243 protein-coding genes, 3 tRNA genes and 1 pseudogene (2 of these 247 cut by a window edge) are annotated in these 210,425 nt (G+C 68.2%); 96 read left to right on the top strand and 151 right to left on the bottom strand.

The window, feature by feature from the left end; all coding sequences use genetic code 11:
* Both WOA58_RS01850 and gatD read right to left on the bottom strand, forming a co-directional pair.
* Positions 1–545, bottom strand: partial view of a GNAT family N-acetyltransferase gene (locus WOA58_RS01850; RefSeq protein WP_340602432.1) — the 5' portion only. 355 nt of this gene lie to the left of the window's left edge; 545 of the gene's 900 nt are visible here — the first part of the coding sequence; its start codon is at positions 543–545; its stop codon lies beyond the left edge, outside the window.
* Positions 536–1,786, bottom strand: coding sequence for a Glu-tRNA(Gln) amidotransferase subunit GatD (gatD, locus tag WOA58_RS01845; protein ID WP_340602431.1), 1,251 nt, complete (start codon positions 1,784–1,786; stop codon positions 536–538). Before gatD ends, WOA58_RS01850 begins: the two co-directional genes overlap by 10 nt.
* Positions 1,787–1,874: 88 nt before the next feature.
* Here gatD and WOA58_RS01840 point away from each other — a divergent pair, with 88 nt between their 5' ends.
* Positions 1,875–2,321: a hypothetical protein gene (locus WOA58_RS01840; RefSeq protein WP_340602430.1), complete on the top strand. Its 447-nt coding sequence runs from the start codon at positions 1,875–1,877 to the stop codon at positions 2,319–2,321.
* Here the strand turns inward: WOA58_RS01840 and WOA58_RS01835 are convergent.
* The gene (locus WOA58_RS01835; RefSeq protein WP_340602429.1) at positions 2,318–2,971 is read right to left on the bottom strand and encodes an ArsR/SmtB family transcription factor; all 654 of its coding nucleotides are present in this window, start codon (positions 2,969–2,971) and stop codon (positions 2,318–2,320) included. The two genes, WOA58_RS01840 and WOA58_RS01835, sit on opposite strands and share 4 nt — an antisense overlap.
* Before the next feature lie 44 nt (positions 2,972–3,015).
* On the bottom strand, positions 3,016–3,648 hold the full coding sequence (locus WOA58_RS01830) for a DUF1405 domain-containing protein (RefSeq protein WP_340602428.1): 633 nt from the start codon (positions 3,646–3,648) through the stop codon (positions 3,016–3,018).
* Positions 3,649–3,765: 117 nt separating this feature from the next.
* Between WOA58_RS01830 and WOA58_RS01825 the strand changes: the two genes are divergently transcribed.
* Both WOA58_RS01825 and WOA58_RS01820 read left to right on the top strand, forming a co-directional pair.
* On the top strand, positions 3,766–4,119 hold the full coding sequence (locus WOA58_RS01825; RefSeq protein WP_340602427.1) for a DUF5802 family protein: 354 nt from the start codon (positions 3,766–3,768) through the stop codon (positions 4,117–4,119).
* 26 nt (positions 4,120–4,145) lie between these two features.
* Complete coding sequence (locus WOA58_RS01820; RefSeq protein WP_340602426.1) at positions 4,146–5,024, top strand: Vms1/Ankzf1 family peptidyl-tRNA hydrolase; 879 nt, start codon at positions 4,146–4,148, stop codon at positions 5,022–5,024.
* On the opposite strand, the gene WOA58_RS01815 is transcribed toward WOA58_RS01820, so the two are convergent.
* The gene (locus tag WOA58_RS01815) at positions 5,021–6,187 is read right to left on the bottom strand and encodes an inorganic phosphate transporter (protein WP_340603114.1); all 1,167 of its coding nucleotides are present in this window, start codon (positions 6,185–6,187) and stop codon (positions 5,021–5,023) included. The two genes, WOA58_RS01820 and WOA58_RS01815, sit on opposite strands and share 4 nt — an antisense overlap.
* A 139-nt stretch (positions 6,188–6,326) precedes the next feature.
* Between WOA58_RS01815 and WOA58_RS01810 the strand changes: the two genes are divergently transcribed.
* Positions 6,327–7,340 (top strand): DUF1611 domain-containing protein, encoded by a 1,014-nt coding sequence (locus tag WOA58_RS01810; RefSeq protein WP_340602425.1) that lies wholly within the window; start codon positions 6,327–6,329, stop codon positions 7,338–7,340.
* Entirely contained in the window at positions 7,337–8,371 is a 1,035-nt protein-coding gene (locus WOA58_RS01805; protein WP_340602424.1) for a dipeptide epimerase, read from the top strand. The genes WOA58_RS01810 and WOA58_RS01805 overlap by 4 nt, the downstream gene beginning before the upstream one ends.
* Here WOA58_RS01805 and WOA58_RS01800 read toward each other — a convergent pair.
* The 3 genes from WOA58_RS01800 to WOA58_RS01790 form a co-directional block, all read right to left on the bottom strand.
* Positions 8,360–8,860 (bottom strand): FxLYD domain-containing protein, encoded by a 501-nt coding sequence (locus WOA58_RS01800; RefSeq protein ID WP_340602423.1) that lies wholly within the window; start codon positions 8,858–8,860, stop codon positions 8,360–8,362. The genes WOA58_RS01805 and WOA58_RS01800 overlap by 12 nt on opposite strands.
* A 185-nt stretch (positions 8,861–9,045) precedes the next feature.
* Positions 9,046–10,077 (bottom strand): hypothetical protein, encoded by a 1,032-nt coding sequence (locus WOA58_RS01795; RefSeq protein ID WP_340602422.1) that lies wholly within the window; start codon positions 10,075–10,077, stop codon positions 9,046–9,048.
* 38 nt (positions 10,078–10,115) lie between these two features.
* On the bottom strand, positions 10,116–11,141 hold the full coding sequence (locus WOA58_RS01790) for a hypothetical protein (protein ID WP_340602421.1): 1,026 nt from the start codon (positions 11,139–11,141) through the stop codon (positions 10,116–10,118).
* Between the two features lie 232 nt (positions 11,142–11,373).
* On the opposite strand from WOA58_RS01790, the gene WOA58_RS01785 reads away from it, so the two are divergent.
* On the top strand, positions 11,374–12,417 hold the full coding sequence (locus WOA58_RS01785; RefSeq protein ID WP_340602419.1) for a hypothetical protein: 1,044 nt from the start codon (positions 11,374–11,376) through the stop codon (positions 12,415–12,417).
* A 69-nt stretch (positions 12,418–12,486) separates the two neighbouring features.
* Entirely contained in the window at positions 12,487–13,494 is a 1,008-nt protein-coding gene (locus tag WOA58_RS01780) for a hypothetical protein (RefSeq protein ID WP_340602418.1), read from the top strand.
* Between the two features lie 15 nt (positions 13,495–13,509).
* Here WOA58_RS01780 and WOA58_RS01775 read toward each other — a convergent pair whose 3' ends face one another.
* Positions 13,510–14,082, bottom strand: coding sequence for an HPP family protein (locus WOA58_RS01775; RefSeq protein WP_340602417.1), 573 nt, complete (start codon positions 14,080–14,082; stop codon positions 13,510–13,512).
* Positions 14,083–14,320: 238 nt separating this feature from the next.
* Here WOA58_RS01775 and WOA58_RS01770 point away from each other — a divergent pair, with 238 nt between their 5' ends.
* A complete protein-coding gene (locus WOA58_RS01770) occupies positions 14,321–15,658 on the top strand; it encodes an MFS transporter (RefSeq protein WP_340602416.1) in 1,338 nt (445 codons plus the stop codon).
* Positions 15,659–15,719: 61 nt separating this feature from the next.
* Here the strand turns inward: WOA58_RS01770 and WOA58_RS01765 are convergent, their stop codons facing one another.
* A complete protein-coding gene (locus tag WOA58_RS01765) occupies positions 15,720–16,142 on the bottom strand; it encodes a universal stress protein (RefSeq protein ID WP_340602415.1) in 423 nt (140 codons plus the stop codon).
* Between the two features lie 104 nt (positions 16,143–16,246).
* Here WOA58_RS01765 and WOA58_RS01760 point away from each other — a divergent pair, with 104 nt between their 5' ends.
* Entirely contained in the window at positions 16,247–16,762 is a 516-nt protein-coding gene (locus WOA58_RS01760) for an HPP family protein (RefSeq protein ID WP_340602414.1), read from the top strand.
* 15 nt (positions 16,763–16,777) lie between these two features.
* Here WOA58_RS01760 and WOA58_RS01755 read toward each other — a convergent pair whose 3' ends face one another.
* On the bottom strand, positions 16,778–17,632 hold the full coding sequence (locus WOA58_RS01755; RefSeq protein ID WP_340602413.1) for a PspA/IM30 family protein: 855 nt from the start codon (positions 17,630–17,632) through the stop codon (positions 16,778–16,780).
* Between the two features lie 51 nt (positions 17,633–17,683).
* Between WOA58_RS01755 and WOA58_RS01750 the strand changes: the two genes are divergently transcribed.
* Positions 17,684–18,283 carry an alpha/beta hydrolase gene (locus tag WOA58_RS01750; RefSeq protein ID WP_340602412.1) on the top strand — a complete coding sequence of 200 codons (600 nt, stop codon included), beginning with the start codon at positions 17,684–17,686 and terminating at the stop codon, positions 18,281–18,283.
* On the opposite strand, the gene WOA58_RS01745 is transcribed toward WOA58_RS01750, so the two are convergent.
* Positions 18,270–19,175 (bottom strand): NmrA/HSCARG family protein, encoded by a 906-nt coding sequence (locus WOA58_RS01745; protein WP_340602411.1) that lies wholly within the window; start codon positions 19,173–19,175, stop codon positions 18,270–18,272. The genes WOA58_RS01750 and WOA58_RS01745 overlap by 14 nt on opposite strands.
* A 223-nt stretch (positions 19,176–19,398) precedes the next feature.
* On the opposite strand from WOA58_RS01745, the gene WOA58_RS01740 reads away from it, so the two are divergent.
* Genes WOA58_RS01740 through WOA58_RS01720 form a run of 5 tightly spaced genes read left to right on the top strand, consistent with a single transcriptional unit; the run spans position 19,399 to position 23,742 of the window.
* Entirely contained in the window at positions 19,399–20,460 is a 1,062-nt protein-coding gene (locus WOA58_RS01740) for a saccharopine dehydrogenase family protein (RefSeq protein ID WP_340602410.1), read from the top strand.
* A 43-nt stretch (positions 20,461–20,503) separates the two neighbouring features.
* A complete protein-coding gene (locus WOA58_RS01735; RefSeq protein ID WP_340602409.1) occupies positions 20,504–22,147 on the top strand; it encodes a CTP synthase in 1,644 nt (547 codons plus the stop codon).
* Positions 22,147–23,064: a glutamine-hydrolyzing GMP synthase gene (gene guaA / locus WOA58_RS01730; RefSeq protein WP_340602407.1), complete on the top strand. Its 918-nt coding sequence runs from the start codon at positions 22,147–22,149 to the stop codon at positions 23,062–23,064. Before WOA58_RS01735 ends, guaA begins: the two co-directional genes overlap by 1 nt.
* Positions 23,061–23,378 carry a DUF7126 family protein gene (locus tag WOA58_RS01725; RefSeq protein WP_340602406.1) on the top strand — a complete coding sequence of 106 codons (318 nt, stop codon included), beginning with the start codon at positions 23,061–23,063 and terminating at the stop codon, positions 23,376–23,378. The genes guaA and WOA58_RS01725 overlap by 4 nt, the downstream gene beginning before the upstream one ends.
* Before the next feature lie 46 nt (positions 23,379–23,424).
* Positions 23,425–23,742 carry a cupin domain-containing protein gene (locus WOA58_RS01720; protein WP_340602405.1) on the top strand — a complete coding sequence of 106 codons (318 nt, stop codon included), beginning with the start codon at positions 23,425–23,427 and terminating at the stop codon, positions 23,740–23,742.
* A gap of 11 nt (positions 23,743–23,753) precedes the next feature.
* Here WOA58_RS01720 and WOA58_RS01715 read toward each other — a convergent pair whose 3' ends face one another.
* Positions 23,754–25,271, bottom strand: a complete 1,518-nt coding sequence (locus tag WOA58_RS01715; protein ID WP_340602404.1) for an LVIVD repeat-containing protein — start codon at positions 25,269–25,271, stop codon at positions 23,754–23,756.
* Between the two features lie 193 nt (positions 25,272–25,464).
* On the opposite strand from WOA58_RS01715, the gene WOA58_RS01710 reads away from it, so the two are divergent.
* Entirely contained in the window at positions 25,465–25,902 is a 438-nt protein-coding gene (locus WOA58_RS01710; RefSeq protein ID WP_340602403.1) for a hypothetical protein, read from the top strand.
* 7 nt (positions 25,903–25,909) lie between these two features.
* Here the strand turns inward: WOA58_RS01710 and WOA58_RS01705 are convergent, their stop codons facing one another.
* Complete coding sequence (locus WOA58_RS01705) at positions 25,910–26,491, bottom strand: MogA/MoaB family molybdenum cofactor biosynthesis protein (protein WP_340602402.1); 582 nt, start codon at positions 26,489–26,491, stop codon at positions 25,910–25,912.
* 75 nt (positions 26,492–26,566) lie between these two features.
* Here WOA58_RS01705 and WOA58_RS01700 point away from each other — a divergent pair, with 75 nt between their 5' ends.
* Together WOA58_RS01700 and WOA58_RS01695 are read left to right on the top strand one after the other, a co-directional pair.
* Complete coding sequence (locus tag WOA58_RS01700) at positions 26,567–27,592, top strand: zinc-binding dehydrogenase (RefSeq protein WP_340602401.1); 1,026 nt, start codon at positions 26,567–26,569, stop codon at positions 27,590–27,592.
* A 2-nt stretch (positions 27,593–27,594) separates the two neighbouring features.
* Complete coding sequence (locus tag WOA58_RS01695; protein WP_340602400.1) at positions 27,595–27,840, top strand: hypothetical protein; 246 nt, start codon at positions 27,595–27,597, stop codon at positions 27,838–27,840.
* Here WOA58_RS01695 and WOA58_RS01690 read toward each other — a convergent pair.
* The 4 genes from WOA58_RS01690 to WOA58_RS01675 are packed head-to-tail and all read right to left on the bottom strand — an operon-like array spanning position 27,837 to position 30,315.
* Positions 27,837–28,064: a hypothetical protein gene (locus tag WOA58_RS01690; RefSeq protein WP_340602399.1), complete on the bottom strand. Its 228-nt coding sequence runs from the start codon at positions 28,062–28,064 to the stop codon at positions 27,837–27,839. The two genes, WOA58_RS01695 and WOA58_RS01690, sit on opposite strands and share 4 nt — an antisense overlap.
* A 37-nt stretch (positions 28,065–28,101) precedes the next feature.
* Positions 28,102–28,764 carry an MBL fold metallo-hydrolase gene (locus tag WOA58_RS01685; protein ID WP_340602398.1) on the bottom strand — a complete coding sequence of 221 codons (663 nt, stop codon included), beginning with the start codon at positions 28,762–28,764 and terminating at the stop codon, positions 28,102–28,104.
* 35 nt (positions 28,765–28,799) lie between these two features.
* Complete coding sequence (locus tag WOA58_RS01680) at positions 28,800–29,366, bottom strand: NUDIX hydrolase (RefSeq protein WP_340602397.1); 567 nt, start codon at positions 29,364–29,366, stop codon at positions 28,800–28,802.
* A gap of 22 nt (positions 29,367–29,388) precedes the next feature.
* Positions 29,389–30,315, bottom strand: a complete 927-nt coding sequence (locus tag WOA58_RS01675; RefSeq protein ID WP_340602396.1) for a diacylglycerol/lipid kinase family protein — start codon at positions 30,313–30,315, stop codon at positions 29,389–29,391.
* Positions 30,316–30,367: 52 nt separating this feature from the next.
* On the opposite strand from WOA58_RS01675, the gene WOA58_RS01670 reads away from it, so the two are divergent.
* Positions 30,368–31,078, top strand: a complete 711-nt coding sequence (locus WOA58_RS01670; protein ID WP_340602394.1) for a PHP-associated domain-containing protein — start codon at positions 30,368–30,370, stop codon at positions 31,076–31,078.
* Here the strand turns inward: WOA58_RS01670 and WOA58_RS01665 are convergent.
* Positions 31,075–31,485 carry an Lrp/AsnC family transcriptional regulator gene (locus WOA58_RS01665; protein ID WP_340602393.1) on the bottom strand — a complete coding sequence of 137 codons (411 nt, stop codon included), beginning with the start codon at positions 31,483–31,485 and terminating at the stop codon, positions 31,075–31,077. The two genes, WOA58_RS01670 and WOA58_RS01665, sit on opposite strands and share 4 nt — an antisense overlap.
* 100 nt (positions 31,486–31,585) lie before the next feature.
* On the opposite strand from WOA58_RS01665, the gene carA reads away from it, so the two are divergent.
* A complete protein-coding gene (gene carA, locus WOA58_RS01660) occupies positions 31,586–32,650 on the top strand; it encodes a glutamine-hydrolyzing carbamoyl-phosphate synthase small subunit (RefSeq protein ID WP_340602392.1) in 1,065 nt (354 codons plus the stop codon).
* Between the two features lie 7 nt (positions 32,651–32,657).
* Here the strand turns inward: carA and WOA58_RS01655 are convergent, their stop codons facing one another.
* From WOA58_RS01655 to WOA58_RS01610, 10 genes are all read right to left on the bottom strand, one after another.
* Complete coding sequence (locus tag WOA58_RS01655; protein ID WP_340602391.1) at positions 32,658–33,461, bottom strand: glycerophosphodiester phosphodiesterase; 804 nt, start codon at positions 33,459–33,461, stop codon at positions 32,658–32,660.
* 75 nt (positions 33,462–33,536) lie between these two features.
* Positions 33,537–34,238: an SDR family oxidoreductase gene (locus WOA58_RS01650; RefSeq protein WP_340602390.1), complete on the bottom strand. Its 702-nt coding sequence runs from the start codon at positions 34,236–34,238 to the stop codon at positions 33,537–33,539.
* A 45-nt stretch (positions 34,239–34,283) separates the two neighbouring features.
* The gene (gene carB / locus WOA58_RS01645) at positions 34,284–37,421 is read right to left on the bottom strand and encodes a carbamoyl-phosphate synthase large subunit (protein ID WP_340602389.1); all 3,138 of its coding nucleotides are present in this window, start codon (positions 37,419–37,421) and stop codon (positions 34,284–34,286) included.
* Between the two features lie 78 nt (positions 37,422–37,499).
* Positions 37,500–38,735: a molybdopterin-dependent oxidoreductase gene (locus WOA58_RS01640; protein WP_340602388.1), complete on the bottom strand. Its 1,236-nt coding sequence runs from the start codon at positions 38,733–38,735 to the stop codon at positions 37,500–37,502.
* Positions 38,736–38,774: 39 nt separating this feature from the next.
* On the bottom strand, positions 38,775–39,302 hold the full coding sequence (locus tag WOA58_RS01635; protein ID WP_340602387.1) for a DUF5815 family protein: 528 nt from the start codon (positions 39,300–39,302) through the stop codon (positions 38,775–38,777).
* A gap of 44 nt (positions 39,303–39,346) precedes the next feature.
* Positions 39,347–40,171 carry a hypothetical protein gene (locus tag WOA58_RS01630; protein ID WP_340602386.1) on the bottom strand — a complete coding sequence of 275 codons (825 nt, stop codon included), beginning with the start codon at positions 40,169–40,171 and terminating at the stop codon, positions 39,347–39,349.
* Between the two features lie 43 nt (positions 40,172–40,214).
* Positions 40,215–40,622 (bottom strand): DUF7124 domain-containing protein, encoded by a 408-nt coding sequence (locus WOA58_RS01625; RefSeq protein ID WP_340603113.1) that lies wholly within the window; start codon positions 40,620–40,622, stop codon positions 40,215–40,217.
* 47 nt (positions 40,623–40,669) lie between these two features.
* The gene (locus tag WOA58_RS01620; protein WP_340602385.1) at positions 40,670–41,518 is read right to left on the bottom strand and encodes an aldo/keto reductase; all 849 of its coding nucleotides are present in this window, start codon (positions 41,516–41,518) and stop codon (positions 40,670–40,672) included.
* Between the two features lie 262 nt (positions 41,519–41,780).
* On the bottom strand, positions 41,781–42,212 hold the full coding sequence (locus WOA58_RS01615; protein ID WP_340602384.1) for a DUF5518 domain-containing protein: 432 nt from the start codon (positions 42,210–42,212) through the stop codon (positions 41,781–41,783).
* Positions 42,213–42,359: 147 nt separating this feature from the next.
* Positions 42,360–43,595, bottom strand: coding sequence for an NAD(P)/FAD-dependent oxidoreductase (locus WOA58_RS01610; protein WP_340602383.1), 1,236 nt, complete (start codon positions 43,593–43,595; stop codon positions 42,360–42,362).
* Positions 43,596–43,686: 91 nt separating this feature from the next.
* Between WOA58_RS01610 and WOA58_RS01605 the strand changes: the two genes are divergently transcribed.
* Both WOA58_RS01605 and WOA58_RS01600 read left to right on the top strand, forming a co-directional pair.
* On the top strand, positions 43,687–44,277 hold the full coding sequence (locus WOA58_RS01605) for a DUF6149 family protein (protein ID WP_340602382.1): 591 nt from the start codon (positions 43,687–43,689) through the stop codon (positions 44,275–44,277).
* 49 nt (positions 44,278–44,326) lie between these two features.
* Entirely contained in the window at positions 44,327–45,202 is an 876-nt protein-coding gene (locus WOA58_RS01600; RefSeq protein WP_340602381.1) for a homoserine kinase, read from the top strand.
* 6 nt (positions 45,203–45,208) lie between these two features.
* On the opposite strand, the gene WOA58_RS01595 is transcribed toward WOA58_RS01600, so the two are convergent.
* From WOA58_RS01595 to WOA58_RS01580, 4 genes are all read right to left on the bottom strand, one after another.
* Positions 45,209–46,186 carry a Gfo/Idh/MocA family protein gene (locus WOA58_RS01595; protein WP_340602380.1) on the bottom strand — a complete coding sequence of 326 codons (978 nt, stop codon included), beginning with the start codon at positions 46,184–46,186 and terminating at the stop codon, positions 45,209–45,211.
* 80 nt (positions 46,187–46,266) lie between these two features.
* Positions 46,267–47,175 (bottom strand): pyridoxal 5'-phosphate synthase lyase subunit PdxS, encoded by a 909-nt coding sequence (gene pdxS / locus WOA58_RS01590; RefSeq protein WP_340602379.1) that lies wholly within the window; start codon positions 47,173–47,175, stop codon positions 46,267–46,269.
* Positions 47,176–47,237: 62 nt separating this feature from the next.
* Positions 47,238–47,420 (bottom strand): hypothetical protein, encoded by a 183-nt coding sequence (locus WOA58_RS01585; RefSeq protein ID WP_340602378.1) that lies wholly within the window; start codon positions 47,418–47,420, stop codon positions 47,238–47,240.
* Positions 47,421–47,482: 62 nt separating this feature from the next.
* Positions 47,483–48,559 (bottom strand): pyridoxal-phosphate-dependent aminotransferase family protein, encoded by a 1,077-nt coding sequence (locus tag WOA58_RS01580; RefSeq protein ID WP_340602377.1) that lies wholly within the window; start codon positions 48,557–48,559, stop codon positions 47,483–47,485.
* 87 nt (positions 48,560–48,646) lie between these two features.
* On the opposite strand from WOA58_RS01580, the gene WOA58_RS01575 reads away from it, so the two are divergent.
* Positions 48,647–49,318: a DUF1405 domain-containing protein gene (locus WOA58_RS01575; protein WP_340602376.1), complete on the top strand. Its 672-nt coding sequence runs from the start codon at positions 48,647–48,649 to the stop codon at positions 49,316–49,318.
* Positions 49,319–49,328: 10 nt separating this feature from the next.
* Here the strand turns inward: WOA58_RS01575 and WOA58_RS01570 are convergent, their stop codons facing one another.
* A complete protein-coding gene (locus WOA58_RS01570) occupies positions 49,329–50,219 on the bottom strand; it encodes an HFX_2341 family transcriptional regulator (RefSeq protein ID WP_340602375.1) in 891 nt (296 codons plus the stop codon).
* Positions 50,220–50,307: 88 nt separating this feature from the next.
* Between WOA58_RS01570 and WOA58_RS01565 the strand changes: the two genes are divergently transcribed.
* Positions 50,308–50,553: a hypothetical protein gene (locus WOA58_RS01565; RefSeq protein ID WP_340602374.1), complete on the top strand. Its 246-nt coding sequence runs from the start codon at positions 50,308–50,310 to the stop codon at positions 50,551–50,553.
* A gap of 121 nt (positions 50,554–50,674) precedes the next feature.
* Positions 50,675–51,991, top strand: a complete 1,317-nt coding sequence (dnaG, locus tag WOA58_RS01560) for a DNA primase DnaG (protein WP_340602373.1) — start codon at positions 50,675–50,677, stop codon at positions 51,989–51,991.
* Here dnaG and WOA58_RS01555 read toward each other — a convergent pair.
* Positions 51,988–53,295 (bottom strand): DUF92 domain-containing protein, encoded by a 1,308-nt coding sequence (locus WOA58_RS01555; RefSeq protein ID WP_340602372.1) that lies wholly within the window; start codon positions 53,293–53,295, stop codon positions 51,988–51,990. The two genes, dnaG and WOA58_RS01555, sit on opposite strands and share 4 nt — an antisense overlap.
* An 84-nt stretch (positions 53,296–53,379) precedes the next feature.
* Here WOA58_RS01555 and WOA58_RS01550 point away from each other — a divergent pair, with 84 nt between their 5' ends.
* A complete protein-coding gene (locus WOA58_RS01550) occupies positions 53,380–53,988 on the top strand; it encodes an undecaprenyl diphosphate synthase family protein (RefSeq protein WP_340602371.1) in 609 nt (202 codons plus the stop codon).
* A gap of 273 nt (positions 53,989–54,261) precedes the next feature.
* Here the strand turns inward: WOA58_RS01550 and uppS are convergent, their stop codons facing one another.
* Positions 54,262–55,167: a polyprenyl diphosphate synthase gene (gene uppS, locus WOA58_RS01545; RefSeq protein ID WP_340602370.1), complete on the bottom strand. Its 906-nt coding sequence runs from the start codon at positions 55,165–55,167 to the stop codon at positions 54,262–54,264.
* Positions 55,168–55,259: 92 nt separating this feature from the next.
* Here uppS and WOA58_RS01540 point away from each other — a divergent pair, with 92 nt between their 5' ends.
* The 8 genes from WOA58_RS01540 (at position 55,260) to WOA58_RS01505 (ending at position 60,483) form a co-directional block, all read left to right on the top strand.
* Positions 55,260–55,454, top strand: a complete 195-nt coding sequence (locus WOA58_RS01540; RefSeq protein WP_121820397.1) for a cold-shock protein — start codon at positions 55,260–55,262, stop codon at positions 55,452–55,454.
* 113 nt (positions 55,455–55,567) lie between these two features.
* Complete coding sequence (locus WOA58_RS01535) at positions 55,568–55,969, top strand: DUF5778 family protein (protein WP_340602368.1); 402 nt, start codon at positions 55,568–55,570, stop codon at positions 55,967–55,969.
* Positions 55,970–56,030: 61 nt separating this feature from the next.
* A complete protein-coding gene (ahbB, locus tag WOA58_RS01530) occupies positions 56,031–57,095 on the top strand; it encodes a siroheme decarboxylase subunit beta (protein ID WP_340602367.1) in 1,065 nt (354 codons plus the stop codon).
* Positions 57,092–57,742 carry a precorrin-2 dehydrogenase/sirohydrochlorin ferrochelatase family protein gene (locus tag WOA58_RS01525; protein WP_340602365.1) on the top strand — a complete coding sequence of 217 codons (651 nt, stop codon included), beginning with the start codon at positions 57,092–57,094 and terminating at the stop codon, positions 57,740–57,742. Before ahbB ends, WOA58_RS01525 begins: the two co-directional genes overlap by 4 nt.
* Positions 57,739–59,064, top strand: coding sequence for a glutamyl-tRNA reductase (gene hemA / locus WOA58_RS01520; protein ID WP_340602364.1), 1,326 nt, complete (start codon positions 57,739–57,741; stop codon positions 59,062–59,064). The genes WOA58_RS01525 and hemA overlap by 4 nt, the downstream gene beginning before the upstream one ends.
* Positions 59,065–59,128: 64 nt before the next feature.
* Entirely contained in the window at positions 59,129–59,404 is a 276-nt protein-coding gene (locus tag WOA58_RS01515; protein WP_340602363.1) for a 4a-hydroxytetrahydrobiopterin dehydratase, read from the top strand.
* Positions 59,404–59,781 carry an LWR-salt protein gene (gene lwrS / locus WOA58_RS01510; protein ID WP_340602361.1) on the top strand — a complete coding sequence of 126 codons (378 nt, stop codon included), beginning with the start codon at positions 59,404–59,406 and terminating at the stop codon, positions 59,779–59,781. Before WOA58_RS01515 ends, lwrS begins: the two co-directional genes overlap by 1 nt.
* Positions 59,782–59,811: 30 nt before the next feature.
* Positions 59,812–60,483: an HAD family hydrolase gene (locus WOA58_RS01505; RefSeq protein ID WP_340602359.1), complete on the top strand. Its 672-nt coding sequence runs from the start codon at positions 59,812–59,814 to the stop codon at positions 60,481–60,483.
* Here WOA58_RS01505 and WOA58_RS01500 read toward each other — a convergent pair.
* On the bottom strand, positions 60,463–62,346 hold the full coding sequence (locus WOA58_RS01500; RefSeq protein WP_340602358.1) for a molybdopterin biosynthesis protein: 1,884 nt from the start codon (positions 62,344–62,346) through the stop codon (positions 60,463–60,465). The genes WOA58_RS01505 and WOA58_RS01500 overlap by 21 nt on opposite strands.
* Complete coding sequence (locus tag WOA58_RS01495) at positions 62,343–63,560, bottom strand: molybdopterin molybdotransferase MoeA (protein WP_340602356.1); 1,218 nt, start codon at positions 63,558–63,560, stop codon at positions 62,343–62,345. The genes WOA58_RS01500 and WOA58_RS01495 overlap by 4 nt, the downstream gene beginning before the upstream one ends.
* A 76-nt stretch (positions 63,561–63,636) precedes the next feature.
* On the opposite strand from WOA58_RS01495, the gene WOA58_RS01490 reads away from it, so the two are divergent.
* The 8 genes from WOA58_RS01490 to WOA58_RS01455 all read left to right on the top strand — a co-directional run bounded on the left by WOA58_RS01490 (position 63,637) and on the right by WOA58_RS01455 (position 70,936).
* On the top strand, positions 63,637–64,407 hold the full coding sequence (locus WOA58_RS01490) for a GIDE domain-containing protein (protein WP_340602355.1): 771 nt from the start codon (positions 63,637–63,639) through the stop codon (positions 64,405–64,407).
* A 38-nt stretch (positions 64,408–64,445) separates the two neighbouring features.
* Positions 64,446–64,802, top strand: a complete 357-nt coding sequence (locus WOA58_RS01485; RefSeq protein ID WP_340602354.1) for an Hsp20/alpha crystallin family protein — start codon at positions 64,446–64,448, stop codon at positions 64,800–64,802.
* A 6-nt stretch (positions 64,803–64,808) separates the two neighbouring features.
* Positions 64,809–66,473 (top strand): ABC1 kinase family protein, encoded by a 1,665-nt coding sequence (locus WOA58_RS01480; protein ID WP_340602353.1) that lies wholly within the window; start codon positions 64,809–64,811, stop codon positions 66,471–66,473.
* A gap of 37 nt (positions 66,474–66,510) precedes the next feature.
* Positions 66,511–67,578 (top strand): aminotransferase class I/II-fold pyridoxal phosphate-dependent enzyme, encoded by a 1,068-nt coding sequence (locus tag WOA58_RS01475; protein WP_340602352.1) that lies wholly within the window; start codon positions 66,511–66,513, stop codon positions 67,576–67,578.
* A gap of 44 nt (positions 67,579–67,622) precedes the next feature.
* Positions 67,623–68,003 (top strand): translation initiation factor IF-5A, encoded by a 381-nt coding sequence (locus WOA58_RS01470; protein ID WP_340602351.1) that lies wholly within the window; start codon positions 67,623–67,625, stop codon positions 68,001–68,003.
* Entirely contained in the window at positions 68,003–68,833 is an 831-nt protein-coding gene (gene speB, locus WOA58_RS01465; RefSeq protein ID WP_340602350.1) for an agmatinase, read from the top strand. Before WOA58_RS01470 ends, speB begins: the two co-directional genes overlap by 1 nt.
* Positions 68,820–69,581, top strand: coding sequence for a Nif3-like dinuclear metal center hexameric protein (locus tag WOA58_RS01460; protein WP_340602349.1), 762 nt, complete (start codon positions 68,820–68,822; stop codon positions 69,579–69,581). The genes speB and WOA58_RS01460 overlap by 14 nt, the downstream gene beginning before the upstream one ends.
* 350 nt (positions 69,582–69,931) lie before the next feature.
* The gene (locus WOA58_RS01455) at positions 69,932–70,936 is read left to right on the top strand and encodes a deoxyhypusine synthase (protein WP_340602348.1); all 1,005 of its coding nucleotides are present in this window, start codon (positions 69,932–69,934) and stop codon (positions 70,934–70,936) included.
* Between the two features lie 198 nt (positions 70,937–71,134).
* Here WOA58_RS01455 and WOA58_RS01450 read toward each other — a convergent pair whose 3' ends face one another.
* From WOA58_RS01450 to WOA58_RS01440, 3 genes are all read right to left on the bottom strand, one after another.
* Positions 71,135–71,785 carry a helix-turn-helix domain-containing protein gene (locus WOA58_RS01450; RefSeq protein ID WP_340602347.1) on the bottom strand — a complete coding sequence of 217 codons (651 nt, stop codon included), beginning with the start codon at positions 71,783–71,785 and terminating at the stop codon, positions 71,135–71,137.
* 57 nt (positions 71,786–71,842) lie between these two features.
* Positions 71,843–72,487: a glycosyltransferase gene (locus WOA58_RS01445; protein ID WP_340602346.1), complete on the bottom strand. Its 645-nt coding sequence runs from the start codon at positions 72,485–72,487 to the stop codon at positions 71,843–71,845.
* A gap of 114 nt (positions 72,488–72,601) precedes the next feature.
* Positions 72,602–72,994: a pyridoxamine 5'-phosphate oxidase family protein gene (locus WOA58_RS01440; RefSeq protein ID WP_340602345.1), complete on the bottom strand. Its 393-nt coding sequence runs from the start codon at positions 72,992–72,994 to the stop codon at positions 72,602–72,604.
* A gap of 203 nt (positions 72,995–73,197) precedes the next feature.
* Here WOA58_RS01440 and hpt point away from each other — a divergent pair, with 203 nt between their 5' ends.
* Together hpt and WOA58_RS01430 are read left to right on the top strand one after the other, a co-directional pair.
* Positions 73,198–73,743 (top strand): hypoxanthine/guanine phosphoribosyltransferase, encoded by a 546-nt coding sequence (hpt, locus tag WOA58_RS01435; protein WP_340602344.1) that lies wholly within the window; start codon positions 73,198–73,200, stop codon positions 73,741–73,743.
* Positions 73,744–73,873: 130 nt separating this feature from the next.
* On the top strand, positions 73,874–74,074 hold the full coding sequence (locus WOA58_RS01430) for a hypothetical protein (protein ID WP_340602343.1): 201 nt from the start codon (positions 73,874–73,876) through the stop codon (positions 74,072–74,074).
* Here the strand turns inward: WOA58_RS01430 and WOA58_RS01425 are convergent.
* The 3 genes from WOA58_RS01425 to WOA58_RS01415 all read right to left on the bottom strand — a co-directional run bounded on the left by WOA58_RS01425 (position 74,071) and on the right by WOA58_RS01415 (position 76,059).
* Entirely contained in the window at positions 74,071–74,790 is a 720-nt protein-coding gene (locus WOA58_RS01425) for a hypothetical protein (RefSeq protein WP_340602342.1), read from the bottom strand. The two genes, WOA58_RS01430 and WOA58_RS01425, sit on opposite strands and share 4 nt — an antisense overlap.
* 77 nt (positions 74,791–74,867) lie before the next feature.
* Positions 74,868–75,503 carry a hypothetical protein gene (locus WOA58_RS01420; RefSeq protein ID WP_340602341.1) on the bottom strand — a complete coding sequence of 212 codons (636 nt, stop codon included), beginning with the start codon at positions 75,501–75,503 and terminating at the stop codon, positions 74,868–74,870.
* 55 nt (positions 75,504–75,558) lie between these two features.
* Positions 75,559–76,059: a CBS domain-containing protein gene (locus WOA58_RS01415; protein WP_340602340.1), complete on the bottom strand. Its 501-nt coding sequence runs from the start codon at positions 76,057–76,059 to the stop codon at positions 75,559–75,561.
* A 27-nt stretch (positions 76,060–76,086) separates the two neighbouring features.
* Between WOA58_RS01415 and WOA58_RS01410 the strand changes: the two genes are divergently transcribed.
* Both WOA58_RS01410 and WOA58_RS01405 read left to right on the top strand, forming a co-directional pair.
* Positions 76,087–76,359, top strand: coding sequence for a helix-hairpin-helix domain-containing protein (locus WOA58_RS01410; RefSeq protein ID WP_340602339.1), 273 nt, complete (start codon positions 76,087–76,089; stop codon positions 76,357–76,359).
* A gap of 45 nt (positions 76,360–76,404) precedes the next feature.
* A complete protein-coding gene (locus tag WOA58_RS01405) occupies positions 76,405–78,045 on the top strand; it encodes a hypothetical protein (RefSeq protein WP_340602338.1) in 1,641 nt (546 codons plus the stop codon).
* A 1-nt stretch (position 78,046) separates the two neighbouring features.
* On the opposite strand, the gene WOA58_RS01400 is transcribed toward WOA58_RS01405, so the two are convergent.
* The 3 genes from WOA58_RS01400 to WOA58_RS01390 all read right to left on the bottom strand — a co-directional run bounded on the left by WOA58_RS01400 (position 78,047) and on the right by WOA58_RS01390 (position 80,811).
* Complete coding sequence (locus tag WOA58_RS01400) at positions 78,047–78,199, bottom strand: hypothetical protein (protein WP_340602337.1); 153 nt, start codon at positions 78,197–78,199, stop codon at positions 78,047–78,049.
* 42 nt (positions 78,200–78,241) lie between these two features.
* On the bottom strand, positions 78,242–79,432 hold the full coding sequence (locus WOA58_RS01395; RefSeq protein ID WP_340602336.1) for a redox-regulated ATPase YchF: 1,191 nt from the start codon (positions 79,430–79,432) through the stop codon (positions 78,242–78,244).
* Positions 79,433–79,539: 107 nt separating this feature from the next.
* A complete protein-coding gene (locus WOA58_RS01390; RefSeq protein WP_340602335.1) occupies positions 79,540–80,811 on the bottom strand; it encodes a S8 family peptidase in 1,272 nt (423 codons plus the stop codon).
* A gap of 144 nt (positions 80,812–80,955) precedes the next feature.
* Here WOA58_RS01390 and WOA58_RS01385 point away from each other — a divergent pair, with 144 nt between their 5' ends.
* A complete protein-coding gene (locus tag WOA58_RS01385) occupies positions 80,956–81,783 on the top strand; it encodes an alpha/beta fold hydrolase (protein ID WP_340602334.1) in 828 nt (275 codons plus the stop codon).
* A 2-nt stretch (positions 81,784–81,785) separates the two neighbouring features.
* Here WOA58_RS01385 and WOA58_RS01380 read toward each other — a convergent pair whose 3' ends face one another.
* The 3 genes from WOA58_RS01380 to WOA58_RS01370 are packed head-to-tail and all read right to left on the bottom strand — an operon-like array spanning position 81,786 to position 83,892.
* A complete protein-coding gene (locus WOA58_RS01380) occupies positions 81,786–82,505 on the bottom strand; it encodes a fumarylacetoacetate hydrolase family protein (RefSeq protein ID WP_340602333.1) in 720 nt (239 codons plus the stop codon).
* A 21-nt stretch (positions 82,506–82,526) separates the two neighbouring features.
* The gene (locus WOA58_RS01375) at positions 82,527–83,228 is read right to left on the bottom strand and encodes an HAD family hydrolase (RefSeq protein ID WP_340602332.1); all 702 of its coding nucleotides are present in this window, start codon (positions 83,226–83,228) and stop codon (positions 82,527–82,529) included.
* Positions 83,221–83,892, bottom strand: coding sequence for an SOS response-associated peptidase (locus tag WOA58_RS01370; RefSeq protein ID WP_340602331.1), 672 nt, complete (start codon positions 83,890–83,892; stop codon positions 83,221–83,223). Before WOA58_RS01370 ends, WOA58_RS01375 begins: the two co-directional genes overlap by 8 nt.
* 83 nt (positions 83,893–83,975) lie before the next feature.
* On the opposite strand from WOA58_RS01370, the gene WOA58_RS01365 reads away from it, so the two are divergent.
* From WOA58_RS01365 to WOA58_RS01345, 5 genes are all read left to right on the top strand, one after another.
* Complete coding sequence (locus tag WOA58_RS01365; protein WP_340602330.1) at positions 83,976–84,995, top strand: sodium:calcium antiporter; 1,020 nt, start codon at positions 83,976–83,978, stop codon at positions 84,993–84,995.
* Positions 84,996–85,031: 36 nt separating this feature from the next.
* A complete protein-coding gene (locus WOA58_RS01360; RefSeq protein WP_340602329.1) occupies positions 85,032–86,264 on the top strand; it encodes an ornithine cyclodeaminase, nickel-pincer nucleotide-dependent in 1,233 nt (410 codons plus the stop codon).
* Between the two features lie 301 nt (positions 86,265–86,565).
* Positions 86,566–86,697 (top strand): hypothetical protein, encoded by a 132-nt coding sequence (locus WOA58_RS01355; RefSeq protein ID WP_340602328.1) that lies wholly within the window; start codon positions 86,566–86,568, stop codon positions 86,695–86,697.
* Entirely contained in the window at positions 86,694–87,755 is a 1,062-nt protein-coding gene (locus WOA58_RS01350; protein ID WP_340602327.1) for an isocitrate lyase/PEP mutase family protein, read from the top strand. Before WOA58_RS01355 ends, WOA58_RS01350 begins: the two co-directional genes overlap by 4 nt.
* A 79-nt stretch (positions 87,756–87,834) precedes the next feature.
* A complete protein-coding gene (locus WOA58_RS01345) occupies positions 87,835–88,785 on the top strand; it encodes a phytoene/squalene synthase family protein (protein ID WP_340602326.1) in 951 nt (316 codons plus the stop codon).
* Positions 88,786–88,822: 37 nt separating this feature from the next.
* On the opposite strand, the gene cruF is transcribed toward WOA58_RS01345, so the two are convergent.
* From cruF to WOA58_RS01325, 4 genes are read right to left on the bottom strand one after another with little or no spacing between them, the layout of a single operon-like run.
* The gene (cruF, locus tag WOA58_RS01340) at positions 88,823–89,650 is read right to left on the bottom strand and encodes a bisanhydrobacterioruberin hydratase (protein ID WP_340602325.1); all 828 of its coding nucleotides are present in this window, start codon (positions 89,648–89,650) and stop codon (positions 88,823–88,825) included.
* A 45-nt stretch (positions 89,651–89,695) separates the two neighbouring features.
* Positions 89,696–90,532 (bottom strand): alpha/beta fold hydrolase, encoded by an 837-nt coding sequence (locus WOA58_RS01335; RefSeq protein WP_340602324.1) that lies wholly within the window; start codon positions 90,530–90,532, stop codon positions 89,696–89,698.
* Positions 90,533–90,563: 31 nt separating this feature from the next.
* A complete protein-coding gene (locus WOA58_RS01330) occupies positions 90,564–91,394 on the bottom strand; it encodes a prenyltransferase (RefSeq protein WP_340602323.1) in 831 nt (276 codons plus the stop codon).
* Positions 91,391–92,929 carry a phytoene desaturase family protein gene (locus WOA58_RS01325; protein ID WP_340602322.1) on the bottom strand — a complete coding sequence of 513 codons (1,539 nt, stop codon included), beginning with the start codon at positions 92,927–92,929 and terminating at the stop codon, positions 91,391–91,393. Before WOA58_RS01325 ends, WOA58_RS01330 begins: the two co-directional genes overlap by 4 nt.
* Positions 92,930–93,010: 81 nt before the next feature.
* Between WOA58_RS01325 and WOA58_RS01320 the strand changes: the two genes are divergently transcribed.
* Positions 93,011–93,160 (top strand): hypothetical protein, encoded by a 150-nt coding sequence (locus WOA58_RS01320; protein WP_340602321.1) that lies wholly within the window; start codon positions 93,011–93,013, stop codon positions 93,158–93,160.
* A gap of 137 nt (positions 93,161–93,297) precedes the next feature.
* Positions 93,298–94,005: a hypothetical protein gene (locus WOA58_RS01315; protein ID WP_340602320.1), complete on the top strand. Its 708-nt coding sequence runs from the start codon at positions 93,298–93,300 to the stop codon at positions 94,003–94,005.
* Here WOA58_RS01315 and ppc read toward each other — a convergent pair.
* Both ppc and WOA58_RS01305 read right to left on the bottom strand, forming a co-directional pair.
* Positions 94,002–96,710, bottom strand: a complete 2,709-nt coding sequence (gene ppc / locus WOA58_RS01310) for a phosphoenolpyruvate carboxylase (RefSeq protein WP_340602319.1) — start codon at positions 96,708–96,710, stop codon at positions 94,002–94,004. The genes WOA58_RS01315 and ppc overlap by 4 nt on opposite strands.
* Before the next feature lie 66 nt (positions 96,711–96,776).
* Positions 96,777–97,538, bottom strand: a complete 762-nt coding sequence (locus tag WOA58_RS01305) for a hypothetical protein (RefSeq protein WP_340602318.1) — start codon at positions 97,536–97,538, stop codon at positions 96,777–96,779.
* A 240-nt stretch (positions 97,539–97,778) separates the two neighbouring features.
* On the opposite strand from WOA58_RS01305, the gene WOA58_RS01300 reads away from it, so the two are divergent.
* Together WOA58_RS01300 and WOA58_RS01295 are read left to right on the top strand one after the other, a co-directional pair.
* The gene (locus WOA58_RS01300) at positions 97,779–98,447 is read left to right on the top strand and encodes a DUF305 domain-containing protein (RefSeq protein ID WP_340602317.1); all 669 of its coding nucleotides are present in this window, start codon (positions 97,779–97,781) and stop codon (positions 98,445–98,447) included.
* 277 nt (positions 98,448–98,724) lie between these two features.
* A complete protein-coding gene (locus WOA58_RS01295; RefSeq protein WP_340602316.1) occupies positions 98,725–98,976 on the top strand; it encodes a hypothetical protein in 252 nt (83 codons plus the stop codon).
* Positions 98,977–98,997: 21 nt separating this feature from the next.
* On the opposite strand, the gene WOA58_RS01290 is transcribed toward WOA58_RS01295, so the two are convergent.
* The gene (locus WOA58_RS01290; protein WP_340602315.1) at positions 98,998–99,321 is read right to left on the bottom strand and encodes a transcription factor S; all 324 of its coding nucleotides are present in this window, start codon (positions 99,319–99,321) and stop codon (positions 98,998–99,000) included.
* Positions 99,322–99,460: 139 nt separating this feature from the next.
* Between WOA58_RS01290 and WOA58_RS01285 the strand changes: the two genes are divergently transcribed.
* Positions 99,461–99,613, top strand: coding sequence for a C2H2-type zinc finger protein (locus tag WOA58_RS01285; protein ID WP_340602314.1), 153 nt, complete (start codon positions 99,461–99,463; stop codon positions 99,611–99,613).
* A gap of 11 nt (positions 99,614–99,624) precedes the next feature.
* On the opposite strand, the gene WOA58_RS01280 is transcribed toward WOA58_RS01285, so the two are convergent.
* Together WOA58_RS01280 and WOA58_RS01275 are read right to left on the bottom strand one after the other, a co-directional pair.
* On the bottom strand, positions 99,625–100,590 hold the full coding sequence (locus WOA58_RS01280; RefSeq protein ID WP_340602313.1) for a beta-ribofuranosylaminobenzene 5'-phosphate synthase family protein: 966 nt from the start codon (positions 100,588–100,590) through the stop codon (positions 99,625–99,627).
* Positions 100,591–100,642: 52 nt separating this feature from the next.
* The gene (locus WOA58_RS01275; RefSeq protein ID WP_340602312.1) at positions 100,643–101,101 is read right to left on the bottom strand and encodes a universal stress protein; all 459 of its coding nucleotides are present in this window, start codon (positions 101,099–101,101) and stop codon (positions 100,643–100,645) included.
* A gap of 96 nt (positions 101,102–101,197) precedes the next feature.
* Between WOA58_RS01275 and WOA58_RS01270 the strand changes: the two genes are divergently transcribed.
* On the top strand, positions 101,198–102,574 hold the full coding sequence (locus tag WOA58_RS01270; protein ID WP_340602311.1) for a GntP family permease: 1,377 nt from the start codon (positions 101,198–101,200) through the stop codon (positions 102,572–102,574).
* On the opposite strand, the gene WOA58_RS01265 is transcribed toward WOA58_RS01270, so the two are convergent.
* The 5 genes from WOA58_RS01265 to WOA58_RS01245 form a co-directional block, all read right to left on the bottom strand.
* Positions 102,571–103,458 (bottom strand): dihydrodipicolinate synthase family protein, encoded by an 888-nt coding sequence (locus WOA58_RS01265; RefSeq protein ID WP_340602310.1) that lies wholly within the window; start codon positions 103,456–103,458, stop codon positions 102,571–102,573. The two genes, WOA58_RS01270 and WOA58_RS01265, sit on opposite strands and share 4 nt — an antisense overlap.
* 50 nt (positions 103,459–103,508) lie before the next feature.
* On the bottom strand, positions 103,509–104,810 hold the full coding sequence (locus WOA58_RS01260) for a nickel pincer cofactor-dependent isomerase, group 22 (protein ID WP_340602309.1): 1,302 nt from the start codon (positions 104,808–104,810) through the stop codon (positions 103,509–103,511).
* On the bottom strand, positions 104,807–105,829 hold the full coding sequence (pdxA, locus tag WOA58_RS01255; RefSeq protein ID WP_340602308.1) for a 4-hydroxythreonine-4-phosphate dehydrogenase PdxA: 1,023 nt from the start codon (positions 105,827–105,829) through the stop codon (positions 104,807–104,809). Before pdxA ends, WOA58_RS01260 begins: the two co-directional genes overlap by 4 nt.
* Positions 105,822–107,060, bottom strand: a complete 1,239-nt coding sequence (locus WOA58_RS01250; RefSeq protein ID WP_340602307.1) for a four-carbon acid sugar kinase family protein — start codon at positions 107,058–107,060, stop codon at positions 105,822–105,824. The genes pdxA and WOA58_RS01250 overlap by 8 nt, the downstream gene beginning before the upstream one ends.
* A gap of 81 nt (positions 107,061–107,141) precedes the next feature.
* Positions 107,142–110,951: a glycoside hydrolase family 97 catalytic domain-containing protein gene (locus WOA58_RS01245; protein ID WP_340602306.1), complete on the bottom strand. Its 3,810-nt coding sequence runs from the start codon at positions 110,949–110,951 to the stop codon at positions 107,142–107,144.
* 146 nt (positions 110,952–111,097) lie between these two features.
* On the opposite strand from WOA58_RS01245, the gene ilvD reads away from it, so the two are divergent.
* Complete coding sequence (ilvD, locus tag WOA58_RS01240) at positions 111,098–112,849, top strand: dihydroxy-acid dehydratase (protein WP_340602305.1); 1,752 nt, start codon at positions 111,098–111,100, stop codon at positions 112,847–112,849.
* A gap of 40 nt (positions 112,850–112,889) precedes the next feature.
* Here ilvD and WOA58_RS01235 read toward each other — a convergent pair whose 3' ends face one another.
* Positions 112,890–113,051, bottom strand: a complete 162-nt coding sequence (locus tag WOA58_RS01235; protein ID WP_340602304.1) for a hypothetical protein — start codon at positions 113,049–113,051, stop codon at positions 112,890–112,892.
* A 145-nt stretch (positions 113,052–113,196) separates the two neighbouring features.
* Here WOA58_RS01235 and WOA58_RS01230 point away from each other — a divergent pair, with 145 nt between their 5' ends.
* Positions 113,197–115,257 (top strand): cation:proton antiporter, encoded by a 2,061-nt coding sequence (locus WOA58_RS01230; protein ID WP_340602303.1) that lies wholly within the window; start codon positions 113,197–113,199, stop codon positions 115,255–115,257.
* Between the two features lie 230 nt (positions 115,258–115,487).
* Here WOA58_RS01230 and WOA58_RS01225 read toward each other — a convergent pair.
* From WOA58_RS01225 to WOA58_RS01210, 4 genes are all read right to left on the bottom strand, one after another.
* Positions 115,488–115,558: transfer RNA gene (locus WOA58_RS01225), tRNA-Pro, on the bottom strand.
* Positions 115,559–115,626: 68 nt separating this feature from the next.
* The gene (locus tag WOA58_RS01220) at positions 115,627–116,496 is read right to left on the bottom strand and encodes an RNA-guided pseudouridylation complex pseudouridine synthase subunit Cbf5 (RefSeq protein WP_340602302.1); all 870 of its coding nucleotides are present in this window, start codon (positions 116,494–116,496) and stop codon (positions 115,627–115,629) included.
* Positions 116,496–117,074 (bottom strand): (d)CMP kinase, encoded by a 579-nt coding sequence (gene cmk, locus WOA58_RS01215; protein ID WP_340602301.1) that lies wholly within the window; start codon positions 117,072–117,074, stop codon positions 116,496–116,498. The genes WOA58_RS01220 and cmk overlap by 1 nt, the downstream gene beginning before the upstream one ends.
* Before the next feature lie 41 nt (positions 117,075–117,115).
* On the bottom strand, positions 117,116–118,024 hold the full coding sequence (locus WOA58_RS01210; RefSeq protein ID WP_340602300.1) for a DUF106 domain-containing protein: 909 nt from the start codon (positions 118,022–118,024) through the stop codon (positions 117,116–117,118).
* Positions 118,025–118,108: 84 nt separating this feature from the next.
* On the opposite strand from WOA58_RS01210, the gene WOA58_RS01205 reads away from it, so the two are divergent.
* Entirely contained in the window at positions 118,109–118,447 is a 339-nt protein-coding gene (locus WOA58_RS01205; protein WP_340602299.1) for a nucleotidyltransferase domain-containing protein, read from the top strand.
* Positions 118,440–118,733 (top strand): hypothetical protein, encoded by a 294-nt coding sequence (locus WOA58_RS01200; RefSeq protein WP_340602298.1) that lies wholly within the window; start codon positions 118,440–118,442, stop codon positions 118,731–118,733. The genes WOA58_RS01205 and WOA58_RS01200 overlap by 8 nt, the downstream gene beginning before the upstream one ends.
* Positions 118,734–118,818: 85 nt before the next feature.
* Here the strand turns inward: WOA58_RS01200 and WOA58_RS01195 are convergent, their stop codons facing one another.
* Positions 118,819–119,442 carry an adenylate kinase gene (locus WOA58_RS01195; protein ID WP_340602297.1) on the bottom strand — a complete coding sequence of 208 codons (624 nt, stop codon included), beginning with the start codon at positions 119,440–119,442 and terminating at the stop codon, positions 118,819–118,821.
* Positions 119,443–119,579: 137 nt separating this feature from the next.
* On the opposite strand from WOA58_RS01195, the gene WOA58_RS01190 reads away from it, so the two are divergent.
* From WOA58_RS01190 to WOA58_RS01180, 3 genes are read left to right on the top strand one after another with little or no spacing between them, the layout of a single operon-like run.
* The gene (locus tag WOA58_RS01190) at positions 119,580–119,717 is read left to right on the top strand and encodes a hypothetical protein (RefSeq protein ID WP_340602296.1); all 138 of its coding nucleotides are present in this window, start codon (positions 119,580–119,582) and stop codon (positions 119,715–119,717) included.
* A complete protein-coding gene (locus tag WOA58_RS01185; protein WP_340602295.1) occupies positions 119,717–120,697 on the top strand; it encodes a YeiH family protein in 981 nt (326 codons plus the stop codon). Before WOA58_RS01190 ends, WOA58_RS01185 begins: the two co-directional genes overlap by 1 nt.
* Before the next feature lie 38 nt (positions 120,698–120,735).
* Positions 120,736–121,104 (top strand): hypothetical protein, encoded by a 369-nt coding sequence (locus WOA58_RS01180; RefSeq protein WP_340602294.1) that lies wholly within the window; start codon positions 120,736–120,738, stop codon positions 121,102–121,104.
* Positions 121,105–121,106: 2 nt separating this feature from the next.
* Here WOA58_RS01180 and WOA58_RS01175 read toward each other — a convergent pair whose 3' ends face one another.
* The 6 genes from WOA58_RS01175 to WOA58_RS01150 all read right to left on the bottom strand — a co-directional run bounded on the left by WOA58_RS01175 (position 121,107) and on the right by WOA58_RS01150 (position 125,746).
* Positions 121,107–121,235: a hypothetical protein gene (locus WOA58_RS01175; RefSeq protein ID WP_340602293.1), complete on the bottom strand. Its 129-nt coding sequence runs from the start codon at positions 121,233–121,235 to the stop codon at positions 121,107–121,109.
* A gap of 132 nt (positions 121,236–121,367) precedes the next feature.
* On the bottom strand, positions 121,368–122,678 hold the full coding sequence (locus tag WOA58_RS01170; protein ID WP_340602292.1) for a TRAP transporter large permease: 1,311 nt from the start codon (positions 122,676–122,678) through the stop codon (positions 121,368–121,370).
* Entirely contained in the window at positions 122,678–123,241 is a 564-nt protein-coding gene (locus WOA58_RS01165) for a TRAP transporter small permease (protein WP_340602291.1), read from the bottom strand. Before WOA58_RS01165 ends, WOA58_RS01170 begins: the two co-directional genes overlap by 1 nt.
* 119 nt (positions 123,242–123,360) lie before the next feature.
* Entirely contained in the window at positions 123,361–124,521 is a 1,161-nt protein-coding gene (locus WOA58_RS01160; RefSeq protein ID WP_340602290.1) for a TRAP transporter substrate-binding protein, read from the bottom strand.
* A gap of 346 nt (positions 124,522–124,867) precedes the next feature.
* Entirely contained in the window at positions 124,868–125,074 is a 207-nt protein-coding gene (locus WOA58_RS01155; protein ID WP_340602289.1) for a hypothetical protein, read from the bottom strand.
* 51 nt (positions 125,075–125,125) lie between these two features.
* Positions 125,126–125,746, bottom strand: a complete 621-nt coding sequence (locus WOA58_RS01150; protein WP_340602288.1) for a TetR/AcrR family transcriptional regulator — start codon at positions 125,744–125,746, stop codon at positions 125,126–125,128.
* Between the two features lie 56 nt (positions 125,747–125,802).
* Between WOA58_RS01150 and WOA58_RS01145 the strand changes: the two genes are divergently transcribed.
* Together WOA58_RS01145 and WOA58_RS01140 are read left to right on the top strand one after the other, a co-directional pair.
* The gene (locus WOA58_RS01145) at positions 125,803–126,819 is read left to right on the top strand and encodes an ATP-binding cassette domain-containing protein (protein ID WP_340602287.1); all 1,017 of its coding nucleotides are present in this window, start codon (positions 125,803–125,805) and stop codon (positions 126,817–126,819) included.
* Positions 126,816–127,712 (top strand): ABC transporter permease, encoded by an 897-nt coding sequence (locus WOA58_RS01140; protein WP_340602286.1) that lies wholly within the window; start codon positions 126,816–126,818, stop codon positions 127,710–127,712. Before WOA58_RS01145 ends, WOA58_RS01140 begins: the two co-directional genes overlap by 4 nt.
* A 32-nt stretch (positions 127,713–127,744) precedes the next feature.
* Here WOA58_RS01140 and WOA58_RS01135 read toward each other — a convergent pair whose 3' ends face one another.
* The 26 genes from WOA58_RS01135 to WOA58_RS01010 form a co-directional block, all read right to left on the bottom strand.
* On the bottom strand, positions 127,745–128,179 hold the full coding sequence (locus WOA58_RS01135; RefSeq protein WP_340602285.1) for a Rieske (2Fe-2S) protein: 435 nt from the start codon (positions 128,177–128,179) through the stop codon (positions 127,745–127,747).
* A 76-nt stretch (positions 128,180–128,255) separates the two neighbouring features.
* Positions 128,256–129,728 carry a preprotein translocase subunit SecY gene (gene secY / locus WOA58_RS01130; protein WP_340602284.1) on the bottom strand — a complete coding sequence of 491 codons (1,473 nt, stop codon included), beginning with the start codon at positions 129,726–129,728 and terminating at the stop codon, positions 128,256–128,258.
* Positions 129,729–129,731: 3 nt separating this feature from the next.
* A complete protein-coding gene (locus WOA58_RS01125; protein WP_340602283.1) occupies positions 129,732–130,253 on the bottom strand; it encodes an uL15m family ribosomal protein in 522 nt (173 codons plus the stop codon).
* 4 nt (positions 130,254–130,257) lie between these two features.
* Complete coding sequence (rpmD, locus tag WOA58_RS01120) at positions 130,258–130,722, bottom strand: 50S ribosomal protein L30 (RefSeq protein WP_340602282.1); 465 nt, start codon at positions 130,720–130,722, stop codon at positions 130,258–130,260.
* Positions 130,722–131,360: a 30S ribosomal protein S5 gene (locus WOA58_RS01115; protein WP_340602281.1), complete on the bottom strand. Its 639-nt coding sequence runs from the start codon at positions 131,358–131,360 to the stop codon at positions 130,722–130,724. The genes rpmD and WOA58_RS01115 overlap by 1 nt, the downstream gene beginning before the upstream one ends.
* A 2-nt stretch (positions 131,361–131,362) precedes the next feature.
* A complete protein-coding gene (locus WOA58_RS01110; RefSeq protein WP_340602280.1) occupies positions 131,363–131,914 on the bottom strand; it encodes a 50S ribosomal protein L18 in 552 nt (183 codons plus the stop codon).
* Entirely contained in the window at positions 131,914–132,363 is a 450-nt protein-coding gene (locus WOA58_RS01105; protein ID WP_340602279.1) for a 50S ribosomal protein L19e, read from the bottom strand. The genes WOA58_RS01110 and WOA58_RS01105 overlap by 1 nt, the downstream gene beginning before the upstream one ends.
* Entirely contained in the window at positions 132,356–133,120 is a 765-nt protein-coding gene (locus WOA58_RS01100; protein ID WP_340602278.1) for a 50S ribosomal protein L32e, read from the bottom strand. The genes WOA58_RS01105 and WOA58_RS01100 overlap by 8 nt, the downstream gene beginning before the upstream one ends.
* Complete coding sequence (locus WOA58_RS01095; RefSeq protein ID WP_340602277.1) at positions 133,121–133,705, bottom strand: 50S ribosomal protein L6; 585 nt, start codon at positions 133,703–133,705, stop codon at positions 133,121–133,123. It abuts the gene before it with no gap.
* Positions 133,706–133,707: 2 nt separating this feature from the next.
* Positions 133,708–134,100: a 30S ribosomal protein S8 gene (locus WOA58_RS01090; protein ID WP_340602276.1), complete on the bottom strand. Its 393-nt coding sequence runs from the start codon at positions 134,098–134,100 to the stop codon at positions 133,708–133,710.
* On the bottom strand, positions 134,097–134,276 hold the full coding sequence (locus WOA58_RS01085; RefSeq protein WP_340602275.1) for a 30S ribosomal protein S14: 180 nt from the start codon (positions 134,274–134,276) through the stop codon (positions 134,097–134,099). The genes WOA58_RS01090 and WOA58_RS01085 overlap by 4 nt, the downstream gene beginning before the upstream one ends.
* A complete protein-coding gene (locus WOA58_RS01080; RefSeq protein ID WP_340602274.1) occupies positions 134,269–134,820 on the bottom strand; it encodes a 50S ribosomal protein L5 in 552 nt (183 codons plus the stop codon). Before WOA58_RS01080 ends, WOA58_RS01085 begins: the two co-directional genes overlap by 8 nt.
* Complete coding sequence (locus tag WOA58_RS01075) at positions 134,817–135,539, bottom strand: 30S ribosomal protein S4e (RefSeq protein ID WP_340602273.1); 723 nt, start codon at positions 135,537–135,539, stop codon at positions 134,817–134,819. The genes WOA58_RS01080 and WOA58_RS01075 overlap by 4 nt, the downstream gene beginning before the upstream one ends.
* Complete coding sequence (gene rplX / locus WOA58_RS01070; protein ID WP_340602272.1) at positions 135,536–135,892, bottom strand: 50S ribosomal protein L24; 357 nt, start codon at positions 135,890–135,892, stop codon at positions 135,536–135,538. Before rplX ends, WOA58_RS01075 begins: the two co-directional genes overlap by 4 nt.
* A gap of 4 nt (positions 135,893–135,896) precedes the next feature.
* Complete coding sequence (locus WOA58_RS01065; protein WP_340602271.1) at positions 135,897–136,295, bottom strand: 50S ribosomal protein L14; 399 nt, start codon at positions 136,293–136,295, stop codon at positions 135,897–135,899.
* Positions 136,295–136,729, bottom strand: coding sequence for a 30S ribosomal protein S17 (locus WOA58_RS01060; RefSeq protein ID WP_390220198.1), 435 nt, complete (start codon positions 136,727–136,729; stop codon positions 136,295–136,297). The genes WOA58_RS01065 and WOA58_RS01060 overlap by 1 nt, the downstream gene beginning before the upstream one ends.
* Positions 136,720–137,067, bottom strand: coding sequence for a ribonuclease P protein component 1 (locus tag WOA58_RS01055; protein ID WP_340602270.1), 348 nt, complete (start codon positions 137,065–137,067; stop codon positions 136,720–136,722). Before WOA58_RS01055 ends, WOA58_RS01060 begins: the two co-directional genes overlap by 10 nt.
* A 7-nt stretch (positions 137,068–137,074) precedes the next feature.
* The gene (gene rpmC / locus WOA58_RS01050; protein WP_340602269.1) at positions 137,075–137,290 is read right to left on the bottom strand and encodes a 50S ribosomal protein L29; all 216 of its coding nucleotides are present in this window, start codon (positions 137,288–137,290) and stop codon (positions 137,075–137,077) included.
* The gene (locus WOA58_RS01045; protein ID WP_340602268.1) at positions 137,290–138,204 is read right to left on the bottom strand and encodes a 30S ribosomal protein S3; all 915 of its coding nucleotides are present in this window, start codon (positions 138,202–138,204) and stop codon (positions 137,290–137,292) included. Before WOA58_RS01045 ends, rpmC begins: the two co-directional genes overlap by 1 nt.
* A complete protein-coding gene (locus tag WOA58_RS01040; protein WP_340602267.1) occupies positions 138,204–138,671 on the bottom strand; it encodes a 50S ribosomal protein L22 in 468 nt (155 codons plus the stop codon). The genes WOA58_RS01045 and WOA58_RS01040 overlap by 1 nt, the downstream gene beginning before the upstream one ends.
* A 10-nt stretch (positions 138,672–138,681) precedes the next feature.
* The gene (locus WOA58_RS01035; RefSeq protein ID WP_340602266.1) at positions 138,682–139,107 is read right to left on the bottom strand and encodes a 30S ribosomal protein S19; all 426 of its coding nucleotides are present in this window, start codon (positions 139,105–139,107) and stop codon (positions 138,682–138,684) included.
* 58 nt (positions 139,108–139,165) lie between these two features.
* Positions 139,166–139,888, bottom strand: a complete 723-nt coding sequence (locus WOA58_RS01030) for a 50S ribosomal protein L2 (protein WP_340602265.1) — start codon at positions 139,886–139,888, stop codon at positions 139,166–139,168.
* A gap of 1 nt (position 139,889) precedes the next feature.
* Positions 139,890–140,138: a 50S ribosomal protein L23 gene (locus WOA58_RS01025; protein ID WP_340602264.1), complete on the bottom strand. Its 249-nt coding sequence runs from the start codon at positions 140,136–140,138 to the stop codon at positions 139,890–139,892.
* The gene (gene rpl4p, locus WOA58_RS01020) at positions 140,135–140,887 is read right to left on the bottom strand and encodes a 50S ribosomal protein L4 (protein WP_340602263.1); all 753 of its coding nucleotides are present in this window, start codon (positions 140,885–140,887) and stop codon (positions 140,135–140,137) included. The genes WOA58_RS01025 and rpl4p overlap by 4 nt, the downstream gene beginning before the upstream one ends.
* Before the next feature lies 1 nt (position 140,888).
* Positions 140,889–141,902, bottom strand: a complete 1,014-nt coding sequence (locus WOA58_RS01015) for a 50S ribosomal protein L3 (protein WP_340602262.1) — start codon at positions 141,900–141,902, stop codon at positions 140,889–140,891.
* A gap of 7 nt (positions 141,903–141,909) precedes the next feature.
* Positions 141,910–142,767, bottom strand: coding sequence for an RNA methyltransferase (locus WOA58_RS01010; RefSeq protein WP_340602261.1), 858 nt, complete (start codon positions 142,765–142,767; stop codon positions 141,910–141,912).
* A 196-nt stretch (positions 142,768–142,963) separates the two neighbouring features.
* On the opposite strand from WOA58_RS01010, the gene WOA58_RS01005 reads away from it, so the two are divergent.
* A tRNA-Gly gene (locus tag WOA58_RS01005) sits at positions 142,964–143,034 on the top strand.
* 305 nt (positions 143,035–143,339) lie between these two features.
* On the opposite strand, the gene WOA58_RS01000 is transcribed toward WOA58_RS01005, so the two are convergent.
* Together WOA58_RS01000 and WOA58_RS00995 are read right to left on the bottom strand one after the other, a co-directional pair.
* A complete protein-coding gene (locus WOA58_RS01000; protein WP_340602260.1) occupies positions 143,340–144,302 on the bottom strand; it encodes a hypothetical protein in 963 nt (320 codons plus the stop codon).
* Positions 144,303–144,528: 226 nt separating this feature from the next.
* Complete coding sequence (locus WOA58_RS00995; RefSeq protein ID WP_340602259.1) at positions 144,529–144,780, bottom strand: DUF1059 domain-containing protein; 252 nt, start codon at positions 144,778–144,780, stop codon at positions 144,529–144,531.
* A gap of 108 nt (positions 144,781–144,888) precedes the next feature.
* Here WOA58_RS00995 and WOA58_RS00990 point away from each other — a divergent pair, with 108 nt between their 5' ends.
* The gene (locus WOA58_RS00990; protein ID WP_340602258.1) at positions 144,889–145,146 is read left to right on the top strand and encodes a hypothetical protein; all 258 of its coding nucleotides are present in this window, start codon (positions 144,889–144,891) and stop codon (positions 145,144–145,146) included.
* 88 nt (positions 145,147–145,234) lie between these two features.
* The gene (locus WOA58_RS00985; RefSeq protein WP_340602257.1) at positions 145,235–145,720 is read left to right on the top strand and encodes a DUF5813 family protein; all 486 of its coding nucleotides are present in this window, start codon (positions 145,235–145,237) and stop codon (positions 145,718–145,720) included.
* Between the two features lie 27 nt (positions 145,721–145,747).
* Here WOA58_RS00985 and WOA58_RS00980 read toward each other — a convergent pair whose 3' ends face one another.
* The 4 genes from WOA58_RS00980 to WOA58_RS00965 form a co-directional block, all read right to left on the bottom strand.
* A complete protein-coding gene (locus WOA58_RS00980; RefSeq protein WP_340602256.1) occupies positions 145,748–145,978 on the bottom strand; it encodes an Lrp/AsnC family transcriptional regulator in 231 nt (76 codons plus the stop codon).
* 2 nt (positions 145,979–145,980) lie between these two features.
* Positions 145,981–146,664 (bottom strand): potassium channel family protein, encoded by a 684-nt coding sequence (locus WOA58_RS00975; protein WP_340602255.1) that lies wholly within the window; start codon positions 146,662–146,664, stop codon positions 145,981–145,983.
* Between the two features lie 123 nt (positions 146,665–146,787).
* Entirely contained in the window at positions 146,788–147,780 is a 993-nt protein-coding gene (locus tag WOA58_RS00970) for a TatD family hydrolase (protein WP_340602254.1), read from the bottom strand.
* Between the two features lie 4 nt (positions 147,781–147,784).
* Complete coding sequence (locus WOA58_RS00965) at positions 147,785–148,666, bottom strand: fumarylacetoacetate hydrolase family protein (protein WP_340602253.1); 882 nt, start codon at positions 148,664–148,666, stop codon at positions 147,785–147,787.
* Between the two features lie 157 nt (positions 148,667–148,823).
* Here WOA58_RS00965 and WOA58_RS00960 point away from each other — a divergent pair, with 157 nt between their 5' ends.
* Entirely contained in the window at positions 148,824–149,462 is a 639-nt protein-coding gene (locus WOA58_RS00960) for a TetR/AcrR family transcriptional regulator (RefSeq protein ID WP_340602252.1), read from the top strand.
* A gap of 26 nt (positions 149,463–149,488) precedes the next feature.
* Here WOA58_RS00960 and WOA58_RS00955 read toward each other — a convergent pair whose 3' ends face one another.
* Complete coding sequence (locus tag WOA58_RS00955) at positions 149,489–150,436, bottom strand: VOC family protein (RefSeq protein ID WP_340602251.1); 948 nt, start codon at positions 150,434–150,436, stop codon at positions 149,489–149,491.
* 58 nt (positions 150,437–150,494) lie between these two features.
* Here WOA58_RS00955 and WOA58_RS00950 point away from each other — a divergent pair, with 58 nt between their 5' ends.
* From WOA58_RS00950 to WOA58_RS00935, 4 genes are all read left to right on the top strand, one after another.
* Positions 150,495–150,902 carry a DoxX family protein gene (locus tag WOA58_RS00950; RefSeq protein WP_340602250.1) on the top strand — a complete coding sequence of 136 codons (408 nt, stop codon included), beginning with the start codon at positions 150,495–150,497 and terminating at the stop codon, positions 150,900–150,902.
* A gap of 95 nt (positions 150,903–150,997) precedes the next feature.
* Entirely contained in the window at positions 150,998–151,756 is a 759-nt protein-coding gene (locus tag WOA58_RS00945; RefSeq protein WP_340602249.1) for a helix-turn-helix domain-containing protein, read from the top strand.
* A 150-nt stretch (positions 151,757–151,906) separates the two neighbouring features.
* On the top strand, positions 151,907–153,379 hold the full coding sequence (locus WOA58_RS00940; protein WP_340602248.1) for an amidohydrolase family protein: 1,473 nt from the start codon (positions 151,907–151,909) through the stop codon (positions 153,377–153,379).
* A gap of 142 nt (positions 153,380–153,521) precedes the next feature.
* Entirely contained in the window at positions 153,522–153,752 is a 231-nt protein-coding gene (locus WOA58_RS00935) for an Lrp/AsnC family transcriptional regulator (RefSeq protein WP_340602247.1), read from the top strand.
* On the opposite strand, the gene pdhA is transcribed toward WOA58_RS00935, so the two are convergent.
* Complete coding sequence (gene pdhA, locus WOA58_RS00930) at positions 153,749–154,783, bottom strand: pyruvate dehydrogenase (acetyl-transferring) E1 component subunit alpha (RefSeq protein ID WP_340602246.1); 1,035 nt, start codon at positions 154,781–154,783, stop codon at positions 153,749–153,751. The genes WOA58_RS00935 and pdhA overlap by 4 nt on opposite strands.
* A 71-nt stretch (positions 154,784–154,854) precedes the next feature.
* Between pdhA and WOA58_RS00925 the strand changes: the two genes are divergently transcribed.
* Positions 154,855–155,163 carry a hypothetical protein gene (locus WOA58_RS00925; RefSeq protein ID WP_340602245.1) on the top strand — a complete coding sequence of 103 codons (309 nt, stop codon included), beginning with the start codon at positions 154,855–154,857 and terminating at the stop codon, positions 155,161–155,163.
* Here the strand turns inward: WOA58_RS00925 and tmk are convergent.
* Positions 155,160–155,741, bottom strand: a complete 582-nt coding sequence (gene tmk, locus WOA58_RS00920) for a dTMP kinase (RefSeq protein WP_340602244.1) — start codon at positions 155,739–155,741, stop codon at positions 155,160–155,162. The genes WOA58_RS00925 and tmk overlap by 4 nt on opposite strands.
* Before the next feature lie 98 nt (positions 155,742–155,839).
* Between tmk and WOA58_RS00915 the strand changes: the two genes are divergently transcribed.
* Positions 155,840–156,703 carry a complex I NDUFA9 subunit family protein gene (locus WOA58_RS00915; RefSeq protein WP_340602243.1) on the top strand — a complete coding sequence of 288 codons (864 nt, stop codon included), beginning with the start codon at positions 155,840–155,842 and terminating at the stop codon, positions 156,701–156,703.
* A 60-nt stretch (positions 156,704–156,763) separates the two neighbouring features.
* Complete coding sequence (gene cofC / locus WOA58_RS00910; RefSeq protein ID WP_340602242.1) at positions 156,764–157,363, top strand: 2-phospho-L-lactate guanylyltransferase; 600 nt, start codon at positions 156,764–156,766, stop codon at positions 157,361–157,363.
* 1 nt (position 157,364) lies between these two features.
* On the opposite strand, the gene WOA58_RS00905 is transcribed toward cofC, so the two are convergent.
* The gene (locus tag WOA58_RS00905; protein WP_340602241.1) at positions 157,365–158,117 is read right to left on the bottom strand and encodes a creatininase family protein; all 753 of its coding nucleotides are present in this window, start codon (positions 158,115–158,117) and stop codon (positions 157,365–157,367) included.
* A 92-nt stretch (positions 158,118–158,209) separates the two neighbouring features.
* On the opposite strand from WOA58_RS00905, the gene cofG reads away from it, so the two are divergent.
* On the top strand, positions 158,210–159,304 hold the full coding sequence (gene cofG, locus WOA58_RS00900) for a 7,8-didemethyl-8-hydroxy-5-deazariboflavin synthase subunit CofG (protein ID WP_340603112.1): 1,095 nt from the start codon (positions 158,210–158,212) through the stop codon (positions 159,302–159,304).
* On the opposite strand, the gene WOA58_RS00895 is transcribed toward cofG, so the two are convergent.
* Positions 159,282–159,839: a metal-dependent hydrolase gene (locus WOA58_RS00895; protein WP_340602240.1), complete on the bottom strand. Its 558-nt coding sequence runs from the start codon at positions 159,837–159,839 to the stop codon at positions 159,282–159,284. The two genes, cofG and WOA58_RS00895, sit on opposite strands and share 23 nt — an antisense overlap.
* Positions 159,840–159,899: 60 nt before the next feature.
* The gene (gene cofH, locus WOA58_RS00890; protein ID WP_340602239.1) at positions 159,900–161,246 is read right to left on the bottom strand and encodes a 7,8-didemethyl-8-hydroxy-5-deazariboflavin synthase subunit CofH; all 1,347 of its coding nucleotides are present in this window, start codon (positions 161,244–161,246) and stop codon (positions 159,900–159,902) included.
* Between the two features lie 139 nt (positions 161,247–161,385).
* On the opposite strand from cofH, the gene WOA58_RS00885 reads away from it, so the two are divergent.
* Positions 161,386–162,039, top strand: a complete 654-nt coding sequence (locus WOA58_RS00885) for an HAD family hydrolase (RefSeq protein ID WP_340602238.1) — start codon at positions 161,386–161,388, stop codon at positions 162,037–162,039.
* Here WOA58_RS00885 and WOA58_RS00880 read toward each other — a convergent pair.
* Complete coding sequence (locus tag WOA58_RS00880) at positions 162,036–163,067, bottom strand: LLM class flavin-dependent oxidoreductase (RefSeq protein WP_340603111.1); 1,032 nt, start codon at positions 163,065–163,067, stop codon at positions 162,036–162,038. The two genes, WOA58_RS00885 and WOA58_RS00880, sit on opposite strands and share 4 nt — an antisense overlap.
* Here WOA58_RS00880 and WOA58_RS00875 point away from each other — a divergent pair.
* Positions 163,066–163,869, top strand: a complete 804-nt coding sequence (locus WOA58_RS00875) for an N-acyl homoserine lactonase family protein (RefSeq protein WP_340602237.1) — start codon at positions 163,066–163,068, stop codon at positions 163,867–163,869. The two genes, WOA58_RS00880 and WOA58_RS00875, sit on opposite strands and share 2 nt — an antisense overlap.
* Here WOA58_RS00875 and WOA58_RS00870 read toward each other — a convergent pair.
* Together WOA58_RS00870 and WOA58_RS00865 are read right to left on the bottom strand one after the other, a co-directional pair.
* Entirely contained in the window at positions 163,866–164,612 is a 747-nt protein-coding gene (locus WOA58_RS00870) for an NAD-dependent protein deacylase (protein WP_340602236.1), read from the bottom strand. The two genes, WOA58_RS00875 and WOA58_RS00870, sit on opposite strands and share 4 nt — an antisense overlap.
* 41 nt (positions 164,613–164,653) lie before the next feature.
* Positions 164,654–164,893 (bottom strand): hypothetical protein, encoded by a 240-nt coding sequence (locus WOA58_RS00865; protein ID WP_340602235.1) that lies wholly within the window; start codon positions 164,891–164,893, stop codon positions 164,654–164,656.
* Positions 164,894–165,017: 124 nt separating this feature from the next.
* Between WOA58_RS00865 and WOA58_RS00860 the strand changes: the two genes are divergently transcribed.
* Positions 165,018–166,031, top strand: a complete 1,014-nt coding sequence (locus WOA58_RS00860; protein WP_340602234.1) for a phosphoribosylaminoimidazolesuccinocarboxamide synthase — start codon at positions 165,018–165,020, stop codon at positions 166,029–166,031.
* Here the strand turns inward: WOA58_RS00860 and WOA58_RS00855 are convergent.
* A complete protein-coding gene (locus tag WOA58_RS00855) occupies positions 166,028–166,969 on the bottom strand; it encodes a formyltetrahydrofolate deformylase (protein ID WP_340602233.1) in 942 nt (313 codons plus the stop codon). The genes WOA58_RS00860 and WOA58_RS00855 overlap by 4 nt on opposite strands.
* 174 nt (positions 166,970–167,143) lie before the next feature.
* Between WOA58_RS00855 and purS the strand changes: the two genes are divergently transcribed.
* Complete coding sequence (purS, locus tag WOA58_RS00850; RefSeq protein ID WP_340602232.1) at positions 167,144–167,398, top strand: phosphoribosylformylglycinamidine synthase subunit PurS; 255 nt, start codon at positions 167,144–167,146, stop codon at positions 167,396–167,398.
* Positions 167,395–168,066, top strand: a complete 672-nt coding sequence (gene purQ / locus WOA58_RS00845; protein ID WP_340602231.1) for a phosphoribosylformylglycinamidine synthase I — start codon at positions 167,395–167,397, stop codon at positions 168,064–168,066. The genes purS and purQ overlap by 4 nt, the downstream gene beginning before the upstream one ends.
* Before the next feature lie 203 nt (positions 168,067–168,269).
* Here the strand turns inward: purQ and WOA58_RS00840 are convergent, their stop codons facing one another.
* A complete protein-coding gene (locus WOA58_RS00840) occupies positions 168,270–169,340 on the bottom strand; it encodes an archaeosine biosynthesis radical SAM protein RaSEA (RefSeq protein WP_340602230.1) in 1,071 nt (356 codons plus the stop codon).
* Between the two features lie 54 nt (positions 169,341–169,394).
* On the bottom strand, positions 169,395–169,796 hold the full coding sequence (locus WOA58_RS00835) for a hypothetical protein (protein ID WP_340602229.1): 402 nt from the start codon (positions 169,794–169,796) through the stop codon (positions 169,395–169,397).
* A 103-nt stretch (positions 169,797–169,899) separates the two neighbouring features.
* Here WOA58_RS00835 and WOA58_RS00830 point away from each other — a divergent pair, with 103 nt between their 5' ends.
* The 3 genes from WOA58_RS00830 to WOA58_RS00820 all read left to right on the top strand — a co-directional run bounded on the left by WOA58_RS00830 (position 169,900) and on the right by WOA58_RS00820 (position 172,996).
* Positions 169,900–170,184 carry a DUF4242 domain-containing protein gene (locus WOA58_RS00830; RefSeq protein ID WP_340602228.1) on the top strand — a complete coding sequence of 95 codons (285 nt, stop codon included), beginning with the start codon at positions 169,900–169,902 and terminating at the stop codon, positions 170,182–170,184.
* A gap of 54 nt (positions 170,185–170,238) precedes the next feature.
* On the top strand, positions 170,239–171,498 hold the full coding sequence (locus WOA58_RS00825; RefSeq protein ID WP_340602227.1) for an ABC transporter substrate-binding protein: 1,260 nt from the start codon (positions 170,239–170,241) through the stop codon (positions 171,496–171,498).
* 319 nt (positions 171,499–171,817) lie between these two features.
* Complete coding sequence (locus tag WOA58_RS00820) at positions 171,818–172,996, top strand: PQQ-dependent sugar dehydrogenase (RefSeq protein ID WP_340602226.1); 1,179 nt, start codon at positions 171,818–171,820, stop codon at positions 172,994–172,996.
* A 13-nt stretch (positions 172,997–173,009) separates the two neighbouring features.
* Here the strand turns inward: WOA58_RS00820 and WOA58_RS00815 are convergent, their stop codons facing one another.
* The 5 genes from WOA58_RS00815 to WOA58_RS00795 all read right to left on the bottom strand — a co-directional run bounded on the left by WOA58_RS00815 (position 173,010) and on the right by WOA58_RS00795 (position 177,496).
* Positions 173,010–173,438: a VOC family protein gene (locus WOA58_RS00815; RefSeq protein WP_340602225.1), complete on the bottom strand. Its 429-nt coding sequence runs from the start codon at positions 173,436–173,438 to the stop codon at positions 173,010–173,012.
* A gap of 37 nt (positions 173,439–173,475) precedes the next feature.
* Entirely contained in the window at positions 173,476–174,558 is a 1,083-nt protein-coding gene (locus WOA58_RS00810; protein ID WP_340602224.1) for a sodium:calcium antiporter, read from the bottom strand.
* 91 nt (positions 174,559–174,649) lie between these two features.
* The gene (locus tag WOA58_RS00805; RefSeq protein WP_340602223.1) at positions 174,650–175,615 is read right to left on the bottom strand and encodes an ABC transporter substrate-binding protein; all 966 of its coding nucleotides are present in this window, start codon (positions 175,613–175,615) and stop codon (positions 174,650–174,652) included.
* The gene (locus tag WOA58_RS00800) at positions 175,612–176,601 is read right to left on the bottom strand and encodes an ABC transporter substrate-binding protein (protein WP_340602222.1); all 990 of its coding nucleotides are present in this window, start codon (positions 176,599–176,601) and stop codon (positions 175,612–175,614) included. Before WOA58_RS00800 ends, WOA58_RS00805 begins: the two co-directional genes overlap by 4 nt.
* Before the next feature lies 1 nt (position 176,602).
* Positions 176,603–177,496 carry an ABC transporter substrate-binding protein gene (locus WOA58_RS00795; RefSeq protein ID WP_340602221.1) on the bottom strand — a complete coding sequence of 298 codons (894 nt, stop codon included), beginning with the start codon at positions 177,494–177,496 and terminating at the stop codon, positions 176,603–176,605.
* A gap of 89 nt (positions 177,497–177,585) precedes the next feature.
* On the opposite strand from WOA58_RS00795, the gene WOA58_RS00790 reads away from it, so the two are divergent.
* A complete protein-coding gene (locus WOA58_RS00790; RefSeq protein WP_340602220.1) occupies positions 177,586–177,954 on the top strand; it encodes a cupin domain-containing protein in 369 nt (122 codons plus the stop codon).
* Here the strand turns inward: WOA58_RS00790 and WOA58_RS00785 are convergent, their stop codons facing one another.
* Entirely contained in the window at positions 177,955–179,595 is a 1,641-nt protein-coding gene (locus WOA58_RS00785) for an aldehyde ferredoxin oxidoreductase family protein (RefSeq protein WP_340602219.1), read from the bottom strand.
* A gap of 44 nt (positions 179,596–179,639) precedes the next feature.
* Positions 179,640–181,805: an AAA family ATPase gene (locus WOA58_RS00780; protein ID WP_340602218.1), complete on the bottom strand. Its 2,166-nt coding sequence runs from the start codon at positions 181,803–181,805 to the stop codon at positions 179,640–179,642.
* Between the two features lie 205 nt (positions 181,806–182,010).
* Here WOA58_RS00780 and WOA58_RS00775 point away from each other — a divergent pair, with 205 nt between their 5' ends.
* The 3 genes from WOA58_RS00775 to WOA58_RS00765 all read left to right on the top strand — a co-directional run bounded on the left by WOA58_RS00775 (position 182,011) and on the right by WOA58_RS00765 (position 184,973).
* Positions 182,011–182,916, top strand: coding sequence for a hypothetical protein (locus WOA58_RS00775; protein WP_340602217.1), 906 nt, complete (start codon positions 182,011–182,013; stop codon positions 182,914–182,916).
* A 19-nt stretch (positions 182,917–182,935) separates the two neighbouring features.
* Complete coding sequence (locus WOA58_RS00770; RefSeq protein WP_340602216.1) at positions 182,936–184,642, top strand: pyrroloquinoline quinone-dependent dehydrogenase; 1,707 nt, start codon at positions 182,936–182,938, stop codon at positions 184,640–184,642.
* Positions 184,643–184,787: 145 nt separating this feature from the next.
* A complete protein-coding gene (locus WOA58_RS00765; protein ID WP_340602215.1) occupies positions 184,788–184,973 on the top strand; it encodes a DUF7534 family protein in 186 nt (61 codons plus the stop codon).
* A gap of 13 nt (positions 184,974–184,986) precedes the next feature.
* Here WOA58_RS00765 and WOA58_RS00760 read toward each other — a convergent pair whose 3' ends face one another.
* Both WOA58_RS00760 and WOA58_RS00755 read right to left on the bottom strand, forming a co-directional pair.
* Positions 184,987–185,748: a class I SAM-dependent methyltransferase gene (locus WOA58_RS00760; RefSeq protein WP_340602214.1), complete on the bottom strand. Its 762-nt coding sequence runs from the start codon at positions 185,746–185,748 to the stop codon at positions 184,987–184,989.
* A complete protein-coding gene (locus tag WOA58_RS00755; protein ID WP_340602213.1) occupies positions 185,748–186,056 on the bottom strand; it encodes an amphi-Trp domain-containing protein in 309 nt (102 codons plus the stop codon). The genes WOA58_RS00760 and WOA58_RS00755 overlap by 1 nt, the downstream gene beginning before the upstream one ends.
* A 96-nt stretch (positions 186,057–186,152) precedes the next feature.
* Here WOA58_RS00755 and WOA58_RS00750 point away from each other — a divergent pair, with 96 nt between their 5' ends.
* The gene (locus WOA58_RS00750; RefSeq protein ID WP_340602212.1) at positions 186,153–186,446 is read left to right on the top strand and encodes an ArsR/SmtB family transcription factor; all 294 of its coding nucleotides are present in this window, start codon (positions 186,153–186,155) and stop codon (positions 186,444–186,446) included.
* 48 nt (positions 186,447–186,494) lie between these two features.
* Positions 186,495–186,941, top strand: a complete 447-nt coding sequence (locus tag WOA58_RS00745) for a hypothetical protein (RefSeq protein ID WP_340602211.1) — start codon at positions 186,495–186,497, stop codon at positions 186,939–186,941.
* A 19-nt stretch (positions 186,942–186,960) separates the two neighbouring features.
* Here the strand turns inward: WOA58_RS00745 and fer are convergent, their stop codons facing one another.
* The 5 genes and pseudogenes from fer to WOA58_RS00725 form a co-directional block, all read right to left on the bottom strand.
* Positions 186,961–187,386, bottom strand: coding sequence for a ferredoxin Fer (gene fer, locus WOA58_RS00740; protein ID WP_340603110.1), 426 nt, complete (start codon positions 187,384–187,386; stop codon positions 186,961–186,963).
* Between the two features lie 125 nt (positions 187,387–187,511).
* Entirely contained in the window at positions 187,512–188,714 is a 1,203-nt protein-coding gene (locus WOA58_RS19050; protein ID WP_390220490.1) for an ABC transporter ATP-binding protein, read from the bottom strand.
* A pseudogene (locus WOA58_RS19045) lies at positions 188,688–190,301 on the bottom strand (ABC transporter permease); the annotation flags it as partial. The gene WOA58_RS19050 and the pseudogene WOA58_RS19045, both read right to left, overlap by 27 nt.
* Positions 190,302–191,399: an extracellular solute-binding protein gene (locus tag WOA58_RS00730; protein WP_340602209.1), complete on the bottom strand. Its 1,098-nt coding sequence runs from the start codon at positions 191,397–191,399 to the stop codon at positions 190,302–190,304.
* A 63-nt stretch (positions 191,400–191,462) separates the two neighbouring features.
* Positions 191,463–192,317, bottom strand: a complete 855-nt coding sequence (locus tag WOA58_RS00725; protein WP_340602208.1) for a GOLPH3/VPS74 family protein — start codon at positions 192,315–192,317, stop codon at positions 191,463–191,465.
* 273 nt (positions 192,318–192,590) lie between these two features.
* On the opposite strand from WOA58_RS00725, the gene WOA58_RS00720 reads away from it, so the two are divergent.
* Positions 192,591–194,534, top strand: a complete 1,944-nt coding sequence (locus tag WOA58_RS00720) for an aldehyde ferredoxin oxidoreductase family protein (protein ID WP_340602207.1) — start codon at positions 192,591–192,593, stop codon at positions 194,532–194,534.
* A 45-nt stretch (positions 194,535–194,579) separates the two neighbouring features.
* On the opposite strand, the gene WOA58_RS00715 is transcribed toward WOA58_RS00720, so the two are convergent.
* Entirely contained in the window at positions 194,580–194,813 is a 234-nt protein-coding gene (locus WOA58_RS00715; RefSeq protein ID WP_340602206.1) for a hypothetical protein, read from the bottom strand.
* Between the two features lie 97 nt (positions 194,814–194,910).
* Here WOA58_RS00715 and WOA58_RS00710 point away from each other — a divergent pair, with 97 nt between their 5' ends.
* Positions 194,911–196,215, top strand: coding sequence for a glycoside hydrolase family 68 protein (locus WOA58_RS00710; RefSeq protein ID WP_340602205.1), 1,305 nt, complete (start codon positions 194,911–194,913; stop codon positions 196,213–196,215).
* A 1-nt stretch (position 196,216) separates the two neighbouring features.
* Here WOA58_RS00710 and WOA58_RS00705 read toward each other — a convergent pair whose 3' ends face one another.
* Genes WOA58_RS00705 through WOA58_RS00665 form a run of 9 tightly spaced genes read right to left on the bottom strand, consistent with a single transcriptional unit; the run spans position 196,217 to position 205,855 of the window.
* The gene (locus WOA58_RS00705) at positions 196,217–198,346 is read right to left on the bottom strand and encodes a GH32 C-terminal domain-containing protein (protein WP_340602204.1); all 2,130 of its coding nucleotides are present in this window, start codon (positions 198,344–198,346) and stop codon (positions 196,217–196,219) included.
* A 45-nt stretch (positions 198,347–198,391) separates the two neighbouring features.
* Positions 198,392–200,194, bottom strand: a complete 1,803-nt coding sequence (locus tag WOA58_RS00700) for a DEAD/DEAH box helicase (protein ID WP_340602203.1) — start codon at positions 200,192–200,194, stop codon at positions 198,392–198,394.
* A gap of 35 nt (positions 200,195–200,229) precedes the next feature.
* Entirely contained in the window at positions 200,230–200,589 is a 360-nt protein-coding gene (locus WOA58_RS00695; RefSeq protein ID WP_340602202.1) for a hypothetical protein, read from the bottom strand.
* A complete protein-coding gene (locus WOA58_RS00690; protein ID WP_340602201.1) occupies positions 200,586–200,840 on the bottom strand; it encodes a hypothetical protein in 255 nt (84 codons plus the stop codon). Before WOA58_RS00690 ends, WOA58_RS00695 begins: the two co-directional genes overlap by 4 nt.
* Entirely contained in the window at positions 200,837–201,121 is a 285-nt protein-coding gene (locus WOA58_RS00685) for a ubiquitin-like small modifier protein 1 (protein ID WP_340602200.1), read from the bottom strand. Before WOA58_RS00685 ends, WOA58_RS00690 begins: the two co-directional genes overlap by 4 nt.
* Positions 201,122–201,179: 58 nt before the next feature.
* Entirely contained in the window at positions 201,180–201,617 is a 438-nt protein-coding gene (locus WOA58_RS00680) for a hypothetical protein (protein WP_340602199.1), read from the bottom strand.
* Positions 201,614–201,997 (bottom strand): hypothetical protein, encoded by a 384-nt coding sequence (locus WOA58_RS00675; protein ID WP_340602198.1) that lies wholly within the window; start codon positions 201,995–201,997, stop codon positions 201,614–201,616. The genes WOA58_RS00680 and WOA58_RS00675 overlap by 4 nt, the downstream gene beginning before the upstream one ends.
* Positions 201,998–202,031: 34 nt before the next feature.
* Positions 202,032–203,780, bottom strand: coding sequence for an archaeosine synthase subunit alpha (arcS, locus tag WOA58_RS00670; RefSeq protein WP_340602197.1), 1,749 nt, complete (start codon positions 203,778–203,780; stop codon positions 202,032–202,034).
* 56 nt (positions 203,781–203,836) lie between these two features.
* Entirely contained in the window at positions 203,837–205,855 is a 2,019-nt protein-coding gene (locus tag WOA58_RS00665) for an IucA/IucC family protein (RefSeq protein WP_340602196.1), read from the bottom strand.
* Positions 205,856–205,953: 98 nt separating this feature from the next.
* Between WOA58_RS00665 and WOA58_RS00660 the strand changes: the two genes are divergently transcribed.
* The gene (locus WOA58_RS00660; RefSeq protein WP_340602195.1) at positions 205,954–206,661 is read left to right on the top strand and encodes an NAD(P)/FAD-dependent oxidoreductase; all 708 of its coding nucleotides are present in this window, start codon (positions 205,954–205,956) and stop codon (positions 206,659–206,661) included.
* 18 nt (positions 206,662–206,679) lie between these two features.
* Here WOA58_RS00660 and tgtA read toward each other — a convergent pair whose 3' ends face one another.
* The 7 genes from tgtA to trmY form a co-directional block, all read right to left on the bottom strand.
* A complete protein-coding gene (tgtA, locus tag WOA58_RS00655) occupies positions 206,680–208,131 on the bottom strand; it encodes a tRNA guanosine(15) transglycosylase TgtA (RefSeq protein WP_340602194.1) in 1,452 nt (483 codons plus the stop codon).
* Between the two features lie 39 nt (positions 208,132–208,170).
* Positions 208,171–208,731 (bottom strand): class I SAM-dependent methyltransferase, encoded by a 561-nt coding sequence (locus tag WOA58_RS00650; protein ID WP_340602193.1) that lies wholly within the window; start codon positions 208,729–208,731, stop codon positions 208,171–208,173.
* Positions 208,728–209,267 (bottom strand): NUDIX hydrolase, encoded by a 540-nt coding sequence (locus WOA58_RS00645; RefSeq protein WP_340602192.1) that lies wholly within the window; start codon positions 209,265–209,267, stop codon positions 208,728–208,730. The genes WOA58_RS00650 and WOA58_RS00645 overlap by 4 nt, the downstream gene beginning before the upstream one ends.
* 7 nt (positions 209,268–209,274) lie before the next feature.
* Positions 209,275–209,631, bottom strand: coding sequence for a CHY zinc finger protein (locus WOA58_RS00640; RefSeq protein WP_340602191.1), 357 nt, complete (start codon positions 209,629–209,631; stop codon positions 209,275–209,277).
* A 42-nt stretch (positions 209,632–209,673) separates the two neighbouring features.
* Entirely contained in the window at positions 209,674–209,826 is a 153-nt protein-coding gene (locus WOA58_RS00635; RefSeq protein ID WP_340602190.1) for a hypothetical protein, read from the bottom strand.
* A 202-nt stretch (positions 209,827–210,028) separates the two neighbouring features.
* Positions 210,029–210,101, bottom strand: a tRNA-Pro gene (locus tag WOA58_RS00630).
* Between the two features lie 49 nt (positions 210,102–210,150).
* Positions 210,151–210,425, bottom strand: the 3' portion of a protein-coding gene (gene trmY / locus WOA58_RS00625) for a tRNA (pseudouridine(54)-N(1))-methyltransferase TrmY (protein ID WP_340602189.1). Its footprint extends 322 nt past the window's final position; 275 of the gene's 597 nt are visible here — the last part of the coding sequence; its start codon lies off the right edge, out of view — the gene reads right to left on this strand; its stop codon occupies positions 210,151–210,153.

The raw sequence follows: 210,425 nt of genomic DNA, 5'->3' as shown, positions 1-210,425 counted from the left end.
TCCGAGAGCGCCCACGACTCCTCCAGGTCGAGCGCGAGCCCCGTCAGGTGACGGCGGGCGTCGCTGTCGGCCCAAGCGTGCCACGCGTCGTCCGGCTCGGCCGTGACCCTGAGCTCGGGCTCGACATCGGGATCCGGCGCGGGCGTCGCCCAGCGAAGCTCCGTCGCGGGGTCGAAGCCGATGCTCCGCGAGAGTCCCAGGCTGGGGACGTTCCACGAGAACACCATGCTCCGGGCGACGAGCGCGCCCTGCTCGCGCGCCCAGTCGAACAGCGCGTGGGTGATCCGGCGGGCGACGCCCTCGCCGCGGTACTCGGGGTGGACGCGCATCCCCTGACACCACGCCTCGGTGTCCGAGAGCATCGTACACTGGGCGACACCGGCGATCTCCCCGCCCGCCTCGGCCACGAGGGTGTGGTTCTCGCCCTCGATCCACTCGGGGTAGATATCGGGCAGGTAGTCGCCGGCCTCCCGGTCGGGCCAGGTGTTCCTGGTGAACGCGGCGACGGCCTCGTGGTCCTCCAGCCGGGCCTCCCTCAGTTCCATGGGACGGATCGTTCCGTGAGCTCGCCCGCGATCGACTCCCGCAGCAGCTCCTCGGCCTCCGTAGCGGACCCCGCGTTCGCGAGCGCCCACATGAGTTTGACCTTCGCGGTACCCGGCAGGGTGTCGCCGGCCTCGATCACGCCCGCCTCGAGGAGGTCTCGGCCGGTGTCGTAGACCCGGTCACAGACCCGTCCTTCGAGACACTGGCTGGTCATCACGACCGGCGTCCCCGACTCGACCAGTTCGGCGATCCGGGGGATCCAGTCGGTGTGGACGTGGCCCAGCCCGGTGCCCTCGATCACGAGCCCCGCCGCGTCCTCGTAGGGCGCGAGCGCCTCGGGACCCATCCCGGGGGTGTACTTCAGCAGTCCGACGTCGGCTTCGAGGGCGGGCGAGAGCGAGAGCTCGCGATCGCCCCGCGTCGCGTGCTCCCGGCGGACCGAGACCTCACGGTTCGCGTAGTCGATCTCCGCGAGCGGCTCCCTCCCTATCGTCTCGAAGGCGTCCCGCCGAGACGTGTGGTTCTTCCTGACCCGGGTGCCGCGATGCAGCGCACAGCGGTCGTCGGACCCGGTGGCGTGCATGCAGACGAGCACCTCCGCGAGGTCGCTTTTGGCGGCCTCGACGGCACAGACCGCGTTCATCACGTTGTCCGAGGAGGGTCGATCCGCCGAGCGCTGGCTGCCGGTGAAGACCACCGGCACGGGGGTGTCGAGCATGAACGAGAGCGCCGACGCGGAGAACTGCATCGTGTCGGTGCCGTGCATGACGACGACGCCGTCGGCACCGTTCTCGATCTCCTCGTGGACGGCCTCCGCGAGCTCGCGCCAGACCGCGGGGGTCATGTTCTCCGAGAGGATGTTCGTGACCACCCGCCCCCGGTAGTTCGCGAGGCCGGCCAGATCCGGTACCGCGCGGAGCACGTCCTCGGCGTCGAACTGCGCCGTGACCGCGCCGGTGCGGTAGTCGACCGTCGAGGCGATCGTGCCTCCGGTACTGATCAGCGAGACGGTAGGAAGCTCCTCGTCGAACTTGACTTCCGACTCCTCGTCGGTGCTTCCCTCGCCGATCTCGTAGACGTCGGTCTCGAGGGTCTCGACGTCGGCTCCCTCGCGATCGATCCCGACGTTGTACCCGCCGTCGAGCTTGAGGACGAGGTGGTCCTCGTTCGAGGAGGGCAGGAGGACGCCCTCGTAGGTCGTGTCGGCCCGCCTCGCACGGACGCGGTCGCCTGCGTTCATGCGGGGGAATTCCCGCCGGTCGGACTTCAATGCATCCGTTTCGCCGACCCGCCGAAAGGTCCTTTGTCGTAGGGGAAGGAGGGGTGGTATGGCGGAGCGAACCGATCAGCTGACCGAGACCCGAAGCGAGGACCACGAGGTCGACCTCGGCGAGTCCTCGGAGCGCTCCCGAGGCCGGGTTCGCGAGCGCGCCGGAACGCTGTTCTCGCCCAAGCGGTTCCTCCTCGCGCTCGTGCTCGTCCTCGCGGGCACCCTCGTCGGCGGGGCGACGATCCCGGTGATGGGCGGCGTTCTGGGCGCGTTCGTCGGCGCCTTCCTGTTGGGTGCCGCGAGCGAGACCCGTCCCATGGCGGAGGCCGGCGTCGCGGGCGCGGCGGTGCTGGGGCTCTCGACGGCGTTCGACTACCTCGTCTGGGTCGTCGTCGGCAGCGGACTAACGATCGCGGCGCTCGGGGCGGTCTTCGGGCTGGTGGTCTGTGCGCTCGGCGCGTACTTCGGCTCCGATCTACGCGACGGGCTGACCCGCGAGATCTAATCGAGCGCCCAGCCGTCGTCGGTCCGCCGGATGACCCCGTGATCCGAGAGCACCGACAGCGCGTCCTCGGCGACCGGTTCGGGCAGGTCGGCCTGCTCCGCGATCGTACCCGTGTCAGTGGCCCCGTTGTCGAGCGCCGAGAGCACCGCCGCGTACAGCCGGCTGTTCTCCCCGTCGCCGATCGCCTCGCTGATGCGCTCGTGGGCGTCGGCGATGCGGCCCTGGACCCACCGCTGGGCCAGCGAGAGTTCGTCTTCGAGTTCCTCGAGCTTGCGGAGCTCGCCGGCTAGGTCACAGACGTCGCCGCCGTCGGCCGCGGCGACGTTGATCGTGAGATGGCTACAGGAGCTCTTCATGTCGAGGCTCGAGCTGGCGGGATACGCGCTTTTCGAGGCGTAGCCGTAGGGGGAGACGCTGACCTCGAGCCGGAGGTTGCGCGCGATGTGGAAATACTTGCGGCGTTTGTCGTCGACCCGGCTCTCGACGACCCCCGCCTCCTCGAGCTTGCGGAGGTGGTCGATCACCGCCTTGGGGCTGACGCCGAGGTAGTCGGAGATCTCCGTGACGTAGCAGGGCTTGTGTGAGAGAAGCCGAAGGATCCGCCGTCGGTTCTCGTTCCCGAGGAGATCCAGCAACGCCGCGGAGTCCATCTATCCGGCGGTAGGCGACGGGAACGGAAAAGCGTGTCTCCCCATCAGCTTGAATGGCTTGCATCTGCAGGCTCCAGTCGATCGAACACCCGCGAGGCGAGCCACACCGAGAGCAGCGAGAGCCCGACGGTGGCGACCGGCAGCAGAAGCCCGGGCTCGTAGCGAAGCGGCGGGTGGTAGCCGAGCAGGTAGTCGAAGGCGTCGTTCGCGAGCAGGAGGACGAGCGAGAGCGCGAGCGCACCCCGAGTGGTCCGCCCGTAGTGAGGGAGCAGGTAGGCCTCGAGGACAAACGCCAGATGCGTGATCACGATGAACCAGTAGTCGTAGAGGTCGGGGAAGTAGTGGGTGAAGCCGAGGTTGAGCGCGAGGGCCGTCCAGAGCCCGTACTTGACGAGCCAGACGAACGCCAGCGTGTGGAGGTAGGCCAGCGCACGGTTGTGGGGGACCTCGTCGAGGGGGTTCCCGAGGTTCGCGAGCAGCGTGGTCAGCGAGAGCGTGACGAGGAGGAGTGCGGCCGGCGAGTCGAGGTAGAACGGCCAGAGGAAGGTGTGGACCGCGGGCATCGTCTCGACGTAGAACCGGACGCCGACGAGCAGGGCGAGGACGTTCACCAACAGCAGCCACAGCAGGCTCGGGGCGTTCTCGAGGTAGTAACGGGCGTACCGCCGCGGGATCATCGTTCGACGGGGCGTGCGCCACCGACAAAGCACTGGCGCTGTCCTCGCCGTGCGGTTCGATATAAACATGTCGCAAAGGCGTTATATACTCCGAAGTAGAATATGACATCGAATAGCATGTTTGAGACATTCTCCCGCAGCTACTACGTCGGGCGGCTGTTCGTCGAACCGTACGACGGAGAGCACGCGGCGCTGTGCCGCGAGCAACACGAGCTGGTGAACGAGCAGCTGTACGCCGACGGGTCGGGGATCGAGCGCCTCGATCACCCGCTCGTGATGAAGCTCGCCCAGCAGCACTTCGCGGTCCACGGCGAGGACGGCGTGCCCGAACACACCCTGATGGTCCCGCGCGAACGGATCGACTCCACCGACGCCGACGCGCTCCCCGCCCCCCGGGAGGTGTTGCTGGCGAAGGCCGACCGCGCCTCCCAGCTGCTCGATATCGTTTCGGCGGGACGGGCCGGAAGATAAAAGCGCGCCGGCGCCCGCCCTCCGGTATGCTCGACGACCTGCTCGGCCGGAGCGAGCTCAAGGAGCGCATCGCCGAACTCGAGGCGGAACGCGACCGCCTCGAGGAGCGCTTCGAGGCCGAGCGCGAGCGCCGCCGCGAGGCCGTGCGGGACAGACAGGGGGCCGAGGAGCGCGAGAACCGCCTCGAGAACCGTATCAGCGACCTCGAGGGTCGGCTCGACCGAACCGACGAGGAGCCGGGGCTCGACTTCCGCGGCGTCGAGACGCTTCGCGGCGAGCGCCTCCGGGAGGTGCTCTCGCGGCTCGATAGCCTCCGGACGAGCGAGGAGGGCGTGCTGACGGCGATGGTCGACGACGACGTCCCCGAGGAGGTCGAGGCGGCGTTCGGCGAGCGCGCCCCGCTCGTCTCGCGGGCCAGCCCCTGTCTCGCGGTGGCCGACGACGCCGGCCTCGTGAGCGTGGCCCTTCGGGCGCCGCTCGCGCCCGACCCGTTCTCGACGTGGAGCGACAGCGTGGACCTCGAGTTCGGCTGGTTCCTCCCGGAGGGCGAGTTCGCGTTCGCGCTCGTTCGCTCGGACCTCTTCGCGATGGGGGAGTACCGGGGGCACGAGCGGGTGGCGTTTCGCGCCTTCGAGAGCGACGTCAAGGGCGACCACTCGAAGGGCGGGTTCTCGCAGGGGCGCTTCGAGCGCCGCCGGGACGACCAGATCGCGGAGCACCTCGGGAAGTGTCGCGAGGCGATCGCCGAGGCCGGCCCCGAGCGGCTGATCGTCGTCGGCCAGCGCACCCTGTTGAAGGAGTTCGACGCCGACGCGACGCGGGCGGTCGACGCGACGGGTGACCCCGAGGACGCCCTCGAAGAGGCGCTCGGTGATTTCTTCACGAGCCGCCTATATCGGCTTTAGACCAGCGGGACGACGGAGAAGAAGAGATAGGACAGCCCCGCCGCGAACGACGGGCCGATGATCCACAGCGAGACGAACCGGGCGACCGCCCGCGGGTTGACGAGGTCGGCACCCTCGGTGAGCTCCTCGGGACGCTCCTCGCCCATCCGGGGGACGTCCGAGGGCGCTTCGGCCGTCAGCGCGTTCATCGAGAGCTCGACGTCGGCCTCGCCGCGGGCGATGTCGCCGACCGTGGCGGTCCGGCTCGCGCGCCCCCAGCCCAGCCCGACGATCGTCATCACGGTCGCCATCACGAGGCTGATCGGGATGCCGAGCCACGAGAGGAACGTCGTGATCGTCGAGGCCACCAGCGCGACGATCAGCGCGGCCAGCAGCGGGAGTTCGGTGAGGTCGTTGCCGACCGAGTCCATCGTCCGCCGGGCGATGGTGAACGCGCCGAGCCCGATCGCGAGCGTCGCGAGGGCGATCCCGACGTTCACGTCGAGTGCGCCGCTGCCTACGAGCGGCGCGACGGCGTTCGCGACGTTCGAGGCGCCCGCGCTGAAGGCCATGTAACAGCAGATGAGCAGGATCCCGACCGTCGTGACCAGTTCGCGGGACGTCGTGTTCGGCCCGAGGGCGGGCTGTGGAAGCGATCCCGAGCGATCGAGGACGAGCAGCGCGCCCGGCGAGCGGTCGACCTTCACGTAGCGGTCGAGATACGGGTAGAGGTATCGCCCGACGACGCCGCCGATCCAGAAGGCGACCACGGGCGTGACGACCCACCAGGAGACGATCCGACCCATCGTCGCCCAGTTGAGCGTCCCGGTCGCGAGGCCGACGCCGGCGATCGATCCCACGGCGGTCATCGAGGTCGGCACGGGTACCCCGAAGACGTTCGCGACGAGGATGCCCAGCCCGATGAAGAACAGCACGGCGATCGAGACCTCGAGGGTGAACACCGACGCGGGGACGATCCCCTCCCCGAGCGTGTCGATGACGTTCCGGCCGACCGTCCACCCGCCGACGAAGACGAAGACGGTCATGATCGCCGCCGCGCCGGTCTTGCTGACGACGCCCGCGCCGACCGCGGGCCCCCAGGCGATCCCGGTCGAGGAGCCGCCGATGTTGAACCCGACGAAGACGGCCACGAGGACACCGAGAGCGAGGACCTCCATAACTATATGGTAAGTTATGTGTCTCCTGCGAAAATGATTTTCGTCATGATCACGTGGATGCGGGGAGGGCTTGCGGCCATCGTTCGTCCGTCCCTATCCCGACCGGCATCTAAAGGGTTAACATCCAGTTGTGCCTCCACCCCGTATGGAAGTCGCGGTTCTCGCACACGAGAAGTTCCCGGAGCGCGCGAAAACGGCCGTCGGCGTCATCCGCTACGGCGATTACGACGTTACTGCCGTCCTCGATCGCGAGCGCGCCGGCGGGCAGGTCGCCGAGTACGTCCCCGGGGCCCCGGACGCCCCGATCGTCGAGGGGATGGACGACGTCGAGGAGGCCGACGCCCTCCTGATCGGGATCGCTCCGATCGGCGGCGGGTTCGAGGAGAGCTGGCGCGAGGACGTCGAGAACGCCCTCTCGCGGGGCTGTGACGTCATCTCGGGGCTGCACTACTTCCTCTCGGAGGACCCCGAGTTCGTCGAGCTGGCCGAGGAGAACGACTGCGAACTGTGGGACGTCCGCAAGCCCGACGACGACCTCACGGTGAGCCAGGGAGTAGCGAAGGAGGTCGACGCCGAGGTGATCCTGACGGTGGGGACGGACTGTTCGGTGGGGAAGATGACCGTCTCGCTCGAACTCGCGCGCGCCGCCCAGGAGCAGGGGGTCGACGCCGCGTTCATCCCCACCGGTCAAACGGGGATCATGATCGAGGGCTGGGGCAACCCGATCGACCGCGTCGTCTCGGACTTCACCGCGGGCGCCGTCGAGGAGATGATCCTCGAGAAGGGCGACGAGCACGACTACCTGTTCGTCGAGGGCCAGGGGACGATCATCCATCCCGCCTACTCGGCGGTCACGTGTGGAATCCTCCACGGCGCGATGCCCGACCAGCTCGTGCTCTGTCACGCCGCGGGCCGCGAGGCCATCCACGGCTACGAGGAGTTCGAGATCCCGCCGATGGAGGAGTACGTCGACCTCTACGAGGGGCTGGCCGCCCCGGTCCACGGGACGGAGGTCGCCGCGGGCGCGCTCAACACGGTCGACATCGTCGACGAGGGCCCCGCCCGCGACGCGATCGACGAGTACGGCTCGGATCTGGGCGTGCCGGCGACGGACCCGGTCCGCTTCGGGGCCGACGAGCTGCTGGAGGCGTTGTTGTGACGCTCGAAACGGGGTTCGAGCGGGTCACCCTGCCCCTGGAGTTCCCCTTCACCATCGCGCGCGGCACGACCGAGGAGACCGAGAACGTGATCGTCCGGGTGGGCGACGGCGAGCACATCGGGATCGGCGGGGCCGCCCCCTCCGCGCACTACGGCGAGACGGCCGCCACCGTCGAGGCCGTCCTGCCCGACCTCCTCGCAGTCGTCGAGGAGGTGGGCGACCCCCATCAGCTCGCACGGATCGAACGCCGAATGGTCGAGCGGGTGAACCTGAACCCCGCCGCACGGTGTGCGGTGTCGATCGCGCTGCACGACCTCGTCGCCAAGCGCCTGGATCTGCCGCTGTATCGCTATTGGGGCTTCGATCCCGAGGAGGTGGTCGAGACCTCCTACACGATCGGGATCGACGAGACGGGGGCGATGCGCGAGAAGACCGCGACCGCCCGCGAACGGGGCTACTCCACGTTGAAGATCAAGCTCGGGACGGGACGGGACGAGGAGATCATCGAGACGATCAGGGACGAGGCGCCCGACGCGACGATCCGGGTCGACGCCAACGAGGCGTGGTCGCCCCGCGAGGCCGTCCGGAAAATCGACGCACTCGCGGAGTACGGCGTGGAGTTCGTCGAGCAGCCCGTCCCCGCCGGGAACCCCGAGGGGATGCGCTTCGTCCGCGAGCGCTCGGCGCTACCGATCGCGGCCGACGAGTCCTGCGTGACGCTCGACGATATCTCCCGAGTCGCCGAGATCGCCGACATCGCGAACGTCAAGCTGATGAAATGTGGGGGCCTGCGCGAGGCCCGCGCGATGTTCGCGGCGGCCCGCGCCCACGGGTTGGAGACGATGCTCGGCTGCATGACCGAGTCGAACGCCTCGATCGCGGCGGCGTGTCACCTCGCGCCGCTGCTCGACTACGCCGACCTCGACGGCTCGCTGCTGCTCGCGGAGGACCCATACGACGGCGTCCCGCTTTCCGAGGGGGAGATCGACCTCGCGGGCGTCGGGCGCGGGACCGGCGTCTCAGTCCGGTAGGCCCACGGCCGCGATGTCGTAGTCCGCGATGTCCTCGGGCGATTCGAGCAGGACCACCTCGAAGGCCCACTCCGAGCCCCCTTCGAGATCGCTGACCGAATCGAGGTACAGCCCCAACTGTTCGCCCTCGTCGTTGTAGACGCGCACGCGAGCCTCGGCGCTGTCGAGGCGCTCGTCGCCGTCGTTTTCGGCCGTCCCCTGGACCGTCGAGCCGGTGTAACCCTCCTCGAAGACGAACCCGTGCTCGACCAACGAGAGCGCGTCAAGCGGGGCGAGATCGGCCTGTGGCGTCTGCTCGGCCATCGACTCGGCGGCCGTCGTCTCCTCGGCGGTCCGCTCCTCGCCGTCGATCTCGCCGGGAACATCGCCGGACTCATAGGCCGGCTCGGAGCTCGACCCCGAGCCCAGACAGCCCGCGACACCGATTGCAGCGCCCGATCCGAGCGTGGCCAGCAGTCGTCGGCGCCCGATCCCCTCGTCCCGATCCATATTACCGACCACCCGTTCGGTCGCGAACGACCTTCGAACTCATACACTGGAGTGGTCGCAACGAGCGCGCTTCAATCTGGTCCTTGATAACCGAACCGGGCGTCCTCGGCCGCGTTCGCATCCCGATCCGAAAGGGCTCCCGAGGGGCGAGTCCAGGGGAGCCCCGGTTACGCCATCGGGGGCCGTCAGACGTCGCTTTCGGCGTCCCGGCTCGACTCCCGGAGGATGAACGGCCCCATCGCCAGCGTGCGCTGGGCGACCGTCGCGATCCGGAAGATGAACGCGATCAGCACCACGAACGGGATCAGCGTGATCGTGAAGGCCCCCGAGGTGAGCCAGACGAGGTTGTCGACGCCGAGCGTGGCCCCGGGCAGCGAGCCGCCGTCGACGTACATCAACATCCCCGCGGTGACGATCAGCGCGGGGATCGAGGCGTACAGCAGCGCGCGCGCGAGGTTGATCAGCTCCCACTGGAAGTACAGCGTCTTGAAGTGCTCACGGGCCGGCCCGTAGAGCTTGAGCATCTCGATCGTGTCGCTGATGGCCTCGTTGGCGTCGTCGGAGAGCGAGCCCTCGTACTCGTCGCGGATCCGGCGAGCCTGGAAGATCTTCCAGGAGTAGTTGAAGTCGAGCGCGGCCCAGATCACGCCGAACGTGCCGAACTGTGCGTCCTCGATCTTTTCCCTGACTGCTTCGGCGTTCTTATCGAGGCTATCGACGTACTCGTTGACGTTCTCCCTGAGCTCCTCGTCGCGTTCGTCCTCGACGGCCTCCCGCAGCCGTTCGGCGCGGTCCTCGGTCGCGGCGACGAGCTCGCGCAGGAACGCGGCGGGTTCGGGTGGGCTGACGTCCAGATCGCTCTCGCTTTCGATGTCGCGTCGGAACTCCATCGCCTCGTCCATGCGTTCGCGCTGGTCGCCGACCGCGCCGAGCTCCTGGGAGAGCACGAGCTGGCCGATCGTCGCGACGAGCGTGACGCCGGTGATGATCGGGCCGAACATCGAGCTGAAGATGTTCTGGATCGCGTCGGCGTCCTGGACGATGTCGCGAAACGGTCCGAGCTCCAGTGCGCTCATCGCCACCAGCGCCCCGAAGACGATCGCGAGGATCGCCCCCGAGAGCACCCAACGGTTGAGGCGCAACAGTACGTACAGTCGCAGCTCGCTCCCCTCGGCCCGTTCGAGCATCGTCGTCTCGTACTCGTCATCGTTCGCCATACCGCCCGGTCGAAGCCGGGTGGGAAAAACCCCGAGCGTTACGACCAGTCGATGTCCTCCTCGCGCTCGGCCTTCCGGAGGATGAACGGCCCCATCGCCAGCGTGCGCTTCGCGAGCGTCATGATCCGGAGGGTGTACGACAGCAGGATCACGAACGGCGTGACGCCGACCGTGAACCCGAAGGCGGCCACCCAGACGATGTTGTCGATCCCGAGGGTCGTACCGGGGAAGGCGGTCGGGCCGACGTTCATCAGGATGATCCCGATGGTGATCAGCGCGGGGATCGAGGCGTACAGCAGCGCGCGCGAGACGTTGACGAGCTCCCACTGGAAGTACAGCGTCTTGAAGTGTTCGCGGGCCGGTCCGAACAGCTTGAGCCGTTCGAGCAGCTCGTCGAACGTCTCCTCGGCGTCCTCCGAGAGCGACTCCCGGTGGTCGTTCCTGATGCGGCGGGCCTCGAAGATCTTCCAGGAGTAGTTGAACTTGAACGACGACCAGAGCACCTCGAACGTGCCGAACTGGGCGTTATCTAGCCCATCGCTCACCTCCTCGGCGTTCTCGAGCAGGTCGTCGACGTAGTCGTCGATCTTCTCCTTGAGCTCCTCGTCGCGCTCGTCCTCGACGACCTCCTGGAGGTGCTCGGCCTGCGCCCCGGTCCGGTCGACGAGCAGTTTGAGGAAGGCGGCGGGCTCGGGCGGGCTCACCGAGAGGTCGATCTCGTCCTCGATGTCCTTCCGGAAGTCCATCGACTCCTCCATGCGCTCACGCTGGTCGCCGACCGCGCCGAGCTCCTGGGAGAGCACGATCTGGCCGATCGAGACGACCAGCGTGACGCCGGTGATGATGGCGCCGATGAACGCGGAGAAGATCCACCAGAGCGCGTCGTTGTCGGACACCAGCACCCGAAACGGGCTGATCCGGGCCTGGGTCGCGACGACGAGCGACACGAAGACGATCGAGAGGATGGCGCCGGCAAGCACCCAGCGGTTGAGCCGCAACAGTAACCAGAGTCGGAACTGGCTGTTCCGTATGCGCTCGACGAAACCGTCCGGATCCGATCCCATTCTACGTCAGCCCCGCTTCGACGCCGTCCCGTCCACCCGAACCGAACCGATCGCACCGACTACCGCGGCTACGATTCATACATACCATGTAGCGAAAGCGAACGAAAATAGTGGTTGGGCTTGCCGCTGCGCGGCCGGCGGCGGTTCCTGGCATCGGCAGCGAGGGCGACCCAGACGGGAGAGGAGTGTTGCAACGCCGTCCTTTTTGGGGGCGACGACAGTAGCGTGGGCCATGGACACGTCGGAAGACGGCGAGACGTTGGAGTCACACGGCAGCGAGATGGGTCGGGAGTCGGGAGCAAGTCCCGTCGAGTGGTTCCTGGTCAACGGTAGTCGCCTTCTCGTCGCCGCGGCGGTCCTCCTCGGGGTTGGCGTCTGGTTCCTCGGACTGGATAAACTGGGCGTCATTGCCTTCCAGAACGACGACTCGATCACGCGGCTGGCGGGCGGGATGATCGCGGGGACGTTCTCGCTCGTCACGCTCGTCGTGTCGATCAACCAGATGATCCTCTCACAGGAGTTCAACTCGGCGGGCGAGGCCCGCGACGAGTTGAGCGGCGTCATGGGGTTCCGTGAGGAGATCGAGGACGCCTCGGACGCCCCGGCCAGCCCCGCCTCGCCGGTCGCGCTGTTCTACCTCCTCGTCGACACGATACACGAGCGGGCCGACACGCTCGGGGAGTCCGTCGACGGCGGAGGTGACGGCGGGCCCCGGGCGCTCATCGAGTCGTACGTCTCAGGCGTCCACGAGAGCACGACCAACGTCGCAGACACACTCGAGAGCTCGAGCTTCGGGACGTTCGACGTGGTCGCGGCGGCGGCCGACTACAACGACGCCTGGCAGATCTACGCCGCCCGACGCCTCAAGAGCCAGCACGGTGACGAGCTTTCCGAAGAGACCGTCGAGGCGTTCGACGACCTGCTCGATACGCTCGAGCTGTTCAACATCGCCCGGACCCACTTCAAGACGACGTACATGCAGCGAGAGCTCACCAAGTTCTCACGCGAGACGCTCTACTGTGGGGTCCCCTCGGTGTTCGCGGCGATGACGATCGGGTTTCTGTACGGCGGCGTCGGCGGGGCCGTGATCGCGCCCCCGCTGCTCCCGTACGCCGTGACGGCGCTCCTGCTCGTCGTCGCCTCGCCCCTCGCGCTGATGGCGTCGTACGTCCTCAGGATGGCGACGCTGGCGCGCCGGACGGCCTCCATCGGCCCCATGATCCCGCAGAAAGCGCCGGAGGACGATCCGTTCGAACTCGCCTACGACGAGGAGTGAGCTCGACGAACGGACGCGGAGCGCTCGATCCACGGGTCCCTTTTTGTGGCCGTCGTCGGTAGCCGGTACATGGGCACACCGATCGACGAGGAGACCCCACAGAGCGACCTCGTCCACGAACGGCTGCGCGAGTCGCCGGTCAAACGCTGGCTGCTCCTGGACGGGAGCCGGTTCGTGCTCGTGGCGTTGGTCTCGGCGGTCGTCTTCTCGGTCTGCGTCGCGATCGGGTTCGCCGGCTATATCCCCGTGACCGATCCCGCGACCGCGACGACGCTCGTCGGCTCGATCGTCGGCGGGACGCTCCCCTTCATCACGATCGTGCTCGCGATCAACCAGCTCGTGCTCTCCCAGGAGATGGGCTGGCCGAGCGACCTCCAGGACCGGTTCGATGGGATGGTCTCGTTCCGACGGGAGGTGGAGACGGTGACCGGATCCAGCATCAGCCCGGCATCGCCGGCCGACTTCCTGCAGTCGATCGTGAGCGCGGTCGCCGATCAGGCGGAAACGCTGCAGTCGGCGGTCGAGCCCCTCGACGATCCGGAGCTGAGCTCCTCGATCGGGGAGCTCGTCGGCGCGATCGAGGACGAGGGCGAGCAGGTGAACGAGGCGCTCGAAGGGGCCGACCTGGGAACGTTCGAGGCGCTGTCGGCGGTGCTCGGACACTTCAACGGCGCGCACCTCTATGCCGTCCGGATGATTCGCGAGAAGCACGACGATGTGCTTTCCGACGACGTCGTCGAGCGGTTCGAAACGCTCATCGAACTGCTCGGTCACCTCGCCGTCGCCCGCCAGACGTTCAAAACGATGTACATGCAACACGAGCTCGCGTACCTCTCGAAACTCCTGCTGTACGTCGGGTTCCCGACCCTCCTGGGCGGCGGGATCTTCATGATGACGTACGGCCGGATCATCGAGACGCTCCCCACACCGGGGCTCGTGTTCGTCGTCAGCGCCGCGGTGACGCTCGTGTTCCTCCCGTTCGTGGTGCTGCTCGCCTACACGCTCCGCATCGCGACGATCACGAGCCGAACCGCCGACTTCGGACCGTTCGTCCCGCGGGTCGATATCGAGGAGTGACCCGTCGGGCGTGGTTCACGGGTCCTTGTCGTCGTCGTCGACGGGCCGGGGGTCATCGGGCTCGAGGCCGAGGCGCTTGGCGCCGGGGTAGAGCACCTTCTCGTGAAGGACGTATAGGATCACGACCGATCCCATGATGATCGTGATGTTCAACGGGCCGGTGAGCAGCCCGAGCGCGACGATCAGCGTCGTCGCACACGCTGCAGGGTGGTTGGTCTTGGCCGCAAGCATTCCGACGGTACATAGTACCATCGCGACAGTGCTGCTCGCGGCGAGCTGGAAGATTTCGGGGGCGAACCGCCCAGCCTCGCCGAGCTCCTCGGTCGCGACCAGCCCGTCGGCGATCGGGTGGTAGGCGATCGAGCCGGTGATCACCGCCACGAAGTGCCCGCCGATGACGTGGTAGCCGCCCGCCGCTCGCTTGGTCTCCCCGGTCGCCATCAGGTAGGCGGAGGGGCCGAGGCTCGGGAAGATGAACGGCTGGCCCGTCAAGAGCGCGATGATGCCTAGGACGATGAAGTGGCTCGCGACGTAGATCCCGGCGCTGATCTTGTCGTTGATGCTGCCACGGAGCGCCTCGCTGATCATCGACCTACTGTTCGGGGAGCCTGCCGCAAGTAGCCACTGGTATCGTATCGCCCGCCGCCCCTCCGGACGGAAAACGGCGCGATCCGTTCGAATCCGACACGTTTCGCCCGCAGCCTCGCTGTCCGTTTTAAATATTTATAGCTCCTATAGGATCCATAATTGAACGAGTGAAATATTGTAGAGTTCAAAATAATTTATTTCACAACCACTAAAGGTCGCGAACGGTAAGGAGTCGCTGATGGGAGACAACGGCGACCCGCGCGAGGAGTACGGGATCACTGGAAACCCCAGGCGTGGGCTGGCGATGGCGACGCTCTCCTTCTTCGCCGGCCTGACGACGATCGCCTTCTACGGCGTCGCGGGGCCGACGTTTCAGGAGGCACTCGGTATCTCAGGCGCACTGTTGGGGCTGTTGCTCTCCTCGCCCCACATCAGCAAGGTGATCCTCAGGGTACCGTTCGGCGCCTGGGTCGACGACATCGGTGCCCGGACGCCGATCCTGATCCTTCTCGCGATGACGATCGTCGGGATCGCGGGGTTGGTCGGGACCCTCGTCCTCTTCTATCCCGACGACTTCGGGTCGCATCTCTACGTCCCGCTGCTCGTCTTCGGGATCCTGGCCGGGGCCGGCAGCGCGACGTTCTCGGTCGGGATCGCCCAGACCTCCTACTGGTTCCCGGAGGATAGACAGGGGTTCGCGATGGGCGCGTTCGCCGGGGCGGGCAACATCGGTCCCGGGGTGTTCAACTCGCTCATTCCCGTCCTGATCGGGATCGGGGGACTGGCGATCGCGTACTCGGCGTGGCTCGTGTTCATGATCGTCGTGACCGTTCTCTACTTCGCCTACGGCGCGAACCCCTACTACTTCCAGCTCCTCGATAGGGGGCTGGACGCCGAGAAGGCGAAGGGGGTCGCGGAGGAGATGGGCCAGGAGGTCTTCCCGGCGGGCGATACGTGGGACTCGCTGCGGGAGTCCTCGATGAACCACTGGACATGGGTGCTCGTCTTCCTCTATACCGTCTCCTACGGGGGTGGGTTCACCGCGCTGACGACTTGGTATCCGACCTACTGGAACCTGTTTCACGACATGAGCCTGACGATGGCCGGCCTGTTCGCGGGCGTGTTCGTCGTCTACGGCTCGCTGATCAGGATCCCTGGCGGTAGCCTCAGCGACCGCTTCGGCGGCGAGGACGTCGCCGCGGTCAGCTTCGCCGTGATGGTCGCCGGCGCGGGGATCGCCACGTTCGCGACGGGGATCACCGCCTCGTTCGTCGGTATGATGGTGCTCGGCACGGGGATGGGGATCGCGAACGCGGCGGTCTTCGAGCTCGTCCCGAAGTACGTCCCGGACGCCGTCGGCGGGGCCTCGGGCTGGATCGGCGGCATCGGCGGTGCGGGGACGCTTCTCGTGCTCCCCCTCCTGGGCGTGTTCGTCGACGTCTTCGGCGAGATAGGCTACGCGCGCGGGTTCTCCGTCATCGCCGGGCTGAGCGCGGCCTGCGTCGCGGTCTCGGTCGCGCTGAAGTTCGTCGGCCCCGATGCCTCGGGGGCCGCCGACGAGTCGGCGATGCACTGATCGGGAGGGTCGGCGTCGGATTCGTACCCCGAGGGGGGTCCCATAGAGGAAAAGGGGCTGATTAGCGAGCGATCGTCACCGTCAGCGGCGAGTTCCGGACGACCGTCTCGGCGACGCTCCCGACGACGATCCGCGAGAGCCCCGACCGGCCGTGGCTCCCCATGATGATATGGTCGATGTCGTTCTCGTTCGCGTACTCGACGATGGCCTCGCCCGGCGAGCCGACCTCGAGGGCGGTCCGGAAGCCCCCCTCATGGTCGGCGGCGCGGGCCTCGGCCCGCTCGAGCAGCTCTTCTGCCTCCTCCCGTTGGGCATCGGTCAGGCTCTCGGCCGCGCTGCCCTGGACGCCGCCGTAGGCCAGTTCCGCCGAGTCGAGGACGTTGAGCGCCGTGATCTCGGCGTCGGGGTTCTCCTCGAGTGCTCGTTCGAGCGCGGTCTCGGACGCGTCCGATCCGTCGAACGGGACGAGGATCCGTTGATCCATGCCCGAACCCTGTCGCTCGAGCGCCAAGAGTCTGGGGCCGAGTACGACGGTCGCGACGCGGCCGGATCGAACGGGGCTTATGGACGGGCGGATCGAGGAGACGTATGGTACGACGGCGGCTCGGGACCAGCCTCTATGCGGGCTTCCTGTTCACCGTGCTGGGGCTCGTCGCCTGGGCGAGCGGCCAGCCGTTCGTCTTTCCGAGCCTCGGCCCCTCGGCGTTCATCCTCGCGTTCGACCGCCGGGGCGAGCGCACGCGAACGTACAAGGTCGTCGGGAGCCACCTCATCGGCGGCGTCGCCGGCCTGCTCGCCTACAGCCTGCTCGCGGCCGGCGTCTCGATCACGAGCACGCCGGCCGCGTTCTCGCCCGAGGGGCTCCGGCTCGCCGCGAGCGGCGTCCTCTCGATCGTCGCGACCAGCTGGGGGATGATCGCGACGGACACGAACCACGCGCCGGCGTGTGCGACCACGCTGATCGTCTCGCTCGGGCTGCTCTCGACGCCGGTCCAGGTCGCGATCATCGTCGCGAGCGTCGTCGTCCTCGTCGAGGTCCACGCCGCGGCCCTGTGGCTGTTCGAGCGGCTGGTCGGCGACACGCATCCGACCTTCGAGGACTGACTCGAGAACTGGCCGTTATCGTCCCTCGTCGCGGAGCTCCTCGAGCTCCTCGTCGATCTCGCTCGCCTCGAGCTCCTCCTCGACGTCGACCTCCTCGTCGAGGTCGACGTCCATCCCGGCTTCGGCCTCGCTCTCGCTTTCGGCGGGTTCGCTCTCGTCCTCCGAGACCGTTTCCTTGCCCATCTCGCCCTTCAGCGTGTCGAGCTCGGCCTCGACCTCGCTGTCGGTCCGGCCGGCGTCGAGTTCGCGGTCGATGCTGTCCTTGTCCGAGAGCGCGTCGTCGAACGCGCCGGTGTCCTGCAGCTCGTCCATCGCCGCCGAGCGCGCCTCCATCTCCTCGGTGTCCTCCTCGGCGCGCTCGATCGCCCGCGAGACGTCGGCCATCTCGTCGCCCGCGCCCGTCATCGCCTCCGAGACGCGGACGCTGGCCTCACTTGCCTCGTACTGGGCCTTCATCGTCTCCTTCTTGGTGCGGAACTGCTCGATGCGGTTCTGTAGCTCGTTCTTCTGCTCGACGAGGTTCTCCTGTTTGTCCTGAAGGTCCGCGATCTGGGTCTCGAGCTGCTCGATCTGGCTCATCTTCGCCTTCTTCTTCTCCAGGGCCTGGCGCGCGAGGTCGTCGCGGTCCTGGGCCACCGCCTCGCGGGCCTGCTCGTTGTGTTTCTCGACGTTCTCCTCGAGGCGGCGTTTCTGCATCTCGAGGCGCTTCTTCTGGGTGGTGAGGTCGGCGATCCCCTGTTTGACGTCCTGCAGGCGGTCGCGCATCTGTTCGTACGAATAGTCGAGCGTCTCCCGGGGGTCCTCCGACCGGTTGAGGGCCGCGTTGACCTTCGACCGGATGACGTACGACATTCGCGAGAGTATTCCCATGGACCGTCATTGCGGCCCAGTGCTTAAAAATATCCCCGCCGAACGGGAGCCATGACCGACGTGGTTCTCCCCGGCGCGCGGGACGTCCGGGGCACCCTCGACGGCGATCCCGACTCCGGAGCCGCGATCGTCGCCTGCCCGCCCCATCCCCAGCACCGCGGGCACCGGGGCGATCCCCGGCTGAAGGCGGTGAGCGGGGCGCTCACGGAGCGGGGGACGGCCTGTCTGCGCTTCGACTACGGCGAGTGGGACGAGGGTTACGGCGAGCGCGAGGACGCGAGAAACGCGATCCGATGGGCCAGGGAGGAGTTCGAATCAGTGGGAGTGTTCGGCTACAGCTTCGGCGGCGCGATGGCGATCCTCGCGGCGTCCTCGATCGAGGAGCCGGTGGTAGGCGTTTCGGCGCTCGCGCCCGCGGCGGGGGTCGGGGAGGGCCTCGACGTCGGCGGGGCGGTTTCTGCTCTCGACTGCCCGCTCCAAGTGATCTACGGGACCCGCGATACGACCGCCGACTGGGAACCGGTAATCGAGGCGGCACGCGAGGCCGGCGCGACCGTCGAGGAGTTCTCGGCCGACCACTTCTTCCTGGGCAACCACGAGCGGATCGCGGGGTCGGTGGCGGACTTTTTCGCCGGGATCAGAGGGCCTTGACCCAGCCGGGAACCGATGCCATTCCCTCCTTCTCCTCCCAGCCGTGCCCGCGGAGGTACGCCTCGAGGTCGGTGAACTCGAAGCCGAACGTCTCCGGCAGCTCGTCGATCGGCGCGTCGTAGCCGACCTCGTTGAACCACTCGCACATGACGGTGAACTCCTCGCCGAAGGAGTCGTAGGCCTCCTCGATGGGGAGGTGGTGGGCCTCGATCTCCCGACCAGTGACCTCCGAGAGGGCCGACGCCATCTCCTCGAGGGTCGCCTCGTCGCCCGCGAGGTCGTAGCGCTCGCCGACGAACTCCTCGGGGCGCTCGAGGGCGACCGCCGCCGCGCGGCCCACGTCGTCGACGTCGACCATCTGGAGGGAAACGCCCTCCTCGAGGGGTAGTGCAAGGGTTCCCTCCATGACGTCCTCTGCGAACGCCTCGAGGTTCTGGAGGAAGAAGACGGGCTGGAGGACCGTCAGCGGGAGGTCGAGGTCCTGGGCGTGCCGGTCGATCTCCCAGGCAGAGTCGAAGTGGGGAACGCCGGTTTCCTGGTCGTGGCTGCCGACGCCGCTGAAGACGAACTGCTCGACGCCCTCCTCCGCGGCGACGTCGGCGAGGTTCTTCCCCTGCTGGACCTGGCCCTCGTAGCCCTCCGTCCAGAAGTTCGTCACCGCGAAGACGGCCTCGGCGTCGGCGATGGGTTCGCGGAGCGTCTCGGGGTCGTTCAAGTCACCCTCGACCATCGTCACGCCCCGCTCCTCGAGTTCGCCCGCCGCGTCGCTCGTGGCGTCACGGGTGAGCCCGCGGACGTCGAACTCGGTTCCGGAAGCGAGCAGGTGGTCGACCACCGCGCCGCCCTGGTTGCCCGTCGCGCCGGTTACGAGGACCGCCCTCGGGTCCGTCATCGCTCCCCCTCGGTCGGCAGTCGGTTCACGCGCCGTACGGCCGGCCGTCGGGTCGGGGTTCGAGTCGGTATCACGACGTTACCTGATTCGTCGCCGAACCACATAACCGCTCGGCGACGCCCGTGTAACGGGGTGGCGTCGGTGTTACCGGCTCGTCGCTTCGCTCCCGGCGGGTGCTCCTGCCGGCCGGCCGTTTAACAGCCGACGGGCCGAACCGACGGACATGGCGACGCTCCTCATCTACGGCTCGTACGGCTACAACGGGCGACTGATCGCCGAGGAAGCTACCCAAAGAGGGCTCGAACCGATCCTCGCCGGCCGCGACCGCGAGGCGCTCGTCGAGCAGGCGGCCGACCTCGGTCTCGAACACCGGGCGTTCGGCCTCTCGGATCCGGGGGCCGCAGCCGAGGAGCTCGCGGACGTCGACGTGGTCCTGAACTGCGCCGGCCCGTTCTCGAACACCGCCGACGAGCTCGTGGAGGCCTGTATCGAGAGCGGGACGGACTACGTCGACATCACCGGCGAGATCCCCGTCATCGAGCGGGTCAAACGCCGGAGCGACGACGCCGAGGAGGCGGAGGTGACGCTGTTCCCGGCCGCGGCGCTCTCGTCGGTGCCGATGGACTGTCTGGCGGCCCACCTCGTCGAGCGCATGCCCGATGCGACCGATCTGGCGCTCGGCGCCGAGACGTTCCGCCCGCCCTCCGTGGGCTCGATCACGACGCTGTTCGAGGGGTTGGAGGACGGCGGGGCGATCAGGAACGAAGGCCGGCTCGAGCACGTCCCCGCGGGCTGGAAGTCCCGGCGGATCGACTTCGGGCGCGGGATCCGGCCCGCGGTGACGATGCCGCTCGGTGACGTCTCGACGGCCCACTACACGACCGGCGTCTCGAACGTCGAGGTCTACGTCTTCGCGCCGCCGCCGTCGCGGCTCGCGCTCAAGGCCCATCGCTACGTCGCCCCGCTGCTGGCGACCGGGCCCGTTCGGGAGGGATTGAAACGCCTCGCGCAGGTCCTTCGGGAGGGCCCCTCGAAGCGGGCGCGCGAGCGCGGGACGACCTACTTCTGGGGCGAGGCGACGGACGACGAGGGTGAACGCGTCGTCTCGCGGCTGCGGATGAGCGATCCCTACGTCGTGACGGGGGCGTGTGCGCTCGCGGTCGCCCAACGAGTCCTCGACGGCGAGGTCGGGTCCGGCTATCGAACGCCGGCGGGGGAGTTCGGCCCGGAGTTCGTCCTCGGGATCGACGAGGCCGAGGGCTTCTTCGACGAGGCGACGCCGTAGGCCGCTCCGAAACCGTTTTTTATTCCCTTCGCGCAGGGTCGGTATGCCGACCGAACCGAACAGCGACTACGATCCTTCTCTCGGGTGCAAGTTCGTCTTCGTCACCGGCGGGGTCATGTCCGGCCTCGGAAAGGGGATCACCGCCGCGAGCACCGGCCGTCTCCTGAAGAACGCCGGGTTCGACGTCACCGCGGTGAAGATCGACCCCTACCTCAACGTCGACGCCGGGACGATGAACCCCTACCAGCACGGCGAGGTCTACGTGCTGAAGGACGGCGGCGAGGTCGACCTCGATCTCGGGAACTACGAGCGCTTCCTCGACATCGACATGACGTTCGACCACAACGTCACCACCGGAAAGACCTACCAGCACGTCATCGAGAAGGAGCGCGCCGGCGACTACCTCGGCGAGACCGTCCAGATCATCCCCCACATCACCGACGACATCAAACGGCGAATCCGCGAGGCCGCCGAGGGGACCGACGTCTGTCTGATCGAGGTCGGGGGGACCGTCGGCGACATCGAGGGGATGCCGTATCTCGAGGCGCTGCGCCAGTTCGCCCACGAGGAGGAGGAGGAGGACATCCTCTTCACCCACGTGACGCTCGTCCCGTACTCGAAGAACGGCGAGCAGAAGACCAAGCCGACCCAGCACAGCGTCAAGGAGCTGCGCTCGATCGGCCTGCAGCCCGACATCGTCGTCGGGCGCTGTGACGACCACCTGGAGCCCAAGACCAAGGAGAAGATCGCGCTGTTCGGCGACGTCCCCACCGAGGCGGTGTTCTCGAACCCCGACGTCGAGGACATCTACGAGGTGCCGCTGATGGTCGAGGAGGAGGGTCTCGACGAGTACGTGATGGAGCGATTGGGACTCGCGAGCGAGGCCCTGCCCGAGGGCGAGCGCGAGAACGAGTGGCGCGAGCTCGTCACCCGGGAGGCCGAGGGCGAGATCGACGTCGCGCTCGTGGGCAAGTACGCCCTGGAGGACGCGTACCTCTCGATCCACGAGGCGCTGAAACACGCCGGGCTCGAACGGAACGTCGAGGTGAACGTCCGGTGGGTCGACTCCGACGAGATGGCCGCGGCCCACCGCGAGCGCCTCGAGGGGGCCGACGCGATCGTCGTCCCCGGCGGCTTCGGTTCGCGGGGCACCCGGGGGAAGATCGAGGCGATCCGCCACGCCCGCGAGGAGCGCGTCCCGTACCTGGGGCTCTGTCTGGGCTTCCAGATGGCGGTCGTCGAGTACGCACGCCACGTCTGCGGGCTCGACGGGGCTCACTCGGCGGAGATCGAGCCCGACGCAGAGCACCCGGTGATCGACATCCTGCCCGAGCAGTACGAGGTCGAGGACATGGGCGGGACGATGCGGCTGGGCGCCCACGACACCGACATCCGGACCGGAACCCTCGCGAGCGAGGTCTACGGCGGCGCCGAGGCCTGCACGGAGCGCCACCGCCACCGCTACGAGGTCAACCCCGAGTACATCGAGCGCCTCGAAGCCGAAGGACTCACCTTCTCGGGGCGGGCGAACAACCGTATGGAGATACTCGAGATCGAGGGCCACCCGTACTTCCTCGGCACGCAGTTCCACCCCGAGTTCCGTTCGCGGCCGGGCCGCGCGAGCCCGCCGTTCGTCGGGCTGGTCGACGCCGTGCTCGAACGCGCCAGCAGGGAGGTCGAGGCCTGATGGTGAACTCCGAGGAGTTCATCGACGAGGCGGTCGCGGAGATCGGCGAGGAGATCGGCGACGCCAACGCCGTCATCGCGCTCTCGGGCGGGGTCGACTCCTCAGTGGCGGCCGCCCTTGCCTACGAGGCCGTCGGCGAGCAGCTCACCCCCGTCTACGTCGACACCGGCCTGATGCGCAAGGGCGAGACCGAACAGGTAGCGGACACGTTCTCCTACATGGAGAGCCTGCGGGTGGTCGACGCCGAGGAGCGCTTTCTGGACGCCCTCTCGGGGGTCACCGACCCCGAGGAGAAACGCGAGGTGATAGGTGAAGGATTCATCCGGGAGTTCGAGCGCGAGGCGAAGGAGGCCGACGCCGACTTCCTGGTGCAGGGGACGATCTACCCCGACCGCATCGAGTCGGAGGGTGGGATCAAGTCCCACCACAACGTCGGCGGCCTGCCCGAGGTGATCGACTTCGAGGGGATCGTCGAGCCCGTCCGCGACCTCTACAAGGACGAGGTCCGCGAGGTCGCCCGCGAGCTCGGCCTCGAGGAGATCGTCGCGGAACGCATGCCGTTCCCGGGGCCCGGGCTGGCGGTCAGGGTCATCGGCGAGGTCACCAAGGAGAAACTGGAGGTGGCCCGCGAATCCTGTCACGTCGTCGAGGACGAGCTGGCGGAGTACGAGCCCTGGCAGGCGCTCGCGGCCGTGATCGGCAAGGCCACCGGCGTGAAGGGCGACAACCGCGTCCACGGCTGGGTCGTCTCGGTCAGGTCGGTCGAGAGCCGGGACGGCATGACCGCGCGCGCCCAGGAGATCGACTGGGAGACGCTTCAGCGCATCCAAAGTCGGATCACCGGCGAGAACGAGAACGTCGCGCGCGTCGTCTACGACGTGACGCACAAGCCACCGGCGACCATCGAGTACGAATGAGCGAGGCAGTCATCGCCGGCGAGGACGCCGAGGGACTGGGCGAGGCGCTCGAGGCCGAGGGATTCGACGTGAGCCGGATCGAGGGGTTCGCCGACCGCGAGGCGCTGGAGGCCGCCGGGATCGAGTCGGCCGACGTCTTCGCGATCACCGACACGGTCCACGCGACCGGCATCCCCGTCGCGCGCGAGCTCAACGGCTCGGTGCGGATCGTCGTCTACGCCCACGACTCGCTGCCGGAGTTCGCCCGGCCGCTCGCGGACCTGTCGGTCGATCCGAACCTGCTCGGTCCCGACGCGGTCGCCGAGGAGCTGTAGTCCCGACGACCGCCGCGTTTTTGTGCCGATCCGCCGAAGGGCGGCCATGGCATTCGATCGCTATCCCGACCTCGAACCCGAGGAGGACGAAGTCGTAAGCGAGGAACTGGTCGCGGAGGACGACGTGCTGGTCAAGGCGTTCGCGCTCGGTCCGGGCGCCGAACTGGATCCGCACGAACACGGCGACTCGACGAACGTCTTTCACGTCCTGGAGGGGACGGTGACGGTAGTCCAGAGCGACGACGAAGAGGAGATCGACGCACCGGGCGTCGTGCTCCACGAACGCGGCGTCGAACACGGCGCGCGAAACGACACCGACGAGACGGTCGTCTTCACCGCAAGCCTCTGTCCGCTGCCGTCGTAGTCGGGCCGGGGTCAGTGGTGGGCCATCTCGAACTCCTCGAGCTCGACGCCCTCCTCCTCGGCGATCGTCTCGATCTGGGCGAGCGCCTCGTCGGACATGGTCTCGTTTCCGGTGTTCGGTACGGAGGCGTGTTCGGCGTAGTAGTGGTAGGCGAGCTCCAGCCCATCGGCCCCGATCTCGTCGTGGGGTTCATACGTCCGTCTGATCTCCTCCTCGATCGTCCGGGGCTCGAACTCCTCGGGCGAGAGCTCGAACGTGTACGCCCCGGTCAGCGAGTCGCTTGCGAAGACGAACTCACGCTCGGCGTTGTACTCGATCGACCAAACGAACGGCGGGTGGAGGCCGTCGAGGAGCTCGACGACCGGACCGCTGCCCAGCTGACCGATCAGCTCCTCGTCCTCGTGGGTCGGGTAGCTCTCGGCGGGCGTCGGATCCGTCGGGTCGGTGATGTCGGCGACCCAAACCCCCTCGTGGTAGCCGCCATCGACCAGTAGGGTAACGTCGCCGCAGGGAACCACGTTGTGGAAGTGTGTCGTCCAGAAGAACGGCTCATCCTCGTCCTGCTCGGTGGCGTTGGGCGAGTGGGTGAAACCGATGTGGACCGGTTCTTCGGGCGAGCCCTCGTCCCAGCCGATGTCGTAGACGTGTTTGCCGCCCGGGACCCCTTCGCCGATCTCGTCGCCGACGATGGCCAACTCGCGCTCGGGGTCGAAGCTCGCTTGGTGGCAGCTCTCGAAGCCCGGCTCACCGATCTCCTCGTAGTCCGGCCGCTCGGCGTAGTCGATCCGAGAGACCTCCACCGGGTCGTAGGGGTCGCTGACGTCGAAGATCACGTAGCCGACGAACTCCCCTCCGATGTACGCCGCGTGGATCAGCTCCCTATCGATATCGATCTCGAGGTCGTGACAGTAGCCGTCAGGGCCGAACTCGGAGAGGTACTCCGGCTCTGAGGGATCGCTCACGTCGTAGATCAGGATTCCCGGCTCCGAGCCGTCCTTGTCGATCGGGTAGACGAGCGGCCCCTCGGGATGTTCTTCGAGCTTGTGCACGCCGGTTCGAGGTGTCTCGACGGTCGCGACGATCTCGGGGTTCTCGACGCTCCCCCTGTCGTAGCCGTAGTCGATGACCTGAAAGCCCATCTCCCCGCCCTCGACGTTGGCCTCCTGGGTGCGATAGTAGAGGCCGTCGCGTGGGTCGAACTTCACGTCGTTCTGCCGGTTGGTGTTCGCCGAGGGAACCCGATGAACTTGCTCGGGGTTCTTGAGGTCTGAGAGATCGACGAGGAAGCTGCCACCCTCGCCGTAGTAGCCCCCCATGACCGCGTACTCCCCGTCGTCGCGTACCGCACCGTAGGTGTAAATTCCCGGTGGGTTCTCCAGGAAGTCGTGCCCGAGGCGATCGATGGTGCCCGGGACGCCCTCACCGTCGCCGGCCCCACCACCCGCTGTCGCCGTTCCGGCCCCCATTGCGCCGGCCGCCGCGGCGATCCCGCCGTACTTCAGGAACTCGCGCCGTGAACTGTCGTGCATGACCCTTGAACACATGAACCACTGGGTGTTATCGTTATCTAATTATTTCATACGGAGTTATAAATAAAAAATTAAAAGCGCGGAAGAATCGACATGGGTGCTGTCGGTCCGTATCGTTAGAGCCCATGCCTCGCCCGACAATGATAACCGAACGAACACTACACTTATAGTTCGGTCCGGACTCGACACGTACATGACGAGTGTCGATGAAATACGCCAAACGGTACTCGAATCGGCATCGAAGGACTGGGACTTCCACAAATCCGGCTTCGGGATGCTGGAGACGGCCGATTATAAACACATCACATGGGTCAACCACGAGGAGGTCGAGCTGCGTATCGAGCGCGGCCGAAACGTCGACTGGGAGCGCGAGTCGGAGTGGTCGGGCCACGAGGACGCCCCGATCGATGCGGGCTACCGATACTGGGTGATCTACGGGCGGTCGCCGGTGAGCTCGCACGTGTTGCTCTCGATCGATAACTATCAGGCGACGATGGCGGTTCCGTCACCACCCGAGGACGCAGGGCCCTGGACCGTTTCGGAGTACGAGGACCGGCTCGGGGCGATCGTCTCCGGGAGCGACGGGGAGTACGAGAAGCGCCGCCGAGCGGCGGGGATCGAGGTCGCCTGATCGGTCCTCAGTCGTCCTTCATGTCGATGTCGCGTGCGGCCAGACCCACGAGGTGGGAGGCTTCCTCGACGATGATCTCCTCGGTCCCCAGGCGGACGGCGTTCTCGCTGCCGGGCAGGCAGAAGACGGGGACGCCGTCGACGATCCCCGCGACCGCGCGCGTGGCGACGATCCGGGTGCCGACCTCCTCGTGGGAGAGGGTGCGAAACAGCTCGCCGAAGCCCGGCAGCGTCTTGCCGATGAGCGCCTCGACGGCCTCGACGGTGACGTCGTCGGGGGTGACGCCGGTGCCGCCGGTCGTGACGATCAGGTCGACGTCGTCCCGGTGGGTGAGGTTGTTGACGGTCTGTTGGACCCGGTCGAAGTCGTCGGGGATGAGCTCGCGGTGGGCCAGTTCGATCCCCGCCTCCTCGAGGATCCCGATGATCGCGTCCCCCGAGGGGTCCTCGCCGGTCGTACGCGAGGAGGAGACCGTCACGACGCCGGCCGAGAGCTCCTCGATATCGTGGGCGTGGTGGCCGTGGCCTCCGTGGTGGTCGTGGTGGTCGTGTTCGTCCTTGCGCTCGTCCTGTCGGGTCTCCTTGGCCATGTCCCCCCTTCCCGTTCCAGTGTCTAAAAGACCGCCACCAGTACAGTTTTGGCCGCGGTAACCATGCCCACGCGTATGGACGCAGTCCAGTTCGCGGAGCACGGCGGGCGCGACGTCATCGAGTACGGCGAGTTCCCCGACCCCGAAGTGGGCGACGACGAAGTGCTCGTCGACGTGAAGGCCGGCGCGCTGAACCACCTCGACGTCTGGACGCGAAAGGGGCTACCCGGACTGGACCTCGAAATGCCACACGTCCCGGGCAGCGACTGTGCGGGCGTCGTCAGCGAGGTCGGCGAGGACGCCAGCCGCTTCTCGGAGGGCGACCGGGTCGCGCTCATCGCGGGCGTCGGCGACGAGCGCATGGACGACTCGACGCTCGACCCGCGCTTTCACATCATCGGCGAGCACGTTCGGGGAGTCCACAGCGAGTACGCGGCGATCCCCGAGGACAACCTCGTTCCCGTGCCCGAGGGCGTCGACTGGGAGACCGCGGCGGCCGCGCCGCTGGTCTTCCAGACCGCCTGGCGGATGCTGATCGAACGCGGCGGGCTCCAGGCCGGCGAGGACGTCCTCGTACTGGGGGCCTCCGGGGGGGTCGGCCACGCCGCGGTCCAGGTCGCCGCCCATGCCGGCGCGACCGTCTACGCCACCGCGAGCTCCGAGGAGAAACTGGGGTACGCCCGGGAGATCGGCGCCGACGAGACGATCAACTACGCCGAGACGGAGTTCGGAAGCGAGGTCAAGTCGCTGACCGACGGCCGCGGGGTCGACATGGTGGTCGACCACATCGGCGCGGAGACCTGGGACGAATCCCTGAAGAGCCTCGCGAAGGGCGGGCGGATCGTCACCTGCGGGGCGACGACGGGCCCGAACCCCGGCGCGGGACTGAACCGGATGTTCTGGAACCAGCTGTCGGTGATCGGCTCGACGATGGCGACCCCCGAGCAGGCAGAAACGGCCCTCGAACTGGTCTGGGACGGCACCTTCGAGCCGGAGATCAGGGAGACGCTGCCGATGAGCGAGGCCGCACGCGCCCACGAGATCATCGAGGAGCGCGAGGGCTTTGGAAAGGTAGTTGTGGTTCCGGACAGCGAACTCTAGCAATGAGCGATGATCGCGGCTACGTCTACGAGCCCGGGGTCGAGCCGGGAGCGAACGCCGACGAGCGGGAGTTCGACCGGCGGGGCTGGACGCTCGTCGGCGTGATCGTCTTCACGTTCCTCGTCGCGCCCGCGATCATCCTCTTTCACCCGCCGGACATGCTGCCCTTCTTCGTCGCCTACCTCGTTCTCCCGCTCGTGCCGGCGGTGCTGCTCGGGATCGTCGCGGTCTGGTCGGCGGCGAGCTAGTCGGAGAGCTCGACGGGACCGACCCGCTCGACCTCCTTCGAGAGGTCCTCGACCCCCTCGACGGGGCCGACGAAGATCGCGTGGCCGATCAGCCCGGCCGCGACGCCACACGCGGCGACGATCGCAACGAGGCTCGACACCGACGTCAGCGCGCCGACGAGCGCCCCGGTCGCTACGCTCGCGATGATACCGCCGAGGACGAGATCGTAGTACTGGAGAGCCATACTAAGGGTAGGTCCGCACCGAAAATAAGGATTCGGCTTACAGCCCGGCCGCGACGCGGCGCAAGACGGCGCTCGCGCCCGCGGTGATCGGCTCGCCGTGGCCCGGCGCGCCGTAATCGAAGGTCGGGATCCGTTCGGAGAGCTCCTTGATGCTCTCGTGGTTTCGCTCCGCGTCCGCACACAACCAACCCGGCATCGGCTGGAGGGTGCTCTCCTCCTCTCGGACGCAGTCGCCGAGGAAGGCGACGTCGAGCCCTTCGTGGAGGTAGACCGTGTGGCCGGCGGTGTGGCCCGGCGTGCGGTAGGCCCGGAAGCCGCCGATCTCCTCGCCGTCGGTCACCGGCAGCGAGGTGAGGTCCGGGTGGTCGAGGCTCCGCCCGAGGACGCGCTGGGTGAGCCCCTTCAGGTTCGTAAGCGGGGGCTTCGCCGCGCCGGTCACGTAGGTCGCGTCGGGCTCGCCGGCGTGGATCGGGACGTTCAGTCCGAGCGAGGAGAGCGCGCCGACGTGGTCGTAGTCGTAGTGGGTGAGCAGGACGCGGTCGACGTCGGCGACGGCGTGGCCGAGCGCGCGGATCCCCTCGCGGATCTCCTTCGCGTCGCCCGGCGTCCCGGCGTCGACGAGCGTCAGTTCGCCGTCGTCGACGAGATAGACGTTCGAGATGCCGTCCACGAGGCGATAGACGCGGCTGTCGGGTGCCATACGGTCCCTTCTCGCGCCGGAGACAAAAAGTCCCCTCAGTCGAAATCGCGGCGCATCGCGATCTCGAACCAGGGACAGAGGCGAAGCTGGCGGTACCACTTGGGGTTCTCGTAGAGCCGTTCGTAGGGCACCCACATCAGCCCCGCGACCTCGGCCTCGTCGGGGTCCAAGGTAGTATCGTCGAGCGTGCATTTGAGCACGGCACAGACCTCGTGTTCGACGCCCTCGTGGGGGTAGTAGCGTTTGTACTCGAACTTGTCGGTCACCCGCAGGTCGGTGTACTGGGAGGGGGCGATCCCGAGTTCGTCGTCGAGTCGAGCCCGGGTGGCGTCCTCCTGGCTCTGGCCCTGGACGGGGTGGGAGGCGACGGTGCCGTCCCAATGGGTGTCCCAGAGACGTTTCTCGGGGCTGCGCTGGGCCAGCAGGATGTTGTCGTCGTTGTCGAAGACCAGGGCGGTAAACGCCCGGTGGCGGATCCCGTCGCCGGTGTGGGCCTCGAGGCGGTTGACGAGCCCCTGTTCTGCGTCGTCGGCGTCGACCGCGATGACCTCCTGGCGGGCGTTCTCGTGTGGCTCCTCGCCCGCGGTGTCCTGAACGCTCATATCCCGATATCAGCCGGCCCGGTCAAACATCCTCCGGTTCCGGCGGGATCGGGTCGTAGGCGTCGCCGACCCGCACCGCGAGGGCACCTGGCCGGACGCGACAGGGGAGCTCGTCGAACCGGGCGATCTCGCCGTCGAAGCTAAACGAGACCGGCTCGTCGCCCCTGACGTCGACGGTTAGCGACGAGGCGGTCAGCCGATGGAGGCTGCTGACCTCGCCGCCGAGGAGGCGGCGGGTCGCGGTCTCGCGGACCAGCTGGCCCGTCGAGACGTCCTCGATGATCGTCACCTCGAACAGGCCGTCCTCGACGTTGGCCTGCTCGTTCCCGCCGGCGGGAAAGCGCCGCGCGTTGCCGATCAGGACGAACATCGCGTTGCCGTCCCAGCTCCCGCCCGCGTCCTCGGCGTGGACGTGCAGCGGGATCGACTCGAAGTCGCGCATCCGGTCGATCGTGTTGAAGACGTACGCGAGCTCGCCGAAGCGCCCCTTCAGGTCCGAGGAGGTCGACTCGCTGGCGTCGGCGGTCAGCCCGCAAACCGAGGAGTTGACGAACAGCTGGTCGCCGGCGACCCCGAGATCGATCCGACGGGTCTCCCCCTCGGCCAGCAGCTCGAAGCCGTGTTCGATCCCCTCGACGCCGACGTTGCCCGCGAAGTTGTTGCCGGTCCCGCCGGGGATCACACCCAGCAGCGTCGCCTCGAGCGCCCCCGCGGCGTCGATCCCGCGGACGACCTCGTTCACCGTCCCGTCGCCGCCACAGGCACCGATCCGGGTCGCGCCCGCCTCGATCGCCTTGCGGGTCAGATCGACGGGGTCACCGGGCTCCTCGGAGACCGCGAGTTCGAACCCGTACTCGGCAGCCAGTTCGCGTATCCTCGAGATACCGTCGTCCCCCCGACCGCTCTCGGGGTTCACGACGACGACACAGTCGTCCTCGTTGCCGGCCATGTCCCGGACGAGGAGACCAAAGCGCAAAGCGTTGGCGGGGTGTAGACGGGGTGTGCTCTCGCTCGATCTCCACGCACACACACGGTTCTTCCACGGCCACGACCGTCTGGCGGCCCGGTTTGACCGGTACGGCCACGCCGCGCTCGCCGGCGTCGCGAAGCGCCGCGGGCTCGACGGCGTCGCCCTGACGAACCACGACTACTACCGGCCGCTCGGCGATCCCGAAGAGGGCTTCCTCTCGATCCCGGGGATCGAGATCTCGACGACGAAGGGCCACGTCCTCGTCCTCGGCCCCGATCCCCCGACCCGGACCGAGAAGGGGCGGCTCACGCCCGCAGAGGCGGTCGAGCTCGCCCACGACCGGGGCTGTGTCGCGATCATCGCTCACCCGTTTCGCAACAGCACGATCCGCGAGACCGACGTCGAGTTCGACGCGATCGAGCTCAACGGCAAACATCCCCGAACGTGGCCGCTCGTCCGGGAGATCGCCGAAGTGCGGGGGATTCCGCTGGTCGGGGGCAGCGACGCCCACTATCCCATCGAGGTCGGGCGTGCTTACACGCGGATCGAGGCCGACCCCAGCCCCGAGTCGATCGTCGGGGCGATCCGCGAGGGCCGGGTCGAGGCTCGGCTCTCGGATGACCCCTTCGCCCGGCTCGTCCGGCGGGGCTACCGACGCGTCCACGAGTACAAGGGTCACCTCGGCGATAGCCCTGGAATCGGGCCGCCGCCCGGGGACGAGGGCGCGAGCGGCGACGACTAGCGCTGCTCGTCGAGGATCAGCCGGGTGGTGGTGCTCACGACCTCGTCCATGTCGCGGGCACGCGTGATGAGGTCGTTGACCTCGCCGGTGTCGGCGGCGTCGACGATCAACACGACGTCCTCCTCGCCCGAGACCTGCCAGACGTAGTCGACGGCGGTCCACTCGGCCATCCGCCCGGCGACCTCGGTGGTGTCGACCGCGACGTCGACGCCGAGCTCGATCATCGCCTTGATGTTGCCCGTCCGGGTGGTGACGGTGAAGCGCTCGATGATCCCGGTCTCGGTCAGCCGCTCGATCCGGTTTCTGACCGTCCCCTCGCTGGTTCCGACCCGTTCGGCGATCTCCGTGTAGGGGGTTCGGGCGTCGTGGCGCAGCACGTCGAGGATCTCCCGATCCAGCTCGTCCATTCGGGTTCGGGTTCTCCGCCGGCCGGCTTTATCGTTACGAAATTCGTAACCTCGCTTCGAAAGCAAGGTTTATACGCGGCGTGTCCATACGCATCTCGTAATGTCGGACGCCTACCTGGCAATCGAGGGCGGGCGCGTGCTCGAAGCGCGTACCCGCGCCCCCGGAACCGCACGCGGGGAACTGGTCTTCACGACCGCCTACACTGGCTACGAGGAGAGCCTGACCGACCCCTCCTACGAGGAGCAGGTGTTGACCTTCTCGTACCCGCTGGTGGGGAACTACGGCGTTCGAGAGGAGCGATTCGAGTCCGAGCGGGTCCACCCCCGCGCCGCGATCGCCCTCGAACTCACCGACGATCTGGCCGACTGGCTCGCCGAACAGGGCGTGCCAGCGATCGACCACGTCGACACGCGCGATCTGGTCACCGAGATCCGCGACGAGGGTGCGATGAAATGCGGGATCGCCGCCGGCCCCGACGCCACCCCCGAGGACGCCCGCGAGGAACTCGCCGAGTGCAAGGGGATGAGCGAGCACGTCGACATCGGCGCGCAGGTCAGCGTCGAGGAGTCCTATACGGTCGAGGGCGGGGGCGAGTTCGACGTCGCGCTGATCGACTGTGGCGCGAAGGGATCGATCACCTCCTCGCTGGTCGAGCGCGGCGCGGACGTCCACGTCCTGCCCTACGACACGACGCCCGCGGAGATCGAGGAGCTCGACCCCGACGTGCTGTTCGTCTCGAACGGGCCGGGCGACCCCGCGAACTTCGAGGCTGCCCGAGTGCTCGTCGAGGAGTTCGTCGGCGAGATCCCCGTCGCGGGGATCTGTCTGGGCCAGCAGATCGTCGCCCGGGCGCTGGGCGGCGAGACCGAGAAGATGACCTTCGGCCACCGCGGCGTCAACCAGCCCGTCCGGGACCTGCGCTCGGGGAAGGTCGTGATGACGACCCAGAACCACGGCTACACGGTCGCGGAGCCGGGCGATCTGGAGGTGACCCAGATCAACGTCAACGACGACACGCCCGAGGGCCTCGAGAGCGACGAGCTGGGCGTGATCACCCGCCAGTACCACCCCGAGGCGAACCCGGGGCCCCACGACTCGCTCGACTTCTTCGACGACGTCCTCGGGATGGCCCGCACGCAGGCCGCGAGCCCGAGCGCCGACTGAGGCCGTCCTACGGCGGGAGCGCGCGCGGCGCGAGGACGTCGCCGTAGTCCGCGATGAGCCCGTCGACGCCCCGCTCCGCGAGCGCCGCCGCCTCGTGGCGACCCGTGACCGTCCAGACGTTGACCGCGAGTCCGCGCTCCTCGGCCCGCGAGAGGAGGTCGTCGGGCGCGTCGCGGGCGGCAAAGGGCGTCCCGGCGATCAGTTCCGATGGAGGATGGATCGCCCGACAGCCGTGTCGTTCGGCGACGGTGAACGCCTCCTCGACGTCGTCGGCGAAGAGATAGGCCGTCGGCAGGCGTCCGTCGACCGTCGAGAGCGCCCCCTCCCAGAACGTCGAGGCGAGGGTCGGGTTCGGGGCGTCCCGGGCGACCTCGACGACGCGGTCGATCCAGCCCCAGTCCTCGGGCTCGCCGGTCGGCGACTCACCGGATCGGCCCTTGAGGTCGAGCACGACGCCGACCTCGGCCGGGACGAGCGAGAGGGCCGTGGGCAGCGAGAGGACGGTCCCGCCGCCGTCGACGGGCGTCGAGAACAGCGCCTCGCTCCCGACCTCGCTGACGGGCCCCGAGAGGGGGGTGCAGCGGTCGAGGCGGTGGTCGTGGAAGACGGCGATCGCGCCGTCGGCGGTCGGTCGGCAGTCGATCTCGACCCAGTCGGCCGCGGCGGCGGCCGCCCGGATCGCAGCGGCCGTGTTCTCCGGGTACTCGCCCGCGAAGCCGCGGTGGGCGATCAGCGACGGTGCGGTCTCCGGGACCGACACGCGGACCGACTCGGCGGCCCACAGTGGATCGATGCTCCGGCCGGTAGCCATTGCCGGCCATTGCTCGGGAGAACGTATCAACTTTCCTAATAGGGATATAGTCCCCTCCCGAGTCTCTATAGGTCTCTATACCGCGCTCGGCTCGACCCACCTCATGGCCACGACGTTCGTCGGCGTGCCGCGAAGGCCGTCCCGGCCCGCGATCTCGAGGGTCCGACCGGCGGCCTCGGGGGTGAAGGGCGCGGCGACCATCAGCCGCGCGACGTCTGCCCTCGATATGCGACCCGAGACCGAGTCGCCGCCCTCGCCGACGACGGCATCGCCCGAGGGCGCGTCGTCGGTCAGCATCCCGGGTCGGAGGATCGTGTAGGTCAGGCCCGACTCGCGGAGATGGCTCTCGGATCGGTCCTTCGCGCGCAGGATCGGCCGGATGAGCAGGCGCGCAGGAAGGGGCAGGCCGGCCTTCGCGTCGCCGACCCCCAGGGAGGACTCGAAGACGAAGTGTTCGACGCCCGCCTCGCTCGCGGCGTCAGCGAGGGTCATCACGCCCTGCCCGTCGACGAACGGGCCCGTGAGCGCCCCGAGGCCGGGTTTCGTCCCGACCGCACAGAGCACGGCGTCGACGCCCGAAACGGCGCGGTCGGCGTCGGCCTGCTCGAGGAGGTTCCCGACGATCACCTCGTCGGCGCCCAGCCGTTCCAACTGATCGACCTTCCCGGGATCGCGCGTCATCGCGCGGACCGAGAGCCCCGTGGTTCGAAGGAGGTTCAGGAGCTCGCGGCCCGTCTTCCCGCTCGCACCCGCCACCAGCACGGTTTCGATGGCCATGGCTCACCTATCGGCGCGAGCCGGTTGAACGTTTACCCGGCCGCTTCAGCGGCCCCACTCGGCTTCCTTCACCGGGCGCTCGGAGACCGCGCGCACGTCCAGCGGCTCGTCGCGCGCACGCAGGGCTTCGAGCGCCGCCTGCACGCTCGGGGCCGTCGAGTAGTAGGTGACGTCCTCCTCGACGGCGGTCTCGAGCGAGTCGCGGTCACGCGTGACCACGAGGTCGACCTTCCCCTCGCGGATCGCCTCGGGGACGTCCTCGAACTCCCGGACCTCGTAGAACTCGTCGAAGCCGTCGACGTCGAGGTCGATCACCGCGGTGCCGCCCTTCGGGAGGACGGCGCCGGCGGCCTGCTGGGCCTTCCAGTAGGCCTTGCCGAAGGAGTCGGCCGTGCCCATGACCTCGCCCGTCGATTTCATCTCCGGGCCCAAACGGGGATCGCTGCCGGGGAGGCGGTCGAACGGCAGGACGACCTCCTTGACGCTGGTCTGCTCGGGGATCCGCTCGGCGGCGTCGAGCTCGTCGAGGCTCGCGCCGGCCATGACGCGCGCGGCGAGCTTCGCGATCGGTACGCCCGTGGCCTTCGAGACGAACGGCACCGTCCGCGAGGAGCGGGGGTTTGCCTCGAGCACGTAGACCTCGCCCTCGTGGACCGCCAGTTGGACGTTGAGCAGCCCGACGGTGTCGAGCGCGCGGGCGATGTCCTCGGTCACCTCGCGGATGCGTCCCATCGCGTCGGCCTCGAGCCAGCGCGGCGGGATCATACACGCCGAGTCGCCCGAGTGGACCCCGGCGGTCTCGACGTGTTCCATGATCCCGCCGATCAGCACGCGCTCACCGTCGGAGACGGCGTCGACGTCGAGCTCGACGGCCCCTTCGAGGAACTCGTCGACGAGGATCGGCTTGTCGGGTGCGACCCGCACCGCCTCCTCGATGTACTCCGTGAGCTCCTCGTCCGAGTGGACGACCTCCATCGCGCGGCCCCCGAGCACGTAGGAGGGCCGCACGAGGACGGGATAGCCGATCTCGTGGGCCAGATCGAGCGCCTCGGGCTCGCTGGTCGCGGTGCCGCCCTCGGGCTGGGCGATCCCCAGCTCGTCCATCAGTCCGTTGAAGCGGTCGCGGTCCTCCGCGAGGTCCATCGCGTCGACGGTCGTTCCCATGACCTCGCAGTCGAGCCCCCGGCGTTCGATCTCCGCCTCCAGGGGCTCGCCGATGTCGACGGAAGTCTGGCCGCCGAACTGGATCATCGCGCCGTCGGCGCCCGTCGCCTCGATCACGTCGGCGACCTCCTCGGCGGTGATGGGCTCGAAGAACAGCCCGTCCGAGGTGTCGTAGTCCGTCGAAACGGTCTCGGGGTTGTTGTTGACGACGTGGGCCTCGATGCCGTTCTCCCGGAGCGCCTGGACCGCGTGGACCGTACAGTAGTCGAACTCGACGCCCTGACCGATCCTGATGGGGCCGCCACCGACGATCACGACGCTCTCGGCGTCCGTATCGATCTGCAGCTCGTCGCGACCCAGACGGTCGCCGCGGGCGCGCGAGGAGTAGTAGTACGGCGTCGAGGCCGCGAACTCGCCGGCGCAGGTGTCGACCTGCTTGAAGTCGCGCTCGGGCGCGCTCGCCTCGACCGCGTCGATCGTCCCGCCATCGGCCTGCGGGATCGTCGAGGCCTCGTTCGCGTCGATCCCCGCCGCGACCTGCGCGTTCGTGAAGCCGATCCCGGTCGCGCCCGCGAACTCGCCGTTCCGTGCCGCGGTCGCCGCCCCGGCGATGTTCCGGTAGCGCTCGACGTACCATTCGTAGATGCCCGTCAGCTCGCAGACCTCCTCGACCGAGTAGCCCCGCTCGAACGCCTCGAACATCGCGTAGGGGCGGTCCGGCGTCGGGCTCTCGAGGTACTCCGTCTCGAGCTCCGCGTCCGACAGCTCGTCCCAGTCGACGTCGGGGTCGTACTCGGTGGAGCGAAGCGCCTTCAGCAGCGACTCCTCGAAGGTTCGTCCGATCGACATCGCCTCGCCCGTGCTCTTCATCGCGGTGCCGAGCTCGAAGTCGACCTCGGAGAACTTGTCCTTGGGCCACCTCGGGACCTTCGTCACCACGTAGTCGATCGCGGGCTCGAAGGCCGCGGTGGTCTCGCCGGTGATCTCGTTGTCGATCTCGTGGAGCCGTTTCCCGAGCGCGACCTTCGCGGTGACGCGCGCGATGGGATACCCGGTCGCCTTCGAGGCCAGCGCCGAGGAGCGAGACACGCGCGGGTTGACCTCCACCACGCGGTATTCGCCGCCGGGGGTGCCGTCGTCGCGCCAGGCGAACTGGATGTTACAGCCGCCCTGGATACCGAGATCGCGGATCACGTCGAGCGCCGCGGTCCGCATCTCCTGGTGGCCGTCGTCGGGGATCACCTGCGAGGGGGTGACGACGGTGGACTCGCCCGTATGAATGCCCATCGGGTCGAGGTTCTCCATGTTGCAGATGATGATACACGAGTCGTCGGCGTCGCGCATCACCTCGTACTCGAGTTCGACCCAGCCGGCGATCGACTCCGTGATCAGCACCTCGCCGTTCCGCGAGAGGCGAAGCCCCTTGCGCACCGACTCCTTGAGCTCGTCCATCTCGCCGACGACGCCCGAGCCCGATCCGCCGAGCGTGTAGGTGGTGCGCATGATCACGGGCAGGCCGCCGACGTCCTCGACGGCGCCCTCGATCTCGGCCATCGACTCGATGGTGCGCGAGCGGGGCACCGGCTGGCCGATCTCCTCCATCCGGTGGCGGAACTGCTCGCGGTCCTCGGTCGCGTAGATCGTCTCCAGCGGCGTGCCCATGATCTCGACGTCGTGCTCGTCGAGCACGCCCTCCTCGGCGAGCTCGGCGGTGACGTTCAGCCCCGTCTGGCCGCCCAGCCCCGCGATCACGCCGTCGGGCTGCTCCTTGCGGATGATCTCCGCGATGGCCTCGGTCGTGATGGGTTCGATGTAGACCTTGTCGGCCATCTCCGGGTCGGTCATGATCGTCGCGGGGTTCGAGTTGACGAGGACGACTCGGGCCCCTTCCTCCTGCAGGGCTCGGCAGGCCTGCGCGCCCGAATAGTCGAACTCGGCGGCCTGCCCGATCTGGATCGGGCCGCTCCCGATCAGCAGGATCGTCCGTTGCTCCCCGTCGACCGTGTCCTCGTCGGTCATTGTCGGGTTCAGTTCGTACATCGTAATAAGCGACACGATACGCTGAGGAAAGCGAAGCCGAGTTTCGAGATTCGAAGCCTACTCGTCGGGCTCGACTCGGACCTCGAGCGCGTTCGGCAGGTACGCGTTGGCCGCGTATCCGCCCTCGTTCCAGGGGTACCGACCGGAGCCGAGGGCGTCGAGCCCCTCCTCGGGCGAGCCGATCGTCGCGGGCTGGGTCCGCCCGTGCTCGTCGGTCGCCCGCGAGACGAGGCGGTGAGTGCCCGGCTCCGCGTTCCAGGAGCACCGGAAGAGCCGCCAGGCACCCGAATACTCGGGACCGAAGCGCTCTGCCTCGGTCCACTCGTCGCCTCCAGTGAAGGAAACCTCGACGCGCTCGACCGAGTCGTCGCCCGCCCACGCGACCCCACAGACGTCGATTTCCCCGGCGCGGATCGACCCCTCGCCGTCGGGCGTCCCGATCACCGACATGACGTTCTGATCGAACGTGTAGGGATGTGCGACCTCGTCCGATTCCAACTGCCCCCAGGTGTCTGCGGTTCCGATCGTTTCCATCCATTCGGGAGCCTCGCCGGCGGGATGGATCCGGTAGTCCTCCTGTTGCCACCGCGCGTGGCGCCCGGGCCGGTCGAGCGAGCCCTCCGTGACCATCGAGTCCGCGAGGCGCAGCTCGTCGAGCCACTTCACGCTGTTGACGCCGTACCAGCCCGGGACGAGCAGCCGGACGGGATAGCCGTGCTCGGCGGGGATCTGCCGACCGTTGACGCCGACGGCCAGAATGCAGTCGTCCACCGCCTTTTCGAGGGGGATCGACCGCGCGAAGACGCCCTCCTCGTCCGGGTCACCACCCACGGCGGTCAGCCAGCCCTCCTCGGGGAGCTCTTCCGAGAACGCCCGCAGCACGGAGCTCAGGGGGACGCCCGTCCAGACGGCGGTGGCGGCGGCCTCGAAGCCCCACTGGACGCTGCCGGTCTCGGGCTCGTGCTGGCCCCGTCCGTTGCCCGCACACTCCATCGTGTGCGCGACCGCGACCGTCGGGAACCGTTCGGCGAGTTCTGCCACCGAGGCCTCGCCCGCGAGCCCACCGGAGAAGGCGACGCTCCAGGAGTCGTCCTCGATCTCGGGGATCGCGTTGCGGTGACAGACGAAGTGCTCCTCGACCGGCGTCAGCCAGTTCGCGTAGGTGCCCCGTCCCGCGGCTCCGACGACCGTATACCGATCCGCCTCGTCGCGGACCTCACGGACGCCGGGCTTTCGCTCGAGGATCGCCTCGATCTCCTCGCGGCGCTCCCGCGAGCGGTCGGTGGTCGTCATACCCATCGATCGTCGCTCGCCCACAAACAGTTTGCCCCGTCAGGCCGGCCGGTCGTGCTCGCTCTCGAACTCGCGAGCCGTTCGATAGTCGTCGACGAACGCCTCGACGTCGAACTCGAGCATCTGCTCCTCGAACTCGGTGGCGGCGGTGTCGTCCTCCGCGTGGCTGATGGCGTGATCCATCAGCTCGACCAACAGCTCGACGACGATCACGTGCAGTCTTCGAGAATCGAAGTCGGTCAGCCAGAGCATCGAGTACCCGACCGTGCCGTCGTCGGAGACGTCCTCGGCGACGACCTCCTCGGGGAACTCCTCGAGGACGACCCCCATGACGTGGGGCGTGCCGAACTCGCCGAAGTCGTCCTCGGTCTCGACGGTCTCTCTGAGTACCTCGACGATCGCCTCGGGGACGAACCGCGAGGGCGGGTGGACGTCCATCACGACGGCGTGGCGCTCGCCACAGGAACAGGCGTACTCGCGCATCCCCATGTCCAGCTCCGCGAGCGAGACGGACTCGCCACAGGGGAGCTCGATCTCCTCGTCGCCGGGGACGCGGGGCGTTGCCATCGTCCTCACTTGCGCCGTCAATCGGTTAAAGGACGCGTTTTCCCTTACCACTCGACGCCCGGCGGGTCGTCCCACTCGTCGTCGGGCCCGGAGCCCTCCGTGGGTTCGGGTTCTGGCTCCTCGGGCTCGCGCAGCTGGACGAACGCCCGGGCCGAGACGGCGAGCCAGAAGACGTTCGCGACCGCAGCAAAGGCGATCGAGACCGCCATCCCGGCGCCGGGCACCGGCGAAAGGACGAGCGCGCCGAGCGACCCCGCGAGCGAGATCGCGACGTAGACGGCGACCGCGCCGAGCATCACCCCGAGGACCGCGAGGCGGTCGCCCCGCGAGAGCCGCCAGCTCTCGGTCATCGCGTCGATCGCGTTGCGGTCCTCGATCGCGATCAGCGGCCGGACGAAGTAGAAGCAGATCGCGAGGAAGACCCCGGGGAGGACGAACAGCAGGAAACCGACCCCGACCAGCGTCAGGACCACGACGCGGGCGACGAGCTCGTGGATCGTCGCGCTTGTCAGCCGCCGTGAGAGCAGCTCGTCGGGGATCGCGCTCGTGTGCTCGCTCGCCATGACGCGGACCGCGAGGACGCTCGTGGCGGCCCAGGCGAGCAGCCAGGCCACCAGAAGCATGCTGATGACCGAGCCGGGCAGGTCGAACGCCAGCGGCGTCGCCCCTTCGGGCAGCGACTCGGGCGCTGGCTGGCCCGCTTCGGCGGCCAGCTCCGCCGTCAGGGCCTCGAGGGCGACCGCCGCGCTGTCGAGGGCGACGTTTCCGACCAGTGAGACGAGCAGGAAGGCGCCGACGAACAGGGCGCCGTTGCGGCTCGCGAGCCGTTCGGCCCCTTCCTTCAGCGCGCGTCCGACGTCGAGTGCCATATCGGTCGGTGTCCCGGTCGCCTAATAAGCCCCGTCGTTTCGCTCAGGGCCAGTCGTCGCGCTCGTCCTCGGCGGGTTCGGGTTCGGGGGCGTCCGCGGCCAGCTCCCAGCCCGCGGCCTCGGCGGCGTCCTCGACGGGGAGGTACTCCCAGCCGACCCGCTCCGCGAGCTCGCGGTCCTCCTCGGCCGTCCCGACGAGGACGTGACGGGCGGTGTCGAACTGGTCCTTGACGCTCTCGAGGCTCTCCTCGCGCCCGCGCGGGCCCGAGAAGAAGTCCTGCCGGATCCGGTGTTTGCGGGTGAAGTTCGTCACCACGTAGGTCGGCTTCTCGCTGACGACGCCGACGTACTCGGTCCACTGGCGCGCGTCGGTGAACACCCGGTCGGGCTCGGCCAGCTCCTGAAGTGCCGCCAGATCGAACGCGAGGCTCATGTCGCCGCTGCCTTCCATGCTCATGGCTCATCCTCGGCCGGGACGCCCGAAAACGATACCGCTTCCTACTCTAGCCTGTTCATCTCGTCGTCGCTCAGCTCGATCCCGCTGGCCGCGACGTTCTCCTCTAAGTGCTCGACGCTCGAGGTGCCCGGGATCGGGAGCGTCACGGGCGAGCGCTGGAGCAGCCACGCCAGCGCGATCTGCGAGTCGCTCGCGTCGTGGGCCTCGGCGATCTCCGAGACGGCGTCGGCCTTCCCCCCGAGGTCGTCGTCGCCCGAGCCGATCGGCGACCACGGGATGAAGCCGATGCCGGCGTCCTCACAGGCCTCGAGCACGTCCTCGTCGGATCGGTCGCCGACGTTGAACTCGTTCTGGACGGTCGCGATATCGACGATGTCGCGCGCCTCCTCGAGCTGCTCGACCGAGACGTTGCTCACGCCGACGTGGTCGATGTAGCCCTGGTCCTTGAACTCCGCCAGCTGCTGGACCGACTCCTCGAAGGGGGTGTCGGGGTCGGGTCGGTGGAACTGATAGAGGTCGATCGAGTCCACGCCGAGGCGATCGAGGCTGCCCATCAGGGCGTCCTGGAGGTACTCGGGGTCGCCACACGGCGGCCAGCTCCCGTCGAGGGTGCGCCAGAGCCCGCCCTTCGTGGCGACGACGACGTCCTCGTAGTCGGGCCCGTAGGCCTCGCCGATCAGCCGCTCGCTCACGCAGGGGCCATAGGAGTCGGCCGTGTCGACGAAGTCGACGCCGATCTCGCGGGCTCGCTCGAGGACCTCCCGAGCCTCGTCCTCGTCCTCCGGCGGGCCGATGATCTCCTCGCCGGTGATCCGCATCGCGCCGAAGCCGAGTCGATGAACGGTCAACTCGCCGCCGATGTCGAAGGTGTCGCTCTCGTTGTCTACCATCGATTCGGAAAACGGGCCCCGGGAACTTCGGTGTGTGCCTCGGAGCGGGCCTTACCAGTAGTCTCCGGTGTAGTTTCTCCGTTCGTTTTCGACAGGGACCGATTCGACGAAACGGTATGTACAGCTGCGAATCTATCGCCGGTACCACCCTATTAAGCGACAAACACCACCACTCAGTTCGCTTGATGAGGTAGTCCACTTCTGTTGCTCCGGAGGTGTTTACTAGGAATAGCGAGTGGCTCCCCAACAAAAGCACTAAATTTCAACTATTGGCAGCAGTGACCTGCTTTCTCTCGACCTTCTTGGCCAACCAGCCGCCGACTAATCCACCAATCCATCCGGGAAGAGCAGCGACAGCGAGGATTACTGGAATAAAAAATGCTAGCACTAAGACGGTTCCGGGCGACGATGCTGTCACTGTCTGAACCATCGACGGGAGCATAAAGATGTATCCCGGCAAGCCACCGATTAATCCCGCACCAACACCCGCCGTCGCAGGCTTTTGAGTGTTCTTCTGTGCGAGATAACCTGCAAGAAGGCCTCCAAAGAAGATCGGGAGGGTCGAAAAGGTATTTCCCATCCCTGACCACCAGTGATGCCCAAGACTAAGCGGGATTGAAACAAGCCCGCCAATGATGGCATATCTCAATGCACCCTCATTCAGGTTTAGAGGAGATATTTCCGGCATTATCATGTCTGAGACATTATCACTACATTGTATAAGACTTCCGTTGGCTTAGATATCTCATCTGCAGCGATTGATTCGTAAACTCCCTGTACCTACCGGCTGGTTCACGAACCCAGTTGAATAAAAAACCGTATCGGCGACGACTAGTACGCCTTACTGCGAGACCGCGAGATCGTCCAGATCGATCTCCTCCTCGATCAGGACGTCGGTCTGGCCCGAGACGTCGGTCTCCTCGCGCATGAGCTTCTTCAGGCGGGTCTGGGGGGCCAGATCGCCGATCAGCACGCCGCCGACGATCTTGCCGTCCTTGATGGCGATGCGGCGCCACTCGGTGTCGGAGTACTTGCGCTCGACGTACTCGTCGCCGAGGGTGGGATGGCCGAAGGAGAGAAAGGGGAAGTCGAAGTGCGTGATCGAGTAGGAGGAGACCCAGCGGAACGCCTCGCTCTCGTCGTCGTTGACCATGTTCGTCGCGGCGATCGTGCCCTGCTCCTTGGCCGAGCCCCACGAGCCGTTCTGGGCGTACTCGCCGAGGATGGTGTCGTAGAACCGGGTGAGGTCGCCCGAGGCGTAGATATCGTCGACGCTGGTCTGCATGTACTCGTCGACGACGATCCCGCCGTCCTCCTCGAGGCCCGCCCCGCGGAGGTACTCGGTGTTGAAGTCGAGCCCGATGGCGATCCCGACGAAGTCGGCCTCGAAGCGCTCGCCGTTGGGGTCGATCGCCGCGGTCACGCGCCCCGAGTCGTCGACCTCGAAGCGGTCGACGCCGCTGTCGAAGACGGGGGTGACGCCCTTCTCGCGCAGCCCCTCGTGGATGATCTCCGCGCCGTCGAGCGACAGCGCGTAGCGCCACCAGCGGTTCCCGCGCATGAGGTACTTCCCGTCGACCTCCTGGGCGCCACAGATCGCCGCCAGGTCGATCCCGAGCAGTCCCGCGCCGACGACGACGCCCTTCTCCGCCTCGCTGGCGTCCTCCTCGATCTTGCGGGCGTCCTGGAACGTCCAGAAGTGGTGGATCCCCTCGGCGTCGCTGTTCTCGACGGGCAGCTGGGTAGGGGTGCCGCCGGTCGCGATCAGCAGCTTGTCGTACTCGAGGTCGTCGCCCTCGTGGGTGTGAACGACGTGGCCCTCGGGATCGACGCCGGTGACGTGGGTGTTGAGGCTGAGGGTGATGTCGCGCTCCTCGTACCAGCCCTCGTCGTGGATGGAGATGGGCGCCTCGGGCAGCTTGCCCTTCGCGAACTCCTTGATGAGAATGCGGTTGTACAGCGGTTCACCCTCGTCGGTTACGACCGTGATGTCCGCGTCGGGGTCCTTCTCCCGGAGGGTCTCGGCGGCGGAACTCCCCGAGATCCCATCGCCGATGATCACGTACGACTGGGTCATGGCGGGGGGTTCGATACGAGGGGTAAAGTCGGTTGCTATTCTACGAGCCGCCGGCGGGACGTTGATGGTCCTGGCGTCCCAACCCCCGCCCATGAAGATCCGACAGAACCCGCGCCACTGGGCCGCGAAGAAGGCACTCTCGACTCCCGGCGTCCGCGACGTCGCGAACTACGGGCTGGTGAAGATGCATACGAAGATCTTCCTCGACAAGGCCGACGAGGACCGTCAGGAGGAGCGCCGGGCACACCTCGATGCCTTCTTCGACGCGACGATGGACACGTATCTCCGCGCCCTGGAGGAGGAGTTCGACGAGGCCGAGGCCAGGGAGATCACCCACATCCAGGCCAATTTCGACTTCTACAACCACGGCTGGACCGAGATGATGGAGATCCCGGTCGACGAACTGGAGGACCACTACGAGCGCTACGCGAACTTCTTCGAGCGCTACGACATCACTATCGACGATCCCCTTGGGGCCTTCCGGCCTGCGGACGGGATCCCCGAGGCGCCGGCCACGCTGGAGAAGCTCGACGACCCCGACCACCCCCACGCGGAGGGCGGCTTCGCCGACGACCTCTACGTCGAGGACGAGCACGGCGAGGTCGGCGTCGGTGGCCGCGAGGAGCCGGCGGACGTCGACGTGGGCAGCGCGCCCGGCGTCCGCGAGGAGGGAGACGCCTGACGGCTCCGGGAGACGCTACCTTTTTGCCCACCCTCCGGGAAGGACGGGCATGGTTACCGTGCGGGCCCCCGCGACGAGCGCGAACCTCGGAAGCGGCTTCGACGTCTTCGGCGCGGCGCTCTCGAAGCCCGCCGACGTCGTCCGGATCGAGCCCGCCGAGGAGACGACCATCGAGATGTACGGGGCGGGCAGCGAGTACATCCCCGAGGACCCCGAGAAGAACGTCGCCGGGGCGGTCGCGAAGGCCCTCGACGCTCCCGCGGAGATCCGCATCGACAAGGGGGTTCGGCCCTCCTCGGGACTCGGCTCTTCCGCGGCCAGCGCCGCGGCGGTCGCCGTCGCGATCGACGAGGCCTACGGGCTGGGTCACTCACGCGAGGAGCTCGTGCCCTACGCCGCCGAGGGCGAGGCGCTGGTCTCGGGGGAGGCCCACGCCGACAACGTCGCGCCCTCGATCATGGGCGGCTTTACGATCGCCACCCCAGAGGGGGTCACGCAGGTCGACGCCTCGATCCCGCTGGTGGTCTGTCTGCCCGAGCTCGTGATCTCGACGCGCGACGCCCGACGGGTGGTGCCCCGCTCGGCGGAGGTCTCACAGGTCGTCGACTGCGTCGGCCGGGCGGCGACGCTGGTCGCGGGGATGTTCCGCGACGACCCCGCGCTCGTCGGTCAGGGGATGGAGGACGGAATCGTCACGCCCGCGCGCGCCGAACTCATCGACGGCTACGACGGCGTCCGCGAGGCCGCCCTCGAGGCCGGCGCGACCGGCGTCACGGTCAGCGGCGCGGGTCCGGCGATCATCGCCGCCTGCGAGGACGAGCGCAGGAAGGGAATCGCGAGCGCGATGCTCGATCGGTTCGCCGAACGGGGGATCGAGACCCGCGCCTACCAGACGGAGGTCGGGCGGGGCGCGGAGCTGTTCTGAAGCCGGTCACTCGACGTCGACGACCTCGTCACGGCGGGCGCTCTCGGCGAGCGCGTCGATGGCCTCCATGTTTGCGACCGCCCCCTCGCCGTCCGTCTGCGGCGACTCGCCCGATTCGACCGCCGATGCGAAGTGCTCGACCTCGAGTCGGAACTGGTCGACCGGGTCGAACGTCTCCGTGCCCTTCCGGCCGTCGATCCGGTAGGCGAGCTCGGTGGGCTCATCGGTCGGCGCGTCGAAGGCGTCCTCGACCTCGATCCAGCCGTTCTCCCCCTCGACGCGGTAGCGCTGGATCAGCCGCGAGTCGAAGCCCGAGGCGACCCGGGCCGAGGCGCCGTCGCCGAGCTCCAGCACCCCGGCGAGGTCGGTATCGACGCCGGCGCCCCGCGAGTCGTGGGTCGTGGCGAAGGCCCGTTCGGGCTCGCCGAGGAACAGCCGAGCGGCCGACACCGCGTAGCAGCCCACGTCCATCAGGCTGCCGCCGGCGAGCTCCGGCGAGAGGCGGACGTCCGCGGGGTCGTCCCCGAGCGGGAACTTGAACGTCGCCGACACCGAGTGGACGCCCTCGAGCTCCTCGCGTGCGAGCGCGACCGCACGCTCGGTGCGGGGGTGGTACCGGTACATGAACCCCTCCATCAGCGTCACGCCCCGTTCGCGACAGTGCTCGACGGTCGCGCGAGCCTCCTCGGCGTCCGCGGCGAGGGGTTTCTCGCAGAGCACGTCGTGGCCGGCGTCGGCGGCCTTCCGGGTCCACTCGGCGTGCAGCGCATTGGGCAGCGGGACGTAGACCGCGTCGAGGTCGTCGTCCTCGAGCAGTTCCCCGTAGCTCCCGTAGTGGCGTGGAATCGAGTACTCCCCGGCGACCGACCGCGCGCGCTCGGCGTCGCGCGAGGCGATCGCGCCGACGGCGTGGTCGCTGGCCGCGGCTGCCGGGAGAAAGGCCTTCCGTGCGATACCCGCCGTGCTGAGGACGCCGAACTCCATGACGGGGGTATCGGAGCGCGACGACAAAAAGCCACAGTCACTGCGTTACGGTGCCGTCGTCGGTGTCGGGATCTTCGAACTCAGACGCCGCGGTCCTGCAGGCGCTCCTCCTCGGGCAGGTCGACGTTCGCGTCGCCCTTCATGCTCTTTCCGACGTTCGAGGCGATCCCCGCGAGCGTCTCGGGGTCGTCCCAGTTGGTGGTCGCCGCGACGATCGCGTCGGCCATCGCTTCGGGGTTCTGGGCGCCGAAGATCCCCGAACCGACGAAAATGCCGTCACAGCCGTGGTGCATCATCAGCGCCGCGTCGGCGGGCGTGGCGATCCCGCCCGCCGCGAAGTTCACGACCGGGAGCCGTCCGGCCTCTGCGGTCTCGTGGACGAGATGGGCCGGTGCCTCGATCTCACGGGCGAACGCCTCGCGCTCCTCGTGGTTCATCCCCTCGAGCTTGCGGATCGCACCCTTGATCTGGCGCTGGTGGTGGACGGCCTGGTTGACGTCGCCGGTGCCGGCCTCGCCCTTGGTGCGGATCATCGCCGCGCCCTCCTCGATCCTCCTGAGCGCTTCCCCGAGGTTCCGCGCCCCGCAGACGAACGGCGCGGTGAACTCGCGTTTGTCGATGTGGTAGGCGTCGTCGGCGGGAGTGAGGACCTCCGACTCGTCGATCATGTCGACGCCGACGGCCTCGAGGATCTGGGCCTCCTTCGTGTGGCCGATGCGGGACTTGCCCATCACCGGGATCGAGACCGAGTCGACGATCTCGCTGACGTCCGCAGGGTCGGCCATCCGCGCGACGCCGCCGCGCTTGCGGATGTCCGCGGGAACCGCCTCCAGGGCCATCACGGCGACCGCGCCGGCCTCCTCGGCGACGCGGGCCTGCTCGGCGTCGACGACGTCCATGATGACCCCGCCCTTCTGCATCCGTGCGAACCCCCGCTTGACCAGATCGGTGCCACGCTTCAGTTCCTCGATGTCGGTCTCCTCGGGCATGGTCGGCCCGAAGGACGGGCGCGGGTAATACGTGTCGGTCGTCCCGACGGTCGCCGTCGTCCCTATCGCTTCCCCATCCCCGCGCCGACCGCGACCCCGATCGCCACGCCCAGCGGGAGCCACAGCGCGAGGTTGTCGGTGGCCAGCCCGACCCCGACCCCGAGGGCGACTCCGATCGCGATGCCGGCGCCGATGTCGTCCCCCGAACCGTCCTCTGTGGGCTCCCGATCGGTCCTCGTCGTCATACCCACCCCCAGGCGCCCGGGGTGCATAACATGATTCAGTCAGGTCAGTTATGTGACCTCTCTCATTCCAGGGCGGCGTCGAGCGCGTCCATCGTCCGATCGACCCGTTCGATGTCGGCGTTGTAGCCCATGTGGCCCACCCGCAGCAGGTCCTCGGCGTACTCGCCGAGGCCCGTCGCGAGGACGACACCCTCCTCGGCGACCCGTTCCCGAAGCTCCTCGGCGCGCCCCTCGACCGCGAAGGCGGTGACGGTCGGCGAGGCGAGCTCCGCCGAGAACGGTTCGAGCCCGAGCTCGCGCCCGCGCTCGCGACAGTGTTCGGCGGCCTCGGCGTGGCGCTCGAAGACGTCCTCGCGTCCCTCCTCCAGCAGGAGGTCGAGCGAGGCGTCGAGGGCGTAGCAGTTCGACACCGAGTGGGTGTAGGGGAAGGCGGCTGGCGGGTCGTCGAGCCCGAGATCGCGCCAGGGTTCGAGGTTCAGGTAGAAGGAGTCCTGTTCGACCGCCGCGACGCGCTCCCAGGCGGCGTCGCTCACCGACAGCGTCGCGAGCCCGGGCGGCGAGCTGAGGCATTTCTGGGTAGCCCCGAGACCGATATCGATGTGCTCGGTCGGGACCTCGGTCCCGCCAAGCGAGGAGACGGCGTCGACGACTGAGAGCACGTCGCGCTGATCGAGCACCTCGAGAACGCCGTCGAGCTCGTTCAGCACCCCCGTGGGCGTCTCGCAGTGGACCATCGTCGCCACCGCGGGGTCGTGCTCCTCGACGGCCTCCCGCACCGCTTCGGGGTCGAACCCCTCGGTCGGCTCGGCCCCGTGGACCACGGGCTCGCCGCCGTGGCTCTCGACGAGGTCGGCGAAGCCCGCCCCGTAGATCCCGTTGGCGAGACAGAGGACGGTATCGCCCTCCTCGATCAGCGAGTCGACGCCCGTCTCCAGCCCGACCATCCCCTCACCCGCCAGCACCACGAGGTCGTCGTCGGTGCCGTAGACCTCCCCGAGCTTCTCGAGGAGATCACGATAGAGCTCGGTGAACTCCGGCTCGACGTCGGGGTTGTGGATCGGGCGGGCCATCGCTTCGCGGACCGATTCGGGGAGCGCGGTCGGGCCGGGCGTCATCACGAGCGTCTCTCGGTCGTCCATGTCCCGACATCGGACGCGTCGCCCAAAACCCACACGGGTCGCGGGGAACCGGCAGGTCTTTGGTCCGCTCGGTCGCCCATCGGGACGATGACCGGATCGCCCCTCCCCGCGTGGCTCGCCCCGCTTCCCCGCCAGCTGGAGGACCTCGCGCTGCGGTACGCCTGGGTGATCGTCGCGATCAACGTCGCGGGGACGGCCTTCGGCTTCTGGTACTATCGGTTTCAGTTCGCGGGGACACCGGTAGTAATGTGGCCGTGGGTGCCCGATAGCCCGCTCGCGACGCTGTTCATCGCGCTGAGCCTCGCGCTCTGGAAGCTCGATAAGCAGAACGAACTGATCGACATGCTCGCGTTCTTCGGCAACATCAAGCTCGGGCTCTGGACGCCCTTTACCCTCGTCGTCTTCAACGACGCCTTCCTCGCCCAGACGGCGACCCCGATGTACGCCTTCCTCTTGGCCAGCCATCTCGGGATGGTCGCCCAGGCCTTCCTGATCCACCGCTACAGCGACTTCTCGATCCCGGCGATCGCCGCGGCGCTTCTCTGGTACAGTTTCGACCTCACGGTCGACTACTTCGTCCCGATCGTCGGCGGCCCCCACCACACGAACCTTCCCTTCGCCGACCCGATGGCCGTCGAGCTCGCTTTGAACACGACGGCGTTCCAGGTCGCCGGATGGGGCGCGACGATGCTCACGATCTGGATCACCTTCCTCGCGCTCGCGACGCGCGCGAAGAAGGCGCAGGTCGAGGGAGCGTAGACCACGACGTTCACTCCGCGCTGGAGTGGGCCCGGACCCACAGCTCGCCGATCCGCGAGAGCCGCGTCCGGTAGGACTTGCCCCGTTCCTCGCGCTCGATGTAGCCCTTGCCGCTCGGGCCCAGGCGGTCGACGTTGTAGATCACCTTCGAGCGGAAGCTGTCGGTGTAGGGCTCGTCGAGCTCGTCGGCCAGCGCCTCGGCGAGTTCGCTGACGCTCTCGAAGGTGCCGTCCTCGCCGAGCTTGAAGAGGATCAGCTCCTCGAACGGCTTGACGTTCGAGAAGGAGGCGATCGGCAGCTCGACGATGTGGCGCCCGCCGATCTCCTTGGCGCCGATGGTGGTGCCCCGCTCGTCGAACTCGTCGAGCAGCTCACGGATCGTCTCGAGGCGCTCGTCGACCCGCTCGGGGTCGATCCCCTCCTCCCGGGCGTCCTCGAGGAACTCGACCCCGCGGCGCAGCTCCTCGGCGAGTTCGGTCTCGAGGTACTTCTCGGGGGCGGTGTAGTAGGTGTGGACCCGTCGGCCGTCCTCGTCGCGCTCGACCATCAGTGAGTTGGCGGCGGTCGCGACCGCGAAGCTCACCGTCCGGGGCATCGTGCTGACGTTGACCCAGACCTCGTTGCCGGCGTCGAGCTCGGCGTTGATCAGCCGGTAGGCCTGTTCGAAGGCGGCGTCGTAGTCGTAGACGTCCTCCAGCCCGAGACGTCGGGTCTCGGCCCCGAGCAGGTTCTGGAAGTCCTTCTCCAGTTTCCCCGCGAGGTTCCGCGAGTACTCTATGTTGGCTTCGCTGCCGATCGCCCCCTCGATGAGGATCACGCGGTCGACGTCGTGTTGATCGCGTACCAGTGGCGCGATCAGCCGGTCGTAGTCGAAGCCGACCGGCACGATGTGGGTCTGCATACCCGCGGGTCCGCCCGCGGATCGTTAAGAACTGTCGAATGCGCTCTCAGAGGGCCAGAACTAACACCGCCCGTCGTGATGGGGAGTCGTGACGATCGCACTCGCCGAGGCGCTCGAGGGGGCACAGTACGTGTCGTTCAGCGACGATCGTCGCGTGATGGCCGTCTGGTACGGGGCACACACGGTCACCTTCTTCCTGGTCGAGGACCCGTCGGCGATCGCCGTCGTCGAGAGCGTCCGGATCGGGGAGTACGCCTTCGGCGAGACGAGCCGGGAGGACGCCCGGGAGACCGTCCGATCGACCTTCGAGGAGTACCGAAACGGGATCGACTGAGTTCCGGCCGCCAGCACGGTCATCCGTCCGATATCGACCCCTATCGTGCCCGCAGACGGCAATTATTTTCAGCTCTCGGCACGAACTAGAGCCGTCATGGGGACGTTCATGACAGTTACCAATGACATTCAACGATACCACGAAATACCTCATTCACGCGGACGTCACCGCAGACGGGGTGGTCGAGCGGAGTGACGTCGTCGGCGCGATCTTCGGCCAGACCGAGGGGCTACTGGGCGACGATCTCGACATCCACGACCTCCAGCAGTCCTCGCGCGTCGGGCGGATAGACGTCGAGATCGCGAGCCAGGCCGGCCAGTCGACGGGGACGGTGACCGTCTCGACCAGCATGGACAAGGTCGAGACCGCCGTCCTCGCGGCGGCCCTGGAGACCATCGAGCGCGTCGGCCCCTGCCGGGCGACCCTCGAAGTCAGCCGGATCGAGGACACCCGCGCGGCCGCCCGCCGCGAGGTCGTCGGCCGGGCGCGCGAGCTGCTCTCGACGGCGTTCGACGAGACGGCGCTCTCGAGCGACGAGCTGCTCGAACGGGTCCGCGAGAGCGTCCGCGTCGAGGACATCACCGAGTACGAGGGCTACCCCGCCGGCCCCCGCGTGGCCGACGGCGACGCGGTCATCGTCGTCGAGGGCCGGGCCGACGTCCTCCAGCTGCTGAAGTACGGGATCAAGAACGCCGTCGCGGTCGAGGGGACGAACGTGCCCGAGCCGATCGCGGAGCTGACGAAGGACCGAACCACGACGGCCTTCCTCGACGGCGACCGGGGCGGCGAGCTCATCATGAAGGAACTGGAGCAGGTCGGCGAGATCGACTCGATCGCCTTCGCCCCACAGGGGCGGTCCGTCGAGGACCTCGCGCGCGAGGAGGCGCTGGCGGCGCTGCGGGAGAAGGTGTCGCTCCGGGCGGTCGCCGACGCCGCCACGCCACGGGAGGTCATCGCGGCGACCGACGGCAGCACCCGGCCCGCCCCCGACGAGACGAGCGAGGTCGCCGGAGCCGCCGAGACCGCCGAATCGCCCGCGGAGCCGTCGGGTCCCGACGCGGAACCGGCTCCGGACGAGGGCGGTGCGACGGCGGGGGTCGAGGCCGAGCCTGAAGCCGAACCCGAACCGGAGGCCCCCGCGAGCCTGCGCGAACACGCCGAGGACGCCATCGGCGGGGGGACGGAAACGGTCCGCCTGCTCGACGGCGAGTTCGCCGAGCTCGCGAGCGCACCGGCCGAGGAGGCGTTCGAGGCCGTCCGTAGGGCCGAGGAGCCGCCCCGGGCGATCGTCCTCGACGGCGAGCTGAGCCAGCGCGTGCTCGACGTCGCGGCCCAGCGCGGGGTCTCACAGGTGATCGCGCGCGAGCGCGGGCAGTACGTGAAACGACCGACGAGCGTCCGGATCCGCACCTTCGACGAACTCGTCGGGCCCGCCTAGAACAGCCCCGCCAGCGCCGCGAGCCCCACCGCGACCAGCGCGCCGACCAGCGTCGCGAGGAAGTTCACGCCCTGGTTGTCGAGCCAGCGGTTCTCGACAGTGGCCCCGAACAGGCTGTCGGCGGTCATGCCCGCGACTCCGCCGACGGCGATCAGCACGGCCCCCAGCGAGCCGATGGCCTCGAACAGGAACAGCGCGGGGATCGCGACGGCCACCGCGCCCGCGAACCCGGCCAGCTCGCCCTGCCAGGTGACCGCGCCGTCGGTGCCGGGCGGGACGGGCTCGCCGGTCGTGATCAGGCGGGGGTCGTCGTAGACGCCGCCGATCTCGCTCGAGAGGGTGTCGGCCATCGCGGTGGCGATCGCGCCCGCGAACGCGAAGAAGAACAGCTCTGGGGGGACGTCGAGGGGGTCGGGCGTCGCGGCGTAGCCCAGCACCGCCACGAGCGCGACCGCTGAGTTGCCGAGGACGTTGCCGCTGCCGCGGGCGCCCTCGTTGTCCTCGGCGACCCCGCGGGCGAGCTTCCGGTCGTAGCGGAACTTCGAGGAGAGCCCGCCGATGGCGAAGAAGGCGATCAGCAGGACGAACCAGCCGTAGCCCCCGAGGACGATGGTGACGAGCGCGAGCAACATTCCGGTGACCATCCCCGGGATGGAGGCGGTGCCGAGCGCGTAGGAGACGTAGCCGAGCAGCGCCGTCACCGCGATCGCGCCGACGACCTCGAGGCCGGTGGTCACGATCCCCAGGTCCGAGACGACCCACAGCACGAGCCCCACGCTCAGCAGCACGAGCGGGTCGTCGCGCTGGTAGAGCACCGCGCGCAGCAGGGCGGCGATGAGCGCGCCGCAGGCCGCGAGGAAGGCCGCCGCGGCGGGGGCGACCCCCAGCGAGAACGGGGTGACGACGAGCTGTGCGCCCAGCCCGGCGAGAAAGCCCCCTGTCGCGAAGCCGGCGGTCGTCGGGAGATCGTCGGTGGTGCGGGCCGTGACGGCCTGCTGGGCGAGGTTGCCGCCGGCGAGCAGGCAGACCGTCCCGGCGAACAGCTCGGGAGGAAAGCCGACGATCACGAGCAACGCGAGGGCGGTCGCGGCGAGCGAGAAGCCCGCGAGCCCGTAGAGGGTCCGTTCCTCGTAGTCGCCGGGGCGGGCGAAGAGGTCGAAGGCCCGCCCCTCGTCGATGACGAGTGCGGCCAGCAGGCCGACGGCGGCGAAGGGGACGAACGCCGCGGGGCCGAGCAGCGGCGCGGCAAGCGAGAGGCTGCCCACGAGCGCGAACGCCCCCGCACGCCGGACTCGTCCGGTCACTACGGCCCCGGTTTCGTGGTCGGCCACTTACCCGTTCCGAAACGGGGCCGTGAGGCTTACGGGCTCGCCCGCGAGAGGGGGAGTGTGGGACTGTACGACCGTTATCTCGCCAGCCGGGTTCGGCGCCATGACGGCGCGCTCCCCGAACACGTCGCCATCGTGATCACCGAGCGCGACCTCCTCGAACGCGGGGCCTACACCACCCTCGAATCGGTCCTCGAGTGGGCCTACGAGTACGACGCCGACCGCGTGACCGTCTACGTGAGCGTGCTGGATCCGGCGGCCGCGCCCACCCTCGTGAGCGAGCTGGCGGAGCTCGAGGCGCCCCGGCGGGTCGACGTCCGGGGGCCCGACGACACCCAGCAGGCCGACGCCCCGATCCGGATCGCGATCGGCCACGGCGGCAAGCGCGAGTTCGCGCGGTCGGTGCGGGCGCTGGCCCGCGAGGTCGAGCGCGGCGAGCGGGATCCCGACGGGATCACCGACGCCGACATCGAGGCCCAGCTGGTGTTCCCCGACGAGCCCGACCTGCTGATCAAGACGGGCGCAGAACGGCTCTCGGATTTCATGATCTGGCAGTCGGTCTACGCCGAACTCTACTTCACCGACGTCAACTGGCGCGATTTCAGAAAGCGGGACTACCTCAGGGCCGTGCTCGATTACAAGAAACGAAGCCGGCGGTTCGGCCGCTAGGCCGAATCACGAAAGGCGAACGGAGGGAGCCTTTCGGCGGTTCGGACGGTGAGCGACGCGAACCGTCCGAAGTACGGGAAGCTTCTGCGGGCTTCCCGGTGGTTCGGACGCTAGTCCAACCGTCGTCGGGTAGCGAGCGCCAGTGAGAGGACCGACGAAGTTCGGACGATGGTCCAAGTCACGGGAGGCTCGTACGAGCCTCCCGGACGGTCGGTTCGCTTCGCTCACCGTCCGAACGTCGTCGCGAGCGAAGCGACGCCGGTTCCGATCGGTCTACTGCTCGATCGGGGCGGCGGTCTCCCGGGCGGGGTCGCTCTCGCCGTCAGCGTTCCCGTCGAGGACGTCGCGGGCCTGCGGGAGGTCGACGTCCGAGAGCGCGCCGACCAGCGCCAGCGCGCGCTGGGTCTTCGTGTTCTGCCAGGAGGCCTCGCGGTGCTGGTAGGTACGGACCGCCCGGAGGAAGTCGATCTTCGAGAACTCCGGCCAGTAGGGCGCACAGAAGAACACCGCCGCCTCGTTGCCGTTGGCGTGCCACGGCAGGAAGTTCGAGGTGCGCTCGTCGCCGCCGGTGCGGATGATCAGGTCGACGTCCCGGACCTCGTCGTCGTAGAGCCGGCAGTCGATCGTCCCGGCGTCGATCTCCTCGGAGGCGAGCTCGCCGGACTCGACCGCGCCGGCGACGTCGCGGGCTACCCCTAGTAGCTCGGCCCGGCCGCCGTAGGCCAGCGCGATGTTGAGCACGAACGTGTCGTAGTCACGGGTCCGGCGCTCGGCGTAGCGGGCCGCCTCCTGGACCCGCTCTGGCAGCAGCGAGAGGTCGCCGAGCGCGCGGATCGACACGCCGCCGTCGTGAACCCGGTCGGCGTCGGCGAACTCCCGGAGCTTCTCACAGAGCAGGTCGTAGAGCGCCTCGCGCTCCTCGCGGGGCCGATCGAGGTTCTCCGTCGAGAAAGCATAGAGAGTGAGCTCCTCGATGCCCAGCTCCTCACACCAATCGAGGACCCGTTCGGTCGTCTGTGCGCCGGCGCGGTGGCCGTCGGTCGTTTCGGCCCCGCGTTTCTCGGCGTAGCGGCGGTTGCCGTCCTGGATGACGGCGACGTGGGCCGGTCCGTCGTCGATCTCGCGGAGGAGGAGGTTCTCGTAGACGCGCGAGCCGAGCGAACGTGCGGACGGTGCCATCTACGTTCGGCGACGGCAGCCGGTGCAATGAGCCTTGTGCCCGCCGACTTTTGCGCAGTTTTTTAAGGGTGGACGGCGAAGAGGGAGTTGCAATGGCGAAAGGTACGGTCGACTTCTTCAACGACACCGGCGGTTACGGCTTTATCGACAGCGAAGATTCCGAGGAGGACGTGTTCTTCCACATGGAGGACGTGGGCGGCCCCGACCTCGAGGAAGGACAGGAGGTCGAGTTCGACATCGAACAGGCCGACAAGGGTCCTCGAGCGACGAACCTGGAACGGCTGTAATCGGCGCTTCGACGATCGTTCGGGGCATCCGCCCGTGAACCACGTTTCCTATTATCGAGCCCGCGAGCGACGCGTACCGTGAACGGTATAGGGCCGGCGGGCCCACCGCTCGTATGAGCGAACCCCTCGACGAGGACCTCTACCAGCGGACGAAACGCCTGCTCGAACCGGGCGAGATCGAGCTCGCCGGCGCGATCGTCCACACCGATCTGGACGGCAGCGACGACATCGAGATGCACCAGGCGACCGTCGACATCGGCGAGATCATCGCCGAAGGGGCCGGCTACGACCCGACCGACACCTACGTCTACTCGGGGTCGAACGACTCGGACTTCGCGTCGAACCAACACCAGGGGCTGACCCTCGAGGATGACGGGTTCGTCTGGGAGTGCCAGCAGCTCCTCCGGGAGGGGTCGTTCGACGTCGTCTTCTACTACGAGGCGAGCGCGGACCACGAGGGGATCCTCAAGGCGATCCGCGAGAAGGGGTTTCAAGTGACCGGCGTCGAGGAGTAGTCCCGATGGGCACCCGGACGGCAACGCGACGCTTATCCCGCCCGAACCCCGAGATCCGGACATGACACGGGCCGAGGTCGAGGAGCTCGACCGGATCGACCGCGCGCTGATCAACGCGTTTCAGGGTGGCTTTCCCGTCAGCGAACGGCCCTTCGAACACGCGGCGCGGGCCCTCTCGGAACGGGGCGTCGAGGTGAGCGGCGAGGAGCTTCTCGAACGGGTACGACGGCTCGACGAGGAGGGCGTCCTCACGCGCTTCGGCGCGCTGGTCAACGCCCAGGAGATCGGCGGCACGGCGACGCTGGTCGCGATGCACGCTCCGGAAGAGCGCTTCGAGGAAGTCGCCGAGACGGTCAACGCCCACCGGGAGGTCGCACACAACTACGAGCGCGAACACCCCCACCTCAACATGTGGTTCGTCGTCTCGGTGGCGGACGAATCGCGCGTCGAGGAGGTCCTCGCGGCGATCGAGGAGGAGACCGGCCAGGAGACGTACGACCTCCCCAAGCAACGCGAGTTCCGCGTCGAGGCGAAGTTCATGCTCGACGGGCCGATCCCGGAGGGCGACGTCGACCTCTCGAGGCTCGGTCCCGCAGTCGAGCCGACCGACAGCACGACCCTGACGCCCGAGGAACGAGACCTCGTGCTCGCGATCCAGGACGGCTTTCCGATCGTCGCCGACCCCTACGCGGCGATCGCCGAGGAGCTCGACGCCGATCCCGAGTGGGTCCGTGCGACGATCAAGCGGTTCGACGAGGAGGGCAAGGTCCGCCGGGTCGGCGTCATCCCGAACCACTACGCGCTTGGTTACACCGAGAACGGGATGACCGTCTGGGACGTCCCCGACGACCTGGTGAGCGAGGTCGGCCCCGCGATCGCCTCGCTCCCCTTCGTCACCCACTGCTACCAGCGCCCGCGCCACGAGGGCGTCTGGCCGTACAACTTCTTCGCGATGACCCACGGACGCAGCGAGGCCGAGAGCGAGCAGCGCATCGAGCAGGTCCGCGAGCGGATGGCGGGGTTCTGGGAGGTGAGCGAGGACGACTGGGACAGCCTGTTCTCGACGCGCATCCTGAAGAAGACCGGCATCCGGCTGGACGAACGCGCGGACGCGAACACCGAATGATCCCCTTGCTCCACGATTTCGAGGGGCAGACCGTGATGGTGTTCGGTGGCGGGAGCGTCGGCGCCCGGAAGGCGCGGCGGTTCGCCCGCGAGGCCCGGACGCTGGTCGTGAGCCCCGCCTTCGATGGGGAGCGCGAGTTCGGCGACAGCGAGCTGGTCCGGGCGGCGCCGACTCCCGAGGACGTCCCGGACTGGTTCGAGCGGACACGGCCGGCGTTGGCCGTCGCGGCGACCGACGACGGGGAGCTGAACGCCGCGATCGAGCGGGAGGCGAGGGAGCGCGGCGTGCTGGTCAACCGCGCGGACACCCACGGCTCACGGGAGCCCGGCAGCGTCGTCGTTCCCGCGACGGTCCGCGAGGACCCGGTGGTGGTGTCTGTCTCGACCGGCGGGACGAGCCCGGCGCTGAGCCGGGAGCTCAGGAAACGGATCGAGCCCGAGATCGAGGGCGCCGGCGAGGTGGCGGCGGTCGCCGGCGAGCTCCGGGAGGCCCTGTCGGGGCTGGCGGCCGAGCGGCGTCGCGAGGCCCTCCGGGGTGTCGTCTCGTCGTCGTCGGTTTGGAAGGATTTACGTAGCGGCGACACGAAGCGCTCGCAAGTGGTTGCAGACGTGATCGAGAGAGTCGAATCGGAAGGGGATTCAGCGTGAGCGGCGGCGTCATCATCGGCGTCCGTATCACTCACGAGACCGCCTCCGTCGATCGGATCGACGACGCTTGCCGGCTCGATCAGCGGGCGTTGGTCGAGGACCTGCTGGACCGGGAGGGAGTCAGCGAGGCGTTCGCCCTCCAGACGTGTAACCGTGCGGAGGCGTACGTCGTCACGCCCGACCCGGCGGTCGGCCGGGCCGCCCTCGGGACGTGGGCCGGCGACCTCGGCGAGGCGGCGGTCTGGACGGGTCACGAGGAGAGCCTCCGGCATCTGCTGCGGGTCGCGGCGGGCCTCGAATCCTTGGTGCTCGGCGAGGACCAGATCATCGGCCAGGTCAGGGAGGCCTACACCCAGGCCCGCGGCGTGGGGGCGCTCGGCGGGCTGCTCGAGGACGCCCTGTTGAAGGCGATCCACGTCGGCGAGCGCGCACGCACCGAAACGGCGATCAACGAGGGCGTCGTCTCGCTGGGCAGCGCGGCGGTCTCGCTCGTCGCCGCCGACCGCGACATCGAGGACGCGACGGCGCTGGTCGTCGGTGCCGGCGAGATGGGAACGCTCGCCGCACAGGCGCTCTCGCGACACGACCTCGCGGAGCTGGTCGTCGCGAACCGGACCCGATCGCGGGCCGAGCACGTCGCGAGCGAGCTGCCGATCGACGCCGAGGCACGATCGCTTTCGGCGCTCGAACGAAGCGCCGCCGATGCCGATGTCGTGATCGCCGCGACGGGGAGCGACGAGCCGGTACTCGACGCGTCGCTGTTCGTCGGCGAGTGTACCGTCGTCGACCTCGCGAAGCCCCGGGACGTCGACCCGCGGGCCGGCGAACTCGAGGGGGTCGCCGTCTACGACCTCGACGACCTCGAGACGGTGACCGATCGCACGGAACGGACCCGGGCCGCGGCCGCCCGCGAGGTCGAGACGATGATCGACGAGGAGCTCGACCACCTGCTCGAGCAGTTCAAGCGCCGACAGGCCGACGACGTGATCAGCGGGATGTACGAGGGTGCCGAGCGGACCAAGCGCGCGGAGGTGACGACGGCGATCTCGAAGCTCGAGTCCCAGGGCGACCTCACCGACGAACAGCGCGAGACCGTCGAGGCGATGGCCGACGCGCTGGTCGGCCAGCTGCTGTCGGCACCGACCCGAAGCCTGCGGGAGGCCGCCGCCGAGGACGACTGGGAGACGATCAACACCGCGATCCAGCTGTTCGACCCCGCCGACGACGAGGACGGCGAGGGGCCGATGGCACCCCGAAAGGGGATCGGTCCCGAGGGTTCGGAAATACCGCCCGAGGTCGCCGCCCGGATCGAGGACGACTGATCCCGACTCCGGCTCGGAGAACGCAGGGCCGGCTTTTATCGGCCCGCGTACCCTCGCGCACGACATGGCAGAACTACTCGACGACGACGAGATCCAGACACAGCTCCCCGAGGGCTGGGAACGCGACGGCGAGGAGATCACCCGGACCTTCGAGTTCGACGACTACCTCGCGGGGCTCGACTTCGCCCGCGAGGTCGGCGAGATCGCCGACGAGGAGTTCCACCACCCCCAGATGATCGTCGACTTCCAGGAAGTGGAAGTCCGCTTCACCAGCCACGAGGAGGGCGGGATCACCGACCAGGACATCGAGATGGCCGGGGCGGTGAACGACGAGGCCTGATGGCACGCTACGTCTTCGCCGTGCGATTTCGCCTCGACCCCGCGAGCGGCGTCCGGGTCGAGCCCGCGACCTTCGAGACGACGCTGGAGAGCGAGGCCGACCCGCCCGGCGAGGACGGCTGGCTGTTCTTCCGGGACAACCTCTGGCGCGGCGAGGCGAACGCGCCGGACCACCTGCGCGGGCTCGCCGAGGAGGCGCTCGGCGTCCCGGTCGAGAACGTCGAGTACCGCCGCTTCGAGACGAGCGAGGCGGAGTACGAGGCGCTCAAGGGAGCGATCGCCGACGACCTCTCGCAGTTCAACGCCGACTCCGTGAGCGAGGTGCTCAACAAGTACTTCGCGAGCTCGATCGAGGTGGGGCGGGGGGCAGAACGTTGATACGTACCGGACCCGTATCCGAGACCCTCTATGACCGGTAGCGCGACCGACTACGACTTCTGGCTGCTCGACCTCGACGGGACGCTGGTCGACGTCGAGTGGTCCTACGTCCGCGAGACGTTCGACCGCGTGGGCGAGCGGATCGGCCGCGAGTTCTCCGACCGCGAGGCCCGGGGCCTGTGGTACGGCCTCGGCGCCGACCGGGAGGCACAGATCGCCGCCCTGGGGATCGACCGTGAGCCGTTCTGGGCGGCCTTCGATGAAGTCGAACAGCCCGAAGAGCGCGTCGATGCGACGACCCTCTACGAGGACGCGGCGTTCGTCGCCGACATCGAGGAGCCCGTCGGGCTGGTCACCCACTGTCAGCCGTTCCTGGCCGAGCCCGTCCTCGAGCGCCTCGACATCGCCGACTGGTTCGACGCCGTGGTCTGCTGCTCGGACGAGGTGGGCTGGAAGCCCGACCCGACGCCCGTCGAGCGGGCGATGGCCGACCTCGGCGTCGAGGGCCGGGGTGTGCTCGCGGGCGACGGCGCGAACGACGTGGGCGCGGCCTGGAACGCCGGTCTCGACGCGATCCACGTCGAGCGCCACGGACCGGACAGCCGGGGCGTCTGCGTGCTCGGCAACCACCGCGTACGCAGCTTCGAGGAGCTCGATATCGGTCCCGGCCTCGGAGTCGGGCTATCCGCCGAAGCCCGGTAGCCCCTCTATTTCGGCGGTCTCGAGGACCTCCCGAAGCCGTTCGACGCCCGGTTTCTCCATCCGATCGGGGTTCGCGAGCACCGTCACCCGTTCCTCGCCCAGCGAGACGAAGCCCAGCCCCAGTTTCTCCGCGGTCGCACGGAGCCCGAGCCCCGCGTCCGCCCCGTCCGCGGCGACCTTTCGGGCGGGGCTCTCCTGAGCCCGGACGGTCAGCTCGTAGCCGTCGATCCGTTCCGTGAGGTCGGCTCGCGACTCGCCGCGCTCGCCGGCGAGCGTCTCGACCGCGTCGTCGAGGGTACCCCTAAGCCCCGAGTCCGTGGGTCGGTTGACGAAGCGCAGCTCGCGGTCCGCGAGGTCCGCGAGCTCCTCGATCCCCTCGGGGTTATCCGAGGGAACGACGAGCCCCCACTCGCGGCTCCAGCCGCCGAACTCGGTTGCGTCGAGTTCGCGCTCGACGGGGCCCGACGTCACGGCGAAGTCGGGCGCGCCGCGGTCGAGCCGCCGGAGCCCCTGGCGGCCCCCGATCGACAGATACCGGGGGTGGTCGAGCTCGTCGAGCACGCCCGAGAGGAAGGGGTCGTCCTCGCCGACGCCGAAGACCCCCGGCGGGCGGACGTCCGGCGAGAAGAGATCGACCGAGACCCGCTCGCCGGCGTCGAGGTAGGCCGTGTCGGGGTCGACCTCGACGACGCCGTCGGCCTCGACGAGGCTGGTCGTCGCCCCCGAGCCCTTGTCGACCGGGTATGCGAGGGTGGTGCCCTCGCCGTTCTCTATGAGTCCGACGGGCATGAGCCGGGTCCGGCCCTCGCCGTAGCGCTCCTCGAGGGCCATCTCGGCCTCGACGGTCGCCGTCCGGGGTTCGGGAACCCCGGCGGCCCGCCGGATCGCGCCAGCGACGAAGTGGCGGAAGATCATGAGCGCCGAGACGGGGTAGCCCGGCAGGCCGACGTAGGCCGAGTCGGGGAACTCTCCGACCAGCATCGGCTTGCCGGGCTTGATCGCCACGCCGTGCAACAGTAACTCTCCGCGGTCCTCGATCACGCGGTAGATCACGTCGACGGCGCTCGCGGAGGTCGAGCCCGAGGAGAGCACCAGATCACACTCCTCTGCGGCTTCCGTGAGGACCCGTTCCATCTCCTCGTAGTCGTCGCCGGCGTGGGGGTACAGCTCGGCCTCGCCGCCGGCCTCCTCGACGGCCGTGGCGATCGTGTAGCTGTTGACGTCGTAGATCTGCCCGCGCTCGCTGTGGAGCGCCTCGCCGGGCCTGACCAGTTCGTCGCCCGTCGAGACGATCCCCACGTGGGGTTTCGATCGCACCGGCACGGCGTCGACGCCGAGCGCCGACAGCAGGCCGATCTCGCGGGGCGTGAGCCGGGTTCCAGGTCCCAAGGCACGCTCGCCGCCGGCGACGTCCGCGCCCGCGAGCATCACGTGATCGCCCGGGGCGAGCGAGGTGCGGATCTCGACCGCGCTTCCGTTCTCGCGTTCATCGGTTCGCTCGACCATCACCACGGCGTCCGCGCCCGGCGGCATCACCGCGCCCGTCGATATCTCGACGCAGCTCCCCGCCTCGACCGTGACGTCGGGCTCCTCGCCGGCGTGGACCGAGCCAGCGAGATCCAACACTACTGGATCGGCCTCGTCGGCCCCGAAGGTGTCGCGGGCCCGGACCGCGTAGCCGTCCATGCTCGCGCGGTCGAACCCCGGGACGTCGAGGTCGGCGTCGACCCGCTCTGCGAGGACCCGCCCGCGGGCCTCGCGCAGGGAGACCGCCTCGCTCCCGCCGCCCAGATCGAGCGACGCGATGGCCTCGTGGGCTTGTTGGGGCGGCACGAGCTCGCGGAACTCCTTTCGATCAGTCATGCCGACCACTCCCAGTCCTCGACGGCGACCGTCTCGCCCTCCGCGATCCCCTCGCGGTCCTCGCTCACGACCACCCAGCCGTCCGCGAGCGCCACACTGGAAAGGACGCCCGAGCCGCTGACCCGCGTGGGAAGCGCGGTCGTTTCGTTCCCGCCGCGATCGACCTTCACCCGCGCGAACGTCCGCACGCCGGGCTCGCTTCGGATCTTCCGTTCGAGGGTCGCCTCGGTCGTCGGGTGGTCCTCGCAGGGCATCCCGCCGGCGCGTTTGAGCGCGGGCCGGAGGAACTGGACGGCGTTGACGATGCAGGCGACGGGGTAGCCCGGGAGCATGAGAACGGGAGTCTCCTCGACGACGCCTAAGGCAACCGGGTGGCCCGGCTTCAGCGCGACGCCGTGGACGAGCACCTCGCCGATCTCGTCGACGACCTCCGGGATGAGGTCGCGCTCGCCCACCGAGGAGCCGCCCGTCGTGACGATCAGGTCCTTCGTGAGGTCGCGCTGGATCGCCGCCCGCAGCGCCTCGCGGTCGTCTGTGACGACGTCCCGATAGGTGGGTCGCCCGCCCCAGCGGTCGGCGAGCCGCGAGGCCGTCAGGCCGTTGGTCTCGATCACCTCGCCCGGTTCGGGATCGGACTGGACGAGCTCCTCGCCGGTCGGGATCACCGCGACCGTCGGGCGCTCGCTCACCTCGACCTCGGTCAGCCCCACCGACTTCAGGAGGCCCAGATCCGAGGGACGAACTCGATGACCCGGCTCGTAGAGCGTCTGGCCCTCGGCGACGTCCTCTCCTACCGGCCCGACGTTCTCGCCCTCCGCGACGCCGTCGCCCACCTCGAGCTCCTCGCCCACCCGCTCGACCTGCTCGATCATCACGACCGCATCGGCGCCCTCGGGGAGCTCGCTGCCCGTATGCACGCGGACCGCGGTCTCGGGGCCGACGTCCTCGCCCTCGCGCAGGAGGTTCGGCGAGCGGTCGCTCGCGCCGAAGGTGTCCTCGGCGCGCACCGCGTAGCCGTCCATCGCCGCCCGGTCGTAGCCCGGGACGGGCTTCGGCGCCGTCACGCGGGTCGCGAGCGTCCGGCCGTCCGCGCTCGCGAGCGGGACGCGCTCGGTCCGGTCGTGGGACGCGACTCGTTCGAGCAGGCGCTCTCGGGCCTCGTCGATCCGCGTGCGCTCCTTGAACCCCGAGCGCTGGAGGTCGTCCTGGCTCATGCGAAGGGGTTGCGGGCCCGGGGATAAAAGCCCACGTCGCCAGTACGTTTATTTCACGGTCGTGAGAGCGATATTCATGGTCCTCCCGTCCCCGGTCGTCCTCGTCGTTCTCCTCGTCTGTGGAGCGGTCGCCGCCGGCTCCCTGCTCGTCGCCGGGCGGGAATTTTACACCGCCTATCGGGTGTTCTCGACGCCGACCGGCCGGGTCAGCGACCTGTTGACGGACTCGGAGGGGACGATCGAGCTCCACGGAACCGCTCGCGTGGCCGAGGAGCTCCTCGAAGGACCCTTCACCGGCGAGGACTGCCTGTTCGTCGAGACGGTCGTCGAGGAGTACGAGTCCGGCCAGCACGGCGGCTCGTGGACCGAGGTCGACTCGGTGACCCAGTCGGTGCCGTTCGTGCTCGCGGACGACTCGGGCAGCGTTCTCGTCGACCCTCGGCTGGCAGACGTGCGGATCGGCGCGGACACGGAGCGGGTCGAGGTCGACGGCGGGAGCGCTCCCCCGGAGCGCGTCCAGCGATACATCGAGGCCAACGACGCGGTCTCCTGTGAGAACTCCCGGCTCGATCTACGGCTGTTCTCGGTCGCGACGGGCTCGGATCGCCGGTACGTCGAGCGGCGACTTCGCCCTGGCGGGGAGGTCTACGTCCTCGGGCGGGCACGGCCGGCGTCGGGGCGGGCCGGGAGCGTCAACGCCGTCGTGGGCCACGGCGAGGGGGCGCCGTTCCTGATCGGCGACGGTTCGCCCCGCCGGGTCGGGTTTCGCGCGCTCCGGACGGGCGGGCTGTACCTCCTTCCGGGGCTGTTCGTGGCGGTCGTCGCACTGTTCGTCCTGGTCGCGTGACCGCGGGCTTTTTCGCCCCCGCGTCCCTACCGACGGGTATGCCAGCGCTGCGCGAGGCTCTGAGAGAGCTTCCCGATGCCGTTTTCGCCGACCTCCTCGAACGCGACGACGAGTACCTGGTCGTGATCGACCTCCCGGGTGCGACGGGGGAGACGACGGAGATCACGGCCGAGGACACCCGGATCCGGATCGAGGCGCGCCGCGCGAAGGAGGTCCCCGCCGAGTTCGACTACCTCCGCGAGGACCGCTCGCTCTTTCTCGATATCGAGCTCCCGCTGCCGCCGGACGCCTTCGGCGACGAGGCACGCGCGACGATCGAACGGGGCGTCCTCGAGCTGTACGTCCCCCGCCGCGAGCCGGTCGAGGAGACCAGCATCCCGATCGAGGACGCATAGGCGGGGATGGTACGGCTCCGTGCGTACCGCCGGTTCTTCATCGTCGCCTGGCAGTTCCTGCCGTTGTTGTGGGCGTACGCGCGCGACCGGCGCCGGTTCGTGCTGTTCGGGCGTAGCCGCCAGGTCGACGTCGAGACCCAACGCGAGCGCGCCCGGCGGCTGCTCGACTCGCTGCTGACGCTGGGCCCGACGTTCATCAAGCTCGGCCAGCTGCTCTCGACGCGCCCCGACGTGCTCCCGCCGGCGTACATCGACGAGCTCTCGAAACTGCAGGACGAGGTGCCCCCCGCCGAGTGGGAGGAGGCGCGGGTGGTCCTCGAGGAGGAGCTCGGGCCCGTCGACGAGCGCTTCGAGGAGTTCAACCGCGACGCGATCAGCGGCGCCAGCCTGGGCCAGGTCTACCGGGCGTACGTCGACGATCAGCTGGTCGCGGTGAAGGTTCGCCGGCCCGAGATCGAGTCGCTGATCGAGGCCGACCTGCGGGTGATCAAGTTCTCGCTGCCTCTCCTGCTCTGGTTCGTCAAGGACGCCCAGGCGTTCTCGCTCGAGAACCTCGCGGACGAGTTCGCGAAGACGATCCGCGAGGAGATGGATTACGAGCGGGAGGCCGAGATGCTCCGGGAGATCCGGGGGAACTTCGCGGGCAACGACCGGGTCGCGATCCCCGGGATCGTCGATAGCCACTCGACGGGGCGCGTGTTGACGATGGAGTACATCGGCGGGACGAAGATCAACGACGTCGAGCGGCTCGACGAGAAGGGGATCGACCGCCACGAGCTCGCGGAGACCCTTCAACGAACCTACCTCCAGATGATCATCGAGGACGGCGTCTTCCACGCCGACCCCCATCCCGGTAACCTCGCCGTGCGCGAGGACGGCTCGGTCGTCTTCTACGACTTCGGGATGAGCGGGCGGGTCGACCCGTTCGTCCAGGGGAAGATCGTCGAGTTCTACATCGCGGTCGCCAACCAGGACATCCAGGGCATCCTCGACACCCTGATCGAGATGGGGACGCTCAGCCCCGAGGCCGACCGGCAGGTGATGGGCGACGTGATGGAGCTGGCGATCGCGGACGTCCGGGGCGAGCAGATCGAGCAGTACCGCGTCAACCAGATCATCAGCCAGATCGAGGACACCATCTACGAGTTCCCCCTCCGGCTGCCCTCGAACCTCGCGCTCGTGTTGCGGGTCGCGACGGTCGTCGAGGGGGTCTGTGTCACCCTCGATCCCAACTTCGACTTCATCGAGACCGCGACGGAGTACCTCTCGGAGGAGGGCTATCGCGAGGAGACGGCGAAACAGGTCGCCGAGGAGACCGGTCGGGAGCTCTGGGACTCGACGCGGGCCTCGATCCGCCTGCCCCAGACCGCCGACGACACCCTCTCACAGCTCGGTCGCGGGGACGTCACGATCAACGTCGACGTCCAGGACCCCGACGACGTCTTCGACCGGCTCGCGAAGCGGCTGATCTACGGCCTGCTGCTCTCGGTGACGCTGATCTCGACGTCGATCATCTACGCCTTCCGCGCCTGGGAGCCCGCGGTCGTCCCCGCGCTGCTCTCGGTGTTCATCGTCTACGTGCTCTATCGCTCCTTCACGAGGCGCCGCAAGGGGATCCGCGCGCGCCCGCAGTTCACCCGCCAGAGCATGCGAAAGCGGCGCGAGGACTGATCGACGGGGTTGATAGGCGACCCGCCGTAGCCCCGGCATGGAGATCGCCCCCTTCGAGCTCGAACGCTGGTTCGACGAGTACGAACATGACGCCGAGGTCATGCTCGCCGAGAGCGGGATCCGGAGCCTCCCCGCCGAACGCTTCGACACCGATCCCGGTGAACTCGGCTACGTGATCCCGACCGACGGCGACCCCGACTTTCGCGCCGAGGTCGGGGAGCGCTACGGCCGGGGGGCCGAGGAGGTCTGTTTCACCTGCGGGACCCAGGAGGCGAACTACCTCGTGTTCCGGTCGCTGCTCGATGCCGGGGACCATGCCGTCGTCGTCACCCCCACGTATCAGGCGCTTTCGGCGGTTCCCGAGTCGATCTGCGAGGTCTCGCGGGTCGAGCTCTCCCCACCCGACTGGGAGCTCGACGTCGATAGCGTCGCGGAGGCGATCCGCCCCGAAACCGAGCTGCTCGTGCTCAACAACCCGAACAACCCGACCGGGAAGTACCACTCCGAGGAGACCGTGAGGGCGCTCTGCGACCTCGCGGCCGAGAACGACGCCTACCTGCTCTGTGACGAGGTCTACCGGCTGCTCGCCGAGGACCCCTTGCCCCCCGTCGCGTCGATGGGCGAACACGGGATCAGCACGACCAGCCTGACGAAGGCCTACGGACTGGCGGGGCTGCGTTTCGGCTGGATCGCCGGGCCCGAGGAGGTGGTCGAGGGCGCGGTGGGCTGGAAGGACTACACCACGATCTCCCCCTCCGTCTTCGGCCAGCACGTCGCCCGGCAAGCGATGGGCGAGCAGGAAGACGAGGTCCTCGCGGAGAACCGCGAGCTGGCGCGCGAGCACCACGACCGGGTCGCGGGGTGGATCGACGAGTACGGTCTCTCGTGGCACGACCCGGTGGGGGTCAACGGGTTCGTGACCGTTCCGGAGGGGTTCGACTCCGGGAGGGAGTTCTGTCGGGCGGTCGTCGAGGAGGGGGTCGTGCTCGCACCGGGGGAGTTCTTCGGGTTCGAGGGCTACTTTCGGATCGGGTTCGGGCTACCCACGGAGGCGCTGGAGGAGGGCCTCGAACGCGTCGGGCGTGTGATCGAACACCGCAGGTAGCGCGTTCCAAATCACTTATACAGCTACCGTGGATAGCGATCCGCATGGTAACACGGCAGAAGCAGGTCCGTGATCTGCAGGAGGGCGGTTACGTCATGATGGACGAGGCCGCGTGTAAGATCACCCACTACAGCACTGCGAAACCCGGGAAACACGGCAGCGCGAAGGCCCGCGTCGAGGGCAAGGGCGTCTTCGACGGCAAGAAGCGCAGCTTCTCCCAGCCCGTCGACGCGAAGATCCGTGTTCCGATCATCGAGCGAAAGCAGGGCCAGGTCATCAACGTCGAGAGCGCCTCGGTCGCCCAGGTGATGGACCTCGATACGTACGAGACGATCACGATCAGCACGCCCGACGACGCCGACCTCTCGGCCGAGGACGATATCGAGTTCCTCGAACTGGAAGGCCAGCGCAAGATCATCAGCTGATGTTTCCCGGCGCGTCGACCCCGCGCGAGGACGCCGACTACGTGATCGTCGGCGCGCCGCTCGACGCCACGACGAGCTTTCAGCCGGGAGCCCGGTTCGGCCCCGGCCGAGTACGGACGTTCGCCGAGACGTTCGACGACTACGACGTACGAACCGACCGGCAGTTCTCGGACCTCTCCGTTCACGACCATGGCGACGTCCGCGCGTGGAACGACGTCCCCGATTACGTCGATCACCTCTCGGGGGTGGTTCGTGACGTGGTCTGGGACGACGCGATCCCCCTCCTTCTGGGCGGCGAGCACACCGTCAGCGCCGCGGGCGTCCGGGCGACCGAGCCCGAACTGTTCGTCTCGATCGACGCACACCTCGACCTGCGCGAGGAGTACGACGGCGACGAGTGGTCCCACGCCTGCGTGACCCGCCACGCCCTCGAGACCGCCGAGGAGGCGATCGTCGTCGGCGCGCGGACCGGCAGCGAGGCCGAGTGGGAGCGCGCCGCCGAGGCCGACGTGACGGTCGTCCCGCCGGAGGACGTCGGGCCGTGGCTGCAGGCGGTCGTCGGCGGGGCACGCGACCCCTTCTCGAACAAGCGCGTCTACCTGAGCGTCGACGTCGACGGGGCGGACCCCGCGTTCGCCCCGGGGACGGGTACCATGGAGCCGTTCGGCCTGACCTCCCGGGAGATGCGTGGCGTCGTCCGGGCGGCCGCGCCCCACTGTATCGGCTTCGACGCCGTCGAGGTCAACGACCGCGACGACGGGCAGGCGGCGGCGCTCGGTGGAAAACTACTCAGGGAGTTCGTCTATACACACGCCCATGCGACTGACTGAACTGTGCGAGCGGTACGACGAGCGGCTCCGAACGGACGAGTTCGCCGACCTCGACGCGAGCGCGAACGGGCTGCAGGTCGGCGACGAGGGTGAGATCGAACGCGCCGCCTTCGCGGTCGACGCCGCGGTCGAGACGATCGAGGCGGCCGCGGAGGCCGGCGCGGACGCGCTCTGTGTCCACCACGGGCTCTCGTGGGGCGGGATCGAGCGGGTCACGGGCCGCAGCTACGACCGGATCGCCGCACTGATCGAGAACGACCTGGCACTGTACGTCTCCCATCTCCCGCTGGATTCGCATCCCGAGCTCGGCAACGCCGCCGGCGTCGCGGACCATCTCGGGCTCGAAGCGTGCGAGGGGTTCGGGTTGCTCGGCCCGGAGACGATCGGGATCGCCGGACGCGCGACGGGCCCCATGAGTGCCGACGGACTCGCGGATCGGCTCTCGGACCTCGACACCGGCGGCCGGGACGTTCAGCTCCTCGAGTTCGGCCCCGACGAGATCGAGGAGGTGGCGATCGTCACCGGGAGCGGGGCCGACTGGCTGGGCGAGGCCGCAGAATCGGACGCGGACGCGTTCGTGACCGGCGAGGGCAAACAGCAGCTCTACCACGAGGCCCGGGAGGCCGGCGTGTCGGTCGCGCTCGCGGGCCACTACGCGACCGAGACGTTCGGCGTCCGGGCCCTCCAGGGGCTCGCCGAGGACTGGGGGCTCGAGACGACCTGGATCGACGCCCCGACGGGCCTTTAGTTCCGCTCTGAACTGACAAGTGTCATTCGTCCTCCCGGATAAACGAGCCACTAATTCACGCACTCTCGTGTCACCTAATTTCGGTCGGAATTAAGGAGTGGATAGTAATGAGGTATCGGTGAATACCGTCTGTCGTATTCCCCGTCGGGGATCCTGCCCCGAGCGGCGGAGTACGGATCGGTCGAACCGTAACCGGATCCCCGCGGGCGCTCGCGGCCGGCCCTCCTGGCAGAGGCCGGCCGTCGTGCGGACCGGGCGGATCCACCATCCGCGACCGCATCCATGGCTACTCCCCTTCCCCATCCGCGTTTTATCGAACGGTTGAAACCGCCCCCGGCCGCAGGTCCGCTATGACCGACGACACCCCGCCACGCGAGGAGTTCAAACACGATCCGATCGGCCACAGCAGCGTTCACGCCGGGATGACGGTCGGCGAGCTCGCCGCCGAGTACGGCAACGCGGGGATCGGCGCCGCGGACCTCCACGAGGCGGTCGGGATCGCCGAGCGGATGTTCGGCGACGAGGAGGTGAGCGTCTTCTTCGGGCTCGCGGGCGCGATGGTCCCGACGGGGATGCGCGGGCTCGTCGTCGACCTGATCCGCGACGGCTACATCGACGCGCTGGTGACGACGGGCGCGAACCTCACCCACGACGCGATCGAGGGGATCGGCGGCAAACACCATCACGGGAGCGACGACCACGAGACGAAGACGCGCCGGGAGCACGACGAAGCGCTCCGCGACGAGTGGGTCGACCGGATCTACAACGTCTACCTCCCCCAGGAGCACTTCACGCTGCTCGAGACCCACCTCCGCGAGGAGGTCTTCCCCGCGCTCGACGGGACCGTCTCGATCCGCGAACTCACCGCCGAGCTCGGGCGGGCGAACGCCGAGGTCAATCGGGAGGAGGGGATCGAGGAGGACGCCGGCATCGCCGCGGCGGCCCACGAGGAGGACGTTCCGATCTACTGTCCGGCGATCCAGGACTCGGTGCTCGGGCTGCAGGCGTGGATGTTCTCCCAGACCGCCGATTTCTCGCTCGACGCCCTCTCGGACATGACTCACTTGAACGACCTCGCGTACCACGCCGAGCGGGCCGGCGCGTTCGTCGTCGGCGGCGGGGTGCCGAAGAACTACGTGCTGCAGACGATGCTCGTGACGCCGACGGCCTACGACTACGCGGTCCAGCTGACGATGGACTCGCCACAGACGGGCGGGCTCTCGGGGGCAACGCTCGACGAGGCGCGTTCGTGGGGCAAGATCGAGAAGGCCGGCGAGAACGCCTCCGTGTACGCGGACGCGACGATCACGCTCCCGCTGGTCGTGGCGGCCGCCCGCGAGGGGATCGAGGACTGATCGGTCGATTGGAAACGAGCGGAAAGGTGGATGGTGGATGAGCCGGTGGGTGCCTCTGATGGAGGGCGCGAGGCCATAGACGCGCGCGAGCCACCGGGGCGACGGTCCAGCGGTGTCGGCCCGCGTGTGGCCTGCGGCCGGGAGTAGGGGTCGGGAGGTCATCCGCCCGCGCCTTCAGCGCTGAAGGGGTTTATACGCTTACCGCGGATCCGCCGCCAGCCCGGTCCGTTCGAGCAGCGTCGCCTGCCCGCGCCTGAGCCGCCCGGCGACCGCCCGCGCGGAGATGCCGAGCTCCGCGGCGACGTCCTCGAGGGTCGCCCGGCGGGGCTCCTCGAAGTAGCCCCGTCGGTAGGCCGTCGCGAGCGCGTCGCGCTGATCGTCGGTGAGGCCGTATCGGTCGTTCTCGGGGGTCGCGGAGGTGGTGACGCGGGTGAGCGACAGGGGGACGTCCCGGTCCTCGCAGAACTCGCGGAACGCGGCGGTGGCCCTCCGGTCGGCGAACCGGACCTCGAAGCGCCACTCCACGGCGCTCGCCCGCGCGTCGAGCAGCGAGCCCTCGCTGCGGACGATGGCGAACAGCGTGCCGGCGGCCTCCCGGTTCCATCGCGCGGCGAAGAGCGCCCCGTCCTCGACCCGGTCGACGATCGACAGCTCCTCGATCGCCGGCTCGTCCCCGGCGGCCGCCGCGAACGTCTCGGGGTCGAGACTCCAGACCCAGAAGAACGGCATGACGGTGTCGTCGGTCGGGACCACGCGGTCGAGCTCGAGGAGCGCGTCCGGGTCGCCCCCGAGCGACCGGCCGAGCGCACAGGCGCTCGCGGGAACGGTGAACTCGATGACGGTACTCATCAGTGTGATGAGGTCGCCGGCCGAGATACCCCTATCGCCCCTCCCGAACCCGACAGGTCAGTACTCGCCGCGATAGCGCCCCCAGTCGAGCCGGAGGTAGTGATAGAGCGTGCCCGTCAGGCCCGACTCCGCGATCCGTCGGGGGGAGGTCTCGACGAGCGTCTCGGGGCAGTAGCCCACCGGCTCGGTGCGGGCCAGCCGTCGGCTGAACGCGGTGTCCTCGTTGGGGACGTTCGGGAAGCCGCCCGACGCCTCGTAGACCGGGCGCCGGACGAGGAAGTTGAACCCGGGGAGGATCGGGCGATCCATCCGGGGGAAGACGTGGTTGATCGTCGCCTGCATCAGCCGGGCGCGCGGGCCGCGCATCCGACAGCGCGAGCTCGCGGCCGCGAGGTCGTTCCCGCGGGCGTACTCGAGCATCGTATCGAGGTACTCCGGCGAGAGGGTCGTGTCGGCGTCGACGAAGGCGAGCCAGTCGCCGTCCGCGGCCCGCGCGCCAGCGTCGCGGCCGTGGCCGATCCCCTCGCCGCCACCGTCGACGACCCGCGCGCCGTACTCGGTCGCGATCGCCGGGGTCCCGTCGTCGCTGTCGCCGTCGGCGACGATCGTTTCATACGTGTGCTCGGTCTCGAGATCCCGGATGCTCTCGAGGGTCGCGGGCAGGTACTCCGCCTCGTTTCTCGCCGGCACGACGAAACTCATAGCGGGCTCGCTGGCCCCCGATCCTGACATATCGGGCCTCCGATAGCCACCGTACTGTCGATTGTGCATGCGTCTGCAACCGGAGAGCGCTCGGGCGGCGAGAGCGGGCCGGCCTCAGTCGTACGTCTGGTAGGTTCCCGAGCCGACGTCGACGCGGACGAGCGTGTTGCCCGTCCAGGCGTCCGGATCCGCGCCGTACTTGGGGTTGATCGAACGCTCGGCCTCGCGGGTCGCTTCCTCGTTCTCGATCACCTCGGCGGTCCCGCGCATCGTGACCATCCACTCGGCGTCGCCGTCGGTCGACTTCTCGATCGAGACCGCGACCCGCGGGTTGCGCCGGACGTTCTCGAGCTTCTGCCCGGAGATCAACACTGAGAGCGTCCCCGAGTCGTAGCGGTACCAGATCGGCGCGACGTGCGGGCGGTCGTCGTGACTGGTGGCGAAGTGGGCCATCAACGGCTCGCCCTCGATCAGCTCCTCAGCCTCGGGCGGCAGGTCGCGGCTCATGGATTCGGGAAGGGGACGGCTCGACATAGGCCTTGGCGAGCGTGGGGGCTTTGTGGGTCGGGCCGAAAGGTCGGGTGGCCGATGACGAGCACCCCGACCGAGCGCGTCTAGGCAGCGCGCGATGAGGAGCCCTATGAGTGCCGAGGCCGCGCTTTCGATTCCGGGAACGATCCGTTTTTACTCCGATTGCCCGAACCCGCCCCATGGAGAAGCTCATCGCCTCGCTCGACGACGCGCCCATCATCGACAAGGACGGCTACGAGTACCTCGTCCACCCGATCAGCAACGGCGTGCCGATGCTCGAACCCGCGCTGTTGCGCGAGGTCGTCGTCGAAGTCATGCAGGTCGCCGACCTCGCGGTCGACAAGATCGTCGCGCCCGAGGCGATGGGGATCCACCTCGCGACCGCCCTCTCCCTGCAGACCGACATCCCGCTGGTCGTGATCCGAAAGCGCGCCTACGGGCTCGCGGGCGAGGTCTCGCTCCACCAACAGACGGGCTACTCCGAGTCCGAGATGTACATCAACGACGTCGAGGAAGGCGACCGGGTGGTCGTCGTCGACGACATGCTCTCGACGGGCGGGACGCTCGCGGCGATCTGTGGCGCGCTCTCGGACATCGGCGCGGAGATCGTCGACGTCGTGGTCGTCCTGTGCAAGGTCGGCCCCTCCGCGCTCGACGACACCGAGTTCGAGGCAAAGAGCCTCCTCGACATCTCCGTCGAGGACGGCGAAGTGACCGTCCACTGACGGTATTCTACCAAAACGTTCATTATAGTTCCGTCCATCGGGGGAGACACAGATGTCGGTAGTACGTGTCCACTGATCCCGCCGCCCGCGCATCGTTTTCGACCGCCTCGATCACGGAACCCGACAGCAAATGAGTACCACCCCACAGCCCCGGCCAGCCACGACCGAATCGCAACCGATCACCACCCCCGCGGAGAACGAGGGGACCGACGAGTCCGAACGCGGCGCGCCGGCCACCTTCGACACGGGCTGCCGCCGCCGGCTCGGCTGCCTGTTCGACGTCGAGAACAGTTCGATCTCGCCGGCCCATACGACCCGACGCGACCGTTAGAGCGGGACCGTCCGGAGGTCGCTTTCCAGCTCCTCGACGTGCTCGTTGTAGGCCTCGACGAACCCGCGGAACGCCGGCGCGTGCTCGCGGATGTCGGCCGCGGAGGGCGGCTCGTACTGCGAGAGCAGGTAGACGCCGCCCGAGCCGCCGACCCGGAGGTAGGAGGCCCGTTCGGCCTCCCACTTCAGCTCCCAGCGCGTCCCCGAGACTCGCGCGGTGAAGGTGCCGTAATCGTCGCCTTCGTAGCGATACAGCTCGCCCGCGATCCGGTCACAGATCTCGCGAACCCGATCGAGGACGCGGTCGCGCTGGGCGACGACGTCGTCGGTCGTCTCGACCGCGGGGAACTCCGTCTCGACGTCGTCGAGCACGCCATCGAGCGAGCGGACGTGCTCGTTGTACGCCTCGACGAACGCCTCGTAGTCCGCGAGGGCCTCCGCGAGCGCCTCCGGTTCGGGGGGCTGTTTCGTCGAGACGACGTAGGTCTCGGAGCCGCTGGTCGGATCGTAGCGGAGGTACTGGAGGTCGCCGGCCTCGTACTTCACCGTCCACTCGCCGCGCGCGGTCGGGAAGTCCCGTTGGCCGTAGTCGCCGCCCTGGAGCCGCGCGAGCCCGTAGGCGATCCGCCCGGCGTGGTCGCGCACCGTCCCGACTAGCTCGTCGCGTCGGGCGGCTATCTCCTCGATATCACCCTCGAGATCCGGCGGCTGGCTCATACCGGACAGAAGGCTCCGACGGGCATAACGCGTGGGGCTCGCGGCAGGCTACCGACGGACGAGCCCCGGCAGGAGGCTCATCGGTGGGTTCGAAGCTGGCGCTGGAGGGCGGGAGTGGGCGTCCGGACCGCGAGCGCGCCGACCCCGATACCGGCGACCAGCGCGACGGCGATCAGCAGCGCGTGCAGCGCGGCCATCTCGCCGATCCCGATGGGGAGCCACGTCCAGAGGACGCCGCTCGCGCCGAAGACGACCCCGAGCCCGGCGAGCCACGCGCCGATCGGCGTGCCCTCGGCCCAGCGGACGATCCGGACGAGCGACGCACAGACGAGCGCGCCCGCGAGCGTCACGGCCAGCAGGAAGCTCCCGAACTCGAGGACGGAGACCGACGCCGCGGGCATCGAAATGCCCGCGAGCCAGTCGAGGAGCCATCCGATCGCCGTCCCGGTCGCCGCGAAGAGCGTATCGAGGCCGGCCGCGGCGACGAGGAAGGCCTCGACTGCAAGCCCCGCGACCGTCCCGCGGACGTCCGCGACCGCGGCGGCGTCGAGGTACTCCGTCCAGTAGGCGACGGCGTGGATTCCCCCGATCAGCGCGCCCAGCGCGACGACGGCATAGGGCCCGCGCCACGCGAACCACGCGATCCCCGCCGTGAGCAGCGCTACCAATACCAGCGTCCCCCACGTGACCGTCATCCCCCCGAGTTCGAACATCGTTCCCTCCGGTCAGTCGGCTGATTGGTCACCCAGGATAGAGAAGGTTACGCTCTCAGGGGAGGAGCTCGGTCCGAAGCGCGCGCAGCAGGTCCTCGCGGGTGATGATCCCGACCAGCCGACCGTCGTCGAGCACCGGGACGCGGTTGATGTCCCGGTCCTCGCCCGCGAGGATCGCGAGCACTTCCTCGATGGGGGTGTCGATTTCGACGGTCACGACGTCGCGGGTCATGATCTCGCTGACGTCCTTGCGGGCGTTCTTCACGAAGTCGATCCCGAGGTCGAACTCGTCGAGCGAGAAGTCGACCGCGTAGGGCAGCGTCTCGCTGAACGGCGGGACGCCGATCGGGATCCACACCAACCGGTCCTTCTTGCGGAAGAGCCGCACGAGGTCGCCCTGCGTGACGATCCCGACGACCGCCTCGCCGTCGACGATCGGGAAGCCGTTGAACTCGGCCTTCGCGAGGCGTTCGAGCACGTCGCCGACCTCGTCGTCCGGGCGGGCGGTCTCGACGTCGGTCGTCATCACGTCGCGGGCGTGGAGGTCGGAGTCCATGTCCGAAAGTGGGTCCGGCGGGGGGCTATGTCTTGTGGTCGGCACCACCGCGCCACGTCCTCGACGGGGACGGAACGCAAGGGCTACCCCGTCGAGCGCCCCTACGCCCGCAACGAGCCGACCGCAAAGCGGATGTACGGCTGCATCGAGGGGATCGGCCCCGAACTCGCCGAGCGGCTGTACGAGGCCCATCCGTCCGTGGCCGCGCTGTCGGGAGCCTCGATCGAGGAGCTGTGCGCGCTCGAGGGGATCGGCGAGGCACGTGCCCGCCGGATTCGGGGAGCGCTCCGCGGCGGGTGAGGTGCAACGGAAAGCCTGATCCGCGTTCCGCGATTATCCCCGCCAATGAGCACGGCCAGCGATGGCGATGGGGGGTTTCTCACCTTCTACCGGCAGTACGCCCACACCGGTATCCACACGGTGACCGCGACAGCCCTGACCGCGTTCGGGCTGCTGACGTTCGTCCACCGGGGGTTCGTCGCGCTGGCGATCGCGGTGTACGTCCTCCCGCCGATCTATCTCTACCTGACCCGCAACGGGGAAGCGCCGGAACCGATCGACGGGGACGGGGCGAGCGGGGCGGACGATCGAGAGCGGCCGACCACAGGCGACACCCCAGCCGCCACCGGGGCCGGGAACGGAGACGGCGCGGCCGCAGCGAGCGACGCCGGCGAGGACCGACCGGACCGGATCGACGAACCGACCCCGGACACGGGCCTCGACCCGGAATCAAGCGATCGGGAGTCGACCGATCCCGAGGGGCCGGCGAGGGAAGAAGTCGCCGAGCCCGAACCGGGCGAGGATCGAGAGGACGCTGGAGACGCGCCGGAAGCCACGACCACTACGGGTTCGGCGACTACAGGGGGCGAAACCGGATCGCCGGACGACGAGCACGAAGCGGAGTCCGAGATCCCGTCCGAATCGACAAACGAGAACGCCGTCGAGGACCCCGACAGCGGGCCGGAGCCCGCGGAGGACCCGCGGACGGGCGAGCGGGCCGAACCCGCGACCTCGGACGTGGCCGGACCCGAGGCCCGGCGTTCGCCGAAGCCGGACGCGAGTGAGGACGGCGCGGTCGCGGACGAAGGGGCAGTCGCGGATGACGAAGGTGAGGAGGACGGGGGCGGGTCGGCCGAGTGGGTCGAAGCCGACTCGCCGACCGAGGAGACGCTGCTCGACGCCGTCTCGGCGGGCGAGGGCGCCTACGCGGCCGGAAAGAACGGCGCCTTGCTCGCGCGTTCCGAGGACGGGGACTGGGAGCTCGCCCTCGAGAGCGGCCCGGCCGCGGAGTCGACGACGCTCCGGGGGGTCGACGCCACGGACGACGGCGATGCGATCTGGGTCGCCGGCGACGGCGGCGTCCTCGGGCGCTACGACCCCGCTACCGCTCGCCACACCGATCACTCGGCGCCCGACGGGATCACCGACAACTGGTCGGGGCTGGCGGTCGCCGGGGCGGCCGGCGAGGAGCGGGTCGCGCTGGTCAACGGCTCGGGGCAGGTCCTGTTCGGCGGATACGACGGAAGCGAGGTCGAGTGGGACGAGCCCGTGAAACCGGGCAGCGGCTCCTCGATGAGCGCGATCGCGTTCGTCGACGAGTCGACGGGCTACTGCTGTGACACCAATGCCGGGGTCTACCGGGTCGAGGGGAGCGAGTTCGAACGGATCGGGATCGAGGACGCGAGCGGGTTCGACGCGCTCGCCGCGACGGGGGACACCGTCGCCGTCGCGAGCGGCGACGGCACGCTCCAGCGCTTCGACGGGAGCGTCTGGACGCCGGTTCGTGTCGCCGAGGGGTCGCTCTCGGGGCTCGCGGCCGACGGCGAGGAGTGGCTCGCGGTCGGCGCGGGCGGGACGATCCACGAGAATCGGGAGGGCGGCTGGGAGACAGTCGACTCGCCGACGAAGGCGGACCTCCACGGGGTCGCCGTCGGCAAAACCCCAGTCGTAGTTGGCGCGGACGGAACGGTCGTCGAACGGGTGTAAATCAGCGCCCGCTGGTGACGTTCGTGCTGTTGCACTCCGGACACTGCGTGAGCGTCCCGAGTTTCGGTACCTCCACTCTAGCCCACTCCTCACTCCCCGAAGCGGCCGTAAAGCCGCAGCTCAGACACCGCGAATCGGTTCGTGCGCTCGCCATGCTCTGTGATACGACACCACACTGCATAGTCGTTGTGTAGCGTCAGTTCGTCGAGACGATCTCGATGACGTCCCGATGCGAGAGCTCGTGGCCCGCGCCGACCTGGCGCTCGCTCCGGCAGTCGATCCCGTGGAGCAGCCCCTCGCCGATGTCCGAGTGCAGGAAATAGGCGAAGTCCTCGGTCGTCGAGCCCTCGGGCAGGACGAAGCAGTCGCGCATGAACTTGCCGTCCTCGGGCTCGCCGTTGGCGGAGCCGGGGAAGACGGCGATCGCGTCGAGCTCCTCGAACAACGCCGCTTCGAGCGCGCGCTGGACGCCCGTACCCTCGAACTCGCGGACGAACCCCCCGATCTGTTCGAGCCCGGCTTCCTGTTCGGAAGAGAGGTCACCCACGATCTCGAAGTCGCCGTCGCCCGCACGATACTCGATCGCGCCCTGCTCGTCGGCGCGTTTCAGCGCCTTCTCGGCGTGCGCGCTCGCGGGCACGATCGTCAGGTGGTCGTAGTCGGGATCGGAGGTGATCTCCTCGTAGTTCGCCTGCGCCGCGGGGGTGTCCATCTTGTTCGCGGCGATCACCATCGGCTTGGTCTCCTTACGGATCTCGCGGGCGAGGTCCTCTCGGTCCTCTCCGTCCCACTCGTCGGGGTCGAACCCCAGATCGAGCCGGAGAACCAATCGTTTGATCTCGTCCTTGTTGATGCCGAAGGCGCTCATCTGTTCTGCGAGCTCGACCTCGATGTCTGCCTCCTCGCCGCCGTAGCGGTTCTCGAACTTGTCGATCCCCTTCTCGAGGATCTCGAGGTACCACATGTCGAGCTCGGTCTCGAGGAAGTCGATGTCCTCGCGGGGGTCGTGGCCCTCGGTGGGCTCGCCCTCGGCGTCGGTCGTCCCCGAGAAGTCGACGACGTGGACGAGCACGTCCGTCTCGTTGAGGTCGGTCAGGAACTGGTTTCCCAGACCGTGGCCCTCGTGGGCGCCGGGGATCAGCCCCGCAACGTCGACGAGTTTGGTGGGAACGAACCGGGTCCCCTCGCGACAGAAGCCCGTCTCGGGGGTACAGGAGCGGTCGAACTCGGGGGCGGCACATGCGACGCGGACGTACGCCTCGCCGACGCTGGGGTCGATGGTCGTGAAGGGATACGCCCCCTCGGGGACGTCGTTCATCGTCGCGGCGTTGAAGAAGGTCGACTTGCCCACCGATGGCTTGCCGACGAGACCGATCCGATAGCTCATTGTCCGGGGTGGGCGACCGGCGGGCGAAAGGGTTGCGAACCGGACGCCCCGAGCCCCGTCTCGCCATACCACGGTGGCCCTCGATCGGGGGACGACGACAGATCCGTCTACGGCGGGCCACCGTTGCCGCCGCCGGGGGTGCCGGCCTGTTCGACCGTGTTCAGGGCGTTGATCCGGCCGGCACCGAACTCCGGGCTGCTGCGGCCCGGAACGAGCTCCGCACCCTGCGCGATCGCGTTTTCGACCTGGTTGGCATTGCCGTCCGGGTCGATCTCGCGGACGAGGGCGACCAACCCCGCGACCTGTGGCGCCGCCATCGAGGTGCCCGCCTTCCAGCCGTACGTTCCGTCGGGCTCCGTCGAGAAGACGAGGTCCGTCTGTTCGAAGTCGTCTTCGTCTGCAGTGCCGCCACCGGGTGCGCCGACCTCGATCTCGTTGGTCCCGTAGTTCGAGTAGAAGGCGAGCTCGTCGTCCGGTCCGCTCGCGGAGACGGTCATCACGCCCTGAACGGTGCCGGGGATGTAGAACCGGCCGCCCTGCTGGAGGTTCGTCTCGGCGTTGCCCGAGGAGACCGTCTGGACGGTCCCGCGTCGGGCGGCGTCCTGCATGACCTGTTGAACCGCGACGCGCAGGCCGTCGCTGTTGGCCTGTGGCTCGTAGGGTCCGGCACCCAGGCTGTAGTTCGCGACGTCGGCACCGATCTCGGCGGCGTAGTCCGCCCCCGCGAGGATGTCCGCGAACGAGCTGCTATCGGGACCGAGCACTCGAACGGAGACGATCTCGGCGTCCGGCGCGGTGCCCGTGACGCCCTCCGCACCCGTCGCCGCCGCGGTCCCCGCGACGTGGGTACCGTGGTCGCCGCTATCGCCGATATGCGGCGCGATCTCCCCACCGTTGACGACCGAGACGCTCAGCTCCTCGTTGAAGTTCCCCGCGAGATCCGGGTGCGTGCCGTCGACGCCGGTGTCGGCGATCACGATCCTCGACCCCTCGCCCGTCGCGTGGTCGTGGGCCTCGAACGTATCGGTGATCTCCTTGTCCCACTGGTTTTCAGTGTGCTCGGCGTCGTCGGTCGTCCGCGGTGCGGTCTCAACCGGTTCGGGAAAGTCGACCTCGAAGTTCGGCGTCACGCCGCTGACGCCGCTGGTCGAGCCGAGTTCCTCTTCGGCGTCCGCCGGCCCCGACACGAGCAGTACCGAACCGCCTGCGAGCTCCCGCGTCACCGAGAACTCGGCGTTCTCGATGGCGTTTCGTGAGCCACCGGTCACGATATACGTCTCCTCGGGATCGGCGCTCGCCGTTCCGACCGCACCCACCGTCAGGCCTGAGGCGGCGATGCCCCGCAGCAGCCGCCTCCGTGTCGTGTTTATACTTACCATCTACAACAATATCGATAGGAGTCGTGAAATAAAATGTTTTTCTAGTCTTTGGATAAATAAAATGGAATATGGGTAGAATTAGATCCACTATGGTCTGGTTTCGGAAAGCGAACCCTTCAGGGGTGTTCGTCCCGTATACAGGTCGTGACTACTACCGACACCGCGCCGATCGGGCTCGCGTACGACGACGACGGTTCGGGCCTCCCCATCGTCTTCCTCCACGGCGGCTGGCTCTCGGCCGAGAGCTGGGCGGGCCAGCGCGAGCGCTTCGGCGACGAACACCGGATCGTCGTCCCCGACCTCCGTGGGCACGGCCGGACCGGCCCCTCGGACGCGCGCCGATACTCCGTCGACCTCATGGCCGACGACCTTGACGCGTTGCTCTCCGATCTCGGGATCGAGGAGTGCGTGCTCTGTGGGCTCTCGCTGGGCTCGATGGTCGCCCAGAGCTACGCCGCCCGCCACCCCGATCGGATACAGGGGATCCTACTGGCGGGAGCGGTCCAGACGTTTCCGCCGGTGGCGATGCCGCGGGCGATGAAACGGGCGCTCTCGCCGCTGCCGATGCTCGGGAGTTCGCTCGCGTTCACCGGTAGCGGGGCGACCTTTCGCTCGCTGCTCTCGACGATCCGCCCGCTGACGGGCGGGCCATGGCTCGCGCGCGATCCCGAAGTTCGTGAGGCGGCCCTCGAAACCGTCGACACGATGTCGAAATCGGAGTTCAAAAAGGTATTCTCGGCGCTCTACCGGTTCGAGCCGCCCGCGCTTGACGGGCTCTCGGTTCCCGCACGGGTCGTCTACGGCGAACACGAGGTCCCGCCGGTCAAGCGCCAGAGCAAGGAGCTCGCCGGGGCGCTGGGAAGCGACGTCTACAAGGTCGCGGGCGCCGCCCACCTCGTCAACCAGGACAGCCCCAACGGGTTCAACCGCGTCCTGTCGGGCCTGCTCGAGGAGGTCGAGGGCGGCGTCTAGACCTACCGCTCCGGGTCCGCGACCGTGTTCCGTAGCGTGCCGACGCCCTCGTAGGTGATCTCGATCTCGTCGCCCGGTTCGACGGTCCCGGGGTTCGCGGGGCTGCCGAATGCGACCACGTCGCCCGGCGAGAAGGTGAACCGTTCCGAGAGATACGAGACGACCTCGTGGGCGTCGAACAGCATCAGCTCGGTGTTCGCCTCCTGTCTACGCTCGCCGTTGATCTCGGTGTGCATGTCGATCCCCCGCGGGTCGAGGTCGGTCTCGATCCAGGGACCCAAGGGCCCCGAGCCGTCGAACGCCTTTCTCGCCGTCCGATCCTGCTGATCCAGCGCGTCCATGTCGTTCATGATCGTATAGCCCCGCACCACGTCGGGGACCTCCTCGGGGGCGACGTTCTTGCACTCCTCGCCGATCACCGCGGCGAGCTCGCCGGCGTAAGTGACCTCCTCGGAGAAGGTCGGATACGGAATCGGCGTTTCGGTGGGCAGCACCGAGACGGGCGGCTTGATGAAGAAGTCGGGCTCCTCGGGGCGCTCGTAGTCCATCTGGTCGAGCGTCTCGGCGTAGTTGCGCCCGACGCAGTAGAGCGCCGAGGGGAGACACGGCGCGAGCAGGTCGTCGCGTTCGACCGCGTACTCGCCGTCGTCGGTGCTGAGCGTGCCGTCCGAGAGCTCTCCCTCTCGAACCCCGTCGTCGGTCAGGGCGCGTGCGAATCGCATGGGCTACCCTGGAGACTCGCCCTATGTAGCTGATTCCATATCCGGCGCGAACGCATCGCCGTCGCCCCGGCAGATCACGGGCAGGTCCGCTAGACTTCGGATCTCGTAGGTCGGCGCGGCGGGCAGCTCGTAGCCCTCGCGGTGGGGCCGGCGGATGAACGCACAGTCGAGGCCGGCCTCCTGGGCGGCCAGCACGTCGACGCCGCTGTCGCCGACGTACAGCGCGTTCCGGGTGTCCAGATCGGTCAGCGCGCGCTCGATGTAGTAGCTGTTCGGTTTCTTCCTGTCGATCCCCTCCAGCGTCGGCTCGCGGCCGTAATGGGTCTCGAAGTACGGGTGGAGGTCGTAGTGATCGAGGATGAACTCGATGGTCCGGTGCTGGTTGTTGCTGACGACGCCCAGGTCGGGTGCGAGCTCGTCGAGCGCGTCGACGTCCCCGTAGAGGGGTTTGCCGCCGTTCTCGATCGACTCGCACTGGGCCCGCGAGGCGTTCATGTCCCGCTGGTGCCAGAACTCGGCGGCGTCGACGTCGTGTTCGGCGGCGAGTTCGTTGATCGAGTCGCGCGTAACTCCGAGAAGCGCCTCGACGGCCTCCTCGGACGCAGAGACGCCGAACTCGCCGTAGGTCTCGCGGATCGCCTCCCGGAGCACGCGGCGCTCGGTGGGCTCGACGAGCACGCCGTCGTTGTCGAAGACGACCGCGTCGTAGACGCGCTCAGACATCGGCGGCCTCCCTGACGAGTTCGGGCGAGTCGTTCGCGGGGCTGTTGACCGCCGTCGGGACGGGATAGGCCCGCAGGTCGTCGGCTGCGGCGAGCGAGAATGGCTCTCCCGAGAGCCACTCGCGTTCGCGCTCGCGGTCGAGGATCACCGCCATGCGGTGGTGGAGGTCCGCCACGACGCCCTCGGGCTCGGTCGTGACGACCGCGAACGTCTCGATCGACTCGGATTCGTCGTCGGCGTCGCCCTCGCTCTCGGCGAACGAATCGAGGCCGGTCTGGCGTGTCGGTGGCTCCCAGCGGGTCCGGAGCCCGGCCATCGCGAACGGCTCGCCGTCGCGGCGGGTGACGTAGTAGGGCTGCTTTCCGCTGCCCTCCTCGACCCACTCGTAGAAGCCGTCGGCGGGAACCAGACACCGCTTTGCGTCCGTGAAACTGGGCTTCTCGTCCATCGTCTCCGCGCGGGCGTTGATCAGGTCACGCTCCTCGTCGGCCCACGCGGGGGTCAGCCCCCAGCGAGCAGTGGTGATCTCCTCGCGGTCGTCGGGGACGATCGGAAGCTGCTGGCTCGGGGCGGCGTTGTACGTCGGGTCGACGTCAGGGACCGGCACCGAGAACCGCTCGGCGAGCTCGTCGGGCGGCGTGAACAGGGCGTAGCGTCCGCACATGGTCCGAAGGAGGCGTCGAGGTACCATAAGCGTCGGCGTCGCGGAACGACACCGGTTTACTCCGCGGCGGATACCGAAAGGGTATGTGGGCGCTCGCGTGGTTCGTGGCCCTGGCGCTGTTCGGGACCGCCGTCGTCTGGCGGGCCAGCGGCTGGCTCGAGACCTCGGCCGATCAGCTCTCGGCGTACTACGGGCTGCCCGCGATCGTCCAGGGGTCGATCGTCGTCGCGATCGGCTCCAGCTTCCCGGAGCTGATGACGGCCGTTCTCGCGCCGCTGCTCCACGGCGAGTTCGAGCTCGGCGTCGGCGCGATCATCGGCTCGGCGATCTTCAACGTGCTCGTGATCCCCGCGCTCGCGACGATCTCGACACCCGGCCCGCTGAACGCCGGCCGGGACCTGGTCTACAAGGAGGCGCAGTTCTACATCATCTCGGTCGCCGTCTTCCTGCTGATGTGCTCCTTTGCGGTGATCTACTACCCCGTCGGCAACGGCTTCGTCGGGACCATCACGCCCGGGCTCGCGCTGATCCCGCTCGGGGTCTACCTCCTCTACGTCTTCATCCAGTATCAGGACACCGCGGACCACGAAGCGCCCACGGTCTCGGGGATCAGCGCCCCGCGCCAGTGGGGGTTCCTGCTCGCGAGCCTCGCGCTGATCACGGTCGGCGTCGAGGCGCTGGTGCGGGCGGCGATCGGCTTCGGCGAGTTCTTCGGGACGCCGAGCTTCATCTGGGGGCTGACCGTGGTGGCGGCCGCCACGAGCATTCCCGACGCCTTCGTCAGCGTCACCGCCGCGAGAAACGACCGCGAAGTCACGAGCGTCGCCAACGTCCTCGGCAGCAACGTCTTCGACCTCCTCGTCGCGATTCCGGCGGGGGTGATCGTCGCCGGCATCGCCGGGGCCAGCGCGGTGACGATCGACTTCGTGGTCGCGGTCCCGCTCGCGGCCTACCTCGTGCTCGCGACGATCGCGCTGTTCACCCTCATGCGGACCGACTTCGAGCTCGAACACTGGGAGGCATGGGTGCTTCTGGGACTGTACGTCGCCTTCCTCGTCTGGCTCGCGCTCGAATCGCTCGCGTTGATCGACCTGCTCGTCTAACGCAGGGGCTTTCACCCGCGCGCGTAATGGGCGGGTATGAGCGTTTCGCGCACGGTCGAGCTGGAGGGGCATATCATCGACTCGGGCATGATGGGGCGGTGTTTCGGCATCGTCATGGACATGGACGGCTGGTTCGACATCGAGCAGTTCGACGTCGGCACCCGGAAACACGAGGAGACCTACGCCCGGATGCGCGTCTCCGCGGAGGACGAGGACACCCTCCACGAGATCCTCCACCAGCTCAACCAGAACGGCGCGACCCTCGAGGACCCCGTCGACGCCGGGATCGAGCCCGCGCCCGCCGACAAGGTCGTCCCCGCGGGCTTCTACTCGACGACGAACCACCCCACCGAGATCCGCCACGAGGGAAACTGGATCGAGGTCGATCGCATCGAGATGGACTGTGCGGTCGTGATCGAGGACGGCGGGGAGGAGCCACGCGCCTACACGAAGGTGCTCAACGCGATCGAGGAGGGCGATCTGGTCGTCACGGGTAACACGGGTATCCGCGTCAACCCCCCGGAACGCCCGCGGAGCTCGGAGGGCGCCTTCGGGTTCATGCAGGGTGGGGTCAGCAGCGAGCGCCCCGCGACGACCCAGATCGAGAACGTCGCCGGGGCGATCGCCGAGACCAAGGAACGGGGCGGGAACGTCATGGTCGTCGCGGGCCCCGCGGTGATCCACTCGGGGGCGCGAAACGACCTCGCGCGGCTGATCGGCGAGGGCTACGTCGACGCGATCAGCGCCGGCAACGGCTTCGCGGTCCACGACCTCGAACGCGACCTCTACGGCACCTCGCTGGGGATGGACGTCGAGACCCTCGAACACCCCCGGAAGGGCCACAAACACCACATCTACACGATCAGCGAGATCATCCGCTCGGGCGGGATCGACGAGGCCGTCGAGGAGGGCAAGATCGACTCGGGGATCATGTACGAGTGCGTCGAGAACGACGTCCCCTACGTGCTCGCGGGCTCGATCCGCGACGACGGCCCGCTGCCCGATACGATCACCGACTCGATCGAGGCCCAGAACGCGATCCGCGAACAGGCCCACGAGGCCGACATGGTACTGATGCTCGCGACGCTGCTTCACTCGGTCGCGGTGGGCAACTGCCTGCCCTCGACGACGCGGGTCGTCTGTGTCGACATCAACCCCGCGACCGTCACCCAGCTGCAGGACCGCGGCAGCGCCCAGACGATCGGCATGGTCACGGACATCGGCACGTTCGTCCCGCTGCTCGCCGACAGTCTGCTCGACGAGGAGTGACGGCGGGGCGCGGGCCCCCCGCATCGGAGCGCTCTCCTCGTACTATCGCCCGTTCTCCGATCTTCACCACTGATCCCCGGCACGGGCGGCGCCGTGGATAGTGGCGTGCTAACTTCCATCAATATTATTCATTAATGTCTACGACACCTCCTTGCCCAATATAAAATGATTAATCGTTATAGTTAAATACGAAGGTGGAGTCCGGGCTATTGTCGTGATCGATCATGTACGTAAGCGGTTCAACGCCCGATCGCACCGTCCCCGAACCGAACACACCCGACGACCCACACGAAACCCACAGATGTACACCGACACCGACAACACCGGACTGCCGATCGTTCCGCAGCTGACCCGCGAGGAAACCGACCGCGAGACCATGGAGGAGGAGGTCTGGAGCCACCTGATCGAGGAGCCCACGGAGGACGACCGATGATCGACGAGATCGGCGATACCGACACCACCGTCAGGGACATCGACAACCCTGCCGCCCGGGAGTTCCGCCGGAAGCTCGAGGACCAGACGTTCACGTTCGCCCCCGGCGTCTATCACGCGCTCGACGCCCGCCTGGCCGAGATGACCGGCCACGACGCCGCCTACATGAGCGGCTACTCCACCGTGTTGGGCCAGTTCGGCTTCCCGGACCTCGAGATGGTCTCGATGACCGAGATGGTCGAGAACGCAAAGCGGATGGTCGACGCCTGTACGATCCCGATCGTCGCCGACTGTGACACCGGCTACGGCGGCGTCCACAACGTCCGGCGTGCGGTTCGCGAATACGAGCAGGCGGGCGTGGCGGCGATCCACATCGAGGACCAGACCACGCCCAAGCGCTGTGGCCACATCGCGGGCAAGGAGATCGTCCCCCGCGAGAAGGCCGAGGCGCGGTTCTCGGCGGCCGTCGACGCCAAGCAGAGCGAGGACACCGTGATCATCGCCCGCACCGACGCCTACGGCAGCTCCAACGGCGATTGGGAGGAACACCTCGAACGCGGCCGGCTCTACGCCGACTGCGGGGTCGACCTGGTCTGGCCCGAGATGCCCGACCCGAGCCGGGAGGACGCGGTCAACTACGCCGAGACGATCCACGAGACCCATCCCGATCTGGATCTCGCCTTCAACTACTCGTCGTCGTTCGCGTGGTCCGAGCAGGACGACCCGCTGACGTTCGAGGAGCTGGGCGAGCTGGGCTATAAGTACATCTTCATCACGCTGTTCGGGCTGCACTCGGGCGCCCACGCGGCCTACGAGGACTTCGCGAACATCGCGGAGAACGACGAGCAGGCCCAGTTCGATCTGGAGGATCGCTACATCGGCCACCCCACCGAGTCCCACCACGAGCTCTCGCAGGTGAGCCGGTACCAGGACGTCGAGACGACGTTCGACCCCGAGGCTCGCGCGCGAATCGAGGGCTCGGAGGGGTTCGCCGAGGACCGTGACACCCTCCAGACGGCCGAGGACGGAACCAAAGGCGAGGCCGAAAGCGACGACTGATCGCGCCCGGTACGGATATATTCCGCACAAACAACTAATAATCGGGCCTCCCTAGTCGAAATCAGGGATCAAGCCCGAAATGGTAGAGAGAGATCACATCGCGCAGAGTAAGGCGATCCATCGCCGAACCGGTCGGACCTTCTACTACGCCACTCGGCTGCTCCCGGACCGGGTTCGGAAGGCCACCTACGTCCTGTACGCGTTCTTCCGCGTCGCCGACGAGGTCGTCGACGACGCAGAAGGGGTGGCACCCGACGAACAGCGCCGGCAGCTCGAGTCGCTGCGCGAGCAGGCGCTCGGACGGGCCGAACCCGAGGGCCCGGTCCTCGCGGCGTTCCAGGGCGTCAAGGAGCGCCACGACATCACCGACGAGGACGTCGAGGAGTTCGTCGACGCGATGCTGACCGACATCGAGACCCACCGCTACGACAGCTACGCGGAGCTCGAGGCCTACATGAACGGCTCGGCGGCGGCCGTCGGGCGGATGATGACCGCCGTCATGGGCCCCGAGGACCCCGACAGCGCGCTGGTACACGCGACGGCGCTGGGCGAGGCGTTCCAGCTGACGAACTTCGTCCGGGACGTCCGGGAGGACATCGTGGATCGCGACCGGATCTACCTCCCTCAGTCGACGCTCGAGGAGGAGGGGATCACGAACGAGCAGCTCGAGCGCTTCGAGATGGACGAAGCCGTCGCCCGGGCGGTCCGAACGGAGCTGGCGCGGGCCGAATCGCTCTACCGAAAGGGCGTCGCCGGCATCAAGTACCTCCCGCGGGACTGTCAGCTGCCCGTGTTGCTGGCCGCGGTGCTCTACGCCGAGCACCATCGGCTGATCCGGGACGTCGACTACGACGTGCTCACCAACGAGCCCGAACTGAGCACGATCCGGAAGCTCTGGCTGGTCGCCCGGGTGCGCTGGCGCTGGCAGTGGAACTCCGATCCCGAGGCGGTTTTCCACCGGGTGAGCGCCGTCTCCGACCGACCGAAACGGACCGCGGAGCGCCACGGCGAGCGCCTGCCGACGCGCTGACGCACTGACGCGCCGACCTGTGGGCCCGCGGCCATCTCTACAGGACGTCGAAGTCGAACCAGTCGCTCGTGATCAGCGTTCCCGCGAGCCCCAGCGCTAGCGCGACGGGGACCCAGTTGCCGAAGTAGGCGTTGATCAGCCCCCACAGCAGCAGGAAGCTCACCAGGTCGTCGAGGAAGAAGCCACACTCCTCGAGGCGATCGAGCACCGCCCCGTGGTCGAAGGAGAGCTGGACGATCGAGACCGCCACCGTCCCGCTCAGCAACCAGCCGAGGTAGTTCATCGCGGGCACGCCGTAGTAGGCTCCGGGAGTGTCCCAGCCCCAGAAGCCGAGCGCGACCGCGCCGGGATCGAGGATCAGGTCGAGGGTGATCACGATCGAGAGCGTGAGCACGAACCGGCGGGGCAGGGAGCTCTCGCCGAGGAAGAGCAGCGCGAGCAGGTAGCTGTTGAGCAGGATCGGGAAGTAAAAGACGGGGAGCCCGAGCGGGACGAGCCCGGCCAGCATCGGCCCGAGCTCCAGCCCGTAGGAGAACTCGCCGTAGGGCAGTCCCGTCAGCACGCCGGTGAGCTCGATCCCCCAGGTGAACAGCGCGAGGACGGCGAGCCCCGCGAGCGCCCGGCGATCGATCAGCGGGACGAGCCCGGCGACCAGCGGCGAGATCATCACGAGGTTTGCCCCGATCAGCAGGTACGGGTTCATCGCGAGCCCCGCCGGGAGCAGCCCCTGGCGGCCCGCGATCAGCAGGGCGACGCCGACCAGCGGGAAGGTGACGGCGATCGTGAAGCGGTTGTTCTCGACGACGCGTTCGAGCGTCGACTCGACGCGACGTCGGGTCGGCGTCGCCACGGCGGCCTCGCTCACCGCCGACACCTGCCAGTCATCGCCGGGGGTTCGGACGGGGCGTACTTATTCCCATCCGTTCCCCGACATCCGATCGGAGTCCAGAAACCGCCGGAGTTCCCGGGTGAACGCCAGCGGGTTCTCCATGTTCGCGGTGTGGCCCGCATCGGGGATCACCGCGGAGCGCGCGTCGGGGACGGTCCGCTCGACGTGTGCGGCGTGTTCGAACACCGACCGGCTCTCGAACTCGCCGTTGAGCACGAGCGTCGGCGCGTCGATGGCGGCGAGGTCCGTCTCCCGAAAGCCGTAGATCGCGTCGAGGACGGCGTTGAACGATCGCGTGTCGAAGCCCGCCATCGTCCCGCGGACGTACTCCCGCACCGCGGGGTCCCGACCGAACCAGTCGGCGCTCCGGGTGAGCCGCGCGAGCCGGAACGCCCAGTCGACGTAGCGTTCGGGCCCGAGCAGCCGAACCGTCCCCGTCATCGACCGCTTCGGGAAGAGGAGGCTCTGGAGGCGGTCGGACCAGGTGAGCCGGGTCGAAACCGCCGTGTCCGCGAGGACGAGGCCCGACAGCTCGTCGTAGCGGACGGCATACAGCTGGGCGACCATCCCGCCCAGCGAGAGCCCGCAGACGGCGGGCCGTTCGAGGTCGAGCGCGTCGATCAGCGCGCGGAGGTCGGCCGCAAGAAGCTCGATCGTGTAGTTGCGCTCGGCGGAGGAGCCGGTCCGGCCGTGGCCGCGCAGGTCGTAGACGATCACCCGGTACTCGCCCGCCAGGGCCGCGACCTGTGGCTCCCACATCTGACGGTCGACCCAGGCGCCGTGGACGAAAACGAGGGGTGGGCCCTCGCCGTAGCTCTCGTAGTAGGTCTCGATGTCGTTCGTTTCGACGTGTGGCACACGTTCACTACATCTGGCCGCGCCATGAGGGTTACCCGTAGACGAGCATCCAGAGCCCGCCCATCGTGAACAGCGCGCCGACGACGGTGTTGATCGCGGGGAACCACCAGTAGGCTCGCGAGACGTCGAGATCGGTGAGCGCGACTACGAGGGTGAAGACCGGGTAGACGAGGAAGAGCGCCCCCAGTCGAGCGTCGAGAGCGCCGAAACACACGGCCGCGACCGTCCAGCAGCCGACGCAGTAGGTGTAGGTCCGATCCTCGCCCAACAGCGTGGCGGTCGTCTCGATCCCCGCCGCGCGGTCGGGTTCGATGTCAGGGATCGCGCTGAAGGTGTGCATTCCCATCGTCCAGAGCCAGCCCCCGACGATCGCCAGGGGAGGCGGCTGGCTTCCCGCGAGCGCGACGTACGCGGCTGCGCCGGGCGCGAAGTAGAGCCCGTTCGAGACCGAGTCGAGGAAGGGCGTGGTCTTGAACCGCGCGGGCGGGGCGCTGTACTGAACTCCTAAAAAGTAGAAGACCGTGACCCACAGCAGGCTTCCCGTGGGGAGCAGCGGGATCAGCCCGAGGCCGAGCAGACCGCAGGCGAGCACCGCGGCGGGGACGACCCGCTGGCCGCCGTAGCGCACCTCCCGGTCGTCCTTCTTCGGGTTCGCCTCGTCGACGTCCGAATCGAAGACGTCGTTGACGCCGTAGAGCAGGACGTTCGCGGGCACGAGGAAGAAGGCGAACAGCGCGAGCACCGGAAGCGAGAACAGCTCGCCGGGCTCGCCCGCGCCGAAGACCGCTCCGACGAGGACGGGGCCCGCGAGGTAGAGCCAGAACCGCGGCCGCGAGAGCGCCAGCAGATAGCGCAGCGTCATCCCTGCCGCGGGTAGTCCTCGGCGACGGCCTCGGCGGTCAGCTGGCCGCTGATCAGACACATCGGGACGCCGATCCCGGGCGTGGTGTAGGAGCCGGTGAAGTAGAGCCCGTCGACCTCCTTCGAGCGGTGCGGCGGACGGAAGACGGCGGTCTGATCGAGGGTGTGGGCGAGCCCCAGCGCCGTCCCCTTCATGCTGTTGTAGCGCTCGGCGAAGTCGTCGATCGTGAACAGCTCCTCGAAGACGATCCTATCCCTGAGATCGACGCCGGTGTTCTCGGCGATGTCCCGAAGAACGAGGTCACGGTAGCTCTCACGGATGACGGGCCGGTCGTCGAGTCCGGGCGCGACCGGGACGAGCGCGAAGAGGTTCGAGTGACCCTCGGGGGCGACGTCGTCGTCGGTCTTCGAGGGGACACAGAGGTAGTAGGCGGGGTCGTCGGGCCACTCGGGCTCGTCGAAGACCTTCGCGAAGTGCTCCTCCCAGTCCGACGGGAGGACGAGGGTGTGGTGTGCCAGCTCCTCGAGGTCGCCCTCGACGCCCAGGTAGATCAGGAACGCGGAGGGCGCGTAGGTCCTCGACTCCCAGTACTCCTCGCTGTAGCCGCGTTTCTCGGGGGGCAGGAGATCGAGCTCGGTGTGGGCGTAGTCGGCGTCCGAGACCACCAGATCGGGGAGGAAGGTGTCGCGCGCCTCGACCTTGAATCCGCCCGCGCGGCCCTCGATCGCCTCGACCGGCTGGTCGGTGTGGTAGGTGATCCCGAGCTCGTCGCCGAGCTCGACCATCCCGTCGACGACGCCGCCCACGCCACCCTCGGGATAGTGGACGCCGAGGTTGAAGTCGACGTGGCTCATCAGGTTGTAGAGCGCGGGCGTGTTGTTGGGTGCCCCGCCGAGGAACACGAGGGTGTACTGCATGACCTGCTGGAGCTTCGGGTGGTCGAAGTACCCCTCGACGTGGTCCTGCATCGAGCCCAGAAGCGAGAGCCCGCGGGCGTTTCGCATCACCTCGGGGTCGGCCCAGTCGCGAAACCGCGGGCGGTCCTCGTAGACGAAATGCTCCATGCCGACCTCGTAGTTGAGCTCGCTCTTCTCGAGGTAGCGCTCTAAGGCCTCGCCGGCGCCCTCCTCGTAGGCCTCGAAGGTCTCCTTGGTCCTCTCGAGATCGGGCGAGATGTCGACCCGGTCGCCGTCCTCGTGGGCCTCGATGCCGGGTGCGGGGCCCGAGGGGCGCGGCCCCTCGTTGTCCTTGAAGAAGATCCGGTAGTGGGGGTCGAGCCGTTCGGTCGCGTAGTAGTCCTCGGGCGAGCGCCCGAAGTCGCCGAAGAAGCGCTCGAAGACGTCAGGCATCAGATACCACGACGGCCCCATGTCGAAGCGAAAGCCCTCGGCCTCCAGCCGGGACGCTCGACCGCCGAGCGACCCGTTCTTCTCGACGACGTGGACGTCGGCGCCCGTATCGGCCAGATAGCACGCGGCCGAAAGCCCACCGAACCCGCTCCCGATCACGACGACTGACTGCTCCGGCAGCTCCATACCGCCCCTCGGGCCGTCGGCGGCATAAATCCGGGTGGCGCGGAGGTGGAGGGGTATTCCCCCGGGGCCCGTAGGCGGGACATGGACGATACGACGGCAGTGGTGACGGGCGTGAGCCGGGGTATCGGCGAGGCGGTCGCTCCGCTGTTCGTCTGGGCGGCGGGCCTCGACCCGGCCGAGTTCGACTGCGAGGCACTCGGACTCCGCGAGTGGAAGCGATCGATCCGCTAGGCGGCCGCTCCGCCCCTCGTGACGTCCCACGGTCGGTTCCCGGGGGGCCTTAGGGGTGGGAACCCGTGGCAAATATCGGGTTCCTAACTGTCGTTAATAACACAAATGCTTAATGAGCGCGCCCCCATCCGGGAGTCATGAAGGAGGGTGACGACGAGGCCGCCGGGCTCGACGAATCACGCCGCCGACTCCTCCGCATCGGCGGCGCCGCCGCAGGTGGGCTCTCGATCGTCGGCGCGTCGAAGACCGTCGGCGCCGGGGGCGGTCCGCTCGCGCGCGAGGGCGGGCTGCCGTTCGACGGCGAGCCCGGGGGCGAGTCCCATTCGGCCTGCGGGGATGACGGCCCGACCGAGCCGGACGCGAGCGACCCGGACGAGCGCTACCGCCAGCTGCTCGAACAGGGTCTCGAGATGCGCGACGCCAACCAGCCGAACCTGAACTACGGCACGATCCGGTCGGTGCTCGGCGACAGGAACGGCGAGTTCGACGGCCATCTGGTCTTCTTCGCCGCGAGCGACTTCGGCGAGCCCCGCGTGTTCCTCCCGGCGGGGCTCTCGAATCGGGACGAGGCGCTGCAAGCGATCCTCGATCGCGTTCACGAGCAGAAGTGGCGCGCGCGTGACTCCGGGCTCCGTGACGTCCGGAGCCAGCTGTTCGACGAGGTACCGGGAATCCACCAGGGGCTGGCCGCGCTCTACCGCGAGAACGGCAGCGCCGCCTACGACATCGACTTCCCTTGGGATGGGGCCTACAACTTCGTGACGATCCGCCAGGCGGTGGGGCTGGTCGACTGGACGACCAACGCCCAGGAGCCCTGGCTTGACGGGCTGCGCCGGACCTACTAGCCCGTGTTCTTCATGCCGGCGGCGATCCCCTTGACCGTGAGCCGCAGGGTTCGCTCCTCGGCGTCGGTCAGGTGCGTCTGGCCGAGCAGATGGGTCTGGAGCAGGTTCAGCGGGTCGACGTAGGGGTTACGCCGCCGGAGGCTCCCCTCGAGCCAGTCGCGACGCACCAGCCTGTCGCGACCGGTGATCTCGAGCACCAGCTCCGTTGCGCGTTCGTACTCGCCCTGGATGCGCGGGAAGAACGAATCCCGGAGCGAGGGGTCGGCAAGCCCGGCGTACTCGGCGGCGATCTCCATTTCCGTGCGAGCGAGCGCCAGCGAGGCGTTGTCGAGCGTCGTCCGGAAGAAGGGCCACTCCTCGTACATCTCGCCGAGCAGCTCGGCGTCGCCGCCCGATTCGAGATAGGCGTCGATCCCCGACGCGAGCGCGTACCAGCCGGGGATGATACAGCGCGACTGGGTCCAGGAGAACACCCACGGGATCGCCCGCAGGTCCTCGACGGTTCGCTCGCCGCTGCGGGAGGCGGGCCGCGAGCCGAGGTTGAGCTCCTCGATCACCGTGATCGGCGTCGCCTGCTCGAAGTAGCGGACGAACCCCTCCGATTCGAGCAGGTCGCGGTACTCCTCGCGGGCGGCGTTCGCCATCGTCTCCATCGCCTCGGTCCACTCCTCGGCGACGTCCTCCTCGGGCTCGTGGAGGGCGTTTCGCCGCGCGAGCACCTGTGCGTTGACCATCTGCTCGATGTTGCGCTCGGCGATCCGGGGGTTGGCGTACTTCTCGGCGATCGACTCGCCCTGCTCGGTGAACTTCACCTGCCCCGAGACCGACTCGTTGGGCAGCGCGAGCAGCGCCCGGTTCATCGGGCCGCCGCCCCGGGAGATCGACCCGCCGCGACCGTGGAACAGTCGCATCGTCACGTCGAAGTCCTCGGTGATCTCCGCGAGCCGACGCTGGTTGTTGTACAGCGACCAGTTCGCGGCCAGGAAGCCGTTCTCCTTGTTCGAGTCCGAGTAGCCGAGCATGATCTCCTGGGTGTCGCCCCGCGCGGCCAGCGCCTGGCTGTAGGCCTCGTTCTCGAACAGCGTCCCCATGATCCGCCGGGCGCCCGACAGCGCGTACTCGGTCTCGAGCAGCGGGACGATGTCGATCCCGGAATGGTTCGGCAGCGCGATAACCCCGGCCTGCTCGGCCAGGAAGAGCACCTCGAGCACGTGGCTCGGCTCCTCGGTCATCGAGATGGCGTAGGTGTCGATCGCGTCGTCGCCGTACTCGGTCTGCCAGTCGGCCAGCCGGGCGAACAGCTCGAGCACCGTGCGGGCGGTCTCCGAGAGGTCGGCCTCCTCGTCGCGATAGAGCGCCTCGGGGTCGATCACCCGCTCGTCCTGGACGACCGCCTCGGTGAGCGTCTCGACGCGCTCCTCCTCGGAGAGGTCGCGGTAGTCGATCCCCTCGAGCGCGAGCGCCTCGGCGACGGCCTCGGTGTGGTTCTGCTGGTGGTCCCGGAGGTCGAGGCTCGCGAGCGAGAAGCCGAAGGTGTCGACCTGCCGGCGGAGCGGGTCGACGTGGGCGGCGACGACGCTGTCGGCACCGTTTCGCCGGGCGCTCTCGGCCAGCACGTCCAGATCCGCGCGGAACTCCGCCGCGCTCTCGTAGCCGCCGGGCCGCACGTCGTCGATCCGGTTGAGCCGCTCGCGCATCAGCTTCAGCTTCTGGCGGTAGGGCTCGCGTGGGTATCGGTCCTCGGCGCCCCGTGCGACCTCGGGGAGGCGCTCGCGGTCGGCCGACAGCGACTTCTCGAACTCGGGGCCGACGGCGATCCGGCTGCCGTCCTGGCTCATCACGCCCGAGAGCCGTTTGAGGGCGTCGCGGTAGCGCTCGAGGACGACGGTCCGCTGACGGTCCAGGGTCTCGGCGGTCACCTCGGGGGTGACGTAGGGGTTGCCGTCCCGATCGGAGCCGGCCCACGAGCGGAACTCGAACAGTTTGGGGACGTCGATGTCGTGGCCGGCCTCCTCGAGGGCCGTCTCGAACTCGTTGTAGACCTCGCCGACGACGTCGAACAGCGTGTTCTCGAGGTACCACTGGACGTTGATCGCCTCGTCGGTCGGCTCGGGCCGGCGGTTCCTGACCTGCGGGGTCTGCCAGAGGCTCACGACCTCGCTCTCGATGTCGCGCTCGACGTGGTCACGCTCCTTGTCGGTGAGCGCGCGCTCGTCCAGAGTCTCCAGATCGACCGCGACCGAACGGAGCTTCGACTTGACGGTCTTTCGCCGCGCCTCGGTGGGGTGGGCGGTGAAGGTCGGCTCGATGAGCACGTCGTCGAGGATCGCCTTCGCCGTCCGCTCGTCTTCCTCGGCCAGCGCCTCGGCGGCGACCTCGAGGCTGTCCTCCAGGGAGTCCTCCTGGGAGGCGCTGCGGATCGCGCGGACCCGTTCTCGCTCCTCGGCGAGGTTGATCAGCTCGAAGTAGGTGGTGAAGCCGCGCGCGACGATGCTCTCGCGGTCGGGCCGGAGCCGGTGGAGGATCTGGTGGAGCCCCTGTCGCGATTCCGCCTCGCCGTCCCGGTAGGCGATCGAGGCGGTTCTGAGCGTCTCGACCGTCTCGAAGTCGTCGCGGGAGGCCTGCTCGCTGATCGTGTCGCCGACCAGCGCACCGAGTTCCCGGACGTCCTGATTGACCGTCCGGTTGTGTAGCTCGTCGTCCATGCGTGTCCCCAACACGGCCCGTCTCTAAAATCCCCTGTTATGGACGAACGTTGCCACGGATCCGAGTTAACGATCGCGCTCCCCCCGACGGCTCCGTCGTGGCGGGGCGGAGAGACGGGCCCGGCCGCGGTCGGCGAGCCGGTACTTCCCCCGTTCGACCCGCTCGACGAACGAGCGTCGTTCGAGCTCGCTCAGCCGTCGGTTGACCTCCTCGCGGCTGTGTCCGATGTTGTACGCGACGACGGCGGGGGTCAGGACGAGGCCGGAGGCCGCGTACGTCTCGAGGATGCGGTCGTCGATCGGGCGCATCCAGTCCTCGCGCGGGCGCGTCGGACCCGTATCGCGGATCGCGGCGTCGAGGCGTCCCTCGAGGGACGGGTCCGTCGTCGCGAGCGAGTAGAAGCCGACGACGACGAGCAGGGCTCCGAAGCCGTGAGCCCAGTGGATGAGCACGGGGGCGAACAGTTCGGCGAGCAGCCCGCCCCCGACGAACGCCGCCACGCCCGTGACGACGGCCAACGGCGCCGGCTCGTAGCTCCCCAGCGGGATCGGCGTTCGTCGGTGGGCGTCCGCCGCCAGGCCGAGGGCGCCGACGATCGCCAGGTACTTGCTCCCCCCGAGCAGCGTCGTCTTCGTCGCCTCCGGGGCGACCAACAGGAGGGCGTGGTAGACGGTCGCCACGCCCATGACCACCGCCAGGGCGGCGACGACCCGGCCGATCGGCGACCCGCGAACCGCCCGCCAGGAAAGCAGCGAGAGGATCCCCGCACCGCTGCCCGTCGCTACGGCGAAGGGGAGGCTGATCGCCTGAGCGGTCGCGGCGGGCATATCTAGGCCTTGGTTCGTATGGCAGATAACGATATGGGTGCGCGAGGGAGCCGCTCGATTACGGCGTCGTTAACGACCGTTCGGCCGGCGCCTCACCGAACCGTGAGCGAACGGCGGCGGGCTCCGGCCGCCGCTCACTAATTGTTTTCTACGGTTCATAGGCACATAATAACGTGGCGAGCGGGAGACCGTCCGATGGGGCGACGGGAACCGTCCCGGCGCTTCGATCAGGTGACATCCATGACGAACCCAACGACGCGACGACGGGTCCTGTACGCACTGGGCGCCGCAAGCACGGTCGGGATCGCCGGCTACGGGGCGGCGGCCGAGGACGGCGAGGAACCGGACCACGAACACGACCACCACGGGGACGGTGATCACGACGAGCACGACCATCACGAACACGAGGAGCACGACGAGGAACGTCACGAGGAGTACGACGGCGAGTTCAACCACGCGGACGTCGAGTTCATGCGAATGATGATCGTCCACCACGAGCAGGCGATCGAGATGGCGAAGCTGATCCCGGGTCGGACCGACCGCTGTGAACTCCGCGAGCTCGGCCCCGAGATCATCGACGTCCAGGAGGAGGAGATCGAGCAGATGCACGAGTGGCTCGCGGAGGCCGGCGCCGACCCCGATCACGCGGACCACATGGACCACGGCGAGATGGAGGGGATGCTCTCCGAGGAGGAACTACAGGAGCTTCGCTGTGCGGAGGGTCGGGAGTTCGACTGCCTGTTCGTCGAGGGGATGATCGTCCACCACGAGGGCGCGATCGAAATGAGCGAGGACGTCCTCGAGGACGGACGAGCCGATCGCGTGGCCGACCTCGCGGAGGAGGTCATCGAGGTCCAGGAGGCGGAGATCGAGCAGATGGAGGACTGGCAGGACGAGTGGGGCTGCTGAAGGGATAACGGAACTTCATCGGCGAACGGACGATCTCGCGTGATGGATGGCGGACTGCTACTGCCGACGGACATGAACCCCGGGGTCGATCGGGCGATCGAACACGCCATCGACGCGGCCCAGCGGTACGACGCGGAGCTGCACGTGCTCTAAGCGGTCCCCGTCCTGCCGAGGGGATTTTCGAAGACCCCCGTCACGATCCAACCCTCCCGCCTCACCTCTGGTATGCTTCTCAGTTATCAACACGCCTAACGCCTCCGGCGCCCTCCCTCTAGGCATGCCCACCTACGCGTTGACTCCGATCGAGGACCTGGGCATCGAGATCGATCGGGACGACCCCCGGATCGCGATCCTCACCGGGAAACCGGGAATGGAGTCGTTCTTCGAGGGCGATGGCGAGGCGACGTACGTCTGTGCGGACTGCGGGGCGACGGTAGCGGAGAACGTCAAACGAGGGGCGATCGGGGACGTGGGGTTCGAGTGTCTCGGATGCGGAACCCTGCTCTACATGCCGGCCCACGACGCCTGAGCCTCCGGCTCCCGATCGGCTTCAGTTGTACTCGCGCCAGCGATACCCGCACTCCTTACATTTGAAGAACCTCGTTGGGGGTTCGTCGGCACTGCCGGTCTGCTTGATCGTGTACCAGGCCTCGCCGTTCCCACACTCCTCGCAGGTCACGTCCCGCGCGGTGGGTTTGCCCTCGAACTCCGCGCCCTCCTCGGTCTCGATGAGCTCGTCGCCGCTCTGGGCCTCCGTCGAGACGAACTCCGATTCGGATTCGCGGTCGCGCGCGACCCGTTCCCCACAGGAGCCACAGACCCACTGCTCGCCCTCGGCCTTCATCATCGACCCGCACTCCGGACAGAACTGCATGAGAAGAGTCTACGCGGCTCTCACCCCACAACCCACGGGATCCGGCAACTTTCGTCGCCGAACCGAGGGTCGTGTGCCCGTATAACACGCCTGCGACGGCAAGTATGTACTTGATTATCGTTCCTGAAGTATCGGGGCCATGGTATCCGATCCCAGGGACGACGAGGAGACCGAGGAGGACGACGAGTTCCGCTGTACGATCTGCAACGAGACGTTCGAGGACCAGCAGGCGTTGGAGCGACACGGCGAGGAGGAACACGAGGGCGACGAGGACTACAGCAAACAGCCGTAGCAGGAAGTGGGTCAGTCGATACGGACGCCCTCGTTTCGCCCGGCGACAACCCGTACCTCCCCGCCGACGCCCGCCCGCGAGAGCGCCCGCCGTCCGGCCTCGTGAGCGTCGTCCGCGCGCGCCCGATCGGTGACGCCGTAGACGGTCGGCCCCCACGAGGACTGGCCGGCGCCCTCGATCGCGGGGTCGGACTCCAGTTCGCGGACGAGCTCGCCGACGGGCGGGCGATACACCCCGCCCTGGGCGTCGGCGTACCACGCGCCGTTGAGCCGGCCGACCTCCGCGACGCCCGCGCCGAAGGTCGCGAGATCGTCCCCGACGACCGCGGGCAGCACCCGCCGCGTACAGATGGCGGTGACCTCGTCGGCGATCCCGGGGCTCGCGCGCTCGACGACCGAGCGCATGTCGTCGTCCTCCTCGCGGCCGCTCTTTCCGGGTTCGACGTCGGGAACGACCACCAGGAAGCGCCAGTCGTCGGGAACCGGATGGCGCGCGATCACCGGCGGCACCTCCCAGCTCCCGTCGCGGGGCCGCTCGGCGGTGAAACGGGTCGTCGGGTGGCCCGCGTCGAGGACGAACCCGCCCGACTCGAAGGCGGCGATCCCGACGCCGCTTCGCCCGCCCCGCCCCAGTAACGGAGCGCGCTCGCGGACCCGTGGCTCGCGGCCGTACGCGCGGGCGATCCCTGTGAGGACAGCCAATGCGAGCTGCGTGCCGCTACCGAGCCCGGCGTGGCGCGGGAGCGTCTCGCGGATGGAAACGCGCGCGCCCGGCACGTCGAGCAGCTCGACCGCCCGGCGGGCGTATCGCTCGGCGTCCGGGTGTTCCGCACCGATTCCCTCGGCGCGCTCGCACTCGACGACCAGCCGCGGCTCGGAAAGCGCGAGCCCCAGGCTCCCGTAGAGGCGCTCGTGGGCCAGCGAGAGGTTCTGGAAGCCGAAGTGGAGCCGGCCGCCGGCGGAGACCCGGACCGTCATCGGCGGGGGTTCGGGCGGTCGGGGGAAGGGCGTTTCGACGGTGACGATCCGGTCACTCGTCGGGCCGGACCAGCAGCACCGGCGTCGTGGCGTGGCGCGCGACCTTGCCGGCGACGTCGCCGAGCAGGAACTTCCCGACCGCGCTGCGCCCGCGCGCGCCCATCACGATGAGGTCCATCCCCTCGTCGGTCGCGTAGTCGGTGATCACCTCGGCCGGGTCGCCCTCGACGACGGCCGCCTCGGCCGCGACGTCCTCGGCCCGGGCGCGTTCGACGGCCGCGTCGGTGAGGTCGCTGCCGGCCTCCGCACGGCGCTCTTGCATCTCCTGGCGCTCGGGGGAGTTGCGCGAGAGTTCGCTGACGGCTTCTGCCGCCCGACCGGAGCCCCGATCGTCGACGACGTGGAGCGCGTGGACGGTGCTTCCGAACTTCGCGGCGATGCCGACGGCGTGCTCGACCGCCTGATCAGCCTGATCGCTCCCGTCGACCGGGACGAGGATGGTGTCGTACATACTCGAACGTCGGCGAAGCGCCACATAACTGCTGGGGACGAACCACCGACCCGGCATATAAACGATTATACTCCACCCCGGACGAGGGCCGATACCATGGTACTCTCGAACCCGCTCGTCCCGTTCGTGATCGGCGTGGTCGCGGTCGTACTGTTGCTCGTCTGGCTGAAGCTGCCCGCGTTCGTCGGGCTGATCCTCGCGGCGATGGCGATCGGGATCGCCACGCCCGAGCTCCCGTTCGCGACCGTTCCCGAGGAGCTCGCGGAGGCCTTCGGCGACACGATGGTCGACATCGGGATCCCCATCCTGATGGCGGCGATCATCGGGAAGTGTCTGATGGACAGCGGGGCCGCAGAACGCGTCGTCCGGGCCTTCCTCTCGATCACCGGCGAGGACAACTCCGAGTACGCGCTGCTGGGCTCGAGCTACGTCCTCTCCATTCCCGTCTTCTTCGACAACGTCTTCTACCTGCTCGCGCCGCTGGCCCGCTCGATGAAGGCCCGGACCGGCGTGAAGTACTCGCTGTACATCTCGGTGCTGGCCTCGGGGGCGCTCGCGACCCACATGCTCGTCCCGCCGACGCCGGGTCCGCTCGCCGCCGCCGGGAGTCTGGGGGTCGATCTGGGTCTCGCGATCCTGATCGGCGCGATGGTCGCGCTGCCGGCCTCGCTGCTCGCGGGGATCGTCTACGGCACCTATCTCCACGGCCGCGAGGACTTCCCGCTGCGCGACGCGATGGGCTCGACTCCCGAGAGCCTCGAGGAGAAGGCAGAAACCCCGACCGCACAGCTCCCCGGTCTGTTCGAGTCCGGGATGCCGATCCTCCTGCCGGTGGTGCTGATCGCCTCCTCGACGATCGCGAACGCGCTCGCAGAACAGGGAGTCCTCGCGGAGGGAGGTTCGCTCGTCCAGCTTACCACCTTCGTCGGGAACGCGAACTTCGCGCTGACGGCGGCAGCGATGGCGGCGGCGTTCACCCTCTATCGCCTCGAGATCGGCGACCGTGAGGAGTTCAGCGAGGAGCTGACGGAGGCGCTCAAGAGCGGCGGCAACATCATCGCGATCACCGCCGCCGGGGGGACCTTCGGCGCGATGCTCGCGGCCGCGGGCGTCGGCGAGTACATCGCCGAGGGGCTCGCGGCGCTCGGCATCTCGCTTTTGATCGCCGGCTGGCTGATCGCCGCGGTGATCCGGGTCGCGCAGGGCTCGGCGACGGTCGCGATCCTGACGGGCGCGTCGATCATGGCGCCGTTGCTGGACGCGCTGGCGGCCCACCCGGTCTACATGCTGATGGCGGTGGGCTGTGGCGCGATGATCGCGCCCTGGTACAACGACAGCGGCTTCTGGATCATCAGCGAGGTCGCCGGCATCACGCAGGTCGAGACGTTCAAGACCTACTCGGCGACCGCGACGATCATGTCGATCACGGGGCTGGTGATGGTGCTCGTGCTCTCGACGGTGCTGCCCTTCTAGACCGAGAGCGCCCGGTCGACCGCCTCGCCGATCTCCTCGCGGGCCTCCTCATCGAGCGCGACCAGCGGCGGCTTCACCTCGTCGTTCGGGATGACGTCGCGGTGGAGCAGGGCGGCCTTCGTCGCGGGCGCGAAGCCGTACTCGGCACAGAGGTCGAACAGCGGCGCGATCGCCTCGCGCTGGAGCTCGGCGCCCCGCTCCTCGTCGGCGCTCTCGATCAGTTCGGCGAACACCTCGGGGATGACGTTCGCGAGCGCGTGGACCCCGCCGTTCGAGCCCATCCGCAGCGCGGGCACCAGCAGGCTGTCGAAACCCTGGAAGAGGACGAACCCCTCGGGCGTCTTGCGGTCGACCGTGAGGAAGTAGGAGAGGTCGCCACTGGTGTCCTTGATCCCACGCACCGAGTCGTGCTCGGCGAGCGCTCCCACGGTTTCGGCGGGGATCTCGTTTCCGACGTACATCGGGATGTTGTAGAGATACAGCGGCAGGGCGGTCTCCTCGGCGATCGCCTCGAAGAACTGCCGGGTCCCCTCGGCGCTGTTGGCGGTGTGGAAGTACGGGCCGACGATCGCGGCGGCGTCCGCGCCCGCCGCTTCCGCCTCCTCGATCCGGTCGAGGATCTCGGGGACGCTCGTGCCCGCCGCGCCGGCGATCACGGGCGCGTCGCCCGCTGCCTCGGCGACGGTGCCGATCACCTGCTGGCGCTGTTCGGGTGTGAGGCTGGCGAATTCCCCTGTGGTGCCGCAGGGGAAGAGGCCGTCGACGCCGCCGTCCAGAATGAACTCCGCGAGCGAGGCAAGCGACTCCTCGTCGACCTCCCCGTCGTCGAGGGGGGTGACGATCGGACACAACGCGCCGGTGAACGAACTGTCGATCGAACTCATCGTCCGTACTCGATCGGGCACGGCCAAAGGAGTTGCCGTCGCGGTAATAGTCAGTTCGGTGGCCCGAACTCCCCGTCCTCGAAGGCGATCGGCTCGAGCGGGCCGACCGAGACGTCCTCACGACCCTCGAGTTCCCGGGCAACGGGCTCGGAGACCAGCAGCTCGTCGGGCTCCATCGTGTTCTCGATGCGCGCGACGCGCAGGTCGGCGGGGTCCGCGACGCCGGTGGTCGAACAGGCCAGGATCAGCGCGGTCAGGTCGTCGGGGACGGTAAAGGGGATCCGTGCTCGCGAGGTCTCGCCGCTGGTGGCGATGTTGACGTACATGTCGTCGAGTGCGAGCTCCTCGACGACGTCGCGGTGGACGAAGTCGGCGAGGCCGAGCCCGAGGCCGTTGCCGTGGGAGGCCGGCGTGATCGAGCGCGCGTAGATCCGGGTGACGCTCGGGGAATCGGGCTCGCTCTCCCCGTGAAAGAGCACCCGGCCGATCACGTTGGTGTCCATGCCGGTTCCCGAGACCTCCTTGCCGATCTCGTCGACCACGAGGAGGTCGAGGTCCTCGACGGGGAGCATGGGAAGCTCCTCCCGGGCGACGTCGAGCAGCTCGGGTTCGCGATCGAGGATTTCTGTCGAACCAACGCCCTCGATGTGGGTCGCCCGGTCGGCGGCGTTCTCGATCAGCCCGATCCCGCCGACGACGCACTCCTCGATGATCAGCTCGGCTCGCTCCTGGATGACCTCGCTGAAATCGCTCGCCAGCCCGGCGTTGTGTAGCGACTCCGCGCCGCGGTGCTTCCCCAGCCCGATCACGGCGATCTTACAGAGCCCGCTCTCGACGGGTCCATGGAAATCGGTGTGGGGTTTGATCCGGTTCGCGAGGATCACCGCGTCCATCGCGAGGGCGTCCTCGGCGACGTAGACCGGCCGTTCTAAACTATCCGTTCCGACCTCCGCAACCGCCATCGAGGTGTGGATCGGGCAGTCCAAACGGTCCTCGGTGATCCCGAGCGCTTCGAGCGTCTCGCGTTGCCCTTCGCTGGTCGCGCCCCCATGCGAGCCCATCGCGGCGATCACCGAGGGCTCGAACCCCCGCTCGCGAAGCTCGTCGACCGCCGCCTCGAGCACCGCGGGCATGTCGTGGATCCCGCGACTCCCGGCGGTGATCGCCACCTCCGCGCCGGGATCGAGCGAATCGAGCGGGAGGTCGTCGACGGCCGCCCGGGCGGCCCCCTCCAGATCGTCGATCGAGTCGAGATCGCGGTGGCGGGTCGCACGCGCGAAGCGGGGCAGGTCGTCGCGCTCGACGTCGTTGGCGCCCCGCAGCGTCCCCGCGTCCGGGAACTCGAGGTTCATACCCCCTCACCCGCTTCGACGCGCGTCCGTTCCCGCGCCATCCCGCTCGCGACTTCGACGGCGTCGAGCAGGCTCTTCTCGCTCGCGATCCCCTCGCCCGCGATATCGAAGGCGGTGCCGTGGTCGACGCTCGTCCTGATGATCGGCAGGCCGATGGTGACGTTGACCCCCGAGACCGCACCGCCCTCCGCGAAGCCGAGCATCTTGATCGGGATGTGACCCTGGTCGTGGTACATCGAGACCACGCAGTCGGCGGCCCCGCGGGCCGCCCCCACATAAATCGTGTCGGGCGACTCCGGCCCGAAGGCGTCGATCCCCTCCTCGCGAGCCCGCTCGACCGCCGGCTCGATCTCCGCGCCGTCCTCCTCGCCGAGCAACCCCCCGTCGCTGGCGTGGGGGTTCAGCCCCGCGACCGCGACCGTCGGGGAGTCGATCCCGAGTTCGCGCAGCGCCTCGTCGGTCACGCGAACGGTATCGAGCACCGATTCCTCGCTCACGAGGTCGCAGGCCTCCCGCAGCGGGACGTGCGTGCTGACGTGGGTCACTCGAAGGGGGCCCTCGATCAGCATCATCGAGTAGTTCTCGGTATCGGTGTAGTCGGCGAGCATCCCGGTATGGCCCGCGTAGTCGCTGCCGGCGAGCTTCGTCGACTGTTTGTTGATCGGGGCGGTCGTCATCGCGTCGATCCCCCCCGACTGGGCGAGCTCGATCGCCCGTTCGATATACTCCAGACTCGCTTCGCCGTACTCCTCGCGGACGACGCCCCGCTCCAGCTCCGCGACGTTGTCCAGATCGAGGACGGGGATTCGATCGTCCCTAAACGAGGCCTCGTCGGGCGAGCCGACCCGTTCTATCCCGAGGTCCGACCCACAGACCTCGCGGGCGCTCTCGACGACATCGGCGTCGCCGATCACCAGCACGTCGGCCGTCTCCCGAAGCTCGCGATACCCCTTGACGATCACCTCCGGGCCGATCCCCGCCGGATCGCCCATCGTGATCCCGATCGTGGGCTCACTCATGGTCGCCACCGAGGGCCCGCAGGCAGTTAATTACCGTTGCATCGCTCCCGAACCCGCCGGCTTTCGTGACGACCGGGAGCCCGTCGGCACACCCTCCATCGAGACGGCTCACGGGGATGCCCGCCTCGACTTCGACGCCCGAAAGCGAGAGCGCCCGGACGCCGAGCGCGTCGAAGGCGGCCATCGCGATGTCCCCACCGGTGACGAACAGCCCCGCCGCCTCCCCGCACCCCGCACGCGCCGCGCTCGCGAGCGCCGCCGTGACCCGCTCCCGGATCGCCTCCCCGTCGAGCCCGCGCTCGTGGCCGAGTTCGAGGGTCCGCTCGACCGCCTCGCGATCCGGAGCGGCCGTGACGACGGCGTGCTCGCCGGCCGCGAGGCGATCGGCGGTCCGCCGACCCGCCTCCCGTCCCGCGCCCTCGGGATCGGAAAGCAGCTCCTCGGGCCCGATCGCGATCACCCACTCCTCGGGGAGCGCAGCGAGCTGTTCGAGCGAGCGTTCGCTGACGCTCCCGACGACCCCCAGCGCGCCGCCCGCGGCGTACTCGAAGCCGGGCTTTCGGTCGGGCTCGCCCGGGACGGCGACGTGTTCGGCGAGGCCCGAGCTGCCGGCATAGAGCGGGCGGCGATCGGACTCCCGACCGGCACGGGCGATCGCCACGAGATGGCGCTCGTGGGTCGCGTCGCAGGCGATCACCGACCCCGGAGGAACGTCATCGAGTACCCCTCGAACTGCGTCGGGACCGGCGGCGACGGCCCCGATCCCGAGGTGACGGACGGGTCGATCCAGCCCCTCGAACAGCGCCGGCAGGCGGGCGCTCGCGGGCGGGTTCGGATCGTTTGCGTACTCGGTGTCGGTCAACAGGCAGCCGTCGACGAGGTGGTGGCTGCAGGCGGTGAGCCGGCCGACTGCGGGCGCGGCGGGGGCGAACAGCCCGCGGTCGAACCTCTCCATGGCGGCGTCGACCTCGCTTGCGACGTTTCCACGAAGGGTGGAGTCGACCTTCTTGTAGACGACCGGCGCGTCGGTCCCTCGAACTACCCGGCGGACCCGCTCTGCGGCCGTCTCCGGGTCGGCATAGCGCGAGTCGGTGTTGACTGCGAGGACCGACGCGTTGGGCTCGGAGTCGGGATCGACCCGTACCGTCGTCCCGTAGCCCCGCTTGGCGAACGCGTGGGCGGTGTCGGTCGCGCCGGTGAGGTCGTCGGCGACGACCAGCGCACGTGGCATGGATCGCGTTTGGGACGCTCCCCTCAAAACGGGTTCCATCGCTGGTCCATCGAGAGCCGGACGTGGATCGGCGGAACTGAGCTACAGCGGTGTGAACGGCACCGTCGCGAGCGACTCGGCGTCGTATGCGAGTGCCTCGGACTGGTCGACGCCCGCGGGCGTCGCGAGATCGACGATCCGCGGGGCGTTCTCGACCGCATCCTCGCGCGCACCGCCGAAGACGAAGGGTTCGGCCTCGACGCCGACCGGGCGGAGGATCCCGTTGTCCTCGCTCCCGACGATCGGGGCGACTTCGGCCTCGCCGACGTCCAGGTCGCCGAGCGCGTCCTTCGCGACCGAGACGATCGCCGTATCGCTCGCGAAGTCGACGAACGTCCCTGGTGTAGCGAGCTCCGATTCCTCGGCGTCGACGAGGCCCCGGCCGAACCCGCTCGCGTCGACCCGGTAGTGCCACTCCTCGGCGAACTCGGCGGTGAGCTCGAGGTCGCCCAGTTCACTCGTCCGTCCGTCCTCGCGCGAGGGATCACGCAGGTAAAGCAGGAAGTAGTGGGGCGAGAACTCCCCGCCGAAGGTGTCGTAGAGGTTCTCGACCTCGAAGGCGAAGCGGAACTCCTCGTCGGTCTCGTAGACGCCCAGTGATAGGAGGTCGAAGGCGCCGTCCTCGAACGCGTCGTCGGTCGGGTAGACGTACTCACCGGGGCCGTGGTCGTCGCCACTGGGGTCATCCAGTTCGGCGATCAACTCACCGGGCTCGACGGTGACGGTCCCCGACGCGAGCTCGCTTCCGTCCCCGGGGTCGCGCACGACGACATCGTAGCTCCCGATCGAGCCGATCGAGAAGCCGAGATCGACGGTCTCGTCGTCGGCGCCCGGCGGGAGCCGGACGTTGTCGACGGCCGCGAGCTCCCCGTCGATCTCGATCTCGACGGTCGTCCCGCCGACGAACGCGGAGTCGTTCGAGCCGGTGGCGGAGACGACGGGCTCGCCGAGGCCGGCCTCCGAATCGACCGAGTAGGCGAGCTCCTGTTCGGGGCGCTCGTAGTCGGGGAGCTCGTTGATCTCGCCGCCGCGGGCCCGGCGGAGTCGGACCGCCGTCCCGCCGCTCGGCGCCATCGAAGCGAGCAGGGTCGTGCTCGGGTTCACGATCGCCTCGTCGATCCGCACGCCGGTGGGATCGCTATCGACGCCGGCGCCGACCTCGTCGGAGTAGATCTCGGCGACGTAGTTCGGTCCCTGGCGGTTGCCCTGCCCGGCGCCACCCGACTTACCGGGCGCGAGGAACTCTAGGGGGACATCGATCGCGCGCCCGTTCCCGTCGGTCATCGCGCCGACATACCACTTCTCGCCCGACCGTCGGGCCGTAGCGACGTACTCGCCGACCTGCGACTCGACAACGCGGGTCTCGTCCCAGTCCATCGGCACCTCCTCGATGAACGCGAACTCCGGCTCCGCGTCGAAGTTCTCGTTCTCGGGCGTGTAGCCCTCGTACTCGGCCGGAACCGGTGAGTCCTCGCCGACCTCGGTGACGGCGATCGTGTTGAGATTAAACCCGCCAACGTCGCCCTCGAAGGTCTCGCCGGCGTCGTAGTTCAGCTCGATCGCGATCTCGTTGTCGCCGGCCTCGAGTTCGACCTCGGTCGTGAACACCTCCCACTCGTCCCAGTAGTCGGTGAACTCGGGCTCGATCGTTTCGGAGCCGTCGTCGACACGGAGGGTCGCCCGCGGTCCGCCGGCCTCGATCACGCGCTCGGCGTTGTCCTCGGGTGCGCTCGCGTAGCGGAGATGGAGGTCGTAGGCGCCCGCCGACTCGACGTCCCGCACGGTAAAGGAGACCGACGACCCGCTTGGAACGCGGTTGGGATCGACCGCGACGGCGTTCGTTCCGAAGGCGTTTCGCCACTCGTCGAGCGTGATCATACCGTCGAGCTCGCCCGACGCGGCTTGGAGGAGCTCGCCGACCTCGAACTCGCTGCTGACGTACGCCTCCATCCTGTCGGCGGCCATCTGCAGTCCGCTGAGGTAGTTCGGGTACATCGCGAGCTGTTTGGCCCGCGTCGTCTGGACCTGATCGCCCCGGTCGTCGTTGAACGTGATGTCGAAGATACCGGGCTGGTAGCTCACCGGCCCCGCGAGGTTCCGCGTGAACGGGATCGTGACGTGGTGCTCCCGTCCGACGTTCGAACTCAGCTGGTCGAAGCCGTCGAACTCCTGGGCGGTGACGACCTCGCGGTTCGCGACGTTGGGGTAGGTGCGCAGCTCGCCGGTCGGCTTGATCCCTTCGTGGATCTCGAGCAGCTGGCGGTTGGCCGCGGCCTCCCGGATCACGAGCCGGTGGTGGTTGACCGCGAGCTGGTTGTGCTGGTTGTGGGTCGGCTCGGAGCCGTCACCGTCGATCCCCAGCCCCGGATCCGAGACGTAGCCGTTCTTGATCGAGTGGATCCCCACGTCCTCGTACTGCTCGAAGACGTCGTCGTTCAGGATCTGGTCCTCGTAGTTCGGGAGGTTCCCCGCCGTCTCGTTGTGCATCGTCATCTCGACCCCGTCGAGGTCGGCGCCGAACTCGGCGACCTCCCGGACGTCGAAGTCCGGATAGGAGTCGTCGACGCCGAACTCGAGTCCGGAGCCGTCGCCGGGGTAGGTGTCCCAGCCCTCGTTCCAGCCCTCGACGAGCACGCTGTCGATGCCGTTCTCGTCGGCGAACCGCATGTACCGTTTCATCCGTTCCGTCCGAGCGCCGTGGATGTATCCGGCCGCCTCCTCCGGGCTCTCGAAGGAGTCGTCGGGGCGGTACTCCCAGTTCGCGGAGCCGGCGATCATCGTCCACCAGATCCCGACGTATTTCCTGGGAACGATCCAGTCCGTGTCGGGTTCCCCGTCGACGGTCGGCAGGGCCGACTCCTCGAGCGGGTCGGCTAGAAGGGGGATCAGCTGGGACTCGATCAGGTCGCCCGGGGTCGAGCCGACCTGGATCGTCCGCCACGGGGTCGCGTTCGGAAGTTCGAGGGAGACCTTCGACCCGTCGGGCAGGGGCGTGAGCTCGGTCGTGAACCTGGTTCCCCCGTCCTCCGAACGGGGCGCGAGCGTCGCCGCGGCGTAGTCGTCGAGGTTCGACTCGTGGACGCTCAGGTAGACGTCCTCGGCGTCGACGGTCAGCGGCGTGTGCACCCCGTTTCTGAGTTCGGTTCCGGTCGGTCGGGTCTCGCGGGTGCCGCCGGGAATTTCCGAGAGCGGCGACTCGGTGTACTCCTGTTCGAACCGCGGGTTGGTGACCTCGTTTCGGATCCACCACGCGGTGTGGTCGCCGTCGAAGTCGAAGCTGGTGTTCTCGCTCGTGACGATCGCTCTGTCCGAATTGCTCGCGAATTCCTCATCGAGGACCACGCGAAAGCCCAGGCCGTCGTCGAAGACCCGGACCTCCAAGTTGGCCGACCGGCCCGATCCCTCGACCTCCTCCAGCCCGACGATCAGCGACTCGTAGTCGGCTGAGACCTGCTCGAAGTCGCCCCAGACGGGCTCCCACTCCTCGGTGGCCGACTCGCGCTCGCTACCGGTCACCTCGAGGGTGGCCCCGTCCTCACCCTCCACCGAGGCGCCGAACGCCGGCTGGTTTCGGAAATCGAAGCCCAGCGTCGAGGGGCCGATCCGGGTCGTCCCGTCGCAGACGACCTCGTAGCTCGGAACGCCGTTCGAGACATCGACCGTCACCGAGATCGAGCCGTCGGGCGACTCGACGCGCTGGACGGCGTCGTCCTCCTCGTTCGTGACCCGTGCGGCCACCGCGGCGGGTACATCCCGGCTGTAGGCGGCCGCGGCGACGAGCGCCCCGACCCCGCCGAGGAAGCCACGTCGGCTCGAGCCCTCGTAGCCCTGCTGAAATCGTTTTTCACTCATTTTCGAGTTGGAATCGAACCGCACGATTAATAAACTTAATCACAGCTGTCGTCTGGGATATGAATAGGGGATTTCGCCATCGGCCGCGACGCGGGATCGGCTACCCCATCGGCAGCTATTAATCCCTCCACACCCGCCGAGTGAATATGAGTAACACGCCACAGCAACGTCGGCGCGAGGGCGGTGAGAAACGCGAGGACCTGCCGAGTCGCGAGGTGACGGAGGGGCCGGAACGCGCGCCCCACCGCGCGATGTTCCGCGCGATGGGCTACGACGACCGGGACCTCTCCTCGCCGATGGTCGGGGTCGCCAACCCGGCGGCGGACATCACGCCGTGTAACGTCCACCTGGGCGACGTGGCCGATAGCGCGATCGAGGGCGTCGACGGGGCGGAGGGCATGCCCATCGAGTTCGGCACGATCACCATCTCCGACGCGATCTCGATGGGCCACGAGGGGATGAAGGCCAGCCTGATCTCCCGAGAAGTGATCGCCGATTCGGTCGAGCTGGTCGCCTTCGGCGAGAAGATGGACGCGCTGGTGACCGTCGCGGGCTGCGATAAGAACCTGCCGGGGATGATGATGGCCGCCATTCGTACCGATCTCCCGAGCGTCTTCCTCTACGGCGGTTCGATCATGCCCGGCGAGCACGAGGGTCGCGACATCACAGTGCAAAACGTCTTCGAAGGGGTCGGCGCGGTGAGCTCCGGCGAGATGAGCGAGGACGAGCTGGTCGAGATGGAACACGACGCCTGCCCCGGCGCGGGCTCGTGTGGCGGGATGTTCACCGCGAACACGATGGCCTCGATCAGCGAGGCGATCGGGCTCGCGCCCCTCGGGAGCGCGGGCGCGCCCGCCGAGACCGACGAGCGCTACGAGATCGCCCGCGAGGCCGGCGAGCTCGCGCTCGACTGCGTCGAGGCAGACCGCACCCCCTCGGAGATCCTCTCGAAGGAGAGCTTCGAGAACGCCATCGCCGTGCAGGTCGCGATGGGCGGCTCGACCAATGCCGTGCTCCACCTGCTGGCGATGGCCGCCGAGGCCGGCATCGACCTCGAGATCGAGGAGTTCGACGAGATCTCGCGGAGAACGCCGAAGATCGCGAACCTCCAGCCCGGCGGTACCCGCGTGATGAAGGACCTCTGGGAGCAGGGCGGCGTCCCGGTCGTGATGCGCCGGCTGCTCGAGGCGGGCCACGTCCACGGCGACGCGATGACCGTCACCGGGCGCACGGTCGAGGAGGAGCTCGACCATCTGGAGGAGGCGGGAGAGATCCCGGAGGACGACGCGGTCGACGCCGACTTCATCTACACCGTCGACGATCCCTACCAAGAGGAGGGCGCGATCAAGATCTTGACCGGTAATCTCGCGCCCGACGGCGCGGTCCTCAAAGTCACCGGCGACGACAAGTTCCACCACGAGGGTCCTGCCAGAGTGTTCGAGAACGAGGAGGACGCCATGGAGTACGTCCAGGAGGGGTACATCTCCTCGGGCGACGTGCTCGTCATCCGAAACGAGGGGCCCCGCGGCGGGCCCGGCATGCGTGAGATGCTCGGCGTCACCGCCGCCGTCGTCGGCCAGGGCCACGAGGACGACGTGGCGCTGCTCACCGACGGCCGCTTTTCGGGTGCGACTCGCGGCCCGATGATCGGGCACGTCGCGCCCGAGGCGGCCGACGGCGGCCCCATCGGGCTGGTCGAGGAGGGCGACACGGTTACCGTGGACATCCCCGAGCGAACCCTCTCGGTCGACGTGAGCGACGGCGAACTCGAGGATCGCCTCGAGAAGTGGGAGCGTGCGGAACCCCAGTACACGACCGGCGTGCTCGCGAAGTACGGCGCGGCGTTCGGCTCGGCGGCCAACGGCGCAGTGACGAACCCCGGCGCGAAGCAGGAATAGGCGGGCGGTGTTCGGTGCGGCGGACCCCAGCGGAGGTGAGTCAGCGGTTCACGAGTACGAGTCCCGCCAGCGCGGCGCCGACGAGGGCGATCCCGATCCCCGAGAGGCCGGTACCGTAGGCGAAGTCGGCGACCGTGTGGACCGCGCCGACGAACGCGAGGCCGAGCAGGAGAAGCGACAATGCGAGCGACCGTTTGTCCATGCGATCGGGTAGGACCGGATCGCCATCAACCCGTCGCCGGTCCCGTCGGCGGGATCGGCTGGCTTTATGCGGCTGGCGGAACCCAACTCCGGTACGAGTCCCCGATGTGGTCGATCGATACACGACGAGAGGCGGGTAGGAGCCGATGGACGCGGTGAGCCGACCGGCCGTCGCCGAGCTGCCCGTCTCGGACCCCGTGTTGATCTTCGCGCTCGCGATGATCGCCTTCCTGGTCGCCCCGTTGTTGTTCGGGCGCTACCGCCTGCCCGGCATCGTCGGGATCATCCTCGTCGGGGCGGCCATCGGCCCGAACGCGCTGGGCGTCCTCGAGCGCGACGCGACGATCGTCCTGCTGGGCGAGGTCGGGCTGATCTACCTGATGTTCGTCGCGGGCCTCGAGATCGACCTCGACGGCTTCTTCGAGGGCGTCGACCGCAGCGTCGTCTTCGGCCTGCTCTCCTTTCTCGTTCCCCAGGCGGTCGGGACCGTCGCCGGCGTCGCCGTCCTCGGGCTCTCGATACCGGCCGCGCTGCTGTTCGCGTCGATCTTCGCCTCCCACACGCTGCTCGCCTACCCGGTCGTCAACCGGCTGGGGATCGCGACCGACGAGGCGATGACCGCCACGATCGGGGGGACGATCCTCACCGACACGCTCGCGCTGCTCGTGCTCGCGATCGTCGTCGCGTCCGCCGAGGGCGCGCTCGACGCGGCGTTCTGGGCGCAACTGGGGGTCGGCTTGACGCTGTTTTTCGTCGGAGTCTGGGTCCTCGTCCCCCGGATCGGCGCGTGGTTCTTCCGAACGGTCAACGAGGAGAGCTACTTCGAGTTCCTGTTCGTGATGAGCACCCTGTTCGTCTGTGCGTACCTCGCCGAACTCGCGGGCGTCGAGCCCATCGTCGGCGCCTTCCTGGCAGGACTCGTGTTGAACCGGCTGATCCCCGCCCACGGGACGCTGATGAACCGCATCGAGTTCGTCGGCAACGCGCTGTTCATCCCCTTCTTCCTGCTGTCGGTGGGGATGCTCGTCGACGCCCGCGCGATCGCCGAGGGCCCCCGGACGCTGCTGATCGCGGGCGTGCTGATCGTCAGCGTCCTCGCGACGAAGTTCGCCGCGGCATGGATCGCCGGCCGGCTCTACGGCTACAGCGCCGATCAGGTCCGGGGGATGTTCGCGCTCTCGCTGGGCCAGGCCGCCGCGGCGCTCGCGATCGTGCTCATCGGCTTCCAGGTCGGGATCGACGGCTTCGACCAGGAGATGGTCAACGCCGTCGTCCTGATGATCCTCGCGGTCAGCGTGATCAGCCCCGCGGTCATGGAACGGGCCGGCAAGCGGATCGCGCTCGCGGGCGAGCGGAGCGACTACGACCCCGCCGATCGCGCACAGCGGCTGTTGATCCCCTTCGCCGATGACTCGGACAACGCCGAGGGGCTCGTGGACCTGGCCCTCGCGATCCGCGAGCCGCGGGCGAGCGACCCGCTCCGGGCGGTCACGGTCGTCGAACCCGGCGAGGGCGCCGACGCACGGGTGGCACGCGCCGAGGCGACGCTCGACCGGACCGCCGAGTACGCTTCGGGCGCGGAGGTCCCCCTCAAGTCGGGGACGCGGCTCAACTACAACGTCGCCTCGGGGATCGTCAACGCGGCCGTCGAGAACCGCGCGTCGACGGTCGTCATCGGTTGGGACGGCGCGCGCTCGCGCGAACAACGGGTCTTCGGCGAGGTGATCGACCAGGTGCTCCGGCGGACGACCCAACAGGTGCTCGTCTCGCGGGTGCGCGAGCCCCTCGGGACCGCCCGCGAGCTCGTGGTGTTGTTCCCGCCGGGGATCGCCCACAACGCGGGCTTCGGCGAGGCGGTCCACACGGTCAAGACGCTCGCCGACCGGAGCGGAACCCGGGTGCGCGGCGTCGTCGTCGGCGACGATCCCCGACGATACGAGCGACTCTTCGAGGGCGTCGAGCCGGAGATTGCCGCGGGGTTCGAAGGCGTCGAGGACTGGAAGGCGCTTCTGGAGGTGCTCCGCGACGACGTCTCCTCGCGGGACCTCGTGGTCTGTCTGAGCGCCCGTCGGGGGACGGTCGGCTGGCATCCCCAGCTCCAGACCCTCCCGAAGAGCATCTCGACGCTGGTCGACGGCGACTTCGTCGTCGTCTATCCGGCAAGCGCCGAGCGCGCGGACGACCGGCGGTTCCTCCGGCTGCGGTAGGCGAAGCCCGGATATAAGCCGCCGGCGCCCGAATCTCCGGCATGTCCGTCGAGCAGTTCCTCGGGGAGTTCCGCGAGCGGCGGCTTGCTGGCTCGACACCCGGTCCTATCCGTGAATCCCGCTGCTCGCGGACTCACTCGTCACGGGATCTCACGGTCTGGCGACGCGGTAGAACATGGGACCATGGTCGCTCGTGCTATTCGCTCCCCGTTTCATTCTTCTTCGAAAAGTGGGACCGCTGAGAGTCGAACTCAGGTCCTACCGACCCCATCGGCAGAGGATACCACTACCCCACGGTCCCGCGTTTCGGACAACGCCCGTCGACCAATTAAGGGTGTCGTTTCGCTCCGGCGGGTTCGCCTCGTCGGGTCAGACCAACACCCGCTCGAGGGCGACGACCCGACCCGAATCCGCGTCGGGGTCGCCGACGAGCCGACCGAGACAGACCGCCGATCCGTCGGGGGTGTAGCAGGCGACCAGCGGCTCCTCGTCGGGGTCGCCCTCGCTATCGATGACCCCCGGCGCGTAGACCTGCGCGCCGTTCGCGACTTCGCGGGCGGCGCTCGGGGCGATCGTCACCCGCGGGAGGTGAACGAGCGCGCGCTCGCCCGGCGCGAGGATCCCTCGAAGGGGCTCCTCGTCGCCCTCCTCGGCGAAGGCGATCGCGTCGACCAGGTCGTGAAGCGAGCACAGCGAGGCGTCGTCGAAGGGGGTCGTCGCGGTTCGGCGCAGGTGGCCCATGTGGGCGCCGGTCCCCAGCGCGAGCCCGAGGTCGTGACAGAGCTTTCTGATGTACGTCCCGCTCTCACAGCGGATCCGGAGCAGGGCCTTCCGCTCGCGGACCTCGAGCAGGTCGAGCTCGTGGACCGTCCGCACCCGGAGGCGCCGCGAGACCGCGCTCTTTCTGGGCGGCTTCTGGTAGAGCGCTCCCTCGAACTCCCCGATCACGGATTCGATGTCCGTCGGCGCCGGCCCGTGGAGCTCCAGGACGGCGACGTACTCCTTCTCCCCTTCGAGGAAGGCGGGCGCGAGCCGGGTCGCGGTCCCGGTCAGCGTCGGGAGACAGCCCGTCACCTTGGGGTCGAGGGTGCCGGCATGGGCGGCCTTCTCGACGTCGAGGGCGTCGCGCAGCCAGCCCGAGGCCTGGTGGGCCGAGGGGCCGGGCGGCTTGTCGAGGTTGACGACGCCGAACTCGGCGAGCGATTCGAGATCGCGCTCCTCGGGCGGGTCGCGGCACATCAGAACTCGTAGCGGACGTCGGTCACCGGGAACGCGCCCTCGTCGCCGGCGGGCTCGTAGGTCTCGGCGGCGGCGACGAGCATGTCGGTGGTCGGCTCGGGCCCCCAGCGGGCGGTGTTGACCGCCAGGTCGTAGATCGAGAGGTCCCCGATGTCGATGCCGTAGTACTCCTCGTAGCGACGCGCCTCGCTCTCGGAGCGGGTGACGGTCTCCTCCTCGGCCCGCTCGACAGACTTGTCCTCGCGGTCGGCGATCCGCTCGGCGCGGACCTCGATGGGCGCGTTGAGCCAGATCCGCAGGTCGGCGTGTTCGGCGGCCATCCAGCCCGCGAGCCGGGACTCGAGGACGAGGTCCTCACGCGTCTCTGCGAGCTCGCGCAGCCGACGGTCGAGGTCGCGATCGATCGTGTCGTCCTCCTCGGCGAGCGCGTTGAACTCCTCGAGCGAGAGGCCGCGCTCGGCGGCGAGCTCGCGAAAGACGTCGCCGCCGCTGACGTGTTCGTAGCCGAGCGCCGCGGAGAGGCCGGTCGCGGCGGTGCTCTTGCCGCTGCCCGGCGGGCCGGAGACGGTGAGTAACATATCCCCTCTCGCGGGGAAACGCTAAAAGGAGTTTCTATCCGTCAGCCCGTCGGCGTGGTGCTGACGTTGAGCGCCTTGCGCAGGAGCTGGGTGAACGCCATCGAGCAGACGAAGTACCAGACGATCCACGCCTGGATCGGGCCGACCAGCCCGGAGCGCCAGGTGTCCATCTCGCCCGCAAGCGGGAACGTGATCGTCCCCAGCGCCGAGAGGTCGCCGTCGTAGATCATCCAGTACATCCAGAGGAACACGGGGATGGTAAAGAGCATGATCCAGACCATCGGGCGGAACTGCTCCTTGAGCATCCCCATCTGCTCACCCATCGCCTCCATCTGCTCCTGCTGGATGCGCTCCATCGCCTCCTCGTCGCCGCGCTCCTTCGCGCGCTCGCGTTTCTCCTGGATCTCCTTCATCTTGCCCTGATACTCGCTCATCTTCGAGGTGTCCATCAGGTTCGCCTGCAGCAGCGAGGAGTACAGCCCCGTGACCAGCGCGAGGATGAGGATCACGGCATAGAAGGGCAGGACGTCGTTGATCGGGCCGATCACGATGTCCATCGTCCCGCCAATCGCGCTCCGGGCGGGCCCCCACGCGTAGCCGAGGAACGTCAGCGCCACCCCGCCGGCGGCCATCTTGTCCCATTTCGTCCAGCTCGAGTCCTCGTCATCGTCGCCGGTGCTCGACGTCGGCGCCGACCCGCTCGTCCCGTCGGGATCGACGACCGACGCGACCTCGTCGGGGTCGCGGACCTCGAAGCCCTCGATCCCGTCGACGAGGATCCCCTTCTCGATCAGGCGGCCCCACTGCCCGCTCGAGATCTCGTCGCGAACGTCGGCCCACTCGACCTCCCCCTCGCCGCCGTCCGCCTCGCGCAGCACGACCGCGATGGCGTGCTCCATGTCGGGGTTTTCCTCGATGAGGTCCCGTACCTTCTCCGCGGTTCGTCCCATTGGCCGGAGGTAGGAAATCGTGGCTAATCAACCTGTTCTTCCCACCCGGGCACACTTATTCGACTCGGACGCCTACATCGGGCCATGAGCACCGACGACGGGATCCACGAGGCGGCGGTCGAGGAGTTCGTTGAGCGAGTTCACGAGCGGGAAACGGAAGGCATCGAATCCATCTACCTGTTCGGGAGCGTCGCACGCGGGGAGGCGAGGGGACGGGACTCGGACGCGGACCTGTTCGTCGTGCTGTCGGACGAGGTGGACCGAAGGGAGACCGAGGACGAACTGCGTGATCTCGCGTACGAAGTCATGATCGACCACGACGTCGCGATCAGCGTCCACTCCCAAAAGCGCAGCCGATTCGAGGAGCGGTGTGACCATCCGTTCGTCCGACGAGTGACGGACGAGGGCATCGCGTATGCGTGAGCACGCCGCCGAGGAGATGGAAAAATCGAGAACGGCGCTCGAAGACGCGAACACGCTTCGGGAAGGTGGCGGGAGCGACGAGGCGATCGTCAACCGACTGTACTACGCCTGTTTTCACGCCGCACAGGCGGTACTGTACGCGAACGGCTACGACCCGAGCACTCTACGCTGCCGTCACGAGGCTGTTCGGTCGAGAGATCGTTCGATCGGCCGACGCCTCATCCTCGGACGGGCGGTTCCTGAACAGGATGCGGGACCTTCGGAACGACGCGGACTACGGGCATAGCGAACTTGACGTCGATATAGAGGCGATCGCCGCGAGAAGCGAAGCGTTCGTGGACGGTATGGAGTCGGTCCTCGATCGGTGAACGCTACTCAACGCGTTCGTCGACCGCGCCCTTGATCTCGGACCAGACCTCGTCGGGGCTCTGTTCCCCGTCGATCCGAACGAAGCCTGCGTGGTCCTCGTAGTGTTCGATCACGGGCTCGGTGTTCTCCTCGAAGACGCGGAGGCGCTCCTTGACCGTGTCCTCGGTGTCGTCGTCGCGCTGGACGAGCCGGTCGCGGACCTCCTCGTCGGCGGGCATGTCGTACTCCGTGTGGTAGTTCTCGCCCGTCTCGGGGTCGACCCGGCGGCCCGTCAGCCGGTTGACCAGCTCCTCCTCGGGGACGTCGAGGTAGAGCACGACGTCGAGCTCGGTGATCCCTTCCAGGTACTCGACCTGGGACTCGTTTCGCGGATAGCCGTCGAGCACGTAGCCGTCGGCCGATTCGAGGGCCTCCTGGACGATCTCGTTGACGACCTCGTCGGGGACGAGCTCCCCGTCCTCCATGTACTCGCGTGGCGTGCCGTGTTCGGTCTCCACGTCCTTGTTCGCGCGCAGCGCGTCGCCCGTCGTCACGTGCTCGATCCCGTACTCCTCCGCGAGGTTCGAGCTCTGTGTCCCCTTCCCTGCCCCCGGTGCACCGACGATCAGGATCTGTGGCTGTGCCATATCCCCCTCTCCCGGTTCCAGCATTAAAGAGATACAGGGAGTCCGCCGCAGCCCCCGGAAGTCGCCCCAGTTTCCGGCAACCATCGCCGGGCGAAGCGACACGGTGAAGTCGGTGACGCGGGAGGGTACGACACGGAATGGTACCGGGATCGAACGTCGGATCCGACCTCTGGGCGCGCGCCAGCGCCCGCTGGGCCCGGCTCGACCGGGGCTGGCAGGCGGTCCTGCTCGGACTCGCCCTCGTCTCCCTCCAGTGGCTTCGCCAGGCGATCTGATGGGATTGCGGCAACACCTTCCCGGACTCGTGACGCTGCTCGCCGTGGCCCTGCTAGCCCGGGGCCTCGCGGCGCTGCTCGGGGTCAACGACCTCGTTCTGGCGATCGTTCTCGGCGTCCTGCTCGGCAACCTCCTCGGGGTGCCGGCGTGGGCCGTCCGTGGCGTCGAGAACCACAAGCTCTTCCTGGAGACCGGGATCGTCCTGCTGGGGGCGTCGATCGCGATCGAGGAGCTGATCGGCGCCGGCTCCCGGGTGATCGCGCTGGTCGTCGGGACGGTCGCCTTTAGCCTCCTGCTGGTCGAGGGGATCGCCCGCGGGGCGTTCGGACTGCGCGATCGGACCGCCTCGCTGCTCGCGGCCGGAACGAGCATCTGTGGGGTCTCGGCGGTCGCGGCGGTCGGGCAGGTCGTCGACGCGCGAAGCGACCAGCTCACCTACGCGGCCGCGACGATCGTCCTCTTCGACGCGATCACCCTCGTGGTCTATCCCGTCCTCGGGGACCTGCTGGGCCTGAGCGGGCGGGAGTTCGGCGTCTGGGCCGGCCTGAGCATGTTCAGCACCGGCCCGGTCGCGGCGGCGGGCTTCGCCCACTCCGCGGAGGCGGGTCAGTGGGCCACGGTGACGAAGCTCGCACGGAACACGCTGTTGGGGGCGGTCGTCGTCGCCTACTCGATCGGCTATGCGACCAAGCGGGCGAACGACCCCGGCGTGAAACGCCTCTGGCTCCAGTTCCCGAAGTTCCTCGTCGGCTTCCTGCTCGTGGCCGCGATCGCCAACGCGGGCGTGTTGACCGCCGACTCGCTCGCCGCCATCGGCAGGACCTCGGATTGGCTGTTCGTGCTCGCGTTCGTCGGGCTCGGCACGGAGATCCGGCCGGGACGGATGCGCGAGAGCGGGCTGACGCCGATCGCGATCGTGCTGTCGGCGTTCTGTCTGATCAGCCTCGTGACGCTGCTGGCCGTCCGGGCCGTCCTGTAGTCGGGCGCCCTTTCAGGGTGGCTCCCGTAGCCGGGGGCATGACCCGATTCGACGCCGACACCGAAGCGGACCGCCGCGCGCTGTTCGCCGAGGCGATCGAGGCCCACCGGACCCGCGACAGCGGGTTCTGTACGCTCGAGGCCGACGAGACGACGTGGATCCAGGTCGGGGAGGACGTGGTGAACCTCGACTGCACCGACGCGGAGCTCGACCGACTCGAGGCCCTCCTGAACGACTTTTCGGCCTTCTCGATCGAGGGGATGGCCAGTCCGGAGAACGTCGAGGGAACGAACGTCCGGGTCCAGACCTACGCCGACGAGGAGCGGATCGCGGGGTTCCTCGAGCGATGCTTCCGCGAGGTCTACGACCGCCCGGAGGGCTACGTCGCGTGGGCGACGGAGGTCTGAGCCTACTGCTCTATCTCGACGGGGTCCGCGGCGAACAGCCAGGCCTCCGAGGAGCTCGCGTCACGCAGTTCGAGCCCGTCCGATCGGTAGTACGCCGAGATCCGGTCGACTGCGTCGCCTCGTAGGGTCATACAGTACACATAGTATACCTGATTCTTTACTATGCGCCGGCTAGAATCCCATGGGAACGACGTGAGGGGGGTCCCCCGGACGGCGCCGTCGCCCGATAGGGATCGAGTAAGGACGAGCGGGAAGGGGGGCGGTCAGGCGAGGAAGTTGAGCCAGGGGAACGAGATGAGCAGGAACAACAGCGCCAGCAGCCCGACGAGGAACGGCAGCACCTTGTAGGCGACGACCATGTAGTCGATCTCCGTCAGGCCGCTGATGATGTAGAGGTTCAGCCCATAGGGCGGCGTGATGAAGCCGATGGCGTCGCCCAGAATGAAGATGACGCCCCAGGTGACCGGGTCGAGGCCGATCTCGAGGGCTGCCGGCGTCAACAGCGGCGCCGTGAGGACGACGTTGGGGATCGACGCCAGCGCCAGCCCGGCGATCAGGACGATCGCGACGAGCGCGACGATGATCAGCCAGCGCGAGCCAAGCGAGAGGACGGCTCCCGAAACGGCACCCTGGAGGCCGAGGAAGGAGAGGTTCTGCTGGACGAGCACCGCGATGACGATGATCGGCATCAACACGCCCAGCAGGACGAGCGACGTATAGCCCGCCCTGACGATCTCGCCGAGGCTCCTGAGACGACCGGTAGCGATGGCCGTCACGAGGACGTACAACACGGCGACGGACGCGGATTCGGCGGGCGTGAAGATCCCGGCGAAGATGCCGCCCAGAAGGATCACGATCGCGCCAAGACCGATCTTCGCCCTCCAAGTGGTCTCAAGGACGTCGCGCCCGTCGAAGGAGTACTCATCGGTGTCGACGCCGTAGTCGTTCTTCTGTGAGAGATAGACGTTGATGCTGACGAGGATCACCAGCATCGCCAGCCCGGGGACGACGCCCGCGATGAACAGTGCCGGGACGGACACGCCGAACGTGACCCCGTAGACGATGAGCATGATGCTCGGCGGGAGGACGCTCCCGATGGTACCGCCGGCTGCGATGGTCGCCGCGGCGTAGGACGGCTCGTAGCCCTCTTCCTCCATCGAGGGGTAGAGCGCCTGGCCGACCGAGGCCGTCGTCGCCGCGTTCGACCCCGTGATCGCCGAGAAGACCGCCGAAGTGCCGATCACGGTGTTGCCGGTGCTGCCGGGCAGCCAGCCCAAGCAGGCCCGCGAGAACGCGATGATGTCGGCCGAGACGTCGGCCTTCCGGAAGAGGTCGCCGACGAGGATGAACAGCGGGATCGCGATGTAGGTGAACGATTCCAGCTCGCTGAAGGCCGTGATGGACATGTTCTGGATCGGGAACGCCGGGACCAGGATGTGAAACGCCACCACCCAGAGCCCGAACGCCAGAACGAGTTGGACGCCCAGCGCGAACAGGAGGATGCTGAGCGCCGTCACGAGCAGTATCGCGATCTCGAAGGGGATCGCCGACTGGAGGACGAACTCGGGGAGCATCAATCACGCACCCCGATCTTCGGATCCGGTCGGATCTCCTCGCCGCGCCGGTAGGCGAGAGTCTTCACGACCGCCCGCTGGAACACCCGGAGCAGTATCAGCCCGGTACCGACCGGCACCGCGAGGTAGAAGTACGCCTGGAGTACGTTCTCGGTACCGACGATCACGCGCCCGGAGCTGAGCACCTGATAGAGCTCGGGGATCGAGTACCAGTAGATCGCGCCGATGACGACGAGCCACAGCGTCCACTCGACGACGTACATCAGGTAGTCACCCCGGCGGGAGAGCTTTCCCCTGAGCAGCGTGAACCGGAAATACGACTCGTGGCGCACCCCCATGGAGGCCCCCAGCCAGGCTATCCAGACGAACAGCCCCTGTGCGACCTCGAACCCCCAGTCGATCGTCCAGCCGATGAGCGCCCGGCCGGTGATGTCGATCAAGGTAGTGACCAGGATCACGGTCAACAACAACAGCGCGACGCTGCCCTCGAAGTACTTCTCGAGGTACAGCGCCCAGTTCGGTAGCCGCGTCCCGATAGACCCCGTCGTGCTCGAGCTAGACATTCCTATCCTCGCTGGCGTCGTTCGTCCGGCGGGGCCGTTCCCCGTCCGACGATACTCGACCGGACCATACCCGACCTCTCGACCCGGCGTCGTTCCGGGAACGGCATAGGTAACAGCGATCAGATCTCATCGAGATAGTCGTCCCACCACGCGTCGATCGTGAACTCCTCGGGGGAGTCGGGCGCCTCGTCCTCACGTGCGGTCTCGTAGATGGTGTCGTAGAAGTCGTCGGGCGCCTCGAGCTCCTCCATCAGGTCCCGCTCGGGCTCCCAGAGGTCCGGGTTCTCCTGGGGGTCGAGCGGTTCCTGCCAGGCGGCCAGCTCGTCGTCGTCGAGGATGTTCACCGTGACGTCCAGCTCGTCCCACGACGATCCCTCCGGCGGCGGGTCCTGCTGACCGACGCGCTCGTCGATCACGTCGTCGGCGATATGGACGGCCTCCTCGGTCATGTCCCGCGTGGCGTCGGCGATGGCCCCGCGCTGGTCCTCGGAGAGGCCCTGCAGCCAGTCGGTGTTCGCCCATAGGACGCCCTGACCGCATTTGAAATCGATGTCGACGACCTGGTCGATGACCTCGCCCATACCGGCTCCGATGGCGACCGACGACCACGTCTCCAGCCCGTCGATGACGCCGGTCTCCATCCCCTGAACGGTGTCCTCCCAGGAGACCTCGGTCGGGCTCGCGCCCCACGTCGACAGCGAGACGTCCGCGACGCGCGATTCGGTCCGGCGGATCGTCAGCCCCTCTAGCTGCTCGGGCCGTCTGAGCTCCTCGCCGTCGAGCTCCTCGGTCGCGTCCTCCGAGATCATTACCTGGCGTAGCTCCGGCGTCCAGGTGTAGAACGGGATGACGTTGTACTTCCGGGCGAACGGCACCCAGTAGTTCTCCCAGGACTCCTCGTGGAACAGCGTATAGGACAGCTGTTCGCGCGAGGGGAACGTGTACGGGACGAGCCAGATCTGGTTCTCGGGGAAGAAGGCCGTGGAGTTCCCGATCGAAGCGTATCCCGCCGCGATGACGTTGCTCTCGACGTTCGACCCACAGTCCGTGGTGTCACAGACCTGGTTCTCGGGCTGGAGGTTCATCGTCACCGAACCGTCCGACTCCTCGTCGATCCGATCGGGCAGCTCGAACGATGGCGTCGGCGAGACACAGCCCATGCAGTTGTTCTCCTCGTTCGCGATCTCCCCGACGGTGAACTCCGCCTCCCCGCCACCGCCGTTTCCACCCTCCTCCTCGTCGCCGACACCGCTCAGACAGCCGGCCAGGACCGCGGCCAACGTGGCCCCGCCCGCCGAACGGAGATACGTTCGTCGGCTCGGATTTTCGTTGGATGATTCCCCTTCAATACTGCTCTGCCTCTGATGATTAGTGACCATAATAATGTTTGATGAGTAGCGGATGACATCCAGCCCCATCGTATGCTGTGAGTCATAATACGACACCCCCGTCCGCTACGGTCGATCAGTATCGTGTTCCGGTTAGATATTTACCATCAAAAGACAAAACAACGCGGGCTTGCGATAGAAGGCCGTTTTTACTAGACTGGAAACAACTCCGGCTATCCGGAACTCGGTCTTCCCCGTTCCTCCCCCCGGTTTAGGTCTCGTCCGTCCAAGGAGATGCTCAGCCGGTCGACGGGCAGTGGATAGCGTCCGTCAGGAATACGGAGATCGTCAGTCCGACGCCCTCGATCGCTTCGACGAGATCGCTCAGCTCCCCTAGCGCGACGAACAGGAGAACGACGATCGCGACCAGGGCGAGGGCGATGACGACGAGGGACGCCGTGAGCAGCTTCACGACCCAGGGGTCGACGCGTGGTGCGGGTTTCATGTGAACCCTCGAATCGAGGGGACGACGGCCCTTCAAACCGACGACGAGGGACTACGAGGAGGAGCGATCGTCGACCCCGTCTTCGAGCAATCGGGTCCGGACGTACGCCTCGAGCTCGTCGAGAGCGGGGTCGACGGGTCGATCGGTCGTCGCCACCTGGAGGATGGCGCCGTCGACCGTCGTCACCAGCAGGTCGGCGACGGACTCGGGATCGACCTCGCGGAAGACCCCCCGTTCGATGCCCGACCGGATTATCTCGGCGTAGCGCTCGCGAAAGAGTCGGTCGGTCCGGTCGAACTGCTCGCGATACGCCGGGTCGTGGGCGGCCTGAACCCGCAGCTCGGTAAGGGCGCTCGTGAACTCGGCGTCCTCGTCGAGGGGGCCCGATCGGGCCCGGTCGAGCGCCGTCCACAGCCGCTCGCGGGGGTCCGCGTCGTCGTCGACGTCGGAGGCGGCCTCGAACTCCTCGAGCATGAACCCCAGGAAGTCCACGAGCAGCTCGTCCTTCCCGCCGTAGTGGTGATAGACGAGCGAGACGCTCTTCTCGAACTCCTCGCCGATGCGCTCGATCGTCAGGTCCGCGTACCCGTGCTCGCGCAGCGCCCGGTAGGTCGCCTGCATCAGCTCCTCGCGGGTCCCCTCGGGGTCTCCGTTGAAGGTCCGTGGCGGCATACTGGTTGAATATTCATTCAACAGCTATATACGCTCGGATCCGCTTCGGTAGTTCGATGAACGCTATCGCGGCAGCGGGCGTCGAGCTGACCTACTCGGACGGGACGAGGGCGGTTCGAGGGGTCGACCTCGAGGTCCCCGAGGGCGAGTTCTTCGGCTTTCTGGGGCCCAACGGCGCCGGGAAGACGACGGCGATCAAGACGCTGACCACGCTGTTGCACCCGACGGCGGGGTCGGTGACCGTAAACGGGTTCGACGTCGTCGAGGAGCCCCGATCGGTGCGGGCCTCGATCGGCTACATGGCCCAGGAGACCAGCATCGACGAGGAGCTCACCGCCCGCGAGAACGTCCGGTTCGCCTGCGAGGCCTACGGCGTCCCCCGAAGCGAGCGTGCCGATCGGATCGACGAGCTGCTCGACCTCGTCGATCTCGCGGACGTCGCCGACAAACGTTCCGAGGGCTTCTCGGGCGGGATGCAAAAGCGCCTGGACGTGGCGATGGCGCTGGTTCATCGCCCGCCGCTGGTCTTCCTGGACGAGCCGACGACCGGCCTCGACCCGAAGGCCCGGATCGACCTCTGGGAGTACTTCCGGGAGATCAATCGCCAGGGGACGACGGTCTTCCTCACCACCCAGTATCTGGAGGAAGCCGACCAGCTCTGTGACCGGCTCTCGGTGATTCAGGACGGGGAGATCGTCGCGACCGACTCCCCGGAGACGCTCAAGTCGCGGGTCGGCGGCGACGTCCTCGAGATCACCATCGAGGACGCGAGCGACGAGGAGCGCGAGCGGGCCCGCCGGATCGCGGCGGAGTCGGGGCTGTTCGAGGAGGGGGCCATCGAGACCACCGAGGACGGCATCAGCGTCACCTCCAAGGCCGCGCGCCGGTCGGGGACCGATCTGCTGGTCGCGCTCCGGGACGCGGGCTTTACCGTCGTCGGCTTCGACGTCCGCTCGCCGACGCTCGACGACGTCTTCCTCGCGATCACGGGCGAGCCGGCCGACGACGATGGCGAGGACGGCGAGGCTGCCGGGACGGGCGACGACGCGGCCGAGCTGGAGGCGAGCCGATGAGCACGCTCGACGGCGGGTCGGACCCGACGGCCGCGGGTAACGGCTTTCTCGCGGACGTCTGGATCAACCTCAAGCGCTGGCTGATCAAGACCACGCGCAACCCGTTCGTGGTGGTCTCCTCGCTGGTCCAGCCGATCGTCTTTCTCGTCCTCTTCACCGCCGTGTTCGGACAAGTCACCGGCGACGCCCTCGAGGGGGCGCTCGGCGCCGAGATCAGCTACATCACCTTCCTCGTGCCCGCGATCGTGATCCAGTCGGCGCTGGTCGCGGCCGCCGGCTCCGGCATCGGGCTGGTCGACGACATGGAGAGCGGAATGTTCGAGAAGGTGCTCGTCTCGCCGATCAGCCGCGGCGCGATGTTCCTGGGGAAGGCGCTCTCGGAGGTCGTCCGGATCGTCGTTCAGACGGTGATCATCCTCGCGCTGGGCTACGTCCTGCTGTGGTTCGAGACCGGCGGCGAGGTCGGCACCTACATCGAGACCGGCCTGCTGGGCGTGCTCGGGATCATCGGGGTGACGATCGTCTTCGCGATCTGGTTCACGGCGTTCTCGAACATTGTGGCGCTGATCACCCGCGATCAGGAGTCGACCATCATCGGCGCGAACCTGCTGCAGTTCCCGCTGCTGTTCGTCTCCAGCGCGTTCCTGCCCGTCGAGGCACTGCCGGGCTGGGTGCAGGCGTTCGCGACGGTCAACCCGATCACCTACGGCGTCGACGCGGTCCGCGCGCTGATGCTCGGCCAGGACGTCCTGACCGTCATCGACGTCTCGACCTTCGGCGGGGTCTGGGACACGCTCGTTCCGGCGCTCGCGATCCTGCTCGCGCTCGATCTCGCGCTCGGGGCGGTGGCGATCCGCTATCTGAACCGCGCCTCGAGCTCGCAAGTCAGCTGAGGACTCGTATATGGTTCCCCGAGTCGGACTTCCTATAGCCGGAGATGGGAGGTCGAGTTCGGGCCGTCGTCGCTATCGTCGTCGCTGCTCGGCCCCTGCTTCAGGAACCGGGCGTCGTCGTCGGTGAGGTAGACCTGCCCGCCCTCGACGCTCACCTCGACCGAGGGCAGCGTCGTCTGGGCCGCGGGGCCGTTGTCGCAGTGGCCCGAGCAGGCGTCGAACATCGAGCCGTGTTTCGGGCAGACGATCCCGCCATCGCGGACCACAGTGCCGACGCCTTCGCGGTAGAGCTCCTGTGACTCGTGAGTGCAGCTGTTGACCCACGCTTCGATCCCGTCCCCGTCGGGGTCCCGGCAGAGGACGAGGAGTACCTCGGTATCCTCGCCGTGTTCGTCACGGACCGTGAACAGCCAGGTCCCCTCCTCCTCGACGGTGTCGACGCTGGTCAGCCGGTGGCGACCGCTCATGGTCGTTCATCGGGGGAGCAATCAGTTTAGCCTCTCGATCGGGGAAAGGGAGGAAAATCGGGGACGGAGCCGGTCGCTACCGGCCGCCGCCGAACATCTCGCGCATCATCGGGTGCATCTCCATCATCTGCTCTTCGGCGATCTCCTCGTAGAGCTTGTAGGTGATCGACACCGCGAGCAGCAGCCCGGTGCCCGAGACGGCACCGATGGTGCCGAGCATGTTCGCCATCACAGCGAGCAGGCCCACCAGCGCCCCGCCGATGACCGTCACCTGCGGGATGTAGCGTTCAAGAACCTTCTCGTAGACGCCGATGTTCTGGCGGAAGCCGGGGATCTGCATCCCCGAGTTCTGGATCTGCTTCGCGGTCGCCTCCGGGCCCATGTTCGTGGTTTCGACCCAGAAGATCGCGAAGATCGCCCCACCGACGATCATCACGGTGAGGTCGATCCCCACCCGGAGCATGATCTGCCAGGGCGCCTGGGCGGCCTCGCCCAGCCACCACATCCACTCCTCGGGGGCCTGGATCGGGTTCAGGTAGTAGAACAGCCCGCTCGTGGGCTGGCCCTGACCGTCGTAGGTACCGAGCCACGCGGGCATCGCCGCCCACTGGGACTCGAGGATCCGACCCATGAACTGGACGTTCATCTGCAGGGCCCGAACGAGGATCATCGGCAGGACGCTCGCGTAGATGAGCTTCACCGGGAACCGCCCCCGGGCGCCCTTCACGCGGGCGTGCGAAAGGGGCACTTCGACGCGGACGGATTCGGCGTAGACGACCACCGCGAAGATGAACACCGTCGTGATGATCGCCAGCAGCGCGCCCTGTCCGAGGAACAGCTCCTGGATGCCCTCGCTGGTCAGCAGGGAGGGGAACTCGGTCGCGCCGAAGACGATCGAGAACCACGTCGGGATGATCCCCGTATCGCCGGGCAGCCCGCCCCAGGCGAACAGCCCGCCGAGGAGGCGCTGGCTCACGCCGGCGATGATGAACAGGCCGATCCCGCTGCCGACGCCCCATTTCGAGACGATCTCGTCGAGAAACAGGATGAAGACGCCGCCGATGAACACCTGTGCGAAGATGAGCGTCTGGATCGTCGTCTCGCCGTAGGCCGCGGCGAGCTCGGGGCTGGCCGGAAGGAAGCCGCCCAGGAACACCATCGGGAAGGCGGTCAGGGCGGTCATGGCGATCACCAGCAGCTTCTGGAGGCCCTGATAGAGCACCTGATCGCGCGGGTCGTTGGTGTCCAACCCGAGCAGTCCGGCACCGCCCAACAGCTGCAGGACGATGCTGGCGGTGACGATCGGGCCGATCCCGACCTGCAGGAGCGTCCCCTGCTCGCCGGCCAGTATCGACCGGAACTGGCCGAAGATGTCCTGACCCGCCTGGGCCTCGGGCATCCCCCAGAGGTAGACGTTCGTCAGGAAGAAGTAGACGAGCAACACGCCAAGCGTCCACCCGAGCTTTCGCTTGAAGGGGACGTGGCCCTCCGGGCGGGTGACGCCCGGCATGCGGGTGAGAACCGGTTCAGCGGCTTCCTTCCAACTCATTGATTACGCTTCGTCAGCGGTTGGTTCAATATCTTCCGGTTTGGATTCGTCCTCGTCGGACTCCTCCTCGTCCTCGTCGACCTGGCCGCGCTCGGAGACGATCGCCTCGCCGCCGTTCTCCTCTATGAGCTCGACCGCGCTCGCCGAAAAGGCGTCGGCGGTGACCTCGAGGCCGTTTCGCACTTGGCCGCCGCCGAGCACCTTCACGGCGTCGGCCTCGTGGCCGTCCTCGACGATGTCGCGCGCGTCGAGGCTGTAGCCGTCGTCGGTCTCCTCGGCGAGGCCGTCCGCGGCGTACAGCGCCGCGTCCTCGTCGAGCTTCTGGACGTCGATCTCGAGGATCGTGTCCTGTGCCTTCTCGGGCCGCTTGAAGCCGTGCTTGCCGAGCGGTCCGTAGTTGTGGAACTCGTGCTTGCTGCGTCCGGCGGCACCGCGTCCGCCACGGTGGCCGGCACCGCGTCGGTTCTTGTGGGTGCCCCCGCCGTGGGTTCGCGAGCCGCGCTGGCGGTTTTTCTTGCTGGTCATTGTCTTATCGCATCGCGACGAGGAGCTCGTCGATCTCCTCGGTCGAGTGTTTGCCGAGCTGGCCGCCCTCGGCGGTGACGTGCTTGAGCCCCTCGTGGCCGCCGCGTGGCGGGTGCAGGCGCAACACGGGGGTCAGTCCCTGTTCTCTGAGCGTCGTCTCCTCGGCGAGCAGCGCCTCGGCGAGCGCCTCCACCGAGTCGTACTCGGTGTTCTCCGCGAGCCACGCGTCGTCGATCTCGGCGCTGCCCTCCGCGGGCTCGGCGCGCGTGCGGATCAGCGTCTCGACGGTCTCCTGGCTCGGCTCGCCGTGGGCGACGTAGTCGTTGACCTTCGTGATCATCCCGCGGAACGTCTCGTGTTCGGGGACGAGCGCGCAGTGGTTGACGCGGTGGAGGTTGAGCATCGAGAGGGTGTCCTCGACGTCGCCGCTCATGTTGACCTCGCCGCGCAGCTGAACGATCGCCTGCATCACTCGATCACCTCTCGCTGGGCGGCCGCGTGGTCGGGCACGCGCGCCTCCGCGGTGTTGCGAAGCGCGTTGAACGTCGCCTTCGCGAAGTTCACCGTCGTCCGGGTCTGGCCCGACGACCGGGTCCAGGCGTCCTCGATGCCCGCGAGCTCGAGGACGTGGCGGACGGTCTCGCCGCCCGCGAGCCCCAGCCCGCGCGGTGCGGGCAAGAGATCGACCTCGACGCTGCCGGCCTTGCCGGTCGTGCGAAGCGAGACGGTGTGGGGGCGACCGCAGCCACACTCCCAGGAACCACAGCCCCGCGAGACGTTGATGATGTTCAGTTTCGCGATACCGATCGCCTTCTGGATGGCGCCGCCGACCTGATCGTCGCGGCCCTCCGCGTAGCCGACGTAGCCGTCGCGGTTGCCGACCGCACAGACACAGCGGAACTTGACCCGGCGACCCGAGTCGGTCATCCGCTGGACCATGTTGATGTCGAGCACCTCGTCCTCGAGGCCGGGAAGGAGCTGGTCGACGACTTCGACCTCCTTCAGCGGCAGCCCCGAGTTGAGCGCCTCGTCCATCGTCTCGATCTCGCCGTCGCGGACGAGCCGGCCGAGTCGGGTCACGGGCTCCCATCCGTCGTTTCGTGCCATTGTTAGTCCTCCATGATGGTCTCCCGAACCGTATCGAAGTGGTCGGGAAGGGTCGTTGCGTCGAACTCGCCGCTGTAGAGCGGCTCATCGAGATTCTCTGCGTAGTCGGCGATGTGCTCGCCGCGAGTCCGAGACCAGTCGGCCAGCACGCTGTCGTTGTGCGGGATCTCGAGGCCCGCGTCGATCGCGCCCTCCTGGACGGCGAACACCTTGTTGCCGGGCGTCGCCGTGTGCAGACCGATGTCGAGTACGGCCTCCTCGAGGCCGGCCTCGACGGCCCGCGTCCCCGCGAGCAGACCGGTGAGGTAGGCCGCGGGCAGGTTGCCCGTCGACGCCTCCCAGCCGAACTCCGCGAGGTCGGAGGAGTGTGCGCTCGCCAGGGTCTCGTCGCCCTGGGGACCGGTCGTGATCAGCTGCGCCCTGATGTGTTTGTTGCTCGGTCGAGCGACAAGCCGGGGCTTGTCGGATTTCAGCAGGCGCAACCTCTGGTGGTAATCCGTTCGGACTTCGCGGCGCCGCCGCATCGGCACCTTATAGCGTGGTCCTGTTGCCATTATTCGTCACCGTATTCGTTGTCGATGTAGTTGGTCATATACCGGACGCTACGGAACTCCCCGCCGCGGGCCTTGTTGTAGAGCTCGCGGTACTGGGTCGAGTCGAGCTCGCCCTCCTCGCGGAGCTCGCGCAGCTTTCGGCGCTGTGCTCTGATCTGGTTCTTCCACTCGTCCTTCTCGTTCTGGCGCGCGCCGGCCTTCCCTTTGCGCTTGCCCGCACCCTTCCGGTGGCCGTAGGCGCGTTTCTCCTGTCGCTCGCGCGCACGGCCCCGGGAGTTGCCGCGGGCCTCCTTCGATTGGATGGTGCCCTGATCGACGAGCTCGCGGATCTCCTCGCGAGTGATCGCGTCGGCGATCTCGCCTTGGGCCTCCGGGTCGAACCAGACGCGGTTCTTCCCGACGTCGAGCACGTCGGCCGCCAGTCGTTTCTGTGCTTTGAGGTCACTCATCTGCGTTCACCTCGACTTCGACGTAGGTGGGGTTGAGAACGCGGATGCCCGCGCTCTCGGCTTCCTCCTCGATGCGCTCGCGCTTGCGCGCGCCGACCGAGGAGCCGATCCGCACGGCCTGTCGGTCGCCGTCGACGCCCTCGAGGTCGCCCGCGTTCTCGACGCGGACCTCCTCGAAGCCGCTCGGGTGCAGACCGCGCACCTCGGTCGGCGTCCGGAAGCCGGCCTCGACGACCGGCCCGCGGCTCTTGAAGCGCCGTCGCTGCTTCGAGAGGCCGCCGCGGGGGCGACGCCACGACTCGGGCGTGCGCTTCTTCTTGTGGTAGTCCTGGCGCTTGAACGCCGGTTTACCGATCCGGTGGCGCTCGCCAAGCAGGCGGGCCTCCTCGTCGTCGAGCTCGGGGGTCTTCTCGGTCAGCCCCCGGGCCTGAAGCTCGGTCTCGACGTCCTCGGCCGCGGCCTCGTCGGCCTCGGCTTCGGGCTCGTCGTCCTCGACCTCGGCTTCGGTCTCCTCGGCGACCTCGAGGCCGCCGACGTCGGCCTTGATACGCGCCGCGAGCGCGTTGCCGACGCCCTCGACGTCCGCGAGTTCGTCCTGGCTCGCCGCCTTGACGTCCTCGACGCTCTCGAAGCCGGCCTCGCGCAGCGCGTCGGCCTTCGTCGCGCCGACGCCGCTGATGTCGGTCAGTTCGACCGCTTCTTCTGGGTCGGCCTGTTCGTCCTCGGACGGTGTCGCCTGTTCGTCGTTGTCAGCCATTTAGACACCTCCTTTCGGTTTCTCGGTGATGTAGACGCCGTCCTGGAAGACGCGGCTGTCCTTGCCGGTCACCCGCGTGAGCTGCTCGATGTCCGCGGCCGTCTGGCCGACGTCCTCCTTGTTCGGCCCCGACAGGATGACCTCCTCGCCGTCGACCTCCACCTGCGTGTCGCCGCGGATGGCGGCCCGACGGGGCGCGCGCTCGCCGAGGAAGTTCTCGATGACGACTTCGTCGCCCTCGACGCTCACCTGCATCGGGAAGTGCGAGTACAGCACTTCCATGCGGTACTCCCAGCCGTCCGTGACGCCGAGAACCATGTTGTGCACGTGGCTCTCGAACGTCCCGATGGTGGCGTTCGTCTTCGCGTTCTCCGTCTCGCTCTCGATGACGACGGCGTCGACCTCGCGCTGTTCGGTCCCGCCGTCGTCGGTCTCGACCTCCTCGGTCGTGGTTCCGACCGAGACGGTGACGTCGGGGTACCAGAGCCGGCGAGTGACCTCGCCGTCGGGCCCCGAGATCGTCACGTCGAGGTGGTCGATCTCGCAGTCGACCTCGTCCGGTAGTGTGACTTCTGTTCGTGTCATTGTCAGTAGACGTATGCGACCACCTGGCCACCGATGCCCCGTTCGCGGGCCTCGTAGTGGCTCATGATCCCGTGGCTGGTCGTCACGACGAGCGTCCCGTAGTCGCGGGCCGGGAGGTACTGCTTCTCCCACTGCTCGAACTCGTCGGCGCCCGCCGAGTAGCGGGGCTTGACCGGGCCACATTCGTTGATCGCTCCCTTCAGTTCGACCTCGAACCTGCCGGCTCGGCCGTCCTCGACGAACTCGAAGCCGTCGATGTACCCGCGGTCGTAGAAGACCTCGAGCACCGAGCCGATCTGGTTCGAAGCGGGCTGTATCGTGTGCGTCAGATGTCCGACACTCTCGGCGTTGTCGATCCCCGAGAGCGCGTTGCTGAACGGATCACTCGTCGTCATTTGTACTTCTTGAACCCCATGTTGCGGGCGATCTCGCGGAAGCACTGTCGACACAGCCAGATGTCGTACTTGCCAACGAGGCCCTGCTTGCGGCCACAGCGCTGGCACTGCTCGATCTGACCGGTCCGCTTCGTGGCGTGCTCGCCCGTCTCGTGTTCGGTCTCTGATTCACTCATTCGTCTCCTCCTGTCCGATTTCGGCGTCGAACTCCTCGTTCAGGTACGCGATCGCCGCCGCCGCGTCGAGGCGGTGGTTCGACGGGATCGAACGCGACGCGACGTCGCGCTTCTTCACCCGGTAGCCCGGGCGAACGAGGTTCACCGTCACGTCCATCCCGAAGATACCGATGTTCGGGTCGTACTCCTGGTCGGGGAACTCGGTGTGCTCCTCGATCCCGAAGCTGACGTTGCCGGTCTGGTCGAACTGTCCGCCCGAGACGTCGGCGACCGAGAGCGCCGTCTCGAGGAACTCGCGGGCCGTCTCGTCGCGAAGGGTGACCTTCGCGCCGATCGGGTCGCCCTGGCGGATGCCGAACTCCGGCTTCGTGGATTTGGCCTCCGTCCGGACGCTCTGCTGGCCCGTGATCTCCTCGAGGATCTCCTCGGCGTTCGCGAGCTCGCGCCCGCCGGTGCCGACGCCCATGTGGACGACGACCTTCTCGACGGTCGGCTTGCGCATCTCGTGGAACTCGCCCTCGGCTTCCGCTTCGGACTCGCTCATTCGTCCTCACCTCCCTCGACGGCGTTCTCCTCGCCGGTGAAGTTCTCGTCGATCACGACGACGTACTCCTCGACCGTCTCGAACTCGGTGTCCTCGCCGACGATACTGACCGTGTTCGGCGCGCTCGATTCGATCACGTCGATCGACTCGACCTCGCCGACCTCGCCGGCGTGCTGGCCCTGCACCGCGGTGACCAGCGCACCCTCCTCGTAGGCGAAGTGCGCGAGGATCTCGTTGTCCCAGTCGATGACGATCGAGTCGCCGCCGGAGTAGTCCCCGGCGTCGTCGACTCGCAGGTTGCGCCCGTCGTGCAGCTGGAGCTGCGTTTCGCCGCCGGGCACCTGGCGCTTGTCGACGATCTTGCCGAGCTTGCCGTCTGCGTCGGCCTCGTCGATCGGCGTCAGCGCGAGCCGGCCGCCCTCGTCGGGGAACACGCGGTAGAACTCCCCGCGCTCCTCGAACCCGAGGATGTCGAACATCCCGATGGGGCGACGGACGTCGCTGGCCGGTTCGCCGTTGACGAGGACGCCTCCCTCGTTCGTGGCGTACTTTGCCTCCCTCTTCGAGTCGACATACCCCAGTACGTCTCGCAGCACGATCAGGAGCGGAACGCCGTTCTCGCCGTGGGGCCCCGCGGTGGCCTTGACGGTGTATTTGGCTGTCTTCCGCTCGACCGGCCACGATTCCGGTACCGAGAGTCGTTTCTGGTGTCTGCTCATTCGCTATCACCCGAGAGTCGCGCCTCGCGCACCTCGTCCTCGAGGTCGAGCGCCGTGATCCGGAGGTTGCTCGCCTCGAGCGGCCGGGGCACTTCCTCGCCGTCCGCCTTCTCGACGACGCAGTCCTCGACGTGGACGACCTCGCGTTTGAGGTCGACGCCGACGACCTCGCCGGTCTCGCCGGCGAAGTCGCCGCGCATGACCTCGACGGTGTCGCCGACGTTGACGCGGGCCCGACGGGTCTCGTGCTCCTCGCGGAGCTCGCCGTCGAGCGTCGCGTGCAGCTGCTTGTGTCGCTCGTGCAGCGGCGCGTTCTGTGCGTCGTTTCGCTGTTTGCGTGGTTGCTTGCTCATGGTTCTATACGATCATCGTCGCCGTGCTGGCGACGCTTCCGAAGCGTTCTGCGACCTCGCGCGCGATCGGCCCCTTGATCTCCGTCCCGCGGGGGTCCTCCGCGTCGTCGACGATGACGGCCGCGTTGTCCTCGAACTTCACGCGCGTGCCGTCGGGCCGGCGGATCGATTTCCGCTGGCGGATGACGATCGCCTCGAGGATCTGGCGGCGCATCTCGGGGGTCCCCTTCGTGACCGAGACGGTGACCTTGTCACCGACGCCGGCCTGGGGCTGGCGGTTCTTCACGCCCGAGTAGCCCGAGACGCTGAGCAGCTTCAGCTCGCGGGCGCCGCTGTTGTCCGCACAGTTGATGAGCGCGCCCTTCGAGAGGCCCTTCGTGACGTCGGCCTTCAGCGCCTCCATCACTGCTCACCCGCTTGTGCTTCGGTGGTTACGTCCCCTTCGACGTCGCCTTCGGCCTCGTCGGCCGCCTCAGTCGGGTCGACGGGGCCGAGCTCGAGCTCGTCCTCGGTGACCTCGACGAGCACGTGGCTCTTGGTCTTCGAGAGGGGTCGTGTCTCTGCTATCTTCACGCGATCGCCGACCGAGACGTGATCGAGCACGCCCGGCACGTGGGCCGGGACGCGCGATCGACGCTTCATGTACCGATCGTATTTCGGCACAAAGACGTCGTACTCTCGCTCGACGATCACGGTCTTGTCCATGTCCGCGCTCGCGACGATCCCCTCGAGGACCTGACCTCGAACGGGGAGCTCGCCGTAGAACGGACACTTCTCGTAATCATAGTCCGGATCGTCCGGTTCTGGTGGTGTTTCTACGTCTAATCCTATCGCCATGGTGAATCACCTGTGGTTTCGGTGCGTCGGGCGGGTCGTGAGAGCAGTCTGTCGCCATCCACCGTAACGTAGGCCGCCGGGTCGCAGTCGTGTTTCCCGGCGGTCCCGGCCCCCTTGCGGGGACCCGCGGCTTCATCTGTGGCGTCGAGTCGGAACTCGAACGTCGTGCCCGATTTCGGCACTCGCTTGTCCCGAGCGTCGCGGATCACGAGGGTCTTCTCGCTCTCCTGGACGACACGGCCGGCGATCCCGACGGAGTCGGGACTGTCGGCGGCAACGACCCGTACGCACAGGCCGTTGAGCTCGTGTCGCGCGATCGTCTCGGGTGTGAGTGCCATTGGTTCGTTACTCCTCGTCCTCGAGATCGCCTTCCTCGCGTCGGATCGTCTTGACGCGGGCGATCGTGCGTTTCAGCTCCCCGATCCGTCCGGGGTTCTCGGGTGCGCCACCCGCGGCCTTGACGGCCTTCATGTTCAGCAGCTCCGTCTCGAGCTCCTCGACTTCGGCCTCGCGCTCGGCGGGCGTCATGTCGCGGATCTCGTCGGTGTGGAGGATCGCCATCAGCTATCGTCCTCCTCGGCTTCCATCTCCGCGACCAGGTCGGCGGCCTCGGACTCGATGTCCTCGTCGAGTTCGCTCTCCTCGGCGTCGGCCGCGTCCTCTTCCTCGATCTCCTCGCTGACCTCCTCGACGATCTCCTCGTCGACGGGCTCCTCCTCGACGACCTCCTCGTCGATCTCGGGGGCCTCGACCTCGCCGTCGGCGTCGGCCGTCTCGGCGACCTGCTCCTCCTCGGGCACCTCGTCGGCGACGTCGTCGAGGAGCTCCTCGACGCCCTCGTCGGTGTCGGCGGTGTCGGCGATCAGGTCCTCGACGTCGGCGTCCTCGTGGATCTCGAAGTCGTCGGGCAGTCGTGCGCCCGGCGGGATGATCTTGACGTCGACGCCGATCGTGCCGAGCTTCATCACGGCGGTGCCCTGCCCGTGGTCGACGATCTCCTGGGCGGGCTCGCCGTTGTGCTTGATGTAGCCACGGTTGAACTTCTCGACGCGCGAGCGCGCGCCCGTGACTTTGCCCGACAGGACGATCTCGGCGCCGAGCGCGCCGGCGTCCATGATCCGGTCGATCGTCGTGTGGCCGGCCTTCCGGAAGTACCACCCTCGTTCGAGGGCGTTCCCGAGCCGGTCGGCGACGATCTGGGCGTTCAGATCGGGCTCGTCGACCTCCTGAACGTCGATCTGGGGGTCGTCGAGGTCGAACCGCTCCTCGAGCTGGGTCGTGACCTTCCGGATGTTCTTCCCGCCCTTGCCGATCACCATGCCGGGCTTCTCGGCCTTGAGGACGATCTGGGTTCCCATCGGGGTCTTCGCGACCTCCATGCCGCCGTAGCCGGCGCGCTCGAGCTCGGTCGCGAAGAACTCGTCGATCTGGGAGCGCTGCATCCCGTTTTCGATGAACTGGTGTTCGTCTGCCATTAGTTGTCCTCCTCCGGGTCTTCGAGGATCAGTTCGACGTCGACCTCCGGGGTGTTCCACGCCGTTGCGCGGCCCATCGCTCGGGGCTTCCGGCCGGGCGACTCGCCGACCTTGTGGGCGGCGACGTGCATGATCTCCATCGCCTCGCCGTCGAAGCCCTGGTGATCGGCGTTCCCGACGGCGTTCTCGAGCAGCTCGATGAACGCCTTCGAGACCTTGTTCGGGTAGCGCCCGGCGTCCCAGCCGTCGATGTCGTTTCGGTGGCCGACGTTCGAGTTGTGCGATTTGAAGGGCACCGACCGCTCCTCGGCGACGACCGCTTCGAGGTACTCGATGGCCTCGCCGGCGGTCTTGCCCTTGATCTCGCGTGCGACCTCCTTGCTGTGCTTGTGGCTCATGGGACGCTCCCGAAGCATGGCTTTCGCCGTCGTCTCCGGATCCGCGTCCACGCTGTAGCTGATTCCCATACTGGTCACCTCATTTCAGTGGCACGAACTTCGAGGAACGGGTCGCGCCGATCCCGGCCTGCCCGTGTTCGACGGACTGGCGCGTGAGCTGGAACTCGCCGAGGTAATGTCCGAGCATCTCGGGTTCGACCCGGACGCGCTCGAACTCCTGGCCGTTGTAGACCTCGAAGGTCAGGTTGACGAACGCCGGCACGATCGGCACGTCACGCAGGTGCGTGCGGATCGGGTCGTTCGCCGTCTCCTCGGGGCCCCGCTCCTCGGCCTTCTCGAGCAGTTTCTGCTTCTCGATCGAGAGGCCGCGTTCGATGCTCCGCCGCTGGCGGGCGGGCAGCAGTTCCGCGACTTCCTCGAGCTCCATTGCCTGCAGCTCCTCGAGCGTGTGACCACGGAAGGTGAACTCGCCCTCCTGGCCGGTTCTGTAATCTGACGAACTCATTCGTTGCTACCTCCGGTGAACCGAATGACGCTATCGGGCGCAACGCGTCCGATGGTAGTCATTTGTTCCCACCTCTGCCGGTGCGTCGCGACGAGATGTCGCCGACCTTCCGTCCCGGCGGCGCGTCCCGCGAGACGCTCTTGGGTTTGCCGGGGTGCTGGCGGCCGCCGCCGCCGAACGGGTGGTCGACGGCGTTCATCGCGACGCCGCGCACGCGGGGCCACTTGGTCCCGCGCGACTTCATCTTGTGATGCTTGCTCCCGGCCTTGACCATCGGCTTCTCGGTCCGGCCGCCACCCGCGACCACGCCGATCGTCGCCCGGCAGTCGGGCGAGAGCCGCTTGACCTCGCCGCTGGGGAGCTGGACGACCGCGGCGTCGCGGTCGTGGGTGATGAGCGTCGCGTTGACGCCGCTGGCCCGTGCGAACCGACCGCCGTCGCCGGGCTTCGATTCGACGTTACAGACCGGGACGCCCTCGGGGATCTCCGCCAGCGGCAGCGTGTTGCCGGCCTTGATCTCCGCCGAGATCCCGATCTGGATCTCCTCGCCCGTGCTGATCCCCTCGGGGACGAGCACGAGACGACGGTCGCCGTCGTCGAACTCGACGTCCGCGACGGGCGCGCTGCGTGCGGGGTCGTGCTCGATGCCGACCACGGTCCCCCGAAGCAGGTCGTCGTCCTCGGCCTTCCGGTGGGAGAGCTCCGCCTTGTACCGGTGCGAGGGTGCTCGGAACACCGAACCGCCGCGGCCACGTCGCTGGCCTCTGATTCGCCGTCCCATCTCAGAACACCCCGATCCGGGAGGCGACTTCCTGTGCGTCGTCGTCCTCCGAGAGACGCACGGTCGCCTTCTTGGTTCCGTTCATGGTTATCTGTGTGTTCACTTTGGTTACCTCCACGTCGTACTGCTCGGAGATCGCCTCGCGGATCTCCGGTTTGGTCGCGTCGAGATCGACGATGAACTGGAGCTTGTTCTCGAAGTCCATGTCGTTCATCGCCTTCTCGGTGATGAGGGGGTGCTGGATCGTCATCGATCCGCCACCTCCTCGATCGCGCTCTCGGTCCAGATCGTCAGGCGACCCGCGTGGGTGCCCGGCGCGAGGTCCTCCGTGCTGACGTCGCGTGCGGTCGCGACGTCGACCCCGGCGAGGTTGCGCGCGGCCTTCGAGGGGCCGGCCTCGCTCGAGGTGACGAAGAGGATCGACTTGGGCTGCTTGTACTTCCGGCCGCGGCTCTTCCCGCGGCCGGCACGGACCGAACGGCCCTCCTCGGCGCGCTCGATGTCGCCGCCGAGGCCGACCGATTCGAGGAACGAGAGGACCTCCTGGGTCTTGATCAGCTCCTCGAACTCGTCGGAGACGACCAGCGGCAGCTCGACGTCCTCCTCGAAGCGGTGGCCCCGCTCCGTGACGAGCTCCGCGTCCGTCGTCGCGGCGATCGCGCTGCGGGTCGCGAGCTTTCGCTCCTTGGTGTTGATGTCCGTGCTGCGGTCCTTTTCTGCCTTCGGCGGGTGTGCCCGGCGGCCGCCGACGGCCTGGGGCACGCGTCGGCCCTGGCCGTTCGAGCGGGGGACGCGGGCCATTCCCCTTCCTGTGCCGAGCGATTCCGCCGAGGTGCGCTTGCCCGCGAAGGGGTCGGCGCCGTAGTCCTGCTGTCGGTTGTCCTGGGCCGCGAGCACGGCGCGCTTGATCAGGTCCGGCCGGTAGTCCGTCTCGAAGACCGCCGGCAGGTCGATCTCGCCCGCCTCCTCGCCGTCCAGGTCGAGTGTGTGTGCGTTCATGTTATCCCTGGTTCGATGCGGTGGAGACGTACCGGACCTCGGGGTCCAGTCGCGGTTGGTCGTTCGGCCGGATCGCGGGCCGGAACCGGAGCAGCCGTTTGTCCGGGCCCGGCAGCGATCCCTTGATCAGCGCGTAGGGCCCCGAGACCTCGCCGTAGTTGACGAAGCCGCCCTGGGCGTTGATCTCGTCCTCCTCGCCGAGCGCGATCAGGCGCTTGTTGAGCTCGGTGCGCTGGTGGTAGCCGGTCTGTCCCTGCTGGGGGACCGTCGAGCGAACCCTGGAAGGGTTCCACGGGCCGAGGTTGCCGATGCGTCGGCGCCATCCCTGGCGGGCGTGTTTGCCCTTTCGCTTCTGGACGCCCCAGCGCTTGACCGGGCCCTGGGTACCCTTACCCGTGGTGACGCCGCTCGCGTCGACGTACTCGCCGGCGCGGAACACGTCGTTGGCGTCGTGTTCCCCGCCCTCCTCGAGCAGGTCGAGCGCGAACTCGGCGCGGTCGTCGAGCGAGCCGCCGCCGACGCGGGTCTCCATGATGTCGGGCTTCTTCTTCGGGACGCTCGACAGTCCGGCGGGGACGGTGTGGGTGATGACCCGGAGGTCATCGACCGCGCCCTCGTCGATGGCGTCCTCGATCTCCTCGCGGCCCGTGCCGTCGGGCTCCTCGGGGAGGTCCAGGGCACGGTCGAGGTTCTCGTCGAACTCCTCGGCCCAGACCTCGGTCCGGGGCTGGAGTCCGTACGGTGTCTGTTCGTACGCGCGCAGAGCGACCGCCCGCATGGGCGGGGTCTCCACGATGGTGACGGGCACCGTCTGCTCGGTGCCTTCGATGGGCGAGTTGGCCTCGTCGTTGACCATCACCACGTGGCTCATACCGGCCTTGTAGCCGGCGAACCCCTGCAGCGCTGGCTGTCCGTCGTCGTCCGGCCACGAGTTGAACCGCGGCACCTCGCTGGTTGCGCGCGTCCGTGGGCCGAACCCTAACGAGCCTTTGCGTGGTCTGTTTGCTTGTGGCATGTGACTCTCACTCCGTGAGTGTCAGGCACGCGAGCGACGCGAACATCGCTTCCTCGGTTCGCACCGTCTCGCTGCCCTGGCGTGGGATCGTGTTGAGCCAAAGGTCGAACCGATCGGATCCGTCCGATTCAGGTTCGATGGCCGCCGCCGGCTCCCCGCCGACGGACTCCTCTTCTACCTCGAGTATCGCCGGCAGCCCCCGGCCGGGCGCGCCAAAGACGACGGTCATCCCGTCGTCCTCGATGCGCCCCGTAAGCCCCGGGAGACGGTCGATCGAGAGCTCCTCGCCGAAGCGAGAAGTCGCGATCCGAACGCCCGCGTCGGGGCGGCCGAGCGCCGCCGGCAGCTCCGTGCGCTCGACTTCGAGCCCGGACGGCTCCTCGGTGAGTTTCGCACGGACCGGTCGTCGCGAAGATATCCTGACGGTCACGCGTTCCCCCTCCTCGACCTCCATACCGGGAGGCGTCAGAAGGGAGAGTGGGTGTTGCAGTCCGCAATTGACCCGGACGCGCCCTTCAGGTCCGACCTCGGTCACGAGTCCCTGTCTTAACGACCCCGAACCGTTCGATCCGGAGCCGGTCCGTGACACGGCGCGAAGCGGGGGCAGGACCCCGACATACTCCAGTTCGTCGCGCGTGTCCCATACCTCCTTTCGGAGATAGGGGGGCGTCGCGGCGTACCGCAGTACGGTTTCGACGAACCCGCCGCCCCACCTGCGTTCCCCATCCGGATCGGGGAAGACGATCAGGCGGTCGGCCCGGAAGACGGTCGCCGCGCGGGCGACGTAGCCGAGCTTGCGAGTCGCCTCGCGTTTGTCCTCGGCCTCCCGGACCAGCGACGACGGCACGAGTATGCTGACGGTCATGCCAGCCACTTTCTCGCCGTGGCACTAGACTGTGGCGAACGTATCGTACGAGGCCCTAAAAGGATAGCGTTTTCCGTGGCGGCTGCATGGGTTTCACACGCTCTAAACCCCCGATATGGGGGCTTCCGTATCACCATCACCGACCCTGATTCGGAAGCCTTATACTCCTCACCGGGATACCCGAAAGTGCAACAGGGCGCTGGTAGTGTAGTGGTATCACGTGACCTTGCCATGGTCACAACCTGGGTTCAAATCCCAGCCAGCGCACTTCTCCGAACTCGACTACCGCGAGCAACCGCGCCAGCGTGTTGCGAGCACGTACCCGAGTTCGGGAATGCGATCCGATGGGATTTGAGCAGGGAGTGAAGCGAACGAAGTGAGCGCAACGACCGAGTTCAAATCCCAGCCAGCACGCTGTTCTTATGTCGCTGACTTGCATTTTTGGCAAACTCTATAGTGAGACACGTTTCCAAACACTATGGAATAGGATCTAATTTCTCGATCCGTCTTTGTCTTTCCGATTTTGAATGTAATCGGAAATATACGAACCAATAACAGCGACAATTTTATAATTAAATATTTATTCTCTTTTGATTACATATTTCATGAATGGTCAATATCGATTCTATCGTGGTAGTGAAGTAGTCCCTCGACTCTTGGACAGAGATATCCGCAACATCATCGTCTGAATCGACGTGAATGATTTTATTATTCCTCTCTTCACGGATAGTGTGAAAATTGTCATAAAGAGAACCAGAGTACGTTGAAAACCTATGCGATGTAACTTTTTCCAGTCCTTCTTTACTTCGATCCTTCCAACCCCTATAATCGTTCTGCAAGAACTGCTCAATCTCGGTTACAGACTTCCCCTCTGCTTCGAGTGTCCGACGAAGCTGCCGGGCAAGATGGTTGTCGTATGCTGAAATAAGAAGTGGCAACATTGCTATCCATTCTGATTGATAGAACAGACGTACAGCATTTAGCAAGAGATCTATCCAAGGAGGTTGCTCGATATCTGAAGGCCGAGAATGATAGTTGTACGCTACAGTAACTCGGTCAGGAGCATTTGAATTAAGCTCGGATGTTACAAAGGCAATCTTACCCTCATCGGGTTGAACAATATCGATTATAACCGAATTTTCGACTAGGAGATGTCTCGGATACCAATCAAGCGCAACTCCCTGTAAATCTGTGATTGACTGTCCAGAAGGCCGGTCCGTTTCAGCCAATAGCGAAAGGCCAATATCAAGAGAATTCCCACCTATCAACGGAACTTCTTTGGTTTTTCCTACTTCTAGTTCAATAGTCCCAATACTCGCCCTACTTCCGAGTTGAATAGGACGACCCCCGATCTCAGTAATCGGGATCCGAGTAAAATACTCTAGGAGTGCGTCTTCTGGGTGGATATCAACACCACATGAACGACATGAACACGAATCCACCAGCGTCTGGAACGAAGTGCAGTTAAAACCCGAGATGTCGATCGCCTGAAATTGGTAATCACAATCTGGGCAGAGAAGGTTTGGCCAGTCCATATTGGGAGTAGAGGAATTATTCATGAATTAGCCTCCATCTTCGCTGCTGTCTCGGCGTGACCAAATTCTTCAGTCTAACGGTCATTACAGAGTCACAGCCTGCAAAGACAATTACTGTCGCGAATGGGAAAACGAGGATAGAACGTTTCATACCTTATAACGGGGACGAAATGGCATAACTCTAGCCACGGGAATCTATCGCATGCCGTCCAACGTCTTTCCTGAATTACGAGCGAACAGATGAGCGAAACCCGGGTTCAAATCCTATCCAGCGCTCGTTCGGGTTAGAACCCATGAGCACGGACCTACAGACATCCCGAACGTTCGACCGTATCGACCCCATTGTCCCGTCATCGAGCTCCAGTTCGGGATGGGCGTCCGCCGCATGCGCGCCGGCCTGCGCCATCATCGCGTCCTCGCTCTCGGCCTCGATGGTCGCGTCACACCCCTCGATCACACACTCTAGTCGCTTCGTCATGATCCGTACCGTGTACGTCGGTAACACGCATAACGGTCTCGTCGCGGGGGCGGCGATACGACCCGGACGGCCCCCATCTATACGGCCCCGCGGATCCCTGGATGGGGTATGGCAGACTCGCTCGACGATATCGAGGCGGAGCTCGGGGAGACGACCGAGGACGAGGACGACGAGCGCGCCCACGACCGGCTCGAGGCCGCCCGCGAGGAGCTCGAGGAGCTCCGCGAGCGCGGCGAGGTCGACGAGGAGCGCGCCGAGGCCATCGACGCCGAGATCGACCAGCGCCTCCGGACGATCGATGAACGCGACAGCTACGACGTCGACTCGATGGGCGCGGCCCGAAGCCCCGACGACGAGAACGCCTGAGGAGGACGCGACCGGGCGAACGGTCACTATCGGCGACGGGTCGGGCTCGAACGCAACCCCCTTACTCGCGGCTCGCCTCGTCCCGGACATGACGAACGACCCGGAGGCCGCCCTCTCCGAACACGCGGCGTACGAACGGGACGAATCGGGGTACGAACTGACGACGACGGTCTTCGATACGGTCGTCGGGACAAAGGAGGACGACGGGGAAACGCGCTACCGCGTCGTCGTCCGGCTGCCGACGCTCGACGCCGTCGTCGAGGGCGAAACCGTCGCCGAGGTCGTCGAGGACGGCTGGTTCGAGACCCTCGAACTGCGCCTCGACGACCCGACGCAGGTCACGGCCGGCCGGCCGTCGGTCGAGACCGACGTGAGTCGAGCGGGAAGCGAGGTCCGCGTCGAGATGACCTTCACGAGCGCGCGCCCCGAGCGCGCGGCCGAGAACGCGAAGTCGCTCGCCGAGTTCGTCGAGGGGACGTGGGTTCAGGGGATCGTCCCCGGCTACGACTACGGCGAGCCGGCGGCGTCGCTGCTCGAGCGCGCGTCGCAGAACTACGACGAGGGCGGCGCGTAGCGAACCGCGCGGCCGGCGTTTCAGTCTTCAATCCATCGCGATGTACGTCCGGGTGTCCTCGACGCCGGAGACCCCCTGGATCCCGTCGGCGGAGATCTCCTTGACCTGGGACGGCGAGTCGACCTCGAGCTTCGCGATGATGTCGACGTCGCCGGCGACGATGTGGGCCTCGCCGACGCCTTCGATGGCCTCGATGGCGTCCTTGAGCCTGTCGGCCTCGCCCGTGTTGGCCTTGACCATGACGTAGGCGGTCACCATCGTCAGACACCCCCGGCCGCGGCGGCCTCGCGGCTCCCGACGATCAGCTGTCGGACGTCGTCGAGCGCCTCGAAGTCCGCGAGCACCGCGAGGCGGTCGCCCTCCTCGAGGGACTCGTCGGGCGAGGGGATCGAGAGCGCCCCGTCGGCCTTCCCGAACGCGAGCAGCGTCGCGTCCGCCGGTAGCGAGAGCTCGCTGATCGTATACCCCTTCGTGGGGGAGTCGGACTGAACGGTCAGCTCGACGACCTGGAGGTGCTGGGCGATGTCGGCGATCGCACGGATGTCCCCGCCGAGCAGCGCGTTCTTCGCGCCGATGGCACCCAGACGCTCGGGGTAGACGATCTCGTCGACCTCGTCGGCGTACTTCCGGTAGATCTCCTCGCGGTAGTCCTCGTCGATCCGGAGGATCGTCCGACAGCCGTGGTGTTTCGCGATCATACACGCCGCGAAGTTCGTGTTGAGGTCGCTGGTGAGCGCACCGAGCGCGTCCGCGTCGGCGAGCCCGGCCTCCTCGAGAACCGGTTCACGGGCGCCGTCGCCCTCGACCACGTCGTAGCCCTCGGTCCGGGCCCGATCCGCGACGTCCGCGTCGCGCTCGATCAGGACGACCTCGTGGCCCTCCGCCGAGAGCACGCGGGCCGTCCGTAGCCCGACCCGACCGGCACCGATAATAACGAATCGCATGGACCACCATACGCTACGGGGTATGAATAATGTTACCCCATCGAACGCGGTGGTCTCCTTCGCCGATGATCCGACCGAAAGCGGGATTCGGGCCCCCAGAGGGCGAAGTCCCGCCGCGTCCGCTCAGTTCAGCAGCTCCTTCGGGTTCTCGAAGACGACCTGTCGGATCGTCTCCACGTCGAGCCCCATCCGGTACATCTCGAAGATCGTCCGCTTGTAGGCGAAGATATCGCTGCGGAGGATCCCTGCACTATCCGTCTCGACCAGCACCTGGTCGGGTCCGTACTCGGCGACGACCTCGGCGACGTGGTGGGGTTCGACCCCCAGTAACCAGGGGTAACTGACGGTGAAACTGCAGTAGCAGTCGGTGTTCTCGATGACGTGGGAGGCGGTCTCCTTGTCCGCGTGCGAGAGCACCAGCTGCTCGTCTGCCAACCCCGCCTCGTCGGCGAGCTCGACGTCGATCTCGACGGCCTCGCGCTTCGGGTTCTCGCCGGTGAGCACCGGATCCTGCTGCAGCGAGAGGTCGAGCTCGTAGCCGGGGATCGAGCCGTGAACCCGCTCGGGAAAGTCGACGTCCTCGAGGTCCGGCGGGGTGTGCAGGATCGCCGGCAGGTCGTGGTCGGCGGCGATCTCGAGCTGGCGGCGGGTCACGTCCTTCTGGTCCTCGAGCTCCCACCCCGAGACGTGCTGGGCCTCCGTGATCCCGATCTCGCCGACGGCGGCCACCTCGTCGAGCGCGCAGTACTCGGGCATGACCTCGAGGAGTCCCTCATAGTCCTCCACGCGCGCGCCCGTGTGGATCCCGATGCCGACCTTCGCGTCGAAGGGATGGGAGTCGCCGATCGGCCCGAGGCGGTTGAGCGCGTCGTCCCAGAGGTGGCGCACGTCCGCCGCCGCGACCGGTTTGTAGGGCATCCAGTAGTACGCGGCGGCCATCATCACCATCGAGTGACAGCCGCTCAGCGCGAACTTCTCGCGGTCGTTCCACGACATGGTGTGTGCGTGGTTGTGGACGTCGATCCAGGGGATGTTCGTCAGCTCCGCCGGAAGCTCCGTCGCGTCGCCGCGCTCCTCGAGGTCGGTCGGCCGCCGCGTGGGGTACTGTTGAGTCATCGGTTCAGGTGTGTCGACAGTCGTTGGTCAGCTCACCGATCCCCTCGACGCCGATCGTCACGCTGTCGCCCTCGTCGAGGAGGACCTGTGGCTCGCGGAAGTAGCCCACGCCGTCGGGCGTGCCCGTGTAGATCAGGTCGCCCGGTTTGAGGGTGAACGCCCGGCTACAGAACGAGACGAGCTCGGCGACGTCGAAGATCAGGTGGCGGGTGTTCGACTCCTGGAGGCGCTCGCCGTTCACCTCGGTCCAGACGTCGAGCTCCCCGACGTCGTCGACCTCGTCGGCCGTCACGAGCTCCGGCCCGATCGGGCCGAACGTGTCGAGGCTCTTCCCGCGAACCCACTGCTCGTCGGCCATCTGGAGGTCCCGCGCCGAGACGTCGTTGCCGACCGTGTAGCCCGCGACGTACTCCAGGGCCTCGCTCTCCTCGACGTTTCGCGCCCGCTCGCCGATCACCGCGACGAGCTCGCCCTCGTAGTCGACCGCCTCGGTGAGCTCGGGGTCCCACTCGATCGATTCGTCGGGGCCGATCAGCGACTGGGGGAACTTCGAGAACAACACGGGCTCGTCGGGGGCGTCGAAATCGCCCTCGTCGGCGTGGTCGGCGTAGTTCAACCCGACACAGACGACCTTCTGTGGGTCCGTGATCGGCTCGCGCCGCGTCAGGTCATCCCGATCGTGGAGGCCTACCCCGGTCTCGAGGGCGTGGGTGAGCGCGAGGTCGACCTTCTCCCGCCAGCCCCACTCGCCGACGATCCCGAGGAGATCGTCCGGGAGCCGGATCCCGGCGGCGTCGGCCGCCTCGGCCAGCCGGACGACGCCCGCCTCGCTGACCACGCCCGCCCAGACCTCGCCCCGCTCGGATTCGAACTGTCCCAGTCTCATCGGTCACCCTCGCCGTCGGTAGTCGTTCGCATGAGTCTCCCTGTGACGCACAGGCACATATCTCTTACCACTTGGTAGACTTCGGGACGCGTGAGCGGAAACGGTCCGGAGGACGACGGACAGTTAGTATAAAAGCGTGAGCCGCGATTGGTCCTCCATGACGAGTTCGGGAGGGCGTCCCTCCTCGGAGGGAACGCGGGAGGCGATCATGGAGGCGACCTTCCGCGCGCTCAGCAAGAACGGCTACGCGGACCTCCGGATGCGGGACATCGGCGAGGAGTTCGAGATGACCCGGCCCGTGATCCACTACCATTACAACAGCAAACACGAGCTGATCTCGTCGTTCCTCGAGTACCTGATCGCCCAGTACAAGGACGACGACACGGTCGACGCCGAGGACCACTGGGAGCACCTCGGGATCCGGATCGACCAGTGCATATTCGGCCCCGACATCGACGGGTTCGACCACTGGGAGCGCATGACGGTGTATCACGAGCTGTTCTCGCAGGCCCAGCATAACGAGACCCACCGGGAGCTGTTCAACCAACACTACGAGGGAATGGTCGTCGGCCTCGCCGACGTGATCGAGGCGGGGATCGAGGACGGGACGTTCGCGGCCGTCGACCCGATGGAGTTCTCCCAGCTGTTGACCGACGTCATCCACTCTGCGCGGGCCCGTCGGATCTCGCTGGGCCAGGAGGACGCCCCCGAGCAGGCGCGTACCGCCGTCAATCGATTCGTCCTCCCGCGTCTCGTCCCGAACGTCAGCGTGGAGATCCCCATCGAGAGCCGGTAACGCCCGAACGAGGGGATCTGGCTTGATCAGTCGACGGTGATGTCGGGCAGCTGTTCGTCGATGTACTCGACGTCGACGTCGAGCCAGTCGGGCACCCGGAGGTTCTCGCCGAGCTCCGAGACGTCCTCGTCGAGGGTGACGCCGGGTCCGGTGGTCGCGAACTCGAAGACCGATCCGCCGGGCTCGGTGAAGTACATCGACCAGAAGTAGTCCCGGTCCTTCCGGGAGGTAGTGATCAGGTCGGCGTCGCGGAACCGCTCGCTCCACTCCTTCTGCTCCCACTTCTCGCCGGCGTCGAACGCGACGTGGAGGAAGGTTCCCGTTCCCATCACGCCCTGGGGGGCGTTCGGGCGGATCAGCACGTCGACGAACTCCGCACCCTGACCGTCGCCGGGCGCCTGGAACCGGACACGGTCGCCGGCCTGTGGCTCGTCGTGGCGCCCGACCCGATCCCAGTCCATGGCCTCCAGCGCCCGGAAACTCCCGGCGGGGTCGTTCGAGTGGACCGTCACGCTGTGGAGACCCTGGATCCCGTGTTCGGCGGGGACCGGGCCGTCGTCCCACGCCTCGATGTCGGACTCGCCGGTGACGAGCTCGAAGGGGGTTCCGTCGGGGTCGGTGAAGCCGATGGCGGTCTCGTCGAACCGTTCCTCGACGACGTGTTCGACGTCGTGCTCCTCGAACCGGTCGGTCCAGTAGTCGACCGACCCCTCGGGGATGACCAGCCCCGCCGCGCTGAGCTGCCCCTTCCCGACGCTTCCCTCGGGCATGTCGGTGACCGGGAAGAACGTCACGATCGATCCGGCCGAGCCCACTTCATCGCCGTAATAGAGGTGATAGATCTCCTCGGGGATGTCGAAGCGGACGGTCCGCTTGACGAACCGAAGACCCAGTACCTTCCGGAAGAAATCCAGGTTCGCCTGTGGATCGCTCGCGAACGCGGTCACGTGGTGTAGGCCGTTGATCTGTCCCATGATATCACTCCTTACCAAGTGGTAAATCTATAAATAGCTACCGCCCATAGAAGTGGGCATGAGTGATACGGACGCATCGAATCGGCCCCCGGCCGGCCGGAACCCGCCCTCGGCGCTCGGACGGCTGTTGTTCGGCGGCATGTTGGCCGCCGCGGCGATCAACAGCTTCCGGGGTATGGAGGGACAGATCGCCTACGCGGACTCGAAGGACGTCAAGTACGCCGACTACCTGGTCCCCGTCTCAAGCGGGATGCTCGCGTTCGGCAGCATCGGGATCGTCCTCTGGCGGTTCCCGAAGCTCGCGACGGGCGCCGTCGCGGCGTTCTTCACGGCGGTGACCCCGACGATGCACGACTTCTGGAACGCGCCCGACGAACGGAAGCAGAACGAGCTGAACCACTTCATCAAGAACGGCGCGATGCTGGGGGCCGCGGTCTCCTTCCTCCGGCGTGCCTGGCGACAGTAACTCCCTACTCGGGCCGATCGACGGGCGACACGGCGGAACGAACCGCGAACGGACTCACGAGACGATCGGGCCGGCCCGATCACGACACAGGATCCATGCAGGAATTCGCATTCACGGTCACGTATCGAGAAGGGGTGGACCACGTGATGGACGTCTTCATCGAGAACCCCGGGCTCTACGCGCGGACGACCTCCTGTCACGCGACGCGCGAGACGACCTGGCGGGTCGACGAGGTCACCGGCCCGGCGGAGGCGCTCGCGGCGTACGACGAGCAGCTCCGGGGGCTCGCGCGCTGTTCGAGCCTCCGGGGGATGGGTGGCTGTCCGGTCGATTGGAGCCACGAGGTCCTCGCCCGTCGGCCGACGAGGCGCCGCATCTACTCCCGACAGTCGGAGGGCGAGGGCTGTCGCTCGATTCCCTACCTCGCGGCGAAACACCTCGGGGACGGCGTCCTCTGTCGGGCCGAACAGCACGGCAACGAGTACCGCTGGCGGATCCTCGCCGACGACGACGCGGCGATGAGCGCGATCCACGACGAGATCGACGGCAACCTCCGCGATGGGCTCTCCCTCGAGTTCGAGCGCCTGAGCCCCTCCCCCGAGTGGACGGGAGCGAAGCCGAGCCGAACCGACCTCCCGTACGAACAGCGCGAAGCCCTGGAGCTGGCCGTCGATCACGGCTACTACGAGACGCCCCGTCGGGCCTCGATCCAGGAGATCGCGGAGGCCGAGGGGATCGCGACCTCGACGCTCCAGTACCGCCTCACCCGTGCCGAGGCGTGGCTCGCCACGACGTTCGCCGGGGCCGAGGAGGGCGAACCGACCCCGCCCGCCGCCGCGATCGGCGACGACTGACTCCCCGCCAGAACGGACCCTTCACCCTTCTTCCGTCGATCCGTCGCCCACGCCGACGTCCGTGTGGCGGGACGGCTCGGCGCTCGGGCCGGGTTTGGTATGTGCCGAACGAACTCCCATTCCCGTCCGGCCCGAACCTCGAATCGCACGATGAGAGACGACGACGGGACCGAGACGGGCGTATCGCGACGTAACTACCTCAAGGGGACGGGCTCCGCGCTGGCGGCGCTGTCGTTCGTCCCTGCGGGTGCTGCCGCTGCGGAGGGTCACGAGGCGGACTCCACGGCGTCCTCGGGGGGCCGTACCCTGATCGAGAACGGGACGGTCGTGACGGTCGACCCCGACATCGGCGTGCTCCACGACGCCGACGTGCTCGTCGAGGACGGCCGGATCGAGCGGATCGACCACGCGATCGACGCCTCGGCCGACGAGGTCATCGACGCCGGCGACTCGATCGTCGTGCCGGGCTTCGTCAACACGCATCTCCACGCCTGGCAGGCCGGGGTTCGGGGCGTCGCCGGCGACTGGTCGTTCCTCGAGTACCTCGATACGATGCTCGGGGAGATCAGCAGCCACTACACGCCCGAGGACGCCTATCTGGGCAACCTTTTCGGGGGGGTCGAGCAGCTCAACGCCGGGACGACGACGATCCTCGACTGGTTCCACATCGCGAACTCGCCCGACCACACCGACCGCGCGATCGACGGGCTCGAGGACGCCGGCATCCGGGCGGTGTTCGCCCACGGCCAGCCCGGCGACGACAGCGCTACCTGGTGGGAGGAGTCCACCGAGCCCCATCCCGACGACATCCGGCGGCTCCACGACGAGCGATTCCCCGCGAACGACGGGCTGCTCACGCTGTCGATGGGGATCCGCGGACCCGACTACTCGACCGACGAGGTCGTCACCCAGGACATCGAGCTCGCCCGCGAGCTCGGGATCCCCGCGTCGATGCATATCGGCTCGCTCGGACCGGGCGGCGTCGAGACGCTCGAGGAGCTCGACCTGCTCGGCGACGACCTGAACTACGTCCACGCCAACCGGCTCACCGACGAGGAGTTCGCGCTCATCGGCGATTCGGGCGGATCGGTGTCGATCACGCCCGAGGTCGAGATGCAGATGGGGATGGGCATGCCGGCGCTCCGGGAGACCATCGACGGCGGGGGGATCCCCTCGATCGGCGTCGACATCGTCTCGGCCGTCAGCGGCGACATGTTCACCCAGACGCGCTTCGGCCTCCAGACCCAGCGCGCGCTCGACAACCAGCCGACCGTCGACGCCGGCGGGCAGGTCGAGGAGATCTCGCTCAGCGCGCGCGACGCCCTCGAGCTCGCGACCATCGAGGGCGCCCGCGCGCTCGGGCTCGCGGACGAGATCGGCTCGCTGACGCCGGGCAAGCGCGCCGACGTCACCCTGATCGGGGCCGACGACGTCAACACGACGCCCGTCCACGACCCGATCGAGACGGTCGTCCTCCAGGCGGGGATCGACAACGTCGACACGGTGCTCGTCGACGGCGAGGTCGTCAAGCGCGACGGCGAGCTCTGCAACGCGACCGCCCGCGACAACCAGGACCAGCTCGTGGAGTCCGGCCGGCGGATCCTCGAGGAGAGCGGCCTCTGAACCGGTAACACGGGTCGAGGAGCGATCCCGCCGGTCGCCAGCCTGTGGCGACCGACGTCGACGGTCGGTCCCCGCCCCGACCGTGCCCGCCGATCGGGATACGGGCAAAGCTTTTGTTCAATGGTAACGTACCTCAGAGACAATGGTTCACGCGTTCGTCATGGTGAAGACGGGAGCCGGGAAGGCCGAAGCGATGGTCGACTCCGCCCGCGGGATCGCGTCGATCTCCGAGGCCCACATCGTCGCCGGGGACTACGACCTCATCGCGGAGGTCGACACCGAGGAGGTCTACGACGTGCTCCATACGGCCTCCTCGGAGCTCCAGGAGCTCGACGGCGTCGAGAGCACCAAGACCTACATCTCGCTCGATTAGTTCTCCTCCCGTTCGGCGCGTTCGAGCGCCCGCTCGCGCTGGCGGACCAAACGCGGCGGGAGCTCCTCGTAGACCGAGTCGAAGACCTCCTCGGGGCGGGCCTCGGCGCCCGACTCGGCGCGTTCGACGGCCCTCGTGAGCTCCTCGTCGGCCTCCGCCTCGATCGTCTCGACGTGATCGTCGTCGAGGGCACCCTCCTCGCGGAGGTAGGTCTCGTAGCGCTCGAGAGGGTCGGCGGTCCGCCACTCGGGGAGGTCCTCTGTGTCCCCGTCGCGGTAGCGCGAGGGGTCGTCGCTGGTCGTGTGGGCACCCCGCCGGTAGGTGAGGCTCTCGATCAGGACCGGCTCGCCCGAACGCGCCATCGAGAGCGCCTCGCGCACGACCGCGCGGACGGCCAGCGGGTCGTTGCCGTCGACCTGCACCCCGGTGATCCCGTAGGCGTCGGCCTTGATCGCGATCGACTCGCTCGCGGTCTGGCGTTCCCTGGGCATCGAGATCGCCCAGCCGTTGTTCTCACAGAGGAAGACCGTCGGCGTCTCGAAGACGCCCGCGAAGTTGAGCCCCTCGTGGAAGTCGCCCTCGCTGGTCGCGCCGTCGCCGAAACAGCAGATCGCGGCCGCGTCGTCGTCCCGGTAGTTCATCGCCATCCCCAGCCCGGCGGCGTGGGGGATCTGGGAGGCGATCGGCACCGTCTGGGGGAGGGTCGGGCGGTCGTAGCCCGAGGCGAACTCGGGGTGGCCCCGCCGAAAGCGAAGCAGGTCGCTCATCGGGACTCCTCTAGCTATCTGGGCGGCGTTCTGGCGGTAGGTCGGGACGAGCCAGTCGGACTCGTCCATGGCGTGGGCCGCGCCGACCTGCGAGGCCTCCTGGCCGGCGAAGGGCGGGTAGCCGCTCATCCAGCCCCGGCGCTGGAGCGCGATCGCGCGCTCGTCGAAGCGCCGCGCCCGGACCATGTCGCGATAGAGCGCCCGGGCGCGCTCCTCGTCGACGCCGGCCGCGGAGAGCGGGTGTTCGTCGATGACGCGGTACATGGCCGGCCCGACTCCCGGGGAGGGCAAAGCGATTCCGATACCGAAAAGGGTGCGGCCCGCCTACCGCCCCCATGCTCAGCCTCGGGACGGTCGTCGGCCTGGCGTTCATCGTCGGGGTCCACACCGTGATCGCGTCGATCCTCGTTCGGTTCTTCCGGCTGCGCCTCGACACCCGCGGCGGGATGGTGGTCTTCTCGCTGGTGCTGGTACCCGTCGCGCTCGCGGTCTCGCTGCTCTTTCTCGGCCAGCTGCCGATCTTCGGCGGGGTCGACCGCCAGACCGTGATGCTGGTGGCGATCCTGCTGCCGCTGCTGCTTGGCTTCGCGATCGATCTGTTCTGGATGCCCACCCCCGAGGAGGTCGAGGCCGCGAGACGCTAATCCAGCCGATCGGAGATCGCGCCCTCGACCCGCTCGATCACGGCTTCTGGCGATCGGCTCGCGTCGACCCGGACGAACCGCCCCGGCTCCGCCTCGATCAGCCGTTCGTAGTTCTCGCGGACCCGTTCGAGGTACGCCGACTGCTCGAACTTGTTCGTCGCGCCGCTGCGCCGCGCGCCCGTCTCGGGCTCGACGTCGAGGTAGATCGTCAGATCGGGCGGGCGGGTGAACGGCGCGTGAACCCCGCGGACGTACTCCAGCGGGCGGTCGATCACGCCCTCCAGCGCGGCCCCCTGGTAGGCGTAGCGCGAGTCGGAGTAGCGATCGGAGATCACCAGCCGATCCGCTTCGAGCGCGGGTCGGACGACCCGCGAGAGGTGGTCGGCGTGGTCGGCGGTGTAGAGGAACAGTTCGGCGAGCGGGTCGGCGTCGTCGTCGGCGATCGAGCGCGAGACGGCCTCGCCGTACCACGAGTCGGTCGGCTCGCGGGTGAGGGTGGCATCCGGATGCGTATCCGAGAGGGCCTCGTGGACGGTGGTCTTGCCGCTGCCGTCGAGCCCCTCGAGCGTGACGAGCATGGCGGGGGTTCGCTCAGGACCCCATTACCACCTTCGGATCCGTCGGCGACGCGCCGACGGGGGGTAGTTTTACGGCGGGCCGAGCGCTACGTAGGGATATGAAGGTTCTCGTGACCGGCGGGACGGGTTTCATCGGGCGATACCTGTGTGCCGAGTTGGACGAGCGGGGCCACGACGTGACCGCGCTCGCGCGCTCGCCGGACGCGAGCGGACTGCCCGCGGGCGTCGAGGTCGTGGAGGGCGACGTGACCGACCGGGGGACGCTCGACTTCGCGGGCCAGGACGCCGTGGTGAACCTCGTCGCGCTCTCGCCGCTGTTCGAGCCGAAGGGCGAGAAGACCCACGAGTCGGTCCACCTCGGCGGGACCAGGAACGTCGTGAGCGAGGCGACCGACGCCGGCGTCGAGCGGATCGTCCAGATGAGTGCGCTCGGAGCCGATCCCGACGGGCCGACCGAGTACATCCGCGCGAAGGGGAAGGCCGAGGCGGTCGTCCGGGAGTCGGCGCTCGACTGGACGATCGTCCGGCCCTCGGTGGTGTTCGGCGACGGCGGGGAGTTCGTCGACTTCACCCGGAAGGTCACGCCGCCGGTGCTCGCACCGCTTCCCGGGGGCGGACGGACGGCCTTCCAGCCCGTCTACGTCGGAGACCTCGCGCCGATGCTCGCCGATACGGTCGAGGACGAGCGACACGCCGGCGAGGTATACGAGATCGGCGGCCCGGAGGTGCTGACCCTCGCCCAGGTGGCGAAGCTCGTCCGTGGATCGGTGACGGTCGTTCCCATCCCGATGGCGCTTGCGAAGCTGGGGGCGACGGCGATCGGTCCGCTCCCGTTCGTCCCCTTCGGGGCCGACCAGGCCCGCTCGCTGGAGTTCGACAACACCACACGGGACAACGACATCGGGGCGTTCGGGGCCAGCGAGGACGACCTGCTGACGCTACGGGAGTACCTGAACCGATAGTACCCGCCCGACGGGCGGGGAACCGATCCCTTATTAACGCCCGCGGCCGACCCGGGAGCGATGCGCGTCGTCGTCCCGTTCGCCGCGAACGACCCCAAGACCCGCCTCGCGAGCGTTCTCGACCCCGAGGAGCGCCGCGCGTTCTCCCGGGCGATGCTCGGGGACGTCCTCGAGGCGGTCCGGGAGGCGGGCGGCGAGCCCGAGCTGCTCGCGACCGCCCCCCTCGACGCCGACGTCCCCATGACCGTCGACGACCGACCGCTCACCGAGGCGGTGAACGCGGCGCTCGAACCCGAGACGGCGGTCGTGATGGCCGACCTGCCGCTTGCGACGCCCGAAGCCATCGAGGCGCTGTTCGACGCCTCAAGGGAGGTCGTTCTCGCGCCGGGACGGGGCGGCGGGACGAACGCCCTCCTGTCGAGACAGCCCGGCTTCCGAGTGGACTACCACGACGGCTCGTTCCTGAAACACCGTGAGAGGGCCGGGGAGCTCGGCTCCGTGGGAGTCATCGATTCACACCGACTGGCGACCGACATCGACGAGCCGGCGGATCTCGTCGAGCTGCTGATCCACGGCGAGGGGCGGGCGGCCGACTGGCTACGGGACGCGGGCTTCGAGCTGGTTCGCCGCGAGAGCCGGCTCGCGATCGGGCGCGAGTGACTCAGAGCGCCTCGCGTTCGGCCGCGACCCGCTCTGCGTAGGCGTCGGAGATCCGTTCGAGAATGGCCTCGCCCGCTTCGGCCGTCGCCTCGCGGGGATCGCCCAACACGCCCGTCTCGGTGATCGCCCGGAACCCCTCGCTGAGCAGCCGCGAGACGGCGACGTCGCCCTCGTGGCCGACGGCCATCTCCTCCTCCCGAACGAGCCCCTCGCTGACCGCGAGCACGATCGCGGTCTCGGCGGCCCCGGCGTGGATCACCGGCTCCTCGTACTCGACGCCGGCCTGGCGGAGCCCAGCGTTCATCAGCTCCATCAGCTCGTCGAGCTCCGCGAGCGCGATCACGCTCGCCTCGATCTCGCGGGCGATCTCGGGTGCGACGGTGTTGACCGGCGCGAAGTTCCCGCCGTGGGTCGGGACGAGCACGACGTGCTCGAAGCCGTGCTCGTCGAGCGACCGGCAGTACGCCCTGATGGTGTCCATCAGCGTTTCGGGGGGTATGGTGATCGTTCCTGGAAAGTCCATGTGGTGGCCCGAACAACCCGGCCGGATCGTCGGCGCGGCGAGCGCGTCACCCAGCCTCTCGGCGATCCGCCGCGCGAGCTCGTCGCCCGCGAGCGTGTCCATGATCAGGGGGAGGTGCGGGCCGTGCTGTTCGACGCTCCCGACCGCGACGACCGCCGTGCGGGTTCCGTTCTCGATCGCCGATTCGACCTCGGGCCAGGCGAGCTCCTCCAGGAGTACCGATCGTGACATGGGCCCGACGACGCGCAACTCCGGCATAAATCCGTACGACGAGCCCGCCGGTAGGCGGGGGTTTTTGTCTCTGGGTGGCGGAGCGGGAAGCGATGATCCCGGGGGCCGAGGAGTACGGCATCGACATCGCCTTCGACGAGCGCGAGATCGAGCGGGCGCTCTCCGCCGGACCCGAGGACGTCTCGCCCGCTTCGAAACTCACCTTCGCGCGAAACGTCTTCGTCCCACTCACCACGGCCTGCCGCTACACCTGCACCTACTGCACCTACTACGACCCGCCGGGTCGGGCGAGCCTCCTGTCGCGCGAGGAGGTCCGCGGGATCCTCGAAACTGGCGTCGAGGCCGGCTGCACGGAGGCGCTCTTCACCTTCGGCGACGACCCCGACGACCGCTATACTGAGGTCCACGACCAGCTCGCAGCGTGGGGTCATGACTCGATCCACACCTATCTCCGGGAGCTGTGCGAGCTCGCGCTCGACGTGGGGATCCTCCCCCACTCGAACCCCGGCGACCAGACCCGCGAGCAGATGGCCGAGGTGGCCGACGTGAACGCGAGCATGGGCGTCATGTTGGAGACGACCGCCGACGTCACCGCCCACGGCGGCCCCCGGGCGAAGTCGCCGGGCCAGCGGCTCGCCACCCTCCGGACCGCCGGCGAGCTCGGCGTGCCCTTTACTACTGGTATCCTCGTCGGGATCGGCGAGGGCTGGCGCGACCGGGCGGAGAGTTTGCTCGCGATCCGGGAGCTCCACGAGCGCTACGGCCACGTCCAGGAGGTGATCGTCCAGCCCGTCTCGAACAACGAGCGCTGGCGCGAGGGCTCGCCCGGCCTCGAAACGATGCGCCGGGTCGTGGCGATGGCGCGAAGAGTGCTGCCCGCGGAGGTCTCGGTGCAGGTGCCGCCGAACCTCGCGCCGGCGAGGGAGCTGCTCGACTGCGGCGTCGACGATCTGGGGGGTGTGTCGCCGGTCACCGACGACCACATCAACCCGGACTACGCGTGGCCCGCGCTCAGGGAGCTCGAGGACATCGCGAGCGGAGCGGGAGTTCCCCTGGAGGAGCGCCTGCCGGTCCACGAACGGTATATCGACGAGGAGTGGCTCTCCGATCGGGTTCGTCGGGAACTCGAAGCCGAAACGGAGGCGGGCGAGCGCTACCGGGCGCTCACTTCAGCCACTCGGGCGTGAGCTCGGGCATGCGCTTCCTGATGGTCGTATAGAAGACCGAGATCCCGAGCGCGAGCAGCATGACGTCCCTGACGAACCCGTCGTAGAGGATGAGAGCGGGGAGGGTGGCGACCCCCATCAGCGCGAGGTCCTCGGGCGCGCCGTCGTAGCGGATCCATCTCCGTGGAGCGACCCAGCGCCCAGGGAGGTGGGCGTAGACCGCCTGCTGGGAGGTGCGCTCCCAGGGGCGCAGCTCGTGGCCCGCGCCCGCGGCGTCCGTGACGGCGTGGACGGTCGCTCCGAGCGCGAAGAACGCCGTTCCGACGCTCGCAGTCGAGGGCGAAAAGGCGGCCCAGGCGGTCGCGGGCAGGGCGACGATCCAGCCGACGACCGGGAAGTGAAGCGTCCTCCGGTGGGTGCCGAAGAAGAGGTCGAGGTCCGGGAACACGCTTCCCAGCAGAGCGGCGACGGCGGCGACGACCGCGAACTCCGGGGCGAGGAGGACCGTCACGGACGCCATCGCCACGCCGATGGCGCCGTGAGTGGTGTTCATCATCGCCCTACCCTACGTGCCCGAAAGGATAGGCGTTCCGAACCGTGTGATTGAGTGGCTCGGTCAGTCGTCGGCCATCGGCGTCCCGTCCGCCCGCGGCCCCAGCTGCGGCCCGTGGGGCCCGTCGTCGGGGTCGATCCGGCGTCGGTGGCGATAATCCGTCGAGCGCTCGACGGGCACGCGCCCGACGGAGGCGATCATCTCCACTAACTCGCCGACGTCGCGGAACTCGCCGTGCTCCCCGCCCGCGCGCTTGGTGATCTCCTCGGAGAGGATCGTCCCCATGAAGTCGTTGGCGCCACACGAGAGCATCTTCAGGCCCTGCTCGTCGCCGTACTTCACCCAGCTCGACTGGATGTTCTCGACGTTGTCGAGGAAGAGCCGCGAGACGGCGATCATGAGCTCGTCCTCGTCGGCGCTCGCCCCGCCCGTGACCACGCCGCGTTCGTAGAGGGGCGTCGACCGATGGATGAAGGAGAGGGGAACGAACTCCGTGATGACGCCGGTGCGGTCCTGAAGGTCCCGGACCCGCTTCAGGTGTTCGACGCGGTGGGCCTCGTTCTCGACGTGACCGTACATGATCGTCGCGGTCGTATCCAGCCCGACGTTCGCGGCGGCTTCGATCGCGCGCTCCCACTCCTCGGAGCCGATCTTGCCCGGGCAGATCACCTCGCGGACCTCGTCGACGAGGATCTCTGCGGCCGTTCCCGGCACACTGTCGAGGCCCGCCTCCTTCAGCCGGCCGTAGACCTTCTCGTAGCTCCAGTCGGTCCCCCGGCGGGCGTGATACGCCTCCTCGGGCGTCATCGAGTGGACGTGGACGCCCCCGACGTCCATCGCGTCGATCTGCTCGACGTACGTCCGGGGATCGACCTCGTAGCGCTCGGGCGGCTCGAAGTTCAACTCGGGGTCGTCGTCAGCCCCACGAAGGATCTCCAGGTGCTCGTCGTCGAGCGCGAACGCCGGATGCAGCCCCGAGACAGAACAGACCTCGTAGATCCCCATCTCGAGGGCGTCCGAGACGATCTCCCTCGATTCCGCGGGCGTCTTCGTGAAGCCGGGATGCTCGACCCCCGAGTCGACCTCGAAGTTGCTCGCGGTGTCCTTGAAGTTACAGAACAGACAGCCCGTGTTGCAGGCGGTCGTGACGTTGTTGTTGAGGTTCGCGACGAAGGAGACCTCCTCGCCGACGACCTCCGCGCGCCGGGCGTCGGCGGCCTCCAGGACGAGCTCCTTTCGGTCGGTGTCGACCCCCGCCCGATCCGTACCGGTTGTCATCAGCTCGATCCCGTCGTCGACCGAGAGCCGCTCGCCCGCGCGTGCCTTCGCGAGCGCGTTCTCGAAGGACTGGTCGGTCTCCGGTCGGTGGTCGAACGCGAACTCGCGTTCGGCCTCGGGCGTGACGGCCATTACCGTATGGCCGCCGTCGAGGACCAAAAACCTGATCGGTAGCGGCGGACCGTGAGCCCCGAACCGCGACCCGCACCCCGACGGGACGAGGTGCCACCGACAGGGATAAACCGTGGCGTTCGGTAGCGGTCGCCAATCCATGAACGCCGACGCCGTCTTCTTCGACATCGGGGGCGTGATCCTCGATTCCGGGTCCGTCCGTCGCGCCCACGAGCGGTTCGTCGCCGACCTCGGCGACGAGTACGACCTCGACGCCGAGAGCGCACTCGGAACGTGGCGCGCGGAGCTCGGCGCGCATTTCCGCGAGCGCGAGGGCACCGAGTTCCGCTCGGCCCGAGCGGGGTACGAGCGGGCGATCGACGCGCTCGGCGTCGACGGCGAGTGGGAGCCGCTCTTCGAGCGGGCGATCGAGGGAGCCATCGAGCCCAACCCCGGCGCGGTCGAGGCCGTCGAGACGCTCGCCGGGCGGGACCTCCACCTGGGCGTGATCAGCGACGTCGACGACGCGGAGGGCCGGCGGATCCTCGAGACGTTTGGCATCCTCGAGACGTTCGACTCGGTCACGACCTCCGAGGCGGTCGGGCGGACGAAGCCGGATCCGGCGATGTTCGAGACGGCGCTGGGGAAGTCGGGGACCGACCCGGAACGCTCGCTGATGGTCGGCGATCGGTACCGCCACGACATCGAGGGCGCGAAGGACGTCGGGATGGTCACGGCGGCCTACGGCACCGAGGAGGGTCCGGCGGTCGACCACTGCCTCGACGACCTGCGGGACGTCCTCGAGCTCGTTTAGGGGGCGAGTGCCTCGATCGTCCGCTCGGTCATCCCCTCGCTGGCGTTCGACGGGACCACGACGATCGGCTCGGTGATCGGCACTGTCTCGGCGACCGCCTCGAACCGCTCGCGTGCCTCTGCAGGTGTACCCGCCACTCCGAGCGCGTCGACCATCGCCCCGGTGACCGCCCCGCGGGCTCGCTCACGCTCGCCCGCCGCCCACGCCTCCGTGATCCGTTCTGCCTCCTCGGGGAACCGACCGGCGACCGCCCTCCGGTAGCCCTCGCCGCTGCCGACGTAGTAGGCGACGTGGCCGCGGATCACCTCTCGAGCCTTCTCGGGCTCGTCGTCGACCGCCGCGGGGACGTAGGGCGAGACGGCCAGCGCGGGGTCGCGCCCGGCCTCCCGGGCGGTCCGTCGAACGGTCTCGAAAGCCCCCTCCAGATCGTCGAACGGGATCATGTGGGGCAGCCAGCCGTCGGCGGTCCGCCCGGTCGCGCGGCGGCTGGCCTCGCCCAGCGCGGCGGCGTAGACCGACACCTCGCCGTCGAGCGCCGGGAAGTCCTGAACCGAGAACAGTTCGCCGTCGTACTCGACGCGGCCCTCGCCGGCGGTGAAGGCCGAAACGAGCTCGGCGGTCTCGTGGAGCCGGCGGACGGGGCGGTCGTACCCGAGGCCGTGGAGGTCCTCGATCGCCTTGGGCGTGCTCGGGCCGATTCCCAGTCTGATGGGGCCCGAGGCGAGGTCGTCGAGCGAGGTGGCCGCGCCCGCGAGCACCGCCGGCGAGCGCGAGAAGACGTTGACGATCGCCGTGCCCAGCGCCGCGTCGGTGTGGGGCGCGATCGCCGCGAGCGTGACGAACGCGTCCCGGCCCCAGAGCTCGCTCGCCCAGACCGAGTCATACCCCAGCGAATCGATCCAGCGGGCGAACTCGGGCGTCGGGTCGACGTCGGGCAGCAGGAGGCCGCGTGGCATGGTCGCCGTTCGGGATCGGGGGCCATGAACCCCGAGGTGGGTATAAGCCGCTCCCGGACCACCGTCCGCCATGATCGACGCGACGGTCACGCCGATCGACCGCGGCCGGGTGCGCGCCGACAGGAACTACATGATCGAGGGCTACGAGCTCGCGAGCGCGAGCGACCCGAACCCCGAGGCGGAGATCGCGGAAACCCCCGTCTACGATCTCGTGATCGAGCACCCCGAGGCGACGATCCTCTGGGACACCGGCTCGCATCCCGAGGCCGGCGAGGGCCACTGGCCCGCGCCGCTCTACGACGCCTTCGAGCACTACGACGCCCACGAACACCCCTTGGAGAGCGATCTGGAGGAAGCGGGCTACGCGCTCTCGGAGATCGACGCCGTGATCCAGAGCCACCTCCATCTCGATCACGCCGGCGGCCTCCACGAGTTCGCGGGTACCGACGTCCCGATCTACGTCCACGAACGGGAGCTGAAACACGCCTACTACAGCGCGAAGACCGACGAAGGCGACCCCGCCTATCTCGCGCAGGACTTCGATCACGACCTGAACTGGCGGGTGGTCCACGGCGAGCGCGAGACCCACTTCGAGGGGATCGAGTTCCTCCACCTGCCGGGCCACACCCCCGGTCTGATGGGGCTTCGGCTGACACTTCCCGAAACCGGAACAGTGGTGATCGCGGGCGATCAGGCCTACGTCGCCGAGAACTACGTCGAGGAGCGCCCGCTCGGCCCCACCCTTCTGTGGAGCAAGCGCGACTGGTACGACAGTCTGCGGAAGCTCAAGGAGATCGAGCGCCGCGAGGACGCGACGCTGTTCTTCGGGCACGATCCCGACTCGCTCTCGCGCCTGGAGGGCGGGCTTCGCTAGGGGAGGCGATCGACGAGCGCGGGCAGGACCTCGGTGACGTCCTCGCGGAGCACGACCTCGGCTACCCCGTCGTGCGGCGTCGGGTCGAGGTTGCAGACCGCGAGGAGGCCGTCCCGGGCGGCGATCCGGGGCAGGGAGGCGGCCGGTTCGACGGTGAGCGAGGAGCCCACGGCGAGGAAGACGTCGCTTTCCTCGGCACGTCGACGGGACTCCGCCATGATCGCCTCGGGGAGGGACTCGCCGAAGAGGACGACGTCGGGTTTAACGAGCCCGCCACAGTCACAGCGCGGCGGGCGCTCGCCCTCGCGAACCCGTTCGCGGACGGGCGCGGCGTCGTTCTTCCGCCCGCAGTCCATGCAGACCACACGATTCGCGTTGCCGTGGAGCTCGAACAGCTCCTTCGAGCCCGCCTCCGCGTGCAGGCCGTCGGTGTTCTGGGTGATCAGGGCGTCGAGGGCTCCACGGGACTCCATCGTCGCGAGCGCCTCGTGGGCGGCATTGGGCCCGACCTCGCCGGGGAACATCGCCTCGTGGAGCTCGAGGCGGTCGACCCAGAAGCCGGCAGGGTCGGAGAGAAAGCGCTCGATCCGGAAATCGCCGGGGTCGAACTCCGCGTTCCAGATGCCGTCCTCGCCGCGGAAGTCGGGGATCCCCGAGGCGGTGCTGACGCCCGCGCCGGTCAGCGCGACGGTCGAGTCGGCCCCTTCGATCGCGTCCGCAAGCCGGTCCAGTCGCTCGTCCATGGCGGGTCCAGACGGGCGAGGGCCAAAAACGGTCGTTTCGGCTACCGACCGAGGCCGGCGACCAGGCTCGTGAGGGCGCGCGCTTGGCGAACCGCCCGGACCCGGGCGGTTCGGAGTCGCCACCGGAGCGAGTCCGAGGCGGACCGTGCTCGAAACGTCGCGTCCTCGACGCGCCGGGTGACGGGGGCGTCGGGGCGGGTACAGTGGAGGCATTCGCCGTCGATCAACAGCGGGAAGTCGACGCCTTCTGCAACGCAGTTCGGACAGGGGACGGCTGACATACTCTCTTCTATGTATACATAGACTTAATTATGTTTCTACTAGTCGAGGAAGGATAGGTGCCGGGTCAACGGGAAACGTTCATACCGGGGCCGAAACGACACGGCGCATGAACGAGGGGCGACGATGACCAGCGTCAAGGAGTTCCACGTCGAACGCGAGCCGACCGACGACACGCCGGGTGCGGGGTCGTTCGTCTTCACCGACGCCTACTCGGTGTTCGACTGGGGCCGGATGCCCGATACGATCCCGCGCAAGGGCGCGAGCCTCTGTACGATGGGGGCGTATAACTTCGAACTGCTCGAGGAGGAGGGAGTCCCGACCCACTACCGAGGGGTCTGTGAGGACGTCCGCGCGCTCGCCGAGGCCGGCGATCCGCCGATACGGATGGCGATCGACCTCGTGCAGGTCCCCGACCTGCCCCACGAGGGCCGCGAGTACGACTACGACGCCTACCACGCGGCGGCGGGCTCGAACTACCTCGTTCCCCTCGAGATCGTCTTTCGCAATCAAGTTCCCGAGGGATCGAGCCTCCGACGACGGACCGATCCCGCAGACCACGGCCTCGGGCTCGAAGACTGGCCCGACGAGCCGGTCGAGCTCGAGGAGCCGATCGTCGAGTTCTCGACGAAGTACGAGGAGTCAGATCGGTATCTCGCCCGCGAGGAGGCCGACCGAATCGCCGGAGAGGCCGACGTCGGGGCGCTCGAATCGGTCGCCCGCGAGGTCAACCGCGTCGTGAGCGAGCAGGCGCGCTCGAACGGGTTCGACCACGAGGACGGCAAGATCGAGTGCTGTTACGTCGACGGGGAGGTACGCGTCGCCGACGTGGTCGGCACCTTCGACGAGAACCGTTTCTCCTACCGGGGCCAGCAGCTCTCGAAGGAGGTCCTTCGGGGCTATCACAAGCGGACCCAGCCCGAGTGGGTCGAGGCGGTCGCGGCGGCGAAATCGGAGGCCGAATCGGAGGGGATCGCCGACTGGCGAACCCTCTGTGAGCGCGAGCCCGAGCGCCTCCCGACGGAGGTGATCAATCTCGCCTCGGAGATGTACGCCGCGGGGACGAACGCCTACGTCGGCGAGGAGTGGTTCGCCGCGCCGCCCGTCGAGTCGGTCGTGAGCCGGATCCGGGAGCTCTAGTCGGTCAGGACCTCCCCGATGCCGTCGATCGGCCTGTCGGGGTTGATCTCGTCGGTCATGGGGTCCATCCCGAGCTGGTACTCGCCCTCGCCTCGGAGCTCGGTCCGCCCGTGGTGGACCGCGACCGCCTTGTCGAGATGCAGCCGAACGGCCTCGAGCAGCGCCTCGGCCTCCAAGGGCTGGCCGCGGCGCTTCATCCCGTCGAGGTCCGCGTCATCGGGCACGTTGAACGCGCGCTGGGTGATGATCGGTCCCTGGTCGAGGTCGGTCGTGACGTAGTGGGCGGTCACGCCCGCGACGCGCACGCCCTCCTCGAGGGCCTGGCGATACGCCTCCGCACCGGGGAACGACGGCAGCAGGCTCGGGTGGACGTTGATGATGCGGTCCTCGTAGCGAAAGACGACGTTCGGCGAGAGGATTCGCATGTAGCGCGCCAGCACGATCAGGTCGACCTCGTAGCGTTCGAGGAGCTCGAGCAGCCGTTCCTCGTTGGCGCTTCCGGTCTCGTTACCGACGTCGTGGAACGGAACCCCGTAGTGCTCACAGAGCGGCTCCAGGTCGGGGTGGTTGCCGATCACGACCGAGATGTCCGCGCCGAGTTCGTCGTTGGCCCAGGCCTCGAACAGCGCCTCGAGCGGGTGGCTCTCCTGGGTGACGAGCACGGCGATCCCCTGGGTCTCGCGGTCCGCGGGGAACCGGACCTGGACGTCGACCCCGAGCTCCTCGCCCAGTTCGGCGAGCGCCTCGCGGAGTTCGGCCTCGCTACAGCTCATCCCGCTCGCGTCGACGTGCATCGTCATCCGGAACAGCCCGTCCCGGACGGCCTGGTCGAGGTCCTCGATGTTGATCTCGCGCTCGAACAGCAGCGTCGTGACGCTCGCGATCAGGCCGGTCTTGTCGTCGCCGACGACCGTGATCTCCGTCAGCGGCGGCGTCATCGACGCCACCCCGTGGTCGGACTCGTCGTCATTGCACCCCCCTCGGCCCGTCGTGCTCAAAAGCGTGTCCGTCCGGCGGATCCGACGGGAACGATCGTTCAGTACCCACCCCACGTTCGTGTATCACCTAGACGAGTAGAAAGAGCTTTTGAGCATGACCGCGCCCATCCACGTATGGCCGCCTACACCGCGATCGTGACCGTCCGCCTCAAGGCGGGCGTGCTCGACCCCGAGGCCGAGACCACGAAACGCGCGCTCGAACGCCTCGAGTTCGAGCTCGAGGAGCTGCGCTCGGCGGACCGCTTCGAGATCGATCTCGACGCCGATTCCGAGGGGGCCGCCGAGCGCCGCGCGACCGAGATGGCCGACCGGCTGCTCGCGAACCCGACGATCCACGACTACGAGGTGGAGGTCGAGGCCCGAGAATGATCGCGATCGTCCGTTTCGGCGGCTCGAACTGCGACCGGGACGCGAAGCGCGCGCTCGACGATCTGGGGATCGAAAACGGGATCGTCTGGCACGAGGACGGCCTGCCCGAGGAGACCTCGGGGATCGTCCTCCCCGGCGGGTTCTCCTACGGCGACTACCTCCGGGCGGGCGCGATGGCCGCCCGCGCGCCGATCATGGAGGAGGTCCGGGAGGCCGCACGCGAGGGCGTGCCCGTCCTCGGGGTCTGTAACGGCGCCCAGATCGGCAGCGAGTCAGGGCTGACCCCCGGCGCGTTCACGACCAACGCGAGCGCCCGGTTCCAGTGCGAGGACGTCCACCTGCGGGTCGAGAACGCCGAGACGCCGTGGACCGAACGCTACGAGGAGGGCGAGGTGATCGAGCTGCCGATCGCCCACGGCGAGGGGCGCTTCGAGATCGGTGAAGAGGAACTGGATCGGATCGAGGGCGAGGACCGGGTGCTGTTCCGGTACTGTGAGGCGGACGGTCGGGTGACCGACGAGGCCAATCCCACCGGATCGACGGACAACGTCGCGGGGGTGCTCGGCGAGCGCGGAACGACCGCGGTGCTGATGCCCCACCCCGAGCGCGCGGTGCTGGCCGACATCGGCGGGACGGACGGGCGCGGGATCCTCGCGGCGTTCGCCTAACGCCGGACGTCCACGGGGTCGTCGCTCGCAATCCACTGGGCGGGGTCCTCGGTGTTCCGGATGATGAACCACCCGTCCGCCTGAACGACTGCCTCGTCTGTCTCGTGTGCCATTTGGGTCGCCGCCGTCGCCGACGGTACCCCCACTACTCGCGGACGGTACTTCGTTAATCACCCCCGTATCTCCGTTAGAACCCGATTAATTCACCGAGCGAGCGGCATGTTGTAGCCGGCTTCCCGTTCCATCACCGCCTCCCACGTCGCCGTACACTCGCAGTCGACCTGCTCGAACACCGAGGGGTCCTGCCGGAGGTCGAAGTCCTTGATCGCGCGCTGGACGCGGTCGTCGCACTCCCCGCAGTTGTGCGGGCCCCGATCCGAGCCGTGGCCGACGGGGTCGGAGACGACGATGGCGTCGGCGTCGGCGGTCGATTCGAGCACCTCGGCGACCGACCAGAGCCACGGCGGGCGATACCCCCCTTGGAAGTAGAGCTCGTCGACCATCGTGTAGCGCTGGACGTTCGTCGGGTTCATCGAGACGGTGTGGGCGTACTCCGCACACCGCCGGACCGACCGCTTCATGTCCTCGACGGCCTCGCTCTCCGAGAGGAACGGCGGTTTGAGCAGGAGGTAGGCCTTGATCCCCGCGCCCGCGGCCTCGGCGGCCTCGCTGGCCTCGATGAAATCAGAGAAATCGAAGTACTTGTTCACGCAGTCCCGGCGCACCCTGTCGGTGGCCGTCTCCAGTCCCACGGCGACGTCGGTCTTGAGCCCCTGCTCAGTGAAGTCCGCGACCCGCTCGCCCTCGACGAAATCGGGCAGGCTCTCGACGACGATGCGCTCGCGGTTCCCGAACGTCTCGGCGATCGCCCGCCGGGAGCGCGCCCCGACCTCGCGCTCGTCGAGGAAGCTCCCCGACGTGTAGATCTTGATCAGCGGGCTCTCCTCGTCCGCGTTCTCGCGTTCGTGCTCCAGACAGGCCTCGATCTGGTCCATCAGCGCGTCATGACTTACCGACCCACCCTCGACGCTTTCGGCGACGTAGCCACACATCGTACAGCCGCCCGCGCGGGCCCAGCGACAGCCGCCGGTGTTGAGGATGATCGTCAGCGACTGCCTGACCCCGTCGGGCGTGTTGTCCTCGTCGATCCAGACCCGGGTGGGCTCGTGGGGGTCGTAGTGTTTCTCCTTCTCGGCGCGGATCGAACGCATCACCTGGTTGTGCGCGTCCATCCCGCGGCCCTGCTCGTAGACCTCGGGGCTCGGCTTGCTCATTGGACGCGATAGCCGCCCGCGGCCTAAAGCGGCTTCGTCTCCCCGGGCGACCCGCTACTGCTCGTCGTCCACCTGCGGGGAGGTCTTGCCCTCAGGCTCCTCGCCCTGGGGCGCGTTGTCCTGGGCCTCGACGAAGACGGCCTGTTCGACGAACTCCTCGCCGCCGCCCAGCCGGAGCTGGATCGTCCGCCCCGGGAGGTCGGAGTCGTCCTCCCGGTTGCCCTGCTGTGGGACCGAAACGGCGGTGACGCCGTCGAGGGTGATCGTCCGGCGCTGGATCGGGTCACCCTCGTACTCGACGGTCTCCCAGGTGTCGGCGTCGAAGTCCTCGATGTTCTCCCCGAAGTACTCCTCGCTGTCCTTGTTCACCGAGTCCTCGGTCTGGGACTCGCCGGCCGTCCGGTTGTCGTCGAACTCTACCTCCTCGTGTTTGTACTGGTGGAGATGAACGAGCATACTCCGGGACGTTCGACACGAGGGTAAATAATAGTTGACGCGGGGCGATCTGACACGATCGATGAGGGGAAACCTTACTACGGTGTGGCATAGTCACTCACCCATGGTAGAGTTCGGTATCTATCGGGAGCTCGAGGAGCCGATCACCGAGGACCAGCTCGATGACGCCGCCGGGGAGTCGGGGCGAGTGCTCGAGGAGATGCGCGAGGAGGGCACCGAGATCCGCTGGCATGACTCGGACGTGCTCACCGACGACGAGGGCGGCATCGTCGGGACGTTCTGTCGCTACGAGGCCGAAAGCGAGGCTACCGTCGAGGAACACGCCGAGCGGGCGGGGCTGCCCGCGACGACGGTCGCACGCCTCGGTACCCCCCTCGAGGGCGAGTGAGCCGGGGCGGAGCCGTTTTGCCCTCGAAGGACAAGTAAGACGAGTAAGGTACCAATGCGCATACGGGAGTTCCGGGCGCTCGACGACGACGATCGCCCGGTCGTCGACCGGCTGGTGGCGGGGCTCGGCGAGGACGCCGCGCGGGTGCTCGCGTTCCTCCTCCTGCGGGACGAGGTCGAGGAAGGGCCCGCGCCGGCGCTCGCGCTCCGGATCGGGACGGGCCTGAGCCGGACGGCGATGATGGCGGCCGTCGGGGAGCTCGAGACGGCCGGCGTCGTCGAGCGGACCACCGTCCCCGAGGAGGGTCCGGGCCGGCCACCGGCGGCCTGGCGCCCGATCGACGGGCTCGAGCGAACGGCACGCCGGGTCGACGAACACCACGCGGCGGAGTTGGTGGCGGAGGCCCGCCGGCTGTGGGCGGTGGAGCCGGCCGAGGATCCCGGGAGGGCGCCCGACACGCTCACGCTCGGGCTGAACTGGCGGCCGAACGGCTTGCACGTCCCCTTCCATGCCGCCGAGGTAGCGGGAAGGTACGACGCCGCCGGCCTCTCGGTCGGGATCGAGCACTACGAGGGCTCTCACCGGGCGCTCGCGGCCGTGCGGGCGGGCGAGGCCGACGTGGGGTTGGTCGGCGCGGCGACGGTCCTCAGGGCGCGGGCGGCCGGCGATCCCGTGGTCCCGATCGCGGTCGCCTATCGGCGCGCGATGGCGGTCCTCTACACCGTCCGCGGGACGTTCGGCGGGGCGCTGTCCGGCGTGGGCCAGCTCCGCGGCCGGCGGGTCGGCATGCCCGCCGGCTCCGAAACGGGGATTCTCGGCCGGCTCTTCCTGAATCAGGTCGCGCTCGACGGCTCGGTGCGGATCGTCGACACCGGTGGGGAGGAGCGAGAAGCCCTGCTCTCGGGCGAGGTCGACGTGGTCACGGGCTCGTTCTCGGACCCCCGCGAGCTGGAACGCCGGGGGATGGCCGTCGACGTGCTCACGGTCGCCGATCGCTTCCCGATCTACGGGCCGACGCTCGTCGTCCGGGCGGGGACGCTCGTCGAGCGCGAGGGGGCCCTGGAGGCCTTTCTCGCCGGGACGACCGCGGGCTGGGCCGAGGCGTGTCGTGACCCGACGGCCGCCGCCGAGCGGATCGCCGCCCGCTCCGACGAGCCGGCCGAGCGGGTCGTCGAAACGTTCGGGACCGCGAGCCGCGAGTTCGGCGGTGGCCGCGAAGAGGGATGGGGTCGGCAGGAGCAGGAGCCGTGGGACCGGCTTCGGGCGGCGCTCGAGCAGGGGGCGCTGCTGGCGGACGGGACCACTGACGCGTGACCGAGGGCGATGGCGCAGCCGTCGCCGCCGATGGCGTCCTCGCCGTCCCGGACGCCGACCGCCCGACGGACCGGGTTCGTTACGGGCGTCCCCGCGGACCGCGGGAAGACGGCGCCGCTCGGGCAGGCGGCCGTGGCGCTCGCAGCGTTCGGAGTCACCGTCGTCGACGAGCCGGTCGCTTCGTGCTGCTGGGAGACCGCATGTTGGCCGCCCGGAGCCTCGTCCGAGCGGCACTGTTCCCGGCGTCAGCAGGCCCATGAACTTAGGCCGCAGCGTTTGAAACGAGAAGCGTTCGCACGTTTCGTGTGGACAGGTGACTATGAGAGACAACAAGCAGACGCGCCGACGAGTGCTTCAGGCCGTCGGGGCGATGGGCGCAAGCAGTATCACTATCGGCTCGGCGACCGCCGAGGAGGGCGAATCGACGGGCTACGAGGTCGAGCGACTGGACGCAGGGCTCGACCACGCGTGGGGCATCGCGTTCCTCCCGGACGACGCCCGGATCCTCGTCACCGAGCGCGAGGGGCGGCTGAACCGCGTCGACCGCGACGACGGCTCCGTCGAGACGATCGACGGCGTGCCCGAGGTACACGCGGAGGACCAGGGCGGGCTGCTCGACGTGGCGGTCCACCCCGACTACCCGGGCGAGCCGTGGGTCTACCTGACCTACTCGGCGCCGGGCGAGGGCGAGGAATCGACCACCCGGCTCGGCCGCGGACGGCTCGATCCCGACGGGGACGCCCTGGAGGGCTTCGAGGTGCTCCACACCGTCGAGCCGTTCGACGACTCGACGATGCACTACGGCTCGCGGATCGCCTTCGACGAGGAGTGTCGCCTCTACATGTCGGTCGGCGACCGCCGGTTCACGGAGTTCGGTCCCGACCACGTCTCACAGGACACCACCAACGACATCGGGACCACCCTCCGGTTCGAGCCCGACGGCTCGGCCCCCGAGGACAACCCCCTGGTCGACGACGAGGAGGCGTCGGACGCGATCTACAGCTACGGCCACCGCAACGTCCAGGCGATGGCGTTCCACCCCGAGACGGGCGAGCTCTGGCAGGGCGAGCACGGCGAGGAGGCCGGCGACGAGATCAACGTGATCGAAGCGGGCGGCAACTACGGCTGGCCGGTCGCCCACTACGGCTGCGAGTACGAGACGGAGATCCCCGTCGGCGACCTCCCCCACGAGCGCGAGGACACCGTCGACCCCGTCTACTACTGGGAGTGTCCCGACGATGGCTTCCCGCCCAGCGGCGCGACCTTCTACGACGGTGACGCCTTCCCCGAGTGGCAGGGCGACCTGCTGATGGGCAACATCTTCTGGGAGTACCTCGGCCGATTCTCGGTCGACGGACACGAGGTCCAGGAGGTCGACCCGCTGCTCGCGGACTGTGGCTGGCGGATCCGCGACGTGGAGGTCGCGCCCGACACCGGCCATATCTACGTGCTGCTCGACGAGGAGGACGCGCCGGTCGTCCGGATCGTCCCCGAGTAGCGCTAATCGAATCTCATTCCACGTCGTCGTGGGTCAGAAGCGGCCGTTCTCGCTCCCCATTGGGCGGGTCGTAGGTGATGACCTCGAGCAGGGTGCCGTCCGGATCGAGGAAGTAGAAGCCCTCGAACTCTCCCCAGTCGTAGGGGCCCTGCTTGGGGAACTGCCCGTCCAGTTCCGCCGAGAGCGCGTCGTACTTCCCGCGGGGGGCGTCGAACGCGATGTGGGCCTTATCGAGCGGATGGGAGAGCTCCTCCGCATCCCAGCCCTCCGCCCGGCCGGTCTCGGCGAGGGTTACCACCGTCCCTCCGGCCCGGAACATGGCGTGAGCGCCCTGGAAGTCCTCGGGCGGGCGGACCAGCTCCAGTCCGAGCGTCTCGCGGTAGAACTCGTAGCAGCTCTCGAGATCGTTCACGTCGACGTTGATGTGATCGACGGCGTCCATATCGTAGGAGCCACCGCCGACGACAAATACCTACGGGCTATCCGGCGATCGGCACGCCGCCGAGGACGAACACCGCGGCGATCCAGTAGGCGACGTAGAGCCCGCCGAGCAGGAGGCCGTGCCAGCGCCGGATCCGGCCGCTGGCGATGAAGGACGCACCCAGAGCGGTCACGACGAGCAGCGCCGGGAAGTGGAAGTAGAGCACGCTCGACCCGATGTTCAGGTCCGCGAGCAGCAGGATGAAGCCGATGTTGCCGGTCACGGAGAAGACGACGCTGCCGATGACGTGGCCGATCCCGATCTCGGGGACCCCACGGCGGACCGGTTCGAGGGTGAGCAGGACGTTCTCGAAGGTCAGAAGCAGCGTGAGGACCGTCGCGCCGAACGTCGTCTCCTCCAGTCCGGTGTCCTCGAGGACGACCTCCGAGCCGACCTCGATCAGCACCGAACCGACGACGACCCCCGCCAGCGCGACGACCGCGAGCCCGATCCAGACGTAGCCCGAATACGAGAGGTCGCCGACGAACCGGTCCTCGAGGATGGGTTCGAGCCGTTCGTGGACCACGCCGCCGTCGGTCTCGACGCCGCCGTCGGTCTCGACGCGCTCGACGAGGTCGGTGTCACGGAACACGGGGACGTCGCGGTGGTGTTCCATGTAAACGATGTACGCGAGGAAGGCGAAGAAGACGGCGAGCAGCGCGATCCCGTGGATCACCGAGAGGGTTCCCAGGAGCACGAGCGGGAGGAGGATCAGCGGCGAGAGGACCATCAACGCGAGGTAATCCGTTGGAATCTCGACGGAAAAGGGCCGGACGACGGCCGCGACCGCGAGCGTGATCCCGACGACCGCGAGGGCGGTTCCCAGCGCGGTCCCGAGCGCGGCGTCCTCCAGCCCGCCGGAGGCGAACACCAGCGCGAGGATCGTGTCGTCGAACTCGAAGCCGGTGAAGAGGATCGCGAGCGAGAACACGGAGATCCCCAGCCCGACCGCGGCCCGCGTCAGATAGCTGATCAGCTTCTCGACGAACGCGACCAGGATCAGCCCGCCGGCCGCGAGGACGACGACCGCGAACCAGAGCCCCTGTGCCTCGACGAACGTCTCGATGGCTTCCTCGACCATACCCGCCGAATACGGTCGACCGCCATGAAGGTGCGGAGCCGGGTAGGCGAGTTCGCGGGAAGAACGTACACGCGATCGTTCCGCGGAGGTCTTACCGACCGATTCGGGTCGCGTACTCGCCGATCGCCGCGGCCTCGCGGTCAAGGTACTCGTTCGTCCAGACGGACCCCTGCTCGACCGGCCCCTCCAGGAGGTCGGTCTCGGCGAGGGTCCGCCCGAGCTTCTCCCAACGTGCGGCGTCGTGGTTGCCCCAACCAGCCTCGCGGACGTGCTCGGTGAACTGGAGCTTTTCCGAGGCGGTCTCGAACTTGATCCGCTCGATCTCCCGGTCGCGCTCGAGGGTCGCGTTGCGCGCGACCAGCGCGTCGATCGCCGCCTCCGGATTCTCGCTCGCCGCGGCCCAGCCGCGGGCGGTCGCCCGCAGGAACCCTTCAACTACCGCGGGATTCGACTCGGCGAACTCCGGGTTCGTCACGAGCGTCATCCCGTAGATCGGGAGGAAGTCGCCGATCGGGAGCTCGTCGGCCGTCCGATCGTGCTCGCGTTCGAGCTCGATCCCGTTGGTGACGACGCCGACGGCGGCGTCGACCGACCCGTCGAGCACCTGATGCTCGACGCGGTGGTGGGTGTGGGGGTCGACGTCCAGCAGATCGACCTCCTCGCGGATCCCGGCGTCCTCCAACAACTGGGCCGCGAGGATCCTGGTCTTCGTCGCCGAGGGCGCGACCGTCCTGCCGGCGAGCTGTTTCGGGTCCTCCAAGGGCTCGCCGAAGACGTCCCGGAGCGTGTAGACCGCCGCCGGCGTCTTCTGTGTGACCGCGGCGACCGCGAGCGGCTCGTAGCCCTGACTGGCCACCGAGAGCACCGCGCTCGCGCCTGCGAGCGCGATGTCGGCCCGGCCACGGGCGGCCTCCTCGGCGGCGAAGGGCGAGCCGTGGCCCTCGACGAACTCCACCTCCAGCCCCTCCTCCTCGTAGAAGCCTCGCTCGCGCGCGAGGAAGTACGGCGCCTGAAAGCCGTTGGGCTCCCAGTTGAGCTGAAAACTGATCGAACTCATTCGGGAACCTCCAGACGGAACAGGCCCTCGGGGAGGTGATCGACGCCGATGGCCTCCTCGCCCGCCACCTCCAGGAGATGGTCGAACAGCTGGTCCATTCCTTCCACTGTTTCCTCGTCCCAGTCGGCGACGACCATGTCGCGCCAGCCGTCGCGCACCGCGCGGATCACCTCGGGGTCGTTCTCGTACATCAGCTCGTCGCCGATGGTCTCCCAGATCTTATCGTCGTCCGTCAGCTGGTCGACCGCCTCGCCGTAAGCCCGCTTGAACCCGCGGATCGCCTGCGGGTTCTCCTCGAAGTACTCCTCGCTCGTGAGGAACGTCGAGATGGGAAGCTTGTTGTCGGTGCCAGAGAGCCGCTGGACGAGCTCCGAGACGGGGAACGCCTCGCGATAGGGCCCGGTTTCGGTGATCTCGGGAACGATCGGCCAGAACTGGAAGATCCCGTCGACCTCCCCGTCCTGCAGCATCTCGGTGAGCCCGACCTTCGAGCCCGCTTCAATAGGTGTAGCCTCCTCGTCGGGGTCGAAGCCGTGGAACTCCCGGCAGGCCGCCCGGGTGAGGATCCAGTTCTTGTCGAGCCGGCGGACGACGCCCAGCCGCTTCTCCCGGAGGTCCTCCAGCCCCTCGATATCCGACTCCCCGGGGACGACGAGCCCGCCGACGGTGCGGCCGTAGGGGTGGAAGGCGACGATGGGCGCGCCCTCTGCGCGCTCGCGCGCAGTCGAAATGTAGTCGATGTCGATCAGGTCGGCGTCTCCTTCTTGGAGTTTTGCCTCGACGGTCTCGACGCCGCCCTCGAGCTCGTCGGAGACGAGCTGGACGTCGAGGTGGAAGCCGTGGTCGTGGTCGAAGCCGAACTTCTTGATCGTATAGAGCATATATCGCGGGCTGCCGTTGTGCTCGAAGCGCGCCCGTAGCACCGGCAGGTCGCCCGGATCGTCGTGGAGGGCGTCAAGCGCCTCCTGTTGGGTCTCGACGTCCATCTCAGTGTGAGGCGACGATTCGGTCGATGTCGGCACCCTCGTCGACCAGTTTCCGTTCCTTCATCCACTCCAGATGGCCGTCGAGCTCCCCCCTGTCAGCGCGCTCGGGCACCTCGTAGCGGGGGACCGAGAGGTCCGCCCGGACCGCCTCCATGTCGATCTCCTCAAAGAGGTCCGGCGCGACCCGTGAGTCCTTCTCGAGCATGTCGAGGTACTCCTCCCTGAACGCCTCGGGGTTCGCGTTGATCTCCATCGCCGCCCGGTCGTAGGCGGCCATGAACGCGTCGAGGACCGTCTCGTCGACCCCGTCGCCGCCGACGATCCCCATGTGGTTGTCGAAGGAGAGGACGTCGCGAAAGCCCATGTGCTCGGCGAGCGTGCTCTGGGGGTCGAGCAGGATCGCGGCCTCGACCTCGCCCTCGCGCAGCGCGCGCAGGCGCTCGGTCGGCATCCCGAACCCCTCCAGACTCACCTCCTCGGGGCTCATGTGCTCCTCTAAGGCCCGCATCGCGGTGTACTCCTGGCCGGTCCGTCGGTTGACCGCGACCGGGACGCCCGCCAGATCCGCCGGCTCCTCGATGCTCGAATCAGGCCGGACGAAAACGGTGTAGGGGAGGTCCGCGAAGGTGCCCTTCGCGACGATCCGCCCGTCGTCCATCTCCCAGGTGCGCTTGATCGACTCCCACTTGCAGATCGGGTAGAGGTCGACGCCGTGGTCCTCGGTGAGCGAGCTCTCGCTCGGGATGTACTTCACCTCCACCGACTCCCGATCGCGTTCGATCAGCTCGACCTCCAATCCTGCCTCCCCGAAGTAGCCCCGCTCGTGGGCCACCCGCTGGGGCAGCATGAACGAGAACGGGAGATGGAACAGCCTGATCCTGTCATCAGTTGCCATGTCTCTAGGGGCATGGGGGGAATCGCACTTAAAAATTCCTCCAGAATGTTTATTAGGTATTTGCCCCACCACTCATGGGAACGGGACACATGGAACGGATCAACACGAACGGGACGGGCATGGAGGAGGTCGCGGAGGGCGTGTACCTCGGCGACCTCGCGACGGGCGAGCGAGCGGGCATGAAGTACTGGCGCGTCGAGCCCGGCGCGACCCTGCCGGCCCACCGCCACCACAACGAACAGATCGGCTACATGATCAGCGGCGAGCTCGTCGCGATCGTCGAGGGCGAGGAAGTACTGTTGGAGCCGGGCGATGCCTATCGGTTCGAGAGCGACGAGCACCACGGCGCGGAGAACCGCGGCGACGAGCCCGCCGTCGGCGTCGGGGTCCTCGCGCCCCCGCGGGGACGGCCGGGGTGGGGCGAGCGGGGGGAAGCCGAACCGGGCGCCCCGCGGTGACTACGGAACGGTGCCGTCGGGGTTCCAGCCCCGGATCCGGTAGTACTCGCCGAGCGCCTCCTCGAACCCCGGCAGGTCGTACGGGAGGCCGTCGTCGGCCCGATCGAACCCCCGCTCGTTGTTGAACCGCCGTTCGAGCTCGACGACGCGCGCGCCCACGCCGAGCAGTTCGTCGTAGTCGGCGTCGAGAAGGGTCGCGAGGCGTTCGGGTCCCATGACCGTTCGCGAGAACTTACAGCAGATGGCGCTGTCGAGGAGCGCGTTGTGGTCCTCCGATTCGACCAGCTTCGCGGGCTTTCCCTCCAGCCCCTCGGGGTCGAGCGCCTCGCTTCGCTCGACCAGCGGGTACTCGTAGTTGTAGAGGCTGCCGTAGAGGTGGTCCGCGCCGCGGTTCGACGTGGCGAAGGCGAGCCCCTGGCCGTGGAGCGCGCGGCCGTCGTGGGCGGCGAAGGCCATCCCCTTCGAGCTCCAGTTCTCGACCCCGAGATCGGCGTGGATCCGGTCGATCCCCTCCGCGAGGCGGTCGCCGACGCCATCCCGATGGGCGATGCGTTCGACCAGCTCGTGGACCAGCTCGCCATCGCCGAAGGCGTCCTCGCTCGCGAGATACGCGGCGATCGTCGCCCCACAGGAGATGGTGTCCATGCCGAGCTCGTCACACAGGTCGTTCGAGCGCATCACGTCGACCACGTCGTCGACCCCGCAGTTCGAGCCGAAGGCCATCACCGTCTCGAACTCGGGGCCCTCGGTCTCCAGCCCGCTCTCCCCATCGCGCGTCGGGAGCTTGCAAGCAAAGGCACACGCCGAGCAGGTGCCCTTCCCGGACTTCTTCTCCTCGACGCGGTCGCCGGAGATCCCCTCCGCCCCCTCGAACTCCAGCTCCGAGTAGTAGCGCGTGGGCAGCGCCCCGACGCCGCTCGCGAACTCCGTCAGGCTCGCGGTACCCTGGCGCTTCATCACGTGGTCGCTCTCGGCGGCCCCGCGGTGGATCTCGCCTGCGACGTCGGGGAACTCGGTTTCGGGCGCCGAGTCGCCGTCGAACGTGATCGCCTTGACGTTCTTCGCACCCAGCACCGCCCCCAGCCCGCCGCGGCCGAAGGTTCGGGACTCGCTGGTCATGATCGAGGCGAACCGTACGAGGTTCTCGCCGGCGGGCCCGATACAGGCGACGTGCGAGCTATCGAGGCCCCGGTCGGCGACGTGCTCGCTCACGTCGGGAACGGTCGCGCCCGCGAGCTCGGGAACGGGCTCGAACCCGACATCGGCGTCCGAGACGTGGACGATCACGGGCTCGTCGCTCACCCCCACGAGTTCGACGGCGCTGTACCCGGTCGCGACGAGGTTCCGCGAGAGGAAGCCCCCGGCGTTCGAGGAGAGCAGGCCATCGGTCAGCGGCGAGAGGCCGGTACAGCTCGTCCGGCCCGTGAAGCTCGTGCGGGCGGTCTGGAGCGGCCCGGCGGCGAAATAGAGGCGGTTCTCGGCCCCCACCGGATCGGCGTCGAACGGGATCCGGTCGAAGGCGAGCTTCGTTCCCAGCCCCCGCCCGCCGACGAACTCCCCGAGGGTGCCGTCGATCGACTCCGTCCGCCAGCGTCGCTCGCCGACGTCGATCGAGAGCAAGGGACCGGTGGACGTTCTCATTGTGCACACTGACGTCGCGAGACACTAAACGGTTGCTCGGGTCCTCACCCGAGGTCGGCGAACCGGTCGGAGTCGTCGGTTGCGCTCGAATCGACCGCTTCGAGCGCGCGTTCGAAGCCCGCGCGGGTCAGGACGATCCCCTCGACGTCGCCGCCCTCGTCGACGTAGCCTCGGACCGCGGCGGTCGCGGCCTCCCGACAGACCGCCTCGACGTCCGCGCCGACGTAGCCGTCGGTCTCGCTCGCGAGCCAGTCGAGATCGACGTCGTCCGCGAGGGGTTTCTCGCGGGTGTGGACGGCGAAGATCTCCCGCCTGGCCCCCTCGTCGGGCGCCGAGACGTGGACGTGGCGGTCGAGCCGTCCCGAGCGCAGCAGCGCGTCGTCGATCAGCTCCGGGCGGTTGGTGGTCGCGATCACGACGACGTTCTCGAGCTCCTCGAGCCCGTCGAGCTCCGTCAGCAGCTGGGAGACGACCCGCTCGCCGGCGTTCGACCCGCCGGTCCCGTTGCCCCGTTCGGCGGCCAGCGCGTCGAGCTCGTCGAAAAAGACCACCGTAGGAGCGTTCTCGCGGGCCTTCGCGAAGATCTCCCTGACGCCGCGCTCGCTCTCGCCGACGTACTTATCGAGCAGCTCGGGACCCTTGATCGAGATGAAGTTCGAGTCGGCCTCGTTGGCGACGGCCTTCGCCAGCAGGGTCTTTCCAGTTCCCGGCGGGCCGTAGAGCAGAACGCCCGTCGCGGGCTGGAGGCCCACGCGCTCGAAGGCCTCGGGGTACGACAGCGGCCACTGGACGGTCTCCTGGAGGCGGTCCTTCGTCCCTTCCAGCCCGCCGACGTCGTCCCAGCTGGTGTCGGGCAGCTCGACGAACACCTCCCGGAGCGCCGAGGGCTCGACCGCCCGCAGCGCCCGTCGGATATCGGCGTCGGTGATGCGTAACCCGCCGAGGATCGAGGGATCGAGCTCCCCGCCGTCGAGGTCCATCTCGGGGCGAACCCGCCGCAAGGCGGCCATCGCGCCCTCGCGGATGAGGTTCTCGATGTCGCTCCCGACGAACCCGTGGGTGGTCTCGGCGTACTCGGCGAGGTCGACGTCGTCGGCCAGCGCCACCCCGCGGGTGTGGATGGCGAAGATCTCCTCGCGGCCCGCCCGGTCGGGGACGCCGATCTCGATCTCGCGGTCGAACCGGCCCGGGCGGCGCAGCGCGGGATCGATCGCCTCGACGTCGTTGGTCGTGGCGACGACCGTCACCCGGTCGGCGAGCCCGTCGAGCAGCGAGAGCAGGCGTGAGACCACGCGCCGGTCGGTCTCGCGGCCCTCGGGGCCCGCGACGAGCGCGTCGAGCTCGTCGATGAAGACGGCGGCCGGCGCGTTCTCGGCGGCCTCCTCGAAGACCTCCTCGAGGTGGCCCTCGGTCTCGCCGGCGCCCTTCGAGAGCGCTTCGGCGGCCGAAACGGTTCGGACGTAGCCGTCGGTCTCGTTCGCGATCGCCCGGGCGAGGTGGGTCTTTCCCGTCCCCGAGGGCCCGTACAGGAGGACGCCCCGCGGCGGGTCGATCCCCAGCGAGTCGAACAGCTCGGGATGTGAGAGCGGGAGCTCGACCATCTCGCGGACCTGGGTCACCTCGCTCGCGAGCCCGCCGACGTCCTCGTAGGTGACGCCGTCGCTCCCGCCGGCCTCGCCCCGCATCGAGAGGTCGCCCGCCGGGGTGTCGGAGATCGAGATCCGGGTCCACTCCTCGACGATCACCGATCCCGCGGGGTCGGTCGCGACGATTCGCATCGGCACCCGATCGTTGGCCGCCTCCTCGTCGGCGAGCGGGGCGTCGGACGTCTGGCCGCTCGTAACGACCCGGTCGACGAGTGCCTCCTGGGTTCGGACGTACGGCTGGCGGTCGGGCGGAAGATCCGCGGGCAGCGCGACGGTGACTCGGTCGGCCGGCCGGACGGTCGCCCCCTCGACGCCGACCCGGTCGCCGTCCGAGACCCCGAGTTCCCGACAGAGCCCCTCATCGAGGCGGATCGCCCCCTCCTCGGTATCGTTGAAGCTGGGGCGGACCTTCGCGACTGCCCGCGTTCCGTCGGAGGCCTCCAGGGCGACGTAGTCGCCGCGCTCGAGGCCCATCCCCGCCATCGTTTCGTCGTCGATCATCGCCAGGCGTTCGCCGACGGCGCGCTTCTCCATCGACTCGACGACCAGGTTCGTTGGGTCCATCTTCGGCGTGTCGTTACATACCACATGACCCGTCGGGATAAGAGCTCAGGGGTCCCTTCTCGGGCGATCGCCCGCCCGCCCCGTTCGAGGTCCGTGAGGAAGAATCGGACGATTCGGGCCCTATACCGTCGACTTTCCGGCGAATCGGTCCCATCGGACTAACACCAAGAATTATGATGTACCCCTTCATAGGGGTCGGTGGTCCATGGCAAACGCAAACAGGCCGCAAGTATCGGTCGAGGACCACGACAGGCTGGCGCAGAACCTCGGGATCCGGTCGTCCGGCGAGGAGCTGACGATCGAGGAGCTACGTGGCGCGATCGATGCGAGCGACGGTCGGGAGCTCGCCTCGATGGGCGAGGCCATCCGTGGCGACCTCGACGGCGAGCTCGACGCCGAGCTCATCGAACGGGAGCTCTCGGAGCTGGCGACACAGATCAGGCGGTTGCCCGAGGTCCGGGAGGCCGGTATCCCCGACGGGGAGACCGAGCCCGAGGTGCTCTATCGCGAGCTCGCCGCGCCGGGATGGCGTATCTACGACCATCTCGTCGAGGCGGGCTTCTTCGAAAGCGCCGAAGCCAACCTGCCGCGGTTCACACCCGAACACATCGAACGAACGGCCCACGGACTGATCCAGGCCGAACCGCTCACCGACGCCCTCACGGAGTGTGGCTTCGACGAGCGCGAGCAGACCGTCCTGGTGATGAACGTGGTGAACAACAACAACCGCCTCGCGCGGTGGACGCCCGCGAAGGACATCCCCGACGAGGTGGAGTTCAACGTCGAGGACGTCCCGCCGCTCCAGCAACGGGCGATGGGCGGCACCCTGCTGTGGGTGAAGAACCTCGACATCCACCTCTGGCAGAAGAAGATCCTCATCACCGACGAGATCCTCGACGACGGCTACTGGGACGTCAAGGCGATGCTGGGCGGGCTGTACGTCATGGCGATGGCCGCCCGCGAGATCGCCGAGGGCGGCTCGCTCTCCGACGAGCAGCTGGCCGCGGCGCTCTCGGCGAGCACCGCGATCATGATCACCAACCAGGAGGAGATCGTCAAGGACATGTTCTGGATCACCGAGGAGATGCGGAAACCAAGCACGCTGCGATAACACAACACACAACATACCAATGTCAATCGACGAAGACAGGGCCGTCAAGGCCGCACAGGACACGGTCGTACGGGAGACCGACAACGGCTATCGGGTGCTCGGCGCACCGGAGAAGTCGGTCACCCACCAACACGACATCGATCGCATCCCCGAGAAGGACGTCACTCAGGAGATGCTGAGCGAGAGCGGGCAGAACCCCGAGGCCTGGCTGGTCTACGGCGGGAACTACGAACAGCACCGCCACACGACCTGCGAGATCATCACCCCCGAGAACGTGGGCGAGCTCGAGCTCGAATACGAGCTGTCGGTCGGATCGGGCTCGAGCATGGAGGGCACGCCGCTGATCGTGCCGGGCGACCCGCCGATCATGTACCAGTCGAACGGGCCCAACCACATCAAGGCGATCGACCCCCGTGAGGGCGACGTCCTCTGGAGCTACACCTACGCGGTGCCGAACGACGTGGTGCTCTGCTGTGACGACAACAACCGCGGGCCCGCCGTCTACGGGGACCAGGTGTTCATGACGACGCTCGACTCGGGCGTCGTCGCGCTGGATCGCTACTCCGGCGAGGAGCAGTGGTACCACAGCACCGAGGACCACGAACGCGGCTATTCAGCGACCTGGGCGCCCCAGGTCTACGAGGGCACGCTCTTCACGGGGAGCGCCGGCGGCGAGTACGGGGTTCGGGGCTTCCACACCGCCATCGACGTCGAGACGGGCGACGAGGTCTGGAACACGCTGCTCTCGCCCGAGGAGGAGTGGGTCGGCGACAGCATCAACCAGTCGGCCACCACCAACTGGATGGGCGCGACCGTCGACGAGAAGCGGGGCAAGCTCTACCTGCCGATGGGCAACCCCGGGCCGGACTTCGACGGCTCGGTCCGGCCGGGGCCCAACCGCAACAGCATCGGGACCATGTGCATGGACATGGAGACGGGCGAACGCGAGTGGTTCCACCAGGAGTCGGCCCACGACGTCTGGGACTACGACTCGGCGATGCCCCGGATCGTCATCCGCGACGTCGAGCTCCGCGGCAAGGAGCGCGACGTCGTCGTCTCGGTCGGCAAGACCGGCTGGCTCTACACCAACGACGTCGAGACCGGCGAGCTGCTGGTGCGCAGCGAACCCGCCTGCCAGCAGCTCAACATGTTCCGCATGATCCCCCACATCGACGAGGGTCGTCGGATGCCCTTTATGCCCGGCGGGATGGGCGGCAACGACTGGCAGCCCGGGACCTACAACCCCGAACTGGGGATCTCCTATCACAAGCTCCACAACTCCCCGCAGGAGGCGTGGTGGCGCTTCGAGGAGTTCGAGGCCGGCAAGAAGTACTGGGGCGGCATCCTCGAGGACGAGACCGAGGCCGAGCCCGAGGGATTCAACGGCCACATCGGCGTGATCACGGCCCTGCGCCCGTTGACGGGCGAGATCGTCTGGCAGGACTGGATCGACGGCGACGTCTACCTCTGGGGCGGCACGATGTCGACATCGACGGGTCTGACCTTCGCCGGCACCCAGAACGGCAACATGATCGGCTACGACGGCGAGACCGGCGAGCGCCTCTGGGAGTACGACGCCGGCGAGACGCCGATCTCGGGCGACCCGATCAGCTGGTACGATCCGGGCACCGAGAAGCAGTACGTCGCGATCCAGGTCGGCGGCAGCGGCTGGCTGCGCCGCGGCAAGCGCGACGACCGGCTGCTCGTCTGGTCGATGGAGGAGTAGGCGGCTCTGTCGGCCACGGGACTTTTTGCTCGGCGACTACCAAAAACGAAGCAGATCCACCCGAGAGAGGTCGGTTCGACCGACTGAGGGATCCCCCTTTATCCGGCAAGAAGGTACTTGTGAACTGAAATTCCAGTAGATGCCAATGGATCGATCCCTCTGGACACGATTTCTCGTCGTAGTCAGCCTGCTGATCACTCTCGGATTCGCCGTCAGCGCCATGGTGACCCCGCCCGATCCAGCCACTCAAGCGCTCGTCCTTCCGGTGATACTCCTCGTGGCGATCCCCCTCTCGTACTGGGTGGTCTACAGAGGGGGCCTTCCGGTATAAGACCGGCTCCGGGTCACCGGTCTGGTTGGCCCGGATTCGGTTCGGCGATGATCACTAGGTAGGGCTCGCCGCCACGCCTGCGGTCGACCCGTTTCGTCCTCTCTATCGAGAAGCCCGCCTCGGCGACCCGCTCGCGCCAGTAGGTCTCGGGGTCGCTCTCGACTCCTTCAGGGGTTATCGGCAGTTCGAGGACCCCGAGAACGCCCTCTGGCGCACAGACCCGACGGAGCTCCTCCAGCGCGCGCCCGTGATCGTCGTCGGGCAGGTCATGCAGCACCCGACAGGCGGTGACGACGTCCTGCGATCCCCCGACGACGGGGGGCCGGGCGGCGTCACCCCTGACGGGCGTGACGTCGAACCCCGCCTCGCGGGCGTTTCGCCGGGCCAACAGCGGGGCGTTGCCGAGGATGACCCGGTCGTCGAAGACGTCGAGGCCGACGACCGAACAGCCCTTCGGGAGGTGGGGCGCGAGCGCGACGAGCGACCGGCCCGTCCCGCAGCCGACGTCGAGGAGGCTGTTTGCCCCTTCGAGGGGGAGTTCCTCGGCCAGCGCGTCGTACTTGTAGCGTTCGAGGGCCCAGGGCGGCGGCCGGAGCAGCTTCGCCCCCGCGCGGCCGGCGCGGACGAGCAGGGGGAGGGCCAGCGCGACGGCGAGCACGCGACCCCATCGGGAGGGCGACCTTCGCCACACCGCGCCGACCCCGAGAAGCGCACAGCCCCCGGCGGCGAGTCGTCGGAGCCGGCTGCGCCAGTGGTAGAGCCCGAAGTAGTACACTACTCGACGCTGAGGCCGCTTCCCTCGCCGCCCGCCGCCTCCGTGAACTCGACTTCGATCTCGAGTTCGCCCTCGCGTTTCTTCGAGAACTCGACCTCGACCTCGATGGGTTCGCGGTACTCGAAGGGGATCTCCCAGTCACTCCCCGAGACCGTGATCGAGGTGTCGCTCTCGATCGCCTCGGCGAGGTTCCTGAGAAACGCCGCCGTCTCGTCGCCCGAGAGACGGATCTCGCGCTCGAAGAAGCCGCTGGTGATGGTCTTGCGGTTGTGCTCGCTCTCGTCCGGGAAGTCGACGTCGTTACCCATGGTGAGAGGTAGCACTCCTCCCCCTTAACTCCGGGCGCTCCGGCGCGCGTCGGCCCAGTAGCAACGACTATGTGGAACGGTTACAAATACCGTGTCGTGTCCCTGATCGACGTGCTTGGGAGCACGCCCCGCCTGAAGATCATCCGTGAGCTCTCCCATGGTCCGCGATACGTCTCGGAGCTGACGGAGGCCGTCGGCATGGACGGCAAGACGGCCGCCCACCACCTCTCGACGCTCGAGGAGAACGACATCGTCGAACACTACCACCGGGGGAACCGCAAGTACTACCGGCTCGTCCGTTCGATCGAGCTCCGGATCGCCCCGCCGCCCGAACGGACCTTCATCCTCCAGGCCGCCGAGCGGTCGGACCCCCCCTCGGCCGGGGACTGAGCCGGCCCGGTCCAAAAGTATATGGTAAATCGTGGTAATTGTGCCCACATGGCTACGAGCGACGGGACGGCAGCCGAGGCGGGCAACGGCAGCGAATCGACGGTCGACTACCAGATCGAGGAGCTGATCGATCGGCGGACCGAGGAGATCGAGGGACGGATCGACGAGCTCGAGGAGGAGCTCGCGGACGTCGAGGACTATGCCCGCATCAGCCTCGGCGAACGGCGGGTCAAGGGCAACGAGGCGAACATCTCGGAGTTCTCCGAATCGCTCACCGACTTCGCCGACCGGATGTTCACGAAGACCAACGCCCTCGAGAGCCAGCTCCAGGTGCAGACGCTGCTGTTGGCGGAGCTGCTCGAGGCGCTCGCGGAGGCCGACGACGTCGAGGTCGACGTCTCGGACGTCAAGCGGTATCAGGAGGACCAGATCGTGATGAGCGCCTCGCCCGACCAGCGCCTCGAGGAGGCGATCGAGGCGCTCTCTGAGGACTGACGACCGAGCAACGGGGCCCTCAGGCCTCGCGGACGCCGACGACGTTCTCCTGGAGGTAGTCCTCGTACATCGCGTTGTAGACCACCTTCACCTCGTCGCTCTCCGGGATCGACTGACAGCTCAGGTAGATGTCCCGCTCCTCGACCTCCTCGTCGGTGAGGATCAGGTCCATGTCCATCGTCACCTCGCCCTCGTAGACGATCATGGTGCAGTAGGCACACGAGGCCGCGCGACACTCGAAGGGCCACTTCTGGTCGGCGTCCTCCGCGCCGTCGAGGATGTAGCGCGTTCCCCGGATCTCGAAGCTGCCGTGGTCCTTCTCGTCGAGGTCCGCGCCGGCGGCCTTCTCGAAGAGGTCGTCGTCCTCGATGTCCCAGCCGTGCTCGGGGATCGCCTGGTAGTTCAGGTACTCGATCTCGTAGACGGGGAGCTCCTCGGGGTCCATCTCCGCCTCGGCGTCGCGTCCGACCTTGACGTTCGGGAGGCTGCTCGACATACATGGTCGATAGTGACACACGTACTTAACTGGTCTGCCGGCTGTTACCAGGGACCGAGCCCCTCGTGGACGTATCACTCTGCGGGCGGAAACGCCCTGAGTCGGTGGGTGGCCGTGATCGAAAGGGCCACCGGCGTACCCCGTTCGAGGAGGTCGTCGTTGCTGGCGGTACAGGCCAGGGCGTCGCCGTTCCCGATCTCCATCCGGTAGCTCACCGTCGGACCGTTGAACCGCCGGTAGGTGATCGTCCCGTCGGGCTCCCCGATCGCCCGCTCGACCGCCAGGTCGTCGGGTCGGACGAGCACGTCCGGCCGGGGGCCGTCGTAGCCGGCGAGCTGCTCTGCGTCGATGGCCCCGATGGGCGTCTCGACGACGCCGTCGTGGCGCCGTCCCGGGAGGTAGCTCGCCTCGCCGAGGAACTCCGCGACGGTCCGCGAGGCCGGTCGCATGAACGCCGCCTCGGGCGTTCCGACCTGCTCCAGGCGACCCTCGCACATCACGGCGACCCGGTCGCCGATCGACAGCGCCTCCTCCTGGTCGTGGGTGACCCAGACGGCGGTGACGTCGACGGCCTCGAGCACCCGGCGGACGGCCTCGCGCATCTCGACGCGCAGTCCGGCGTCGAGGTTCGAGAGGGGTTCGTCGAGCAGCAGGACGTCCGGCTCGGGCGCGAGCGACCGGGCGAGCGCGACGCGCTGTTTCTGCCCGCCCGAGAGCTCCGCGGGGTAGTGTTCGGCGTGGTCGGCGAGCCCCACCAGATCGAGCAGGCGGGCGACCCGCCGATCCCGGTCGGTGGCGTCGACGTCCCAGAGGCCGAAGGCGACGTTCTCGACGACCGTCTTGTGGGGGAAGAGCGCGAAGTCCTGAAAGACGATGCCGACGTTTCGCCCCTCGATCGCCGTCGAGGCCGCCGCGTCCGCGAGCGTCTCCCCCCGGATCCGGACCGCCCCCGACTCGGGCTCCTCCAGGCCGGCGATCAGGCGCAGCGTCGTCGTCTTCCCGCAGCCCGAGGGACCGACCAGCGTCAGCACCTCGCCCTCGCGGACCGTCACCGAGACGTCCTCGACGACCGGCGTCCCGCCGAAGGACTTGGTGACGCCCTCGATCTCCAGGACGTCCTCGACCGTGGCCGGCGGGTCGTCGNCCATGGTCCGCTCCTCGGTCTCGTCGGTCAGCGCCTCGACGGCGAAGCTCCCGCCGAGGGGATCGACGACGTCGGCGACGCCCGACTCCCGGACCGTCCCCCGGCGGTCGTAGCGGTCCCGGAAGACGATCACCAGCATCGACAGCCCCGAGACGCAGAGGAGCACGAGCGCCGGGACCGCGGCGAAGCCGTAGTAGGCGCTTCGCTCGATCCGCCAGATGAACGTCGCGAGCGTCTCGAAGCCCGCGGGGCCGAGCAACAGGGTGGCGGGAAGCTCCTTCATCGCCGTCAGGAAGACCAGCGCCGCCCCTGCGAGGATCCCCGGGATGATGAGGGGGAGGACGACGTGGCGGAACGCTTTGATAGGTGTGCAGCCCAGCGACCGGGCGGCCTCGACGAGTCGGGGGTTGACGTGAAGCACTCCGGTACGAGTGGAGCCGACGGCCTGCGGGAGGTAGAGGACGACGTAGGCGAAGACGAGCAAGGGGAGGGTCTGATAGACCGCCCCCGCGTAGCGCGTGCTGAAGTAGATGAGGCTCAGCCCGATGACGACGCCCGGCACCGCGTAGCCGATGTAGGTCGCGCGTTCGAAGAGGGCGACGAGCCGCGAGGAGTAGCGCGCCGAGAGGTACGCGACCGGGAGCGCGACGACGGCGGCGACGACGGCCGCGGCCGCCGCGACGCTCACGGAGTTGATCGCGTAGGACCACTCGAAGGCGAGCGCCGGCGCGTAGACGTCGGGCATCCGGAGCAGCCACATCACCAGCACGCCGATCGGGAACAGGAGCGATCCCCCGGCGAGCAGGGCGAGGAAGGCGAGCGCGGGCCACTTCCAGCGACCCAGCGAGAGGGTGTACCCGTCGGTCGAGCCCCGGGCGCTGCCGTGGAGCGTGTCGTCGCCCCGGACGCCCGACTCGATCGCGAGGATCACGAGCGCGACCGCGACGAGATGCATCGCGAGCAGCGAGGCGTACTCCTGGCCGAAGGCGTTGTACTCGACGTAGATGACTCTGGTGAAGACGTCCAGTTGGAGCATGGCGGGCGTGCCGAAGTCGCCGACGGCGTACAGCGCCACCAGCAGCGCGCCCGCCGTGATGCCGGGCCGGACGAACGGGATCACCGCCCGGAGGAACGAGCGCCACATCCGGGTGTCGAGCGACCGGGCGGCGTCGAGATACGTCTTGTCGAACGAGCGAAGCGCCGCCCGCGTCGTGATGTAGACGTAAGGGTAGTTGTACAGCGTGAGGACCGCGATCGCCCCGCCGAGCCCGTAGATCTCGGGCAGCGACTCGACTCCGAGGGGAGCCAGAAGCGACTGGACCTCGCCCTGAGGACCCCACACGGAGATATAGGAGAACGCGCCGATGTAGCTCGGGACGACGAGGGGGAGCGAGACGACCACGGCCCAGAACCGACCGTAGGGCAGGTCGGTGAGCTCGGTGAGGACGGCGAGCGGGACCGCGAGGAGAACCGACAGAAGGGTGACGCCGACGACGAGCCCGAGGGTGTTCAGGAGGATGCGGGCGGTCTGCTCGCGCAAGAGGAGTTCGGCCGCTCGGTCGAGCTCCACGCTCGCGGCGACGACCGCAACGTAGAGGACCGGCACGACCACGCTGGCGGCGATCGCGCCCGCGAGCAGCGTCGCCGCCAGCGGCGGGCGCTCGCGCTCCTCCTCGCCCCCCTCCGCGACCTGCTCGTCGCCCGACTCGGCGGCCGCCATTCAGAGGACGTCCAACTCGCGGAGCATCTCGAGGGTGGTCTCGATGTCGGCCAGGTCGTTGAGGTCGATCTCGGGGGGGTCGAGCTCGTCGCGATCAGGCAGCACGTCCAACGGTTCGACGTGCGGGCTGACGGGGTACTCCCAGGTCGTCGTCGCGAAGTACTCCTGGGCCTCCGCCGACGCCCAGTGGCCGATGAAGTCGGCGGCGGTCTCGGGGTCGTCGCTCGCGTTCATCACGCAGGCGCCCGGCACGATCGGGACGACGCCGGCGTCGTTCTTCGTGTACGTGACGTCGATCGGCATGTCGAGGTTGCCCCGGACGATGTAGTGGTTGTAGAGGCTGGCGTTGACCTCGCCGCTGCCGGTCGCCTGCGCGAGGTCGCTGCGCCCGCCCTCGTACGTTCGGAGGCCCGCATCGAGCATGTCCTGGATCCACTCGCGGGTCTCGCTCTCGCCGTGGATCACCCGCATCGCGGTGACGAACGCCTGCGTCGAGCCCCGGAAGGGCCCCCAGCCCATCTCGCTCGCGACCTCGCTGTCGGGAAACGCCATGATGTCCTCGGGGACGTCCTCGGCCTCGAAGCGGTCGGTGTTGTACGCGATCGCCCACGAGCGGCGGGTGAGCCCCATCCACTGACCGTCGGGATCGCGGAACTCCTCGGGGCAGAGTTCGAGGACGTCTCCGGGCATCGTCTCGGTGTAGCCCTCCTCCTTGAGGTAGGTGAGGGTGCCCGACTCGGTGGTGTAGTAGATGTCGGCGGGCGTCTCCTCCTCGGTGACGATGGCGTTGACGAGGTCGGCCGAGTCGGCGTAGCGGACGTTCACGGTGAAGTCGTCGTACGTCTCCTCGATGTAGTCGATCAGCTCGCCGACCCGTTCCTCGCTTCGCCCCGAGTAGACCGTCATCTCGCCCTCCAGATCGGGCAGCTCGTCCATCGTCGTCCCGCCCGGTTCGGGGCGCTCGTCGGTGAACTCGGGGTCGCCGAGCACCTCCTCCTCGGCTCCGCCTGTGAACCGTCCCGCACAGCCCGCGAACGCGACGGCTCCCAGCCCGACACCCGTCGTCCGGAGCAGCTCCCGACGTGAACGATCGATCATGTTCTTACAGACGCCCCCCTCGATATGAAGCTTCGCAGCCGGGTAGGGAAGTTCGCGGGAATGTTATACATGCCCGCCGTCGGATTCCGGAACCGGCCCCGACGAGTCGACGAGGGCGGCCAGTTCGTCGTCCGCCCCGCCCGCGACCGACGACCGCTCGCCGAGCAGGGCGCCACACGCCTCGCACTCGTTCCAGACGACCGTATAGGACTTCTGACAGCACGGGTCGACCGACTCGCTTCCTCCGGTAGTGGCGCCGTCGCAGTCCGGACAGCGCTCGAGCAGGAGCCGGAGCCGACCGAGGAGCTCGCGACGGGCGTCGCGGTCGAACGCCGACCAGTCGTCGTAGCGCTCCCTGAGCAGCTCGTTCGCGGCGACGTCGGCCAGCAGCGCGGCAGACGAGTCCCACCGGACGAGCTGGGTGCCGTCGACGGAAAAGGCACGATCGCCCCGCTGGGCGACCTCCCCTTCACCGAGCAGCCGGGCGACCGCCCGCTCGCCGAGCTCCGCATCCCGTCGCTCGTGGATCGCCGCCCGCCAGCGATCCCGGAAGTCGGCCGTCAGCGAGACCGACCCCTCGCGCTCGACGATCCCCGCTTCCTCGAGGCTCCCCCAACTACCCGCTTCCTCGGGATCGCCGAGCGTCCTCGGGGCCGGCTCCTTGCCGAACAGCCGGAGGACGGCGGGCGGGAGGTACTCCTCCGTGAGCTCGGGCGTTCCGGGGACGAGATAGCCCCGGAGGTAGATCGCGAGCAGGCAGCCGGCGAGCGTCGCCGCGCCCAGCGGGGGCGAGAGGACGGCGACGGGCGCGGCGAGTAGGGCCGCCAGCAGGACGTTCACGACCGTACAGGGGCCACAGCGGTTCTCGCCGATGTACGCGGGCTGTCTGAGCGTTGACGCGATCTCTACGGGGCCCATCGGATCACCGGGCGACCGGCCGGGTCGGTCGCGTGTCGATGGCTGACGCGTCGCACATACTACCGGGCACGGGCCGCCCGAGGGTAAACCTGCCGACCCGATCCTTCGTCGACGCGCGAAACCGGGGGGCCGTACCGGGTTGAGGCGTGTCAGAGGGGAGCTATCGGCGGGCGACAGTTCGGCGCGGAGCGGCGAGTGGCGTAACCGGTATCGATTACATCGTGGTGAGAAGAACTAACACGTTTGAGGACCAAGTAACGCTTGTAGATTACCATGACAGATTTAGGCGGATTCCAGGACCACGTCGCCCGAGTGGACCTCTCGTCGGGCGATGTGAACTACGAGGGCATCGACGACGAGGACGCGAAGAAGTATATCGGCGCGCGGGGGCTGGGCGTGAAGTACGTCTTCGACAACGGCACCGACGTCGACCCGATGGGCGAGGAGAACCTGCTCGCGTTCATGAACGGGCCGCTGACGGGCACCCAGGCGGTGATGAGCGGCCGGATCGCGATCTGTACGAAGTCGCCGCTGACGGGGACGGTAACCGATTCGCACCACGGCGGCTGGTCGGGCGCGCGACTCAAGTGGTCCGGCTTCGACGGGCTGCTGTTCGAAGGCAGGTCCGAGGAGCCGGTCTACGCCTACATCGAGGACGGCGAGGTCGAACTGCGGGACGCCTCGCACGTCTGGGGCAAGGGCGTCCACGAGACGATCGACACGCTCGGCGAGGAGGTCGAGGGCAACGTCGGCAAGAACCTCAGCGTGATGGCGATCGGCCAGGGCGGCGAGAACGAAGTGAAGTACGCCTGCATCATGAACGAGGACGACCGCGCCTCGGGCCGGGGCGGCACCGGCTGCGTGATGGGGAGCAAGAACCTCAAGGCGGTCGTCGTCAAGTCCGGCACGAAGATGCCCAAACCGGCCGACCAGGAGACGTTCATGGAGGGTCACCAGCAGGCGATGCAGGTGATCCAGGAGTCGGACGTCACCGCGCCCAACGAGGGCGGCCTCTCGATGTACGGGACGAACGTCCTGATGAACATCACCGAGGAGATGGACGGCCACCCGACGAAGAACGGGAAGTACACCTCCGCGATCTCGTACAACGAACACGAGGAGGACCGGCCCAAGGACCTCGACGCCGAGCGGATCAGCGGCGAGAACGTCCGCGAGAACATCCTCGTCGACGAGCCGACCTGCCACTCCTGTCCCGTCGCCTGCAAGAAGGAAGTGGAGGTCCAGACCCAACACAAGGGCGAGGAGATGAACGTCCGCATGGAGTCCTTCGAGTACGAGTCCGCGTGGGCGCTCGGGACGAACTCCGCGAACGACGACCGCGACAAGATCGCCGTGATGATCGACCGGTGTAACGACGTCGGCATCGACACCATCGAGGTCGGCAACATCATGGCGATGGCGATGGAGCTGACCGAGCGCGGCAAGCTCGACGACGTCGGCGACGGCGACGGCATCGACTGGGGCGACGAGGAGGAGATGATCGAGATGATCACCAAGGTCGCCAACCGCGACGGCGAGCTCGCGGACCTGCTTGCGGAGGGCCAGGAGGGCGTCGCCGACGCCGTCGACGCCCACGACTCGAAGCTCTCGGTCAAGGGCCAGTCGATCGCGGCCTACGACCCGCGCTGCATGAAGGGGATGGGCATCGGCTACGCCACCTCGAACCGCGGCGCGTGTCACCTGCGCGGGTACACCCCCGCGGCCGAGATCCTCGGCATCCCGGAGAAGGTCGACCCCTACGAGTACGAGGGCAAGGGCGAGCTCACCGCGACCTTCCAGGACCTCCACGCGATCTCGGACAGCTTCGACATCTGCAAGTTCAACGCCTTCGCGGAGGGCATCGAGGAGTACGTGCTCCAGTACAACGGCATGACCGGCCTCGACGTGAGCGAGGACGAGCTCATGGAGTCCGGCGAGCGCGTCTACAACCTCGAACGCTACTACAACAACCTCGTCGGCTTCGACGGCGCCGACGACTCGCTGCCGGAGCGGTTCCTCGAGGAGGGCGGCAACCCCGGCCAGGGCGCCTCCGAGGGCGAGTACTGCGAGCTCGACGAGATGAAGGAGGAGTACTACGAGCACCGCGGCTGGGTCGACGGCGTCGTTCCCGACGAGAAGCTCGACGATCTGGGCATCGACATCGGCCCCGGCACCGGCGTCTCGACGGGCGACTCGCCGGCCCCCGCCGACGACTGAACTGCTCTCATCCGTTCGCGTTTTTTGTGGCCGACCGACTGCCGATCAGACGTAGAGAGCGATCAGTGCGACCGCCAGCAGGAGCATCTGGAGCGCAGTGAGCGCGCCCGCGTGCTCCTCGACGCGGTCCTCGTACCGGTTCGTAAAGGAGGTGACGGCGACGAGCAAGCCGTACGCGACGAGACAGATCGCGGCGACGGGGTTCACCTCGATCAGCACGACTCCGACGCCGACCGCGAGACCCACCACCAGCACGTTCCAGAGTTCGGCGATCTCCATACCCCATGGAGGCGGCTCGGACGGATGTAGGTTCACAGTTCGCGGCGCGTCGATCGGAGAACACAACCGTTTTTTCGGAGATGGGCGGACTGGGGATATGACTCCCAAGCACGTCGAGAACGGCGAACGCGCCACCCCGCGCTGGACGCGCGAGCAGGCCGCGCGTATCGAGCGAACGGACGGGACGGTCGCGCCGATCATCTATCCGCCGCGGGAGGCGATGGCGCCGGACGTCCACGGCTGGGACACCTGGATCCTACGCGAGCGCGACGGCTCGATCGCCACCGTCGACGGGTGGCGCGTGATCTTCTCGCTCACCGCGCCCGCGCACCTCCTCCCCGGGAAGCGCCACGACGTCGCCGAGATCCGCTACTTCTACTCGAAGGACGGTGAGCGCTGGCACGACGGTGGCCCCGTGTTCGAGACGGACGCTCGGGGCTCGCGCCAGTGGGCCGGCTCCGCGCTGCTCGACGATGACGGCCGGCTCTACGTCTTCTATACGGCTTCGGGCCGCGCCGGCGAGGAGGAGCTCACTTACGAGCAGCGTCTCGCCGTCGGTTCCGGAGGGACCATCGTGGCCGACGACGCCGGGCTCGACATCGAGGGTCCCTTCGAACACGAGATTCTGCTCGAACCCGACGGCGATCGCTACGAGCGCGAAGAACAGTACCGGGGGATGATCTACACCTTCCGCGACCCGTGGTTCTTCGAGGACCCCGCGGACGGCGAGACGTATCTGCTGTTCGAGGCGAACACCCCCGTCCCCGAGGATGAGGGGGTCTGTGAGGACCCGGTGTGGGAGGAGTTCAACGGCAGCGTCGGGATCGCACGTTCGCCCACCGGCGACCCGACCGATTGGCGGCTCGAGGACCCGCTGTTGGAGGGGGTCTGCGTGAACCAGGAGCTCGAACGCCCGCACGTCGTGGTGCGAAACGGGAGCTACTACCTGTTCATCTCCAGCCACGACCACACGTTCGCACCCGGGCTGGACGGGCCCGACGGCCTCTATGGCTTCGTCGCCGACTCCCTCACCGGGGAGTACCGCCCGCTCAACGACTCGGGGCTCGTACTCACGAACCCCGAGAACGCGCCGTATCAGGCGTACTCGTGGATGGTACTCCCTCACCGGGACGAACTGCTGGTGAGTGGCTTTTTCAACTACTACGATCTCGGCGGGCTGACGCTCGACGACGTGGCGGGGCTCTCGCCCGACGAGCAGTTGGCGAAGTTCGGCGGCACGCTCGCGCCCACGGTGCGGGTGGCGATCGAGGGCGACCGAACACGGATCACGGGGACGCTGTCCCACGGCCATATCCCCCTCGAGTCCGAGGAACTGCCCGACCTCCCCGACGAACGACTGGGCCATCGCGACGAGATCGCAGGGTACAGGACGCGCTACTGAGCTACCGGTCGGCGACGGGAGGGTCCCGCTTGCGTCCGGCCGTGGCTCCCGTATCCCATGCCGACCCCAGGGTCCAGGCGTCGAGCTCGACCCGCGCCGAGCCGCCGTGGGCGGCCAGCGAGACACCGACGCTGTCCTCGCGGGTCGGATAGACGCGGCTGGTCAGACACCGACGCTCGTTCACGAACAGCTCGAGGACCGAGCCGTCGACGAACGCGCGGAGCTCGATCGGCCCCTCGAGATCGTCGATCGGCATTCGCTGGGGCGTGGTCGTCACCCGCTCGTCGAGGCTCGAGGTCTCGCGTTCGACGACCAGCTCCCCATCGGTCACGCGGATCGGCGTCCGCTCGACGCCGTCGGGCGACTCGAGGACGGCGAGCTCGATCTCCACGGCGTCCCCGATGTGGATCGTCGCGTCGAGCTCGAGGTGGCGGCCGTCGACGTCCAGACGGTACGCCTCGGCCTCGAGGTCGACCTCCCGACGGGTGTGGGCCTCCCTGAGCCCCTCGAGATCGGGGGCCGGGCGCTGGCGCAGATGGCCGTCCTCATAGGTGAGTTCGCGGGGCAGCGACAGGGCGCCCGACCAGCCGGCGTCCCACTGGGCGCTCTCGTCGCGCGCCTCGGTCAGCCAACCCCACGTGAGCGAGCGGTCGTCCTCGAACAGCGACTGGGGGGCGTAGAAGTCGCCGTAGTCGAGGAGGCCCCGTTCGTCGGGGTGGAACTCGTTATCAGTGAATTCCCCGAGGAAGTAGACGACCTCCTCGTAGTTCGAGACGTGAAGCAGGTCCCGATCGCCCAGATCGAGCAGTTCGGGACACTCCCACATCGCGCCGGTCTCGCCGTCGCCGACGAGCAGCGGCCCGACGTACTCCCACTCGCGGAGGTCGGGCGAGGTGTAGTAGAACACCGCACCGCCGGCGTCCGTGATCCCCGAGCCGATCAGGTGGTGCCAGAGGCCGTCGGCGTACCAGATGCAGTGGTCGCGGAACTCCGCCTCCCAGTGCTCGGAGCCGACCACGTCCTCGGGCGCCTCGTCGATCACCGGGTTGTCGGGGTCCTTCGCCCACGTCCGGAGCTCGGGGTCGGTCGCGGTCGCCCGGCAGGGCAGCTGGACGGGCCCCCGCCCGCCCGTGTAGAGGATCGTCGCCGTCCCGCCGTCGTCGATCGCACAGCCCGACCAGCAGCCGTCGCGGTCGGGGCCGTCGGGCGAGGGGGACAGGGCGACCGGTTCGTCCTCCCAGTGGACGAGGTCCTCGCTGGTCGCGTGGCCCCAGTGGATCGTCCCGTGCATCGGGCCCGCGGGGTTGTACTGGTAGAAGACGTGATACCGGCCGTTCCACCGGATCAGCCCGTTGGGATCGTTGAGCCAGTTGGCGGGCGGCGTGAGGTGGTAGGCGGGTCGTGCGGGCTCCGCGATCCGCTCGCGGAAGGCCGCGAGCTCGCCCCCGCTGTGGGGGCGGCTCGGCACCTCGCCGTCGGCGAGCACATCGAGGACGTTGCCGACCAGCCGCGAGCGGGCGGTCGCCGCCGCCTCCTCGATCGGGTCGTCGAACGTCAGCGCGCTGCCGGCGCCGATCACCCGGCCGTCGCCCTCGTTCCAGGAGACCAGCGGGAGGTCGCGGACGGCGTCGTCGGGGCCGTGAACCAGCGCCGAGAGGACCTCGCCGCACTCGGGGAGGACCTCGACGTAGCGCGCGTAGGGCTGCTCGCCGGGGTCCGCGGTGTGGATCCGCAGGTCGTCGAACCCCTCGAAGACCGGGTGGTCCGCGTGGAGGCACTTCGCGAGGTAGCCGATCGGCTCCGCGGGGTCCTCGACGCCGACCGCGTCGGGGCCGACGGGGTCGATCCCGAGGGCGGGGACGGCCGTCAGCGCCTGCAGGCTGAGAAGGAGGCCGCCGCCGTCGCGGAGATACGAGCGGATCGCCTCGCGGGCGTCGGGGTCAACCGCCCCGACCGTCTCCGTCCGGTGCCACCAGAGGACGTCGTAGCGCGCGAGGTCGACCGAGCCGGCGGCGAGGTCGACGGGGTCGGCGGCCGCCGCGGCGGCCCCGCACCACTCGTGGGCCGCCCGCTGCTCGGGGGAGCGCTCGCCGACGTGGAGGAGCCCGACGCTCGCCGCGTTCTCGAACATTGGCGTGGACTACTGGATACGCGAGTAAAACCTTCGTGGTCCGGGTCAGGCGGTCTCGGCGTCGGCCTCGATGACGTTGACGCCCTTGCCCTGGAGATGGCGCAGCTGATCGCGGACGAACTCCTCCTCCTCGGTGCCCCGCGTCGCGAGCATGTAGACCTGCGCGCCGCCGACCGGACGCATCGTCCGGCCCGCCCGTTGTGAGCCCTGGCGCCGCGAGCCCCCCAGCCCCGAGGCGACGATGGCGACCGTCGCCGCCGGCAGGTCGATCCCCTCGTCGCCGACCCGCGAGACCAGCAGGACGTCCCGGGCGCCGTGGCGGAACTCCGAGAGGAGGCGCTCGCGTTTCGCGTAGCGGGTCTCCCCGCTCAGGAACGGGACGTCGAGCGCCTCGGCGTACTCCTTGCCCTGTTCGAGCCAGTCGACGAACAGCAGCGTCTTCTCGCCCTCGTGTTCCTCGAGCAGGTGGCGGATCTCGTCGAGTTTCGCGGGGTTCGAGGCGGCGACCTGTCGGCGCTCGTGGCCGAGGGCGCCGTCGTACTCCGACTCGGCGGCCTCGCTCGCCCACGGGACGTAGCGGATCTCGACGTCGGGCTCCATCACGTAGCCGGCCTCGAACAGCGCCGACCAGTCGGTGCCGATCGGCGGGCCGATCAGTGTGAAGATCTCGGCCTCGTCGTCGCTCTCCCTGACGGGGGTCGCCGACAGCCCCAGGCGGTGTTTCGACTGGAGGTCCGCGCTCTGGCGGAAGATCGGCGCGGGGATGTGGTGGGCCTCGTCGTAGACGATCAGGCCCCAGCGCCGTTCGTCGAACAGCCGGCGGTGACGCTCCATGCCCGCCGTCTGGTAGGTGGCGATCGTCACCGGACGGATCTCCTTGGTGCCGCCGTGGTACTCGCCGACCTCGTCGGGACCGAGCGACGTGTTCTCGAGCAGCGACTCGCGCCACTGGCTCGCGAGCTCCCGCGAGGGCACCAGTACGAGCGTCTCGCCGCCGACGGCGGCCATCGCGCCCATGCCCGCGACGGTCTTGCCGCTGCCCGGCGGACCGACGAGCACGCCCGCCTTCCGCTCCGCGAACCGGTCGACCCACTCCTGCTGGTAGTCTCGCAGTTCGAGCGCGAGGTCGATCTCCAGGGGGTCGCCGGTGTCGAGCTCGCGGGCGTCCCGCACCGGATACCCCTCGTCGTACAGCAGCCGTTTGATCTCGCCCTCGCTGCCCTCGCGCACCCAGCTCTCGGTGTCGGAGATCGGCGCGTGGAGCTGCTCCTCGCCGAGGGCCTGCCGGGCGACGTTGCCCATCAGGCTCTCGCTGTCGGCCGCGAGGACGGTATACCCGTCCTCGTGGGTCCGCAGGGTGAACTGTCTGGCGCGCTTCCACTGGCGCTCGATCCACTCCTCGAGACCCTCGTAGCGCCCGCCGGTCACCCGTCGCAGCGCGACCAGCAGGTCCGCGAGATCGTCGTATGGCGCGCCCCAGACGTCCTCCTCGCGGATCCGATAGATGGAGTCGCTCGTCCCGTTCGAGTCGACCAGATAGGCGAACGTCGAGAGCCGCGCGCGGGTGAACTGCTCGGGATGGGAGACGACCAGCTCGCGGCGGTTCGGGAAGGTGACGACCCGCTCGCGCCGAGCGTGGCGGTCCCACTCGACGGGATACCACACGACGGGATCGCGCTCGACGTCCCGGCGGCCCACCGTCCCGGCCTCGGCGAGCTCCGAGAGCCGGCGGTCGGCCTCCTCCTGGGAACAGTCGAGGACCCGGGCCAGCTCCTCGGCGGTGAGGACGGGCTGTCCGAGCTGTTGGATCGCGTCGAAGAACTCGTCGAGCGGGGTGTCGTCGGTCACTGGCCGCCGGTAGGGGAGCGGGGGCTAAACGGCTTTCACTTTCCCGTCCCGACGACGATCGCCGACCGCACGTCGAGGGCCGTCTCGAACTCCGCGCGCCGGTCCTCGCGCTTGCCGAGGCGTTTCAGCTGCTCCTCGTGGGTCCGCCGGAGCGCCTCGTGCTCACGGCGTTCGAGCCCGTGTTCCTCCCCGAACGCCTCCCAGTGGTCGGCGGGGACGAAGAAACAACAGCGCTCGTCGGTCTCGACGGCGAGTTCGTAGCGCCGTCGGTAGTCGTCGAGCTCCGGTTCCAGTTCGTCCTGGGCGCGTTCGAGCAGGCCGGGCAGCCGACTGCCGGGGACGCTCGCCTTCGCGGCCGCGAGGAGAACGACCTGGCCGTCGATCGGGTGGCTCATCCGCCCGCGCGCATCGCCTTCTGGGCGAACTGCTCGATCAGCGGTTCCAACGTCTCCTCCTCGCCCTCGAAGACGATCGTCACCTCGGTCAGCGAGAGCGAGGGGCCGATCGAGACCTTCGCCGAGGAGAGGTCGGCCTCCCAGTCCTCGCCGACGACCCGGTCGTCGCTCTCGACCTCGCCGCCGAGGTTCGAGAGGTAGTGCCGGGCGAGGCGCTGACTGATCCCCCGAAAGGAGCGTTCGGTCCTCATTGGCCCCCGGCGACCGGCGGGAAGAGACTCAGTGTGTCGCCCGGTTCGAGCGGCGTCTCGGGGCCCTGGGCGTGGGTGACGTCCCGGCCGTTCTTGAGGATCGAGAGCTGGGGCTGGATCTCGCCGTCGCCGTCGAGCAGCCGTCCCTCCAGCCCGTCGAACTCGGATTCGAGGTCCGCGAGGACCTCCCCGACCGTGACGCCCTCCTCGTAGTCGCGTTCGATCGTCTTCTGCCCCATCGCCTCGCGGAACGTCGCGAAGGAGCGCAGCTCGAGGTTCATGATCCGAAGCACGGACGCAGGGGGGATAAATACCGGCAGTCGCGTGGCGCGTGCCGGCTCAGCGACGCAGCCGGAACCCGAGTTCGCCCGCGAGCGCGCCGAAACAGAGCGAGAGCGCGCCGAAGGCGCCGAAGGCGGCCGGCGAGAGCGACTCGTAGACGAGTACGAGCGGGACCCGAAGCAACGAGCCGGTCCCGACGGTGATCGAGGCCGAGACCGCGACCATCAGCGCCGCGGTCCCGCAGACCACCGCGCTCCCCTGAAGCGCGCCGCTCGCGTTCGGCCGGGTGAGATAGCCCGCGAGGAGCCCGCCACAGAACAGACAGATCGCGGTGAACGATAGCCGGACCTCGCCCGTGAGCGGCCCGGCGATCGAGACGAGGATCGCCAGGACGCCGAAACAGAGCCCGGCGGCGACCGCCCCGCCGTCGAGCGGACGGGTCCGGCCCGGCCGGGAGCGGAGCTTCCGGGCGTAGGCCGGCTCGTCGTCGCTCATACGGCGTCGCTCAACCGGATCCCGTCGTCGACGAGCCGGGCGTGGCGCTCCTGATCGAGCGCGTCGGCCAGCTCCTCGTGGTCGTAGATCTGCTGGATCAGCGCGTACTGGAAGTCACACCACACCTCCGCGTAGATCGACGACTGGCCCCACGCGCGCAGCTCGACGATGTACTCGTCGTACTGCTCCCAGCGCTCCTCCAGGCGGTCGATGACGTCCGCCGCGGCGCTCGCGGCCTCGCTCTCCCCCTCCGGAACCGCGCCGTTGATGTAGCCCTCGTACTGGTCGATCTCCCGTTGCATCGCCATCAGCGTCTCCTCGCCGTCCTCGGGAAGGCTCTCGCCGAGCTCTCGGGGCACCGCCAGCGTGATCTCGTCCATGGAGGCGCATGGGCCGCCTCCGGTAAAAAGCCGACTACCGCTCCTCGACGTGCCGAACGTCGACTGCAACTCCCCGGGTGCTTTCCGTCATCTCTCGGCCGAACATCTCCGCACGCCCGGCCGCGAACGCCTTCGGGCCCTCGACGACGACCTCGTCGCCGGTCCTGATCTCCGCATCGGCGTCCAGAATCCCCGGCGCGAGGACGTTTCCGTGGGGGACGAAGCCGTCGATCTCCACGCGTTTCGTGGGGGCGTCGCTCTCGAGCCACCGCCGCGCGCCCGCCAGCGTCAGCGCGAGCGTCCCGTACTGGGGCACCATCGCGGCGAGTTGCTCGCCGTCGCTCGTGTGGGCGCGGAACTTCGGGTACCGGCTCTGGATCGAGAGGTCGGCGAAGAGCTCGTCGCCCGCCCCCTCACCGAACTGGTAGTCCGCGATCGCTTTTACCGTATTGTGCTGGCGCTCTCGCTTGCCGTACTTGAGCTCGCCGTCGAGGGCCTTCATGAGGTTCGCGATCGAGTCCGTCGTGGTCGGGTGGTCCTCGACCGTGTACTCGATGGGGGTGTCGATATGTGGCTCGACGCGCTCGATGATCTCCCGGTAGTCCGCGGGCAGGTGGGCGATGATTCTCGGATACTCGTTTCGTTCGAGATACCGGCGGAGAACGCGAGCGACGAAGGCGATCTCCGTTTCGGTCCACCTCCCCGTAACGGCGGTGTCGTAGTGCTGGGCCGGGTAGGTCGTTTCGAGCTCCTGGGGGACGACCCCGATGGGCGAGGTCATCGAGACCAGGTGGGCGCGGTACTGGATCGCGTCGTGGAACTGGCCGTGGCTCTGGGACTCGCTGTAGGGTTTGGTTGCCGAGCAGGGCACCAACACGAGCGGGTTGTCGAACCGGCTCCGGTATCTCGACGTGACTCGGTCGGCGAAACGTTGGATCTCGATCCTCCGAAGGGTGTCGTCGGTCGTCGCGCTGATCTCGCTCGTGCGGTATATCGGGGTCCGTTCCTCCACGTAACTCCATTCGTCGTCGAACTCCCGGAACAGAGAGGTCAGCCACGGCGCGTGGCGGGCCTGGCCCTCGACGTAGTCGCGCAGTCGCCCCGCACGGATCCGCTCGCGGACGACCCTGAGCTCGGCCCGAAGCGCGTTCTCGTTGTGCTCGGCACAGTCCTCGCGGCTGAACTCCTCGCGGGGCTGTTGACACGCAGAACAGGCACACGGCAGCTCCTCGAGATCCGAGAGGAAGTGTTCGCCCTCGCTCGTGAGGTACATCCCCTGGGTACCCTTCACGACCGCCTTGTGGGCATCCAGCAGGTCGACGCCGATGTAGGCGAGCAGCGCGGCGTTTCGGGGCGTCGCGACGCCCGAGAGATACAGCGCGGTGTCGGCGGGGATCGCCTCCCGGACCGCGAGTACCTCGTCGCGCAGCGCGCTGGCGTGGCCGACGCTCCCCTGCGCCGTCGAGAGGACGTAGGCGTCGGTGCCGTGGTCCGCGGCGGTGGTGGGTGAAACGACCGCGGCGCTCGGGTAGTCGACGTCGGGGTTCGAGACGGCGAAGGCCTCCTCGACCTCCTCGTCGGTGCCGCTGGGGAAGGCCCTGTGGGGAAGGATCGTCACGCGGTCGTCGCGACCCTCGGGGGGCTCGCGATCCTCCGACCAGAGGCTGCCGGCGTCCTCGACGTGGTCGTCCGCGAGCGCCGGCGTGGTGAGGGGATCGGCGAGGCGCAGCTCGCCGAGTCGCGCGGCCCCGTCGCGCCCGTGGACCTCGAAGTAGTCGGTCATGGTTTGACTGGCGCGGAGACGCGAATGAGACTGTCGATCCCGAGGCGCCCGACCGTCTATCGCGCGAGCGGGTTCGGGACCCGCGCGATGGCGTACTCGTGGCGCTTGCCCCCTAACCGCATCGCGGTCAGCGCCTTGTGTTCGGCGGGCTCGGCGAACAGCGCCTCGCGGTCGCGCTCGACCCGCCCGTCGGGGATCGCGGGGTCGGCCCGGAGCTCGTCGAAGGTCCGTTCGCACTGGGCGCGAACGATCCCCCAGCAGCGTTCCTCGTCGATCCCTGTCGAGCCGACGAGCGCGACGATCAGCTCCGAGAGGTGGTTCTGGAAGAGCGCGTAGTACAGTTTGCGGTAGCAGTCGCGCTCGTCGTCGGCACGCACGTCCGAATCGGGGTAGGTCTCGACCGCGAGATCGTGCTCGGCGAGCCGGTCGGCATGGACGCGCACCCCGCCGAAGTCCCGGACCAGCGCGGCGGCCGGCCGGCCGGAGTCGAAGGCGACGAGGCTGTTCTGGGCGTGTGATTCGAGGGCGATCCCCCACTTCGAGAGCAGCCGCAGCTGGTCGGGGATCACACAGGCGACGTACTCCTCGAGGAACCCCTCGACGCCCCGTCCGGTGGACTCGCGGTACTCCGCGACGACGTCGGCGACCACCGGTCGTCCGCTTGCCGGCGAGCGCGCGATCAGGCTGGAGCCCGACACCGGGAGGGCATCGCCGACCAGCGGGTGGCCGTGGGGGTTCGCTCGAAGGAGCCCCGAGAGGCTCCGCGCGTCGTCGTAGGCCTCGCCTGCGGGATGCGGACCCCCGGGGGCGTGATAGCACGTCGCCGCGTGTTCGTCGAGAAAGCCGAGCCCCCCTTCGAGATCCCCGGCGATCTCCCGGAGGACGGCCGTCACGCGGGGGCCGTTGTGGACCGCCTGGGGCGAGAGGGTGCGCGTCGCGTTGGTCGTCCGGACCTCGATCGCGAGCTTCAGATGGGGATGGGGTCCGGGGCCGGTCCGGTCGCTCGCGTGAGGGACCACTGTCCTGAGGTTCGAGAGCGGCGTCGCGGGGTGGGCGTAGTCGAGCGCGAGGACTCGGCCATCGGCGAGCGCCTCGCGGTACCGGTCGGGGAAGACACGGGCGAACTGCCAGGGGTGGACCGGGATCACGGCGTACTCCCCGGGCGAGCGACCGGCCGGGGTCGCGTCCTCGAGTGCCTCCCCGAGCCCGTCGAACAGCGAGAACAACCGTTCGGTGAGCTGCCTGCCCCCCGCCGTCTCGCGTTTGGTGTAGTCGACATCGACGGCAGCGAAGCGGACGTCGATCCGGTCGGTGAACTCGGGGGCGTACGCCAGGGCCGCGCCCGCGTCCATTCCGCGGCGGATCTTCGCGCCGTGGTGGAACGGGTGGCCCTCGCGTGCCACGCGTTCGAGCGAGGCGACGGGGTCGGCGCCCGCCACCCGCTCTGTGAGCCCCGCGACCGACGCGACGTCCGCGCAGTCGGCCTCCCATACGTCTCCGGCGAGTCGCGCGAAGGCGAGGTTGGCGACGCTTTCCTCCAACTCCTCCTCGATCAACCGGGCTTGATCGGCGTCCGCGAACGCGCCCTCGCGTTCGAGAAGCGGGACGAGCTCGGCCGGGTGGTCGACGGGGTCGGTCGTGTCGTCGTGCCACAGGAAGAGCGGGCCCGCGAACGCGAGGCGGCCGTAGCCGTGTTCGGCGGCGACCGACGCGAGGAGAACGGTCCCGCTCTCCGGGAGCGCGAGCGCGCGGACCGAGCGGGTTCCGTCCGGGAGGTCGATCCCCGTGAACGGGCAATCGCCGCCCACCTCTCCGAGCGGCGCGGGCGCGTCGGCCGGAACCGTCGGGTCGTCCGCCGGGAGGGTGATGGGGGTCGGGAGCCCGTCGGGAGCGTCCCGAAACAGCCCGCCGACGAACCGGCCGAGGATGCCCCGGCGAGCGTCCGGAAGGGCCGACAGGTACGCCTCCTCGGGCGGGGTCGCGAGGTCGTGGCGGCGCGCGTAGGCGGTCGCGGCGCCGAGGACCGCTCGCTCGGCGTCGGTGAGCACCGTCGGAGTCGGTGCTGGAGTCGACATGCAGCCGGGTACGGCGGGGGGCCATTAGAAGGGGTCGGAAGGGCGCGGCCCCGAGAACGATCGACAGGCTAACCGGCCTGGGGACGAAGCTAGCGGAAATGACGGAGTACGACGCCGTGATCGTCGGCGGGGGCGTCGCGGGGCTCTCGGCGGCGGTCTTCACCGCGCGGGCGGGCCTCGAAACCCTCGTCGTGAACTGCGAGCGCTCGATCCTCGCGCGCAACGCGCTGCTCGAGAACTACCCCGGCTTCCCCGTCGGGATCGACCCGCGGCGCTTCCTCGACATGCTTCGCGACCAGGCGCGCCACGCGGGCTGTACGTTCGACCAGGCACGGGTCGACGAGATCGCGACGACCGGCGCGGGCTTCGAGACCCACATGGAGGGCCGGAGCGTCGCGAGCCGGTACGTCATCGCCGCCTCGTGGGACGACGCCGGCTATCTCGCGGAGCTTCCCGTCGAGATCGAGGAGGGGTTCATCGAGGCGGGCCCGACGGGGGAGACGGCCGTCGAGGGGCTGTACGCGGCGGGCCGGCTCGCCGGCGGCTACCACCAGGCGATCGTCGCCGCGGGCCACGGCGCGCAGGTCGCGCTGACCCTGCTCCGCGAGGACGACCCCGAGTTCTACAACGACTGGACGACCCCGGAGGGCTACTTCACCAACCGGGGCTACGAGGTGCCCACGGGCTGCGAGGAGATCACCGCCGCGGAGCGAAAACGCCGCGAGGAGGAGGGTCGGGAGGTCCTGCGCGAGCACCTCGAACGGACCTACAGGGAGGGCCCCGACGCCCACCCTGAGAACGAGTGACGATGGGGTTCGAGTGAATCAGACCAACTCGATGCTCCCGGGGAGGGCCGCGAGCGCCGCGTCGGGCCAGCCCGCGGTCGCGAGCGCGACCTCGCAGTCTGGGTTCGCTTCGGCCAGCCGCGCGACGCCCCGCGCCGCGGCCGCGTACGCCTCGCCGTCGAGCCGATCGGGCAGCTCAGCGTTCGCGGGGTAGGTCTCCGAGAGCTCCGGAGGGACGGGTCCGAACGGCGGGCGGACCGTCCAGACCTCCTCGGTCTCGACGGCGCCGTCGGTAGGCCCGCCGGCGAGCAGCAGCGAGTCGGGGACCGAGAGCCGTTCGAGCCGGCGGTGGTGGCGACGCACCTCGGGCCGGGAGGCGCTCTCACCCGAGAGGTAGAAGAAGGTCGACTTCGAGGCGGGATCGGTATGTTCGAGTTGTTCCGAATGGGCGAGCAGCGCGCGATAGCCGTCGAGGATCGCCGGATGGCCGCGGGCACGCGACTCGACGAGCTCCAGCAAGTTCCCCTCGCGGATCGCGGCCTTGATCCGTCGGATCTCCGCGAACGTGACGTAGAGGTTGTGCTCCGTGAGCAGGCGTTCCGTCTCCCCGTTTTGGACCTCCGCGGGGGTGTACTCCGCACAGACCGGGCACGAACACGGGAAGTAGTCGAGCTCCTCCAGATGCTCGGTGCCCCGAACCGTGAGATAGCGCCCGTCTCGCGCGTAGATCGCGTAGGCCGCCGAGTCGAAGAGGTCACAGCCCGCCGCGACCGCCAGCGCGAACATCATGGGGTGGCCCGCGCCGAAGAGATGGACCGGGGCGGCGGGCCCGAGCCCCCGCTTCGCGGCCGCGACGACGTCGACCATCTCCCCGTACCGGTACTCGTTCATCAGCGGGACGACCGCGCCGATGGGGAAGACGTCCAGTCCGGTCCCGGTGGCGTGCTCGCCCGCCGCCTCCCGGAGGTCGGGGTAGGTCGAGCCCTGGACGGGCGCCGAGACGAGGGTCTCACCCGAATCGAACTCCGCGGCGGCCTCGAGGCGCTCCTGGGTGGTCCCGAGCTCGATCTCGGCGGCCTCCCGCTCCGTGTCCGGCGCAGTCGGGATGTCCACCGGAGTCGCGATGTCCGAGCCGATCTCGCGCTGGAACGCGAGGATCTCCTCGCTTGTGACGTCGATCTCGCCGTACTCGGAGAGTTGGAACGAGCCTGAGTCGGTCATGATCGCGCCGGGGAAGTCGAGCAGGTCGTGGAGTCCCCGTGAGAGGGCTTCGTCGTGCAGCTCGTCGCTGCCGTGGAGGATGTAGGAGTTGGTGATGAGGATCTCGGCGCCGAAGCGCTCGGCGAGTTCACGAGGAGGAATCGTCTGGATGTGCGGGTTCACGACGGGCATGATGGTCGGCGTCTCGACGGTGACGCCCGACCGCGGGACCGAGAGGCGGCCGATCCGCCCGGCCGCGTCCCAGTCGCGGGCCTCGAAGATCTCGCTCATTGGCCGGGGTTCGGGCGAGCGCGCGGTAAGGGTTGCGAGTCACTCCGAGGACGGTTTCCGGGCGACCAGCCGGACGTCCGTCGCATCCTCCGTGATCCCCATCGGCTCCTCGTAGCGGACGATCCGCAGGTCGAGACACGCTCTCAGGAGCTCGTTAGCCCGGAAGCGAAACCGGCTCGAGCGGTCGTCGGGCGGGTGGAGGCGGTGTTCGTACAGCAGGACGCCGCCGGGCGCGAGCGCCTCTTTGAGGTCGGGCAGGGCGTTCAGGCTGTAGTAGTGACTCACCACGACGGCGTCGTAGGCCTCGGCGGGGAAGTCGTGGTCCTCCACGTCGGCCCGCACGAACTCGATCTGCTCCGAGAGGCCCCGCTCGTCGGCACGCTCGCGGGCGATCCCCAGCCCCTCCTCGGCGACGTCGATCGCGTCGACCGAATAGTCGTGCTCGGCGAGGAAGAGCGCGTTCCGTCCCCCGCCGGTCGCGACGTCGAGCGCCCGACCGTCGGGGAGATCGTCGACCCACTCCCGAAGGAGGTCCGAGGGCTCGGTCGGCGGCTCGCGCTCCCGATACCGCTCGTTCCAGTGGGCGCGTTCGTCGGTCATCGCGAGAGCGCGTACTGGAGCACGCCGGTGACGGTCCGTCCGTCCCGAAGCTCGCCGTTTTTCACGTCCTCGACGAGTGCCTCCCAGTCGGCGGTCCCCACTCGAATGGACTCGTTGAAGTCGAGTTCCTGCTCGCCGGTCGGCTCGCAGTCGTGGGCGACGAAGTAGTGGTGGACGGCGTCGAGCAGGCCGTTCGCGAGCTCGATGGTCGCGAGGAACTCCATCTCGCCGGCCTCGTAGCCCGTCTCCTCGGCGAGTTCGCGGCGGGCTGCGGCCTCGCGGTCCTCGCCGGGTTCGATGCTCCCCGCGGGAAGCCCGCGGTTGACCCGTTTGACCGCCTGGCGCCACTCCTCGATGAGCACGACCTCGCCCTCGGGGGTGAAGGGAAGGATCACCGCCGCGGGGGGCTCGCTCGCGTAGTCGAAGTCGGTCTCGGTGCCGTCGGGCAGCCGGACGTCCTCGTGGATCACGTCGAAGCCGGGGCACGTGTAGGCGACGTCCTCGTCCAGCGTCTCCCATTCCAGCGGGTCGGTCATGGTTCGATTAGGACCGGTCGGCTCCAGAAGCTTCCGACACGCTCTCGAAATAGAGGTGGTAGTGGTCCGCACAGCCGGGGTTGAACGCGGCGCCACAGTCGGGGCAGGCGTGATCCGAATCGAGGTACTCGGAGATGGTGAGCTCGATCCCACAGACCCCACAGAGGACGGCGCGTTCGCTGCGGGCGTCGGCGGGCCAGCGCTCGGCGTCGTGGCCCGTGCGGGCGGCGTGACACTCGTAGCAGGCGAAGTAGTCGCCACAGCAGGGAAACCGGATCGCGATCACGTCCCGCGGCGAGCCGTAGTGTGCACAGCGAGTCTCGGGGTCGAGGTCGACGCCGCGGACGGAGGCCGGGCCGGCCATACGGTCCCGTCGACCGGGCCAGTCATCAGTGCTGGGGTGGCGTCAGTCGGCGGGAGCGGGGACGATCTGCTCGTCGACGTCGGCTGCGTCTTCCTTCATCTCGGAGCGACCCTCGTCCCCCCGGTGCCAGATCGAGGTGAGTTCGTCCGCGGACGGGGAGCTATGGTCGATGTCTTTCATGGTGTCTCTTGGCATGATAGTATCGCGTATCGTTCCGGAGAACATAACTCTTTCTCTAGATGTATGGGATCCCTACAGGTCACATAATACTGATATTATCAGGAGGAGTACGGGAAGACGGGTCGGCTCGGAGTCTACCAGTGCGAATCTTCGCGGATCCGTTTTACACTCACTTCGGACTCCTCGCTGTCGCTCGTCGTTGTGAAGTGAGGTAAGATGGGCCGGCGCGAATTCGAATCGCGGTTACGGCCACCCGAAGGCCGAAGGATACCAAGCTACCCCACCGGCCCGCGATCGGAAGAAAGCCGGTTGCGTTGTTAAGCGTTCCGGAACGACGCGTCAGTACTCCGCGTACCCCTCGGTATCGAGCCAGTTGTGCGCCACCGTGATCGCGTGGTTCGCGTGCAGGCGCTCGGGCCCGAGCCGTACCCGCTCGTCGGCGCGCTCGGAGAGCAGCTCCGCCTCGCCCTTGGCGAAGTCCCGGTGGTCCGAGAGCACGAACACGGGGTCCGCGGGCGGTTCGACCTCCACGGCGGGATCGCCGTCCTCGTGCAGTTGGACCACCGTCCCGTCCCCGGCGGCCGTCTCCAGGATCGGCTCGAATCCGCGCCGCG

Origin of the sequence: Halalkalicoccus tibetensis (genome assembly GCF_037996645.1) — an archaeon.
GTDB classification, from domain to species: Archaea; Halobacteriota; Halobacteria; order Halobacteriales; family Halalkalicoccaceae; genus Halalkalicoccus; species Halalkalicoccus tibetensis.
Note: the sequence above shows the minus strand (reverse complement) of the source record. Positions and strands in the feature narration are given on the sequence as shown.

What these genes read in the sequence shown, in the direction of transcription:
- gatD (WP_340602431.1), bottom strand. Translation starts at nt 1,786, where the DNA reads ATGAACGCAGGCGACCGCGTCCGTGCGAGGCGGGCCGACACGACCTAC.
- WOA58_RS01840 (WP_340602430.1), top strand. Translation starts at nt 1,875, where the DNA reads ATGGCGGAGCGAACCGATCAGCTGACCGAGACCCGAAGCGAGGACCAC.
- WOA58_RS01835 (WP_340602429.1), bottom strand. Translation starts at nt 2,971, where the DNA reads ATGGACTCCGCGGCGTTGCTGGATCTCCTCGGGAACGAGAACCGACGG.
- WOA58_RS01830 (WP_340602428.1), bottom strand. Translation starts at nt 3,648, where the DNA reads ATGATCCCGCGGCGGTACGCCCGTTACTACCTCGAGAACGCCCCGAGC.
- WOA58_RS01825 (WP_340602427.1), top strand. Translation starts at nt 3,766, where the DNA reads ATGTTTGAGACATTCTCCCGCAGCTACTACGTCGGGCGGCTGTTCGTC.
- WOA58_RS01820 (WP_340602426.1), top strand. Translation starts at nt 4,146, where the DNA reads ATGCTCGACGACCTGCTCGGCCGGAGCGAGCTCAAGGAGCGCATCGCC.
- WOA58_RS01810 (WP_340602425.1), top strand. Translation starts at nt 6,327, where the DNA reads ATGGAAGTCGCGGTTCTCGCACACGAGAAGTTCCCGGAGCGCGCGAAA.
- WOA58_RS01800 (WP_340602423.1), bottom strand. Translation starts at nt 8,860, where the DNA reads ATGGATCGGGACGAGGGGATCGGGCGCCGACGACTGCTGGCCACGCTC.
- WOA58_RS01795 (WP_340602422.1), bottom strand. Translation starts at nt 10,077, where the DNA reads ATGGCGAACGATGACGAGTACGAGACGACGATGCTCGAACGGGCCGAG.
- WOA58_RS01790 (WP_340602421.1), bottom strand. Translation starts at nt 11,141, where the DNA reads ATGGGATCGGATCCGGACGGTTTCGTCGAGCGCATACGGAACAGCCAG.
- WOA58_RS01785 (WP_340602419.1), top strand. Translation starts at nt 11,374, where the DNA reads ATGGACACGTCGGAAGACGGCGAGACGTTGGAGTCACACGGCAGCGAG.
- WOA58_RS01780 (WP_340602418.1), top strand. Translation starts at nt 12,487, where the DNA reads ATGGGCACACCGATCGACGAGGAGACCCCACAGAGCGACCTCGTCCAC.
- WOA58_RS01775 (WP_340602417.1), bottom strand. Translation starts at nt 14,082, where the DNA reads ATGATCAGCGAGGCGCTCCGTGGCAGCATCAACGACAAGATCAGCGCC.
- WOA58_RS01770 (WP_340602416.1), top strand. Translation starts at nt 14,321, where the DNA reads ATGGGAGACAACGGCGACCCGCGCGAGGAGTACGGGATCACTGGAAAC.
- WOA58_RS01765 (WP_340602415.1), bottom strand. Translation starts at nt 16,142, where the DNA reads ATGGATCAACGGATCCTCGTCCCGTTCGACGGATCGGACGCGTCCGAG.
- WOA58_RS01760 (WP_340602414.1), top strand. Translation starts at nt 16,247, where the DNA reads ATGGTACGACGGCGGCTCGGGACCAGCCTCTATGCGGGCTTCCTGTTC.
- WOA58_RS01755 (WP_340602413.1), bottom strand. Translation starts at nt 17,632, where the DNA reads ATGGGAATACTCTCGCGAATGTCGTACGTCATCCGGTCGAAGGTCAAC.
- WOA58_RS01750 (WP_340602412.1), top strand. Translation starts at nt 17,684, where the DNA reads ATGACCGACGTGGTTCTCCCCGGCGCGCGGGACGTCCGGGGCACCCTC.
- WOA58_RS01745 (WP_340602411.1), bottom strand. Translation starts at nt 19,175, where the DNA reads ATGACGGACCCGAGGGCGGTCCTCGTAACCGGCGCGACGGGCAACCAG.
- WOA58_RS01740 (WP_340602410.1), top strand. Translation starts at nt 19,399, where the DNA reads ATGGCGACGCTCCTCATCTACGGCTCGTACGGCTACAACGGGCGACTG.
- WOA58_RS01735 (WP_340602409.1), top strand. Translation starts at nt 20,504, where the DNA reads ATGCCGACCGAACCGAACAGCGACTACGATCCTTCTCTCGGGTGCAAG.
- guaA (WP_340602407.1), top strand. Translation starts at nt 22,147, where the DNA reads ATGGTGAACTCCGAGGAGTTCATCGACGAGGCGGTCGCGGAGATCGGC.
- WOA58_RS01725 (WP_340602406.1), top strand. Translation starts at nt 23,061, where the DNA reads ATGAGCGAGGCAGTCATCGCCGGCGAGGACGCCGAGGGACTGGGCGAG.
- WOA58_RS01720 (WP_340602405.1), top strand. Translation starts at nt 23,425, where the DNA reads ATGGCATTCGATCGCTATCCCGACCTCGAACCCGAGGAGGACGAAGTC.
- WOA58_RS01715 (WP_340602404.1), bottom strand. Translation starts at nt 25,271, where the DNA reads ATGCACGACAGTTCACGGCGCGAGTTCCTGAAGTACGGCGGGATCGCC.
- WOA58_RS01710 (WP_340602403.1), top strand. Translation starts at nt 25,465, where the DNA reads ATGACGAGTGTCGATGAAATACGCCAAACGGTACTCGAATCGGCATCG.
- WOA58_RS01705 (WP_340602402.1), bottom strand. Translation starts at nt 26,491, where the DNA reads ATGGCCAAGGAGACCCGACAGGACGAGCGCAAGGACGAACACGACCAC.
- WOA58_RS01700 (WP_340602401.1), top strand. Translation starts at nt 26,567, where the DNA reads ATGGACGCAGTCCAGTTCGCGGAGCACGGCGGGCGCGACGTCATCGAG.
- WOA58_RS01695 (WP_340602400.1), top strand. Translation starts at nt 27,595, where the DNA reads ATGAGCGATGATCGCGGCTACGTCTACGAGCCCGGGGTCGAGCCGGGA.
- WOA58_RS01690 (WP_340602399.1), bottom strand. Translation starts at nt 28,064, where the DNA reads ATGGCTCTCCAGTACTACGATCTCGTCCTCGGCGGTATCATCGCGAGC.
- WOA58_RS01685 (WP_340602398.1), bottom strand. Translation starts at nt 28,764, where the DNA reads ATGGCACCCGACAGCCGCGTCTATCGCCTCGTGGACGGCATCTCGAAC.
- WOA58_RS01680 (WP_340602397.1), bottom strand. Translation starts at nt 29,366, where the DNA reads ATGAGCGTTCAGGACACCGCGGGCGAGGAGCCACACGAGAACGCCCGC.
- WOA58_RS01675 (WP_340602396.1), bottom strand. Translation starts at nt 30,315, where the DNA reads ATGGCCGGCAACGAGGACGACTGTGTCGTCGTCGTGAACCCCGAGAGC.
- WOA58_RS01665 (WP_340602393.1), bottom strand. Translation starts at nt 31,485, where the DNA reads ATGGACGAGCTGGATCGGGAGATCCTCGACGTGCTGCGCCACGACGCC.
- carA (WP_340602392.1), top strand. Translation starts at nt 31,586, where the DNA reads ATGTCGGACGCCTACCTGGCAATCGAGGGCGGGCGCGTGCTCGAAGCG.
- WOA58_RS01655 (WP_340602391.1), bottom strand. Translation starts at nt 33,461, where the DNA reads ATGGCTACCGGCCGGAGCATCGATCCACTGTGGGCCGCCGAGTCGGTC.
- WOA58_RS01650 (WP_340602390.1), bottom strand. Translation starts at nt 34,238, where the DNA reads ATGGCCATCGAAACCGTGCTGGTGGCGGGTGCGAGCGGGAAGACGGGC.
- carB (WP_340602389.1), bottom strand. Translation starts at nt 37,421, where the DNA reads ATGACCGACGAGGACACGGTCGACGGGGAGCAACGGACGATCCTGCTG.
- WOA58_RS01640 (WP_340602388.1), bottom strand. Translation starts at nt 38,735, where the DNA reads ATGACGACCACCGACCGCTCGCGGGAGCGCCGCGAGGAGATCGAGGCG.
- WOA58_RS01635 (WP_340602387.1), bottom strand. Translation starts at nt 39,302, where the DNA reads ATGGCAACGCCCCGCGTCCCCGGCGACGAGGAGATCGAGCTCCCCTGT.
- WOA58_RS01630 (WP_340602386.1), bottom strand. Translation starts at nt 40,171, where the DNA reads ATGGCACTCGACGTCGGACGCGCGCTGAAGGAAGGGGCCGAACGGCTC.
- WOA58_RS01625 (WP_340603113.1), bottom strand. Translation starts at nt 40,622, where the DNA reads ATGGAAGGCAGCGGCGACATGAGCCTCGCGTTCGATCTGGCGGCACTT.
- WOA58_RS01620 (WP_340602385.1), bottom strand. Translation starts at nt 41,518, where the DNA reads ATGGTAGACAACGAGAGCGACACCTTCGACATCGGCGGCGAGTTGACC.
- WOA58_RS01615 (WP_340602384.1), bottom strand. Translation starts at nt 42,212, where the DNA reads ATGATAATGCCGGAAATATCTCCTCTAAACCTGAATGAGGGTGCATTG.
- WOA58_RS01610 (WP_340602383.1), bottom strand. Translation starts at nt 43,595, where the DNA reads ATGACCCAGTCGTACGTGATCATCGGCGATGGGATCTCGGGGAGTTCC.
- WOA58_RS01605 (WP_340602382.1), top strand. Translation starts at nt 43,687, where the DNA reads ATGAAGATCCGACAGAACCCGCGCCACTGGGCCGCGAAGAAGGCACTC.
- WOA58_RS01600 (WP_340602381.1), top strand. Translation starts at nt 44,327, where the DNA reads ATGGTTACCGTGCGGGCCCCCGCGACGAGCGCGAACCTCGGAAGCGGC.
- WOA58_RS01595 (WP_340602380.1), bottom strand. Translation starts at nt 46,186, where the DNA reads ATGGAGTTCGGCGTCCTCAGCACGGCGGGTATCGCACGGAAGGCCTTT.
- pdxS (WP_340602379.1), bottom strand. Translation starts at nt 47,175, where the DNA reads ATGCCCGAGGAGACCGACATCGAGGAACTGAAGCGTGGCACCGATCTG.
- WOA58_RS01585 (WP_340602378.1), bottom strand. Translation starts at nt 47,420, where the DNA reads ATGACGACGAGGACCGATCGGGAGCCCACAGAGGACGGTTCGGGGGAC.
- WOA58_RS01580 (WP_340602377.1), bottom strand. Translation starts at nt 48,559, where the DNA reads ATGGACGACCGAGAGACGCTCGTGATGACGCCCGGCCCGACCGCGCTC.
- WOA58_RS01575 (WP_340602376.1), top strand. Translation starts at nt 48,647, where the DNA reads ATGACCGGATCGCCCCTCCCCGCGTGGCTCGCCCCGCTTCCCCGCCAG.
- WOA58_RS01570 (WP_340602375.1), bottom strand. Translation starts at nt 50,219, where the DNA reads ATGCAGACCCACATCGTGCCGGTCGGCTTCGACTACGACCGGCTGATC.
- dnaG (WP_340602373.1), top strand. Translation starts at nt 50,675, where the DNA reads ATGACATTCAACGATACCACGAAATACCTCATTCACGCGGACGTCACC.
- uppS (WP_340602370.1), bottom strand. Translation starts at nt 55,167, where the DNA reads ATGGCACCGTCCGCACGTTCGCTCGGCTCGCGCGTCTACGAGAACCTC.
- WOA58_RS01540 (WP_121820397.1), top strand. Translation starts at nt 55,260, where the DNA reads ATGGCGAAAGGTACGGTCGACTTCTTCAACGACACCGGCGGTTACGGC.
- WOA58_RS01535 (WP_340602368.1), top strand. Translation starts at nt 55,568, where the DNA reads ATGAGCGAACCCCTCGACGAGGACCTCTACCAGCGGACGAAACGCCTG.
- ahbB (WP_340602367.1), top strand. Translation starts at nt 56,031, where the DNA reads ATGACACGGGCCGAGGTCGAGGAGCTCGACCGGATCGACCGCGCGCTG.
- WOA58_RS01525 (WP_340602365.1), top strand. Translation starts at nt 57,092, where the DNA reads ATGATCCCCTTGCTCCACGATTTCGAGGGGCAGACCGTGATGGTGTTC.
- WOA58_RS01515 (WP_340602363.1), top strand. Translation starts at nt 59,129, where the DNA reads ATGGCAGAACTACTCGACGACGACGAGATCCAGACACAGCTCCCCGAG.
- lwrS (WP_340602361.1), top strand. Translation starts at nt 59,404, where the DNA reads ATGGCACGCTACGTCTTCGCCGTGCGATTTCGCCTCGACCCCGCGAGC.
- WOA58_RS01505 (WP_340602359.1), top strand. Translation starts at nt 59,812, where the DNA reads ATGACCGGTAGCGCGACCGACTACGACTTCTGGCTGCTCGACCTCGAC.
- WOA58_RS01500 (WP_340602358.1), bottom strand. Translation starts at nt 62,346, where the DNA reads ATGACTGATCGAAAGGAGTTCCGCGAGCTCGTGCCGCCCCAACAAGCC.
- WOA58_RS01495 (WP_340602356.1), bottom strand. Translation starts at nt 63,560, where the DNA reads ATGAGCCAGGACGACCTCCAGCGCTCGGGGTTCAAGGAGCGCACGCGG.
- WOA58_RS01490 (WP_340602355.1), top strand. Translation starts at nt 63,637, where the DNA reads ATGGTCCTCCCGTCCCCGGTCGTCCTCGTCGTTCTCCTCGTCTGTGGA.
- WOA58_RS01485 (WP_340602354.1), top strand. Translation starts at nt 64,446, where the DNA reads ATGCCAGCGCTGCGCGAGGCTCTGAGAGAGCTTCCCGATGCCGTTTTC.
- WOA58_RS01480 (WP_340602353.1), top strand. Translation starts at nt 64,809, where the DNA reads ATGGTACGGCTCCGTGCGTACCGCCGGTTCTTCATCGTCGCCTGGCAG.
- WOA58_RS01475 (WP_340602352.1), top strand. Translation starts at nt 66,511, where the DNA reads ATGGAGATCGCCCCCTTCGAGCTCGAACGCTGGTTCGACGAGTACGAA.
- WOA58_RS01470 (WP_340602351.1), top strand. Translation starts at nt 67,623, where the DNA reads ATGGTAACACGGCAGAAGCAGGTCCGTGATCTGCAGGAGGGCGGTTAC.
- speB (WP_340602350.1), top strand. Translation starts at nt 68,003, where the DNA reads ATGTTTCCCGGCGCGTCGACCCCGCGCGAGGACGCCGACTACGTGATC.
- WOA58_RS01460 (WP_340602349.1), top strand. Translation starts at nt 68,820, where the DNA reads ATGCGACTGACTGAACTGTGCGAGCGGTACGACGAGCGGCTCCGAACG.
- WOA58_RS01455 (WP_340602348.1), top strand. Translation starts at nt 69,932, where the DNA reads ATGACCGACGACACCCCGCCACGCGAGGAGTTCAAACACGATCCGATC.
- WOA58_RS01450 (WP_340602347.1), bottom strand. Translation starts at nt 71,785, where the DNA reads ATGAGTACCGTCATCGAGTTCACCGTTCCCGCGAGCGCCTGTGCGCTC.
- WOA58_RS01445 (WP_340602346.1), bottom strand. Translation starts at nt 72,487, where the DNA reads ATGAGTTTCGTCGTGCCGGCGAGAAACGAGGCGGAGTACCTGCCCGCG.
- WOA58_RS01440 (WP_340602345.1), bottom strand. Translation starts at nt 72,994, where the DNA reads ATGAGCCGCGACCTGCCGCCCGAGGCTGAGGAGCTGATCGAGGGCGAG.
- hpt (WP_340602344.1), top strand. Translation starts at nt 73,198, where the DNA reads ATGGAGAAGCTCATCGCCTCGCTCGACGACGCGCCCATCATCGACAAG.
- WOA58_RS01430 (WP_340602343.1), top strand. Translation starts at nt 73,874, where the DNA reads ATGAGTACCACCCCACAGCCCCGGCCAGCCACGACCGAATCGCAACCG.
- WOA58_RS01425 (WP_340602342.1), bottom strand. Translation starts at nt 74,790, where the DNA reads ATGAGCCAGCCGCCGGATCTCGAGGGTGATATCGAGGAGATAGCCGCC.
- WOA58_RS01420 (WP_340602341.1), bottom strand. Translation starts at nt 75,503, where the DNA reads ATGTTCGAACTCGGGGGGATGACGGTCACGTGGGGGACGCTGGTATTG.
- WOA58_RS01415 (WP_340602340.1), bottom strand. Translation starts at nt 76,059, where the DNA reads ATGGACTCCGACCTCCACGCCCGCGACGTGATGACGACCGACGTCGAG.
- WOA58_RS01410 (WP_340602339.1), top strand. Translation starts at nt 76,087, where the DNA reads ATGTCTTGTGGTCGGCACCACCGCGCCACGTCCTCGACGGGGACGGAA.
- WOA58_RS01405 (WP_340602338.1), top strand. Translation starts at nt 76,405, where the DNA reads ATGAGCACGGCCAGCGATGGCGATGGGGGGTTTCTCACCTTCTACCGG.
- WOA58_RS01400 (WP_340602337.1), bottom strand. Translation starts at nt 78,199, where the DNA reads ATGGCGAGCGCACGAACCGATTCGCGGTGTCTGAGCTGCGGCTTTACG.
- WOA58_RS01395 (WP_340602336.1), bottom strand. Translation starts at nt 79,432, where the DNA reads ATGAGCTATCGGATCGGTCTCGTCGGCAAGCCATCGGTGGGCAAGTCG.
- WOA58_RS01390 (WP_340602335.1), bottom strand. Translation starts at nt 80,811, where the DNA reads ATGGTAAGTATAAACACGACACGGAGGCGGCTGCTGCGGGGCATCGCC.
- WOA58_RS01380 (WP_340602333.1), bottom strand. Translation starts at nt 82,505, where the DNA reads ATGCGATTCGCACGCGCCCTGACCGACGACGGGGTTCGAGAGGGAGAG.
- WOA58_RS01375 (WP_340602332.1), bottom strand. Translation starts at nt 83,228, where the DNA reads ATGTCTGAGCGCGTCTACGACGCGGTCGTCTTCGACAACGACGGCGTG.
- WOA58_RS01370 (WP_340602331.1), bottom strand. Translation starts at nt 83,892, where the DNA reads ATGTGCGGACGCTACGCCCTGTTCACGCCGCCCGACGAGCTCGCCGAG.
- WOA58_RS01365 (WP_340602330.1), top strand. Translation starts at nt 83,976, where the DNA reads ATGTGGGCGCTCGCGTGGTTCGTGGCCCTGGCGCTGTTCGGGACCGCC.
- WOA58_RS01360 (WP_340602329.1), top strand. Translation starts at nt 85,032, where the DNA reads ATGAGCGTTTCGCGCACGGTCGAGCTGGAGGGGCATATCATCGACTCG.
- WOA58_RS01355 (WP_340602328.1), top strand. Translation starts at nt 86,566, where the DNA reads ATGTACACCGACACCGACAACACCGGACTGCCGATCGTTCCGCAGCTG.
- WOA58_RS01350 (WP_340602327.1), top strand. Translation starts at nt 86,694, where the DNA reads ATGATCGACGAGATCGGCGATACCGACACCACCGTCAGGGACATCGAC.
- WOA58_RS01345 (WP_340602326.1), top strand. Translation starts at nt 87,835, where the DNA reads ATGGTAGAGAGAGATCACATCGCGCAGAGTAAGGCGATCCATCGCCGA.
- WOA58_RS01330 (WP_340602323.1), bottom strand. Translation starts at nt 91,394, where the DNA reads ATGACGCTGCGCTATCTGCTGGCGCTCTCGCGGCCGCGGTTCTGGCTC.
- WOA58_RS01325 (WP_340602322.1), bottom strand. Translation starts at nt 92,929, where the DNA reads ATGGAGCTGCCGGAGCAGTCAGTCGTCGTGATCGGGAGCGGGTTCGGT.
- WOA58_RS01320 (WP_340602321.1), top strand. Translation starts at nt 93,011, where the DNA reads ATGGACGATACGACGGCAGTGGTGACGGGCGTGAGCCGGGGTATCGGC.
- WOA58_RS01315 (WP_340602320.1), top strand. Translation starts at nt 93,298, where the DNA reads ATGAAGGAGGGTGACGACGAGGCCGCCGGGCTCGACGAATCACGCCGC.
- ppc (WP_340602319.1), bottom strand. Translation starts at nt 96,710, where the DNA reads ATGGACGACGAGCTACACAACCGGACGGTCAATCAGGACGTCCGGGAA.
- WOA58_RS01305 (WP_340602318.1), bottom strand. Translation starts at nt 97,538, where the DNA reads ATGCCCGCCGCGACCGCTCAGGCGATCAGCCTCCCCTTCGCCGTAGCG.
- WOA58_RS01300 (WP_340602317.1), top strand. Translation starts at nt 97,779, where the DNA reads ATGACGAACCCAACGACGCGACGACGGGTCCTGTACGCACTGGGCGCC.
- WOA58_RS01295 (WP_340602316.1), top strand. Translation starts at nt 98,725, where the DNA reads ATGCCCACCTACGCGTTGACTCCGATCGAGGACCTGGGCATCGAGATC.
- WOA58_RS01290 (WP_340602315.1), bottom strand. Translation starts at nt 99,321, where the DNA reads ATGCAGTTCTGTCCGGAGTGCGGGTCGATGATGAAGGCCGAGGGCGAG.
- WOA58_RS01285 (WP_340602314.1), top strand. Translation starts at nt 99,461, where the DNA reads ATGGTATCCGATCCCAGGGACGACGAGGAGACCGAGGAGGACGACGAG.
- WOA58_RS01280 (WP_340602313.1), bottom strand. Translation starts at nt 100,590, where the DNA reads ATGACGGTCCGGGTCTCCGCCGGCGGCCGGCTCCACTTCGGCTTCCAG.
- WOA58_RS01275 (WP_340602312.1), bottom strand. Translation starts at nt 101,101, where the DNA reads ATGTACGACACCATCCTCGTCCCGGTCGACGGGAGCGATCAGGCTGAT.
- WOA58_RS01270 (WP_340602311.1), top strand. Translation starts at nt 101,198, where the DNA reads ATGGTACTCTCGAACCCGCTCGTCCCGTTCGTGATCGGCGTGGTCGCG.
- WOA58_RS01265 (WP_340602310.1), bottom strand. Translation starts at nt 103,458, where the DNA reads ATGAGTTCGATCGACAGTTCGTTCACCGGCGCGTTGTGTCCGATCGTC.
- WOA58_RS01260 (WP_340602309.1), bottom strand. Translation starts at nt 104,810, where the DNA reads ATGAACCTCGAGTTCCCGGACGCGGGGACGCTGCGGGGCGCCAACGAC.
- pdxA (WP_340602308.1), bottom strand. Translation starts at nt 105,829, where the DNA reads ATGAGTGAGCCCACGATCGGGATCACGATGGGCGATCCGGCGGGGATC.
- WOA58_RS01250 (WP_340602307.1), bottom strand. Translation starts at nt 107,060, where the DNA reads ATGCCACGTGCGCTGGTCGTCGCCGACGACCTCACCGGCGCGACCGAC.
- WOA58_RS01245 (WP_340602306.1), bottom strand. Translation starts at nt 110,951, where the DNA reads ATGAGTGAAAAACGATTTCAGCAGGGCTACGAGGGCTCGAGCCGACGT.
- ilvD (WP_340602305.1), top strand. Translation starts at nt 111,098, where the DNA reads ATGAGTAACACGCCACAGCAACGTCGGCGCGAGGGCGGTGAGAAACGC.
- WOA58_RS01235 (WP_340602304.1), bottom strand. Translation starts at nt 113,051, where the DNA reads ATGGACAAACGGTCGCTCGCATTGTCGCTTCTCCTGCTCGGCCTCGCG.
- WOA58_RS01230 (WP_340602303.1), top strand. Translation starts at nt 113,197, where the DNA reads ATGGACGCGGTGAGCCGACCGGCCGTCGCCGAGCTGCCCGTCTCGGAC.
- WOA58_RS01220 (WP_340602302.1), bottom strand. Translation starts at nt 116,496, where the DNA reads ATGTGCCGCGACCCGCCCGAGGAGCGCGATCTCGAATCGCTCGCCGAG.
- cmk (WP_340602301.1), bottom strand. Translation starts at nt 117,074, where the DNA reads ATGTTACTCACCGTCTCCGGCCCGCCGGGCAGCGGCAAGAGCACCGCC.
- WOA58_RS01210 (WP_340602300.1), bottom strand. Translation starts at nt 118,024, where the DNA reads ATGGGACGAACCGCGGAGAAGGTACGGGACCTCATCGAGGAAAACCCC.
- WOA58_RS01205 (WP_340602299.1), top strand. Translation starts at nt 118,109, where the DNA reads ATGAGCACCGACGACGGGATCCACGAGGCGGCGGTCGAGGAGTTCGTT.
- WOA58_RS01200 (WP_340602298.1), top strand. Translation starts at nt 118,440, where the DNA reads ATGCGTGAGCACGCCGCCGAGGAGATGGAAAAATCGAGAACGGCGCTC.
- WOA58_RS01195 (WP_340602297.1), bottom strand. Translation starts at nt 119,442, where the DNA reads ATGGCACAGCCACAGATCCTGATCGTCGGTGCACCGGGGGCAGGGAAG.
- WOA58_RS01190 (WP_340602296.1), top strand. Translation starts at nt 119,580, where the DNA reads ATGGTACCGGGATCGAACGTCGGATCCGACCTCTGGGCGCGCGCCAGC.
- WOA58_RS01185 (WP_340602295.1), top strand. Translation starts at nt 119,717, where the DNA reads ATGGGATTGCGGCAACACCTTCCCGGACTCGTGACGCTGCTCGCCGTG.
- WOA58_RS01180 (WP_340602294.1), top strand. Translation starts at nt 120,736, where the DNA reads ATGACCCGATTCGACGCCGACACCGAAGCGGACCGCCGCGCGCTGTTC.
- WOA58_RS01175 (WP_340602293.1), bottom strand. Translation starts at nt 121,235, where the DNA reads ATGACCCTACGAGGCGACGCAGTCGACCGGATCTCGGCGTACTACCGA.
- WOA58_RS01170 (WP_340602292.1), bottom strand. Translation starts at nt 122,678, where the DNA reads ATGCTCCCCGAGTTCGTCCTCCAGTCGGCGATCCCCTTCGAGATCGCG.
- WOA58_RS01165 (WP_340602291.1), bottom strand. Translation starts at nt 123,241, where the DNA reads ATGTCTAGCTCGAGCACGACGGGGTCTATCGGGACGCGGCTACCGAAC.
- WOA58_RS01155 (WP_340602289.1), bottom strand. Translation starts at nt 125,074, where the DNA reads ATGAAACCCGCACCACGCGTCGACCCCTGGGTCGTGAAGCTGCTCACG.
- WOA58_RS01150 (WP_340602288.1), bottom strand. Translation starts at nt 125,746, where the DNA reads ATGCCGCCACGGACCTTCAACGGAGACCCCGAGGGGACCCGCGAGGAG.
- WOA58_RS01145 (WP_340602287.1), top strand. Translation starts at nt 125,803, where the DNA reads ATGAACGCTATCGCGGCAGCGGGCGTCGAGCTGACCTACTCGGACGGG.
- WOA58_RS01140 (WP_340602286.1), top strand. Translation starts at nt 126,816, where the DNA reads ATGAGCACGCTCGACGGCGGGTCGGACCCGACGGCCGCGGGTAACGGC.
- WOA58_RS01135 (WP_340602285.1), bottom strand. Translation starts at nt 128,179, where the DNA reads ATGAGCGGTCGCCACCGGCTGACCAGCGTCGACACCGTCGAGGAGGAG.
- secY (WP_340602284.1), bottom strand. Translation starts at nt 129,728, where the DNA reads ATGAGTTGGAAGGAAGCCGCTGAACCGGTTCTCACCCGCATGCCGGGC.
- WOA58_RS01125 (WP_340602283.1), bottom strand. Translation starts at nt 130,253, where the DNA reads ATGACCAGCAAGAAAAACCGCCAGCGCGGCTCGCGAACCCACGGCGGG.
- rpmD (WP_340602282.1), bottom strand. Translation starts at nt 130,722, where the DNA reads ATGCAGGCGATCGTTCAGCTGCGCGGCGAGGTCAACATGAGCGGCGAC.
- WOA58_RS01115 (WP_340602281.1), bottom strand. Translation starts at nt 131,360, where the DNA reads ATGGCACGAAACGACGGATGGGAGCCCGTGACCCGACTCGGCCGGCTC.
- WOA58_RS01110 (WP_340602280.1), bottom strand. Translation starts at nt 131,914, where the DNA reads ATGGCAACAGGACCACGCTATAAGGTGCCGATGCGGCGGCGCCGCGAA.
- WOA58_RS01105 (WP_340602279.1), bottom strand. Translation starts at nt 132,363, where the DNA reads ATGAGTGACCTCAAAGCACAGAAACGACTGGCGGCCGACGTGCTCGAC.
- WOA58_RS01100 (WP_340602278.1), bottom strand. Translation starts at nt 133,120, where the DNA reads ATGGCTGACAACGACGAACAGGCGACACCGTCCGAGGACGAACAGGCC.
- WOA58_RS01095 (WP_340602277.1), bottom strand. Translation starts at nt 133,705, where the DNA reads ATGACACGAACAGAAGTCACACTACCGGACGAGGTCGACTGCGAGATC.
- WOA58_RS01090 (WP_340602276.1), bottom strand. Translation starts at nt 134,100, where the DNA reads ATGACGACGAGTGATCCGTTCAGCAACGCGCTCTCGGGGATCGACAAC.
- WOA58_RS01085 (WP_340602275.1), bottom strand. Translation starts at nt 134,276, where the DNA reads ATGAGTGAATCAGAGACCGAACACGAGACGGGCGAGCACGCCACGAAG.
- WOA58_RS01080 (WP_340602274.1), bottom strand. Translation starts at nt 134,820, where the DNA reads ATGAGCGAGTCCGAAGCGGAAGCCGAGGGCGAGTTCCACGAGATGCGC.
- WOA58_RS01075 (WP_340602273.1), bottom strand. Translation starts at nt 135,539, where the DNA reads ATGAGCAGACACCAGAAACGACTCTCGGTACCGGAATCGTGGCCGGTC.
- rplX (WP_340602272.1), bottom strand. Translation starts at nt 135,892, where the DNA reads ATGAGCAAGCAACCACGCAAACAGCGAAACGACGCACAGAACGCGCCG.
- WOA58_RS01065 (WP_340602271.1), bottom strand. Translation starts at nt 136,295, where the DNA reads ATGGAGGCGCTGAAGGCCGACGTCACGAAGGGCCTCTCGAAGGGCGCG.
- WOA58_RS01060 (WP_390220198.1), bottom strand. Translation starts at nt 136,729, where the DNA reads ATGGCGATAGGATTAGACGTAGAAACACCACCAGAACCGGACGATCCG.
- WOA58_RS01055 (WP_340602270.1), bottom strand. Translation starts at nt 137,067, where the DNA reads ATGGCACTCACACCCGAGACGATCGCGCGACACGAGCTCAACGGCCTG.
- rpmC (WP_340602269.1), bottom strand. Translation starts at nt 137,290, where the DNA reads ATGGCGATCCTCCACACCGACGAGATCCGCGACATGACGCCCGCCGAG.
- WOA58_RS01045 (WP_340602268.1), bottom strand. Translation starts at nt 138,204, where the DNA reads ATGGCAGACGAACACCAGTTCATCGAAAACGGGATGCAGCGCTCCCAG.
- WOA58_RS01040 (WP_340602267.1), bottom strand. Translation starts at nt 138,671, where the DNA reads ATGGGAATCAGCTACAGCGTGGACGCGGATCCGGAGACGACGGCGAAA.
- WOA58_RS01035 (WP_340602266.1), bottom strand. Translation starts at nt 139,107, where the DNA reads ATGAGTTCGTCAGATTACAGAACCGGCCAGGAGGGCGAGTTCACCTTC.
- WOA58_RS01030 (WP_340602265.1), bottom strand. Translation starts at nt 139,888, where the DNA reads ATGGGACGGCGAATCAGAGGCCAGCGACGTGGCCGCGGCGGTTCGGTG.
- WOA58_RS01025 (WP_340602264.1), bottom strand. Translation starts at nt 140,138, where the DNA reads ATGACGATCCAGCACCCCCTCATCACCGAGAAGGCGATGAACGACATG.
- rpl4p (WP_340602263.1), bottom strand. Translation starts at nt 140,887, where the DNA reads ATGAACGCACACACACTCGACCTGGACGGCGAGGAGGCGGGCGAGATC.
- WOA58_RS01015 (WP_340602262.1), bottom strand. Translation starts at nt 141,902, where the DNA reads ATGCCACAAGCAAACAGACCACGCAAAGGCTCGTTAGGGTTCGGCCCA.
- WOA58_RS01010 (WP_340602261.1), bottom strand. Translation starts at nt 142,767, where the DNA reads ATGACCGTCAGCATACTCGTGCCGTCGTCGCTGGTCCGGGAGGCCGAG.
- WOA58_RS01000 (WP_340602260.1), bottom strand. Translation starts at nt 144,302, where the DNA reads ATGGACTGGCCAAACCTTCTCTGCCCAGATTGTGATTACCAATTTCAG.
- WOA58_RS00995 (WP_340602259.1), bottom strand. Translation starts at nt 144,780, where the DNA reads ATGACGAAGCGACTAGAGTGTGTGATCGAGGGGTGTGACGCGACCATC.
- WOA58_RS00990 (WP_340602258.1), top strand. Translation starts at nt 144,889, where the DNA reads ATGGCAGACTCGCTCGACGATATCGAGGCGGAGCTCGGGGAGACGACC.
- WOA58_RS00985 (WP_340602257.1), top strand. Translation starts at nt 145,235, where the DNA reads ATGACGAACGACCCGGAGGCCGCCCTCTCCGAACACGCGGCGTACGAA.
- WOA58_RS00980 (WP_340602256.1), bottom strand. Translation starts at nt 145,978, where the DNA reads ATGGTGACCGCCTACGTCATGGTCAAGGCCAACACGGGCGAGGCCGAC.
- WOA58_RS00975 (WP_340602255.1), bottom strand. Translation starts at nt 146,664, where the DNA reads ATGCGATTCGTTATTATCGGTGCCGGTCGGGTCGGGCTACGGACGGCC.
- WOA58_RS00970 (WP_340602254.1), bottom strand. Translation starts at nt 147,780, where the DNA reads ATGACTCAACAGTACCCCACGCGGCGGCCGACCGACCTCGAGGAGCGC.
- WOA58_RS00965 (WP_340602253.1), bottom strand. Translation starts at nt 148,666, where the DNA reads ATGAGACTGGGACAGTTCGAATCCGAGCGGGGCGAGGTCTGGGCGGGC.
- WOA58_RS00960 (WP_340602252.1), top strand. Translation starts at nt 148,824, where the DNA reads ATGACGAGTTCGGGAGGGCGTCCCTCCTCGGAGGGAACGCGGGAGGCG.
- WOA58_RS00955 (WP_340602251.1), bottom strand. Translation starts at nt 150,436, where the DNA reads ATGGGACAGATCAACGGCCTACACCACGTGACCGCGTTCGCGAGCGAT.
- WOA58_RS00950 (WP_340602250.1), top strand. Translation starts at nt 150,495, where the DNA reads ATGAGTGATACGGACGCATCGAATCGGCCCCCGGCCGGCCGGAACCCG.
- WOA58_RS00945 (WP_340602249.1), top strand. Translation starts at nt 150,998, where the DNA reads ATGCAGGAATTCGCATTCACGGTCACGTATCGAGAAGGGGTGGACCAC.
- WOA58_RS00940 (WP_340602248.1), top strand. Translation starts at nt 151,907, where the DNA reads ATGAGAGACGACGACGGGACCGAGACGGGCGTATCGCGACGTAACTAC.
- WOA58_RS00935 (WP_340602247.1), top strand. Translation starts at nt 153,522, where the DNA reads ATGGTTCACGCGTTCGTCATGGTGAAGACGGGAGCCGGGAAGGCCGAA.
- pdhA (WP_340602246.1), bottom strand. Translation starts at nt 154,783, where the DNA reads ATGTACCGCGTCATCGACGAACACCCGCTCTCCGCGGCCGGCGTCGAC.
- WOA58_RS00925 (WP_340602245.1), top strand. Translation starts at nt 154,855, where the DNA reads ATGCTCAGCCTCGGGACGGTCGTCGGCCTGGCGTTCATCGTCGGGGTC.
- tmk (WP_340602244.1), bottom strand. Translation starts at nt 155,741, where the DNA reads ATGCTCGTCACGCTCGAGGGGCTCGACGGCAGCGGCAAGACCACCGTC.
- WOA58_RS00915 (WP_340602243.1), top strand. Translation starts at nt 155,840, where the DNA reads ATGAAGGTTCTCGTGACCGGCGGGACGGGTTTCATCGGGCGATACCTG.
- cofC (WP_340602242.1), top strand. Translation starts at nt 156,764, where the DNA reads ATGCGCGTCGTCGTCCCGTTCGCCGCGAACGACCCCAAGACCCGCCTC.
- WOA58_RS00905 (WP_340602241.1), bottom strand. Translation starts at nt 158,117, where the DNA reads ATGTCACGATCGGTACTCCTGGAGGAGCTCGCCTGGCCCGAGGTCGAA.
- cofG (WP_340603112.1), top strand. Translation starts at nt 158,210, where the DNA reads ATGATCCCGGGGGCCGAGGAGTACGGCATCGACATCGCCTTCGACGAG.
- WOA58_RS00895 (WP_340602240.1), bottom strand. Translation starts at nt 159,839, where the DNA reads ATGATGAACACCACTCACGGCGCCATCGGCGTGGCGATGGCGTCCGTG.
- cofH (WP_340602239.1), bottom strand. Translation starts at nt 161,246, where the DNA reads ATGGCCGTCACGCCCGAGGCCGAACGCGAGTTCGCGTTCGACCACCGA.
- WOA58_RS00885 (WP_340602238.1), top strand. Translation starts at nt 161,386, where the DNA reads ATGAACGCCGACGCCGTCTTCTTCGACATCGGGGGCGTGATCCTCGAT.
- WOA58_RS00875 (WP_340602237.1), top strand. Translation starts at nt 163,066, where the DNA reads ATGATCGACGCGACGGTCACGCCGATCGACCGCGGCCGGGTGCGCGCC.
- WOA58_RS00880 (WP_340603111.1), bottom strand. Translation starts at nt 163,067, where the DNA reads ATGGCGGACGGTGGTCCGGGAGCGGCTTATACCCACCTCGGGGTTCAT.
- WOA58_RS00870 (WP_340602236.1), bottom strand. Translation starts at nt 164,612, where the DNA reads ATGGACGAGCGACTGGACCGGCTTGCGGACGCGATCGAAGGGGCCGAC.
- WOA58_RS00865 (WP_340602235.1), bottom strand. Translation starts at nt 164,893, where the DNA reads ATGTCAGCCGTCCCCTGTCCGAACTGCGTTGCAGAAGGCGTCGACTTC.
- WOA58_RS00860 (WP_340602234.1), top strand. Translation starts at nt 165,018, where the DNA reads ATGACCAGCGTCAAGGAGTTCCACGTCGAACGCGAGCCGACCGACGAC.
- WOA58_RS00855 (WP_340602233.1), bottom strand. Translation starts at nt 166,969, where the DNA reads ATGACGCCGCCGCTGACGGAGATCACGGTCGTCGGCGACGACAAGACC.
- purS (WP_340602232.1), top strand. Translation starts at nt 167,144, where the DNA reads ATGGCCGCCTACACCGCGATCGTGACCGTCCGCCTCAAGGCGGGCGTG.
- purQ (WP_340602231.1), top strand. Translation starts at nt 167,395, where the DNA reads ATGATCGCGATCGTCCGTTTCGGCGGCTCGAACTGCGACCGGGACGCG.
- WOA58_RS00840 (WP_340602230.1), bottom strand. Translation starts at nt 169,340, where the DNA reads ATGAGCAAGCCGAGCCCCGAGGTCTACGAGCAGGGCCGCGGGATGGAC.
- WOA58_RS00835 (WP_340602229.1), bottom strand. Translation starts at nt 169,796, where the DNA reads ATGCTCGTTCATCTCCACCAGTACAAACACGAGGAGGTAGAGTTCGAC.
- WOA58_RS00830 (WP_340602228.1), top strand. Translation starts at nt 169,900, where the DNA reads ATGGTAGAGTTCGGTATCTATCGGGAGCTCGAGGAGCCGATCACCGAG.
- WOA58_RS00825 (WP_340602227.1), top strand. Translation starts at nt 170,239, where the DNA reads ATGCGCATACGGGAGTTCCGGGCGCTCGACGACGACGATCGCCCGGTC.
- WOA58_RS00820 (WP_340602226.1), top strand. Translation starts at nt 171,818, where the DNA reads ATGAGAGACAACAAGCAGACGCGCCGACGAGTGCTTCAGGCCGTCGGG.
- WOA58_RS00815 (WP_340602225.1), bottom strand. Translation starts at nt 173,438, where the DNA reads ATGGACGCCGTCGATCACATCAACGTCGACGTGAACGATCTCGAGAGC.
- WOA58_RS00810 (WP_340602224.1), bottom strand. Translation starts at nt 174,558, where the DNA reads ATGGTCGAGGAAGCCATCGAGACGTTCGTCGAGGCACAGGGGCTCTGG.
- WOA58_RS00805 (WP_340602223.1), bottom strand. Translation starts at nt 175,615, where the DNA reads ATGAGTTCGATCAGTTTTCAGCTCAACTGGGAGCCCAACGGCTTTCAG.
- WOA58_RS00800 (WP_340602222.1), bottom strand. Translation starts at nt 176,601, where the DNA reads ATGGACGTCGAGACCCAACAGGAGGCGCTTGACGCCCTCCACGACGAT.
- WOA58_RS00795 (WP_340602221.1), bottom strand. Translation starts at nt 177,496, where the DNA reads ATGGCAACTGATGACAGGATCAGGCTGTTCCATCTCCCGTTCTCGTTC.
- WOA58_RS00790 (WP_340602220.1), top strand. Translation starts at nt 177,586, where the DNA reads ATGGAACGGATCAACACGAACGGGACGGGCATGGAGGAGGTCGCGGAG.
- WOA58_RS00785 (WP_340602219.1), bottom strand. Translation starts at nt 179,595, where the DNA reads ATGAGAACGTCCACCGGTCCCTTGCTCTCGATCGACGTCGGCGAGCGA.
- WOA58_RS00780 (WP_340602218.1), bottom strand. Translation starts at nt 181,805, where the DNA reads ATGGACCCAACGAACCTGGTCGTCGAGTCGATGGAGAAGCGCGCCGTC.
- WOA58_RS00775 (WP_340602217.1), top strand. Translation starts at nt 182,011, where the DNA reads ATGGCAAACGCAAACAGGCCGCAAGTATCGGTCGAGGACCACGACAGG.
- WOA58_RS00770 (WP_340602216.1), top strand. Translation starts at nt 182,936, where the DNA reads ATGTCAATCGACGAAGACAGGGCCGTCAAGGCCGCACAGGACACGGTC.
- WOA58_RS00765 (WP_340602215.1), top strand. Translation starts at nt 184,788, where the DNA reads ATGGATCGATCCCTCTGGACACGATTTCTCGTCGTAGTCAGCCTGCTG.
- WOA58_RS00755 (WP_340602213.1), bottom strand. Translation starts at nt 186,056, where the DNA reads ATGGGTAACGACGTCGACTTCCCGGACGAGAGCGAGCACAACCGCAAG.
- WOA58_RS00745 (WP_340602211.1), top strand. Translation starts at nt 186,495, where the DNA reads ATGGCTACGAGCGACGGGACGGCAGCCGAGGCGGGCAACGGCAGCGAA.
- fer (WP_340603110.1), bottom strand. Translation starts at nt 187,386, where the DNA reads ATGGACCCCGAGGAGCTCCCCGTCTACGAGATCGAGTACCTGAACTAC.
- WOA58_RS00730 (WP_340602209.1), bottom strand. Translation starts at nt 191,399, where the DNA reads ATGATCGATCGTTCACGTCGGGAGCTGCTCCGGACGACGGGTGTCGGG.
- WOA58_RS00725 (WP_340602208.1), bottom strand. Translation starts at nt 192,317, where the DNA reads ATGGGCCCCGTAGAGATCGCGTCAACGCTCAGACAGCCCGCGTACATC.
- WOA58_RS00720 (WP_340602207.1), top strand. Translation starts at nt 192,591, where the DNA reads ATGACAGATTTAGGCGGATTCCAGGACCACGTCGCCCGAGTGGACCTC.
- WOA58_RS00715 (WP_340602206.1), bottom strand. Translation starts at nt 194,813, where the DNA reads ATGGAGATCGCCGAACTCTGGAACGTGCTGGTGGTGGGTCTCGCGGTC.
- WOA58_RS00710 (WP_340602205.1), top strand. Translation starts at nt 194,911, where the DNA reads ATGACTCCCAAGCACGTCGAGAACGGCGAACGCGCCACCCCGCGCTGG.
- WOA58_RS00705 (WP_340602204.1), bottom strand. Translation starts at nt 198,346, where the DNA reads ATGTTCGAGAACGCGGCGAGCGTCGGGCTCCTCCACGTCGGCGAGCGC.
- WOA58_RS00695 (WP_340602202.1), bottom strand. Translation starts at nt 200,589, where the DNA reads ATGAGCCACCCGATCGACGGCCAGGTCGTTCTCCTCGCGGCCGCGAAG.
- WOA58_RS00690 (WP_340602201.1), bottom strand. Translation starts at nt 200,840, where the DNA reads ATGAGGACCGAACGCTCCTTTCGGGGGATCAGTCAGCGCCTCGCCCGG.
- WOA58_RS00685 (WP_340602200.1), bottom strand. Translation starts at nt 201,121, where the DNA reads ATGAACCTCGAGCTGCGCTCCTTCGCGACGTTCCGCGAGGCGATGGGG.
- WOA58_RS00680 (WP_340602199.1), bottom strand. Translation starts at nt 201,617, where the DNA reads ATGAGCGACGACGAGCCGGCCTACGCCCGGAAGCTCCGCTCCCGGCCG.
- WOA58_RS00675 (WP_340602198.1), bottom strand. Translation starts at nt 201,997, where the DNA reads ATGGACGAGATCACGCTGGCGGTGCCCCGAGAGCTCGGCGAGAGCCTT.
- arcS (WP_340602197.1), bottom strand. Translation starts at nt 203,780, where the DNA reads ATGACCGACTACTTCGAGGTCCACGGGCGCGACGGGGCCGCGCGACTC.
- WOA58_RS00665 (WP_340602196.1), bottom strand. Translation starts at nt 205,855, where the DNA reads ATGTCGACTCCAGCACCGACTCCGACGGTGCTCACCGACGCCGAGCGA.
- WOA58_RS00660 (WP_340602195.1), top strand. Translation starts at nt 205,954, where the DNA reads ATGACGGAGTACGACGCCGTGATCGTCGGCGGGGGCGTCGCGGGGCTC.
- tgtA (WP_340602194.1), bottom strand. Translation starts at nt 208,131, where the DNA reads ATGAGCGAGATCTTCGAGGCCCGCGACTGGGACGCGGCCGGGCGGATC.
- WOA58_RS00650 (WP_340602193.1), bottom strand. Translation starts at nt 208,731, where the DNA reads ATGACCGACGAACGCGCCCACTGGAACGAGCGGTATCGGGAGCGCGAG.
- WOA58_RS00645 (WP_340602192.1), bottom strand. Translation starts at nt 209,267, where the DNA reads ATGACCGACCCGCTGGAATGGGAGACGCTGGACGAGGACGTCGCCTAC.
- WOA58_RS00640 (WP_340602191.1), bottom strand. Translation starts at nt 209,631, where the DNA reads ATGGCCGGCCCGGCCTCCGTCCGCGGCGTCGACCTCGACCCCGAGACT.
- WOA58_RS00635 (WP_340602190.1), bottom strand. Translation starts at nt 209,826, where the DNA reads ATGCCAAGAGACACCATGAAAGACATCGACCATAGCTCCCCGTCCGCG.